238 protein-coding genes, 2 tRNA genes, 3 pseudogenes and 3 other annotated features (2 of these 246 cut by a window edge) are annotated in these 230,686 nt (G+C 37.1%); of the genes and pseudogenes, 43 read left to right on the top strand and 200 right to left on the bottom strand.

The annotated features are described in order from the left end of the window. Positions 1–2,216, bottom strand: partial view of a PD-(D/E)XK nuclease family protein gene (locus tag OZX76_RS04945; RefSeq protein ID WP_277178330.1) — the 5' portion only. 1,261 nt of this gene lie to the left of the window's left edge; 2,216 of the gene's 3,477 nt are visible here — the first part of the coding sequence; its start codon is at positions 2,214–2,216; its stop codon lies off the left edge, out of view. Between the two features lie 75 nt (positions 2,217–2,291). On the opposite strand from OZX76_RS04945, the gene mvk reads away from it, so the two are divergent. Genes mvk through fni form a run of 4 tightly spaced genes read left to right on the top strand, consistent with a single transcriptional unit; the run spans position 2,292 to position 6,305 of the window. Next, on the top strand, positions 2,292–3,200 hold the full coding sequence (mvk, locus tag OZX76_RS04950; RefSeq protein ID WP_277178332.1) for a mevalonate kinase: 909 nt from the start codon (positions 2,292–2,294) through the stop codon (positions 3,198–3,200). Further along, a complete protein-coding gene (mvaD, locus tag OZX76_RS04955; RefSeq protein ID WP_277178334.1) occupies positions 3,200–4,162 on the top strand; it encodes a diphosphomevalonate decarboxylase in 963 nt (320 codons plus the stop codon). Before mvk ends, mvaD begins: the two co-directional genes overlap by 1 nt. A gap of 35 nt (positions 4,163–4,197) precedes the next feature. Next, positions 4,198–5,280 (top strand): phosphomevalonate kinase, encoded by a 1,083-nt coding sequence (locus tag OZX76_RS04960; RefSeq protein WP_277178336.1) that lies wholly within the window; start codon positions 4,198–4,200, stop codon positions 5,278–5,280. Positions 5,281–5,288: 8 nt separating this feature from the next. Next, positions 5,289–6,305, top strand: coding sequence for a type 2 isopentenyl-diphosphate Delta-isomerase (gene fni, locus OZX76_RS04965; RefSeq protein ID WP_277178338.1), 1,017 nt, complete (start codon positions 5,289–5,291; stop codon positions 6,303–6,305). An 818-nt stretch (positions 6,306–7,123) separates the two neighbouring features. On the opposite strand, the gene OZX76_RS04970 is transcribed toward fni, so the two are convergent. Genes OZX76_RS04970 through OZX76_RS04990 form a run of 5 tightly spaced genes read right to left on the bottom strand, consistent with a single transcriptional unit; the run spans position 7,124 to position 11,761 of the window. Continuing rightward, on the bottom strand, positions 7,124–7,858 hold the full coding sequence (locus OZX76_RS04970) for an NADPH-dependent oxidoreductase (RefSeq protein ID WP_277178340.1): 735 nt from the start codon (positions 7,856–7,858) through the stop codon (positions 7,124–7,126). Between the two features lie 25 nt (positions 7,859–7,883). Further along, the gene (locus OZX76_RS04975; protein ID WP_277178342.1) at positions 7,884–8,669 is read right to left on the bottom strand and encodes an HAD family hydrolase; all 786 of its coding nucleotides are present in this window, start codon (positions 8,667–8,669) and stop codon (positions 7,884–7,886) included. A gap of 9 nt (positions 8,670–8,678) precedes the next feature. Further along, a complete protein-coding gene (locus OZX76_RS04980; protein WP_277178343.1) occupies positions 8,679–10,061 on the bottom strand; it encodes an RsmB/NOP family class I SAM-dependent RNA methyltransferase in 1,383 nt (460 codons plus the stop codon). Beyond that, entirely contained in the window at positions 10,054–11,019 is a 966-nt protein-coding gene (locus tag OZX76_RS04985) for a hypothetical protein (protein ID WP_277178345.1), read from the bottom strand. The genes OZX76_RS04980 and OZX76_RS04985 overlap by 8 nt, the downstream gene beginning before the upstream one ends. Beyond that, positions 11,009–11,761 (bottom strand): SAM-dependent methyltransferase, encoded by a 753-nt coding sequence (locus OZX76_RS04990; protein ID WP_277178347.1) that lies wholly within the window; start codon positions 11,759–11,761, stop codon positions 11,009–11,011. Before OZX76_RS04990 ends, OZX76_RS04985 begins: the two co-directional genes overlap by 11 nt. 81 nt (positions 11,762–11,842) lie before the next feature. On the opposite strand from OZX76_RS04990, the gene lepB (OZX76_RS04995) reads away from it, so the two are divergent. Both lepB (OZX76_RS04995) and OZX76_RS05000 read left to right on the top strand, forming a co-directional pair. Then, a complete protein-coding gene (lepB, locus tag OZX76_RS04995) occupies positions 11,843–12,415 on the top strand; it encodes a signal peptidase I (protein ID WP_277178349.1) in 573 nt (190 codons plus the stop codon). A 62-nt stretch (positions 12,416–12,477) separates the two neighbouring features. Further along, on the top strand, positions 12,478–12,669 hold the full coding sequence (locus OZX76_RS05000; RefSeq protein WP_277178351.1) for an LBP_cg2779 family protein: 192 nt from the start codon (positions 12,478–12,480) through the stop codon (positions 12,667–12,669). A 54-nt stretch (positions 12,670–12,723) separates the two neighbouring features. Here the strand turns inward: OZX76_RS05000 and OZX76_RS05005 are convergent, their stop codons facing one another. The 10 genes from OZX76_RS05005 to OZX76_RS05050 all read right to left on the bottom strand — a co-directional run bounded on the left by OZX76_RS05005 (position 12,724) and on the right by OZX76_RS05050 (position 22,766). Beyond that, positions 12,724–13,512 (bottom strand): DeoR/GlpR family DNA-binding transcription regulator, encoded by a 789-nt coding sequence (locus OZX76_RS05005; RefSeq protein ID WP_277178353.1) that lies wholly within the window; start codon positions 13,510–13,512, stop codon positions 12,724–12,726. A 212-nt stretch (positions 13,513–13,724) separates the two neighbouring features. Beyond that, positions 13,725–15,119, bottom strand: a complete 1,395-nt coding sequence (locus OZX76_RS05010; RefSeq protein ID WP_277178355.1) for a PTS transporter subunit IIC — start codon at positions 15,117–15,119, stop codon at positions 13,725–13,727. A 45-nt stretch (positions 15,120–15,164) separates the two neighbouring features. Beyond that, on the bottom strand, positions 15,165–15,458 hold the full coding sequence (locus OZX76_RS05015) for a PTS sugar transporter subunit IIB (protein ID WP_277132816.1): 294 nt from the start codon (positions 15,456–15,458) through the stop codon (positions 15,165–15,167). Positions 15,459–15,460: 2 nt separating this feature from the next. Then, on the bottom strand, positions 15,461–15,907 hold the full coding sequence (locus tag OZX76_RS05020) for a PTS sugar transporter subunit IIA (protein ID WP_277178357.1): 447 nt from the start codon (positions 15,905–15,907) through the stop codon (positions 15,461–15,463). 56 nt (positions 15,908–15,963) lie between these two features. Next, entirely contained in the window at positions 15,964–16,611 is a 648-nt protein-coding gene (locus OZX76_RS05025; protein ID WP_277178359.1) for an L-fuculose-phosphate aldolase, read from the bottom strand. A gap of 15 nt (positions 16,612–16,626) precedes the next feature. Then, positions 16,627–18,081 (bottom strand): FGGY family carbohydrate kinase, encoded by a 1,455-nt coding sequence (locus OZX76_RS05030; protein ID WP_277178361.1) that lies wholly within the window; start codon positions 18,079–18,081, stop codon positions 16,627–16,629. A 1-nt stretch (position 18,082) separates the two neighbouring features. Beyond that, complete coding sequence (locus OZX76_RS05035; protein ID WP_277132824.1) at positions 18,083–19,078, bottom strand: 2-hydroxyacid dehydrogenase; 996 nt, start codon at positions 19,076–19,078, stop codon at positions 18,083–18,085. 3 nt (positions 19,079–19,081) lie between these two features. After that, positions 19,082–20,137 (bottom strand): s-methyl-5-thioribose-1-phosphate isomerase, encoded by a 1,056-nt coding sequence (locus OZX76_RS05040; protein WP_277178363.1) that lies wholly within the window; start codon positions 20,135–20,137, stop codon positions 19,082–19,084. 11 nt (positions 20,138–20,148) lie between these two features. Then, complete coding sequence (gene mtnK, locus OZX76_RS05045) at positions 20,149–21,363, bottom strand: S-methyl-5-thioribose kinase (RefSeq protein ID WP_277178365.1); 1,215 nt, start codon at positions 21,361–21,363, stop codon at positions 20,149–20,151. Between the two features lie 17 nt (positions 21,364–21,380). After that, positions 21,381–22,766 carry a Na+/H+ antiporter NhaC family protein gene (locus OZX76_RS05050; protein WP_277178367.1) on the bottom strand — a complete coding sequence of 462 codons (1,386 nt, stop codon included), beginning with the start codon at positions 22,764–22,766 and terminating at the stop codon, positions 21,381–21,383. A gap of 207 nt (positions 22,767–22,973) precedes the next feature. Here OZX76_RS05050 and OZX76_RS05055 point away from each other — a divergent pair, with 207 nt between their 5' ends. Continuing rightward, positions 22,974–24,146 (top strand): iron-containing alcohol dehydrogenase, encoded by a 1,173-nt coding sequence (locus OZX76_RS05055; protein WP_277142017.1) that lies wholly within the window; start codon positions 22,974–22,976, stop codon positions 24,144–24,146. Positions 24,147–24,462: 316 nt separating this feature from the next. On the opposite strand, the gene OZX76_RS05060 is transcribed toward OZX76_RS05055, so the two are convergent. The 9 genes from OZX76_RS05060 to OZX76_RS05100 all read right to left on the bottom strand — a co-directional run bounded on the left by OZX76_RS05060 (position 24,463) and on the right by OZX76_RS05100 (position 31,957). Next, positions 24,463–25,299 carry a hypothetical protein gene (locus tag OZX76_RS05060; protein WP_277178369.1) on the bottom strand — a complete coding sequence of 279 codons (837 nt, stop codon included), beginning with the start codon at positions 25,297–25,299 and terminating at the stop codon, positions 24,463–24,465. A gap of 26 nt (positions 25,300–25,325) precedes the next feature. Beyond that, a complete protein-coding gene (locus OZX76_RS05065; protein ID WP_277178371.1) occupies positions 25,326–26,144 on the bottom strand; it encodes a hypothetical protein in 819 nt (272 codons plus the stop codon). 22 nt (positions 26,145–26,166) lie between these two features. Further along, on the bottom strand, positions 26,167–27,006 hold the full coding sequence (locus OZX76_RS05070; RefSeq protein ID WP_277178373.1) for a hypothetical protein: 840 nt from the start codon (positions 27,004–27,006) through the stop codon (positions 26,167–26,169). 13 nt (positions 27,007–27,019) lie between these two features. After that, positions 27,020–27,850 carry a hypothetical protein gene (locus OZX76_RS05075; protein ID WP_277178375.1) on the bottom strand — a complete coding sequence of 277 codons (831 nt, stop codon included), beginning with the start codon at positions 27,848–27,850 and terminating at the stop codon, positions 27,020–27,022. Beyond that, complete coding sequence (locus OZX76_RS05080; protein WP_277178376.1) at positions 27,850–28,557, bottom strand: ABC transporter ATP-binding protein; 708 nt, start codon at positions 28,555–28,557, stop codon at positions 27,850–27,852. The genes OZX76_RS05075 and OZX76_RS05080 overlap by 1 nt, the downstream gene beginning before the upstream one ends. Positions 28,558–28,568: 11 nt before the next feature. Further along, on the bottom strand, positions 28,569–28,922 hold the full coding sequence (locus OZX76_RS05085) for a GntR family transcriptional regulator (protein ID WP_277132973.1): 354 nt from the start codon (positions 28,920–28,922) through the stop codon (positions 28,569–28,571). A gap of 305 nt (positions 28,923–29,227) precedes the next feature. Then, positions 29,228–30,469, bottom strand: coding sequence for a peptidase T (pepT, locus tag OZX76_RS05090; RefSeq protein WP_277178378.1), 1,242 nt, complete (start codon positions 30,467–30,469; stop codon positions 29,228–29,230). 14 nt (positions 30,470–30,483) lie between these two features. Further along, on the bottom strand, positions 30,484–31,281 hold the full coding sequence (locus OZX76_RS05095; RefSeq protein WP_277178379.1) for a Nif3-like dinuclear metal center hexameric protein: 798 nt from the start codon (positions 31,279–31,281) through the stop codon (positions 30,484–30,486). Further along, a complete protein-coding gene (locus tag OZX76_RS05100) occupies positions 31,268–31,957 on the bottom strand; it encodes a class I SAM-dependent methyltransferase (protein ID WP_277178381.1) in 690 nt (229 codons plus the stop codon). The genes OZX76_RS05095 and OZX76_RS05100 overlap by 14 nt, the downstream gene beginning before the upstream one ends. Before the next feature lie 184 nt (positions 31,958–32,141). On the opposite strand from OZX76_RS05100, the gene OZX76_RS05105 reads away from it, so the two are divergent. Then, complete coding sequence (locus tag OZX76_RS05105) at positions 32,142–32,582, top strand: 8-oxo-dGTP diphosphatase (protein ID WP_277178382.1); 441 nt, start codon at positions 32,142–32,144, stop codon at positions 32,580–32,582. A gap of 50 nt (positions 32,583–32,632) precedes the next feature. Here OZX76_RS05105 and rpoD read toward each other — a convergent pair whose 3' ends face one another. The 10 genes from rpoD to rpsU form a co-directional block, all read right to left on the bottom strand. Continuing rightward, the gene (gene rpoD / locus OZX76_RS05110; RefSeq protein ID WP_277178384.1) at positions 32,633–33,754 is read right to left on the bottom strand and encodes an RNA polymerase sigma factor RpoD; all 1,122 of its coding nucleotides are present in this window, start codon (positions 33,752–33,754) and stop codon (positions 32,633–32,635) included. Next, the gene (gene dnaG, locus OZX76_RS05115; RefSeq protein ID WP_277178386.1) at positions 33,754–35,571 is read right to left on the bottom strand and encodes a DNA primase; all 1,818 of its coding nucleotides are present in this window, start codon (positions 35,569–35,571) and stop codon (positions 33,754–33,756) included. The genes rpoD and dnaG overlap by 1 nt, the downstream gene beginning before the upstream one ends. Before the next feature lie 24 nt (positions 35,572–35,595). Then, positions 35,596–37,662 (bottom strand): glycine--tRNA ligase subunit beta, encoded by a 2,067-nt coding sequence (glyS, locus tag OZX76_RS05120; RefSeq protein WP_277178388.1) that lies wholly within the window; start codon positions 37,660–37,662, stop codon positions 35,596–35,598. Then, positions 37,655–38,572 (bottom strand): glycine--tRNA ligase subunit alpha, encoded by a 918-nt coding sequence (gene glyQ, locus OZX76_RS05125; RefSeq protein WP_277178390.1) that lies wholly within the window; start codon positions 38,570–38,572, stop codon positions 37,655–37,657. The genes glyS and glyQ overlap by 8 nt, the downstream gene beginning before the upstream one ends. A 252-nt stretch (positions 38,573–38,824) precedes the next feature. Continuing rightward, positions 38,825–39,577: a DNA repair protein RecO gene (gene recO, locus OZX76_RS05130; protein WP_277178392.1), complete on the bottom strand. Its 753-nt coding sequence runs from the start codon at positions 39,575–39,577 to the stop codon at positions 38,825–38,827. Next, on the bottom strand, positions 39,578–40,486 hold the full coding sequence (era, locus tag OZX76_RS05135) for a GTPase Era (RefSeq protein ID WP_277178394.1): 909 nt from the start codon (positions 40,484–40,486) through the stop codon (positions 39,578–39,580). Next, a complete protein-coding gene (ybeY, locus tag OZX76_RS05140) occupies positions 40,486–41,010 on the bottom strand; it encodes an rRNA maturation RNase YbeY (protein ID WP_277178396.1) in 525 nt (174 codons plus the stop codon). The genes era and ybeY overlap by 1 nt, the downstream gene beginning before the upstream one ends. After that, complete coding sequence (locus tag OZX76_RS05145) at positions 41,010–41,966, bottom strand: PhoH family protein (protein ID WP_277178398.1); 957 nt, start codon at positions 41,964–41,966, stop codon at positions 41,010–41,012. The genes ybeY and OZX76_RS05145 overlap by 1 nt, the downstream gene beginning before the upstream one ends. A 21-nt stretch (positions 41,967–41,987) precedes the next feature. Further along, the gene (locus tag OZX76_RS05150) at positions 41,988–42,431 is read right to left on the bottom strand and encodes a GatB/YqeY domain-containing protein (protein WP_277178400.1); all 444 of its coding nucleotides are present in this window, start codon (positions 42,429–42,431) and stop codon (positions 41,988–41,990) included. 132 nt (positions 42,432–42,563) lie between these two features. Beyond that, the gene (gene rpsU / locus OZX76_RS05155) at positions 42,564–42,740 is read right to left on the bottom strand and encodes a 30S ribosomal protein S21 (protein ID WP_009560161.1); all 177 of its coding nucleotides are present in this window, start codon (positions 42,738–42,740) and stop codon (positions 42,564–42,566) included. A 182-nt stretch (positions 42,741–42,922) separates the two neighbouring features. Here rpsU and OZX76_RS05160 point away from each other — a divergent pair, with 182 nt between their 5' ends. From OZX76_RS05160 to OZX76_RS05170, 3 genes are all read left to right on the top strand, one after another. Beyond that, positions 42,923–43,750 carry a pyruvate, water dikinase regulatory protein gene (locus tag OZX76_RS05160; protein ID WP_277178401.1) on the top strand — a complete coding sequence of 276 codons (828 nt, stop codon included), beginning with the start codon at positions 42,923–42,925 and terminating at the stop codon, positions 43,748–43,750. Positions 43,751–43,821: 71 nt separating this feature from the next. Continuing rightward, the gene (gene msrA / locus OZX76_RS05165; RefSeq protein ID WP_277178403.1) at positions 43,822–44,364 is read left to right on the top strand and encodes a peptide-methionine (S)-S-oxide reductase MsrA; all 543 of its coding nucleotides are present in this window, start codon (positions 43,822–43,824) and stop codon (positions 44,362–44,364) included. 318 nt (positions 44,365–44,682) lie between these two features. Further along, a complete protein-coding gene (locus tag OZX76_RS05170; RefSeq protein ID WP_277178405.1) occupies positions 44,683–45,561 on the top strand; it encodes a YitT family protein in 879 nt (292 codons plus the stop codon). A gap of 49 nt (positions 45,562–45,610) precedes the next feature. Here the strand turns inward: OZX76_RS05170 and msrB are convergent, their stop codons facing one another. After that, a complete protein-coding gene (msrB, locus tag OZX76_RS05175) occupies positions 45,611–46,042 on the bottom strand; it encodes a peptide-methionine (R)-S-oxide reductase MsrB (protein ID WP_277178407.1) in 432 nt (143 codons plus the stop codon). Positions 46,043–46,193: 151 nt separating this feature from the next. Here msrB and OZX76_RS05180 point away from each other — a divergent pair, with 151 nt between their 5' ends. Beyond that, positions 46,194–47,381 carry an aminotransferase class I/II-fold pyridoxal phosphate-dependent enzyme gene (locus OZX76_RS05180; RefSeq protein ID WP_277178409.1) on the top strand — a complete coding sequence of 396 codons (1,188 nt, stop codon included), beginning with the start codon at positions 46,194–46,196 and terminating at the stop codon, positions 47,379–47,381. A 100-nt stretch (positions 47,382–47,481) separates the two neighbouring features. Further along, positions 47,482–47,973 (top strand): thiol peroxidase, encoded by a 492-nt coding sequence (gene tpx, locus OZX76_RS05185; RefSeq protein ID WP_277178411.1) that lies wholly within the window; start codon positions 47,482–47,484, stop codon positions 47,971–47,973. 47 nt (positions 47,974–48,020) lie between these two features. Here the strand turns inward: tpx and OZX76_RS05190 are convergent. The 7 genes and pseudogenes from OZX76_RS05190 to prmA form a co-directional block, all read right to left on the bottom strand. Then, a pseudogene (locus OZX76_RS05190) lies at positions 48,021–48,522 on the bottom strand (NUDIX hydrolase). A 68-nt stretch (positions 48,523–48,590) separates the two neighbouring features. Continuing rightward, on the bottom strand, positions 48,591–50,447 hold the full coding sequence (aspS, locus tag OZX76_RS05195) for an aspartate--tRNA ligase (RefSeq protein WP_277178413.1): 1,857 nt from the start codon (positions 50,445–50,447) through the stop codon (positions 48,591–48,593). 2 nt (positions 50,448–50,449) lie between these two features. After that, positions 50,450–51,736 (bottom strand): histidine--tRNA ligase, encoded by a 1,287-nt coding sequence (gene hisS, locus OZX76_RS05200; RefSeq protein ID WP_277178415.1) that lies wholly within the window; start codon positions 51,734–51,736, stop codon positions 50,450–50,452. A 275-nt stretch (positions 51,737–52,011) separates the two neighbouring features. Continuing rightward, positions 52,012–52,449 (bottom strand): D-aminoacyl-tRNA deacylase, encoded by a 438-nt coding sequence (gene dtd / locus OZX76_RS05205; protein WP_277178417.1) that lies wholly within the window; start codon positions 52,447–52,449, stop codon positions 52,012–52,014. Continuing rightward, positions 52,450–54,690, bottom strand: a complete 2,241-nt coding sequence (locus OZX76_RS05210; RefSeq protein ID WP_277178419.1) for a bifunctional (p)ppGpp synthetase/guanosine-3',5'-bis(diphosphate) 3'-pyrophosphohydrolase — start codon at positions 54,688–54,690, stop codon at positions 52,450–52,452. Between the two features lie 14 nt (positions 54,691–54,704). Continuing rightward, positions 54,705–55,079: a hypothetical protein gene (locus OZX76_RS05215; protein WP_348635181.1), complete on the bottom strand. Its 375-nt coding sequence runs from the start codon at positions 55,077–55,079 to the stop codon at positions 54,705–54,707. A gap of 38 nt (positions 55,080–55,117) precedes the next feature. Continuing rightward, on the bottom strand, positions 55,118–56,062 hold the full coding sequence (gene prmA / locus OZX76_RS05220) for a 50S ribosomal protein L11 methyltransferase (RefSeq protein ID WP_277178421.1): 945 nt from the start codon (positions 56,060–56,062) through the stop codon (positions 55,118–55,120). Between the two features lie 63 nt (positions 56,063–56,125). Between prmA and ybaK the strand changes: the two genes are divergently transcribed. Beyond that, on the top strand, positions 56,126–56,626 hold the full coding sequence (gene ybaK, locus OZX76_RS05225) for a Cys-tRNA(Pro) deacylase (protein WP_277178423.1): 501 nt from the start codon (positions 56,126–56,128) through the stop codon (positions 56,624–56,626). Between the two features lie 114 nt (positions 56,627–56,740). Next, positions 56,741–57,688 (top strand): sugar-binding domain-containing protein, encoded by a 948-nt coding sequence (locus OZX76_RS05230; RefSeq protein WP_277178425.1) that lies wholly within the window; start codon positions 56,741–56,743, stop codon positions 57,686–57,688. Here OZX76_RS05230 and citX read toward each other — a convergent pair. From citX to OZX76_RS05290, 12 genes are all read right to left on the bottom strand, one after another. Beyond that, on the bottom strand, positions 57,681–58,223 hold the full coding sequence (citX, locus tag OZX76_RS05235) for a citrate lyase holo-[acyl-carrier protein] synthase (RefSeq protein WP_277178427.1): 543 nt from the start codon (positions 58,221–58,223) through the stop codon (positions 57,681–57,683). The genes OZX76_RS05230 and citX overlap by 8 nt on opposite strands. An 88-nt stretch (positions 58,224–58,311) precedes the next feature. Next, positions 58,312–59,850, bottom strand: coding sequence for a citrate lyase subunit alpha (gene citF / locus OZX76_RS05240; RefSeq protein WP_280924000.1), 1,539 nt, complete (start codon positions 59,848–59,850; stop codon positions 58,312–58,314). Beyond that, complete coding sequence (locus tag OZX76_RS05245; RefSeq protein ID WP_277178431.1) at positions 59,840–60,754, bottom strand: aldolase/citrate lyase family protein; 915 nt, start codon at positions 60,752–60,754, stop codon at positions 59,840–59,842. The genes citF and OZX76_RS05245 overlap by 11 nt, the downstream gene beginning before the upstream one ends. After that, complete coding sequence (gene citD, locus OZX76_RS05250) at positions 60,755–61,051, bottom strand: citrate lyase acyl carrier protein (protein WP_277132893.1); 297 nt, start codon at positions 61,049–61,051, stop codon at positions 60,755–60,757. Continuing rightward, positions 61,041–62,096 carry a [citrate (pro-3S)-lyase] ligase gene (gene citC / locus OZX76_RS05255; RefSeq protein ID WP_277178433.1) on the bottom strand — a complete coding sequence of 352 codons (1,056 nt, stop codon included), beginning with the start codon at positions 62,094–62,096 and terminating at the stop codon, positions 61,041–61,043. Before citC ends, citD begins: the two co-directional genes overlap by 11 nt. Beyond that, positions 62,081–62,881 carry an alpha/beta hydrolase gene (locus tag OZX76_RS05260; RefSeq protein ID WP_277178435.1) on the bottom strand — a complete coding sequence of 267 codons (801 nt, stop codon included), beginning with the start codon at positions 62,879–62,881 and terminating at the stop codon, positions 62,081–62,083. Before OZX76_RS05260 ends, citC begins: the two co-directional genes overlap by 16 nt. A gap of 12 nt (positions 62,882–62,893) precedes the next feature. After that, positions 62,894–64,360, bottom strand: a complete 1,467-nt coding sequence (locus tag OZX76_RS05265) for a DASS family sodium-coupled anion symporter (RefSeq protein ID WP_277178437.1) — start codon at positions 64,358–64,360, stop codon at positions 62,894–62,896. A 19-nt stretch (positions 64,361–64,379) separates the two neighbouring features. Beyond that, entirely contained in the window at positions 64,380–65,078 is a 699-nt protein-coding gene (locus OZX76_RS05270; protein WP_277178439.1) for an RraA family protein, read from the bottom strand. A gap of 16 nt (positions 65,079–65,094) precedes the next feature. Next, positions 65,095–66,024, bottom strand: coding sequence for an L-lactate dehydrogenase (locus OZX76_RS05275; RefSeq protein WP_277178441.1), 930 nt, complete (start codon positions 66,022–66,024; stop codon positions 65,095–65,097). A gap of 220 nt (positions 66,025–66,244) precedes the next feature. Then, a complete protein-coding gene (locus OZX76_RS05280) occupies positions 66,245–67,642 on the bottom strand; it encodes a flavocytochrome c (protein WP_277178443.1) in 1,398 nt (465 codons plus the stop codon). Positions 67,643–67,658: 16 nt separating this feature from the next. Continuing rightward, positions 67,659–69,062, bottom strand: coding sequence for a class II fumarate hydratase (locus tag OZX76_RS05285; RefSeq protein WP_277178445.1), 1,404 nt, complete (start codon positions 69,060–69,062; stop codon positions 67,659–67,661). Positions 69,063–69,207: 145 nt separating this feature from the next. Beyond that, on the bottom strand, positions 69,208–69,363 hold the full coding sequence (locus OZX76_RS05290) for a hypothetical protein (RefSeq protein WP_277181505.1): 156 nt from the start codon (positions 69,361–69,363) through the stop codon (positions 69,208–69,210). A gap of 193 nt (positions 69,364–69,556) precedes the next feature. On the opposite strand from OZX76_RS05290, the gene OZX76_RS05295 reads away from it, so the two are divergent. Continuing rightward, a complete protein-coding gene (locus OZX76_RS05295) occupies positions 69,557–70,705 on the top strand; it encodes a CPBP family intramembrane glutamic endopeptidase (protein WP_277178447.1) in 1,149 nt (382 codons plus the stop codon). Between the two features lie 31 nt (positions 70,706–70,736). Here OZX76_RS05295 and OZX76_RS05300 read toward each other — a convergent pair whose 3' ends face one another. The 7 genes from OZX76_RS05300 to OZX76_RS05330 all read right to left on the bottom strand — a co-directional run bounded on the left by OZX76_RS05300 (position 70,737) and on the right by OZX76_RS05330 (position 82,299). Next, positions 70,737–71,291: an isochorismatase family cysteine hydrolase gene (locus OZX76_RS05300; RefSeq protein WP_277178449.1), complete on the bottom strand. Its 555-nt coding sequence runs from the start codon at positions 71,289–71,291 to the stop codon at positions 70,737–70,739. Positions 71,292–71,398: 107 nt separating this feature from the next. Beyond that, positions 71,399–73,444: a copper-translocating P-type ATPase gene (locus tag OZX76_RS05305; RefSeq protein WP_277181506.1), complete on the bottom strand. Its 2,046-nt coding sequence runs from the start codon at positions 73,442–73,444 to the stop codon at positions 71,399–71,401. A gap of 136 nt (positions 73,445–73,580) precedes the next feature. Beyond that, the gene (gene brnQ / locus OZX76_RS05310; protein ID WP_277178451.1) at positions 73,581–74,957 is read right to left on the bottom strand and encodes a branched-chain amino acid transport system II carrier protein; all 1,377 of its coding nucleotides are present in this window, start codon (positions 74,955–74,957) and stop codon (positions 73,581–73,583) included. Positions 74,958–75,093: 136 nt separating this feature from the next. Further along, positions 75,094–75,339, bottom strand: a binding site (T-box leader). Between the two features lie 67 nt (positions 75,340–75,406). Next, complete coding sequence (gene brnQ, locus OZX76_RS05315; RefSeq protein ID WP_277178453.1) at positions 75,407–76,789, bottom strand: branched-chain amino acid transport system II carrier protein; 1,383 nt, start codon at positions 76,787–76,789, stop codon at positions 75,407–75,409. A 111-nt stretch (positions 76,790–76,900) separates the two neighbouring features. Next, positions 76,901–77,151: a binding site (T-box leader), on the bottom strand. Between the two features lie 107 nt (positions 77,152–77,258). Next, complete coding sequence (locus OZX76_RS05320) at positions 77,259–78,674, bottom strand: DASS family sodium-coupled anion symporter (protein ID WP_277178455.1); 1,416 nt, start codon at positions 78,672–78,674, stop codon at positions 77,259–77,261. Next, entirely contained in the window at positions 78,674–80,503 is a 1,830-nt protein-coding gene (locus OZX76_RS05325; protein ID WP_277178457.1) for an FAD-dependent oxidoreductase, read from the bottom strand. Before OZX76_RS05325 ends, OZX76_RS05320 begins: the two co-directional genes overlap by 1 nt. A gap of 14 nt (positions 80,504–80,517) precedes the next feature. After that, positions 80,518–82,299, bottom strand: a complete 1,782-nt coding sequence (locus tag OZX76_RS05330; RefSeq protein ID WP_277178458.1) for an FAD-binding protein — start codon at positions 82,297–82,299, stop codon at positions 80,518–80,520. A 221-nt stretch (positions 82,300–82,520) separates the two neighbouring features. On the opposite strand from OZX76_RS05330, the gene OZX76_RS05335 reads away from it, so the two are divergent. Continuing rightward, positions 82,521–83,402 carry a LysR family transcriptional regulator gene (locus OZX76_RS05335; RefSeq protein WP_277132918.1) on the top strand — a complete coding sequence of 294 codons (882 nt, stop codon included), beginning with the start codon at positions 82,521–82,523 and terminating at the stop codon, positions 83,400–83,402. 44 nt (positions 83,403–83,446) lie between these two features. On the opposite strand, the gene OZX76_RS05340 is transcribed toward OZX76_RS05335, so the two are convergent. From OZX76_RS05340 to OZX76_RS05370, 7 genes are all read right to left on the bottom strand, one after another. Continuing rightward, entirely contained in the window at positions 83,447–84,169 is a 723-nt protein-coding gene (locus tag OZX76_RS05340; RefSeq protein ID WP_277178460.1) for an MIP/aquaporin family protein, read from the bottom strand. A gap of 428 nt (positions 84,170–84,597) precedes the next feature. After that, a complete protein-coding gene (gene lepB / locus OZX76_RS05345; RefSeq protein WP_277132920.1) occupies positions 84,598–85,158 on the bottom strand; it encodes a signal peptidase I in 561 nt (186 codons plus the stop codon). Between the two features lie 116 nt (positions 85,159–85,274). After that, on the bottom strand, positions 85,275–85,994 hold the full coding sequence (locus tag OZX76_RS05350) for an MIP/aquaporin family protein (protein ID WP_277132922.1): 720 nt from the start codon (positions 85,992–85,994) through the stop codon (positions 85,275–85,277). A gap of 119 nt (positions 85,995–86,113) precedes the next feature. After that, the gene (dhaM, locus tag OZX76_RS05355) at positions 86,114–86,485 is read right to left on the bottom strand and encodes a dihydroxyacetone kinase phosphoryl donor subunit DhaM (protein WP_277178461.1); all 372 of its coding nucleotides are present in this window, start codon (positions 86,483–86,485) and stop codon (positions 86,114–86,116) included. Further along, positions 86,482–87,066, bottom strand: a complete 585-nt coding sequence (gene dhaL / locus OZX76_RS05360; RefSeq protein WP_277178463.1) for a dihydroxyacetone kinase subunit DhaL — start codon at positions 87,064–87,066, stop codon at positions 86,482–86,484. Before dhaL ends, dhaM begins: the two co-directional genes overlap by 4 nt. A gap of 16 nt (positions 87,067–87,082) precedes the next feature. Then, entirely contained in the window at positions 87,083–88,078 is a 996-nt protein-coding gene (gene dhaK, locus OZX76_RS05365; protein WP_277178465.1) for a dihydroxyacetone kinase subunit DhaK, read from the bottom strand. 175 nt (positions 88,079–88,253) lie between these two features. Continuing rightward, positions 88,254–89,276: a zinc-binding alcohol dehydrogenase family protein gene (locus tag OZX76_RS05370; RefSeq protein WP_277178467.1), complete on the bottom strand. Its 1,023-nt coding sequence runs from the start codon at positions 89,274–89,276 to the stop codon at positions 88,254–88,256. A gap of 122 nt (positions 89,277–89,398) precedes the next feature. On the opposite strand from OZX76_RS05370, the gene OZX76_RS05375 reads away from it, so the two are divergent. Beyond that, positions 89,399–89,755 (top strand): helix-turn-helix domain-containing protein, encoded by a 357-nt coding sequence (locus OZX76_RS05375; RefSeq protein WP_277178469.1) that lies wholly within the window; start codon positions 89,399–89,401, stop codon positions 89,753–89,755. Between the two features lie 90 nt (positions 89,756–89,845). On the opposite strand, the gene OZX76_RS05380 is transcribed toward OZX76_RS05375, so the two are convergent. Together OZX76_RS05380 and OZX76_RS05385 are read right to left on the bottom strand one after the other, a co-directional pair. Then, positions 89,846–90,328 (bottom strand): nitroreductase family protein, encoded by a 483-nt coding sequence (locus OZX76_RS05380; RefSeq protein ID WP_277178471.1) that lies wholly within the window; start codon positions 90,326–90,328, stop codon positions 89,846–89,848. Between the two features lie 19 nt (positions 90,329–90,347). Then, positions 90,348–90,980, bottom strand: a complete 633-nt coding sequence (locus OZX76_RS05385; protein WP_277178473.1) for an SLAP domain-containing protein — start codon at positions 90,978–90,980, stop codon at positions 90,348–90,350. Between the two features lie 189 nt (positions 90,981–91,169). Between OZX76_RS05385 and OZX76_RS05390 the strand changes: the two genes are divergently transcribed. Together OZX76_RS05390 and OZX76_RS05395 are read left to right on the top strand one after the other, a co-directional pair. Further along, positions 91,170–92,024 (top strand): glycosyltransferase family 8 protein, encoded by an 855-nt coding sequence (locus OZX76_RS05390; RefSeq protein ID WP_277178475.1) that lies wholly within the window; start codon positions 91,170–91,172, stop codon positions 92,022–92,024. Between the two features lie 165 nt (positions 92,025–92,189). After that, the gene (locus tag OZX76_RS05395) at positions 92,190–92,471 is read left to right on the top strand and encodes an HU family DNA-binding protein (RefSeq protein WP_277178477.1); all 282 of its coding nucleotides are present in this window, start codon (positions 92,190–92,192) and stop codon (positions 92,469–92,471) included. A gap of 54 nt (positions 92,472–92,525) precedes the next feature. Here OZX76_RS05395 and OZX76_RS05400 read toward each other — a convergent pair whose 3' ends face one another. From OZX76_RS05400 to OZX76_RS05425, 6 genes are all read right to left on the bottom strand, one after another. After that, on the bottom strand, positions 92,526–93,227 hold the full coding sequence (locus OZX76_RS05400) for a methionine ABC transporter permease (RefSeq protein WP_277178479.1): 702 nt from the start codon (positions 93,225–93,227) through the stop codon (positions 92,526–92,528). Next, entirely contained in the window at positions 93,220–94,281 is a 1,062-nt protein-coding gene (locus OZX76_RS05405) for a methionine ABC transporter ATP-binding protein (RefSeq protein WP_277178480.1), read from the bottom strand. Before OZX76_RS05405 ends, OZX76_RS05400 begins: the two co-directional genes overlap by 8 nt. A gap of 16 nt (positions 94,282–94,297) precedes the next feature. Then, positions 94,298–95,152, bottom strand: coding sequence for a MetQ/NlpA family ABC transporter substrate-binding protein (locus tag OZX76_RS05410; RefSeq protein ID WP_277178482.1), 855 nt, complete (start codon positions 95,150–95,152; stop codon positions 94,298–94,300). A 15-nt stretch (positions 95,153–95,167) separates the two neighbouring features. Then, complete coding sequence (locus tag OZX76_RS05415; RefSeq protein ID WP_277178484.1) at positions 95,168–96,022, bottom strand: MetQ/NlpA family ABC transporter substrate-binding protein; 855 nt, start codon at positions 96,020–96,022, stop codon at positions 95,168–95,170. Between the two features lie 43 nt (positions 96,023–96,065). Further along, positions 96,066–96,305 (bottom strand) — a binding site (T-box leader). A gap of 61 nt (positions 96,306–96,366) precedes the next feature. After that, entirely contained in the window at positions 96,367–96,558 is a 192-nt protein-coding gene (locus OZX76_RS05420; protein WP_277178486.1) for a hypothetical protein, read from the bottom strand. A gap of 2 nt (positions 96,559–96,560) precedes the next feature. Beyond that, positions 96,561–97,070, bottom strand: a complete 510-nt coding sequence (locus OZX76_RS05425; protein ID WP_277178488.1) for a dihydrofolate reductase — start codon at positions 97,068–97,070, stop codon at positions 96,561–96,563. Between the two features lie 193 nt (positions 97,071–97,263). Between OZX76_RS05425 and OZX76_RS05430 the strand changes: the two genes are divergently transcribed. Further along, positions 97,264–97,575, top strand: a complete 312-nt coding sequence (locus OZX76_RS05430; RefSeq protein ID WP_277178490.1) for a TipAS antibiotic-recognition domain-containing protein — start codon at positions 97,264–97,266, stop codon at positions 97,573–97,575. Between the two features lie 205 nt (positions 97,576–97,780). Here OZX76_RS05430 and OZX76_RS05435 read toward each other — a convergent pair whose 3' ends face one another. From OZX76_RS05435 to OZX76_RS05450, 4 genes are all read right to left on the bottom strand, one after another. Then, a complete protein-coding gene (locus OZX76_RS05435; RefSeq protein ID WP_277178492.1) occupies positions 97,781–99,406 on the bottom strand; it encodes an amidohydrolase in 1,626 nt (541 codons plus the stop codon). 17 nt (positions 99,407–99,423) lie between these two features. Then, entirely contained in the window at positions 99,424–100,611 is a 1,188-nt protein-coding gene (locus OZX76_RS05440) for an MFS transporter (RefSeq protein ID WP_277178494.1), read from the bottom strand. 181 nt (positions 100,612–100,792) lie between these two features. Then, complete coding sequence (locus tag OZX76_RS05445) at positions 100,793–101,797, bottom strand: helix-turn-helix transcriptional regulator (protein ID WP_277178496.1); 1,005 nt, start codon at positions 101,795–101,797, stop codon at positions 100,793–100,795. Positions 101,798–102,698: 901 nt separating this feature from the next. Next, entirely contained in the window at positions 102,699–104,519 is a 1,821-nt protein-coding gene (locus OZX76_RS05450) for an FAD-dependent oxidoreductase (RefSeq protein WP_277178498.1), read from the bottom strand. A 115-nt stretch (positions 104,520–104,634) separates the two neighbouring features. Here OZX76_RS05450 and OZX76_RS05455 point away from each other — a divergent pair, with 115 nt between their 5' ends. Further along, a complete protein-coding gene (locus tag OZX76_RS05455) occupies positions 104,635–105,522 on the top strand; it encodes a LysR family transcriptional regulator (protein WP_277178500.1) in 888 nt (295 codons plus the stop codon). Between the two features lie 255 nt (positions 105,523–105,777). On the opposite strand, the gene OZX76_RS05460 is transcribed toward OZX76_RS05455, so the two are convergent. Together OZX76_RS05460 and OZX76_RS05465 are read right to left on the bottom strand one after the other, a co-directional pair. After that, entirely contained in the window at positions 105,778–106,692 is a 915-nt protein-coding gene (locus tag OZX76_RS05460) for a proline-specific peptidase family protein (RefSeq protein ID WP_277178502.1), read from the bottom strand. A 24-nt stretch (positions 106,693–106,716) separates the two neighbouring features. Beyond that, entirely contained in the window at positions 106,717–108,483 is a 1,767-nt protein-coding gene (locus OZX76_RS05465) for an oligopeptide ABC transporter substrate-binding protein (protein ID WP_277181508.1), read from the bottom strand. 187 nt (positions 108,484–108,670) lie between these two features. Here OZX76_RS05465 and OZX76_RS05470 point away from each other — a divergent pair, with 187 nt between their 5' ends. Continuing rightward, a complete protein-coding gene (locus tag OZX76_RS05470; RefSeq protein WP_277178504.1) occupies positions 108,671–110,038 on the top strand; it encodes a serine hydrolase domain-containing protein in 1,368 nt (455 codons plus the stop codon). 152 nt (positions 110,039–110,190) lie between these two features. Here the strand turns inward: OZX76_RS05470 and pnuC are convergent, their stop codons facing one another. After that, positions 110,191–110,904, bottom strand: coding sequence for a nicotinamide riboside transporter PnuC (gene pnuC / locus OZX76_RS05475; protein ID WP_277178506.1), 714 nt, complete (start codon positions 110,902–110,904; stop codon positions 110,191–110,193). 226 nt (positions 110,905–111,130) lie between these two features. On the opposite strand from pnuC, the gene OZX76_RS05480 reads away from it, so the two are divergent. Together OZX76_RS05480 and OZX76_RS05485 are read left to right on the top strand one after the other, a co-directional pair. Then, a tRNA-Ser gene (locus OZX76_RS05480) sits at positions 111,131–111,220 on the top strand. A 586-nt stretch (positions 111,221–111,806) separates the two neighbouring features. Then, complete coding sequence (locus OZX76_RS05485) at positions 111,807–112,295, top strand: hypothetical protein (RefSeq protein WP_277178508.1); 489 nt, start codon at positions 111,807–111,809, stop codon at positions 112,293–112,295. A 108-nt stretch (positions 112,296–112,403) separates the two neighbouring features. Here the strand turns inward: OZX76_RS05485 and OZX76_RS05490 are convergent, their stop codons facing one another. The 56 genes and pseudogenes from OZX76_RS05490 to OZX76_RS05765 all read right to left on the bottom strand — a co-directional run bounded on the left by OZX76_RS05490 (position 112,404) and on the right by OZX76_RS05765 (position 147,065). Next, positions 112,404–113,486 carry a GH25 family lysozyme gene (locus OZX76_RS05490; protein ID WP_277178510.1) on the bottom strand — a complete coding sequence of 361 codons (1,083 nt, stop codon included), beginning with the start codon at positions 113,484–113,486 and terminating at the stop codon, positions 112,404–112,406. Continuing rightward, positions 113,479–113,919, bottom strand: coding sequence for a phage holin, LLH family (locus OZX76_RS05495; RefSeq protein WP_277178512.1), 441 nt, complete (start codon positions 113,917–113,919; stop codon positions 113,479–113,481). The genes OZX76_RS05490 and OZX76_RS05495 overlap by 8 nt, the downstream gene beginning before the upstream one ends. Positions 113,920–113,921: 2 nt before the next feature. Then, complete coding sequence (locus OZX76_RS05500; protein WP_277178514.1) at positions 113,922–114,053, bottom strand: hypothetical protein; 132 nt, start codon at positions 114,051–114,053, stop codon at positions 113,922–113,924. Continuing rightward, the gene (locus OZX76_RS05505; RefSeq protein WP_277178516.1) at positions 114,043–114,432 is read right to left on the bottom strand and encodes a hypothetical protein; all 390 of its coding nucleotides are present in this window, start codon (positions 114,430–114,432) and stop codon (positions 114,043–114,045) included. The genes OZX76_RS05500 and OZX76_RS05505 overlap by 11 nt, the downstream gene beginning before the upstream one ends. Positions 114,433–114,442: 10 nt before the next feature. Then, a complete protein-coding gene (locus tag OZX76_RS05510) occupies positions 114,443–114,601 on the bottom strand; it encodes an XkdX family protein (protein ID WP_277178518.1) in 159 nt (52 codons plus the stop codon). Then, on the bottom strand, positions 114,601–114,975 hold the full coding sequence (locus tag OZX76_RS05515; RefSeq protein ID WP_277178520.1) for a hypothetical protein: 375 nt from the start codon (positions 114,973–114,975) through the stop codon (positions 114,601–114,603). Before OZX76_RS05515 ends, OZX76_RS05510 begins: the two co-directional genes overlap by 1 nt. An 80-nt stretch (positions 114,976–115,055) precedes the next feature. Continuing rightward, on the bottom strand, positions 115,056–115,316 hold the full coding sequence (locus tag OZX76_RS05520; RefSeq protein ID WP_277178522.1) for a hypothetical protein: 261 nt from the start codon (positions 115,314–115,316) through the stop codon (positions 115,056–115,058). A 43-nt stretch (positions 115,317–115,359) separates the two neighbouring features. Further along, positions 115,360–115,635 carry a hypothetical protein gene (locus OZX76_RS05525; RefSeq protein WP_277178524.1) on the bottom strand — a complete coding sequence of 92 codons (276 nt, stop codon included), beginning with the start codon at positions 115,633–115,635 and terminating at the stop codon, positions 115,360–115,362. 13 nt (positions 115,636–115,648) lie between these two features. Further along, the gene (locus OZX76_RS05530) at positions 115,649–117,385 is read right to left on the bottom strand and encodes a BppU family phage baseplate upper protein (RefSeq protein WP_277178526.1); all 1,737 of its coding nucleotides are present in this window, start codon (positions 117,383–117,385) and stop codon (positions 115,649–115,651) included. Next, positions 117,345–117,503, bottom strand: coding sequence for a hypothetical protein (locus OZX76_RS05535; protein ID WP_277178528.1), 159 nt, complete (start codon positions 117,501–117,503; stop codon positions 117,345–117,347). The genes OZX76_RS05530 and OZX76_RS05535 overlap by 41 nt, the downstream gene beginning before the upstream one ends. 10 nt (positions 117,504–117,513) lie before the next feature. Continuing rightward, entirely contained in the window at positions 117,514–120,639 is a 3,126-nt protein-coding gene (locus OZX76_RS05540; protein ID WP_277178530.1) for a phage tail spike protein, read from the bottom strand. After that, positions 120,639–121,394, bottom strand: a complete 756-nt coding sequence (locus tag OZX76_RS05545) for a hypothetical protein (RefSeq protein ID WP_277178532.1) — start codon at positions 121,392–121,394, stop codon at positions 120,639–120,641. Before OZX76_RS05545 ends, OZX76_RS05540 begins: the two co-directional genes overlap by 1 nt. After that, on the bottom strand, positions 121,387–125,523 hold the full coding sequence (locus OZX76_RS05550; RefSeq protein ID WP_277178534.1) for an NlpC/P60 family protein: 4,137 nt from the start codon (positions 125,521–125,523) through the stop codon (positions 121,387–121,389). The genes OZX76_RS05545 and OZX76_RS05550 overlap by 8 nt, the downstream gene beginning before the upstream one ends. Further along, complete coding sequence (locus OZX76_RS05555) at positions 125,513–125,692, bottom strand: hypothetical protein (RefSeq protein ID WP_277178536.1); 180 nt, start codon at positions 125,690–125,692, stop codon at positions 125,513–125,515. Before OZX76_RS05555 ends, OZX76_RS05550 begins: the two co-directional genes overlap by 11 nt. A gap of 32 nt (positions 125,693–125,724) precedes the next feature. Next, entirely contained in the window at positions 125,725–126,135 is a 411-nt protein-coding gene (locus OZX76_RS05560; protein WP_277178537.1) for a phage tail tube assembly chaperone, read from the bottom strand. A gap of 70 nt (positions 126,136–126,205) precedes the next feature. Then, positions 126,206–126,859: a phage tail protein gene (locus OZX76_RS05565; protein ID WP_277178539.1), complete on the bottom strand. Its 654-nt coding sequence runs from the start codon at positions 126,857–126,859 to the stop codon at positions 126,206–126,208. A gap of 2 nt (positions 126,860–126,861) precedes the next feature. After that, complete coding sequence (locus tag OZX76_RS05570; RefSeq protein WP_277178541.1) at positions 126,862–127,239, bottom strand: DUF806 family protein; 378 nt, start codon at positions 127,237–127,239, stop codon at positions 126,862–126,864. Further along, on the bottom strand, positions 127,214–127,606 hold the full coding sequence (locus OZX76_RS05575; protein ID WP_277178543.1) for an HK97 gp10 family phage protein: 393 nt from the start codon (positions 127,604–127,606) through the stop codon (positions 127,214–127,216). Before OZX76_RS05575 ends, OZX76_RS05570 begins: the two co-directional genes overlap by 26 nt. After that, the gene (locus tag OZX76_RS05580; RefSeq protein ID WP_277178545.1) at positions 127,599–127,952 is read right to left on the bottom strand and encodes a phage head closure protein; all 354 of its coding nucleotides are present in this window, start codon (positions 127,950–127,952) and stop codon (positions 127,599–127,601) included. Before OZX76_RS05580 ends, OZX76_RS05575 begins: the two co-directional genes overlap by 8 nt. Next, entirely contained in the window at positions 127,921–128,247 is a 327-nt protein-coding gene (locus OZX76_RS05585) for a head-tail connector protein (protein ID WP_277178547.1), read from the bottom strand. The genes OZX76_RS05580 and OZX76_RS05585 overlap by 32 nt, the downstream gene beginning before the upstream one ends. Beyond that, the gene (locus tag OZX76_RS05590; RefSeq protein ID WP_277178549.1) at positions 128,247–129,434 is read right to left on the bottom strand and encodes a phage major capsid protein; all 1,188 of its coding nucleotides are present in this window, start codon (positions 129,432–129,434) and stop codon (positions 128,247–128,249) included. The genes OZX76_RS05585 and OZX76_RS05590 overlap by 1 nt, the downstream gene beginning before the upstream one ends. Continuing rightward, positions 129,434–130,105, bottom strand: coding sequence for a head maturation protease, ClpP-related (locus OZX76_RS05595; protein ID WP_277178550.1), 672 nt, complete (start codon positions 130,103–130,105; stop codon positions 129,434–129,436). Before OZX76_RS05595 ends, OZX76_RS05590 begins: the two co-directional genes overlap by 1 nt. Beyond that, positions 130,092–131,231 carry a phage portal protein gene (locus OZX76_RS05600; RefSeq protein WP_277178552.1) on the bottom strand — a complete coding sequence of 380 codons (1,140 nt, stop codon included), beginning with the start codon at positions 131,229–131,231 and terminating at the stop codon, positions 130,092–130,094. Before OZX76_RS05600 ends, OZX76_RS05595 begins: the two co-directional genes overlap by 14 nt. Positions 131,232–131,236: 5 nt before the next feature. Next, positions 131,237–131,485 (bottom strand): hypothetical protein, encoded by a 249-nt coding sequence (locus OZX76_RS05605; RefSeq protein ID WP_277178554.1) that lies wholly within the window; start codon positions 131,483–131,485, stop codon positions 131,237–131,239. Next, positions 131,478–133,361, bottom strand: a complete 1,884-nt coding sequence (locus OZX76_RS05610) for a terminase TerL endonuclease subunit (protein WP_277178556.1) — start codon at positions 133,359–133,361, stop codon at positions 131,478–131,480. Before OZX76_RS05610 ends, OZX76_RS05605 begins: the two co-directional genes overlap by 8 nt. Then, on the bottom strand, positions 133,354–133,851 hold the full coding sequence (locus OZX76_RS05615) for a phage terminase small subunit P27 family (RefSeq protein WP_277178557.1): 498 nt from the start codon (positions 133,849–133,851) through the stop codon (positions 133,354–133,356). Before OZX76_RS05615 ends, OZX76_RS05610 begins: the two co-directional genes overlap by 8 nt. A gap of 73 nt (positions 133,852–133,924) precedes the next feature. Next, a complete protein-coding gene (locus OZX76_RS05620) occupies positions 133,925–134,443 on the bottom strand; it encodes an HNH endonuclease signature motif containing protein (RefSeq protein ID WP_277178559.1) in 519 nt (172 codons plus the stop codon). A gap of 211 nt (positions 134,444–134,654) precedes the next feature. Beyond that, positions 134,655–134,882, bottom strand: a complete 228-nt coding sequence (locus OZX76_RS05625) for a hypothetical protein (protein ID WP_277178561.1) — start codon at positions 134,880–134,882, stop codon at positions 134,655–134,657. 170 nt (positions 134,883–135,052) lie between these two features. Next, positions 135,053–135,124: transfer RNA gene (locus OZX76_RS05630), tRNA-Trp, on the bottom strand. 307 nt (positions 135,125–135,431) lie between these two features. Then, positions 135,432–135,902: an ArpU family phage packaging/lysis transcriptional regulator gene (locus tag OZX76_RS05635; protein WP_277178563.1), complete on the bottom strand. Its 471-nt coding sequence runs from the start codon at positions 135,900–135,902 to the stop codon at positions 135,432–135,434. 4 nt (positions 135,903–135,906) lie between these two features. After that, positions 135,907–136,173 (bottom strand): hypothetical protein, encoded by a 267-nt coding sequence (locus OZX76_RS05640; protein WP_277178565.1) that lies wholly within the window; start codon positions 136,171–136,173, stop codon positions 135,907–135,909. Continuing rightward, a complete protein-coding gene (locus tag OZX76_RS05645; protein WP_277178567.1) occupies positions 136,173–136,403 on the bottom strand; it encodes a hypothetical protein in 231 nt (76 codons plus the stop codon). The genes OZX76_RS05640 and OZX76_RS05645 overlap by 1 nt, the downstream gene beginning before the upstream one ends. After that, a complete protein-coding gene (locus tag OZX76_RS05650) occupies positions 136,393–136,773 on the bottom strand; it encodes a VRR-NUC domain-containing protein (protein WP_277178569.1) in 381 nt (126 codons plus the stop codon). Before OZX76_RS05650 ends, OZX76_RS05645 begins: the two co-directional genes overlap by 11 nt. A 6-nt stretch (positions 136,774–136,779) precedes the next feature. After that, entirely contained in the window at positions 136,780–137,016 is a 237-nt protein-coding gene (locus OZX76_RS05655) for a hypothetical protein (protein WP_277178571.1), read from the bottom strand. Next, entirely contained in the window at positions 137,009–137,167 is a 159-nt protein-coding gene (locus tag OZX76_RS05660) for a hypothetical protein (protein WP_277178573.1), read from the bottom strand. Before OZX76_RS05660 ends, OZX76_RS05655 begins: the two co-directional genes overlap by 8 nt. Continuing rightward, positions 137,160–137,492, bottom strand: a complete 333-nt coding sequence (locus OZX76_RS05665) for a hypothetical protein (protein ID WP_277178575.1) — start codon at positions 137,490–137,492, stop codon at positions 137,160–137,162. Before OZX76_RS05665 ends, OZX76_RS05660 begins: the two co-directional genes overlap by 8 nt. Further along, a complete protein-coding gene (locus tag OZX76_RS05670; RefSeq protein ID WP_277178577.1) occupies positions 137,485–137,697 on the bottom strand; it encodes a hypothetical protein in 213 nt (70 codons plus the stop codon). Before OZX76_RS05670 ends, OZX76_RS05665 begins: the two co-directional genes overlap by 8 nt. Further along, the gene (locus OZX76_RS05675; RefSeq protein WP_277178578.1) at positions 137,690–138,025 is read right to left on the bottom strand and encodes a hypothetical protein; all 336 of its coding nucleotides are present in this window, start codon (positions 138,023–138,025) and stop codon (positions 137,690–137,692) included. The genes OZX76_RS05670 and OZX76_RS05675 overlap by 8 nt, the downstream gene beginning before the upstream one ends. After that, on the bottom strand, positions 138,015–138,458 hold the full coding sequence (locus tag OZX76_RS05680) for a helix-turn-helix transcriptional regulator (protein ID WP_277178580.1): 444 nt from the start codon (positions 138,456–138,458) through the stop codon (positions 138,015–138,017). Before OZX76_RS05680 ends, OZX76_RS05675 begins: the two co-directional genes overlap by 11 nt. Next, positions 138,445–138,639: a hypothetical protein gene (locus OZX76_RS05685; RefSeq protein ID WP_277178582.1), complete on the bottom strand. Its 195-nt coding sequence runs from the start codon at positions 138,637–138,639 to the stop codon at positions 138,445–138,447. The genes OZX76_RS05680 and OZX76_RS05685 overlap by 14 nt, the downstream gene beginning before the upstream one ends. Positions 138,640–138,643: 4 nt before the next feature. Then, entirely contained in the window at positions 138,644–138,805 is a 162-nt protein-coding gene (locus tag OZX76_RS05690) for a hypothetical protein (RefSeq protein ID WP_277178584.1), read from the bottom strand. Positions 138,806–138,814: 9 nt separating this feature from the next. Further along, positions 138,815–138,973, bottom strand: a complete 159-nt coding sequence (locus OZX76_RS05695) for a hypothetical protein (RefSeq protein WP_277178586.1) — start codon at positions 138,971–138,973, stop codon at positions 138,815–138,817. A 349-nt stretch (positions 138,974–139,322) separates the two neighbouring features. Then, a complete protein-coding gene (locus OZX76_RS05700) occupies positions 139,323–140,624 on the bottom strand; it encodes a VapE domain-containing protein (protein WP_277178588.1) in 1,302 nt (433 codons plus the stop codon). Between the two features lie 3 nt (positions 140,625–140,627). Continuing rightward, positions 140,628–141,415: pseudogene (locus tag OZX76_RS05705) on the bottom strand (bifunctional DNA primase/polymerase). Next, positions 141,409–141,771 carry a hypothetical protein gene (locus OZX76_RS05710; RefSeq protein ID WP_277178590.1) on the bottom strand — a complete coding sequence of 121 codons (363 nt, stop codon included), beginning with the start codon at positions 141,769–141,771 and terminating at the stop codon, positions 141,409–141,411. Before OZX76_RS05710 ends, OZX76_RS05705 begins: the two are co-directional and overlap by 7 nt. 11 nt (positions 141,772–141,782) lie before the next feature. Continuing rightward, on the bottom strand, positions 141,783–142,358 hold the full coding sequence (locus OZX76_RS05715) for a DUF669 domain-containing protein (RefSeq protein WP_277178592.1): 576 nt from the start codon (positions 142,356–142,358) through the stop codon (positions 141,783–141,785). A 2-nt stretch (positions 142,359–142,360) separates the two neighbouring features. Then, complete coding sequence (locus OZX76_RS05720) at positions 142,361–143,074, bottom strand: AAA family ATPase (RefSeq protein WP_277178594.1); 714 nt, start codon at positions 143,072–143,074, stop codon at positions 142,361–142,363. Further along, entirely contained in the window at positions 143,071–143,244 is a 174-nt protein-coding gene (locus OZX76_RS05725; protein ID WP_277178596.1) for a hypothetical protein, read from the bottom strand. Before OZX76_RS05725 ends, OZX76_RS05720 begins: the two co-directional genes overlap by 4 nt. Then, entirely contained in the window at positions 143,241–144,620 is a 1,380-nt protein-coding gene (locus OZX76_RS05730; protein WP_277178598.1) for a DEAD/DEAH box helicase, read from the bottom strand. The genes OZX76_RS05725 and OZX76_RS05730 overlap by 4 nt, the downstream gene beginning before the upstream one ends. Further along, entirely contained in the window at positions 144,592–144,867 is a 276-nt protein-coding gene (locus OZX76_RS05735) for a hypothetical protein (protein ID WP_277178600.1), read from the bottom strand. Before OZX76_RS05735 ends, OZX76_RS05730 begins: the two co-directional genes overlap by 29 nt. Beyond that, a complete protein-coding gene (locus tag OZX76_RS05740; RefSeq protein ID WP_277178602.1) occupies positions 144,860–145,294 on the bottom strand; it encodes a hypothetical protein in 435 nt (144 codons plus the stop codon). Before OZX76_RS05740 ends, OZX76_RS05735 begins: the two co-directional genes overlap by 8 nt. Position 145,295: 1 nt before the next feature. Further along, entirely contained in the window at positions 145,296–145,643 is a 348-nt protein-coding gene (locus OZX76_RS05745; protein ID WP_277178604.1) for a hypothetical protein, read from the bottom strand. 3 nt (positions 145,644–145,646) lie between these two features. Beyond that, entirely contained in the window at positions 145,647–145,856 is a 210-nt protein-coding gene (locus OZX76_RS05750) for a hypothetical protein (RefSeq protein WP_277178606.1), read from the bottom strand. A gap of 13 nt (positions 145,857–145,869) precedes the next feature. After that, positions 145,870–146,052 (bottom strand): hypothetical protein, encoded by a 183-nt coding sequence (locus OZX76_RS05755; protein ID WP_277178607.1) that lies wholly within the window; start codon positions 146,050–146,052, stop codon positions 145,870–145,872. Positions 146,053–146,075: 23 nt separating this feature from the next. After that, complete coding sequence (locus OZX76_RS05760) at positions 146,076–146,336, bottom strand: helix-turn-helix domain-containing protein (RefSeq protein ID WP_277178609.1); 261 nt, start codon at positions 146,334–146,336, stop codon at positions 146,076–146,078. A 3-nt stretch (positions 146,337–146,339) separates the two neighbouring features. After that, on the bottom strand, positions 146,340–147,065 hold the full coding sequence (locus OZX76_RS05765) for a phage antirepressor KilAC domain-containing protein (protein WP_277178611.1): 726 nt from the start codon (positions 147,063–147,065) through the stop codon (positions 146,340–146,342). A gap of 52 nt (positions 147,066–147,117) precedes the next feature. Between OZX76_RS05765 and OZX76_RS05770 the strand changes: the two genes are divergently transcribed. Continuing rightward, complete coding sequence (locus OZX76_RS05770) at positions 147,118–147,663, top strand: hypothetical protein (RefSeq protein WP_277178614.1); 546 nt, start codon at positions 147,118–147,120, stop codon at positions 147,661–147,663. Between the two features lie 254 nt (positions 147,664–147,917). Here the strand turns inward: OZX76_RS05770 and OZX76_RS05775 are convergent, their stop codons facing one another. After that, positions 147,918–148,130: a transcriptional regulator gene (locus OZX76_RS05775; protein WP_277178615.1), complete on the bottom strand. Its 213-nt coding sequence runs from the start codon at positions 148,128–148,130 to the stop codon at positions 147,918–147,920. 82 nt (positions 148,131–148,212) lie between these two features. Between OZX76_RS05775 and OZX76_RS05780 the strand changes: the two genes are divergently transcribed. Next, a complete protein-coding gene (locus OZX76_RS05780) occupies positions 148,213–148,608 on the top strand; it encodes a DUF2513 domain-containing protein (RefSeq protein ID WP_277178617.1) in 396 nt (131 codons plus the stop codon). On the opposite strand, the gene OZX76_RS05785 is transcribed toward OZX76_RS05780, so the two are convergent. Beyond that, entirely contained in the window at positions 148,598–148,828 is a 231-nt protein-coding gene (locus OZX76_RS05785) for a hypothetical protein (protein WP_277178619.1), read from the bottom strand. The genes OZX76_RS05780 and OZX76_RS05785 overlap by 11 nt on opposite strands. Positions 148,829–149,097: 269 nt before the next feature. Between OZX76_RS05785 and OZX76_RS05790 the strand changes: the two genes are divergently transcribed. Beyond that, positions 149,098–149,448: a helix-turn-helix transcriptional regulator gene (locus tag OZX76_RS05790; protein ID WP_277178621.1), complete on the top strand. Its 351-nt coding sequence runs from the start codon at positions 149,098–149,100 to the stop codon at positions 149,446–149,448. Between the two features lies 1 nt (position 149,449). Then, positions 149,450–149,857 carry a M48 family metalloprotease gene (locus OZX76_RS05795; RefSeq protein ID WP_277178623.1) on the top strand — a complete coding sequence of 136 codons (408 nt, stop codon included), beginning with the start codon at positions 149,450–149,452 and terminating at the stop codon, positions 149,855–149,857. Between the two features lie 182 nt (positions 149,858–150,039). Here OZX76_RS05795 and OZX76_RS05800 read toward each other — a convergent pair whose 3' ends face one another. Next, positions 150,040–150,690 (bottom strand): hypothetical protein, encoded by a 651-nt coding sequence (locus OZX76_RS05800; protein ID WP_277178625.1) that lies wholly within the window; start codon positions 150,688–150,690, stop codon positions 150,040–150,042. 68 nt (positions 150,691–150,758) lie between these two features. Here OZX76_RS05800 and OZX76_RS05805 point away from each other — a divergent pair, with 68 nt between their 5' ends. From OZX76_RS05805 to OZX76_RS05820, 4 genes are all read left to right on the top strand, one after another. Then, positions 150,759–150,929, top strand: a complete 171-nt coding sequence (locus OZX76_RS05805; RefSeq protein ID WP_277178627.1) for a hypothetical protein — start codon at positions 150,759–150,761, stop codon at positions 150,927–150,929. 254 nt (positions 150,930–151,183) lie between these two features. Further along, on the top strand, positions 151,184–151,561 hold the full coding sequence (locus tag OZX76_RS05810; protein ID WP_277178629.1) for a hypothetical protein: 378 nt from the start codon (positions 151,184–151,186) through the stop codon (positions 151,559–151,561). 123 nt (positions 151,562–151,684) lie between these two features. Continuing rightward, a complete protein-coding gene (locus OZX76_RS05815; RefSeq protein WP_277178631.1) occupies positions 151,685–152,821 on the top strand; it encodes a site-specific integrase in 1,137 nt (378 codons plus the stop codon). 480 nt (positions 152,822–153,301) lie between these two features. Then, positions 153,302–153,883, top strand: coding sequence for a phosphatase PAP2 family protein (locus OZX76_RS05820; RefSeq protein WP_277178633.1), 582 nt, complete (start codon positions 153,302–153,304; stop codon positions 153,881–153,883). Between the two features lie 39 nt (positions 153,884–153,922). Here the strand turns inward: OZX76_RS05820 and OZX76_RS05825 are convergent, their stop codons facing one another. After that, a complete protein-coding gene (locus tag OZX76_RS05825; RefSeq protein ID WP_277178635.1) occupies positions 153,923–154,753 on the bottom strand; it encodes a DegV family protein in 831 nt (276 codons plus the stop codon). Positions 154,754–154,992: 239 nt separating this feature from the next. Between OZX76_RS05825 and eno the strand changes: the two genes are divergently transcribed. Next, on the top strand, positions 154,993–156,279 hold the full coding sequence (eno, locus tag OZX76_RS05830; protein ID WP_277178637.1) for a phosphopyruvate hydratase: 1,287 nt from the start codon (positions 154,993–154,995) through the stop codon (positions 156,277–156,279). A gap of 158 nt (positions 156,280–156,437) precedes the next feature. Here eno and OZX76_RS05835 read toward each other — a convergent pair whose 3' ends face one another. The 10 genes and pseudogenes from OZX76_RS05835 to OZX76_RS05880 form a co-directional block, all read right to left on the bottom strand. Next, on the bottom strand, positions 156,438–158,261 hold the full coding sequence (locus OZX76_RS05835; protein WP_277178639.1) for an FAD-binding protein: 1,824 nt from the start codon (positions 158,259–158,261) through the stop codon (positions 156,438–156,440). A gap of 500 nt (positions 158,262–158,761) precedes the next feature. Beyond that, positions 158,762–159,895, bottom strand: a complete 1,134-nt coding sequence (locus OZX76_RS05840) for an FGGY family carbohydrate kinase (RefSeq protein WP_348635192.1) — start codon at positions 159,893–159,895, stop codon at positions 158,762–158,764. Then, positions 159,844–160,218 carry an FGGY family carbohydrate kinase gene (locus OZX76_RS05845; protein ID WP_277178641.1) on the bottom strand — a complete coding sequence of 125 codons (375 nt, stop codon included), beginning with the start codon at positions 160,216–160,218 and terminating at the stop codon, positions 159,844–159,846. The genes OZX76_RS05840 and OZX76_RS05845 overlap by 52 nt, the downstream gene beginning before the upstream one ends. Then, positions 160,205–161,566 (bottom strand): PTS transporter subunit IIC, encoded by a 1,362-nt coding sequence (locus tag OZX76_RS05850; protein ID WP_277178643.1) that lies wholly within the window; start codon positions 161,564–161,566, stop codon positions 160,205–160,207. The genes OZX76_RS05845 and OZX76_RS05850 overlap by 14 nt, the downstream gene beginning before the upstream one ends. Positions 161,567–161,577: 11 nt before the next feature. Further along, the gene (locus tag OZX76_RS05855; protein ID WP_277181512.1) at positions 161,578–161,877 is read right to left on the bottom strand and encodes a PTS sugar transporter subunit IIB; all 300 of its coding nucleotides are present in this window, start codon (positions 161,875–161,877) and stop codon (positions 161,578–161,580) included. Further along, entirely contained in the window at positions 161,874–162,350 is a 477-nt protein-coding gene (locus OZX76_RS05860) for a PTS sugar transporter subunit IIA (RefSeq protein ID WP_277178645.1), read from the bottom strand. Before OZX76_RS05860 ends, OZX76_RS05855 begins: the two co-directional genes overlap by 4 nt. Before the next feature lie 9 nt (positions 162,351–162,359). Further along, positions 162,360–163,214: a class II aldolase gene (locus OZX76_RS05865; RefSeq protein ID WP_277178647.1), complete on the bottom strand. Its 855-nt coding sequence runs from the start codon at positions 163,212–163,214 to the stop codon at positions 162,360–162,362. Between the two features lie 88 nt (positions 163,215–163,302). Further along, positions 163,303–163,668, bottom strand: coding sequence for a hypothetical protein (locus tag OZX76_RS05870; RefSeq protein ID WP_277178649.1), 366 nt, complete (start codon positions 163,666–163,668; stop codon positions 163,303–163,305). Beyond that, positions 163,669–165,129 carry a PRD domain-containing protein gene (locus tag OZX76_RS05875; RefSeq protein ID WP_277178651.1) on the bottom strand — a complete coding sequence of 487 codons (1,461 nt, stop codon included), beginning with the start codon at positions 165,127–165,129 and terminating at the stop codon, positions 163,669–163,671. A gap of 596 nt (positions 165,130–165,725) precedes the next feature. Next, a pseudogene (locus OZX76_RS05880) lies at positions 165,726–166,580 on the bottom strand (class I SAM-dependent methyltransferase). A gap of 304 nt (positions 166,581–166,884) precedes the next feature. Here OZX76_RS05880 and deoC point away from each other — a divergent pair. The 3 genes from deoC to OZX76_RS05895 all read left to right on the top strand — a co-directional run bounded on the left by deoC (position 166,885) and on the right by OZX76_RS05895 (position 170,870). Then, positions 166,885–167,592, top strand: coding sequence for a deoxyribose-phosphate aldolase (deoC, locus tag OZX76_RS05885; RefSeq protein WP_277178653.1), 708 nt, complete (start codon positions 166,885–166,887; stop codon positions 167,590–167,592). 111 nt (positions 167,593–167,703) lie between these two features. Continuing rightward, a complete protein-coding gene (locus OZX76_RS05890) occupies positions 167,704–168,423 on the top strand; it encodes a GntR family transcriptional regulator (protein ID WP_277178654.1) in 720 nt (239 codons plus the stop codon). Between the two features lie 173 nt (positions 168,424–168,596). Beyond that, on the top strand, positions 168,597–170,870 hold the full coding sequence (locus OZX76_RS05895; protein ID WP_277178656.1) for an HAD-IC family P-type ATPase: 2,274 nt from the start codon (positions 168,597–168,599) through the stop codon (positions 170,868–170,870). 80 nt (positions 170,871–170,950) lie between these two features. On the opposite strand, the gene OZX76_RS05900 is transcribed toward OZX76_RS05895, so the two are convergent. The 28 genes from OZX76_RS05900 to OZX76_RS06035 all read right to left on the bottom strand — a co-directional run bounded on the left by OZX76_RS05900 (position 170,951) and on the right by OZX76_RS06035 (position 203,354). Next, entirely contained in the window at positions 170,951–171,469 is a 519-nt protein-coding gene (locus OZX76_RS05900) for a GNAT family N-acetyltransferase (protein ID WP_277178658.1), read from the bottom strand. Between the two features lie 130 nt (positions 171,470–171,599). Beyond that, positions 171,600–172,127, bottom strand: a complete 528-nt coding sequence (locus OZX76_RS05905) for an adenine phosphoribosyltransferase (RefSeq protein ID WP_277178660.1) — start codon at positions 172,125–172,127, stop codon at positions 171,600–171,602. A 98-nt stretch (positions 172,128–172,225) separates the two neighbouring features. After that, positions 172,226–174,502, bottom strand: coding sequence for a single-stranded-DNA-specific exonuclease RecJ (gene recJ / locus OZX76_RS05910; RefSeq protein ID WP_277181514.1), 2,277 nt, complete (start codon positions 174,500–174,502; stop codon positions 172,226–172,228). A gap of 23 nt (positions 174,503–174,525) precedes the next feature. After that, a complete protein-coding gene (gene lepA / locus OZX76_RS05915) occupies positions 174,526–176,364 on the bottom strand; it encodes a translation elongation factor 4 (protein WP_277178662.1) in 1,839 nt (612 codons plus the stop codon). 141 nt (positions 176,365–176,505) lie between these two features. Further along, a complete protein-coding gene (gene dnaJ, locus OZX76_RS05920; protein ID WP_277178664.1) occupies positions 176,506–177,642 on the bottom strand; it encodes a molecular chaperone DnaJ in 1,137 nt (378 codons plus the stop codon). 81 nt (positions 177,643–177,723) lie between these two features. Further along, complete coding sequence (dnaK, locus tag OZX76_RS05925) at positions 177,724–179,592, bottom strand: molecular chaperone DnaK (RefSeq protein WP_277178666.1); 1,869 nt, start codon at positions 179,590–179,592, stop codon at positions 177,724–177,726. Between the two features lie 18 nt (positions 179,593–179,610). Further along, positions 179,611–180,207: a nucleotide exchange factor GrpE gene (gene grpE / locus OZX76_RS05930; protein WP_277178667.1), complete on the bottom strand. Its 597-nt coding sequence runs from the start codon at positions 180,205–180,207 to the stop codon at positions 179,611–179,613. 11 nt (positions 180,208–180,218) lie between these two features. After that, complete coding sequence (gene hrcA / locus OZX76_RS05935; RefSeq protein WP_277178669.1) at positions 180,219–181,268, bottom strand: heat-inducible transcriptional repressor HrcA; 1,050 nt, start codon at positions 181,266–181,268, stop codon at positions 180,219–180,221. A gap of 152 nt (positions 181,269–181,420) precedes the next feature. Further along, entirely contained in the window at positions 181,421–182,350 is a 930-nt protein-coding gene (ribF, locus tag OZX76_RS05940; protein WP_277178671.1) for a riboflavin biosynthesis protein RibF, read from the bottom strand. Positions 182,351–182,369: 19 nt separating this feature from the next. Next, complete coding sequence (gene truB, locus OZX76_RS05945) at positions 182,370–183,263, bottom strand: tRNA pseudouridine(55) synthase TruB (RefSeq protein WP_277178673.1); 894 nt, start codon at positions 183,261–183,263, stop codon at positions 182,370–182,372. A 44-nt stretch (positions 183,264–183,307) separates the two neighbouring features. After that, entirely contained in the window at positions 183,308–183,670 is a 363-nt protein-coding gene (locus tag OZX76_RS05950) for a ribosome-binding factor A (RefSeq protein WP_277178675.1), read from the bottom strand. 21 nt (positions 183,671–183,691) lie between these two features. Beyond that, positions 183,692–186,334, bottom strand: a complete 2,643-nt coding sequence (gene infB, locus OZX76_RS05955; RefSeq protein WP_277178677.1) for a translation initiation factor IF-2 — start codon at positions 186,332–186,334, stop codon at positions 183,692–183,694. A gap of 5 nt (positions 186,335–186,339) precedes the next feature. Further along, entirely contained in the window at positions 186,340–186,651 is a 312-nt protein-coding gene (locus OZX76_RS05960) for a ribosomal L7Ae/L30e/S12e/Gadd45 family protein (RefSeq protein ID WP_277178679.1), read from the bottom strand. A gap of 2 nt (positions 186,652–186,653) precedes the next feature. Continuing rightward, positions 186,654–186,950 carry a YlxR family protein gene (locus OZX76_RS05965; RefSeq protein ID WP_277178681.1) on the bottom strand — a complete coding sequence of 99 codons (297 nt, stop codon included), beginning with the start codon at positions 186,948–186,950 and terminating at the stop codon, positions 186,654–186,656. A gap of 18 nt (positions 186,951–186,968) precedes the next feature. Then, on the bottom strand, positions 186,969–188,219 hold the full coding sequence (gene nusA / locus OZX76_RS05970; RefSeq protein ID WP_277178682.1) for a transcription termination factor NusA: 1,251 nt from the start codon (positions 188,217–188,219) through the stop codon (positions 186,969–186,971). A 17-nt stretch (positions 188,220–188,236) separates the two neighbouring features. Next, a complete protein-coding gene (gene rimP / locus OZX76_RS05975) occupies positions 188,237–188,710 on the bottom strand; it encodes a ribosome maturation factor RimP (RefSeq protein WP_277178684.1) in 474 nt (157 codons plus the stop codon). Positions 188,711–188,837: 127 nt separating this feature from the next. Next, the gene (locus OZX76_RS05980) at positions 188,838–189,296 is read right to left on the bottom strand and encodes an SRPBCC family protein (RefSeq protein ID WP_277178686.1); all 459 of its coding nucleotides are present in this window, start codon (positions 189,294–189,296) and stop codon (positions 188,838–188,840) included. Positions 189,297–189,644: 348 nt separating this feature from the next. After that, positions 189,645–190,040 (bottom strand): hypothetical protein, encoded by a 396-nt coding sequence (locus tag OZX76_RS05985; RefSeq protein WP_277178688.1) that lies wholly within the window; start codon positions 190,038–190,040, stop codon positions 189,645–189,647. A 151-nt stretch (positions 190,041–190,191) separates the two neighbouring features. Continuing rightward, the gene (locus OZX76_RS05990; protein ID WP_277178690.1) at positions 190,192–194,505 is read right to left on the bottom strand and encodes a PolC-type DNA polymerase III; all 4,314 of its coding nucleotides are present in this window, start codon (positions 194,503–194,505) and stop codon (positions 190,192–190,194) included. A 6-nt stretch (positions 194,506–194,511) separates the two neighbouring features. Further along, positions 194,512–196,212, bottom strand: a complete 1,701-nt coding sequence (locus OZX76_RS05995) for a proline--tRNA ligase (RefSeq protein ID WP_277178692.1) — start codon at positions 196,210–196,212, stop codon at positions 194,512–194,514. 30 nt (positions 196,213–196,242) lie between these two features. Further along, complete coding sequence (rseP, locus tag OZX76_RS06000; RefSeq protein ID WP_277178694.1) at positions 196,243–197,499, bottom strand: RIP metalloprotease RseP; 1,257 nt, start codon at positions 197,497–197,499, stop codon at positions 196,243–196,245. A 10-nt stretch (positions 197,500–197,509) separates the two neighbouring features. Beyond that, positions 197,510–198,307 (bottom strand): phosphatidate cytidylyltransferase, encoded by a 798-nt coding sequence (locus OZX76_RS06005; RefSeq protein ID WP_277133660.1) that lies wholly within the window; start codon positions 198,305–198,307, stop codon positions 197,510–197,512. A gap of 9 nt (positions 198,308–198,316) precedes the next feature. Further along, positions 198,317–199,048 (bottom strand): isoprenyl transferase, encoded by a 732-nt coding sequence (locus tag OZX76_RS06010; protein ID WP_277178696.1) that lies wholly within the window; start codon positions 199,046–199,048, stop codon positions 198,317–198,319. 7 nt (positions 199,049–199,055) lie between these two features. Then, a complete protein-coding gene (gene frr, locus OZX76_RS06015; protein ID WP_277142239.1) occupies positions 199,056–199,613 on the bottom strand; it encodes a ribosome recycling factor in 558 nt (185 codons plus the stop codon). Continuing rightward, positions 199,613–200,338, bottom strand: coding sequence for a UMP kinase (pyrH, locus tag OZX76_RS06020; RefSeq protein WP_277178698.1), 726 nt, complete (start codon positions 200,336–200,338; stop codon positions 199,613–199,615). The genes frr and pyrH overlap by 1 nt, the downstream gene beginning before the upstream one ends. A gap of 131 nt (positions 200,339–200,469) precedes the next feature. Continuing rightward, positions 200,470–201,345 (bottom strand): translation elongation factor Ts, encoded by an 876-nt coding sequence (gene tsf, locus OZX76_RS06025; RefSeq protein WP_277178700.1) that lies wholly within the window; start codon positions 201,343–201,345, stop codon positions 200,470–200,472. Between the two features lie 29 nt (positions 201,346–201,374). Further along, the gene (rpsB, locus tag OZX76_RS06030) at positions 201,375–202,163 is read right to left on the bottom strand and encodes a 30S ribosomal protein S2 (RefSeq protein ID WP_277178701.1); all 789 of its coding nucleotides are present in this window, start codon (positions 202,161–202,163) and stop codon (positions 201,375–201,377) included. A 159-nt stretch (positions 202,164–202,322) separates the two neighbouring features. Continuing rightward, positions 202,323–203,354 (bottom strand): GIY-YIG nuclease family protein, encoded by a 1,032-nt coding sequence (locus tag OZX76_RS06035; protein ID WP_277178703.1) that lies wholly within the window; start codon positions 203,352–203,354, stop codon positions 202,323–202,325. Positions 203,355–203,416: 62 nt separating this feature from the next. On the opposite strand from OZX76_RS06035, the gene OZX76_RS06040 reads away from it, so the two are divergent. Further along, the gene (locus OZX76_RS06040; protein WP_277178705.1) at positions 203,417–204,031 is read left to right on the top strand and encodes a 1-acyl-sn-glycerol-3-phosphate acyltransferase; all 615 of its coding nucleotides are present in this window, start codon (positions 203,417–203,419) and stop codon (positions 204,029–204,031) included. Positions 204,032–204,109: 78 nt separating this feature from the next. After that, positions 204,110–205,288, top strand: a complete 1,179-nt coding sequence (locus OZX76_RS06045; protein WP_277178707.1) for a cyclopropane-fatty-acyl-phospholipid synthase family protein — start codon at positions 204,110–204,112, stop codon at positions 205,286–205,288. A gap of 59 nt (positions 205,289–205,347) precedes the next feature. On the opposite strand, the gene OZX76_RS06050 is transcribed toward OZX76_RS06045, so the two are convergent. The 5 genes from OZX76_RS06050 to OZX76_RS06070 all read right to left on the bottom strand — a co-directional run bounded on the left by OZX76_RS06050 (position 205,348) and on the right by OZX76_RS06070 (position 211,036). Continuing rightward, positions 205,348–206,748 (bottom strand): FAD-binding oxidoreductase, encoded by a 1,401-nt coding sequence (locus OZX76_RS06050; RefSeq protein ID WP_277178709.1) that lies wholly within the window; start codon positions 206,746–206,748, stop codon positions 205,348–205,350. Positions 206,749–206,883: 135 nt separating this feature from the next. Next, positions 206,884–208,665, bottom strand: coding sequence for an ABC transporter ATP-binding protein (locus OZX76_RS06055; RefSeq protein ID WP_277178711.1), 1,782 nt, complete (start codon positions 208,663–208,665; stop codon positions 206,884–206,886). Position 208,666: 1 nt separating this feature from the next. Further along, positions 208,667–210,421, bottom strand: a complete 1,755-nt coding sequence (locus tag OZX76_RS06060; RefSeq protein ID WP_277178713.1) for an ABC transporter transmembrane domain-containing protein — start codon at positions 210,419–210,421, stop codon at positions 208,667–208,669. A 77-nt stretch (positions 210,422–210,498) separates the two neighbouring features. Further along, positions 210,499–210,717, bottom strand: coding sequence for a YneF family protein (locus OZX76_RS06065; protein ID WP_277142259.1), 219 nt, complete (start codon positions 210,715–210,717; stop codon positions 210,499–210,501). 70 nt (positions 210,718–210,787) lie between these two features. Continuing rightward, positions 210,788–211,036, bottom strand: a complete 249-nt coding sequence (locus tag OZX76_RS06070; protein WP_277178715.1) for a DUF896 domain-containing protein — start codon at positions 211,034–211,036, stop codon at positions 210,788–210,790. Positions 211,037–211,178: 142 nt separating this feature from the next. Between OZX76_RS06070 and lexA the strand changes: the two genes are divergently transcribed. After that, positions 211,179–211,802 carry a transcriptional repressor LexA gene (lexA, locus tag OZX76_RS06075; protein WP_277178717.1) on the top strand — a complete coding sequence of 208 codons (624 nt, stop codon included), beginning with the start codon at positions 211,179–211,181 and terminating at the stop codon, positions 211,800–211,802. A 23-nt stretch (positions 211,803–211,825) separates the two neighbouring features. Here lexA and OZX76_RS06080 read toward each other — a convergent pair whose 3' ends face one another. Then, positions 211,826–212,476, bottom strand: coding sequence for a uracil-DNA glycosylase (locus OZX76_RS06080; RefSeq protein WP_277178719.1), 651 nt, complete (start codon positions 212,474–212,476; stop codon positions 211,826–211,828). 184 nt (positions 212,477–212,660) lie between these two features. Continuing rightward, on the bottom strand, positions 212,661–213,425 hold the full coding sequence (locus OZX76_RS06085) for a nucleoside phosphorylase (protein ID WP_277178721.1): 765 nt from the start codon (positions 213,423–213,425) through the stop codon (positions 212,661–212,663). A gap of 304 nt (positions 213,426–213,729) precedes the next feature. On the opposite strand from OZX76_RS06085, the gene OZX76_RS06090 reads away from it, so the two are divergent. Then, complete coding sequence (locus OZX76_RS06090) at positions 213,730–214,938, top strand: IS110 family transposase (protein WP_277178722.1); 1,209 nt, start codon at positions 213,730–213,732, stop codon at positions 214,936–214,938. A gap of 203 nt (positions 214,939–215,141) precedes the next feature. On the opposite strand, the gene rplS is transcribed toward OZX76_RS06090, so the two are convergent. From rplS to ylxM, 6 genes are all read right to left on the bottom strand, one after another. Continuing rightward, a complete protein-coding gene (rplS, locus tag OZX76_RS06095; protein WP_277133631.1) occupies positions 215,142–215,489 on the bottom strand; it encodes a 50S ribosomal protein L19 in 348 nt (115 codons plus the stop codon). Between the two features lie 122 nt (positions 215,490–215,611). Next, positions 215,612–216,328, bottom strand: coding sequence for a tRNA (guanosine(37)-N1)-methyltransferase TrmD (gene trmD, locus OZX76_RS06100; RefSeq protein WP_277178724.1), 717 nt, complete (start codon positions 216,326–216,328; stop codon positions 215,612–215,614). Beyond that, positions 216,318–216,833: a ribosome maturation factor RimM gene (gene rimM, locus OZX76_RS06105; RefSeq protein ID WP_277178726.1), complete on the bottom strand. Its 516-nt coding sequence runs from the start codon at positions 216,831–216,833 to the stop codon at positions 216,318–216,320. Before rimM ends, trmD begins: the two co-directional genes overlap by 11 nt. A 72-nt stretch (positions 216,834–216,905) precedes the next feature. After that, entirely contained in the window at positions 216,906–217,178 is a 273-nt protein-coding gene (gene rpsP / locus OZX76_RS06110; protein ID WP_277129498.1) for a 30S ribosomal protein S16, read from the bottom strand. Between the two features lie 83 nt (positions 217,179–217,261). Then, complete coding sequence (gene ffh / locus OZX76_RS06115) at positions 217,262–218,689, bottom strand: signal recognition particle protein (protein ID WP_277178728.1); 1,428 nt, start codon at positions 218,687–218,689, stop codon at positions 217,262–217,264. A gap of 4 nt (positions 218,690–218,693) precedes the next feature. Then, a complete protein-coding gene (gene ylxM / locus OZX76_RS06120; RefSeq protein WP_277178730.1) occupies positions 218,694–219,035 on the bottom strand; it encodes a YlxM family DNA-binding protein in 342 nt (113 codons plus the stop codon). A 204-nt stretch (positions 219,036–219,239) separates the two neighbouring features. Here ylxM and OZX76_RS06125 point away from each other — a divergent pair, with 204 nt between their 5' ends. Both OZX76_RS06125 and OZX76_RS06130 read left to right on the top strand, forming a co-directional pair. Beyond that, the gene (locus tag OZX76_RS06125; RefSeq protein ID WP_277178732.1) at positions 219,240–220,673 is read left to right on the top strand and encodes an amino acid permease; all 1,434 of its coding nucleotides are present in this window, start codon (positions 219,240–219,242) and stop codon (positions 220,671–220,673) included. A 158-nt stretch (positions 220,674–220,831) separates the two neighbouring features. Further along, positions 220,832–222,256 carry an amino acid permease gene (locus tag OZX76_RS06130; RefSeq protein ID WP_277178734.1) on the top strand — a complete coding sequence of 475 codons (1,425 nt, stop codon included), beginning with the start codon at positions 220,832–220,834 and terminating at the stop codon, positions 222,254–222,256. Between the two features lie 52 nt (positions 222,257–222,308). Here OZX76_RS06130 and OZX76_RS06135 read toward each other — a convergent pair whose 3' ends face one another. From OZX76_RS06135 to OZX76_RS06155, 5 genes are all read right to left on the bottom strand, one after another. After that, positions 222,309–223,733, bottom strand: coding sequence for a C69 family dipeptidase (locus OZX76_RS06135; RefSeq protein ID WP_277178736.1), 1,425 nt, complete (start codon positions 223,731–223,733; stop codon positions 222,309–222,311). Between the two features lie 21 nt (positions 223,734–223,754). Beyond that, the gene (ftsY, locus tag OZX76_RS06140) at positions 223,755–225,053 is read right to left on the bottom strand and encodes a signal recognition particle-docking protein FtsY (protein ID WP_277178737.1); all 1,299 of its coding nucleotides are present in this window, start codon (positions 225,051–225,053) and stop codon (positions 223,755–223,757) included. A 2-nt stretch (positions 225,054–225,055) separates the two neighbouring features. Next, on the bottom strand, positions 225,056–228,619 hold the full coding sequence (gene smc / locus OZX76_RS06145; protein WP_277178739.1) for a chromosome segregation protein SMC: 3,564 nt from the start codon (positions 228,617–228,619) through the stop codon (positions 225,056–225,058). A gap of 10 nt (positions 228,620–228,629) precedes the next feature. Beyond that, complete coding sequence (rnc, locus tag OZX76_RS06150) at positions 228,630–229,316, bottom strand: ribonuclease III (protein ID WP_277178741.1); 687 nt, start codon at positions 229,314–229,316, stop codon at positions 228,630–228,632. Between the two features lie 156 nt (positions 229,317–229,472). Further along, positions 229,473–230,686, bottom strand: the 3' portion of a protein-coding gene (locus OZX76_RS06155) for an oligopeptide ABC transporter substrate-binding protein (RefSeq protein ID WP_277178743.1). It continues 568 nt past the right edge of the window; 1,214 of the gene's 1,782 nt are visible here — the last part of the coding sequence; its start codon lies off the right edge, out of view; its stop codon occupies positions 229,473–229,475.

The raw sequence follows: 230,686 nt of genomic DNA on the forward strand, positions 1-230,686 counted from the left end.
ACCATTGCCGTTTTTTGTGGTAAATGCTTTTGCGTTAAGCCTAATAATTGCTGAACTTGAGGCTGTGGCTTATTTTGATTCAAATAAGTTAAATAACCGAGGCTGGCTTCAGGATTAGTTAAAAATGACAGCAAATCCTGCAATTTATTTGGCAAATTGTGCTGACTAAATTCGGGCGCGCCTGCATTTTTCAATCGTTCATAATAAATTGAGGGCTCAAGTTCCTCATTAGCAGCGTTTAAAACAGGGTAAGAAAGATAAACCTTATCTTGGGCCAGTGCAAGTGAGACGCCGAACTGGTAATTCTGGTCTAAGTTACTCAACTGCTGGCGGTCTTCTAAGTAAGAATCCTCGTCAAACACTTGACTCAACTTGTCCAAGTTTTCCGTACTTAAAAAGCCCGGGGTATTTTGGATTGCTGGCAGATTATTACTGGTTGCCCCAATAATGAAGACTTGCTTGTAGCCGCTGGTCTGAATCATCCCCATTTCAGACAAGTTAACCGCATCAAGAGTCGACGGAATTTGCGAAAACGTTGCTTCTTTGAAGCCATTAGTTAATACGTAAAAAAAGCTGTCAATCTCGAATTTGTCAGGATTAATCAATAGATAATCGTGAAGTAAATTAATTAATAAATCCCAAACTTGTTCGGGCTGCTGTGCCTGTTGTAATTCGCCTTGTTCCTGAGAATCTTCGCGCCATTTTTCCAAGCGCTTAGGAATCCCGTTTTGGGTTAGAAAGTTAAAGAAAATGGTAACGGCACGTTGACTGTCAGTTTCTTTTTTCATTTCAGCAAGTAAGTTGGAAATTCGCTTGACAAAATAATCCTTGAGTTTGCTAATGTTAGCAACTTCATTAGGAATTTTATCTAATCTGATGACTTCTGCAGCCACATAATTAGTAAAATCACGGCGCCACAAATTATGGTTAATTCCGTGTGCTAAAACAAAGTTTTCAAGTTCATCAACATCATGAATATAGGCAGCTTCTTCTTGATACCAATCTGGAATTAACAGCCGCGTTTTTAAAATCGCCAGCAAATTGCTGGTTTGCAGGGGTCTAGTAAGCAACTGGGCAATATTTTCAATCAAAACTACCAAGGGATGATATTTCATCTCTTGTTGCAGGTCATTAAAAAATGGAATCTGATTTTGGCGCAAAATTGGCGTTAAATATGTTTCATATTCGTGTAAATTGGGTGCTAATACTAAAAAGTCACGGTAACGATAGTTACTCAGAGCTACTTGCTGATAAATTGTGCGGGCGACAAAGTATGCTTCAGCGTAACGCGAATCGGCGCGCACCAATTGTACTTGATTTAGATTCTCAGGTGCGGCAATTGTTCCCGTCCAAAATTCATTTAGTAACTCACGGTTTGATTGCTTAGGTGCGATTGGTGTCTTAATAACTTGATAATTTAAGTGATGATCATCCAGATAATGCGTTAACTGACCAATTGTTTTTTGAATAACATAATCGTAATCACCAGCCTCGGCATTAGAATCAATTTGTCCTAGTTTTGTCTTAAAGGCCAAGGTAACATTACCAGCGTGCATCATGAGCAATTTAATGGTCAGACTTTCTTGTAGCGAAAAGTGTGAAAAATCGCTGAAATAAAAATCCGTCTTGTCCAAGTCTTTTTTACTGGCTAATAATTCGTTTAACTGCAGCTGCACTTCATTTTTGGTTGAAAATTTATCTGTAATTTCAGTGATAAAGGCATCATAAATAACGCGCAAGTCCGCAATTTTATTTTTCGTTTCTAAGTCTAAATTACTGTCATCAAGTTTATCGAGGTCTAAATTACCCGCCCGCACCTGCAAAATGGTGTCATAAAGCTGCTTCACTAAGCCAGAATTAACGCTGACGTTCTTAAATAAATGCAGCTGGTCACGCTGCTTTTCAATAATTTTTGCTAGCAGCATGGCCGCAGCCGCATTATCTAATTGCGTTGGTAGTCCTTCTTCAGCGTCTTTTAAAAAGTACCATGCTAGTCGCGAAAATGATAAAACCTGCAGATTTTTTACTGATTGTTCAACTTGCTTTTGACTCAGCGCAAGCTTATTTATTGCCCTAATTTCTGTGGTAAACTTAATATGATTAGGTACAATGATAAAAGTTTCATGTTCTGGCTGGGTTTGATAATTTTCAATTGCTAGTTGCAGAATTTTTTCTTGCAAGGGATCTGTTTGGCGACCGACTAGAATCTTGATCATTTGTTCACTTCTCCTTAGCTAATATTTTAGCATAGGAGCCGCAATTTTTTACTAACATTAAGGATCTTAAATAAAATGAAATGTAGTTATTTAGCACATGGCAAAGTTATCCTGATTGGTGAGCACGCAGTTGTTTACGGTTATGATGCTCTCGCCATGCCGATTATGTCCTTGCAGATTAAAGCTAGTGTTGAACCGAGTTCAACAATGTGGATGGATACTGCTCGCTATCACGGGCCCTTTTTTACTGCACCCGATGAATATGACGGCTTAAAATATGTGGTCAAGACGATGCTGGCTAAGGCAGATAGTAGTGCGCCACTTAAAATTACTTATACTGGTGAAATTCCAACGGAACGTGGTTTCGGCTCCAGTGCCACCGTTGCTCTGGCCACAACTAAGGCAATGAACGAGTATTTTGCATTAAACCTGACAGAAAAGGAAATCATGACGATTACTAACCGTGCCGAAATGATTAATCACGGTAAGGCCTCCGGTCTTGATGCGGCAACTGTCAATTCTGCTAATTTAGTCTTTTTTAACCAGAAAATAGGACCTAAAACGCTCAACGCCAAACTGGGAGCTACCTTGCTGATCATGGATACAGGAGAACTTGGCAGCACAAAAGAAGCGGTTAACCAAGTTCATATTCAAATGATTGCCGATCCCGCTAAAAAGCAAATGATTGCTCAACTAGGGCAATTAGCTACTGCAACTAAAGCAGCATGGCTTAACCAGGATCAAATTCAAGTTGGTCATATTTTTAATCAGGCGCAAGCAATTCTGCAGGCATTTGGGTTAGCCACCGCTAAAATTAACCAGCTACAGAAACTTGCCTTGGCTGACGGTGCTTTGGGCTTTAAATTATCTGGCAGCGGTCTGGGCGGCATTGTGATTGCCCTGTGCCCTAACTGGAAAACGGCGAACAAAATTGCGGCCAGCAGTCAAACGTTAATCACGGGTTCATGGATTGAGGAAATTTAATGGCTAAAACAGTTCGAGCACATACAAACATTGCGTTGATTAAATATTGGGGTAAGGCAAACAACCAGTTGCGGCTGCCGTTAATGTCGAGTCTGTCAATGACTTTGGATCAGTTTTATACGGATACTAAAATTACAGCTAGCACAACGGGAAATCATTTTTTCCTTAATAATATTGAACAAACTGGTAAAAGTGCCCAGCGTGTTTTTACTTATCTTGAAAAATTACAACAGCATTTTAACGTGACTGGTTCATTGTCCGTTTATTCGATTAATCACGTACCAACAGCTGCAGGATTAGCCTCATCCAGCTCTGCTTTTGCGGCGTTGGCGGGGGCTTTTTGCGTATATTACAAGTTAGACGTTAACCGGCGGCAATTGTCGCGCCTAGCTAGGCTAGGCTCAGGTTCTGCCAGCCGGTCAATCTATGGCGGTTTTGCTATTTGGCAAAAAGGCGTGGATGATGCGACCTCTTATGCTTATGCTTTAAATGAAAATCCACAAATGGACTTACACCTTTTAGCAATTGAATTAAATCAGCAACCTAAAGAATTGTCATCAACTGGTGGGATGAAGCAAGCACAATCTTCGCCCTTTTTTAAGCCGTGGCTGGCGCGTAATGAGCAAGAAATGGCACAAATAACTTCTGCCATTCAAGAAAATGATTTTACTCGCCTAGGACAACTAGCCGAACTTAATGCCAGCGAGATGCACGCAATTAATTTAACGGCGCGGCCTGGCTTTACTTATTTTGAGCCGGATACTATTAAGGCTATTAGGTTAGTTACCCAATTGCGCGCGCGCGGGATTGAATGTTACTACACAATCGATGCCGGTCCCAATGTTAAGGTTCTCTGCCAGTTAAGAAATGTAAAAGATGTGACCAATTCATTTGTGTCTGTGTTCAAGAATGCTAAGATAGTAAATGCAAGTTTTGGTCCAGGTATCTCATGCCTGGACTAATTAGCGTAATTTAATTGATTAGGAGATTAAATTAATTGATCACAGAACAAGCACCCGGAAAATTATATATTGCTGGTGAATACGCTGTTTTAGAACAAGATTGTCCTGCAGTCTTAGTTGCAGTTAACCAGTTTATTCGGGTTTCAATTACTAAAAGCAAGTCAACAACGGGCCTAATCCACTCCAAGCAGTATTCACAGGACTCAATTCATTGGGTGCGTAAAGGCGCCAAAATGGTAATTGATAACCGTGATAATCCGTTTGAATATATTTTAGCCGCAATTTCTTATACGGAACGTTACTGTATTGAACAGAATATTAACATGAAGGTTTACGACCTGCACGTTAATTCTGACTTAGATTCAGCTGATGGTAAGAAATATGGTCTAGGTTCCAGTGCGGCGGTTACCGTAGCAACGGTTAAAGCAATTCTGCGCTTTTATAATGTGCCTTTTAGCAATGAATTAGTTTACAAATTATCCGCAATTTCGCATTATTCTGTTCAGGGTAATGGCTCTGCTGGTGATATTGCTGCCAGCGTTTATGGCGGCTGGCTAGCCTACCAAACCTTTGATAAGGCATGGCTGACTAATGAACTGGCTAGCAAAACTTTATCAAGCATTGTAAATGAAGCATGGCCGGGGTTGAAAATCCAATTATTGACGCCACCGGAAGGGATGCGTCTGATGATTGGCTGGAGCCACAAACCAGCTTCAACATCACGACTGGTTGATGAAACTAGCGCCAATCGTGCGGCCCTAAATGGTGAATATCGCGAATTTTTGCAGGCATCACGCGAATGTGTACTAAAGATGATTACTGGTTTTGAACAAAACAACATTGCCTTGATTAAAACGCAAATCCGCGTTAATCGCTGCCTGCTGCAGCATTTTGCTCAAATTAATCAAATTGCAATTGAAATTCCGCGACTTTCCAAGTTAATTAACATTGCCGAAGACTTCGGCGGTGCAGCTAAGACTTCTGGCGCTGGCAACGGCGACTGCGGCATTGTAATTGCAGATGGAACAACTGATGTGGCTGCATTGGAAAGTCAGTGGCAAGAAAATGGCATTCAGCCCCTTAACTTCCACGTTCATCAGGTTAAATTTGCCCAATAGGAGAAAAAATGTCAATCAGATCTAAACGTAAAGAAGAACATTTAACTTTAGCCCAAACTTTTTTTGAACCTGAAAAAGCCAACAGCTTTGACCAAATGCATTTATTACGGCCAGCACTGCCAGAAACCCGAGTTGATTTAGATACAATTAAAACAACAATATTTGGTAAAACGGTTAGTGCCCCCTTCTTCATTAACGCGATGACTGGTGGCTCAGCTAAGTCACTATTGATTAACAAAGAGCTGGGCAAAATTGCTAGCCAAACTAAGATTGCTTTAGCTCTTGGTTCAGCCAGCATTCTAGTTAAAGAACATGCACAGCTAGATAGCTTTTTAGTGGCTCGCGAGGCTAATCCGAATGGAATTATTATCGCCAATATTAATGCAAAAACAGCGCCAAAGGACGCAAAAAAAATTGTCAGCGAATTACAAGCTGATGCCTTGCAGGTACACCTAAATACAGTTCAAGAAATTGCGATGCCTGAAGGTGAACGTGATTTTCATTGGCTAGATAATCTTAGAAGTTTACGGCAAGAAATCACTGTTCCAATGATCATTAAGGAAGTTGGTTTTGGTCTTGACCGCGCAACCATTCAGCTACTTAAAAATGAAGGCTTTAAATGGTTCGATGTTGCTGGTAGTGGCGGCACGAATTTTGCTCAAATTGAAAACGCACGTAACCAAAGTGACCTTTCTTACCTTGAGACTTTGGGCTTACCAACAGTTATTGCAGCAATGATGGCTCAAAAAGAACAAGTTAACCTAATTGTTTCTGGTGGTGTTCGCAATCCTCTGGATGTCTTCAAGGGCTTATGCTTGGGTGGTCAATATGTTGGTATTTCTAACGTCTTCTTGCAAACAATGGAGCAAAATACACCCGAATATTTATTGCGGACAATTCAAAATTGGCAGCATGAATTAGCTGGTTTATTAGCCATCTTTGGTCAAAAGGATTTGACTAACTTAGCAAGTATTAAGCAATATTTTGACTTTCCCTTGCATGACCTAATCACGCAGTTAAGTTAAAATTTTACATAATTTTAATTATGACAATTAAAAAGGACTATGATTAAAACTCATAGTCTTTTTTTAGAAGTTACACCATTTTTAATTTTTTATCAAAAATAGCCAATGCTTCCTTAATATTTTTGCTATACTTAATACTGAACATGAGCACGAAGCTAGATAACGGTGACTAATCTCTAGACTGAAGATGTGATTGCTTATGGTGTAACAACTATAACTCGTAAAATTCGACAGAAAGGATTAGTCAGGTATCCACATGGATACTGTTATTGCTTTTGGTTCAAACATTGCAGTGATTGGTATTGGTAACAATAGTTAGACAATTAAATTTGTTGATTACTGAAATTGCTAAGTTAATTAACGCTTTGAGTGAATTAAAAGCTGCCTGGAAGAAATTTAAGGTAAAATAATAACCGCTCTAGTTTAAGACGACTAACGGTTATTACTGTAATAATTAGAAGTCACCGCTTTTAATGCGGAAACTCATGTTGAGAAGTCCTGGAACTAACAGGACTTCTTTTTCTTTACAGCCATATTGTAGCATTTTTATATTTAAGATTCAATTACGACAAAAGAGCCGTTATACTAAAAATAATAATTAACTCTTTTTTAATTATTAATTCTTTGAAGCTCCCGAAGTAGCGTCTTCACTGGCATTTTCAGCAGCTTGTGTACCAGCTATCCTACCAAAGACAACAGCATTGGTAATACCCATCCCGCAGCCAGCTCCCGATAAAATATCGGAAACTAGTCCTTTGAAAAATTGACTTTACATAATTTAAATTATGACACCAAATATAACAAGTTTTATTCTTCTACTACAATACAAACCCCTGCTTTTGCAGAAAAGCCCCCACATCCGGCCTTCTTGCCTCGCTAAAGAAGTCAATATTCTTTTGTAGCCAGTCAGTCTGTTGCTGGTTACTGTTACGACTGGCATAATATACAGCGGTCAGTTGCTGATAAGCTGTTAAATCAGTGAACTTAGCTATGTCATAGCTATTTTGTGCGACCTTTTGGTCTAATGCCATTCGGGGCTTAGGTCCATTCTTCTTGGTTGGAACACCAATTGTCATGCCAAAAACTGGTACGGTAAACTCTGGCAATGTCAAAATTTCACTAACTTGTTTCAAGTCGTTACGAATGCCGCCAATATAACAAATGCCCAAGTCAAGTTCCTCAGCAGCAATGGCCATACTTTGAGCTGCAATAGTGGCATCAATGACACTGACTAACAGTGCCTCCATGTTTTTAATGCCGACTAATGACTGATTTGCTTGTTCTAAGAGACATTTTTGCCGATATAAATCTGCGACAAAAACATAAAAGGCACCACTGTGAACGACGTATTCTGGACAATTGGCGATTTCACCTAATTGCTGGCGCTTCTGAGTATCAGTAATTTCAATAATTGAGAATGCTTGAACAAAGTTTGACGATGAAGCGCTATTAGCAGCTATTAGCAGCTCTTCTTTAGTCGCAATTGGTAGCGGCTCATCGACAAAATCTCGTACGGAAACGTGTTGTGTCATTTTTTGGATAAAATCATTCACTATTTTTAATTCCTTTTCTAGTTTTTTAATTTAATAAGCGCCATATTTCCTTTTGGACTGCACTATCATTACTGGAACCAATAATTCGGTCTGCCGCATTCTTAGCACTTGGCAGTGCCGTGCCAGTCGCATAGCTGCGGCCAACATACTTAAGCATCCCGACATCATTGCCACTGTCGCCAAAGGCAACCATTTCGCGGAAATTAATTCCGAGCTTCTTGCTCAAATACTGCAAGCCGACAGCTTTGTTCATCCCTTTAGTTGACATGTCAATTGATCCTGCAGAACCAGAAACAAATCCTAAATTAGGATAATTGCGTTTTAATTCAGCCAGCATTTGCGGCATTTTAGCTTCAGCAACGTCGAAAGTTACCTTAAATATCTGATCATCTAAGTTTGCAAAATCGGCCACTGGCGTAATTTTGTAGTAATACTTGCGCAATTCCTCAATGTATTCTGGACTAGTACTATCCAGCACATAGGCACTTAGTAATCCGGAAGCAATTGCCTTTTCGTCATATTGCCGTGTAATTTGAACGATTGTGGCTAAATCATTGTCAGAAAGGCTATCGGTATGAATTACCTGCTTACCTTTGGCAACTAATGCGCCATTTTCAGCAACAAAGTAAATCTGATCGGCGACTTCTGGAAATCTCGTTATCAGGTTTTCGTACTGATTACCACTAGAAACGACGAATTTAATGTCACGCTCCTGCATAATTTTAAATTCACGCAAAAACAGGTCAACATCATAGGTCTTAGCATCGGTCAGCCAAGTACCATCCATATCTGTTGCAATTAACTTAATCATTTTACCTAATTAACCTTTCTTGAGAGTTCTTAAACCTTTCGGATAGAAGTTTTTGAGTATCCCGTTGCCGGTAACTTTGCCAAAACTAAAAATTAGCTGGCGAGCACTGACTAAGACAAAACCACGTAAGTCAGTCTTTACCCGGACCGTTTCACCATGTAAATAAGCGGCGTAATCGTCACGATTTAATTCGACTACTCGTTCCTGTTGAACTTGGCTTAATGCCATTGCTAGTTGATGCCCCGGTTCAAAGCGGTTTTTCTTTAAGACACCTAATTCTAGACCGTTGTTAATTACCTTTAAATGCAAGTTAGCTTTAATTGCGGGAAGAAAAACGTGGTCATGACTCACGCGAATTTCTGGACGCCAATTGGCTAAGGGCTGCGGTAAATTGAATTTATCTAAAACCGCAGCTACTAATTCGGTCTGCTCCTTAGTTAACAGCAACTTAGAGCGAGTTTTTTTATATTTCTTTTCCTTAGTCTGTGATTGCTCACTATTGTCAGGCAATTTTAACTTCGCCGCAAATTGCCCTTCGCCTAAGTCGTCTTGCGGCCAAAAGCGCAAAGTCTCTTTTAAAGCGGAATTATTATCAGCCCATTCAGGACGGCCGTGACTAACTTTAGCAGAATCTAAATCTGACGCTACCACAAAAAAACCAAATTCATTAATTAGCCAACTAACAATCTGTTCATCTTCTTCTGGGGCGTAGGTACAAGTTGAATACACCAATTCTCCACCGGGTTTAAGCATTTTGACAGCCTGAGTTAGGATTTCTTGTTGGCGCTTTTGACAAACTAGGACATAATCTTGTGACCAATAATTAACTGCGTCTGGATTCTTGCGGAACATCCCCTCGCCGCTGCATGGTGCATCAACCAAAATTTTATCAAAGAATTGCGGAAATTGCGGTACTAAATTTGCCGGATCCTCACTGGTAATTAAACAATTTGTAATTCCCCAACGCTCAATATTTTCTCGTAAAATCTTGGCCCGCGTGGCTGAAATTTCGTTAGCCACTAATAGTCCAGAACCAGCGAGTTGCTCACCTAAGGCTGTACTTTTACCACCCGGAGATGCACAGAGATCAAGAACCTTGTCGCCAGGATTTACTTTCATTAAAGTTGCCGGAAACATCGCCGATGGGTCCTGCGAATAAACCGTGCCGCTAACCCATTCGGGATCATTACCTACAACTTGACCATAATAAGCTGCATTAATCTCTGGGACGGGCTGTCCACAATTATAGGAAACTTGCTGTGTAAACTTCAGCGGATTAAGGCGAAAGGCTTTTTTACTCGGCTCAGCCATTGCCTTAAACATAATAGCTGCCTGCTCCTGACCAAGTAATTTTTGATATTTATTTGTAAATTCTGCGGGCAAGTTAAGCACGATGGCTCCCCTTTCGTGATAAATAAAAAATGCCGAAAATATAGCCCCAAATAATGAGGAACCAGCTAAGAGCTAACAGCCACATTAAATGGTCAGGCTTAGAATAAAATGCACGCCAGCATAAGAAGAGATAGGCACCCACTGTAACCAATAATTCAGTTAAAATTAGCCTGATACCACGATTGATAAACCAATTGCGTAACAAATTACCAGTCAAGCTAGTTCGTCTAACCGTTTGCCAATCAATTAAGGCGAGCAGCATGTTACAAATGATCGCAATTAAACCAAAGATAATCATCAGTAAAATCTCCCGAATAACTGAAAAACGATGAATCTGGTGTTTCTTAACAAATAAGGGTGTCTTTACCCTGCTGCCATAATGCGCCGCAATTTTACGAATAACCTTGTCTGAAGCATCCATAATAATTTGGTAATTTTTCAGTTTAAATTCACCTGTTGGCTGTTTAGGCCCAGTTGACAAATAATAGCCATCTTGCTTCATTTGTCGGTAGTGCTTCAGAGTTCCGATTACTGAATAATACTCATGGTGCAAGACAACGTATTGATTGCCCTGCGTTTTTAACGTCTTAACTTTAGCATTTAGTCCCAAAACTGCAAAGGAAACTTGCCCTTTAAAATCATCAGCTGAAAAATAGCGACCAGATTCTGTTGGTAGGCTAATAATCGTATGATTAGCCCAAATAAGTGTCTGATGAGTTGTCCCCTGCCGTTCAAGATGAATTTGAATCTTATTCTTGGAATAATTTTGGGTTAAATATCGCAAAAAGGTATTAACCTTTTGCTGGGTGTTAATCTCAATATAGCGCGTGTTGTTACTCAAGCCATAGGCTTCTAGCAGCTGGTCGGCTTCGCGCGACTGAACGTTAGACAACATGCTGCCGATTCCTAAAAGCGCTAAGAAAAAAACAATAATTAAGCCTAATTTTTTAAATTTCATGTTCTATCTCAAATATTTGTTCATTAATAAAATCATAACTGCGAAACGACTGGTTAATTCGCCGCAGTTGTGCCGAATGATGCAATTTTATCGTTTGCCAAAAGGCAGGCGAATTCGTTGCCCCATTTTTTTCGCCAATAAATAGCAGACGACTCTTAGGATTATACTTTTTCCATGCGGCAACTGCCAATAAATCAGTCTTGGTAAAGTTGGGTGCCCATGAGCAAATAATTAAATCAACTTGTACAAATCGCTTAATTGCTTGAACTGCATCTAAATCTACGACATTAACTGCCGGCTGACTGCCAGTGGCGGAAGTCTTAGCCCATTCTAAAGAATCGGTTGCGATTGTCCCAATTTGTGCCGTGTCCAGTGCCCTTGACCAGTATGCGTTGCCAGCCATGATTTCTAATGCAGAGTTTACGTGCAATTGCTCTTTAATCAGCCGCGCCGTTGTCAAATTGGGTAAAGACCAGATGCCATACCTAATTGATAAGTATTGTCGCATGCTGTTAAGCAATTGATTTAATACCTTAATTTTCGCAGCTTGTTCTTGTCCAACTTGCTCTAAAATTTCTTCTACTTCATCTGGTAACAAGCCTAATTTTGCTGGAGCCGATGTTAAAATTTGTTGTTGATCCAGCTGGTTAATAATTTGGTTAACTTCTACAACCTGCTTGTTAACTACTGGATGTTTAATTTCACCATTTAATTGGTTAACTTTATCTAAAAAATTCGTCATATTTAATCCCTATACTGATTTTACCATTCAAACGGACAGATTTCAGTTATAATAAAAGATAACAAATAAAGGAGAAGTTTTATGGCAAAAAAAGCAAATAAACAAAACGAAGAAGAAAGTTTAGGAAAATTTATCCTTGACGTTGTGGTGATGATGGTCGTTATCTTAGGCATCTTTTGGCTCGTCTTTACCTATGCTCTTTCAAATGATAGCGTATCAGGACCCTCAATGCAGCCAACTTTTGAAAATAACGACCGCTTAATTTCAGTTCGGCACTTTAAACCTAAACGTAATGATGTTGTCGTTTTATTGGCACCTAAGGCAGCTAATGATGTTCCCGGTGCACTTTACATCAAGCGGATTATCGGCTTACCTGGTGATAAGTTGGTTTCTAAAAATGACAAAATGTACATTAATGGCAAATTATTCAAGGAACCATACTTGGATAACAGCTTAAAACAAGCTGATAATGCGGCTGGACAAACATACACAACCAATTTTACCTACAAGGTGCCAAAAGGTTACTATTGGGTAATGGGTGATCACCGTGATATCTCCAAAGACTCACATATCTTTGGTCCTGTTAAACGTAGTGCCTTGGTTGGTAAAGTTGTCTTACGTTACTGGCCCTTCAACAAAATTCAGGGATTTTAATATTCTTTCTCTTTGAATTTAAGCAATTTTTCGTTAAAATAAAATTGTAAAGGAGAATAATTATGAATCATCAAATAGAAGAGTTATCCGATGCAATTATTGATTATCAAGTAAGACATCACGTCACAGATACTGATTTAGCCTTTGCCAGCCACCTATCAGTTGAAAAAATTCATGCAATGAAAACCGGCGAGGGTGAATTCACTCCTGAAGAAATTAATCAGCTTTATGATTACATGGCAGCTAGCCGTTAAAACTAATTAACTTACTTAAAAAGACCTTCAAGTTTATTGAAGGTCTTTTGTTGTTTAGTTAGTTTTTTGCTTATCACTATTAGTTTCTTTTAATAGAAAATCATTCTTTTTAGCAGTTATACTCCAATTTTGGAGGTTGCTAACTTTATCAGTAATTATTCCATCGATTTGATCTAAATTGCCGACTGTAAAAGTATTAACTGAATCGATTTTAGTATGATCTGCAACCAAATATACCTTTTTTGCTCTTTGCATAAATACTTGCATTGTTTTTGCTACAATCGGATCTTTATCTGTAATACCGCATTTAATATCTATTCCAGTTGGGCTAAGAATTGCGTAATCAGCACTATATTTTGCATAATCATTTACATTCTGAGCTTCAAAACTTAAATTATCCTTATTTAACTTTCCCCCTTCTGTATAAAAATCTAATGTCGGCTTTGTCAAAGCATAATTTAAACATTCAACGGAATTAGTAATACCTGTAAACTTTCTTCCAGTTGCACTTAAAACTTTTAAGACGCGCAGAGAGGTACTCGCTGAATCAAAGAAAAGACTGATATTCCCTTGATTAGTAATTAGCTTTGCCGTACTTGTTGCAATATTATTTTTAATATTAGCTAACATTGAATTTCTAGCTTTAAACGGCACAGATTTATTAGCTAAAAAAGAATACGCTCCACCATGGACTCTTCCAATTTTACGTTTAGAAGCTAAGTAATCCAAATCTTTTCGAATTGTTTCTTTTGAAACTCCAAGTTCATCGGATAATTGCTTTACTGTAACACTACCAGATAAATTTAAAAGCTCTTCAATTTTTTCTAGTCTTTCAAATTTCAATTGTCTACATCCTCCAAATCAATTTCTAAATTTTATCTATCAATTCTAAAATAGCATATAACAAAATTATATTAGCCAACAAACAAATTATTTAATAGCATATAATATAATATACTAAAAAAGGTATTAAGTAATTCAACTTAATACCTTAATAGCTATTATTATTATAATGCTGTATAATTCACTTTACTAATTTAAAAGCGTTTAATTTGTCATGATTTCGCTATACGAACATTCGAGTAATCCGAATGCTTTTCAATTGTATCGATAACTTTCTTTTTGTTTTTTTTGAAGTAAATGAACTGAACAATATACAAAATGACTATAATTCCAATAATTAATGGGTTTTTAGTCATAAAAGCGATTGTAATTAATCCTAATAGAATGTTCGCAGCTACAAAGCCAATGACCATTAAACTATTACCAGGAATTTTAACACCGACTTGTTTAGCTATTTTAGTAAACATAGGTGCAAAATACGAACCGATGTACAGCTGACCTGCAAAAATACAGATATCCATAATTAATGCTTTAAAAATATTACCATCTGCTAAAGCAATATTGATTTCTGAATCATATGCAAATCCCGTTAAGCACATTACCGGAACAATAATGTTACCTGGTAAAATAAATGCCATAATTAAAGCGAACGGAATCATTAAAATTCCAGTAGTTAACGTTGCACTTTCACCATAGCCTAATGCATCATTAACAGCAACATACCATTCTCGACCACCTTTCTTCATTGATTTTTGGGAAGCAGATGTAATACTTGAAAATGAAGCCGCAAAAATACTACCTATCTTTGGAAAAATTGCCATAACTGCTGAAGTAGTAACTGCAGTAGTTAAAATTTGTCCCCATGATGCAATTGCTGTTAGTGTTGTAAAGTTACCAATAAAACCAAGCAAAAAACCAACGATAAAACCAATAATCATTGGATCACCCAGAAATCCGAGCTTTTTACGAATATTTTCAGGATTTAATTGAATCTTATCAGCACCTAATTTTGATAAAACTACATTTAAAATTAAAGCAAATGGTACATTACCAACTTGATGAGGTGCAGATAAAGTACATTGAGGATAGCCATAATATGTTGACCAGCGATTAGCTATAACCTCAGAATACAGTAAACATACCATGTTACCAAACAACATTAAAAAGCTAGCTAACCACATATTTTTTGTAACAAAGTAGAGTTCAGAACCCCATAAAATTAATGAATAATTATTCCATAAATCACTTGGCATAAAAACGTTAGTCCACTTAATTGCAAATAAAAATACTTGAAAAATTAGTAAGACTGCAATAAAGACCATCCCAATTTGAGTAGAATAAGCAATTACAGCGGTAGCTTGCCAGCCAATATCTAATACTGGTAAGTTTAGGTGTGCCAACTTTACCATTTTGTCAACAACTGGAGAAATAACTGGTGTGAAATAATTAGTAATCATATCAAAGCCAATTAAACCAACAGCTGCAAGAATAGCTGAGTTAATTGCTTTTTTAACATTTATCTTCATGAAGATACAAATCAGGAAAATTACGATTGGTACAAAGATATTTGCTCCAAAGGTATCCATAATTGTTTTTAATGTTTGCATTTATTTGCCTCCTATCTTTTTAAGATAAGTATTAAATATACATTACTATTCAGTAATAGCTTCTTTGATTTTTTCAAACACATCTTCTTCACCGATACCTGTTAACAATCCAGTTGCATTGATAATTGGAATGTCATATGTACCAGGTATTGGTGATGTGAAGACAACAAGGTCATAATCACCGGATGGGATTCTTTCAGAAGCCTGCTGCGGATTTAGCTCTTCAGCTTGAACATTAAAGCCCAAAGATTCAATATATTCTTGAGCTTTTTCAGCTACCATTGTTGAACTGACAGTTCCTGAGCCACAAACGGCTAATAAATTAATTGTTTTTTTCATTTTTATTTTCCTTTCCATAAAGATAGTGCATCAAACAAATTTTTTGATTGATATACTTCTTTTAAAAAGCTATCATCTTGGAACATTGCGATTAATTCTCGTAAATTCTGTAATTGTTGTTGAGCTCCCGTAGAACAAATAAAGAACACTATTTTCACTTCAACTTCAGTATCAGAAGATCCCATTTGTTGAAAAGGGATAGGCTTATTCAAGCGAACTACAAGAATACCATCCTTTTTGATATTTATTGGGTCACAATGTGGAATAGCAACACCAATAGTTTTTGTTTGCAGGCCTGTAGGAAAACTTTTTTCTCGCCTTTGTAAAGCAGGCAGATACGAGTTATTTATCATTTTTAATTCAGATAATTTTTTTGCTGCTAAATTAAAAAGTTCATCTTTAGTTTGGACAGACGCGTTATCTATAATTAATTTTTCACTAAAAATCATATTTTCACCATCTAAAATATTTGAAATAAAAAGAGGGGTATTTGACCCCCCTCTTTTTATTTTTTAGGTTGTCCGTATGTCGTAAATTTTTTAGCTACTTCATTCATTTGTTCCTCATTCAATGGTACAGGGGTACCTACTGCACTGGCATAAATATACAATTTACACAAAAATTCAATATTTCTAGCATTACCCATTGCTGATTCAATCGAATTACCAATAGCTAAAAGACCGTGATTTGCAAGCAAAATGCCATGATCTTCTCCCATAGTCTTGTAAGCTTCTACTGCAATATCATGAGAACCATAGATCTTATAATTAGTACACTTCAATGTTTTGCATAAATCAGCTACTACATAATGAATTGGTGGCACATCTTTGTTTAAGCAAGCCATTGCTGTAGCAAAATCAGCATGCGAATGAATTACAGACTTAATTTCAGGATTATTTTTATAAAAGATTGAGTGCATTTCAAATTCACTTGATGGTTTACGATCACCTTCAAGAATATTGCCATCGAGATCCATCACAACAACATCTTCTGGTTTAGTTTCATAATAGTCGATGCCTGATGGACTAATTAGCATTACCTTGGATTCAGGAACAAAGATACTCAAGTTACCACCAGTACCTGTTGTTAAATGCTCATCAACTAATTTTTTACCAAATTCAACAATTTTATTTCTTTCTTCAATATAATCCATAATAATTTTATTCTCCTATTTTTTGACAACTGTGTTATTACCAATTTCTTGCCATTGATGATAACAATGTAATAATTTTTCGTTTTTATGCGGTTGATATTTGAATCTTAATGGCCGCTGGATGTTCTGATTATTTTCTCCCATTGCTTCATTAGCAACATTAAAGCAACCAATAATTGATGGTTCTTGAAAATCTGAATATATCGCTACTGCTCTACCAGTTATATCAGCAACAACTTGGGGAATTATTTGAGAATTCATCCCTCCACCACAAGCTATGATTGTATCCTTCGTATTGGACACTGTTTTACTTAATTGCTTAATTTTTTGTGAAATTGCAAATCCAATGTCTAAAGGCACACTACCAACAATTTCCTTTTTGGTTATTTTCTTAGAAAATGGTGGTAACATATACCAACCACCATAACCATTAACTCCTGTAGATTTACGAAAACTTTGTGTAGTTAAATTTGCTAGTACTTTTTGTTCACCAGACAAAGAAATATCTTTTTCTATTTCTTTATAACTGGTTTCAGGTAATAATGCCTGTCTAGCGTATTCATAATTAAGACCTGTGACGCCTGGATTATATTCTAAGACATAATCGTCACCGCCAAGATCCAAATCAAGCCAGCAATTAGTATCACTTGAAGCTTCTTTTGAACGAATACAAACTGGACTAGTTGTTCCGGAAACTAGGCACAAGGTACTAGTATCTTGTGAATCTGTGATCGCTCTCATTGCTAGTTGGGTATCAGCTCCCCCAATTACGAAATCACAGTTACTTTGACGGCTAATTCCAAAACTCTCTAGCATATCTAAATTGGTTACTTTAAATTTAGTACCTGTTTTAACAATAGTAGGTAATCTAATGTTAGTTAATCCGAATATATCTAATAGGTTTTTATTCCAGTTTTTAGTATGTAAATCGAATAATTGTGTTTCAACAGCTTGTGAATATTCAATCACTAACTTATTACAAAACAGTAGAGCAAAAGTTTCACTTAAACTTGTAAATGAACAAACTTTAGCAAATAATTCTGGCCGATCATGCTTTAATCCTACTAATTTCATTGCCAAAAAATCTGCAGATAAGCCTCGTGTAGTAATATTTTGGATTTGGATAAAATTATCAACGTAATCGTTAATAAAACGTTCCCCTCTACTATCAATATTAGGAATACCAAAAAGTAATTTCTGATTTTCATCAGTTAAAAAGAATGTCTGTCTAGCTCCTGAAACAGTAATTGCAGAAATATGATTATCAAATGAACTTAAAACTTTTTTAGAAGCACTTTGAAGATTCTTCATAAAAGTTGGAATATCAATTAGCATTCCACTATTTTTATCAGACTGATATTCATTAGGAATATGTTGCAAGTCATAAACCTTACCTAGATTGTCCATTAAACAAACGCGACTGCTACCTGTTCCAATATCTATGAGCAAGTAAAACTTCTTGTCAGCCATATTAATTGCTTCCTATTACAGTCGGATTCATCAAATTTGCATGCTTATAATCTTTATTTAAGAAGTTCAGGATAGATTGAACAGCAATTTCTGATTGATGAAGTACAACTTCATAAGTAGAGCCACAGATATGTGGTGTACAGATGACGTTATCAAGTAGAGCTAATTTCATATCATCTTTTGTTTTTGGTGGTTCAACATCTAAAACGTCAAGTATTGCGCCACTAATTTGCTTATTGACCAATGCATCATATAAGTCATCGTTATTAACTACTGCTGACCTTGAAGTATTAACAAATAGTCCATTCTTATTCATTAAATCAAAGTATTTAGCATCAATCATTCTTTCAGTTTCTTTAGTTACTGGTAAGTGAACAGATACGATATTAGATTTCTTAAAAATAGTGGCAAGATCAGTCTTTTCTACTGGACCGTCTGCATGTTCAACATATGGATCGTAGAAATACATTTTACAACCAAATGCTTCAAGCAAGTGAGCTGCTTTACGTGCAACTGCTCCAAAACCGACAAAGCCAATAGTTTGTGAATATAACTCATGCCCTTTCCAAATATAGTAAGGAGTTGTACCAGGTACCCACTTACCGTCAAGGATCCATTGTCTTGCTGGAATAATTTGTCTTTGCTGCATGACTAAAGTACCAACTAACATTTCAGCAACGGCTTCAGCATTTCTTGCTGGAGTGTGGATTAACGGTACATTATGTGCTGTTACTGCTGGAACATCAATATTCTCTGGAGTTGATCGACAATCAACAATTAATTTTAAATTTGTTGCTGCATTTAAAACTTTGTCGTTAATTTGGTCCAGTTCTGTAATTAAAACGTCTGGATTAACTTCAGCCATTTTTTCAGCCATTTCATCTGGATAGAATCGCTTACCATCTTTTGTCCATGGATCGTAAACAACTTCATCAAATTTATCAGCTAATTTAGCACGTAAATCATCAACAATTTCTGCACGAATATAAATTTTCATTTTTTAATAAAACTCCTCTACTTTTCCATCAGTCAAATATTTATTTAAGTTATATGGTGAATAAACACCTTTATCAGTTACAATTCCTCCAATTAATTCCGGTGGTGTTATATCAAATGCGGGATAAATTGCATGGACATCAGGAGCACAAACCCGAGTTCCCTGAAATTCAAGAACTTGATTAGGATCACGAAATTCAATCTTAATTGAATTAATATCTTTTTTATCTGTATCAGGTATACCAGTAACAAAATATGGCACACCAACACGATTAGCTAAAATAGCAATTTGTTTAGTTCCAATTTTATTAGCGATATGACCGTCCATTGCAATCGTATCTGCGGCGGAAGTATAAAAGTCAATTCGCTCATGTTCTAGACCAAAATTAATCATGTTATCTGTTAGCACAGTTGTATCAAAACCTGATTCAGCAAAACAACTAGCAGTTAATCTTGCACCTTGCATAAATGGCCGTGTTTCTGCATCATAAATCTTAAAAACTTTATTAGTTCTTCTTGCAGCACGAATAATTGCACCAATAATTGTTTCCCCGTAGCACTGAGTTAAAATACCTGAATGATCTGGGAATAAATCAACTAGATAGTCACCGACTTTTTGCATCGTTGAATAACGTCGATTTAAAGAATCTACAGTATCCTCAACTATTGCATCAATCGGATTACTGCCATCCTCAATTGCTTTCTTTGCGATTCCATACGCTCTGTCAGTTATTTTCTTGTAGCGGTTAGCCGTTGTTGGTCTAGCATTTCCAAGTTCTTTGCTTGCTTGAAGCAAAAACTCAAGTTGCTTGTCTTCGACCATATCTTTACATTGATAAGCTGCTAATGCCATACCCATGCCAACCGCTGTATACGGTCCAGCACTTTGAGTTACCATATCTTGAATAGCTTTAATGACTTCATGATAATTTTTACAAATCACAAAATGCTTTTTAGTTGGGTAAACTCTTCGATCAAGAATTTTTACGATGCCATTCTCATACCAAGCAACATTTTCATATTTTAAAAGGAATGGCATTCCTTTGTCTTCTCTTTTCAAATTATGTCTCCTTATATGATTGAATCAGAAATTTCTGCAATATCTGAAATCAGTTGATTACCAGCACTATAAAGTTTTCTATTTAAAATTAAGTCTGTACCAATTTTAATTAGAGCCATTGAAACAATATTTCTTTGTTCAACATTGGTAATCGAAGTTATTTCTAAGACTTTTGAATCGCCAACTGTTCTTCTAATAATTTCAGTACCTGCATAACCAAGAGAATCAGCAATAATTGAAGAAATATAAGAATTTTCAAATTTTCTTTCTTTATATAAAGGAAATTCAACTAATTTATCATATTTCAGATAAAGTTTTTTAATTGTTAAATCAAAAACATCTTCAATAGTATTCTCAAGCCAAGTCATAAATTCAGAATTTTTATTTTCTTTTTTGCTATATTCAACAACTAATGGGAAAACCAAATTACCAATTACATTCCCAATGTCATAACCAATTGGACCATAGAAGGCGAATTCTGGATCAATAATCTTAATTCCATTTTGATTAATAAAAATGGAGCCACTATGTAAATCACCATGTAATAATGCTTGGGCATTATTCATAAAATTATTTCTAAGCTCTGCTACATTAGCTTTTAACTCATCGTTCTCATACAAATTTTGTTTAACAAAATCATCTAGCGCACTATCATAAGTATTACGATTCTTATAATTGTAATATGGTTCTGTTAAAACCAAATCTTCAGTAATATCACATAAATCGACATTAATAAATTCTTTAACCACATTCTTCTTTTGATGCCGATCGAATATTAAATCGGTTGTAGGTAAAAGAGCATCTACCATAAACGACGAAATTTGTTCAGCTAATTTTGGAAAAATTTTTTCAGCATGCAATTCTTTGCGTAAATTTTTATAGGCTGAAACGTCTTCCATAATGATTGCTGACATCGTTTCATCATAGTTGTACATTTTAGGAACCATACCATTAGTTAGTTTCCCTTCAATGCTTAAAGTCTTATATTCAAGTACATTTCTATGTCGATCTAGTTCTCTTCCAGAAGTTCTAATTTTATTATCAGCTTGCTTAACTACAACTGATTTTTGAGAATTGGCAACTGAGTAAACATAATTAATATTACCGTCGCTAATCTCTTTACTCTTTAAATCTGATACATCAGTTCCATCAAAAATATTTGTCTTATCTTTAACATATTGTTTGACAGTTTCAGTATTTAATAAAAAATGTTTTGAATAATCCATTTTATTTCCTTTGATTTTTAATTTGTTGCTTCACTTACTTTGTCTGTTGTTTTGGTTTCAAAATTATCATAACCAGATTCTGGAGTAACTTTAACTCTAGGGAAATCAAAAATGACAAACAAAATACTGCATATCAGAGTTAGGTAGCAATACCAAACCCAAGGCATTATTGATACTGGAGATACTTTTGCCATTGCTCCCGCAACTAACAATTGACCAGCATATGGAATCAAACCTTGAACATGGGTTGCATACATTGAAAGCAAAGTGGCAACTCTTGACCTTGCTAGATGGAATTTATGTCCAATTTCTTCAGCTAATGGTGCTACAGTGATAATTGCAATCGTATTATTAGTAGTTGCTACACAAAGTAAAGTTACGAGCATACCGATTGAAAATTCAGCTCCACGCTTGGTCTTAGTTTCTTTACCCAGCTTATCCATTAACCACTGGATTCCGCCAAGATACTTCATGACTTCAACTAGTCCACCAACAAAAATTGCAATAATGGACATATCTTCCATTCCAGCCATTCCACTTTGAACATAAGTCATCGAACCAATTAAGCTAAAGTCACCATGAATAATTCCAATGACAATACCTGATAAAACTCCAATAATCATTACTGGCATAACATTCATTCCAACAAGTGATAGGATAATGACCAATAAGTAAGGAATAATATCAACTAAGTTATATGAATACGAACCACTCATAGAGACAGTTTTAATAGGATAAATAGCTAACAAAATAATATTAATTACAAGGGCTGGAAGATAAGTTATGATATTTAATTTGAACTTTTCACGTTGCATTACGCCTTGAGTTTGTGCAGAAGCAATAGCAGTTGCAGAAATAAACGAGTTATTATCACCAAACATTGCCCCACCAACAACGATACCAGCCATTAACGCTGGATTAACACCAGTCTTAACAGCTACATCAACAGCTACAGGCATTAATGCAGCAACGGTACCCATTGAGGTACCCATAGCAAAACTCAAAATACAGCCAATAACGAATATCCCTGGCAATATCATTTGTGATGGCAATAAACTTAGTCCTAAATTAGTAATTGAAGAAACAGCATGCATTTTAGTGGCAACGCCTTGAAAGGCCCCAGCTAAAATAAAAATCACTACCATCATGATTAAGGTTGGTTCACCACCACCCTTACAGAATGTCATCACTTTTTGGTCAAAACTTTGTTTTTCTGTTCCTTTTGGTGGTGTTAATGCAAAAGAAACCATTGAAGCAATAATCATTCCGACTAGTAACGGCATACTGTCAAATTTTCCGGTTATAAAACCTGTTAGTGCATATAAAATCAAAAATATAATTAAGGGCATTAGCCCCATGAAACTACCGCTTTTGGATTGAGATAGTTCTTTTTTTTCGTTCATTACAGACCTCCTTTAGTTAAAATCTTTTGATAAGTTTTCTAGTAAGCGCTCACAGTTATAGATTATAATCATAAACAAAATAAATTCAACACAAAACCAAAAAAAGATAATTTTTTATACTTTTATTTTGGTTTTTATTGTTTTTAATTGATTTTTGTGCAATACTGTAAGCGCTGTAAGTTATAAAAATTTTTAAGGAGGTTTATTTTGCAGAATTTTAATTATTACAACCCAGCTAATATGTATTTTGGTAAGGGTGAAGAAAAAAAGGTTGGTCAATTAACTAATGAATTAACTAAAACCAAAAATGTTTTAGTTCTATTTAGTGGTGATTACTATAATTTCCTTGGTATTTCGGCTGTAATTAAGGAGCAATTTAATAAATTTAAAATCAACTATATTGAAAATGGCGATATTGTTCCTAATCCAGAAGTTTCTTTAGTAAATAAGCTAGCTAATATCGTGCGTGAGAATAAAATCGACTTTATTTTAGCTGTTGGCGGTGGCTCCGTTATTGATACAGCAAAGGCTGTTTCATTTTCAGCACTTTATGATGGTGATGCATGGGACTTTTTCCAAGGTAAAGTAACAGTTGAAAAATCCCTACCAATTGGTGTAATTTCAACTGCTGCATCATCTGGCTCGGAAATGTCTAATGCTACTATCATTGATAATGGTGAGTTTAAGCTTGGTGTAGAAACGAATTTAATTATTCCTAAATTTTCGATTTTGAATCCTGAATACACATTAAAAGTTCCTGCATTCCAAACAGGAGCTGGTATTTCTGATATGATGTCTCATATGCTCGAAAGATATTTTACGACAGTTAAAGATGTTAATTTAACTGATCGTATGCTTGAAGGAGCTATGACTGCTCTAATGGCTACGGCATACAAATTGACTAAAGATCCAACTAACTATGAATTACGTGCTGAAATTATGTGGACTGCTGTAACTGCCCACAATAACTCCCTTGAATCAGGGCGTGAACCTGATTGGGGTTCTCATCGAATTGAACATGAGCTAAGTGCTGAATATGGTATTACTCATGGCGAAGGAATGGCTATTGTCTTTCCAGCTTGGATGAAGTATGTCAGCAAGGAATTGCCAGATAAATTTGTTCAGCTTGCCAGTCGGATGTTTAATATTGACACTTATGCATTTTCACAAGAAGAAGTAATCGACCTTTTGATTAAACGATTTACTGACTTCTTCACTATGGTTGGTATGCATAAGAGTCTAAAAGAAATTGGTATAAAAGACGATTCTAAATTTAAAGAAATGGGACTACATGCCACCCATGATGATAAGGTTCCTGTAGGTCACTACAAGAAATTATATTCTGATGACATCGTTAAAATTTTGAACATTGCATTATAAATCGCATTAATAATTTATAAGTTACAATGAAAAAGACGTATAATATTATTTTGCTGATCATTTATTTGGTTTTAGTATTTAATATGGTTATTAAGTTTATTCCCAATGTATTGGCAATAATGCTTGCATTAGTAGTACTACTACCGTTAATCATTGCTAAAGTTAAAAAATATAATAAATAGTATCTTTAGATTAATAAGTTAAAGTATCTCCTTCATTTAATAATTCAATCTACTAAGCTATTACAAATTATTTATTGCACGCAAAAAAGACCTTCAAGTTTATTGAAGGTCTTTTGTTGTTTAAATGTTAAAAATTAATTGTTAGCTTTTGCTTCAACAAATTTATTAACTAAGTAAAGATTGATTGCAAACAGTATTACAGCAATCAGAAGTAAAATGCCAACTGAGTTGCTAACGCCCGCTGTATACTGTCCAGCAATAAAATTAAGCGGATAGTTTAATGCTTGTGGTAAGAAATTGAACATCGATAAAATTGGCCGGAAAATGCCAAATAGGAAGAAAAACCAACACAGCATCAATATCACGTTATTTGACCTACTATTAAAAGCATTGCTAATCAGTTGCCAGCAAAAGCAAACCAAGTTAATTGCCAAAATGACCACAATAACTAGCAATAAAACTAAGCTAATTAATTCTATAAGTCTAACAGCAGCCATGCCATTGTAAGTGATAATTTGACTATCTTTATGCAGCTCTTGTAAAAAGTCACTATGAAAGTTTTTACTCGTGATAAAAGAAAAGCCAAAAACAAAGATTAACGCAAGTAATTGCAAGAATGCTAGATAAACTGCGCTAATAATCGTGCTTGCAAAATCAATTAAGAAAAAATTGGTATCACTTACGGGAATTAGTCGCCAAGTTTGACTAGTACAATTTTGCTGCGTCTTAGACACAGCAATTAGAAAGAAAATTAATTGACATAAAAAACTCAGAGAAATTATGAAAATCCCCCACTGCGGCAAAAAGTCAGTCATTTCCAAACGATTAAAATAAACGTTCATTGCATTATGATTAAGCCAATTTAAAGCTGCAATAACAAATGCCGCCAATAATTGAATGCCGATTAATAAGTGTGCGGTCCCTCTTTTTTGCTTAAACATTACGCCAAATAACTTAGTAAAATTAGTCATTTTTATGCCTTCTTGCTGTTAAACAATTATTTATTTTGCTTTGCTTCAAACGATTTATTAATAAATAACAGATCGATTGCACCCACGAATAAGTTAAAGATCACTAAAATGCTAATACTGCTCAACAATTGCAGCTTCGCTGCTCCTTGATACATTAATTCAAATGGTAAATTAAAGATCGGTAAGAGAGTGTTAGTGACACTAACCCCAAGCCAGCAAATCAGTAAAATAATAATTACTCTAACAATCGTTAATGTCAATTTTCCTGAAAAATGTGGTAAAAAGTCAACGATTGTCTGACTGCTGAAATTTAAAAAGCTCACTGTAAAATAGATAGCTAAAACGATGAGAATTAGTACAGCTAAAATTTGGAGCCATTTTAACCAGCCAAGTTTAGCCATGTCACTAAAGAAGCTTACAAGCATTGATTGTTGACCGCTCAATAAGTATTGCAGCAGCATCGGTTCGATTCCACAAATAAATTCTAGTAAGACCAGGATAGCAAATGAAGCCAGTGAGCTAGCAATATTACTTAAATAAATAGTATTTTCAGTTGCTGGAACTAGCCGCCAAGTTTGACTACGGTTGATCTTTTCCGTATCAGACACGGTACCAATTAAGCTGCCGAAGACAACGATGAATCCAGTCCACATAACGACTCTTGTTAAATTGAATAAAAAGCTATGAAACGTGGTGAAAAACGGATCACCCTGAATTGCAATTGCCTTAAAGGTCATCACGCCTGCTAAAATAGCGGCAGCAATTAGTTGGATAACAATAATTTGCAATAATTTTTTACTTTTACTTCTAAATAATTCTTTAAATAACTGTCCAAAACTCGTCATGGCAGTGCCCCTCCTACTTCAATTACTTATTTGGTGCCGCTTCAAAAAATTTACTAATTAAAAACATGTTGATTAGAAGAAGAGCAATATCTAGCACCAAGTACAGCAAAATTGCTTTACCTAAGCCGGTACTTGCACTGCCTAACAGATAACCCATTGGCGACGTTATTAGTCTGCCAAATATTTTAAACAGTGTCGTTAGCAATCTCATAATTAAAATAATTAATACAACCTGAACTATGAATACCCCAGTCTTGCTAGACATCCCCGGCAGATAGTCCATAATTGACCGCGTGGCAAAATTCAAAAAGCTAATAATTAGGTAGGTAAATAGACTAAATAAAATAATAAAACAGATAATTTGTAAGGCATTGCCAATTACAATATTAAAGTGCAATCCACTTCCAGCTTTAAACATGTTAACAAAAGTCTTAATTGTATCGTTGAAAACGTCTTTAAATAGTAATGAACCGATCCCAACTAGCGCAGCAGTAATTAAAAATTGAGCAACCATGAGATAAACAACTGATGCAAACGAGCTCAGAATATTATCCAAATAAAACATTTCGTCATTAACAGGTGCTAGGCGCCAAGTTTGACTGCGATTAAAGCGCTCATTTTTAACACAAGTAACAATTAGATAAATTGGTAAGGCCACAAAACTAAAGAGGCCGAAAAGTATGTAGCTTAATGGTTCGATATCGCGCCAATCTTCACTTGAAAAGTCTTTATTAATAATTAAATTACCCATTGTAATTATTAAAATTGCCAAAGCAGCAACAAATTGAATGATAACTACCGCATTAGCATTCCGTTTCTTTTGTTTAAAAAGTTCTTTAAATAAATGCTTAAAAACTGTCATTTTTTTCCTCAAATTACTTATTTTGCTTTGCCTCAAAGTATCTGCTAATTAGGAACATATTAACGGCTGCCAAAACCACATCAAGTACTGTAAATAAGCCTACTGCTGGCCAGATAGTTAAATGTTCTACGCCAAGCATATAGCTTAACGGCGAGGTTACAACTGGTTTAATAAATTGATAAATCTCAGTTAAAAGCCACATAATAGCAATAATTAAAATTAAGCGAATGATTGTCACAACTAGCTTGCTTGAGACCGCTGGCAAGAAATCGACGATTGCCTGACTGCTAAAGTTTAAAAAGCTGATGACCAAGTAAACTAATAACCCAAGCAGAATGGTAATTAACGCAATACCAAGTAAGTCAGCAATTGTGGCATTACTTTGGTTGCCTTTTCTAATAATTGCAATCATATTATCCCAGCCGTTTTTAATCCGCTTATTAGCTAAGTAGCTAATGCCAAACAAAATTATCGAACTAATTACCTGCAATAAGGCTAAGTAGATGAAGTTAACAAACGAGCTAAGTGTGTTGTCTAAATATATGTTGGCATCACTTAGTGGTGCTAAGCGCCAAGTTTGACTGTGGTTAATTTGTTCAGTCTGAAAGCTAGTGACAATTAGATAAATTGGCAAAAACAAAAAGCTAAATGCGAAAAAGAAAATAAATAAAAACGGTAAAAATAAATCTATTTTGCGTTCACTACCACTAACTATCATATTTCCTTCAAAATAGGCAAACACAGTAGTAACGAACGCACTTAAAAATTGCAGCAAAATTATTACATGGGCCTTTTTGCATTTTTGCTTAAATAATTCAGTAAATAAATGTTCAAAATCAGCCATTAGTCTTCGTCATCCCCATCATAAAGTCCTTCGTAATATTGCTCAATGGTTTCATGCTTGCTGCGAATTTCGTCGGCTGATTTATGAGCATAAATAGTTTGGTCTTTAATAACGACCACTTCATCAAGTAGTGATGCAATTTCGTTAACAAAATGGTCCGAAATAAGAATTGTTGCGTTATCGTTTTTCCAAAGAATAATCGAATTAATAATCTTTTTACGTGCCATTGCGTCAATACCGCCAAATGGTTCATCAAGCAAATATAAGTCAGCTTTACGAGCAAAAGTCAGGGCAATAATCAACTTTTCACGCATTCCCCGTGATAATTGGCTAAGGCGCATTTCAAGATCTAGCTTCATAAATCTGCGCAATTGCTCAAATTCCGACTTATCGAAATCTTGGTAGACAACTTCGTAAAAGTCAACAACAGCCTTGATTTTAGTAGAATCATTAAAGCCAGTTAAGCCATCAGTAAATGACAAATGTGCTTTTTTCTCAGCGTCCTTGTCAAAACCATCAATTTTTACGCTACCGCGGTAATTTTTAGCCATTCCACTAATAATTCGCATTAACGTGGTCTTACCTGCCCCATTTTCTCCAAGAAGTGCAACGATTTTACCCGGTTGCAAAGTTAAATTGACATCTTTTAAAATCAATTTTTGATTTTTCTTGTAAGTTACATCTTTAATTTCAAGTACATTTTCCATTACAAAACTCCTTACTTCAAATAATTCGTTAAAATCGAACTAAGCTGGTCGTTTGTTACTCCCAAAGCATTCATGCTCTGCACAAACTTATCTAATTCACCATTAATTAAATTTTGCTTAGTCTGCGCTAGTAAATCCGTATCTTCCGTTACGAAATTTCCTTCGCCGCGCTTAGTATATAAAATTCCTTCATCATTCATCTGTTGCAACGCCCGCTGTACCGTGTTTACATTAACTGTTAACTGCACTGCCAATTTACGTACCGATGGGATCTTTTCTCCGGGTTGTAATTTGCCGACAACAATCTCACGGTAAAGATATTGTTTGATTTGCAGATAAATAGGAATATTATCCTTAAATTCCAAAAGTTCACCTTCCATTCTCACTGTACTATTTTCCTAACACACTTATATAGTAACCCATTTGTCGCTTTAAAGCAATCCTTTTTAAGTTAGTTCCAATGTTCCACAAATGCATTTTTTATCATTATGCAAATTAAAAAGCTCATTCCAGTTGATATATCAGCTTTAAAATGGGCTTCTTTAAAAAACAAGTTATTTGTGCATAACTTTTTCAAAACCAGTAAAAAGTAATTTTACTTAGAGCAATAGGAGTTTATCGTCCTCAAATATTTCTAATAAAACACTAGATTACTAATGATTTTGTTTCACTACTCATTATTAGTAACGTTCAATTCGGCCATCTTAACCATTACGTCAACGGCTTTGTACATTGACTCCAAAACGGTATATTCATAACGGCCATGCATATTTTCCTCACCAGCAAATAGGTTCGGACATGGCAGACCCATGTAAGTTAATTGTGAACCATCTGTGCCCCCACGAACTGGATCTTCGTTGATCGTCAAGCCCTCTGCCTTGTACGCTTCACGAGCCAAATCAACAATATCCATGTGTTTAGCTAATTCATCGGCCATGTTGTAATATTGGTCCCACATCTTGAGCTTAATTCGCTCAGTACCGAACTCGGCGTTCATCTTATCAACAATTGACTTAACCAAATTCTTACGCTGTTCAAGACCATCACGCTCAAAGTCACGAATAATGTAGTCTAAGTGCGCATTATCAACGGTACCAGTAAAGTTCATTAAATGATAAAATCCTTGCTTGCCGTCTGTTTCTTCGGGCACTTCCATTTGCGGTAATTGATTTTGGAAGTTGATTCCAACTTGGACGGCATTAATCATTTGGCCTTTTGCAACTGCTGGATGTACGTTAACACCCTGAATATCAAGACTGAACTGTGCCGCCGAGAAAGTACCCCAATCAAGTTTACCAGGAGCTTCACCATCAACAGTAAAGGCAAAATCCGCACCAAATTCAGCTACATCAAAGTGTTCTGCCCCCGTACCAATTTCTTCGTCAGGGGTAAAGGCAAGCCGAATTTTACCATGCTTAACTTCTGGATGAGTGAGTAAATATTCAGCAAACGTTACTAACTCGGATACACCACACTTATCATCACCGCCAAGAAGCGTATCACCAGATGCCGTAATGATCGTTTGACCCTGATAGTTTTTCAAATGCGGAAAAACTTCTGGGTCTAAATAAAACTCAGAATTACCCAGTTGAATTTTGGACTTGCCATCATAATTTTCATGAATTTGCGGCTTAATATTTTCAGAATTAAAGTCAGCTGTATCACTGTGAGCTAAAAAGCCCATTACCGGTACGTCTTTAGTAATATTAGCCGGGATTTCAGCAATCACACAACCAGACTTTTGGTTATAATGAACGTCACTTAAACCTAATCCCTTCAGGTCACTCATGATAACCTGTTTTTGAAAGTTTTCCTCTCGCTCTGTCGACGGAAAACGGTCAGAATGCTCATCAGAGCGTGAATTAACCTGGACATATTTTAAAAATCTTGGTAACAAATTTGGATATTCCATTTTTTCTCCTTAAATTAAACTAAATCTTGAAACGGATTGGTTGAAACCTGAGAAACAGCAACTTCTACCTGCCAGTCTCGCTCAGTATTCCACTTTTGCAGTAAGTCAAAGACCCGATACTTAAATAGCTTCTCGGTATAATGCCCTGGGTCAACTACCGTCAATCCTGCAGAAATCATATCATGACCGGTATGATAATAAACATCCCCCGTAATAAAGGCATCTAATCCTTCATTAACTGCACGGTGCCAATACTTACCACCATCACCACAAATAAAGCCAACACTAGAAATCAATTTTTGGTTATTGGAAGTGATTAGCCGCGCCATTTTAATCCCCATCTTTTGCTTAACATAGTAAGCAAAATCATAGGCAGTCATCACTTGTGGCAGTTTACCCTTGCGTCCGATTGCAATGCCGTCATCATCCAAGCAAAATGGCTCAACGTCAGTCAGTCCTAGTTCTTCTGCCTGCCAATCACTTGAACCATTTTGCGCCTTATCGGAATTAGTGTGGATTGAATAGACAGTAATGCCATGCACAATAATCTGGCCATACATCGCATTTTGCGGATCAGCAAAATCTAAATTGCGCGCTGGATGGAACATTAATGGGTGGTGACTAATGATCAAATTAGCACCTTGATTAGTCGCTTCTTCAATAACTTGTGGCCGCACATCAAGTGTTGTTAGCACCTTGGTAACTGACTTCTCAAGCGAACCAATTTGCAGTCCGACAGGATCACCCTGACTAGCAATTTCTTCAGGAAAATCTTGTCGCAAACGATTAACTATCTCTTTAACTTTGGTCATCTAATTCCTCCTTAATCATTGTAATTTCATGTTCAATTTGTTTGATATGCTCAGTGTCCTTATTTTTAGCCTTGTTTAGATTGACCAGTAAATTCCGGTGGTATGCTAATTGACCACGCCACTTTTGATAGAAGACCGGATTTTTGACCTTTAAAATTAATGGACCAAAGAAAATCTCGGCATCATTTAACTTCACTGGGGCTGGCACATGAACGGCTTTAATTAACTCATAGGTGTGACCAGCTTCTGTAATTAAAGCCTCAGCTTCAATTTGATAACTATGGTTCACCAGCCACTTGCGAACGCCAGGTTCACCAACATTGGGTTCAAGCACCAATGTTGGAAACTGAAAGTCATTTTCCCAAGCCGTATCAAGAATCTCCGTCATCAACTTACCGCCCATTCCAGCAATCACAACCGTATCAATCCGATCTTCATGTGTGATTGTCTCAAGACCAGCACCTAGTCGCACATTAATCTGCTGCTCAAGACCAGCCTGAGCAATATCATCTTGAGCATTGGCCAGTGGACCTTGAGCAATATCACTGGCAATCGCGTAGTCGATTTTACCAGATTGCACGAGTGCGATTGGTAGGTATGCATGGTCGGTGCCGATGTCGGCCACCCGTGCTCCCTGATCAACCATTTGTGCTAAAGTATTTAACCTTAAATTCATTTTTGTTCCTCTGCTCTCTATGTATCACTCAAATTTTAACATAATAAAATTAGTAGTTGCAGTCAGTAAAATAAAAATTACTAGCTGTTTATTATTTTTCCTTTTTGACAAGTAAAAATTCACGGCTTTTTCAAGAAAATAGTTAGTGGTAAGATGATAAAGAAACAAAAAATTTGGAGGATTTATGGATAGAACTGAACGAGTTACACTAACCAACATGTGCATGATAACTAACGGGGAACAAATTTTAGTCTTAAATCGCAATGATCCCACTTGGCCCGGATTAACTTTCCCCGGTGGTCACGTTGAAGCACACGAGTCATTCCACGATTCTGTTGTCCGTGAGGTTAAAGAGGAAACAAATTTAACAATTAGTCACCCTCGTTTAGCTGGGATTAAACAGTTTTACGATGACAACGATCACCGCTACATTGTATTTTTCTATATTGCTAATGAATTTACGGGTACAGTTAAGGCCTCAAACGAAGGTTCTTTAACTTGGATGAGTAAGGATGAATTAATGAACCACAAGCTTGCCTATAATTTTGACCGTGATTTACTCGTTTACTTTAATGAACAAGTTTATGAGCACTTGCTTGACGGCAAACGTGACGAATTGTTTTAAATAAAAAAAGATGATTGTATCGCAATGGATATAATCATCTTTTTTGGTTATTAATCTAAGAAATCACGTAATTGGTTAGAACGGCTAGGATGACGCAGCTTGCGTAAGGCCTTGGCCTCAATCTGCCGAATCCGTTCGCGCGTTACACCGAAAACTTTTCCTACTTCTTCAAGCGTCCGTGTCCGTCCGTCATCGAGACCAAACCGCAAACGTAAGACGTTTTCTTCACGATCAGTTAAAGTATCAAGTACTTCTTCTAATTGTTCCTTGAGCATTTCGTAAGAAGCATGTTGTTCAGGACTAGTTGCATCCTTATCCTTGATGAAATCACCTAAGTGTGAATCGTCTTCTTCACCAATTGGTGTTTCAAGCGATACTGGTTCCTGCGCAATCTTTAAAATGTCACGAACCTTACTTGTTGGCATGTCCATTTCAGCACCGATTTCTTCAGGTACTGGCTCACGACCCAAGTCTTGCAATAATTGCCGTTGAATCCGAATTAGCTTATTAATGGTTTCAACCATATGAACTGGGATTCTAATTGTCCGAGCTTGATCGGCAATAGCACGCGTAATTGCTTGCCTAATCCACCAAGTGGCATAAGTTGAGAACTTAAAGCCAAGACTATAGTCAAATTTATCTACAGCCTTCATTAAGCCCATGTTTCCTTCTTGAATAAGGTCAAGGAAAGACATCCCGCGGCCAACGTAGCGTTTTGCAATGGAAACAACCAACCGTAAGTTAGCTTCAGCTAATTCTTGCTTAGCTTCTTCGTCGCCCTTTTCAATTCTTTTGGCCAAAGAAATCTCTTGGTCAGCGTTAAGCAATGGCACCCGACCGATTTCCTTCAAGTACATGCGAACAGGATCGTTCATGCGAACACTTGAAGGAGCTGACATATCTTTTAATTCAGCTTTTTCGACGTCTTTTTGTTTCTTTAAGGCTAATTTTGATGGTTCGCCCTTTTCATCAATGATACTAATACCGTTATCTTCGAATTCCTGCACCAGTTGGTCGACAGCCTTACCCTGCAGTTTATATGGCTTAATTAACTGCTTAGTAAAGTCGTCTTCAGTAATTGCCTTGTCTTTTTTAACTTCCTTGACAATTTTCTTAACTACTTTATCTAAAGATAGTTCTTCTGTTTTGCTAGTATTTTTCTTTTCTACCACTAAAAAGCCCCCCTTTGACCCTGAATTCTTTTTAACTGCAAAATTTTCTGAGTGATGGCAATAATTTCAGTTGTATCTGTTTTGCGTTTTGCATCTTGCAATTGATTTTCTAAATCTTTCAACTGTGCATTGATTTTACGCATCTCGATTGCGGCCATCTGCTCTTCAAGTTCGCGGTCAGAAAAATCCTGGGGCATATCTGTCATTTCAGTACTTACTATTATACCTTGAAGTTCGTCAGGAATAAAATCTAAAAAACTATTTATTTCAGGATTTTCGTGTTCTTCACTAAATTTTAACCATAATTCAGCTAAATTCGCATATTTTTCATCAGGAAACAAAAAATTATTTTCAAGTAAAAAATCACGCGCATGTTCCGAATGCATAAATAAATACAATAATCGCGTTTGAACCGGATCAATTTTAGCTGTCTGATTACCCTCAATAATTGGTGTTGAATCGTCTTCTAAAATGGGATCAACTGGGCCCGCATTATTTTTATGTCTTTGCGCTGCGTTGTTAATTCGTCGTTGCCGAAGCAAATTAACCTTGAGCGAGTCCTTAGACACGTTTTGAGCCTGCGCAATTCGTTCTAAATAAAGATCTTGCTCAACGGGATTGGATAGCTCCGCGATTTCTTTGACAGCATCGCTAAGATAAGCGATTTTTTCACGGTCATTAGCCAGATTATACTTTTGAGCTAATCGTTTTAAGAAAAAGTCGGTTGGCGTTAGCGCGCCTTTAATTTCATCACGATATTTGTCCACGCCGTATTTTTTAACATATTCGTCGGGATCCAATTTTTCCGGTAAAACAACAATCCCAATATTAAAGCCGCCAGCCTTATCAAACATCTTAGCTGCTCGTTCCTCTGCATGAACGCCGGGGTCATCGCCATCATAATTGATAACAATATTTTTGGTAATGCGGCGCAACATGTACACTTGCTGATCGGTTAAACTTGTTCCCATCGAGGCAATTCCTGACTTGATTCCGGCCTTATATGCTGCAATTACATCCATGTACCCTTCATATAAGACTAAATGTCCTTCCTCGCGAACTGCCTTTTTAGCTTCTGCAAAGTGAAATAGCAACTTAGATTTAGTAAAAATTTTCGTTTCGGGACTATTGATATACTTGGCTTCTGTCTTGTCCGTTGACAAGCGTCTGCCAGAAAAACCAATGACATAGTTACTTTCATTACTAAGCGGAAACATCAGCCGATCACGAAAGCGATCAAAAAGTTCACCATCTTGTGTCTGGACAAATAATCCGCTAGCAGCTAATTCATCATCTGAATAACCATGACCGCGCAAGTATGTCAACAAAAGATTATTTTGCTTGGGCGCATAGCCGATTTTGAAATGAGCAATAATTTCATCATCAAGTTCACGGGATTGAGCATATTCTAATCCACGTTTACCGGCATTAGTTGAGGTTAATACCCGCTGATAAAAGTCACAGGCATCCTGGTGCATTTTAAGCAGTGGATTAGTAGCATGACCTTGCGATTGCCCTGTTTCACCAATATCAATATGAGCAAAATCGGCAACTTTACGAACACTTTCTGGAAAAGTTAAATTATCCTTTTCCATCAAGAATTTAAAAACATTGCCACCTTTGCCGCAGCCAAAGCATTTAAAAAACTGCTTTTCCTCATTAACGGTAAATGAGGGCGTTTTTTCTTCATGAAAAGGGCAAAGACCAATATAGTCTTTGCCCTTCTTTTCAAGTGAGACATACTGGCTGATTACATTGACAATGTTAACATTATTGCGAACTTTAGCAATCGTTTCTTCTGGAATTAAACCAGCCATTCATATCACCCATTCTTGATTAACTTATTTAATAACTAATTTACTCAAATTGCCTAGGCGTTCAGCCAAGTCACCAATCGCATTTAATTGTGCCAAGCGGTTATTTTTAACAGCTTCATCCTTAGCCATAATCATATTAGTGTCAAAGTAGCGGTCAATAACTGGTTGTAATTTAACAAACCCATCATAAATTTCAGTTAAATCAGTTAATGACTGCAAGTTTTGAACACCAGCATAAAGCTCGTTTTCAGTTACATCGCTAAATAGCTCTGGATTAATCTGAACTTGACCCTTAAATTTAGCCTTTTTCAGAATGTTATTAATTCGTGTCAAACTTTCAACAACAGGCTTGAACTGCTCATCATCGTGGTGTGATTGCAAAACAGTTGCGGCAGTTAGGATTTGAATTGGATCTTGTTGACTAGAAGCAAGAACAGCATCGATAATGTCATACTTGAACTTATTCTTTTGCAAGTATTGATTAATTCGATCACGAATAAAGGAAGCAATTTCCTCATCTTGACTCTCTGATTTTGGCATTTTTGCGGCAGTTTTACCATCGAGTAAGCTCACGATTTGTGGTAAAACTTGGTTAAACGGTAATGACCACTTTTGATTAAGCAAAATGCGGACAATTCCATAAGCATAACGACGCAAAGCATACGGATCATTAGATGATGTTGGGATCATGCCAGCAGCAAAGAAAGTAATGATTGTATCAAGCTTATCAGCTACTGACAATAGTGCACCGACAGTTGTTTGCGGCAAAGTACCTTCTGCGGATAATGGCATGTAATGTTCTTTAATGGCAACAGCAACAGCTTCGTTTTCGCCAGCAAGGCGAGCATAGTGCATCCCCATCACACCCTGCAATTCCGCAAATTCACCGACCATTTGCGTAACTAAGTCGAATTTATATAATTCGCTAGCTCGGTCAAAATCGGTTACAGTTTGCTTGTCCAAGTCCCATTTTTCAGCTAAAAAGTCACCGATAATCCGAACACGTTCAGTCTTTTCCGCCATTGAACCGATTTTATCGTGGAAGGAAACGTTCTTCAATCTTTGAACAAAATGACTTAGTGGGTACTTGCGGTCTTCGTCATAGAAGAATTGAGCATCGTCAAGCCGAGCCACCAATACCTTTTCGTTACCAGAAATAACATTGTCAAGATAGTCTTTGTTACCATTACGAACAGCGATAAAGTGGTTAATTAAGTTGTCTTGTTGGTCATATACTTCGAAGTAACGTTGGTTATCTTTCATTGAAGTAATTAAAACTTCTTGCGGCATTTGCAAGTATTTTTCATCAAAAGTACCAGCAAAGACAGTTGGATATTCAACCAAGTTGGTAACTTCTTCAAGCAAGTTCTTATCCAGCTTAATCTTCCAATTGTTCTTTTCAACTAAAGCATTCATTTGCTGAACAATCATTTCTTTACGTTCGCCAGCATCGACAATTACAAATTGATCCTTTAGTGCATCTTCATAATCATCCGCATTAGCAAGGACAACAGAATCACCTAAAAAACGATGCCCTTCAGTCTTACGACCAGCAGTAATATCCAAAATTTTAACTGGAATAACATCACTGCCAAATAATGAAACTAACCAATGAATTGGCCGGACAAATTCAAAATCATGCGAATCCCAACGCATTTTAGTTGGGAAGGTCATAGCCTTAATGATTTCACTCATCCCCAGCAAAATATCGCTAGCTTTTTTACCTTCTTGCTTAACATGAATATAAGCATATTCTGTACCCTTAAGTTCTTCAAAGTAAATATCGTCGGTTGTCATGCCTTGACCGCGAGCAAAGCCTTGCGCCGCTTTGGTCCAATTACCGTCAGCATCTTGAGCAATCTTTTTAGCTGGGCCTTTTTTAACTTCATCGATATCGGCTTGTTTTTCGGCTAATTCTTCAACAACAATTGTTAGTCTTCGCGGTGTTGAAGAAGTCTTAATATCCTTAAATTTCAAGCCGTTTTCTTTTAAAAACTTGCTGGTTCTGTCAGCTAGTTGCTTCACACTCCGTGAAACCACGTGTGCTGGCATTTCTTCAATTCCAATTTCAAATAAATAATTTTTAGTCATTTTCAAGCCCCGCCTTCTTGTCTTCTGCATTCTTTAATAATGGAAAGCCGCGCTTTTCACGTTCTTGAACGAAGCACACAGCTACTTCATGGGCCAAGTTACGAATTCGTGCCAAATAACCTGCACGCTCAGTAACTGACACAGCTCCACGTGCATCAAGCAAGTTAAAGGTGTGTGAGCACTTCAAAATATAGTCGTAAGCAGGTTGAACTAAGTTTTGACTTAGCAAGCGCTTAGCAGTCTTTTCGTAAACATCAAAGAATTTTAACAGATTCTCTTGGTTAGATTCTTCAAAGGCATACTTAGAATTCTCGTATTCTGCTTCTTTAAAGACGTCACGGTAAAGTACACCGTTGCCCCACTCTAAGTCGAAAACAGAATTAACATCTTGAATATAAGAAGCTAGACGTTCAACCCCATAAGTGATTTCACTCATGGTTGGCTTAACATCAAGCTCACCGACAGTTTGGAAATAAGTAAATTGGCTAACTTCCATTCCGTCAAGCCAAACTTCCCAACCAACACCGGCACAACCCATTGATGGGTTTTCCCAGTTATCTTCAACAAACCGAATATCATGTTCTAGCGGATTGATACCTAATACTTGTAAACTATCCAAGTAATATTGCTGAATATTCTCTGGTGCTGGCTTAATTACTGCTTGGAACTGATGGTGCTGGAACAAACGGTTAGGGTTGTCGCCATAACGACCATCTGCTGGTCTTCTCGACGGCTCAACGTAACAAGCTGCCCAAGGTTCAGGACCAACTGCTCGTAAAAAGGTATACGGACTCATTGTCCCTGCCCCTTTTTCAACGTCGTATGATGGCATAATCATACAACCTTTGGAAGACCAAAATTCTTCCAATTTAAAAATCATTTCTTGAATTGTTAGTTTTTTCTTTGCCATATTAATTCCTCCCTGCATTAGGCCATAAAAAAAGCCTATGCAAAACTTGCATAGGGACGAGATTTGATCGCGGTTCCACCCTAATTCAGAGAATATCTTCTCTGCTCTTAATTGAATCGGCTAGAGGTGCCTGTTTCCCAGATGTCCTTACACCAACGACACTCGCTTAACTGGTACTTTTCCTAAAATCCTCATCATTGCCAAAGCACACTGGTATTTTACCATAATCACGGGTGTAACCAAAGGATTTGGTTAAAATAATTTTAATTCATCCAAGAATTTTTTGGTTTTTAAATTAAGGTCAACTGTCTCTTGGTAGATTCGGTCAATGGCCTTGCGAGTTGCTTTTTTAGTTGCTTCACTAACGGCAATTGAACCCAGTCGCTCAATCGGCAATAACCCGATTGTTCTTAAAACGGCTGTTTCTTTGGGCTCTAAATGCATCCGACTTGTTTCCTGATAAAAATGGTCGCTGCAGATAATCCCACCACGTTTAATTGAATAATCAAAAACGCCTTGACTTTTACCGCAAATAGCGCAACTGCGCAATTCCGGAGCAACTCCATAAGCAGCTAGCAGCTGCATTTGACAAATTTGGGTAATCATTTCGGCATCGACGCCAGCATTGATTTTTTTTAAGGCAAATTCAGTCAGTGCATAGTACTTGCCTAAGGGTTGATATTCCACAAAAGCATGGTCAACCAAGTCTAAAATAAAAGAAGCATAAGCATTCTTAGTTAAATCGTTGAACAAACCATCAAATTGCTTTACTTCTTTATAAGTACGTAGATTGCTTAGCCCCTGACCACTCGTATAAATAATATACGTTCCGTAAGAAAAATTAAGCAGCGCTGCTCCTAATTTTGACTTAGGTCGCAAAGCTCCACGAGCAATCATTGTAATGATGCCATTTTCTTTGGTAATGATTTTAGCTAATAAATCCGCTTCTTTAAATTTTTGGCGTTTAAAAATAATGCCTTGAACTTCCTTAAGTTCACGTGTCATTTATGAAAGTGCCTTCTTGTCGTAACCAATTTGCTTCAAAAAGCTTGGATCAGACCGCCAATTACGCTGCACTTTAACCCACAAATGAAGGTTAACCTTTTCACCAAGCAAGTTTTCGATTTGACGACGGGAATTAATACCAATCTGCTTGATCATTTTGCCGCCTTTACCGATAATAATTCCTTTTTGACCATCTTTTTCAACATAAATCGTTGCTTCGATTTGCAATTTACCCTTTTCATGCTGGTTCATGCGTTCAACCCAAACGGCTGCAGCGTGTGGCACCTCTTCAGCTGTTAACTTCAGAATTTGTTCACGCACCAGCTCGGCAACCATGAAGTATTCGGGCCGATCAGTAATTTGTTCGGGATCGTAATAGTCTGGGCCTTCAGGCAAATATTGGTGCAAAGTGGCGATTAAATCTGTGATGCCCACTCCCTGAGTTGCAGAAATTGGTAAAAATTCCTTAAACAATTCAAGCTTACGGTAAGAATCAATGATTGGCAGCAAGTTATTAGGATTAACTTGATCTACCTTGTTGATTACCAAAAAGACGGGTACCTTAATCTGCTTTAACAGGTTAACAATATATTCATCGCCTTTGCCCATTTTTTCAGGTTCAACCATAAATAAAACTAGATCAACATCGTTTAAACTAGAAACACTAACCTTATCCATGTAATCATCAAGTTTTAGGTGTGGTTTAAAAATCCCAGGTGTGTCAACGAAGACAACTTGCATATCATCTGTTGTGTAAATACCGGAAATTTTATCACGAGTGGTTTGCGGCTTACTAGAAGTAATCGCCACCTTTTGGCCAACAAGATTATTCATTAAAGTTGATTTACCAACGTTTGGTCGACCAACTAGCGCAACAAAACCGGATTTGTTTTTCTTATCTTCAGTCATTATTTACCTCTGCCTTCATCTAATTGGTCAGGATACAGTGGTAAACCATATTCTTCAAGCACTTTACCCTGAATACCAAACATTTCTTTTGCTTCATCAGGCTCAATATGGTCGTAACCATTAAGATGCAAAAAGCCGTGAACTAGGGTATAGCCAAATTCACGGTCCCAGCCTGTTCCGTATTCCTTACTGTGACGCTCAATCACACTTGGACACATGAACAAATCACCGATATCCTCTTGAAAATCAGGATCTGCAGTAAATGCTGCAAGGTCAAGACATTCATCGCCATCTTCAATTGCAAATGAAATGACATCTGTTGGTCGATCTTTTTCACGATACTTCTTGTTAATTGCGTGACTGCGTTCTTCGTTAACAAAATTGATACTCATTGCTAAATTATTGTCTTTAGCAATTTCCTTTTTAGCCAGTAACAATAACTTAGCAATCCAATCTTGCCAGTCACGATCGGCATTTTCTAAAAAACCAACCTCGTCGTTATAAGTAATTTCAATAGGCGTCATTAATGTCTTTCGTCCTCTTTCTCATAAGCATTAATAATCTTGGCAACCACTGGATGACGGACAACATCATTAGCAGTGAAGCGAATAAATTTAATTTGATCAATATCTTTTAAAATTCGCTGTGCATCAATCAGTCCACTACGCTGCCGGCCCGGTAGGTCGACCTGCGTCATATCCCCGTTGACAATCATCTTTGAATTAAAGCCTAACCGCGTTAAAAACATTTTCATCTGCGCGTCAGTTGTATTTTGCGCTTCATCCAAAATAACAAAGGCATCATCAAGCGTTCTTCCCCGCATATATGCTAAAGGAGCAACTTCGATTACCCCACGTTCCATCAATCGATCAGTTGTGTTAGTTCCCAAGATTGCATAAAGCGAATCATAAATTGGCCGCAAATACGGATCAACTTTTTCCTTCAAATCTCCTGGTAAAAAGCCCAAAGATTCACCAGCTTCAACAGCTGGTCTAGTTAGAACAATCCGCGAAACTTCACCCTTTTTAAAGGCTGCAACGGCACAAACGACGGCCAAGAATGTTTTACCGGTACCGGCAGGTCCGATACCAAATACAACATCACTTTTTTTAATGGCTTCAACATAGCGTTTTTGTCCCATATTTTTAACCCTAATCGGTTTGCCTTTAGCGTCGCGAATTAGAATTTCTTTATATAAATCGGCAAAATACTCTGTCGTGCCCTTATCCGCCATTTTCATTGCACTGACAACATCAGGAGCACCAATGTTAACACCGGTGCTCACAACATTGTCTAAAGCCTTTAAAACTGCGATTACTTTCCGCGTATTTTCAACATCGCCGTCAACAACAATTTGGTTTCCGGTATCAGTTACACTTAGATCGTAACCTTCAGCTAACAAGTTAAGATTACCATCATTAATTCCAACTAGTTTTTGAATATTTTCTGGATTTTTAGGAATAAAATTGGTTTGAGCCAAAAACTTCGCTCCTTTTCTTGCTTAATTTAGATGATTGCGCACTGCACTAGAAGCTGCTTTACCATCAGCTTTGCCTTTAATCTTGGGCATCAAAGCCTTCATTACCTTACCAAAATCGGACTTACCTTTAGCGTCAACTTCGGCAATTGTGTTAACGACAATTTGCTCAAGTTCATCCTCTGACAATTGCTTTGGCATGTATCCTTCCACAATTGCTAATTCCTTTTTGGTCTCATCAGCTAAATCGGTTCTGGCAGCTTTAGTAAATTCTTCAATCGACTCTTCACGCTGCTTCTTTTCACGGTTTAAAACGGTTAGTTCTTCATCGGAACTAAGTTCATGTCCTGCCTTGATCTTTTCATTCATCAAGGCTGACTTAATCATTCGCACCGTATTCAATCTAACTTTATCACGTGCCTTCATGGCTTCCTTCATGTCAGCCATAATTTGTTCTGATAAACTCAAAAGTTCTCCTTCTTCCTAAATATAGAATCTAACTAAATTATAGCAAATCTAGTCCATGGTAGAAAACAATTAACGAAATTTACTTGTAAAAAAACGACCTCTATCAACAGATAGAAGTCGCTTCTTTATATATTAATAATGTCTACGTTTCCGTGCTGCTTCAGATTTAAGCTTTCTACGTACACTAGGTTTTTCGTAGAATTCGCGTTTGCGGTATTCTTGCAAGGTACCACTTCTTGAAACGGAACGTTTGAAACGACGAAGAGCATCATCAATAGACTCGTTTTCGTGAACGACTGTCTTGGCCATGTGTGATCCCTCCTTCCATTTCTTGACGTTACCGTCATACATTTATTTAAATTATATCAAACCTCACGCAAGGGTCAATACATACATGCAATATTTTTAAAAAAGTTTTTTACAGCATTATTTTAACTAAATCTGTTAATGCATTTTTGAAAAATGTATAATTGATTAAAAAGGAGTTAACAATGAGTCAAGAAACTAAAAAAGAAGTCAACATCATTATCATCTCTGATTCTGCTGGTGATACTGCTTTTAACAACGCGATTGCGGCGGCTGCACAATTCCCTGATGCTCAGGTTAATTATCGCCGCTACCCATTTATTACCGATAAGAACAAGCTTGATAATGTTTTTGAAGAAATTGAGCAATACTCCAATTTAATCATTATTTATAGTTTGGTTAAAGATGAGATGCAAATTCCAGTAATTAGATTTGTTAGGGAACACAAGGTTCAGAGTGTTGATATTTTATCCCCTGCCATCGAGTCCTTGCAAAAAGTAACGGGTATGCGGCCACTAGAAAAAATTGGTGCCCAACACAAGATGAACCAGCACTACTTTGACCGAATTTCAGCGATGGAATTTGCTGTAATGTACGATGATGGTAAAGACCCTAAGGGCTTTTTAGAAGCAGACGTAGTTTTATTAGGGGTTTCAAGAACTTCTAAAACACCACTGTCACTCTTTTTAGCTAATAAGAACCTAAAAGTTGCCAACTTGCCGTTAGTACCCGACACCCATATTCCAAAAGAAATTTATAAAATCAATCCGAAAAAAATTATCGGTCTCACTAATGACTTGTCGGTATTAAATGAAATTAGACGCCAAAGAATGATTTCATACGGCCTTAATCCCAATACGACATATTCTAATACTGATTCAATTAAAGCCGAACTTGATTCTGCAAAGAAGCTTTACGACAAGCTTGGTTGCTTTGTAATCAATGTTGCTCACCGTTCAATTGAAGAAACTGCGGCATTAATTATGAATCATTTAGGAATTGAAGAACAATAATCAACGATTAGCAACCCTTTTTCAATAATTTATGCTTTAATATAAGAAGAATATTTCGGAGGTAATTAATAATGAGTGAACAACAAAATCCTAATCAAAAAGAAACCGCAATCTTTGCCGGTGGCTGCTTCTGGTGCATGGTTAAGCCGTTCGATAGTTTACCAGGTGTTGAGTCGGTTATTTCGGGCTATACTGGCGGACATGTTGCTAACCCAACGTACGAACAGGTATGTGCTGGCAACACCGGACATACAGAAGCCGTAAAAATAACTTTTGATCCACAAATAATGCCTTATAAAAAGTTGCTCGAATACTACTGGCAAGTAACCGACCCAACCGATGCTTCAGGACAATTTCAGGATCGCGGCGACAATTATCGTCCTGTAATTTTTTATAATTCTCCAGAGCAAAAAGCAGCTGCGGAACAATCAAAAAATGAATTGGCAAATAGTGGTAAATTTGACAAACCAATTGTTACTAAAATTGAACCTGCTAGCGCTTTTTATGAAGCTGAATATTACCATCAAGACTTTTATAAAAAAGATCCACTAAGATATTCTATCGAGGAAGCTGGTGGTCGTGAAAATTTCATCAAGAAACATTGGGGAAAATAATTTTAATAAATAAAATAGTGGTATACTAAATCTGTGGACGTTCCTTTTATTATATGCTTATAGTAACAATAATTATACTATCATAAATATAGATTTGTTTTTTACTTAGTTTAATCGTCCACATAAACCATCAGCTAATTAGCTGGTGGCTTTTTTTAATATTTAAGAGATTACCTTTTTTAAAATTATTAAGAAGGAAAAAAGGAAAATTAATGATAAAATAGAAAACGAATTAAGTAATGTTTTAGGATAGTTAGTACATAAATTTCAAATACCAAGTCCTAAAACTTTTAATTATAAGGAGTTATTACTAACTATATGGATCAATTGGATAAGTTTAATAGAAGATATAATTTACTTTCCAAAATTTCAGCAGCCTTCTTCTATTCGTTGGCAGTTGCAGTTGCATTAAATTTCTTTTGGACGCCAGGCCACATGTACTCTTCCGGAATAACCGGGTTCGCCCAACTGATAAATACGCTGAGTGAGCGCTTTTTACCGTTTACATTAACCACATCGGTCATGTACTTTGCGCTCAATGTCCCTCTGTTTCTGGTCGGTTGGTTCAAAATTGGTCATAAATTTACCTTTTTTACCATCATTTCAGTTGTCCTCGGTTCAATCATGATGCACGTAATTAATCCAATCAACATGCACGTTGATCCGTTAGTTTGCGCTATCTTTGGTGGCATGGTAAACGGCCTAGGAACAGGCTTTGCGCTTAAAAACGGCATTTCAACTGGTGGTCTTGATATTATCGGGATTGTCATTAGAAAGAAAACCGGTGCTAGTTACGGCAAAGTTAATATTATGATTAACCTAGTAATTATTGCTGCCGCTGGCTTTGCGTTTGGCTGGAGCCGCGCCCTTTATTCTGCCCTAACCATCTTTATTAATGGTCGAGTGATTGATGCCGTTTATACGCAACACCAAAAGTTGCAGGTTACAATTGTAACGGAACATCCCCAGACAATTATTGACGGTATTCAAGAAAAAATGCACCGGGGAATTACTATCTTTCATGACGTTGAAGGTGCATATAGCCATGATGAAAAAACAGTTTTAATCACAGTAATCGACCGTTACGATATGTATGACATTTTACAAATCATTAAAAAATGCGACCCCTATGCTTTTATGAGTGTTAGCGAAGTTGAACGCGTTTATGGACGGTTTAGGGAACAAGAAATTGTTTAAACTAAAAAGAGTGTTAGAATTTTTCTAACACTCTTTTTCTTTCCAAAAATTAAGCAAATAATTTACGATATTCGCCGTAGCCTGATTGTTCAAGTTTATCATACGGAATAAATTTTAATGCAGACGAATTAATGCAGTATCTTAACCCGCCTTTATCAGCTGGTCCATCAGTAAAGACATGTCCCAAATGTGAATCTGCATCGGGACTTTTGACTTCTGTTCGCTCCATATTATGCGACTGGTCGCGATGATAAGTTAATTTTTTAATTGGCTTAGTAAAACTCGGCCAACCACAACCAGCATCGTATTTGTCCTCACTAGAAAATAATGGCTCACCTGAGACAATATCAACATAAATTCCTTTTTGATAAAAATCATCATACTTGCCGCTAAAAGGATAGTCAGTCGCTGCATTCTGCGTTGATGCATACTGATCTTGCGTCAATTCCTTTAAGCGTGCTTTCTTTTTTTCTTGGTCCATAAAATACCACCATCTTTCGTCTTAACTATAACAAAAATTTGCTTGCCTGGTTATTTTTAAGGACTAATTAAATTTTTTATTTTATAATTTCACTATTGTCGTATGGTATATAATTAAAAGGTAAATAATTAACAGAAAGGATTTTTTAATTATGCCTCATCTAGCAAAAAATTTGTCTGGAACAATCAATCATAAAATTGCGCAATTAGCTGATTCGCAAATAACTAAGTTTAATAACGAAACATCTAAAATTCCTGGGATTATTAAGTTAACCATTGGAGAACCTGATGTCAATACCCCTGAACATATTAAACAAGCCGCGATTGCTGATATTGAAAAGGACGATTCTCACTATGCTCCAGAAGCTGGCAAACCACAATTATTAACGGCAGTTAGTGATTACTTAAATGATAGTTTAGGTGTTGACTACGACCCTGCCACCGAAATATGTGTCACCGTTGGTGCAACTGAAGCTTTGAATGTTGCTTGTATGGCTTTGCTCAATCCTGGCGATAAAATTTTGGTACCCACTCCAGTTTGGGGCGTTTATTTTGGCATTATTGAAATGGCTGGGGCAATTCCAGTGGAAGTTGATACTTCACAAGACGATTTTCTCCTGACTGCAACTCATTTAAAGAAGATACTAGCAAATGAAGGAAAAGGTGCAAAGGCCGTTATTTTAACTGATCCATCTAACCCTACTGGTCGCGTTTACAGTAAGCAAAATTTATTAGAACTCGCGCAGGTTATTACTGACAATAACCTTTTTGCCGTCACTGATGAGATTTATTCAGAATTAATTTATGGTGATAAAAAACATTATTCGCTCACGCAAATCATTCCTGAACGGACATTGCTTTTATCAGGTCTGTCCAAGAGTTTTGCAATGACTGGTTGGCGGATTGGTTATATGGTTGGACCTAAAGAAATCATGAAGTCAGTAATTAAAGTTAATTCATTTTTAATTACTTCGGTAACTGACAACGTCCAAGCTGCCGCAACCGAAGCCTTAGTTCATGGTGCAACCGATTATCCTGTTGCTCGCGCTACTTATGGAAGTCGATTAAAGATTATCGAAACAGGTTTACGCAAATGCGGCTTTAGCATGGCAACCCCTGAAGGAGCATTTTATATTTTTGCTAAAATTCCAGCCAAATTTGGGCAAGATGATGTAAAATTTGCGGTTGACCTAGCTAATAAAGCCAAAGTTGCACTGATGCCCGGTAGTTACTTTGGCAAAGGTGGCCAAGGTTATGTGCGTTTATCTTACGCAGCTTCTGCTGAAGATTTACAAGAATCCGTTCGACGCATTACTAATTATGTCGATAGCAACCTATAGGTATTAAGCAAAGTAGACGTAATTCGGAGTTTTTTATAGTAGAATTGAATAGATAAATAATTTATCAAATTAGACATTAAGCAAATGAAGGGATTTTATTATGAAAATTACAAGATTAAACGAGCCTCTATATACTAATGGTGAACCACCTAAGGTTGGTGAAAAGTTACCTGATTTTACTGTAGTTAGAGCTGATGGCAGCAAGGCTACTAAAGCTGACTTGCTGTCCAAACCAACTTTGATTAGCGTTGTTCCTGACCTTAACACTAGTGTCTGCAGTATCTCAACCAAGCATTTTAACAATGAAGTTGACAAATATTCTGACATTAACTTTTACACCATTTCTACTAATACCCTTGCTGATCAAAAGAATTGGTGTGCTGCTGAAGGCGTTAAAAACATGGAAATTTTATCTGATGAAAGTCACAACTTCGGTGAAGCAATGGGTCTTTACCTTGAAAGTGGCGTAGATTCAAGAAGCGTTTGGATTGTTTCTGCTGATGGTGAAATTTTATACCAAGAATTAGTTTACGAAATGACCGATGAACCAAACTATGATGCTGCTTTAACATTTTTAAGCAACTTAAAATAATTAGGCATCAATCTAAAAAACGATAACCATTGCTGGTTATCGTTTTTTTAATACACTGCTTTAGTTAATACTGACCATGAGGAGAAAGTTCGGTCAGCTGGATTAAATTTCTGATTATTCTGCAAAAATTCCTTGGCCTTTAAAACTAGCGGTGATGAATTTCCCAAATTAAGTTTATCTAAAGAAACCGCAACTGCTCCAAGAGAATCTTGACCAGCAAATTGTTTAACCGTTTCTTGCAACTGTCCCTGCCACTGCTTAACCTGATAAAACACACAAAGATGTTGATTAAAATGCCATTCTTGATAGTCCCAAGGATAGCGAAAAGAAGTAATTCCTACTTGGACTGCTTCAAGAGCAGTTAGCCCTGTCTCTTCCTGGATTTTCACGTACAATTGCAGTTTCTAGTTTTTCACCATCTTCAAGACTACCTCCGGGCAAATCATAACGATTAGTATACGGTCCACCATGCTTTTTGATCACAATTAATTTTTCTTGCTGATACATAATGCAATATACGCCAAATGCCCGATGATATTTAGCTGCCATTTGATAGCCTCCTTTATTTTGAAAAAAGCGATGTGAATTTAACCAATCACACTGCTTTTTGTCATTTTTTATTCTTCATCCCAAGTTGCGTTTTGGTCCGCATCTTTTTGTGCTTCTTCTTCTAACCGAGCTTCTGTTTGCGCAACACTTTCTTGATATTGTGCTTCAACTTCAATCCCCAAGTCAGTCAATTGCTGCTCAGCAACTGGTGCTGGAGCATGCATCATTGGCTCTGATGCACTGGCATTCTTTGGAAATGCTAGAACATCACGAATATTGTCCTTCTCTGCCAGCATCATTGCAAACCGGTCAAGACCAATGGCTAGACCAGCATGTGGTGGAAAACCCATGTCAAGTGCATCAAGCAAGTAACCAAATTGTTCATATGCTCGCTTCTTAGTGAAGCCAAGAGCTTTAAACATTTTTTCTTGAATTGAGCGTTTGTGAATTCTGATTGAACCACCGCCAAGTTCATCCCCGTTCATTACAATGTCGTAACTGCGAGCATGTGCCTTATGTGGGTCAGTATCAAGTAACTTAATACCCTCATCATCAGGCATTGTAAATGGGTGGTGCGCAGCAATCCAGCGGCCAAAGCCTTCATCATATTCAAATAATGGCCAGTCAACAACCCATACAAAGTCAAAGACGTGCTTAGGAATAATTCCTGTTTCTTTAGCAAATTCACGCCGTAAATGGTCTAAAGAATCACAACAAACTTTCCACTTATCAGCAATAAAGACGAGTAATTCGCCATCCTCAAGGTTAAATTCCTTGATTAAAGCTGCTTGATTGTCATCCGTTAAGAAACGACTAACAGGTCCTGAAAATTCGCCATTTTCAAATTTGACCCAAGCCAAGCCTTTAGCGTGATAACGTTTAATGTAGTCTTGCTTTTTCTCAATTTGCTTACGTGAATATGCTTTGGCACCATTCTTAACGGCAATTCCCTTAACGAAGCCACCATCTTGAATTGCACTAGAAAAGACCTTAAAGTCACTATCTGCAAAAATGTCGTTCAGATTATGAATCAACATTCCAAACCGCGTATCAGGCTTGTCTGTACCATAGTTGTTCATTGAATCGTTCCAAGAAATCCGCGCAATCGGTGTCTTTAATTCAACACCCATAACGTCTTTCATGATTTTCTTGAGTAGTCCTTCGGTATAATCTTGCACTTGTTGTTCATCAGTGAAGGAAGTTTCCATATCAATCTGGGTAAATTCAGGTTGACGGTCACCACGCAAGTCTTCATCACGGAAACATCTTGCCAATTGGTAGTACTTATCAAAGCCTGCACCCATTAATAATTGCTTAAACAATTGTGGTGATTGTGGTAAAGCATAAAAGCTGCCAGGATAAATTCTTGATGGTACAAGGTAATCACGAGCACCTTCTGGTGAAGACTTTCCTAAAATTGGCGTTTCAATATCAATAAAGCCGTTCTCATCAAAGTATTCATGGGTTGCACGTAAAATCTTTGACCGTAAAATAATTGCTTGTTGTAAACTTGGACGGCGTAAATCAAGATAACGATATTTTAATCGAGTCTGTTCACCAACTTCAATATCATTTTTGATTTCAAATGGCGGTGTTTGAGACTTATTTAAAACTTTAATTTCAGAAGCCTCAATTTCAACTTCTCCAGTTTTCATATCTGGATTAACACTTGAACGTTTAACTACTTGTCCCTTAACTTGAACAACATATTCACTACCAAGTGATTCAGCAGTTGCCATTAATTCTTCACCAGAATCATGGTTAACAACAACTTGTACTAAGCCTTCGCGATCCCGTAAATCAATAAATAATAAATTTCCTAGGTTGCGGACGCGTTGCACCCAACCATACAAATTAACTTCTTGACCAAGATATGCAGTAGTAATATTGCCGCAGTAGTCTGTTCTTTTTTCCATTTGTTCCATAATTAATCCTTTAATTTTTCCATAACTGTCTTCATGTCGTCAACATCTTCAAGCTGCAAATCGATTGTCTTACCATCAGATAGGCGTTTGATATTTAATGTGCCATTAGCCAATTCCTTTGCACCAAGAGTAATAACAAACTTGGCGTGAACACGGTCGGCCTTCTTAAATTGTGCCTTTAATTTCTTTTGGTCAACATCATATTGAACTCTAAAGCCTTGTTTACGTAATGAACGGGCAATTTCAACGGCTTTAATTCCAGTTCCATCACCAATATTGGTGATGAAAAAGTCAATTCCCTGATCGGTAAACAAAGCTGGATTTTGCTTTTGTAAGACTAACATCATCCGTTCTTCACCAATTCCAAAACCAACAGCTGGCGTTTCTGGACCATCAAACTCTTGTACCAAGTGATCGTAACGACCACCACCCAAGATAGTAGTAGCTGATTCCCACAAACTCTTATCTTCAACCATAAATTCAAAAATAATTCCGGTGTAATAATCGAGTCCGCGAACTAAATCGTTATCTATCACATATTTAATATTAAGTTGATCAAGAATACTGGTAATTTCATCAAAATTAGCTTTAGAATCTGCATCCAAATAATCAATAATCTTTGGTGCATCTGGTAAAAATTGCTTGTCTTGTTCATCTTTAGAATCCAAAATTCGCAGAGGGTTCTTCTCTAAACGCCGCTTAGAATCATCAGACAATTGGTCTTTTAGTGGCGTAAAGTAGTTCACCAACGCATCGTGATAGTCTTGACGCACTTGGGCGTTGCCTAACGTATTAATGTGCAACTCGTAATTTTGAACGCCAAGTTTAGCCAATAAATCATGAGCTAAAACAATTGTTTCAACATCTGCTAGTGGATTGCTGGAACCGAAACTTTCAACCCCAATTTGGTGAAATTCACGTTGCCGACCAGCTTGTGGACGCTCATAACGGAAAGTAGATTCAATGTAATAAACATTAAATGGCTTGACTACTTCTGGAGCATACATTTTGTCTTCAACATAGGCACGAACAACACCAGCAGTCCCTTCAGGCCGTAATGCAATGTGCCGGCCACCCTTGTCGGTAAAGTCGTACATTTCCTTTTCAACAACGTCAGAAGTCTCACCGCTTGAACGTGAAAAGACTTCATAGTTTTCAAAACTTGGTGTTCTGATTTCTCGATAATTGGCTTGTTTAAAGAAGTCACGGACAGTTTGTTCGACTTTTTCCCATGAACCAGATTGTTCAGGTAAAATATCGACTGTTCCTTTTGGTTTTTGAACTCTCATTTAATCATCCTTTTAAATATAAAAAAGCGTCCTTGAAAAAATCAAGGGCGCTAAATTTCGCACGGTACCACCTTTTGTTTGCTACGAATAACGCTCGCGACGCGTACATTATCTGCTAAAGGGGTCACAGTTAGCTTTCTATCCGCCTTTTACACCAGTCAAGCGGTCTCTTTAATAGAAATTGCTATCTTCAATCTTTGTCATTGATAATTCTTGTTTTAGCTTATAGTTTTAAGGGCAAAAAGTCAACCTAGAATGCAAATTTATGTTGTTTTTTACAAATCTAGCACAATTGTGAACGGACCATCGTTTTCAAGTGCAACTTTCATATCCGCACCAAATTCACCGGTCTCAACATGTAGTCCTGCATTAACCAATTCCTGGTTAAAGTCTTCCCATAATTGCTTGGACTTCGGTGGTCTCATTGCCTCGATAAAACTTGGGCGATTTCCTTTCTTAGTATCAGCTAGCAGTGTAAATTGACTAACACTTAAAATTTCACCGCCAATATCCCTAATTGCCAAGTTAGTCTTACCATTTTCATCTTCAAAAATTCGCATCTTAGCTATCTTGGCAGCTGCTTTTTGAACAATTGCTAAGTCGTCGCCCTCTTTAATACCAACTAACAACAATAAACCACGTTTAATTTGACCAACAGTCTGATCGTCAATCTTCACTTGGGCATAATTAACCCGTTGAATTACTACACGCACTTAATTATCCGCCCTTCGTGTTTCATAAATGTCTGGTACATCACGCAATCTGCTCAATATTTCGTCAAGTTGAGCTGCGTTTTTAACTGCTACGGTAGCATAAATATGAGCAATATTATCCTCGTTTACCTTACCCGATAAATTACTAATATTAGTCGTAACCGTATTTAGTTTTGTAATCACATCGCTTAAAAGGCGTTCACGGTTATAACCAAAAGCCTCAATATTGGCATTAAAAGCTTGCTTAGCACTATCTTCAACGTTTTCCCATTGAACGTCAATCAAGCGGCCTTGACTAGCTGCGTCGTTAGTAATGTTTCGACAATCTGCACGATGAATAGTTACCCCGCGACCTTTAGTGACATAACCAACTATTTTATCGCCAGGAACAGGATTACAACACTTGGCTAAATGCAGCATTAAATCACTAATGCCTTGGATCATTACGCCATTCTTGTGTTTAATTGTCATCGGTGAATTAGTAGATTTATTAGTTTGCGTTGATGAAGCGGCTTTTTGACCAGAGTTTAAAATTTCTTCTTCAAGCTCTTTTTGGCGGCGCTGCTCTTCTTGTCGCCTTAAGTCTAACGTAAGCCGGTTGACAACACTGATTGCAGACAGATCACCAAAGCCAATTGAAGCGAACATTTCATCAGCAGTATGGTAATTAAACTGGTCTAGGACTTTCTCCAGATGGTCCTTGTCCATAAATTCCTTAGGGGACAAATCTTGATCACGCAACTTGTCGGCAACCATTTGCTCGCCCTGCTCAATGCTATTTTCGCGGTCTAAATTACGGAAATAGCGGCGAATTTTATTTCGTGCTCGCGAGGTCTTAACAATATCCATCCAGTCACGCGACGGTGTCGCATTTGACTGGGTCATGATGTCAATCACATCACCATTTTTCAATTTATAATCAAGCGGCACTAATTTACCGTTAACCTTGGCACCAACAGCATGACTGCCAACTTGCGTATGGATTTGGTAAGCAAAATCAAGTGTCACTGCACCTTTAGGTAATTCATAAACTTCGCCTTTAGGCGTGAAAACATAAACGCGATCAGAAAAGATTTCACTTTTGACACTCTTCATAAATTCGCCAGCATCTTGAGTCTCATCTTTTAGCTCTAAGATTTCACGAACCATGTCCAGCTTCTCGTTTGAACTAGTCTGCTCAACGCCGGCAAAATTACCACGCTTGTATGCCCAGTGGGCAGCGACCCCGTATTCAGCAACCTCGTGCATTTGTTTAGTTCTAATTTGAATTTCTAGGGGCCGGCCGCCAGGACCAATAATTGTTGTATGAAGTGACTGGTAGCCATTAACCTTAGGAACAGCAATATAATCCTTAAAGCGACCTGGCATTGGCTTCCACTTGGTGTGGACTGCACCTAACACCGCATAACAATCTTTGACAGTATTAACAATCACCCGAACAGCAGATAAATCATAGATTTCATCAAAGTCCTTATGTTTATTAACCATCTTTTTATAAATAGAATAAATATGTTTGGGACGACCATAAATTTCATATTTAATACCTAAACTATCAAGACTAGTTTCTAGCGTGCTAATTGCATCCTGAATGTACTTTTCACGTTGGCTGCGCTTTAGACTCATCATATTTACAATTTGATAATAAGCCTTAGGATTCAGATAATGGAAACTCATGTCCTCTAGTTCCCACTTAATCGTTCCAATACCCAAACGATCAGCAAGTGGAGCATAAATGTCCATTGTTTCCGAAGAAATTCGCCGCTGCTTATCTGGACGTAAATGTTGCAAGGTGTGCATATTGTGCAGCCGATCAGCTAATTTAACCATGATAACGCGAATATCTTTAGCCATTGCAATTAACATCTTGCGGTGATTTTCAGCTAAAAATTCTTGGTGCGATTTATATTCGTACTTATTAAGCTTCGTTACCCCATCAACAATAAAGGCGACATCTTTGCCAAACTTTTCCTTAATATCATCGTTAGTAACCGGTGTATCCTCAACAGTATCATGCAAAAAACCAGCAGCAATTGTATCGGGATCAAGTCCCAGATTTGCCAAGGTGCCGGCTACCTGAGTTGGATGCACAATGTAGGGCTGGCCTGAAGCCCGCTTTTGATCTTTATGAGCTTTGTTAGCAAATTCATAGGCTTCTTCAACAAAGGCAATTTGCTTGTCATTCATGTACTTCTTACAGGCAGCTATTACCTGATCATGCGTCATTTCAATGTATTTCGACATTTAAATCGCTCTTTCTAGTTATAAATATGTCTATCCATTAATCCAAAAATTTCAAAAATAAGATAAATAAGGCCGAATAATAAATTATACTTAGCAAATCTAATCAGCATTGCTAAACAAAAAATAATTGGTAATACAAGCAGCCAATATTCTGGTAATTTAAGGCTAATTAATAGGCGGCCAACGTGGTAACTGATAATATTGTTAACGATGATGAACAATAAGCCGACACGTAAAATAATTGGTATCCGCAGCAGACTAAAGACAAATGGTAAAAGCCCCACTAATAAGCTCCACCAAATGATTGGCATTGCTTGGAACTGATTTAATTTACGAATTAGTGGGAGTGCCATAACTTTTTGCTTAAATTGTTTGAGTTTAATAATCAATCTATTCTTCCTTATCTAACTTAACATTATAGTCTTTTTTACTTTTCTTTGCGTTCAATTATTAACCCGACCCAGCGATCTTGGGACATCGTCAAAGTAATCTTGAAACCATACTGGTCAAGGGCAGCCTTGATCTTATCTAACTGCAAATAATCAATACCTGAGAAAATAATTTGGCCGCCTTCATTTAGGTGTTCGTCCATTTGCGGAATTAAATCTAGCAGGATTTCAGCCAAAATGTTAGCTACAATTATATCAAATTTGCCAGAAACCCCTTGCAGCAAACTGGCCTTTTCTACCTTAATATTAGTTAAATTATTTAGGCTAATATTTTCACCAGCTGCAGTGACAGCTTCATCAGAAATATCAGTAGCCTCAACACTTTTGGCGCCAAGAAGTGCAGCAGCAATTGCTAAAATACCAGAGCCAGTCCCAACGTCAATTACACTTTTAGGCGTTGTCATTGCCCGTTCTAGACCCATCATTGCAAGTTGTGTCGTCTTATGGTTACCAGTACCAAAAGCCAAACCTGGATCCAGCTTAATCAATTGTTGGTCCTTAAAGGCAGGTTGATAGTTTTCCCACTCAGGAACAATGGCTAAATGGCGGGAAAAATCAATTACATGGTAAAATTTTTGCCAAGCAGTGTTCCAGTCTTGATCTTGAATAAAAGATGTTGTAATTTTGTCCGAACCGATTGCCAAGCCATAGCCTTTCAATTCAGCAAGTTTATCATGATACTTTTGGACCAACTCATTAGCATCGGCTTCTTCATCAAAATATGCGAAAAATTGCATGTCTTCAGGCAAGTCTTTAATTTCATCTAAATTAACAATCGTTGAGTCGTGCTCCCAACCGGCATGCTCAAAGTCTGTCCGCTTTCTAGTTTCAGTTCCTAAAGCATGCAAGACATCTTGGCTGTAGACACTAAGTGCATCTTCTACTTCATGGCTAGTTTCAATTTTAATAATTAATAATTTCATTTTAACTTAAAACTCCCTTTTTATTTTTATCCAGGCAATGCTATCATAAAAAAGGTGATAAATATGGCAAAGAAAAAAAATAAACTTGAAAAAACATTAGTTGAAAAAATTTTAGATCGGAATAAAATTCCGTATGAACAAACACAATTTACAACCCATGAGGATTCTGGTGGTGTTGCCCAAATGGATACTTCTATTTTAAACGAGAAAGAACATTTGGTCTACAAAACCTTGGTTTGCACAGGTAATAAAACAGGACCACTTGTCGGTGTTATCCCAGTAACCGAGCATTTAAGCATGAAAAAGCTGGCTAAAAATTCTGGTAATAAAAAGTGCGAAATGTTGCCCCTCAGAGACTTAGAAAAGACCACGGGTTATGTTCATGGTGCAAATACGCCAATTGGTATCTATTTTAAGCATCATTTTCCAATTTTTCTAGATAGTGGTATGAAAAATGAAGCAAAAATTGGCGTTTCCAGTGGTAAAGTTGGTCGCAGTGTTTTCTTAAACCCCGATGACCTTCAAAAAGTTACTGATGGAAAGTTCTGTGATTTACTAGAATAATTTTATCTAGCAAAAATAAAGAAAATATTTTCTATATACAGGGTAAAATAATCAAGCAAAATTCTTCATTTGTAATATAATATAGATTAATACAAACATATAAGGAATAGGAAAATGACATTATTAACAGATGAACAGCTTGCAAATATCGCGCACGATTATTTTTTAAGCAAATTAAATATCGCTGACATTTCCAAAAAATACAGCCTCTCGCGTTACTTGATTACCAAGGCGTTAGAAGAAGCCGAAGAAAAAGGAATTGTAAAAATTAGTATCTATCAAAGTCCAAAGCGGGCCGAAAAATTAGAGCGTAAGTTTCAACAAATTTTTCATTTAAAAGAAGTATACATTTTAGAAGATCTGGAAACCAAAAACCAAGATAATGAAATGATTGTTAATTACGCTGCTAAGCAAATTCAAAATTATACTAAGTCAGCTTACGTAGTGGGGTTAACTTGGGGAACATTAATTCGAGATATCATTAATAATTTTCCCGAAACTGAACGTGAAAATCTGACTTTTGTTCAGCTTGTCGGCCAAGCAGTTAATGCAAGTAAAAGAAAAAACCAGCTGGTACAACAGGCAGCTGATAAATTTGGCGCTAATTGTTTAACCTTTCCAGCTCCACTGTACACAATCAATCCGGGCTTTGTTCAAGACATTATGCAAGAGCCATTCTTTGAATACATTAAAACTTTTTATCCTAGAATTGACTTGGTTTTCGCAAGTATTGGAACCGCTCAATCCTTAGAATCTGGACAATTCTTCATGGATTATTATGCAGATAAATTATTTAGAAATATGGATCGCAGTCGTGTTGCTGGAATGATTTTTGGTCGACCATACGATATTAATGGCAACTTCTTCAAGCCAATTGAAACTCATATTTGTGGAATTAGTTTTGATGAAATTATGCGGATTCCCAAACGGTTTGTAATTGTTAAAAATCGCTTCAAGGAAGATGCTCTCTTAGGTGCATTACGAAGTGGCATAGTTACCCACTTAATCACTACTAGTGGTATTGCCGAACGGGTACTGCATAAAAATATTGAATTTAGCTAAATTCTTCATTATAGATATTGCTAATATAATTTTGTAATTCTGCTACACTATGACGACGTGATCGCGCACATTCTTTAGCTGGTCGATTACATAAAAAGCAACGACGGACGGTCAAACCTAACTTCGACCGCGATAAAGCTGCTTTTTGCTCCTTAACCAAGACGTCAGCATCAAAAAGGCGTCCTAACCTATTTCTGTCTTCAAATGCAATTGTGACTTTTTTTACATCTTTGGCATTAGCATTTAATAAATAAAAATTTTCACAGCCACTGGGATTATCCCAGCTCGCTGCCAAGTCATACTTAAAACCCTGAGCTTTCAAATTTTCTTCTAAATTTGTGCAACCCGTTGTAAAAAGCTGCTTTAAGTAATGGTTATTTTTGATCGGTCCTGGAATATTTAATTTTATATCAAGCAATGTACTGCTGGGGTGCTGATTAAAAAGCTGCATTTGTAGTGCTGCGCGCCGATCTTTAGCAGCCAACACATCTGTGATACTTTGTGGCGTTCCTGATAAAAAAATTGATTGATTCATGATAAACTTCCTTTTTATTGATTATTATAACTAAAAAAAGCGTGAAAACGAGCTTTGACTTATTTCCACGCTTTTAATTTATAAATTTTTAGTCTTTAACTTGCTTGATAGTATCAATAATTGAACCATCACGGTATTCAACTAAAGCAACAGTTCGATTAGTATATTCAAGTGGCTTTGGTATACCAACTTGTCCTTCAGCCATCTTTTGCAAATTTTTAATGTCAAGAATTTGCAAACCTGGGACTTTGCTAAATGCAGCAATTAAATCTTGCCGTTTAGGATTAATGGCAATCCCACGTTCAGTTACTAAGACATCAATGGAATCTCCTGGAGTAACTACTGTTTCAACAGAAGGAACTACCGTTGCATTACGACCACGAACAAGTGGCGCAGTAATAATCGTCATTTTAGCATTTGCTGCATCTTGGTGACCACCAATCGCACCACGAATAACACCATCTGAACCGGTCATTACGTTAACGTTAAAGTCAGTATCAATTTGCAATGCTGACAAAATAGCAACGTCCAAATTGTTAACAACTGCACCCTTATTATGAGGATCAGCATACCATGAAGCATCAATTTCTTGTTGGTCTTTGTTTTGTGCCATTGAAGCTGCAGCACCCTTATCAAAGTCCTGTACGTCCATGATTTTCTTAACTAAGCCTTCTGCAAGTAAGTCAGTTGTTGGCTTAGTAATACCACCTAATGCAAATGAAGCAGTAATCCCATCATCAAGCATTGATTGCCGTAAATAACGTGTTACGGCCAAGGCAGCACCACCAGATCCAGTCTGGAATGAAAAACCCTGCTTGTAATATGGTGAATTAATAATTACTTGGTTAACCATTTGAGCAATCTTTAATTCTTTTGGATCTTTAGTAAAACGAGTTGCTCCTGAACCAATTTTATCTGGGTCACCAATCTTATCTACTTTGACAACATAATCAACTTGGTCTTGTTTAATTGAAGCTGGGGTATTTGGATAATCAACAATATTATCAGTTAATAAAACCACTTTATCAGCGTATTGCGCATCAATTAAAGCATAACCAAGTGAGCCAAAGACAGCGTCACCATCTTGACCATTTGCATTTCCAGCTGGATCTGAAACCGGAACACCGAGAAAGGCAATATCAATTTTAATATCACCCTCTTCAATTGCTCGTGCACGATTACCATGTGACCGGAAAATAACTGGATTCTTTAAACCACCATGAGAAATAAAGTCGCCTAGTGAACCACGCATTCCTGAAGAAACAATATTGGTAATAACACCCTTTTTAATAGCTTCAATCACCTTATCGTTCATTACACCGGTAAGCGAAGATGGTGCCAGAGTTAAATCCTTATAACCCATATTAATGATTTTATCCATTATTTTATTAAAGGCAAAATCACCATTTCTAAAGTGGTGGTGGAAAGAAATTGTCATCCCATCTTTAAGATTGTTCTTAATTACATCGTCAAGTGAATCGACAACCTTGTCTTCACCAGCAGTAACTCGCACTTTAGGTGCAACTCTTTGAACTTCCGGATTACCAATCGTAGCTGATGTAAATGGCTTTAAATTCATTTCTGACATCAAATTGTCTGGTAATTCGCGATTAACTTTATTCTCCAATGTAATTACCCTCCTCATCAATTAAGTTAGAAGCCTTTGCAGTTTCTATAACACGGTTTGCCTTCGCAACTACCGGCTTATCAACCATCTTGCCATTCATTGAAATAACACCTGAGCCCTTAGCTTTAGCTTCTCGAATTGCATTTTGAACGTTTTTAGCGTTTTCAATTTCTTCTTTAGTTGGGTTAAAGACATTATTAACCATTGGAATTTGCCGTGGGTTAACTAATGACTTACCATCATAACCAAGCTCATAAATGTATCTAGTTTCGCGATAAAAGCCTTCAGTGTCCTTCATATTTGAAAAGACAGTATCAAAAGCATAAACGTCAGCTGCTCTAGCAGATTGAAGAACCATATTCCGAGCAAATTCCAATTCACGCCCATCTGGATAACGGTGCGTATGCATATCAGCAGTGTAATCTTCACCAGAAACGGCAAGTCCCATCATTAAAGGTGTTGCTGTAGCAATAGTTGGTGTGTTCAAAACACCCTTAGCACTTTCAATCGCTGCCATAACACCAATTGAACCTTTTTCAACACCATATTCTTCTTCTGCTTTTTCCATGTCCTTAACTAATTTTTGGATCATTTCAGCAGATTCTGTCTTTGGTAAACGAATAACGTCAACACCGGCTTTAACCATCGCTTTAACATCTTCGTCATAAAATGGAGTATCTTGACCATTAATCCGAACGACAATTTCAGCACCGCCAAAATCAACATGCTTAATTGCGTTATAGACAAGCATTCTGGCAGCATCCTTTTCAGTTAAGGAAACAGCATCTTCCAAGTCAAGCATAATTGAGTCTGCACCATAAATACCAGCATCTTTAACCATTGCTGGATTATTGCCGGGCACAAACATCATCGTCCGGCGCAAACGATTCTTTACGTAAGTCATTTATTGCAATACCTCCAATTCTGGTTTATCAGTAGTTTCAGTAGCTCTTTGTGCTGCAGCTAAAGTACGTGCAGCAATGACACAATCAAGTGCACCTTTATCAGTAGCTTTGACCTTCGCATTGCTAATACCAAACTTTTCCAAAGTATCAGTAATCACCTTTTTAATTTGATCGCCGTATGCTTTGATTACTTCTGAATCCAAATCAATTTGAATCCCATCATTACCTTTAGAAATCATTATTTGAATATCTGAAGATTCTAAAGTTCCTGCGACACCAATTGTTTTAATTTCCATTAATATTCATTCCTTTCTGAATTCTAGTTTGTAAAACTCTTTGATTACTTTTAATAAAGTTCATTGTTGTATTCGGAACGAGCAACTTAATTGCTGCCAAGTCACCTGTTTTAATTAATCGTCTTACTTGAGTAGCAGTGATTACTTGATCATTATTGCTAAATCTTGGCACAATCTTGACTTCAATCTGGGGGCTGAGTTCGTTAATTAAACTCTTATTATAGAAATTAGTTGTATATGAGAAAGGTTCTGTCCCCAAATATCGCCGACTGATTGCCAACTTAGGTGCAATAATGTTTTTAAAAACACGTGCATCAATTGTGGTTTGTGTCTTAATTAAATCATCCGGACTTTTTAAGAAATATGCCGGAAAGGTAGCTTGCGAAACTAAATAGTCGCTACCACTAACAACATAGACATTTTTCAAATCAGCAGTTCCACTCTTTACTAGCTGCATCCGCTCTTCAGTTTTAAATAAGGAAGCATCTGTTGCCACAACAAAAATATAAACCAAATCATTTTCTTGACTAGCTAGCTGAATAAGTCTTTGGTGACCCAAAGTAAAAGGGTTAGCATTCATTACAATTGCCGCTATTCTTTGATCTTTTTGATTTTCGACTTGCGGAATTGTAGCTAAGAAATCATTTACATCTGGTGTACCACTTTCTAAAAAAGCTGCTACATCAGTATGAGCCAATTCTGTAAAGCCAAGATGTTGAAAACTAGTTGAGTATTGCGTTTTAGTAAATACAAAATTATGAAAAATTTTTCGGTTAAATTGATATTGTTGTAAAGCCGTCACCATCTGATTAAAACGGCTACCAGGAGTGGCCCCTTGATTACAAACAGCAATATACTTTAAAACATTACCGGCTACACTCCCTGTTCCGACTAATTCGCCTTCATCATTAATAATCCCTAAAGTATGATCAATGACGTTAACTTCGCGTGAACTAAAATCGTGTAAGCCCAATTTAATTAAGAATTTTTTCCATTTAGTCCGAACTGTTTGATCGTTCAAATAAAGATCTACGATTTGGTCCATTGGGTCACATCCTTTAAGAAATTAATAATCGCTTGATACATTGCAAGTGGCTGCTCTGCCTGAATTAGATGGCCACAATTCTTGATGACCTGAATTTTAATTCTGGAATTAAGCTTTTGCATTGCAAATGCAAAATGATAATCAAAAAATGGTGAATTTTTTCCTGCTAAAACAAGCATTGGCATCGTCATGTCCATTAAAACATCACGCCAATCCTGTTCAGCATGATCAATTAAGCAAAGATAATTATCTTCAGCGCAATAAGGATATTCCTTGGCCTCCTGCTTAGCTTTTGTAAACATTTGATCATCAATATGAGTATAAAATGCATTACCAAAGTCGATTTTTAAATATTGAGGATAATTATTCCAACTTAATTCCTTAAAACCATATTGCCAAGTTTGATCATGAATCATCTTTGGTGGTTGATCCAAATCAACTATTGCTCGCAGCCGAGAAGAACCATATAAAGAAAGATAAGACCATAAAGTAGCCGCTCCCATTGAATTACCAATAGCAATCACATCATGTAAATCAAGCTTTTGAAATAGTTCTGCCAAATCTTTAGCATGGCGACTAATTCTTTGCCCCTTATACGTTCTTTGTGACCGTCCTTGGTTACGTGGATCAAGAATAATGAAGCGAAAGTCATCTTTAAATAATTCCATGACTTCAAGCCACATCTGACTTGACCCACCAATACCTGGAATAGCCACAATTACTGGTTTAGCTTCATTTGTATCGTAATAATGCAAACGGATACCATCATTAGTGGTAAAATCCATTGTTATTACTCCTTACCACATACCGATGACTTTCATCCATAATGTACCGATAATACCAAAAATCAGTAAATAAATAATTCCTAATAGGAAGTTCATCTTCCACCATTCACCTTGTTTAACATAACCCGTCGTAGCTAAAATTGAAGCAGGTCCGTTAGCATAGTGAGTTGTTGAAGCATTAATTGCACCAGTAAATGCAAGTAGCATAGCAGCTAATTTAAGTGGTGCACCAGTAGCAACCGCAACAGATAAGAATGGTAAGTACAGTGCCGTCATGTGAGCAGTACCGCTGGCAAAGAAGTAGTGGGTATAGAACATTAAAATGACTAAAACGATTAAAACTACCTGCCAACTAACACCGTGCAGACTTAATTGAATCGTCTTTGAGAACCAATCAATAAAACCATAGGAAATTAATTTACCAGCCATAAAGACTAAGATTGATAACCAAATCAGAATATTCCAAGCACCAGTTTGTTTTAAAGCATCATTCATTGTTAAAACGCCAGTTAACAGAAGTAAGCCAACTGCTAAGAAAGCAACAAAAGTAGAATCCAATTGTGGAATCTTAATAATTCCAGATAAAACCCAAAGAATAATTGCAATTAGGAAAACACCAGCCATAATCTTTTCAGGTGTAGTCACTGGTCCCATTTCTGTTAAACGGTCGTCTGCCCATTTTTTAGCATTAGGTGTTTCCTTGATTTCTGGTGGAAAAATTTTGTAAATAACAATTGGAATGATAATTGTTGCAACAATTACTGGTACTAATGCGGCAATAAACCAGCTGATCCAGCTCATGTTGTAGCCTTTTTCAGCAGCCATTTGGGAAGCAACCAAGTTTGGAGCAGCACCAGTGATAAACAATGCTGTTGAGATGGTGTTAGCATGAAAAGCCATAAAGTCTAAATAAGCACCAATTTTCTTTCGTGATGGATCATTTGGCCTTGAACCATAACTTTCTGAAATTGACTTAGTAACAGGCCATACAACACCACCAGTCCGAGCACTGTTAGAAGGAATTAAAGCTCCTAAGATTAATTCCAAACCAGTAATTGCATAACCGATCCCGATTGACTTTTTACCAAAGCGCCTGATCATCCAGTAGGCAATTCGATTACCTAAACCGGTTTTACTAATTCCATAAGCCATAATGAAGGCCATCGCAATTAACCATGCAGCCGAATTGCTGAAGGCACTCAAAATACCCTTATTAACAACGCCAGTTTTTGGATCTGGAATATCTTTAATCGGTGCAAGACCAACCAAAACAGTTACAATTAAGCCAACTAATGTTGTCCCACCAATTGGCAATGGCTTTGTAATACAACCAACAATTGTAGCAACAAAGACAGCAAACATTTCCCAAGCTTGTGGTGTCAGGCCAGCTGGTCGCCAAGGTGTTGCACACCACAGGACGATTCCGATTATCAAAGGCCAAATAAACCCTTTATAATTCACTTTTTCTAAAGTTTTCATGATTATCCTTCTTTATCATTTAAAGACGATATGTATCGTCAATAATCTTGTAACCTTTGTTAGCAAGCTCTGCATCAACCCAATCTAAATTGCCAGTACCATCATGATAACTTGCAGCTTTAGCATCGTCTTTTTTATGAAAAGCCTGAACCTTTGGTAATAATTCTGCAGCGTCTTCGCGACCTACTCTAACAACTCCATCGGCATCACCTAAAATGATGTCGCCAGGATAAACACTGGTATTACCACATGAAATTGGAACGTTAATTTCACCCGGGCCTTCTTTATAAGGACCGTTAGGTGTTGTGCTAACCGCATAAATTGGCAAATCCCAATCTCTTAATGTGTCAATGTCGCGCATTGGTCCATCAACAACTACTCCGGCAACATGTCTTTGGTCTCGCAGCCATGTCATCATCACTTCACCAATAACAGCTCGTGTGTTGTCGCCTTCGTTATCAATAACTACGACATCACCAGGATGACAATATTTTAATGCTGCAAAGATTGTCAAGTTGTCTCCCGGCCGATTATGGACAGTAAAAGCTGGACCACACATTTCCTTTTTAGGCTTAGACATCAGCCTAATTCGAGGTGACATTGCACCCGTTCTGTTCATGCAATCAGCCACATTGGATGAAGGCAATTCTGTATAAGCCTTAATTACTGCTGCATCTGGCAATTTTCTTTTTAAAAAAATTCGCTTGCCATCTTCCATTAAAAACGCCTCTTTTTTAATCTAAATTGACACCTGCAAGGACTTCTTGCATCTTATCGGCTGAATTAAGCATCTTAGCTTGTTCTTCTTCTGATAATTTTGTTTCGATGACTTGACTAATCCCAGTACCATCAACGACGGTCGGAGTTCCTAAATACAGGTCATGTTTGATGCCGTATTCACCATTAATTGGTGCAGATAATGGTAAAACAATGGCATGATTGTCCAAAATTGCTCCTACAATTTGGGATAACATTACTGCGATACCATAGAAAGTTGCACCCTTGTTTTCAATAATCTTGCCACCCTTTTGGCGAATATCACTTTCAACAGAGGCTAAGGTATCATCATTGATTCCATCAAAGTCACGCAATGCTTTTCCAGCAACTAAGGATTCATCAAAGTTTTCAAATGAAGTATCACCATGTTCACCCAAAACCATTGAGTTAACACTTGCAACTGGTACATTTAGCTTTTTAGCTAATTCAACTTGTAAACGAGCTGAATCAAGTGAAGTTCCTGTTCCAATAACTTTATTCTTAGGAAAACCAGACAATTTTTGCGTTAAAGTAGTCAAAATATCAACTGGATTTGCGGAAACAACGAAAACTCCATTAAAACCGGAATCAACAACAGGTTGAACAATGCTCTTTAAAATATTAACGTTTTTGTTAACCAAATCTAATCTAGTTTCACCAGGCTTACGAGGAACACCGGCTGTAATCACAACAACATCAGCGTCTTTTGCATCAGCATATTCGCCAGGGTGAATGTCGCATTCACCAGCAAAAGGAGTAATGTCTTCAAGATCCATTGAGTCACCGATTGGGCGTTTTTTCACAACATCAGCAATAATTAATTCATTAACTTTTGTATGTTGCAGTAAATCATTAGCAAAGGTTGAACCAACAGCGCCATCACCAACAAGCAGTACTTTTCTATTCATAGTCGAATTTCCTTTCAAATATTTAAAAATATTGTACTTTATTACACAAATTATTATAAAACTGATTAGTTTGTTTTTCAATATTTAAAATAAATAATTTTATTTTTAAATTTTTAAACAAGAAACCATTGATTTAATCAGCTTACTTCAATTAACTTCAAATAAAAAAGAAACTATCCCGTTTGAGATAGTTTCTTTGTGATTATTTTCTTTAGAATTACTAGTTATTCGCTTGAATGAATTCTGTCATCTGAATAGCAGCTTGACGGCCAAAAATAACAGTTTCGGCAATTGAATTACCACCAATACGGTTATTTCCGTGCAGTCCGCCTGATACTTCACCAGCAGCGTACAAGCCTTTAATAATGTTACCGTTTGTATCTAAAACTTCAGTTTTTGGTGTAATATGAATTCCACCCATCGTGTAATGAATTGCAGGATGAATGTGAATTGCATAATAAGGACCGTGATCAATTGAGCGATCCATTCCGGTCTTACGATCAAAATCAGAATCATTTTTAGTAGCAACAGCATTATTCCAATTTGCAACTGTTGTTGCCAAATTATTGGCATCAACACCAATTTCTTGAGCTAAATCAGCAAGTGTTGCACCACGCTTAACTAAGCCAACATGATCATAAAATTCAACTGCAGTAAAGTTGTCGCGAATGCCTTGGTCGAATACCAGATAAGCGCCGTCTTCATGCAAATTAGTAATTGCATCGGAAACAATTTTTCGTGTGTTCAGTTCATTAACAAACCGTTTTCCAGCATTATTAACTAAAATCGCACCTTCACCACGAAGTCCTTCACCAATCAAATAAACATGATCAGTATCAGTTTGAGCAGTTGGGTGAACTTGAATAAAGTCCATTTGCTCTAATTGAGCGTCAACTGCACTGGCTAATTTCAAACCATCACCAGTAGCACCTGATTGGTTAGTTGTCTTATATTCGGCTAGATCTGGACGATACTTTTTAATCAATTCTTTAGAAGCACCAAAGCCACCTGAAGCAAGCATCACTGCTTTAGCATTAACTGTTTTAACGCCTGCATCAGTTTCAATTTCAATTCCAGTAACCTGCTTTGTATCATCTTCAATTAACTTGATTACTTTAGAATTATTAAAAATCGGAATATTGTCTTCCTGAATTTTCTTTAAAGAACCAGTAACAAGATAACCACCAACTGGAGCCATTGATGCTGGACGGTGAGCACGTTTTTTGCTCATTCCCCCAGTAATTGTCAAGTTAGTCAATTCAATACCATGCTCCATTAACCAACTAATTGCAATTGCTGAATGGTCAACAAAATAACGTAGCAAGTCGCGGTCATTCATTAAACCGCCACCCTTTAAGGTTTCCTTGTAAAAATCTTCCTTATCGTCAATGATGCCGTCATTTAATTGCACCAAACTCTCAGAAGCATTCATCCCTGATGATGCTCTGTTAGTATTACCACCTAAATCACTATTTTTTTCAAAAATTGCAACATTTAATCCTAATTCATGTGCTTGAATTGCAGCAGTCAAGCCAGCACCACCAGCACCAACGATTACTGCATCATAATCACTTTTAATTTCAGAACTTTGACTTGGGGTAAAAATAAATTTCGCCATATTTCTCCTCTATTATTTATTCTTCGGGTTTTGTTCGGTCGATATTGGTCATTTCCATGTAATCCATCCACTCATCATATTGAGCTTCAGTCACTTCGCCACTCTTTAAGGCTGCTTCTTTCAAAGTAGTACCTTCTTTATCAGCAGCTTGTGCAATCTTAGCGGCAGCATGATAGCCAATGTGTGGTGACAATGCTGTTACAGTCATCAATGAATTTTCCAATAACTCGTCCATTCTTGCTGAATTGACAGTCAAACCAGCAACCATTTTATCAGCAAAGCCAGTAATTGTACCAGTTAAAATATCACAAGAATCTAAAAATGCAGAAATCATTACCGTCTTAAAGACGTTCATTTCAAAGTTACCTTGTGAAGCTGCAAAGGTAATGGTTGTATCATTTCCGAAAACTTTAGCAGCAGCCATTGTCACGGCTTCAGCCTGTGTTGGGTTAACTTTACCTGGCATAATTGATGAACCTGGTTCATTAGCAGGAATGTTTAATTCATGGTAGCCAGCACGAGGACCTGAAGCCAAGAAACGAATATCTTGAGCGATCTTGAACATGTCAGCAGCTAGGGTCTTTAAAGCACCATGAACCACATCAAGACCAGAGTGATGAGCTAATCCCCAGAACTTATTAGTTTTAACTTCAAAAGTATGACCATAATCTTCTGATAATTTACCAGCAATCTTTTCAGTCATTCCCGGTGCAGCATTCAAACCAGTGCCAACTGCGGTACCACCAATTGCTAATTCGTACAAAGTTGGCTTTAATTCTTTAATGTAAGCTAAATCATGCTTCAATGCTGAAATATAGCCGGACAATTCTTGACCAAAGGTAACCGGAGTTGCGTCTTGCAAGTGAGTCCGACCAACCTTAACTGTCTTCCAATATTTGTCTTGCTTAATCTTTAATTCATCAATTAGGTGTTGAATTGCTGGTTCTAATTTATCCAATGCTTCAACAGCTACAATATTCATTGCAGTTGGGTAAGTATCGTTAGATGATTGTCCGCGATTGACATCATCATTTGGCAAAATATCCAAACCTGGGTGCAGTTTGTTAGCTAAGTTAGCAACAACTTCATTAACGTTCATATTACTTTGCGTACCTGAACCGGTTTGCAAAACATGAAGTGGAAAATCTTTTTGTAAATCAACATCATCAAGCTTTAAAAGTTCATTAATCGCATCTTCGATTGCTGCACCCTTTTCTTCAGGCTCATCTCCAACTTCAACATTTGATTGAGCAGCTGCCTTTTTCAAATGTAAAAATGCGCGAACAATTGCCAATGGCATTAATTCACCACTTGGGAAATTATTGCGGCTACGTTCTGTTTGTGGGCCCCACAATGCATCTTTAGGAATTTTTACTGGACCAATCGTATCGCTTTCTACACGGTATTCTTCTTTGCTCATAATAAGTCTCCTTTTGGGACTGAATCCCTAATATTCTTAAAATTATACTTTAGTTTTTTAAATTCCACACTAATAATACATTTTAAAGCCCAATATTTCAATAATTTAAAAATAAAAGTAATAATTTAAAGTATTTAAAATGACTCTATTTTATGAAAACTATTTTTGAACCATGTAGTTGCTTAATTTCTAATTGCTGTGCAACCCAAACATAATTGTTAGTGTTAATCCTACCGCGTACCCGAATCATTACTACAACAGGAATATTATTTTGGTGAGCATAGGTAACTGTCTGCTTAATTACGCCATAAGAAGGAGTCGTGCTGCCAACTGCGAAATTCTATCGGTACCATTAGCGAATGCCCGCTTTACTATTGTAAAATTTTCAGCACAAACTTCTTTAAACATCTTATTTTCCTATTATTTTTTAAAGTTATAGCAATATTTATAGTATAATATATTGGTTTTAAACATAGGCAGAGGCAAAAACAATTATGCAAACAACAAAAATAATCAAACGTTGGTATCTGTGGCAAACAATTATGCAATTACTAATTACTACTGCAGATATGATCTTATTTAATAATAATAGTGCTACACTAGCATTTTTCTTCATTATTTTAGAGTTTACTCAGTTAATTGATACTGTAATCCAACCTTTAAATAATTATTTTCAAGTATTTATCTCTATTTTTACCATTCCGCAGTCGCTTGCAATAATTACTAAATTTACGCGAAAGTTTCACTTAATTAATCTTGATTTTGCAGTCACAATCACTATTCTATATCTTTTAATTGCTTTTATTCCAATAACCAAATTGGCTATCTCACAAATTAAAAGTACTCTTGGTCGCTTTTTTATTCTATTCATCATTTTTTCAGGTATCGATCCAAGAGGTCTCACTATTCACTGTAGTAGCTGGTTAATTGCACTAACATCATCTGGTTTTACCAACGCTATTTTATTTACTATTGTTGCTTTAGTTGCTATGCACGAATGGAATTTTCAATTACCACAATTTAAGATAAGTAAACAGACTAACGCTAAAGTCATACTCTTAATAATTATTTTTATTACAGCAGATTGCTTTTTCAATGGCTTTAATCAGGCTACCAATTGGAATAACCTAGTTACTAACTGGAACTTTCATTTTAAAGCTTTTAATTTAATGATGCTTTTAAGTGGCGTTAAGGCTGGAATTAGGGAAGAAATACTAATACGTTTTTGCACGTTAAGTTTATTGCTAAAACCCTTTGATCATAAACACTGGCTAAGGCAAATATTAAGAACCATTATCATTTCAAGTATGCTCTTCGGCTTATTGCATCTTTTTAACATAATAGCCGGACAATCGGTAACAGCTAGTATTCAACAAGCAATTAATGCATTTTGTAGTGGTATTGTCTTTGCAGCTATATATTTATATACCAACTCTATTCTCGTAACTATAATTTATCATAGTATATTTGATCTAGCTGCGTTTGTAACCAGCAATCAGATTATTATGCCTGTTCCGACAACATTTGATTTGCAAGAAACAATTCTATTCTGCATAATTTACTTAATCTTTGCTTGCTTTCTGCTTTCGGGTAAGCGCAAAAATGTAATTCTGCTTAACTTAAAAGAGCGAAAACTAGCCTAAAAAAACCGCGTTCATTAAAACGCAGTTTTAATTAAATAATCTCAGCAGCAAGATTATTCTTCATATTTTCTAAGGCAAAACGATGATTTTCTGGTGTTGTGCCAGCTACTCCATCTTGGTGGACAACAACCTGATAACCTAGATTATAAGCATAAATGGCTGTCTGCAAAACACATATATCAGTACACGTTCCAACTAGGTGAACTTTTTTAACCCCACGCATCCGCAAATCCAAATCAAGGTTAGTTCCAACAAAAGAACTATACCTCGTTTTTGCCATTGCCCACACATTAGCTTTATCCTTATTTGCTTCATACCAAGGCTTCAACTGACCATAAAAATTACGTCCCTCAGTACCCTCAATGTTATGTGGTGGAAACAATTTGCTTTCTGGATGAAAAGGATCATTTAATTGATGACAGTCTGTTGGTAAAATAACATAATTTCCCGCGTTAACAAATTGTTCAGCCAAGGTAATAATTGTTTTTTCACAATCCTGACCCGCCTTACCACAAGTTAAGGAACCATGATCAGCAACAAAGTCTTCAGTATAGTCAATAATTAATAACGCTTCTTTGTTTTCCATTGTATTCTCCCTAATAAATCAAAACAATTAACTATGATTATACCCCAAATATCGATAAAAAACGAACTATTTTTTAATATAAAAAATTAAATATAGCAAAAAGTTAACTATACCTTAAGCATTTCAGCATTAATTGCAACAATTACCGTTGATAATGACATCAAGACTGCACCTACTGCTGGATCTAGCATAATCCCAAACGGTGCCAAAATACCTGCTGCTAGTGGTAATGCAACAATATTATAACCTGCGCCCCACCATAAATTTTGAACAGTTTTTCTGTGCGTGTTTTGAGCTAATTCTAAAAAATCAACGATGTCTGACAGCCGACTATTAACCAAAACTACATCTGCAGAATCAACTGCCACATCAGTCCCGGCACCAATTGCTACACCAATATCTGCGCGGGCTAAACTAGGTGCATCGTTAATCCCATCACCAACCATCATCACTTTACTGCCATTTCGTTGCAGATTAGCGACAATTTTTTCTTTATCTGCCGGCATCAATTCCGCATAAACTTCGGTAATACCGAGCTGGCGGGCTATTCCCTGTGCCGCGGACTGATTATCGCCGGTCAACATCACTGGTGTAATCTGATGCTGCTTAATTTTACTAATCAGTGAAGTTGCATCGGGTTTAAGTTGATCGCCAACCGCTACGTAGCCCAGTATATTCTGTCCCTGCAGTAAATAACTAACTGTATAATCTTCAGTTGCAACTTGGTGAAAGTCAGGGACTTGTTCACGAACGGCTTTTTCATTAATTAGAAAATATTTTTGACCAGAAATTGTCGCCGTAACTCCTTTTCCAGGAAGATTCTTACTATCAGAGATCGGTAACAAATCTATTTTGTGAGCGCGGGCAAATTGCAAAATACTCTGTGCAATCGGATGAGTTGAATCTTGTTCAAGTGAAGCAATCAGCGTCAATACTTGTTCTTGCGTTATTTGCTCATTTAAACTGGTATATTTGCGCACTTGAAACTTGCCTTCGGTTAAGGTGCCAGTCTTATCGAGTAACAAATAGTTAATTTTAGGGCTCAAGTCAATCACATTACGGTTCCTAATTAGTAACCCGTGCTTGGCACCAATCGCCATACTCTTGGCACTAACTAGTGGGATCGCCAATCCTAATGCATGCGGACAAGCAATTACTAACACTGTTACTAGTCGCTCAAGTCCGGCTGCAATCCCCTGATTAGCAGTCCAAATAATTAAAGCGATTATCCCAATAACCAGTGCCGCATAAAATAGCCAGCCTGAGACTTTAGCCGCAAGTGTTTGCAAATTTGATTTATCCATTTGAGCAGATTGAACCAACTGATTAACATTAGCTAAAAAGCCATTATTGGCAGAGTTTGTTACCTTAATTGTTAACTTTCCAGAACCATTGCTGGCACCGCCGATTACTTGGTCTCCTTTTTGGCGCGTGACCAATCGTACTTCGCCAGTAACAAGTGATTCATTTACCTCACTTTTCCCAAAAATAACAGTACCATCAAGCGGAATACTTTCACCAGCTTTGACAACAACTACAGCACCTTTTTTTACTTGTGCAAGTGGAACGTCGATTATTTGATTATCCTTTTGAACGTGAACTTGATCAGGCAATAACTTAGCTAAATCATTAACTGAACTTCCAGCCCGCATAATTGAATTCATTTCAATCCAGTGGCCTAATAGCATAATTAAAATTAAAGTTGCTAGTTCCCAGAAAAAATCCATCACATGACCAGAATTTGGGTAAAAATCATTGTGAATAAACGCATACAAGCTGTAAATGTAAGCAGTAGTAATCCCAAGCGAAATTAATGTCATCATTTCTGGCTTTTTATCTTTTAGTTCATAAACAGCACTACTGAGAAATGGTTTGCCGCCATAGATAAATAAGGCGGTTGCAAATATCATAACTACCCAGTTAGAGCCAGGAAAAGAAAACTGAAAGAAAAGGTGCACTCCCATTGCTGGACTTAAAAATAAAATTGGTAATGCCAAAATCAGCGACACCCAGAATTTTTGCTTCAAATTACCCATGTGCATCATTTGCCCGCCATGCATCATCATGTTATTACCATGCATCGACATTTTATCCATGTGTGTCATTGGCTGCTCTTGATGCATCTGCATTTCAGGTTTACCTGTCATTTTCATTTTTGCCAAAATAAATCAATCCTATCTTTATACAACTAACACTATCTGTTCTGCACCCTTAATCTACTGTGGCAAATGTTGGTTGTCAAAGATTCGGTACTAAAAAGCTAGGACTAAAATCCTAGCTTTTGATGATTTATTTAGCTAACTTTGTTTGACGATAAAAATGAAATGCTAAACCGATGATTAACCCAATTATTGCCGGAATAATCCAGTCCATACCAATTGCGGCAAATGGTAAAAGCCGTAATTGCAATGCACGAACTTGCAAGGCCCAGTGGGTTTGACTGATAACTGGTGGAAACGATGCAATCATATCGAAAATAGCAGGAATAATGGTTAATACAACTGCCCAAAAATAAACTATTGGGTCGTGGTCAAACAAGCTAGCCGTAATTGACAAGATAATTAAAACCATTGCAATTGGATAAATGAACATTAACATTGGCGTTGACCAAGAAATAATCGTATCTAGCCCACAATTAGCGGTCAAAAATGATGCAAAAGTCATAATTCCTAGCCAAGCGTGATAACTAACCTTACTAAAACTACGATGAAAATCTTGTGCAAATGCAGCAATTAAGCCAACCGCAGTCGTCAGACAAGTTAAGGTAACTAGAGTCGCCAATAAAGCATGACCGATATTACCTAAATAATAGGTAACAATTTGATTGAAAACAGTCCCGCCATCTGGTGAAATATGGTAATGATTAAGCGTTGTTGCTCCAAGCCAGATCAAACCAATATAGATAATACCAATAGCGCTAGTCGCTAAGACTCCCGCACGAGCCGTAACCTTGGCATTACTTTTGGCGCTTGTCTTACCCAATTGCCGAACAGCAGAAACGATTGTATATCCAAAAGCTAATCCTGCCAAAGCGTCCATTGTGTTGTAGCCTTCCAAGAAGCCATTAAAAAATGGTGCACTTTGATAAGCTGCAGTTACCGGTTGTTGTTTAGCTGCACCCATCGGTGAAGAAAAGGCCATTAGGAAAATAGCAAAAAGCAATAATAGGAAAATGGGATTTAAAATTCGACCAATACTGTCCAAAATCGTTGATTGCTCGTAAGAAATGATAAATGCCAAAATAAAGAAAATTGCTGAAAAAATTAATAAACCGGGTTTAGCTAATTTTTGCGGTAAAACTGGCTGTAAACCAACCGCAAAGGAAATACTCGCTGTTCTCGGAGTAGCAAATAACGGTCCTAAAGTTAAGTGAATTAAGACCATAAAGACCAAAGCAAATTTAGGTCCTAGTGGCCGACCAATATCAAAAACTCCCTTGGCGTGACTGGCACTAATTGCCAAAACTGCCAGAAGTGGTAACAGAACGGCAGTGATTAAAAAGCCAATCGTGGCAATTCCCCAATTTGCACCAGACATTTGCCCTAGATGAATGGGAAAGATTAAGTTTCCTGCTCCAAAAAATAGCCCAAATAATAATGAGGCAACAACCAAATATTGTTTCCACGTTAATGGTTTGGTATTTACGTCTCGTTCGATTTCTTCCATTTAATTAACCTCCAATTTTTATTCAATGCAATAATAGATTCATCATTGCTAGCACACGTATTCATTTTTCAAGATTGTCACTTCCTAAAAAGCGAAATTCAGCAGGTAACTAAAAAAGCACCCTTGATTCTCAAAAATCAAGGGTGCTTTGGCACGGTACCACCTATCTTACTAATAAATTATCAACAATAGCAATTTATTAGTCACTTCACGTACAACAATTGCGATACGCTAACACGTTAATGGGTGTCACCAATACTAGCTACTTCTACTTCACTAGATAGCTCAAAGTTACTTTCCAGTCGCTGTCGTGGTTCATTTTCACCATCTGAACTCTCTTTGGCACTACTTGCAACTGTACTCTTCTTTTCTTCGCTTGTTTAAATATTAATGATATTTTAATCATTAAGCCATTTTTTGTCAACAAAAAATTAAAAAATTTGCTGAAATTATGATTCTGTTTGTGCTGTTTTTACTTTGACAAAACTACAAGCAAGACCAATTACTAAGCCAACAAGAGCGGGAATTAACCAATCCATCCCAATTGCCGCAAACGGTAAATATTTAAGCTGCATAGCATGTAAAGCCAGTGCTATTGGACTTTGACTGACTACTGGCGGAAAGGCAGCAACCATGTCTAAAAATGCTGGGATTAATGTAAACAGCACAACCCAGAAATAAACAACAGGATCACGGTGAAATAATGATGATGAGATTGACAGTAAGATGAGCACCATGGCAAATGGATACAAAAACATGAGCATTGGTGTTGACCACGAAATAATCGTATCCAGACCAAAGTTAGCCGTTAAAAATGAAGCTAGCGTCATCAAAAATAGCCAAGCATGGTAACTTACTTTAGAAAAACTACGATGAAAATCTTGTGCAAATGCTGCAATTAGGCCAACAGCGGTCGTCAAACAGGTCACGGTAATTAGAGTTGCTAGCAAAGCATGACCAAAGCTGCCGAGATAATAAGTAACAATTTGGTTAAAGGCCACACCACCATCTGGTGATAATTTAAAATGATTCAAAGTTGTAGCACCAAGCCAAATTAACGCAACATAGATTAAACCAATCGCACCTGTTGCTAGGACACCAGCCTTAGCCGTTACTTTAGCATTACTCTTGGCAGTGGTTTTACCCATTTGCCGAACAGCAGTTACGACTGTTACCCCAAAAGCTAGTCCAGCCAAGGCATCCATTGTATTATAACCTTGCAAAAAGCCATTAAAAAATGGTGCTTGCTGATAAGCGACCGTTACTTTTTGGGCATTAGCGCGACCCATCGGTGAGAAAAAGCCTAACAAAAAGATAACAAATAGCAGTAACAAAAACAGTGGATTTAATATTTTTCCGATACTAGTTAAAATATTGGATTCCTTATATGCAACTAAAAAGGCACAGATGAAAAACAGTGCGGAAAAGACAAACAATCCTGGTTGCGCCCATGATTTAGGCAGGAGCGGCAAAACACCAACGGTAAATGAAATACTAGCAGTACGTGGTGTTCCAAAGAGCGGACCGATTGTTAAGTGAATTAACACCATAAAAATCAACGCAAAAGCAGAACCTAGTGGCAGCCCAATATCATAAACGCCTTTGGCATGCGTTACGCTAATTGCCAAAACTGATAGTAATGGTAATAAGACTGCAGTTACCAAAAAGCCAAGGGTAGCTTGACCCCAATTAGCCCCTGCCATTTGGCCTAAATGGATGGGAAAAATTAAATTTCCAGCGCCAAAAAATAAGCCAAATAGCAATGACGCTACAACTAAATACTGTTTCCACGTTAATGGTTTTTGATTAACATCTTGTTCTAATTCCTTCATACTTAACCTCCATTGGGATAAAATTGCTCAATTCTTGTTTGGATGCTAATTTTAACTTTCATCAGTCCATCACCTGCCTATTCTGCAATAAAAAAGCACCCTTGAATTTTCTTCAAGGGTGCTTGCTCGGCACGGTACCACCTATTTTACTGTCTAATTTGCGTGTACCTAAATCAAACAGTCACTTCACGTACGGCCAAAAACAGCGATACGCTAACACGATAATGGGTGTTACCAATCCTAGTTACTTGATTCACTAGATAGCTCCAAGGGATTTTCTGTTTGCATTCGTGATTCCATTTCAGTAACCGGAACTCTCTGTACATTACCTGCAAACTTACTTTTCTTTTCATTGCTTTTCAAATATTAAGGATATTTTAATTATTAACTCATTATTTGTCAAGCAAAATTAAGTAAAAAAATACAACAGCATAAATAAATGTTGCTGTATTAATATTTATCAAGCCTTTTACCACATACCAATTACTTTGGTCCAAAGCAATCCGCCGCCAAGCCAGATAATATTTAAAACCACACCGATAATTGCACTTAATTTCCACCAATCTTTATTAGAAACATAACCAGTTGATGAAAGTAAAGCTGCAGGACCAGCAGAATAAGTTGAAGTTGATAGGTATAATGAGCCATCAAGAGCAAGCATTAAAGCTGCCATCAATGGTGGAACTCCGGCACCAATCGCAACTGATAAAAATCCGGCATACAAAGCTGAAATTTGAGTTGAAATACTTGGAAATAAGTAGTGTAAGTAGAAGTAAACTAGGTAAAGAATTACCAAAACCCAAATCCAGTTCATTCCGTGTAATGCATTACCCAAAGTCTTTGAAAACCATGGAAAGAAGCCTAATGTCATTAGTTTTTGTGACATTAACATGATAATTGACAACCAAGTTAAAATATTCCAAGCAAAACTTTGACCGAGTAAGTCTTTAACATTAATTACGCCAGTAATTAACAATAGAGCTACGGCAATAAAACTAACTTCGGTTGCATCAATACCAAATTTTGAGCCAATAAGCCATAAAACAACGGCCAAGATGAAGACAACGGCCATAATTTTTTCGGCAACAGTTGTTTTACCTAATTCCTTCAGTTTGTTATCAGCCCATGCATGAGCATTTGGTGTTGCCTTAACCTCAGGTGGATAAATCTTATATAAAATAAGCGGTACAACAATTAAAGAAATAATTCCGGGGACGATTGCAGCAACAAACCATTGCATCCATGAAATTGAGATGTTCTGCGTTTTAGCAATTCCCAATGCTACCATGTTACCAGCAAGTCCAGTAAGGAACATAGTGGAGGTAACAATGTTCACTTCGTATTCATTAAAGACCAAGAATGAACCCATTTTTCTTTGAGTACCCTTCTTAGGATCAGAGCCCATTTCTTTGGACAAGTTATCAATAATTGGGTACATAATACCGTTAACCCGAGCATTATTACTTGGAATTCCAATTGCTAAAACAGTTTCAACCATTGATAATGCGTATGCCAGACCTAAAGTTCTCTTGCCAAATGTTTTAACAAAAAAGTAAGCGATTCTTTTACCCAGACCTGACTTAATAAAGCCAGCAGCCATGAACATACACATTGCAACCATCCAAGCAGTTGAATTACCAAATCCAGCTGTGACTTCGTCCATCTTAAAGATGCCAGTCAAAGTTGCAATTACGATAGCAATAATTGTAGTTGCCATCATTGGTAATGGTTTAGTAACACAGGCAATAATTGTCGCAATAAAAATTGCAAACAGATGCCATGCAGGAACACTAATTGCAGCAGGCTTTACCGGCGTTACTAGCCATAAGATGATGCCAACTGCTACTGGCAGCAGCCACTTTTTCCATTCAAATTTATCTAACATTATTTTTCTCCTTTATTTTTGGCTTTACCGATTGCTTGATTAACAGCTTCTACTAAGGCTTTAGTGGTAGTCGTTGCGCCTGAAATTGCGTCAACATCTGTCGAGTTTTGGTCAATTATTTGTTGAGGCAACTGCTTAATTGCAACTGCACCAATGCCTTCAGTTTCATGATTTTCAAGTACTTCAACATTGCTAATAGTCTGATCCTGATAAGTTACCCGAACCAAGACTTTACCACCAATTCCAGCCTCAGATGACCCTAAATATTGGTTAGCCTTAAGTTCAATCTTACTTTCACTTTCGTTATCAACTAAGTCATTAATTCGCGGTACTTGGTTAGTAAGTTCGACTTCTGCAGTGTCTGACAGCTGCGCTACATTTTCGCCGGCAATTTTGCCAAAAATCAAACATTCTGCTAAATTACCGCCACCTTGATAACGATTAGCACAGATACCACCCAATTCTCCAGCACTGTATAGGCGTTTAATCGGCTGATCAGCATTATTGAGAACTCTAGCTTGTTCATCATGTTGTGGGCCACCTTGAGTATTCAAAACAGCTGGAGCTAGCTTAATAGCATATACGGCATCATTTAAGTCAAAGCTACTCATCGTTTCTGGTGCCCGCTCAAATTCTAAGTCACGGCCACTATCTGCAAATTGATTGAACCGGGCAATTGTAGTAGTTAAAGTATCGGCAGGTAACTTCATTTTGTCTGCTAAAGCGGCTACTGAATTTGCCTTAATTAACTTGTCAAAGAAATTTTGATATTTTAAATTACCAGCTTTTTGTTCTTGAACAAATTTTTGATATTGTTGTTCATCAAAGACAAGCCAGGCATGATCATAAGCGTGTGGCAACAAGTAATCGCCATGTTGGAAAATATGTCCGTGGCGGAATTTTGCATCCTCACGCATAAATCGACTACCATCATCAGCTACGGCAATAATTGAACCTGATTTCACATTCTGCCAGCCACTGATTTGGCGACCACGCTGACCAGCTTCTTCTGCAATCACGTAGCTAGGAACTATGCCAAGGGATTCATAATTACTCATGTGCCACATCCTAGCACCAACTTCACCAGCCATCTTGATACCGTCACCCTTGTTATACAAAGTACCCAATGGGGTTAAGTGGGTAATGTGTAAGTAATCCTGTTGCATTTTATCGTTATTTTCAAAACCGCCGGTTGCAAGCACTACGCCCTTTTTGACATGAATATAGTACTGCTTTTCTTGCCGTTTAATTACAACCCCAGTGATTTCATCAGTTACTGGGTCTTGTAATAATTTTGTTGCCCTTGAATTTAACCAAATATCGATTTGATCTTTTCGCTGTAATATTTTCTGACGAATAACCTTCCACAGTCCCGCATCAAAATCACGATTATGAACTAAGGCAAAGTCAAATGTTGTTGCTCCTTGATATTCTGGATATTCACATAGCTGCTTCTTATTCGCTAAATGATCACCTGGCTGGAAATCCTTGGACCAAATAAATGGGTTTAGACCAAAGTACCTTTTAAAATATTTTGGCATTTCTACAAAGCCATCAAGGTAGACATCCATTGTCTTTTCGTCAACAGCAAAAGGTGCAGCTAATTCATGATAATAATCAGAAATTTGCTGACGATCATGAGCCATTGCGACGTGCTGAGCAGAATAACGCGTGTTGCCACCCTCATGGCCATATGGTGCAGCTTCAACTAGTAAAACTTGAGCCCCATTATCAGCTGCAAATCTTGCTGCAGTTGCACCAGCACCACCAAAACCTAAAACGATGACATCATAATCGCCATTCCATTTAGTATTTTCAGTTACTTTCACGATAAGACTCTTTTCTACTTCTTAATATTTTGCAATGCTTGCTTGACTGCATCCTTAAACGCTGCACTGGTTACACTGGCACCACTAAAGGCATCAACATCAGCTGTTTGCTTAGCTAACATTGCCTTTGTTAAAGCTGGAATAGCGCGACCACCAAGTGATGGTGTTTCTTTTTGTTGCAAGATTTCAATATCAGTAATCTTGTCATCACTAGCAGTTACCCGAACAATAATCGGAACATCATTAATCCCATTTTCACTGATGCCAATACCTTGATTTGGACCAGCTTCATAATCACTTGTCAAAATGTGAGCGTCAGATTGTAATTCTGGTGCCTTACTTGCATGACTAATAACTTCAAAGTCAATAATCTTGCGCTTTGGCCATGCAGCGTTTTCTCCCGCAATTTTTCCTGAAATTAATAAATCAGCAATACTGTTAGCACCAATATATTTAGTAGCAAAAATGTCACCTAATTCTCCAGCTTCATAAAGATGAGGAATTACGTTATTTGCCATATCAAGCACTTCACAATTTTCATTACGACGACCACCGCCGTGAGTATGCAAGATGTTATGGCGAATTGGAATTGCATAGTACGGACCTTCACCAAATGCGCGCATTGTTTCAATCTTCCGGTCTAAAACCATGTCACGTTCCATTTTGTCAGTGAAGAAATTAAAATCAGTAACTGCTTGTTCCAATTTAGGAGCCTTAATCTTTTCAGCTAATTCCGCAATTGAATCTGCCTTGATGGCATAAGAGATTAATTCCTTAATTTGATCAGCTTTAGCAGAATCATCTTCAGCAAGTTGCTCATATTGTTTTTGATCCATTACAATATGCGGATGATTTTGGTTAGGCAGCATAATCCAGTTACCGTGGTTATATTTATAACCGTGCCGATCTTCTTCATCTTCACGATAATAACGTGTACCGTCATCACCAGCCACAAAAATACTACCGTTAAATAGGCTCTTCCAGTTAATCATGTAAGCAAACTTTTCTCTTGGTTGACCTTCATTTAATGAAAAACCGTGTGAGTCATAATTGGACATGTGCCATAAACGAGCACCAGCCTCAACAGCAAGATCAATTCCCTTACCTTGGTTGTATAATGTCCCAATTGGTGCTAATGATCCTTGACCTAAAAAGTTTTGTACCATGTCTTGATTGTTTTCAAAACCACCACATGAGAGAACAACACCATTTTGAGCAGCTACATAACGAACTTGACCTTGGTGCTTAATTTGAACGCCCAAAATTGTTTTGGTTTCTGGATCTTGAATTAAGTGTTGAGCTGGGCTTGAAAACCAGACATCAATCTTATCTAATCTTTCGTAAACTTTTTTACGCAGTAATTTCCAGAAACCACCATTATACATCCCCTGAGTCATACTTTGTGAACGCATTGTTGACGCATGACGATATTCAGGATACTCACCCTCAGGTCTTCTACCTGTGTATTGAGCTTCTATACCGAAATATTTCTTTGAGTATTCCTTCATCTGCAAAACATTGTTGACAAAGGTATCTAAGTCCTTAGGGTCATATTTAAAGGGATAATACGTTTGCTTGTAATATTCACGTAAGTCTTCAAAGTTATCACTCCACGCAAAAGCACCACCGGCATAACGAGTATTACCGCCCTCTTGGCCTTCAGGAGCAGCATCTATTAATAATACTTTGGCATTGTTGTCAGCTGCAAATCTAGCTGCACCGGCACCGGCACCACCAAAACCGACTACAATTACATCATAGACGGCATCCCATTTAAGAGTTGAATTGTAAAACAAAATAGTTACCTGCACTTTCATAAATCTATTAACAGAAATAAATATATCGTTTTCATAAACATAAATCTACTTTATTTTTAATTTAAATCGCTCCGGAAAGTTTCTTGTTATCCTTGATTTACCAACTGTTTATTGCAATTATTCAAGTGATTTAATATAATATAAAAAGATTCACTCATAAATAATATTTATTATTTTTTGTAAAAAAGGATTATCTCAAAATGAATGAAAAAGATTTAATTTATTTTTGTAAATTGGTTGAAAGTGGTAATTACACTACTACCGCGGCTTATTTTGGCGTTACACAACCAACAATCTCTATGGCTATCAAACGACTCGCAAAAAAGTTTGAAGACCCATTAATTGTTCAAAAAAATCGCAAAAGTAAGTTAATACTGACCAATGCTGGTGAATTACTTTATCAAAAAGCTAAAATCCTAATCCAAGATATTGCAAGTATTAATTACGATGTTAAACATGCCAGCGACAAAAAAATTCGGCTTGCCTTTTCTGGTGAAGCCGGAAGTTCTTATATTCCCGATATTATTCAAAAATTTTTCCAAGTAGGCCTAACTCACCTGCTTGACACTCATATTGAACGGTCAGCTGACGCTTTTTCTGATCTCACTAATGGTAAGGTTGATGTCGCAATTTATTCTTGGATGGTTAAAATTAACGACCCAGATTACTTTATCCATAACTTACAAAAGACAGAATTAGTAATCATTACTGGACTTGATGACCCGTGGAAAGATGTCCATGAAGTCAGCGCAGCCCAATTACGAGACAGACGCTTTATTGCCCGCGAGCGTGGTTTCTTAACTAGAGAATGTCTTGAGCAGGAAGCAAAATTAGGCGACTTTGCCCCCGACATTGTTTATACAGCAACCACAATGAAGTTAATGATTGACCTTGTAAAGCGCAACGTCGGTATTGCTCTAGCAATGGAAAGTAGTTTAAAAGACGTCACGGGAGTTCATATTGTCCGCTTGAATTCTGGACAAAAATTATGGGCATATATGCAGATTGCGATGCGCAAGAGTTTTGTACCAAATAAATACCAGCGTGAAGGTATTGAAATTTTACGTCATTTTAAACCATAAAAAATAAGCTATTCGGATTTGAATAGCTTATTTTTTATTTTATCTTATCTAAGACCAATGAATAATAAAGCAGCTAAGATACCACCAACGAATGGCCCAACAATTGGAACCCAGCTGTAAGCCCAATCAGAATTACCTTTATTTGCAATTGGTAATACTTGGTGAGCAAGCCGAGGACCAAAGTCACGAGCTGGATTAAGGGCGATTCCAGTAGGACCACCGAGTGAAAATGCAATGGCAGTGATCAAACTACCTGCAAGAATCGGATTTAATGCACCATCAACACCACTCTTGCTGAATGCGAGCAACCCGTATACTAAAACGAAGGTTGCTAACATTTCGGCAAAGAAGTTCCAGAAGTAATTTCTAATGGCAGGTGCCGTAGCAAAGCTTGTCAAAATCGCTTCTTGATCTGTTGTTTCTTTCCAGTGAGGATAAAACATTAACCACACTAAAATGGCGCCAGCAAAAGCTCCTGCAACCTCAGCAATAATATATGGCAAGACATAAGACCAAGAGAAACTGCCTGAAATTGCCATCGCCACAGCAACTGCTGGATTAAAGAAACCAGGTGTCAACCATTTAACAAAGTATACGGAAAAGGTAATTGCCATACCCCAGCCAAATGCAATGCCAACCCAATTAGCTCCACTAGCTTTTGACTTTTTTAGGCCCATATCTGCACAGACACCGTCGCCTAATAAAATCATCATTGCTGTTCCGACAAATTCACCAACTAATTGCATACCCAAACTATCATGTAACATTTTTAACTCCCAATCTTTCTAAATTAGTAATTGAATTATTAACTTCATATTTATAAATATTTGACATTATGGAAGCGCTTAATAAAAATATATAATATTTTTTCACAAATGTAAATAGAAAATTAACAAATATTTTTCGTTGCATAATTGTTGTTAAATCAATGAATTTATGATATGTAATTCATACTTTGTGAAATATATTGTGAAAAATATTTCATATATTTTAAACAATAAAATTACATGTATCTCATTAGCTCTTATGGCAATACACTGATAGCTATCTTGACTTTATTAGATATTTATTCGCTTAATTCATAAGTAAAAATTTATTTCAAAAAGCATAGTTTTGAAATACTATGTGATTTTTTGCTTTAACTAAAAAATTCCTCCAATAACCAGATATTGAGGGAATTTTTAATTATTTTCTTTTAAAAGTTTTGGATTTTATTAAGCGGCCAGTAGCGCAATACCACTTTACCAATTATTTTTTGCCTTTTTACTGGACCAAAAAAGCGTGAATCTTTTGAAATATCACGATGGTCACCCATTACCCAATAATAACCTTTGGGAACTTGATACGTAAAATTAGTTGTGAACGTTTGCCCTACTGCATTGTCGGCTTTTTTGTAGTTATTTTCGAGATATGGCTCCGGCAATAACTTACCATTAACATACATTTGATCATTTTTAGAAACAATCTTATCGCCAGGTAAGCCAATCACTCGCTTAACATAAGCTGCCCCTGGAACATCCTGTGCGGCTTTAGGCGCATATAACACAACAACGTCATTTCGTTTCAATGAGGTATGGCGCACGGCAATCAAGCGTTCATTATTTTCAAAATTAGGTTGCATCGATGCTCCATCGACACGATCATTTGAAATCACAAAAGTTAGTAATAAATAAAATATTCCTAGCATGACCGCCATCATGACAATCACTTCACGAAAGAAACTGCCCCAGCCTTCGTTATTTTTTTCTTTTTCCATCGGTTTTCCTCCTTATATTAATATTTAATATTATATACCTGAATAAATTATAAATAAAAAAACCTTTAGACAAACTTAACTTGTCTAAAGGTTTTCCAAATAGGATTGCTACTTATTTATTTAATTACTAAAAATAATAATGCTGCCAAGACACCACCGACAAATGGTGCAACAACAGGAACCCAGGCATATGCCCAGTCAGACTTGCCCTTATTAGCAATTGGGAACAATTGGTGAACCAATCTTGGTCCCAAATCGCGAGCTGGGTTAAGAGCAGCACCAGTTGAACCGCCCAATGACAGACCAATAGCACCTAATAATAAACCGGCAACTAGTGGATTTAGTCCAGGAGCAAATTGACTCTTACTGAAGGCCAATAAGCCAAAGACAAGCATAAATGTCCCAATCATTTCGGCGAAGAAATTCCAGAGATATTTTCTAATTGCTGGTTCAGTGGCAAAGGTGCCTAAAATGACATCTTGGTCCTCGGTTGCAGCAAAGTGTGGGTAGTATGTCAGCCATACGAGAATACCACCAACAAAACCACCGGCAACTTGAGCAACAAAGTATGGTAGAACAGAACTCCAAGGCAAATTCCCTACAAGTGCCATTCCCAAAGTAACAGCTGGGTTTAAATGACCCGGACTAAGCCAACTTACACAGTAAATCCCAAAGGCTAAAGCAAAGCCCCAGCCAAGTGTAACTGCAAGCCAACCAGCACCATTACCCTTTGACTTCTTCAAATTAACGACAGCACAGATGCCATCACCAAACAAAACAAGGATAGCTGTTCCTAAAAATTCTCCAAGCATCTGCATTGCTAAACTATCATGCATTCTTTTTTCTCCCTCACTTAAAGTTTCAAAGTATTAATTTTGACTTAATCAATGATAGCTTAACTTGTAAAGATGAAAAACATTTTTGCTTGAAAAACGGTAACTAGAAATTAAATTTCTTAGTCCTTGATAACTAATTCTTTGAGTTGATCTTCAACTTCCGTGCGGCCAACGCCAGCTTGAATCAGTGAGGCTGCTGTATAAGCACCCTCAATAAAGGCAGTATCATACAAATGAACGGTCTTATCTGTCATTTCAATGGCCATTTCCAAATTCATTTTGGCACTACCAAGGTCATAAAAAGCCATGATTTCGTCAGCTTGATTATCGGTAAAAGCCTTCATAATCCTATCCATACTGGTACCAATACTATCATCATTCGTGCCACCAGCAGTAGTAATTGAAACATTAGCTGCTACTTGATCCAATAACTTTTTTAAGCCACTTGCAATTTCCGGAACATGCGAAACTAAGGTGATTCCTAAACTCATAATAATCCCTTCGTTTCTAACATTGCTTCAAATAGGTAGCCACTTGATTGTGAACCAGGGTCAACATGTCCTCTTGACCGCTCACCTAAATATGAAGCGCGGCCCCTCCTAGCAACCATTTCCTTTGTAGCTTCTACTGCAGAAGCAATTTTTTCTGCGGTCAGATTACCAGTCTTGACGTCAGGAATCAGTGCAGTCCAAACGTCAACCATTGTCTTATCGCCTGACTTAGCACCACCACGTTTTTCAATTCCAGCTAAGGCCGCATCTAATAGTTCACTCAAATCAGTCGTTGAGCTGCTCTTTTTAGCCATTTCCAGAAAGGCAGTCCCATAAAGTGGTCCAGAAGCTCCACCGACAGTTGAAATCAAGGTCATTGCAATTGTTTTAAATGCTGCAGTAACACTAGCTGGTTTCTCAGCGAGCTTCTGGCTGACTGCCGCCATACCACGATTCATGTTAAATCCATGATCGCCATCGCCAATTGGGGTATCTAGGTCACTCAAAAATTGCTGATTAGCGGCAATTTTAGCCGTAAAATTATTCATCCACTCTGTTAGAGTATCGACAGTTAATGTCATTATTATGTTCCTTCCATTACCAAGCAATTGTTTCAACTGGCATCTTTAGTGCATCAAGCCACTTATCATCCTTTAATTCGAACATGGTCAGTGACAATCCTGCCATGTCAAGTGACGTCATGTAATTGCCGATCTTCATGAATGCTGGCTTAATCTTAAATTGCTCAAGTTTATTTAGTAAGTCATTGCTAAAAATATACTGCTCCATTAATGGCGTTGCACCCATTCCGTTGACAAGTACGGCATATTTATTACTGCCATCAAGGTGCATTTCATCATCCAGCTTGCTGACTAATTCTTCAACCAAATCCTTAGCAGGTTTGATTTTTTCCCGGCGATAACCTGGCTCCGAGTGAATACCTACACCAAACTCAATTTCATCTTCTTGAAGAACAAAGCCGGGCTTACCGGTTTCCGGGTTAGTCGCTGCAGACAAGGCAACAGCGATGGTTTTAATATTCGGTAAAACCTGCTCAGCCAATTCTGCAATCTCATCAAGGCTTGCGCCATTTTGAGCAGCAGCTCCCAGAATTTTATGCATCAATATTGTCCCAGCTACGCCGCGGCGTCCTTGCGTAAAAGTACTGTTCTCAACAGCAATATCATCATCAATCACGATTGATTTAACTTTAATGTCGTCCATTTCGGCTAAATCCTTTGCCATATCGAAGTTCATGACGTCGCCAGAATAATTTTTAATTATTAAAAAGACTCCCTGACCTTGATCGGCAGCCTTGATAGCAGCATAAATTTGATCTGGCGTTGGTGAAGTAAAGACTTCGCCGCAAACAGCAGCGCTCAGCATTCCTTTACCAACAAAACCAGCATGGGTCGGCTCATGTCCAGAACCACCACCAGTAACAAGACCAACTTTGCCTTTCATTGATTCCTTATCGGACCGCATAACTGCTTCAGCATCAGGAACTTTTTCAATAAATTGTGGATACGACCGAACCATCCCAGATACCATTTCTGGTACAACATTAGCAGGATCATTAATAATTTTCTTCATTTTAAGTCCTCTTTCAATTATAAAATTTAAACTTTATTACAATTCGATTATATCAGTTGGCGCTTTCATTAACTAATATATTATTATAAAAAAGCAGCCACTTAGGCTGCTTTTACCTTGGGAAAAACTAAGATAGTTAATACCACTTTAGTTGCTTAATAGTAACGCTAACTTACTAATTTTCTATCTGATTAACGACAACCACTTTTCCAATCATGTGACCACTTTGAACCATTTTATGTGCTTTACGTAAATTAGTAGCATTTATTGGTGCCAATGTTGTTGTAACTGTACTTTTAATCGTTTGATTTGCTAACAATGATGCAATCTGGCTTAAGATTTTCCCTTGACTTGCTTCGTTAACGTGATAGTAAGTTTTAGAAAACATCCACTCCCAAACAAAAGTTACTCGTTTACGGGTTAACTTTTGTAAATCAATCGGCTGCTTATTTTCCGTAATTGAACAAATTATGCCATCTGGCTTAATTATTTCAGCCATTTCATTCCAATGTTGGTCGATATTATTTAATTCAAGAATACAGTCAACGTCTTTAAAGCCAATTTTCTGCACTTCTTTACATAAATCTTTTCGATGATTAACGACATAATCAGCGCCGAGCTTTAAACACCATTGCCTTGTTTCTGGCCTCGAAGCAGTAGCAATTACTGTTAATCCTGCAAGGTGCGCCAATTGAATTGCAATTGACCCTACACCACCAGCACCATTAATGATTAAAATAGTTTTGCCCTTATTATCCAGTACATTAAAAGTTAACTGCATTTTTTCAAACAAAGCTTCATACGCTGTTAATGACGTTAATGGCATCGCCGCAACTTCTGCATCAGTTAATTCTTGAGGAACTTTAGCCACTATGTGCTCATCAACAAGCTGATATTCGCTATTAGAACCTGCTCTTTTTAATGCACCAGCATAGAAGATACGATCTCCTATTTTAAAGTTATCAACTTTATTTCCTATGCTAGTAACTACCCCTACCGCGTCATAACCAATAACTTTAGGCTGCTTTACCTTTTTACGTAATGATTGCCGAACTACTAGATCGACGGGATTAACAGAGACGCCTTCAACCTTTACCAATAAATCATGATTTGTTGGTTCAGGACAAGCCATATCAAATTCAAACAAGCTGTTATTATCCTCGATTGGCAAACTTTTAGTAAATCCTATTGCTTTCATCTTTCAAACTTCCTTTTTAAAAATTTATTTATAAAAAGTTTAAGCCACTTACTTTTTGTAATCAATAATGTAATTATAGTAAGTAGTTACAAAATTGTAATTAGTTTTTTAGAGGAATTGATATGACAAAAGCAAAAAACACCTATACTTGTAATAACGGTTGTCCAGTAGAAAGTACTTTGCAGTTTATCTCCGGTAAATGGAAATCTGTCATTATTTATCACTTAATTAAAGGAGATGCTACCCATTTTGGTGAATTAAGTAGAGCGATGCCAAGTTGTTCTACAAGAATGCTAGCATTGCAGCTTAAAGAGTTAGAAACTGATAACATCATCAGTAAAAAAGTTTATTCAGAATTTCCCCCTAAATCAAAATATTTTCTAACCGACTTTGGTCAAACCTTACAGCCAGTCATTTTAGCTTTAAACAAGTGGGGAAAATTCTATAATGAGCATGCTACTGCTAAAGACATGAATTAATTATTAAGTATTCCAATCAAAAAACCAGATCAGATTCTTCTAAAAAGAGAAATCCTGATCTGGTTTTAAATTTAATTGACTATAAAAATTCTATTTTCTAATTACTCGATACCTGTTAGTTCGGTCTTCACTTGGCGTTTCTGCAGCGTGACCAACTGCAACAATTACAGCAGTCGTAAATTCTGATGTGATGCCTAATTCTGCCTGTAAATCTGGGGCAGTATTTAAAACACTTGCTGCCATCATTAAGTAAACAGACCCTAAATTAAGGTTTGCAGCTTCCACCATAATGTTTTCAGCCGCAACTGAAGCATCACGCTCGCCAAAATGGCTATCCTTTTTGACATTAACAACAAATAAGAGTGGTGCACCATAGCAGGCATTGTTAGTTAACTGTTCAATTTTGGCTAACAGCTGCTCATCTTCTACTACCGTTACTTGCATAACCTCTGTTTCGTGCATCCCACATGGTGCTGCTTGAAAGGCCTGCAGTAATTGCTCAATTTCATCTTGGCTAACTTTTTCATCTGTATATTTACGAATTGCAACACGCTTTAAAATTGGATCTGACATTTTTAAACTTCTTTCCCAATTACTGATTTACAATTTTCCAACTCTTATGATTTAAATCTGACCACTTAACATAACCTGTTTCACTAACACCTACATACTTAGTGCCCTTAATTTTCTTAGTCTTAATGACAGGAATACGGGCACCCTTTTTGTAATAACTGTTAGTCCTTTTTCCCTTACTATTATAAATAAACGCACTACGCTTAGCTTTATAGCTAGCTACTTTAAAACTTTTAACATTATTAGCGTTAATATATTGATTCTTCTTATTGTTAATTTGCAATAACGATTTGCCTTTAACAGTTACCATTCCAGTAATTGTTACAATCGTATTTTTCTTTAACGCACGCTTCTTAACACGCTTTCCAGACTTATTATAAACATAAGAATTACGTTTCAACTTAACGTTTTTTCCAAGATACGAAACAGCAACAGTACCATTACTTGTTCCATTATCAGGCTTGTCGCTACTTGCAGGTTGATTAGTATCAGTTGTCCCTGTTGTTGCTGGCTGCCGATTTGAATTATCTGTAGCGGTAGTTGCAGGCTGGGTAGCTGCTTGGTCGGTAGTAGCTGCTCCTACTTGAGTAATGTTAAAACCAAGCGACAAGGAGACTGCACATATTAGGCCTAACAATAATTTCTTCTTCATATTTCCACCTCATGATGTATTAATTTTTCTTACAGTTTATTTTACTACATTAAGATTATAATTGCCTACGATTACAAGAAATGTAATGATTTGTAATTTATCTTCAAGCACTAAATGATAATGTTTAGATTTAAAACTAAATAATCTATAATAAATACTATGCAAATTGTTATTTTTAGAAAGGAATATATGAAAAATACAAGTGATCAGCCAATTGAAATTCTAGTTACTATCGATCAAAACTACATTAAGCCACTTGAAGTGATGATGTACTCGCTCAAACTTAATAATTTAGGGCAAAAAATACGAATTTGGATAATTTATGACAATATTAGTGATCCTGCACTAACTGCTTTAAAAGATTTTGGCCAAAAGATCGGCTTTGAAATTAAAGCATTAGCAATGAATGCCGATTTTACTTTTCCAGAATCATTACTCAACCTGCATGATTACCCACAGGAAATGTATTTTCGCCTATTATCTGGCAAAATCCTGCCTTCCAGCCTGCACAGAATTATTTACCTTGATCCCGATATTTTGGTCATTAATTCAATTAAACCGTTATGGCATTTGAATTTAAAAGGTAAAATGTTCGCTGCAGCTGCTCATGAGGGATTAACGGACATCATGAGTTCAATTAACAACATTCGCTTGGGAACAACGACTGAATATTTTAATTCCGGTATTATGCTAATGGATCTGGACCAAATGCGGCAAAAGGTTAAACTTGATGATCTGACGGCCGCAATCAATCAGCACCATGATACCTTGATTTTGCCTGATCAGGACATTTTGAATTATTTATACGGCGAAGATATCCTTAAAATTCCTGAAACAAAATGGAATTATGATTCCCGCGCCTACCCTGTATATTTAACTAGAAGTACTGGTGATTTTAACCTTGAATGGGTCATGCAAAACACAGCCATTCTCCACTTTTGCGGTAAACCTAAGCCATGGCAAAAAGAAAACCATTCACGCTTTAAGGCACTTTACCTAAATTATCAGCAAATGACCAACAAATTAACAAAAGTAAAAAAATAATTTGCACAATCGCAATTTTTCTATTGAAGGTCAGCTTAACTGTGCTAAAATAATTAAAGTTGCTGAATATCAAGCGACACAACGCATTACGTGAATAGCATGACGATTGTCTGCAATCAATGTGTTGACCGTTTTATAATTTTTATAGAAAAGAGAAGATACATTATGGCTTCAATTAACAAATCTGAACTTACTAAAGAAGTTGCAGCAAAGACTGGCCTTAAGCAAAAGGAAGCTGAAGAGGTTATTGACGCTTTCATCGACTCAATCAAGGATAACTTGACAAAGGGCGAAAAGGTACAAATCATTGGCTTCGGTTCATTTGAAGTTCGTCAACGTGCAGAAAGAAAAGGTAGAAACCCACAAACTGGTAAAGCCTTAACTATTCCTGCTACTCAAGTACCTGCATTCAAGCCTGGTAAGGCATTGAAGGATGCAGTTAAATAATCTTTTAACTTAAAATATAAAAGACCAGCAAGCAACCTGCTTGCTGGTCTTTTTTTAACGGCTTTGGTGGTTTAGCTTTTTAGCAAAGAAATCACCGACAATTTGGACAATAAAAATCAAAATAATTACGAGCACCGTTGCCACTAAGGTGACATCATTATTAAACCGGTTATAACCATAGGAAATGGCCGTGTTACCTAAACCACCTGCACCAATGGCACCAGCCATAGCAGTTAACCCAATTAGACTGATAATTGTAACGGTCGATACCCGAACTAGTTCGGACCGTGCTTCATTTAGATAAATACTAAAAATTATATCCCAGATAGTTGCACCTAGACTTTGTGCTGCCTCAATTTTTCCTTGTGCCACACTCTCTAGTGCAACTTGTACTTGCCGCGCATAAAATGGAAATACACCCAGAGTTAATGGTACTAACGCAGCTTTCATTCCAATTTGCGTTCCCACAATTTTTTGCGTAACTGGTGCGATAAAAGCCAGCAAAATAATGAATGGAATTGCCCGAAAAATTGAAACTACTTTATCGCAAATATTAAACCAAAATTTGTTTGGGCGAATGCCGTCATCTTTGGTTAAAACAAGAACTACACCAAAAACAATTCCTAATATGCCACCAAAGATAGCTGACCAAAAGGTCATAAAAAGAGTTTGAACAATACTGGTGCCCCAGCCTGCATCTCCACTCCAACCAAGTTGAACAACATTTGGAAACACACTACTAAACCAACTACTCATACAAATTCCCCTTTTCATCAAATCTGGTTAACGATACCTGCTGCTCTTGTAAGAAGGCAACTGTTTCCTGCTGCTTTTCACTATCGCCTTTGATTAATACCAACAAGGTACCAATTGGCTCGTCATCAAGCAATTCCACATTGCCGTAAAGCATACTGACTTCAACCCCAATTTCACGATAAAGGTCGATGACAATTGACTTGGTTACATTAGCTACACTATAAATTAATTGATAAATCGCTTCGTCATCATTTAAATGATCTAAGTGTAACATCTCTAAGGTATTGATAACTTCAAGTGACCCGCCAACAAAGCTCTTGGTTAAGGACATCTGCGGATGCAAAACAACATCACGCAACTTACCCTTTTCAACGATTTTACCTTGCTCCATGACGGCTACTTTGTCACAAATTTTTTTAACAGCATCCATTTCATGAGTGATTAAAACAATCGTTAAATTCAACTCTTTTTTAAGTTTTTTTAATAGAGCTAGAATTTGTTGAGTGTTTTGCGGATCTAAGGCACTAGTTGCCTCGTCTGAAATCAAAATGTCTGGTTCATTAGCAAGTGCCCGCGCAATAGCAACACGTTGCTGCTGCCCCCCGGATAATTGCACCGGATAAAAGTTTGCCTTATCCTTCAAGTCAACCAAATCAAGCAAGTGTAATGACTTTTCTTCTATTTCCTTATCTTTCAACCCAGAATGCTTCAGAGCAAATGACACATTCTCAAGGACAGTTACTTCATTTAAAAGATTGAAGCTCTGGAAAATCATGCCAATTTTTCTGCGAGCCATTTGCAATTGCTTGTTTGCGATAATTTGCTTGCCATCCTTAACAAAGTCTGTACCGTTAACTTGAATATCACCCGCAGTTGGCTTTTGCAAAAGGTTAATTGTTCTAACCAAGGTAGACTTACCAGCGCCAGAAAAACCAACGACGCCGTAAATATCACCCTTTTCAACTTCTAAATTGACATCTTGCACTGCATGAACAATTTTTCCTTTCTTATCTGGAAAATCTACATTAACGTGCTTTAATTCGATAATACTCATGAACAATCTTCCTTTACTAAAACTTGATATCCCAAGCTGGTATTGTAGTTTTCTTAAAATACTTCTTAATTAACTTTTTGGTTTCAGCTGTTTGGTATGATTTAACAACTGCTTGATAATCTTGATTATCCTTTTCGTCTTTGCGGGCACAAATGATATTGACCCATTGCAGCGAATCCTTGTTAAGAGGCTCAACAAAGATTGTTTGCTTTTCGCCAAGACCTGCAGGTGTCGCAAAAGTATTATTAACAACTGCCGCGTCAACACTATTAATTACCCGACCACACTGATCGGCGCTAACTTCCTTGATTTTAAAATGATGGGGATTATTGACAATATCCGCAACGGTTAATAATGATTTGTGGGGACGTAATTTAATTAATCCCGCATTTTTGAGGACAATTAATGAACGTGATTCGTTAGTGGTATCATTAGGTACGGCAATTGTTGCACCATCTGGCAGCTGACTAAGCTTGTGGTACTTCTTGGAATAAAGTCTAATTGGGGAAATTTGTGTCCGCGCAATAGCAACGATATTACCACGATTAGCCTTGTTCCAATCTTTTAAGAAAGCATAGTGTTGAAAGGCGTTCAAATCAATATCACCATTCTCTAATGCTTTATTGGGTTGGTTAAAATCAGTAAAATTCTTTATCTTAATAGAAACGTTATACTTTTTCTTGGCTAAAGTAGCTGCATGATCCCAAATGTCCTGGTCGGCCTTGGTCATACTTACCACTCCGACTGTTACAACATGATTCTGCGTCTTAGGCTTATTCAAACCGGGGCCAAGGCCGAACCAAGCGGCAACAACTACAACGACGGCGATAATTATCCAAATAATGAAATTTCTTCGTTTTTTGTTACTCATGATAATTTTTCCTTTCTATTTTAAGGTAATGTCCCAAGCAGCAACCTCCGTGTTGCCGTAATACTTCTTATATAATTTCTTAGTTTCTTCTGTTTGGTAAGACTTCACAACGGCTTGATAATCTTTATTATTAGTCTGGCCTTTCTTAGCACAGATAATATCAATCCATTGTTGTGAATCCTTGTTAACTGGTTCAACAAAGATTGTTTGCTTCGTACCTAAACCAGCGGGACCAGAAAAGTCATTATTTACAACTGCGGCATCAACTGAGTTGATTACCCGACCACATTGTTCAGCACTGATTTCTTTAACCTTTAAATTACGTGGGTTTTTAACAATATCAGAAACTGTAACAAGGCTTTTACCCTTGCGTAAGCCGATTAAGCCCGCATTTTTTAAGACAAATAGGGCTCGCGACTCATTAGTTGGATCATTTGGTACGGCAATTGTTGCGCCATTAGGTAATTGCGTTAACTTGTGATACTTCTTAGAATACAATCTAATTGGTGCGATATAAGTTTTGCCAATTGGAACTACACCGCCATGATTAGCCTTATTCCAACTTGCCAAGAATGAATAATGCTGAAAGGCATTCAGGTCAATGTCACCATTCTTTAAGGCTTTGTTTGGTTGATTATAATCAGTAAAGTTTTTAATCTGCACCGTTACACCATATTTCTTCTTGGCCGTCTGTTTAACATGCTGCCAGATAGCCTGCTCAGGCTTACTTTCACCAACCACACCAACAGTTACAGTGTGCGAGTTTGAGTTATGGTGCAATCCTGATCCAAAACCAAACCAAGCAGCAATAATTATAATAACAGCAACTAGTATGCCAATAATTAATTTGCGACGTTTTTTATTACTCAACGACCTTTACCTCCAAAATTGCAATAAAAAAGCATCCGTCCCAATCAAGGACGAATGCTCGTGTTACCACCTTTAAATTGTTTATTACTCACGTAATAAACCTCACTAGCTATCAAACAATAGCTTGCAAAGATAACGGATGCAACTCCGCCATTAGCTAAATATCACTAACAGTCATCATTTCAAGCCCATGTTCGCTATTACTTAACTGCTGGCTCTCACCACCCTGCCAACTCTCTTTATTGTTAAGAAAAATAATTACTCTGCTTTTCAAGATGTATTAATTATTTAATTGTTTATTAATTTAACATTCAAATTAATCTCTGTCAACCCCAGAATAAAATTTATTTATTATGAATTTTTTTGAAAGCCTTAATCTGAACCATATGATAACGACCAACGCTATAAGTTACAATTGCCATACCAATAACTTGCCACCAAAAATTATGGTTGGCTGTTTCTGCTTGAATTAAGCTGCTAATTAGAACAATAACACAGATTAAGAAAACTACACCAGACCAGATAACTTGCTTCATTTTTAGACTTCCTTTCGCATATAAGTTAAAAAAGTATACGGATATTTATCTTGCCCATTAGGGGTATGCTTTACTTTTTTAATCAAATTAAATTGTTGATAATCAAGAGTTGTCATCACTGTATCGCCAGCAAACGTAGCATCAATTACGGTCCTTTCAAGAACATCAACACGCTCTTTTAATGCAGCAAAAACGGAATTACCGCCAATTACGCTGACTTGCTCTTGCTCATGAGCAGCAACCCAATTATTCAGTGCAATTAATGAGTTTACCATGACAACTTGCTTATTTCCTGCATATTTTGCAATTAATTGCTCATCTTTAGTTAAGACAACATGCAGCCGTTGCGGTAATAGTCGCGGCAAACTTGTAAAAGTTTTTCGTCCCATAATTATTGGATGGCCAATTGTTATTTCCTTGAAGTGCTTCATATCCCCCGGCAATTGCCATGGTAAATTCCCATTTAGACCAATTTGACCTTTTTGATCTTCTGCCCATACAAAAGTAATCATCTATTCACCTCTACCTTATTATACGGTTTATTTAACTTTAATTGTTCTTTAAGGTCTCAGCTTGACCAATTTTATCGCTATTTGAAGTTTAATTTAACTTTCATTTTAAATTAGCGGTTAAAAATTAATTCAGGAATTATAATGGGCAATATGCTATAGTTAATAGGAAAAATTTAATTAAGGAGCAACAATAATGACTAAAAAAGACGATAAAAAGACGGCTGAAAATTTCAACAAAATGAAGGTTGCTGAGGCAAACCTTGTCCGTAGTTTGCAAGCAGTTGTTAAAAATCCTACCAAAGAAGAAGAATTAAGCGACGACATTTTTGCGGATCATAAGACATGGCTGCAAATAATTATGCCAAACTATTCCCCTGAAATTCACTTAGCATTAGTCAATGACTATGAAAAAGAAGCTCGCTACAAGTCATATTACGATGATAAGGCTGGTAAAGGTGCAACCGCAATTTTAGTCAAAGTTGTCAAAGAACATTTAGCAAAATAAAAGGTGAATTTCTTCAGTTAATGAAGAATTTCACCTTTTTTGGTTGGCTGACATAGCAACATTGAAAATTGAGCAAATTAAAATGCACGATACCAGAAGAATATCGGAATCGTGCATTAATAATATGGATTTAAAAATATCTAACTTTTACGTCACTTTTCAAACTTCTAGTAGACATTTTTGTATTTTGTTTAAACACGTAAAATTATTTCTTATAAACAATTTTACCGTCAGAAATCGTTAAATCAACTTTAGCATAGCGAATATCCATTGGATCAATCTTAAATAAATTACGGTCAAGAACAATAACATCAGCTAGTTTTCCTGCATCAAGGGTCCCCAAATCATCTTCAAAAGATTCAGCATAAGCTGACCACTTGGTATGTGCTCTCAAAGCTTCTGCTAAAGTAACAGCATGTTCATGGAAATAGCCTCCGTCTGGCTTACCTTCATTAGGTTCACAACGTGTAACCGCTGCGTAAATTGTCCACATAGGATTGACTGAATAAACTGCAGGAAAATCAGAACCAAAGCCCAAATGATTGCCTGCATCTAAAATCTCACGATACGGCCAAGTATGAGACAACCGTTCTTCTCCAATACATGGCAGGTATCCTCCACTCATAAAGTCACCGGTACAATGTTGCGGTTGAACACAGCACATAACGTTTAACTTCTTTAAACGATCAATATCATCTTGACGAATCATGTCAATGTGTTCAATTGAATTATGCAATTTTAATTTACCAAATTTATTTTGAGCATATTGATATGCATCAAGAGCCATTGTACTTGCTTGGTCACCAATTGCATGAATCTTAACTGGTAAGCCTGCCTCTTGCGCTTCTAAAACATATTTATTCAGCTCATCCTGCGTTAAAGAAGCATCTCCTTTAACACCAGGATCATTATCATATGGTTTACTCAACAATGCAGTATGAGCTTCAACCACACCATCAAGAACTTGCTTTAAACCAGCAACTCTATGTTTATCAGTATGATATTTTTTCTTTAATTCCAAAGCTCCTTTAACGTCTGTTAATGACGGGAACGAACTTATTCTGGTAGTTAATTCACCACTTTGTTCTAATTCGTCAAAAATTTCAGGAATATTATCATTAGTTAATCCTGACGGATAGACATCTGCCACAGAAGTCATTCCTAATTCACGAAAATGCTTTAAACATTTCAACAATGATTGTTTTAATGTTGGAACATTTAAAACCTCGTCCATCATTGCCTTGGTTGCAGGTGGCTCATATAAAATTCCATTTAATTCACCATCATCATCGTGACCGTAAATTCCACCTTGAGGATTTGGTGTATCCTTAGTAATTCCAATTTTGTCGAGAGCAACTTGATTGCACCAAACGGAGTGTAAATCAAATGAATTTAGACATATTGGACGGTCTAAGTTTAAAGCATCCAATGATTTCTTTGAAGGTGTATGCGGATTATCCCAAACTTCTGAATACCAACCGGTACCATAAATCCATGGATTATCAGGATGTGAAGCCGCAAAGTCCTTAACCATCTGTACACATTCCTCTTCACTCTTGCAATCCATCATTTGTATACAAAAATCTGGATCATTCTGAACGGAGCCTAAAGAAATATGCATGTGCGAATCATTAAATCCAGGCATTATTAAATGATCTCCACAATTAATGACTGTTGTATTTTCATCAACGTAACCAGTCATTCTTTCAAGTGGAACAACCTTTAAAATCCGATTACCCTTAATTAATACACAGCCAGATTTAGGTTCATCATCATTGCCAGTAAAAATAGCTGTTCCCTTTAAAATATAGTCTGCTTTTTGTTGTGTCATAATCAAGTCTCCTTAGATCATTTTTTAGCTTTACTACCTAATTCAGGTAAAACCAAAATACAAATAACTGATAAACCAAAAATTAAGGATTCAATACCTAAGTTCTTAGCATAATCATTGCCAGCAACCATTGATACTAAAATTGGAATAATGTATGAAATTAGCATTGAAACTGTACCAACAATACCACCGGCACTACCAGCATATTTTTCTCCAATTTCAGGAAATTGAATTGGCATTGCTTGAACAATTGGTCCACTAATAGCTGTGAAGAAGCCATTAATAACTAACATTGCCCATAGGAAAAAGCCTGCAGGAGTATACCAAGTAAAGTACATAACAACTGCACCAATTAATGTAGTAACCGTCAAAAATAATTTATAACGACCAATTTTATTGCACATTGCTGGTCCAATCAATGAACCAAAGAAACTACCAACTGTAACAATTGCTGACATTACACCAGCTGTAGAATTACTAATATGTTGTCCTAAATTTAAAGCTTGAGGTAAAAAGCCGGCATAAGCTGTCGTAGATGCAATACCTAAACCTGCACAAATTGAAACAATCCAAGTATTTTTACTTTTAATTGCAACTTTTAAATATTTCATAGTTGGCTCTGCAGGCGGTAAAGATTCTCCTTTTGGAGTATCTCTAACAAAAACAATCCAACAAATTGATAAAACTAACAAAGAAACTGATGAAAACATGTAAGCAGAATTAACTGTTTTGAACCACGAGCCAGTAATTTGTGAAAGTGTAATTCCTAAACATGATGCAGCATAAAACACACCCATAGCCGAATCAGTATCTTGCTTAAACCAAGTACCCAAAACTTTTATTAAATTAGCATTTAATAAAGCAATAAATATCCCGCTCAATAAAAGCATAATCATCATCATTGCAAAATTTTGAGCAATAAACCGTCCAAATGCACCAATTACAGATAAGATACATCCTACTGTAATAACTTTTTTCGAGCCAAATTTATCGCCAAGTGATCCTGCAGGGATACTCAAAATAACCGCTACAAGCATTGGTGCCATTAACAAACTAGAAAATTGTGCAGTTGAAATGTGTAATTGTGGCATAATTTCAGTAGCTAAAGCTGAAACTTGAAACTGAATATAATTTGCAATTAAGCACAATAAACTAACAATAGTTAAAATTACCCAGCGATAACTTGGTAACTTTTGTTCTTTCATTCTCGTTCTCCTTTTTACTTACTTAAATTGTAAAATTTTTACATGATTAAATTAGTAAAATTAAGAGCTAGATACAATCAACTTTGGTTGTAAATTTAAGGTTTCGCCTAATTTAAACTTTAGTATGAGATAATAAAAATGCCTTTAAATCAAGGATTATCTTAATCTAAAGCCATTTTTATTATTTTTCTTCTTTGTATTCCATAAATACATGCATTAATTGACTACGTCGGTCAACTTCTAATTTTTTGAAAATACTGTAAATATGCGATTTAACAGTACCAACAGAAATGAATAATTCATCTGCAATTTCTTGATTTTTCTTACCTTTTAAAACTAAACGTAAGATTTCTGATTCCCTTTTAGTCAGTTTATAATATTCGCAAAATCCTACGACTTGACTATCTTCACTGGCAACTTCTTTTTCATGTATCATTGCCTGATACTGATTCATTTTATGCTGCAGCAGTACTTCAAGCTGATTTTTATTAGCAATATCTTCTTCTTGTCTAGCAAACCAAATAATTAAAAGTGAAAGAATTACAGAAAAAAGATCTTCACTTAATCCTATTACTTTCATATAACTAAGCAATCTCTGCACTGCTATCGAATTCAAATGATACAAAGCAAAGTAAACAATACCTTCAATACACGATAAAGCCATAAATAAGGCTGTAACAAACACTACTTTATTGTAAAGAAAATCATTTTTTGTTTGTTTTTGTCTTTTTTGAGCATAAAAATAATAAAAAATACATAATACAAAAATGCCAGCATCTTGTATACTTCTCTGCCAAACCACTGTTTGGTTATCATTATAAAAATAAATTACGTGAATAATATCCAAAATTACTACAGAAATGATAGGTAAATAAAAAATTAGTTTAGGTTTTTGGGATAACATTTTAGCTACCAATTTAACATACAGATCTCCTGCAATTAAAAAGAATAAAACTCTTGCAAGGTAATAAGCTCGATCAAAAATATTTAACCCACTGTTAGTTGCTTTAAGTAAATCAAATGAGAATGCAAAAGTACTATCAATTATTAAAATGACAAATAATAATTCTACATAATAAAAAAGATTATTATTTGTTATTTTATAAGCATAGCTTGCAACGTTTATCACCCATAAATATAGAATAATAAAGGCAATATTATAAATATAAATAAAAATTTCTTGCAAATTAATTTCTCCCATTCTATGCAGTATTATTTTGCAAAAATCAATAAATATTATCTTGAGTCTACCATAAATAATTTTATTACTTCCGTTATTTTAAAATTCCTCATAAAATCTATGATAGCGCTTTTCAAAGTAAAAGTATACTTGCTCTGTTTTTGGCTGAAACAAATCATATAAAAAATATTCACGGGAAAACTTCTAGTGGACATTTTTATATTTTGAAATACTGATTTTTTTGATTAAGCAAAGTTATAAACCTGTTTAACTGAGTATCTAACTGATTTTACTTCGTCTACATAATTTTGTAGCTTTTTACCAATTGCAATAGCCGTTACTGGAACAAAGCACCTAGGGTCTAAATCAAAGGTTTCTACTCTACAGCTTTCTTAGGATCATAACAGTGACTACAAGCTATAAGCATAAATTGCATAACAGCTAGAGAACCATCAATTGAAGAATCATTACCAATGTATCGTAATCTGCGTTCTCATATAAAGTTAAGAATATGTTAAATACTTCATCAAGTTTAGCCTTGTCAATTTGTCTATTATGATATGCTTTGGTCCATAGATCACGATAGGACTTAAATGCCCAAATAATAATACCATTGCTGAACACGTTTCAACTTGTGGCATATTAAATTTCATAAAGTATTTCTTCAAATTCCTCATATAAAACTTCAACTTCTGGGTCAAAAAATCTTTGAGATTGACTTTGATTGCAATATCTTTAAAAACAGTTTTATTATCAATAAAATTAAATTATTTTCGAATCAAGTAGACTAAATTGCTTTTAATTCATAAAATGGTAGTTCAACAAAAAAGCAGTAGATCGATATTCTTGCAAATACTGAATCGCTGCTTAGTTTATATTTTATGACTATTAAAAGTCTCTATTTGAATTAAAGAGTTTCAATATACTTTTGAGCATTCATTGCTGCATGACGACCTGAGTTAACATTATGCGCGCAAGCGGAGCCACCTAAAGTAATTGTATAAACATTACGGTATTGCATCGTACTGTCTACTCCTGAAACATAAAGACCTGGAATTTTATCAAAATTATCACGAATAACTTCAAACTTACGGTTTGAGCCAATACCACCAACACCAATAAGATTAGATGGATCCAATCGGGCAATATAAAATGGTCCTTCATCCAAAGCCACTAACATTTCTTTTTCTTTGTTAAATTCTTCATCTTTACCATTAGCACAGTAAGAATTATACTTTTTAATTGTTTCAATGAAGTCAGCAACCGGTAAGCCAACAGCTTTGGCCAAGTCTTCAATCTTGTCTGCCTTAAATAAAGAGTTACCATCATTTGTTTTAACGGCTTCGGCTAAAATTTTATCGGCACCATCTATTCCTTTAGTTATCATATCGTAAATCTTTTGACTAAATACTTCATAAGTAACTTTAGTAGACTTGATTGCCATTCTTTGGTAAAGCAAATTATATTTCTTAACATTTTCATTTACCAATCGGGCACCGTCCTGGTTAACGAACACAACCGGACCACCTGATGGTAGTGACATGAAACCATTAATTGGGTCAATATACAAATGAACACCTTCGTGTGGTAGAGCTTGAATATAATTCATCATGAATTCTGCCGATTCCATAAGCATATCTTTAGCGCCTAACGACATTGCCATCATGTAACCATCACCGGTATTACTTGGCATTGAGCAATAATGCAGATTTTTTGTCTGCCAACCTTGTTTTCTAATTAATTCTGGATTATGACCAACACCACCGGTAGCTAGTAATGTGGCTTTAGCATTAATCTGTGTTACCTTACCAGTTGCATTACGAATATATGCTCCAGTTACTTTGTCACCATCATACATAATTCCAATAGCGCTAGAATTCAAAACGAAATTAATACCCAATTCATCCGCACGTTTCTTCATATAAGGAACATAGCCCTCTGAGGCAAAACCGCCCTTAAACCAATGAAATGTTGGAAAAGCACAGGTACCGTGGTAATCATCAACATTAGTTAGTTGAACTCCCTGATTTAACAGCCAGCTAATATTTTCGGCAGAATTATTAACTAGATCGACCCAGAAAGAACCATCTGTTCGATATTGAGCAAGCTCCTGTTCACGAGCAATGATCTCCTCTTTTTCTGCATGAATACCTGCCTTTTTTTGCATATCAGTATTAATGCCAAAGATACCTTCAACACCACCACCATTACCAGCTACAAAACTGTTTTTTTCAATTACAATAGTTTTCATTCCTAGTTCACCAGCTTGTACAGCAGCTGCTAAACCCGAAATACCGGCTCCTAAAATCAAGAAATCAGTTTCTTTTATCTGATCGATCTTATCTGGTTTACTACACCAATTTTGATATTCTGATTTCTGCTCTAACGTTGAATTATTTTTATCAACTTCTTTTGAATTATTTGTTGTACCATATTCAAATTCTTTAGGATCACCACCTGCTTGCTTAATAACATTAGCAACTGCGTCTATTAACCCTTTACTTGAATAAGAAGCACCAGTTAAAGTATCAACAGCCAAAGACTGGTCTAAAATTATCTTTTGCGGAATTTGAGAAAATACCGCATCCTCAAGACTATTAGGAACTATTTCCTTATTTGCAGTTATCTTTTTAATTTGATTATCGGCAATCTCAACTTCTATATCAGTTGAATTATTTTCATAACCAGCTGCAGCAATTTTATATATACCTGACTTCAATTTTTCCATTATGAATTTCTCCTTTTTTTAAATTCATGTTAAAAATATCACTTAAATTAACAACAGTGAAATGAAATAGTATTATTATTAATAAAAGAATTTTATTAATAATGGAGAAAAGCCCATGAATACTGAATATTTAAAATTGTTTCTCAACCTTGCCGAGACGTTGAATTTTTCACAAACAGCCAAGAATGTTAATTTAACACAACCTGCAGTAACACATGCAATCAATAAATTAGAACAAGATTTAGGCTTCAAATTATTCAACCGCAATAAAAGAACTGTAGAACTAACCGAGGGCGGAAAAATTTTACACGAAAATGTTCAATCAATTCTTGTTAAATTAGATGCAACTATCCAAAGCGCACGAGCTGCAGAAGAAAAAGAGTTTTCTTCCCTTGCTATCGGCTATACTAGCACCTATTACGAAATTCAAAAGTTTCCTGAATTAATTAAGCAATTTAATAAATTGCATCCCGATTCTCGTCTATACCTAGAAAATTTTGACCATAATGTTTTAAAACAGCATTTATTAAGTCAACAGTGCAATGTGATTTTTTCCATGCAAGATATTATTAATTCACAGAACATTAAGTTTATCCCGTTAATCAAGGGACAGTTTGCATGTATAGTGCCTAACAAAAATCATCTTGCTAACCATAAATTGTTGAAAATTACCGATTTAAAGAATGAAACTATGATTTTCTTTAATGCTAATATTTGTCCTCCACGACAGTTCAAGCTTCAACGCTTAATTAAAAAAATATGTCCCAACGCAAATTATTTATATTCTGATTCAGTATTACTCTCTCATACCTTTGTAAAGGGTAATCTTGGCATTGCTATGATGGTAGATTTAGCTAGTGTTAAAGATTCTCCTGATTTTAAGGTCATTCCTTTAGAATATCCAGATGAATTTCCTTATGTTTACGGACTCTCTTTTCTAAAAAACACTATTAATCCAACCATTAAAGATTTTGTGCCTTGTGTTACAAAGTATTTTATCTAGCGCTTATTCACAACCAACTATCAAATTTTTATAATTACTATTAATAAAATAAATCCAGATATTCATTTTGTGCAGTTCAAATTCTAAATATACAAATCTAGTAGCTCTAATATTTTTATTAACTTAGATACTACACTCATATCCGTCAATAATAATGCAATACTTTTTACCAAAGCAAAAGAACATTGCTAAGTAGCAATGTTCTCTTTTTTTATCTATTAAATTTTTGAATACTCTATACACTCTAATAAAGGTTTATTCTCCTTTAAACGTACCTGCTTCAACTTGTTTAATAAAGTCAGCAACGTGCTTGTAATAGACATCAGGATTATCTACCATTTGGTGATGGCCGGCATCTGGTGTTGTCACTAAACGGGAATTTGGAATCTCCTTCTGCATAATTTTTGCAGTTTCTAGTGGCATTGTATCTTCTTCACCAAAAGTTAGCAAAGTTGGCATCGTAATTTGTTTCAAATATTTTCTAAAGTGCCAATCCTTTAATTTACCAGTGACTACGAATTCATTATCACCTTGAAAAGTATGATAGACAGGCAAGCCACCAATTCGCTTAATGTGATACAACTTGCATGGCTGACGTCGATCCAGAAAGTTAATATTCAAGATTTGGATGTCTTCGCGATAGCGCGGATTGGCAAAATCATGGTTATCTTCACATTCACGCATAAAGTTAATTTCTGTTTGCGGTAAAATCTCTTGTCTGCGTCGATTAATTGAGTCGATATAATCATCAATTTCATCAACCATTGAAGAAATAATCGTACCTTTAAGGTGAGAACCGTATTTTACAGAATATTCTTGTGCAAGAAGTCCGCCCCAACTTTGACCAATTAGATAAAAATTGTCTAATCCCAATTTATCTCGAACTTCGTCAACCTCATCAAGAAAGTATTCATAAGTTAGATACTTTTCAGCAATTTTAGGGTCTGAGTAGTCGGGTTGGTCAGAGTATAGTGAACCTAATTGATCATACATCGTTACCTGAACACGTAAGCCTTGCTTGGCTAATTGATCCGCAGCATCTTCCCAATATTCATGATTACCACCAGGACCTCCATGTAACGCAAGCAAATGAATATCGCCCTCACCTTGCGTACTAGTCCATAAATGATACCCATTATCTAATGTGATAATTTTTGATCCAGTTTTCATATTTTCTCCTTGTATATTTAATAATTATTTGATATATCCTACCTTGTACCACAACGGCTGGTAGTTATTTGTGTGTGACGGCTTTAATGAGTAGCCCGTCAACTTGTCATTAACTGCGGTAATTTGGTAAGAATTATCAATTGGAATGACATAAGCTTCATCATTCATGTATTCTTGCCATTCATGGAACTCTTGCACCCGATATTTGTGATTAAAAGCCTTTGAAGAATTAATTTCTGTCATCAATTTATTGTTTTTGGCAGTCACAAATCTAGACATATTAAATGGCGCAGTTTCACTATAATAAGTTTGCGGTGACGGTTCTGATGGCATAGACCAGCCACCAATAAACATATCAATTCCCGGATCATCGTGTTGAAGTTTATCATAAAACGAGTTGTGCTCAATTAAACGTCCTGATGCTAATTGGACATTTAAACCAATTTTATGCCATTGTTGAATATAATTTTGAATAATAGGTTCTTGGGTTGAGTCACCACTCATGGCCGCAATATTAATAGTCAATGGTTGGCCATTAGGTTGCCTGCGCCACTTGCCCTTCTTTTTATATCCAGCTTTATCTAAAATGCTGTTAGCCTTTTTCAAATTATAAGAATAGCCCTTAGCATTTTTATCAAAGTAATCACCGAATTGCGATGGAATCAAGGTTGGAACTCTAAAAGTTAAGCCATAAGTATAACGTTTATCAACCGCATCAACATTCATTGCATAACCAATAGCTTGGCGCAATGCCTTGTTATTCATTTTTGCTTTAGGATTTTCAATGTTTTTACTTGCCTGATTGTCCCATTTACCTACTTTAAAGGCCAAGTAGTGATAGCTCAAAGGGATTTGAGCAATGAAATTAATTTTTTTGGTGTCTTTAACTTGGTTCCATTGGGTGTTAATGACCTGCATTACGTCAAATTTATGGCTTTTAATTGCTTGTGAAGCAGAATTAGGGGAAACCACGGAAATGACAATTTTATCTAATTTTGGCGTGCCGCGCCAGTAGTACTTATTAGGTGTCCAAGTAACAGATTGACCGCGGACGATTTTATCAATTCTGAAAGCACCAAAGAACAATGGCTCTTTTCTAATTTTATCAGAAGATTTTAATTTGGAGAAAGGTATATCCTTTAAATAGTGATACGGTTCAGCCACATCCCATAAATAGCGATTTCCAGTATTGAACATGCTAGGATTGAGTTCCTTGAAGTGCATAATAATAGTTCTACCATTATCACCATCAGGCATTTCAATTCCTGAAATAGTCTTGGCTTCACCATCATGATAGGCTTTAAGCCCATTAAGAATCTCGAACTGACTACTGTATCTTGGACAATTGGCAGCCTTATTAGCTAAAATTTCATAAGCATATTCATAGTCTTTAGCGACAACTTGCTTACCATCAGACCATTTGACTCCCTTTTTAATAGTTATAGTAGCCGTTTTCTTTTTTACATCTAATTTAAGAGTAGCTGGTCCCTTGTCAGTAACTTTGTAATGGTCGTCGCTATCAAATAGTGTTTCAAGACCTGGAGCTGCAACTTGGGAGTCAATATCATCAGAAGATAATTCTTGTGAAAATATTCCGGCAAAAGGTGTGTCTGTTTCAAGACCTATCTTTACTGTGCCGCCCTGCTTGCTAGCTTTTTGTGGAGTTGACATTGGGAACTTAGATGCTGTTTTGGTTTCATCATTGCCGGCATTGTTCTTGCCACATCCCGCTAGGACAAGACCAGAAAGACTTATAATTCCGATAGATTTAAATACATTTTGTTTGCTCATCATGATATATCACTCGCTTCTACATTCAATTTTCATATTTAAATAATATATCATAAATATTTCATAAAATCACCACATTTATGAAATAAATGTTTCATTTTGCAGCTAATCAGGGTAAAATAATAGCTATTGCTAATACTAAATATATCTTTAGGCTTCATGATAATTGAGAGATAGAGGATTAATTATGGATAATGAAAAAATTAATAATTTTGCTGAAAAAGTAATTAAAGAATTTCACTTACCAAGTTTAGGTGTGGGCATTTATCAACATGGTGAAGACTTTAGTCATGTATACGGCGACGCAAAAGAAGACAGCTTGTACCCACTAGCATCAATTTCGAAAACATTTTTAGCAACAGCAATTTGTCAGCTTGCAGATGCAGGTAAGATAAATTTGGACGAGCCTTTAAAAAAGTCTTGGCTAGATTTTAAAATGGTTGATAAATATGTTGAAGAACATCTGACTTGGCGAGATGCATTAAGTCATCAAAGTGGCTTGCCAGCACATGACTTAATGCGTTTTACCAATATGAACGAGCACGACTTATCCTTAAGAGAAAAAGCAGAACATGTTGGTTATTTAAAGCCTACTCATGAATTGAGACAAAAAATGCAATATAGCAATTTAATTTTTGCAGTAACAACCTATGTAATGGAACAAGTTATTGATGAAGATTATGGTACGTATGAACGTGAGCATTTGCTTAAGCCACTTGGAATGAACGATACTTACATTAATCATCATGAAGCACCATTTGCTAAAATCACCAAACCATATATTAGAGATAAAGATGTGACAAAAGAAGTACCATTTATTGCACCAGGCAAGGTTGGCGGTGCTAGCAGCATGATAGCTACCATTTCTAACCTACTTACTTGGGCAAAATTTCAACTGCAAACGCAAAAAACAACTAAAAACGAAGTCACAGCCCAGCGTTATTTACCACAATCAATTATGTTACCCAACCGTGCTTATGGTGGTGCCAACTTCGCTGCCTATGGTTTAGGAATGATGATGGAAGATTATCATGGGCACAAGTATTTTTATCATAGTGGTTCATACATTGGCTATTGTTCATTCTTGGGATTTGTACCAGACCTTGACTTAGCTTTTGTATTTACAACCAATATGGATTCTACAGATGCAATTTTTGCATTAGCGTACCAAACAATTGACGCTGCATTAAGTATCAACACAGTTGATTGGACGACTAAAGTATCAAAGATAATGACAGCCAAGATTGCAAATAAAGAAAAGAAACTTAATGCTGTGAAAGGAACTATATGGAATCATGTTAAAGCAGATACTGCCCAATTAGGTGATTATCATAATCCAGGATATGGATTAGTTACTTTGAGCGCTGAAGATGACAATTTGATGGTTACTTTAGGCAAATGGCGTTATCCTGTGATGATCAATAATCAAGGTAATATGTTTATTGAAGAACGATTATACGAGCATGAACTTTTACCAATTACATTGGGCAATAATGTTCTGACAATTTTAACCGAGCCAGCATTAAAGCTGCCAACAGAGTTTGAAAAGGTATAGCATTTTTTAAGCTTTAATTTAGCCCTAACTTCCCTCTTTTTTTCGAAGTTAGGGCTTTTTTTATGATTGATTTTCAATCATATCGCCAATAATTAAAGAAAAAATACACGATTCCGATAAATATCGAAATCGTGTATTAATAGCAGTATAAATTAGTGGAACCAATGAGTATTTTTATCTGTAAATGCAAGTAAGTCGTTACTCATGTACAAAATATAAGTAATAAACAAAGTTAAGTTAGCATCTCCTTGGAAAGCCGTTACACCCCACAGAATGATCGACATAATTCCTTGAATCGTCCAAAAGTAATATTGTTCGCGAAAACGCAAAGTACACAATAATGAACCAGTTATCCCAATTGAACCCGCAAATGCGTCAATCCAGGGCCGAGGGCTAATGAAAATCTTGGTATCCATAAAGTAAAGAGCACCAGTAACAACAGCAAAGAAAATCAAAGTGAGCAGCCATTTAGATGCATTCAACCCGTGAATATGTTTTTCTGCGTCTTTTGCCCACGCAGGCAGTAACAAAACCGGCAAATCTAATAGAAAGATATATGATGCTTGCAAGACAACATCGGCATAATTACGAGCATTAATTGCTACCACAATATAAATTAACGCCGATAACAGCCCCAAAATACCGTTTAATGGCTTAGCGTTTGTAATTGCCAGCGTGCAAGTAAAGCCCATAATTGCCGCAATCATTGTTACCAGCGAAATGGTATTTATTGGAGAACTAATTGTAGTGCCAATAATAACCCCAATTCCCAGCATTAATAACAAATAAGTTTTAAAACTCCAACCGCGCATTTGCTCAACATACCACTTAGGCCTGAAGACATCAGTATTTGGCTGTATTTTCATTATTTTCTCTCCTTACAGATACAATATTTAGTATTTTTAAACATGTTACCTATCATATCATGTGCTTTTACTAAAATACAATTTTTTAAATGGTGGCAATCCAGTCAGGACGAGAACTTGAGCAATTTGATGAAAATAAATCTTATGACTCTGGTAAAATTAGAATAAAAATTTTAAAATTTAATTTGGAAAAAAAGAGGCAATAGGGTATAATATTCTTTGTTGTGGAGAGTTGGCAGAGTGGTAATGCACCGGACTCGAAATCCGGCGAACCAAGTTTTTCCTTGGCGCGCAGGTTCAAATCCTGTACTCTCCTTTTTTATGTATTTTAACGTTTTATAGTGTTTGAAAATCCCGATTTAAAGGGATTTTCGTTTTTTAACGGTTGTATGAAAAGTTTTTTATTCTGTGCTTTTTCTGTGGAATTTTAAACGATTATCGCTTTTTTACAACAGTGGTGATTGCTTTTTATATATCTAACACACAAAAATACCACTCGAATTAACGGGTGGTGTTTGTAGTTCGGTGTCTAACTCCTAGAACCTTCCGAACTTGATCTATTAAATTATAACACGAAAAAAGTCCTTGAAATTAATCAAGGACTTAGCCCGTCTGCGCTAATTACTTCCACAGCCTACCGCCAATGTAAACACTAAGCTGCTAACTTAGATTAGGTACCTTATGCGCCTTTCTCTAGCAAATATTGTAACACACTATTATTTATATTCGAAAAGTTGTATTTTTATTTGAAACTCGTTTGAAAATAGTTGATAAACACTGCTATGACAACAATATCTCTTTTGAATCTCTTTCGATTTATGTATCACATTTAACCAAAAAACAATTTTAAAAATGTTTTTTGGTATATAATTACTACTGAATACGCTAGTGAGGACATGTCAATGGATTATGGTGGAATTAAAAATAAAGAAGAAAAAATTGATTGGTGTAAGACAATATTATCAAATATTCCAAGATTTGGTAATCTATCGGCTATAATTTCATTTATTGGACCAATAATTGCACAACATCCTAATATTATTGATTTAAACTCCTATATTTCCCAAATAATTTTGGCAATTTCTACATTTGTTGCATTTATTTCAGGGATATTAGTTGGTTTGCGTTTCTGTTTTCCTGTTATTATGCATTATTTAAAATTTGGAAAAATTGATTTTTTTCTAAAAAGTATAAAGACATTGAATAATATATTTTCAATACTTTTTTTGCTTTTTACTTTTTTTCTAGATTGGTTTATCATATCTGCTTATTCTAAAGATTTAACACTAAATATAATTATTACTTTTATGATATTTTTGCTATCAATTGGTAATGGATATTTATTAGCAAACACTTTATATATCACACATTGCAAAAAAATTGACAGCTAATATTTAATAAAACTAATAAAACAAAAAAGACCGACTGTAGAGCTTAATTGCTCTATGGTCGGCCTTTTCGTATTGGTCCCCGTAGAGATACCAACGCTTGCTATTCAATTATAAAATAATATTTACTTTTTTACCATTGATCCACTTATCTTTACCAGCACCAATTAGTAAATAATTCTTTTCCATGCGCAGCACTTTGTATCGGTCGCCTTTCTTGAATTTTCTACCTGTCTTTGGCCCACCAGGTAAAGCGTGACCAACTGCAGGTCCAGTAACCTGACAGACAGCGTGCATGTTTGGATTAGTGAACAGTGGATTCTTTTTCGTAATCACTGTGCGCCAATCAACCCAACCTGTCTTGCCTTTATATGTAACTTGGTAGAAACCTTTGTCGCTCTCAGCTTGCATAATCACAGTCTTGCCATAAGGCACCATAATCAACTTCTTGTCGTTATTCGGCTCTGCCCACAAAGTTGCATCTGACTTTTTTGTGACGCAGACAGCGCCCATGTCAGTTGTCTTAACCAACGGATGCCAAGTCATTTCAATATCCCCTTTCGTTTCGTTCTTTGCATGATTATCCCAGTCAATATCTTGACCATTATAGTAATCTAAATCTAAGTCACCTGGCCAACCTGTCAATCTTCCAGCTGGCGTGTATTGCACAATAGCCAGTCTACTATTACTCCAACTATTTAGCCGGCCATAAATTGGTCGTGGCTTATAGCCTGGATGTGCAGTCATTGAGTTATACTGTGCAACCCATAAATAATATTTACCGCTAATTGAACGCCAGTTATAACTATTTTCATCACTCAAACTCATGTAGATTAATGGCTTTGTTCCAGTTTTCTTGTAAACATAGTCCAAGAAATTCTTGGCCCATGTTACCCCACCAACTGGCACTGCTGCGCCTTCATAGTCCAAAGCCAAAATAGCGTTCTTTAGATATGGCTTAGCAATCCGCAAAAAGAAATTGGCTTCTGCAACGTAATTGCCAGCATTTGCAAAGTGATATAAGCCAATCTTCTTACCTGCCTTTTGCGCTGTTTTCAGCTGCGAATTCATAGCAGGATTGATGTAACCTGTTCCTTGTGTTGCTTTTACCAGTATAAAGTCGCCGGCTATCTTAGTATTATCGATCCCGGCTTGATAGCTAGATTCGTCAACACCATTCTTTACTTTAGGCATTCTGATCAGCTCCAGAGTTTACATCATCCTTGATAACTGGTTTTTCAGTTTGGTCCTTAACATCGTCTTCATTATAATCATCAGCTGTTGCAGGCGTTTCTGCATCAGTCTTATCTGGCTTGTCAGCATTCATCTTAGCAACTTCCTTTTCTGCAAAAGCTCTAATCGCTGCTTCAATGGTAGGGTCAATCTTGACACCACGCGCAGCAAGTACACGCGTTACTTCGCTGATAACAGCATTCATCTTAGCTTTGCCTTCACCTTGAGTTGTTTCTGCTTCATGGACAAATGCGGCTGCTAAGTCGGGAATTTGTGCAATCCATTTATTTTTAATCGTATGATGCTCGCCATAAACCTTAACACTAACATAAGCTACGATTGCAACAACTACTAATCCTGCATAACCCCAATCCAAATAATCTTTAATGCTCATAATTATTCACCCTCCAAAATATTTGCTTTAATGCAACCGTCAGCATTGATGGCCGCTACTTCTTTTTCATTCTTATCAACAAAAACAAGTCCATTTTGACCGAACAGCATGTTTGTATCGTCTCTAGCTCTCACTTTTAATTTGCTCCTTTAAAATAACTGGCATTGCCAATGCCTGCTTGTATAATTTTGTTCCTGTACCATTGCCGTGTAGAGCGTGGTAACTTTCATAAATATGTTTTAGGCGAGTGAACTGTTGCTCTGTACCACCTTTTTGCACATAAATTATGCGGTAGCACAGTTCGTCAAGTTCAGTATGTAAAATTTCTTGCATACCTTGTCCAACAATATCCAATTTAGTTTGAATACTAGACAGTGTTTTATCTAAGTCGGGTATTTCACTAACTAATTTTTTATTGGTTTCTGCACGCTTTTTGTGTCCAGTCCATAAACCAACCACGAACTGAATAATGCCTAAGCGCCAAATCCATTCAAATAATAAATTCCAGTCCAAACAAAAACACCTACTTTTCTACAGTAGATGTTTCTGAGTAATCGTTACCCGTAATTGCTTTATAATCGTCAGCTGTAATACTACCCCAACTAACAAATTCTGCTATTTGATTGATATTATAAATACCCAAAGCAAGCATTTGCTTACAAAAATCAATGAATGCTTCCATTATTGTGCGCCTCCATTATCTGTAGGCTTATTTGCCATGCCCTTAGCCACCATGATGCCTAGCTCGCCCATTTGCTTTTGGCTAGCTGACAATTGACTTTGCAGCGCAGAATTGCTTTTCTTTAGTGCATCATTTTCTTGCTGTAATTGAGCAATCTGCGCCCCCTGTGACTCTGGATCCATTTCAACCCACTTGCCAAGTGAGCGGTTAAACTTTGGATTTTTAAGACTAGGGTCTGGTGCTTCTGCAATTAATGGATATGGCACACCTTTGTCAAATTCGCCAACAATACCTACAAGTAAACATGGATATTGTTCGTTTGATAAATAATAAGCTGTTTGTTGCACAGCTGGTTTTATTGTTTCTTCTGTCATAATAAAATTTCCTTTCATAAAAAAAGCAACTCACACGAGTTGCTTAAGATATTATTGTTCCTCCACCAAAATCATCGTATTTAAACCACATAGGGGTAGATATTTTTTTTGTCAGTAGTTTGCAACAAAATGTAAGTTATACCAGCACAATTATCAAAGCAAAAAACTTGAACATTTAAGATGCTTGTTCCAGCTATACTTCCAAAGTATCCATTATTGATAAAGCTTCCATCGGCTTGGCGAGAATAGTAATCAATGTTTTTTCCTACATGATTTAAATTATAAATTTGTGGAAATTTCAATGTATAAGCTTTATCTTTACTCCCTAGATACAGTGGCATAAACTCACCGCCAATCTAGTATAAAGTCTATATAGTAGGGCTTTTACCCCCCATTTATGAAAACGATGTCATCCTTACTTTGCCAGCAAACATGTTGCGCTGTTCTATCTACAGTGTAGAAATATAATGTACCATTTAATTTGATTGAACCTGCTATGAATAGCGCACCATCATCAGGTACCCAGCCGTTATTACTAGACTTGATTCCTGTTGCAGCTACAGGTTCCTTTGCAGGAAACGTTCTAACATTTACACTAAATTGCTTGCCGATATAATTTTTTTCAAATTTTTTATCTTTATTTCCCAAATATAGCGACATTTACATCGTCTCCTTAATCTGGCGTGTGATAGATAGTGTGACTATCTAGGCCTTTGCCAGCTATTAGTGCATCGACATCAGCTTGACTCATATCAACAAACTTCCAACCTGCTGTTTTTATTTCATCAATTTCTCCCTGTACGTTACTGATGCTTTGCTTATTAGCTGTAGCTTGAGAGTTAGCCGAATCAGCTGCTGCTTGAGCTTTATTGGCTGAACTTGCAGCATTATCAGCTGTTGACTGGGCTTTTTTAATGTTTTTATCGTTGATTGATGCTTGATCGTAGGCATAAGTTTCAGCATCCGATTTAGCTGTAGCAATATTTTTGTCCACAGTTGCCTTGTCATAATAGTTGCTCATATCAGGTTTAGGGATTTTGCCCATCTGCGTGTCAGTATAATTTTTGCTGTCATCAACGTGTGGTAACCATGTCATATCTGGTGGTGTACCTATATCTTGCCAGATAGACAATTTTGCCATTTTGACTTTGGTAGCCGTTCCGCTAATATGCGCTGTAACTGATGTGACATTAGCGTTCGTAATTGTTGAAACTATAGTAGACCAACCTTTTTGACCACTTGCAATATCATTACCTTTAACAACATATAAAGCAGAATCGCCATTGTAAGCCCATAAGCTAATACAATCTGAATCACTATTACTAGTGTTATCAATCCAAACTTTAGCTGTTACTTTACCTCCGCTAATAATTGGAACCTTAGTATTGCTTAATAATCCATTACCGCCAATATCCTGTAGCTCATCGTTTGTACCTTCAAGCAGGTTCGGTGCAAATAAAGGTACTTGAACATTGCCATCACCATCTGGCTTTTTACCATTAAGTGATTTAACAAATGACGTGAAATCAATTTTATTAAAGTCAGCTTTAAGGCTATCTACCTTTTTCTGTACAGCATCAGCCTTTGCATTTAGGTCAGGCATAGTTGTATTGACTAAAGTTTTAATTTGTTGATTAATTGCACTTAATTGGCTTGTTAAGTCAGCTTTTAAGTTAGCTTCAAATGCAGTGAAATCAGTTTGGAACTGATTTTTCTGATTAGCAAAATCGGTTTTAGCTTGCTGGTTAGTTGCATTAACTGTAGCCTGCATGGAACTATCAAGTTTATCAATTTCAGCTTGCCAATTACTATCTAAAGCTTTATATTTTGCATCATATTGCGAAAGCTGGTTCTGATAGGCGGTTATCTTTTGATTGAAAGTATTAACTAGCTGATTTAGCTTGTTGGTGTTACTAGTGATACTGCTATTAATCGTATTATTTTCATCACTGACAAACTTGGCTAATTCTTGTTGTGCCTTATCCAAGCTAGCCTGCATATGTGTCAGCATGTCCGCTGCACTCGACCAATAGTTGTCATTAGACACGTTTAAATCTGCTTGTTTAATAACTTCGATATGAAAATTATTGGTAGTATCAATTAACCCGTTATTTGATTCAATTTCAAACCACGCTTCACCTGTTTCTTGATAAACTTCAGGTCGCAATTTATAGCTGATTTCACCATAGGTTGGGTCAACTACTTGAACGTTACTATCATCAACCATACGATTACCGTTTTTATTTTCAGCAAAAGCAAGTTTAAAATTGATCAGATCATAAGCATTGCCATTGGCATCAATAATTTTAGCTAGAATAACTAAGCCTTTTTCTGATTGACGAATGACTACATCATCATTTATATCAGAATTATTTTTGTCCGTGTTTAGTGTTAGTTTCGGAATGCTCATGCGATTCTTGCATCTCCTTCTTTAGTTGCGCATTTTCGGCTTGTAATTTTGCATTTTGGATTGTTAAGTCACCGATGGTTACTCCTAATATTGCTATTGCTTGATTTTGATTATTCATTTTTATCTCCTTACAAGAAATCCCAATTTGACTTGTTTCCTTTCCAATGGCGACCAACCCAGCTTTGAATAGAATTATCACCAATTCCTTCTTTTTGCTCCAAGACAGTACTACCTGTGTAGATGTTAGTGATTTCGTTGCCTGAAATCATAAAATGGCCAATCACCCCTTTTGCTGCATTAATTTGAGGAGTCATAATTTGGTCTTCAGCTCTAATCAAAGTATCTACTTCATTATTTCGCGCTACATATATTTCCCCTGGGCAAATAGCTACTCCATCTGTTCCATTAGAAACAACAATTCCATCAGTTATACCTTGACCTTGAAAAACAAGTGGTAAATTATCTTGTAATCCACCAACAGTTGTTGTTACGCCATTGCTATTAGCTTCCAAAGCACCATTTATCTTAATAGCATTTATAGTTATACCGTTAATTGATTCAGCCAGTAATTTACCTTGATCATCAAATCCAGCTACTAAACTACCGGACGGATCAAAATAACCAATGCCTATTGAATTAAATGAAAGTGTTGAGCCATCTTCGTTTCTAGCACACATCTTTACTGGGTGATCATAAGTTTGCTTACCATTAATATCCACAAATCGTAATTCAGCTGAACCGCCACTTTTTATTACATCGCCAATTTCTTTCTGAGCCTGATCATAAGCTTTAGCCGCTTCTTCAAATGTCTTACTAGGCAAACTAATACCTAGGTCTTTTTCAATTTGCTTAATGGCTGCTTCTTTATCAGCACCTTCTTCATTAAGCATTTTATGGATTCTGCTAGTCATACTAGCTGTAATTTTTTGCCTATTGCTTACCTGTCCAACTTGGCCCTCGGTATTGTCATTAGCTGATTGCAGTAATTCATGTGTATAGTTGATAGGTAAACTGCCGATTGTAATGCTTTGGTATTCGTGTGCTTGACAATCAAAAACCGTTGAAGTAACTTCAGCGGTTTCTTGTATTCCTAAATCATCAAACTCAACACCAACTTCATCATAGAGGTTAATCTCATCAATCTGATTAATCTGCTCGTAACTAAGTGTCAGTGAAACAGCAGGTTGACCAATGCGATATTCTTCCATGTAAGATTCGGCTAAATCTCGCAACTGCTGAATATCATCATCAGTAGGTGCCCCAGTGTCATTGTCGTTATCTGGTGTCCAATATTGACTGGCATCCCAGAATTGAATTCTTGGACTTTCCATGCCTAAGCAGTTATCAGCAATGATAACCTTATCTGGCAACATAACGATAATTTCTTGCTGTGGCTGTTCTTCATCATCATCAGAATCATCTTCATCTGTATTAGTTGGTTCAACATCATCATCTGCTTTATAGCTTAAATGACTACTTAAGACCCAACCGGTATGACCGTTATAACTGACCTGCGTCCAATTCTCACCGTTAGCGTCTGCCGTACCAATTACTGATACCGATACACCTGCAGGAATTGAATCATTTAATGCTGAACTGCTACTCGGTTTATCGTGCAATTCAATATGACCATCTGTTGTTGCCTCGTGATTGACATAATCCTTCGGCGGTTTTGGCTTAACCGCCTTTTTAGCGTGCCAATCACAGTTGCTCGATGATACCCATTCACTGCTTCCAATATGGTAATAGGTCGTTCCAGCATCAACAGCTTGACTTAAAACTTTGTAATAGCCTTCTTTAATCCGCTTGTAATCATCTTTATAAGTAACTTTAGGCGGATGTTTTGAGTTCTTGGCTGGTTTATGCGTAACTGCTACCTTGATTTTTATTTTTTTGCCAGGACTTGAATACCAAATGGCATCTTTCTTAACGTAAACCTTACCTTTTGCAGGTTGGTAAACATGATCGCCTTTTTTACTGAAGCTTAAATGTGGCCCATACAGCCATTTTTGATGACCAATTCGATACCATTTATTACCATTCTCATCAACGGCAATATAATCGTAACTAATTTTTTGACCGTTTTTTAAGGTTTCACCAGTTTTCTTATGATCTGGACCTTGAAATGGTGACTTGTAAACATGAATCTTTTGGCCATTATCGTCATACGTAACAGTTGCAGTACCTTTAGCAGGATATTTAATCCCTTTACCACTAGAACTGCCAACTGTCGTATGGCCTTGACCTTGTACGTTATTAATAACGTAACTACCTGACTTATCAAATGTAATAAAGCTGGCATCTATCCAGGTTAGGTCGTCTAACATATACCAATCATCATCGTTCATTGGCGCTGGATCAGAATTGCCATCTAACTTTCGCAAGATATTCAGCCGTTGACTATTTTTAACACTACCAGCAACAGTATGTCCTGGATAAGGTGAGTCATAAGTGGTTAAAGTTCCCGCACCTAAATACTGAACGACACCCACACCTTCATATTCTTCACCAGCCTGACTAATATCGTCAGGTATTTTCTTAGGTGGATTAGGCGTGTACTTAGCAAACGGTAAAATGCCAGCATACATTTCAGTCGTATTAATATCCTGGTTAACTGATGTTAAATCACGACCGGCTTTAATTACAATGCCTGTCTTACGGCCTGCATTCCGTAATAATTTGAAATTGTAATTATCAAAAATCCAATTGCCGCGATACAGTGCCTGCATTGATTGTGTGGGTGTATCACCAATTGCATCATCACCTAGTAACAAACTGCTAACTTCGGCATTACTTTCCATTAACCAATTAATATTAGCCGTTTCAGTAATGTCGGTGCTAAAAGTAACACCAGGTATGCTGATCATTGGCGGCACAGCGTCTTGGATTTTTTGAAATGCTTCACTAGCTGTAGCTGACGGCAAAGAAATATCGTTAGCAATGACTCCATTAGTTACATCACTAGCGATTTGACTTCCTTCAATAATTAAATTTTCTTCACTTCTTTGAATATGATTTATTCGAAATAATTGCCTTCTTAGATTAGGTGCTGCATCAGCTAGAATACACATTCCTTCTTCAATCTTGTCGTGTAGAAAGCCATCTTTTTTATAGGTAATATTGATAGTTGAAATTGTATTTTTAGTATTCGTAATTGAAGGCTGGCCAACAATATCACACAACGCACCTAAGCCATTAGTTTTCGTATCATCTGATGCATGCGCAAACAATAAAGGATAACGTAAATAATCCATTAAGCTAATCGCCTCCAATTTGGTCTAAACTCAAATTTATCTGGTGTATCGCCAGCTAAAACTACGGTATTGTCCCCAGGTACTAAAATTGGCGCATCGTTATTAGCAAATTCAACCATAGAACTGCGGTTTTCAGTTTCTGATTTATAGACCTGGCAATTTTCGCCATCTACATAAACTTCTCCATCAACTGAGTTAAAAGTATAAGTTAAACCATTTACCGTTAAAACATAAGTTCCATTACCGACAATATGCCAATCAGGTATTGCCGTCATATTGGTAGTGTTAGAAAAACTTTCATGAACTGGTTGCCAATACGTCCCGTTATTACGCTTCATAATTGGCTTGCAATTAAAAGTAATTGAACCGTCGATCTCCTCTTCTACACCTTGCTCTTGCAAAGGCGTTAAAACAGGCGGTGTATTAACGACTGCTTCCCAAACCCATTCGCGATTATCAGAGAATTTAAGATAATCGTATTTAGGATTAGGGTCAATCAGCCAATCAGTGATTGCATTCTTTAATTGGTACAAATTACGGTACTTGCTAGGTTTAAAAACTGATACTTGCACAGTTAGACTAATGTTTTTAAAAGAGTGATATGGCTGCAAAATATCGCCATTACGGCCATTAACGTGAGTAGCAGTAATATCTGGTTCCGGTGTTGGAATTGTAATTGGCGTTTCAACGTACATGCCAAAATCAAGGCTTGAATGATTGTGATAAATCAATTGCCCCTTTTCTGAACTACGCATATCCATTCCTCCTTCTAATCACTTTACCAGCTAATAATTGCTCAACTTGCTTGGCAATTGTTTTACTATCCATTTTTACTTCATTATTAATAGTTGTCGGCTGTGCCATTAATAACTGAATTAAGCTAGAAATATCATCAATTCCGCCAAGTTGGTTTAAGATGCCCGACAGTAAATCAATAATTTGCTTTAACAAATTAGAGTTATCATTAGCTTCGTTGCCTTTAACAATCTTAGTAGTTTGGTCTAACAGATCAACTGCACGATTATGCTTTTCGGGTGCTAACGGAATAATCGCTTCTCGCTTGTTATGTTCAGCAATCCAAGCTAATTGCTCTTGACCAACAATTCCGCCATTTGCATAACCATGTCCATTACCCAAATAACTAAGGCTAGGACCGTAACGTGCCTTAGCATAAGCGAGTGAAGCGAGCAGGCTGTCATATCCATTGAAAATATTCTTATGCCCCTTCTTGGCATAGGCATTAAACGTACTTTGCTTCATCTGCATTAAACCTAAAGCTGGACCTGAACCATCACCATCGGGATCAGCACCAGGTTGTCTCGCATTAGGATTACCGCCAGATTCAGTAGTCATTTGCCGCATAATTTTAGCGACCATTGCTGCAGATGTACTTAGCCCATTAGCAGATAAAGCTTTGACAATATCAGACTTCCAACGACTAACGCCATCACCTGCAGGATTAGCAGAGACACCAAATAAACTGCCTAATTTACTGATAAACTTAAAAAAGCCACCTACTTGTGACTTAATTAAAGTCTGCAATGGACCCTTATCAGATTTATTATCATCTTTAGTATCTTGCTTTAAACCTTTAACGCGACCAAATTTAGGACTGCCATAGCCCACCACACTGTCTAACGTATTCATATGGATTCCCTGTGCAGGTGATTCAGCAGAAAAGTATTTATTACCGCCTGCATAAACACCAACGTGCTCAGAACCACCATTACCCCAGAATACTAGGTCTCCAGAACGAGCATTGGCTTTAGAAATATGTTGCGTTTCAGAATATTGACTGCCAGAAAAGTGTGGGTAAGAAATACCAAATGCCTTTTTCAAGGCGTACATAACAAGTCCGGAACAGTCAAACTCTGACGGACCACTTGCACCCCAAACATAATTATGACCTTCACCGTATTTTTCAACAGCTCTAAGCAAAGCACTTGAAGAACCACCACCATCAATATCATTGCTTGCCATTGACCATAATGCAGACCACCAGTCTTTTACTTGGCCAGTTGCCTGATTAAATGCTCCTTTAGCAAAGTCAACCATTGCTCCAGCAATGCCTTTATTATCAGTCCATTTAAACAGCGACTCTACATATTTAATCGGATGAGAAATAATTTTAGTTGCTAAATCAAAATATTTTTTAAGATTACCAGCAGTTTTACCAATCCAATTGCCAATACCACTAAAGAAATCCCCAAAACTAAAGGTACCTTTGGCAAAATGATATTTGCCCATCGTGTTCATTAACATTGCTGTTTCTCTGGCATTGATAACGTTGTCTCCAGGCATTAATAATGCTTGGGTATTTCTACCCTGGATAATGCCTGCTTCACCATTAGCCTTAACCAGCATTTCTTTATTTTGAGTGGCTGGTGAGTCAAAACCATCATTAAGAGTTGCAATTATTGGTTTAGTAATTGGACTTTTTAGGTTGTCGAATAAACTTTGTGTACCGTTAGCAAACTTAACGTGACCCAAAAGCTTAATGGCATGCTTTTTACCACCAAAGAAATGGATTACATTATCTACTGCAGAAATGCCACCGTTTACAATATCGATAAGACCATTCATAGCGTTTTTTGCAAGCTTTTTAATAGTTTTCCAAACACTACTAAAAATGCTACTAACACCATTCCACAGCTTGTTCCAGCCTGATTTAAAGCTTTTGCCAAAACTATTAAGACCAGAACTTATTGCTTTTGTTCCTGAATTCCAGCTTTTAGAAATCTTCTTCCAAATATTGCTAAAGAATTTATGGATACCATTCCAAAAATTATCCCAACCTTTTTTAAATGACTTAGTAAAAGACTTAAAGTTTTTAGATAAATCTTTCAATCCTTTTTTAGCTTTTTTGACAACACTATCAACAAACTTTCTAAATGGCTTACAGTGTTTATAAAGCTCGATAACGATAGTAGTTAAAGTAAGAAGAATACCGACTATTCCCGTACCTCCAGCTAAAATCTTACCTGCTGTACTTAGTCCTTTAAATGTTTTTGTAATGTCTTTAATGCCATTAACGGTTTTAGAAATACCGGTAATGATTTTAACGCTGGCAAAAGCTCCTAATAGAACACTACCAAAGACTTTAATCTCATTGGTATGTTTCAATATCCAGTCAATTGTACTGACCATGCCTTTACCGATGTTTTTACCTAAAACTGTGCTAATTTTGGTTAATTCTTTACCGGTCGCAGTTAGATTACCTTTCTTATCAGTAATCTTTCCCATACTTTTAGCCATACCTTCAAGAATAGAGCTACCAATTGGTGCCATAACTGCCGCTTTAAAGTTAGTAAATGTACCTTGAGCCTTAGCAATTTGGCCTTGTGTGGTTTTACCAAAGCCTTCCCAGGCTTTAGAAGCACCTTTTGAAGCGTCTAAGAAGTAGCCTAGCAATTGTTGCCCAGTTATATGAGCTGTCTTTGCCGTACCATGAAGCAAAGTATCAAACTGCTCTTTGCTATAACCAGAAGCTGCTACAATTTGCTTCTTTAATCCCGGCATATCAATTAATGCCTTGTTAAACGCAGTAGCACCAACTTTATCTGATGAAAATAAACGACTTAATTTAGTTCCTAAACCGTCAATTTGTTCACCAGTCATATTGTTTTGCTTACCAAAAGCAAACAATGTATCGGTTAATTTAGTCGTCTTAGCAATTGATCCATCAGTCATTGCGTAAAACTTCTTTTGTAAAGTTACGATTGATGATCCAGCTTCGTTAGTCTTGCCACGAATATCACCAACTTGTGCTGCTAATTTTTTAACACCAGAATCAGCAACACCCAGTCGCTTCCAATTTTCCGCTGTTTCTTTACCAGCTGTCGCTAACTGAAAACCTTCTTTAGCAGCATCTTTCAATCCACTAATTATGCTAGAAAATCCATTACTTAAACTAGTTCCAATGAAGCTGCCTTTAACAATATCAGAAACACTACGCTTAGTGTCCTTAGCTTCTTTGTCCACACCTAGCAGTTTAGATTTCATCTTATCTAAGAAACTAGGATTAGCTTTTTTCATGGCTTCATTTAATTCATTCTGTTGTGATTTAAGCTTAGCTAAGCTTGTGGCTGTTTCATTAACACGAATTTGTTGTTTATGATATGCGTCACTGTTTGCACCATTAGTTTTTTCAACCTGCTTTAATTCAGCTTCTTGCTTTTGCAAAGTTCTATTAAGAATACTAATTGAATTATCATAGCTTTCAGCTTTTTTCTGATTAGCTTCTTGAGTTTTGCCTTCTGCTTCAAGCCGTTTTATCCAAGAACTAGATAGTTCAACAGCTGATTTATAACCATGCTGCAAGTCAGCCAGTCCACTGTTATAGTATTTCAGTGAGTCTTTAGCCTTGCTGTATTGACTTGATAAATCACTAATTGATTTCTTTGATTTATCAATGCTTGCAGTCAAATTCAAGTAAGATTTTTGACCTTTTCCATTAGTCTTAGCTTGCTTTTCTTGCTGCTTAACTAAACTATTTAAAGACTTTTCTTGTGCTTTAATCTGCGCAGTCAGTTCTTTAGTTGGTTTAGTATCTTGTTGCTTCTTCAAGTCTGCTAAAGCTTTTCTGCTATCTTGAACCTGTTTAGTTAGTTTTTGATAAGTTGCTTCATTGTCTTTGTTAACAGCAATTTGTTCAGTCTGCTTCTTCTTTAAATCATCAAGATTTTCTTTTTGTAATTTTAAAGCCTTAGTTAGTCCATTAACCTTTTCAACGTTTGCTTTTTGATAATCACCAGCATTTTTAGCACTAGCTTCATTAGCCTTCCATTCAGCAGTGTTTGCCTTAATAGCCTGGTTAAAAGTATGATATGCACTGATTGCTTGACTGGCATCAAGACTGACAGTGGCTTTCATATCATTCTGCATTTCCTAAGTACCTCCTTTCTACATTTTTCAAAGCGTCAGCAGGGTCGTTTAATTCGGCCCTGTCCATACGTTCTCTTGCTCTCATAACATCAAGATAAACAAAATAATCTTGCTCATTTAAATCATCAGGTAGAACACCATTTTCATTAAATTGCTTTTTTATCAGCAACTTTAAATCTTCCTGTTGATTTTTGATTTTAATTATTTCTTGTTTTCTTTTGGCTTTGAGCCTTTTGGGTCGGCTTGTTGCTCCATTTTCGCTGCAATTTTAGCTTGCTTCCAAAAATCATTTACTTCTGATTTTGTAGCGCCTTGGATTTGCATTAGTAACGTCAAACAAGATTTGGCTAAATCTTCGCCAGTCATTGTATGAACAATGGTATTTTTTTCTTCGTCAGATAGATTCAAAGCTAAACAAATAAAATCAACAAAATCATCATTAGCTTTTCTGATAAATTTCAGTCCTTCTAATGAAGTTTCATCAACATTATCTACTTGCAGCATTTCAATTTTGATGTCCTGAACTTTGTTTTCTAACGCAATTGTTGGCTTAACATCAACTTTTTTATTGATACCAACCAATGGCTTACAATCAATTTTTATCTTTGGCATTTGTTACCTCCATGAAATAGCCGCTGTCATAATGACTACTGCTTATTTCGTTAAGCGACTAAAAAACTAATTAAGCTTCTGATTGACTAGGCGTAGAACTATCGCCACCCACAGCTTGATAGCCAGGGAATACTTCCTTCAGAATTTCGTTATAGTCATACTTACTATCACTGGAACTCCAAATTTTATAAGGCAAATTCTTTGTTTTATCCAGCGGATCAACAAATTTTGTCTTATCCAATGGTTCTTTTGCTTGGACTGTTAATTCATCATTATCATCTGCTGAAGTCGTAGTATCAGTAGCATTGTTAGAATTAGGCTCAATAACTTCTGTATTAGCTAAAGCTTCAACAATATCTGTACCGTCAAATCCATCAGCCATTGTTAAAATTGCAATGTGCGGTTTTGGTAAATGCTGTGTCCAGCCTCCCTTACCATCAGAAACCCAGCCTTTAATCTTTTGCTTAACTGCAAAATCCATATCAAGCATAGTTAAAGCAAGCTGAATATTTGGCTTACCATAAGCTACACGTTTTACTTGCCCATTGGCATATTTCTGTTCACCAGCTGCTTCCACACCTGTGTAGTTTGCCTGTGTGGCACCTTCGCCAGGATGGTCAGCAATATAAATCCCACTTTCTGACAATCCTTTGTCACCTATAACCAGCTTGCCGCTGTCATCTAAAATGCCGTAAACAGAATATCTAATATTATGTTTTGCCATATTTAAATCTCCTTATCTAAATAAATCGTTTTGGTTGTCTGTTTTGTATCCGGATCAACAGTATGATTACTGTTATGCGGTTGAACTTTCCAACCCAACCTTAAAAGGCTTCGCATCAGCGAAACCTCTTGTTCTTGAATATTCACTCTAGGCTTTAATGCCCAGAATATTTGCATTTCTACTTCAATATGCCAACGTTTAAAAGTGCTATTAGCATATCCCGTTGGCTCATTTGCCACTTCCTGTAGCAAAATAATCGTTTGCTTAGTGTCTTTTTGCTGGGACTGGTTAAGTGAACCTAGCGCAACATTATCGCTTGTAACCCAGCTTAAATTAAGACTCAACAGGTCTTTTTTAAGCATTATTGTTGGTAGTTCCACTTTCCCACTCCTTTTTCATTGCTTCAAAAACGTCAGGCTTTGCAGCCTTAAAGGCATTATCATACCAATGATCGCCTTTGATAGTTTTAGTTCCGTCATTTAGCATTCTGGCGATATAGCCTTTATTCTCAAATCCGACATTAACGTCAGGACTTGTTTTTTTAGGTGATACTTTTAAATCATCTGCCATGTGTAGCGGATCTTCGTCTTGCCTATTTGAATAGTGCTTCTGCTTTGCCGCATCAGAAATATGCTGTTGTAAAACTTTAGCACCAGCCATATTGATTTTTTGTTTCTGTTCATCAGATGGAATCATTTTGCCAACTTGCTTGAAAAATTCATTTGATAAATCTTCAAAATTAGCCATCAACATCATCTGATTTTTGCAAAGTTAAATAATCATAGACAATAACCGAACCACTTTCATCAGGACTAATCTTAATAATGTTGTACTGTTCACCATCTAAACGAACTAATTTATCAAGATTTACCTTAGAATTATGCCGAATTACAATGATTTTCTGCTTAGAAATGTCCATTTCAACCGATAATTGCATGTACATGCTAACTGTATAAGCAGCGCAATATAGCGAAAATTCCGGTTGAAACATTGGCATATCCACACCTGTATCTTCGTTGGTTTCATTTTTTACAGTGCCAAACTCGGCACGCTTTGTAAAATTAGCCGGTATCAGTTTGTTGTTGATTGCCATATGCTCTAATCACCTGCCATCTAAACGAATTGACCAGCATTTTTACTGATTCTGGCCACTGCACTGTTTGTGAACTTAGTAAACCTCGACTGAAATATTGATAATCGACTAATACTCTCACAGCTTGATTGAACTGCGGTAGCTTGCGATATTCATCAACTTTATACTTCGGTTCAATTGCATTCATAATGGCATTTTCGGAAACAGTTATTAGGTTCTGAATAATCTTTTCATCCCCATCAACTCGAAGATACTCTTGCATATCAGCAACAGTTACTCCTGTCGATTCAGCCATTACTTACTTGCCTTTGTCGACTCTGATGAAGGTGCGGCAAGAGCACATTTAAGATAAAAGCCAGCTTTTTCATCAGCCTTTGAAACACCATAACGTAATGCAGCCCCAATGTACTTACCGTAAACCTTAGAATCTTCCCAGTTTAAAGTTACATTTTGTCTATCGACAAATAAAATAGCTCTAGCAAGATCACCAATAAAGGCATTTGCTTCGCCATTTGCTCCAAGTAAGTCATCATTTACTTTATAAACTGGAATGCCAAGTAAAGTACCACCAGACTTATCAGAAATATTTTGATGGAAAATGTACTGACCTTGATTATCCTTTAGCGTGTCGAGTGCGTTGTAAAGTGATTGAGAAGCTACAAGAACAGGACTGTACGCTGGGTCTAAATCAACATTAAGAATATGTTTAATGTCATCGACCAAAGTTGCACTAGTAGTGTCTTTTTCAGTAAAGCCTTTAAGTAATGTTGAAATATCCCGATTATAAGTATTAACTTGCTTTTCACGGATGTTTTGACCAATCATTGCCGTAACATCAACTTGAGAATCAGCAATTGCTTCTTCTGAAATCGCAATAGCACCACGGTGTGTGTCAACAGACCAATCTACATCCGTAAAATCAGGGTTTGCAAGTTTAGGATTATCTTTTAATTCTTCAGTAGATGGGAAATAATCAGTTGCCCGCTTTAGAATTGGATAACTACCCTTTCCAGTTGTTACTGGTGTCTTAGTTACTAAAGTTGATAAGTCAACTACTGAGCTTACTTCAGCATTTGGATTATAAATAATCTCGGTTGGTACAGTAGGCTCAACGACAGTCGTGGTTACGCCAGTTTCATCATCTTTAAATCCTGTTCCATGAACAAAAGCATTAATCTTTTTCTTGGCCACATCAAGCTTTTTTTCCTTATCAGTTGGACTATCCTTTAAAGGCATAAAAGTTTGAATAGGTGTAACCTGAGTTGGTTTTTCATCTTTTGGACTTTCCTCGTCCATATCAGCGATCGCATCACGCAGCTCATCGCGCTTAAACTTAGCATCGTCTAATGCATCAGCTAATTCCTTATATTTATCTTTGTCAGTCTTATCGTCAAAAAGCAAATTTTGCATTTTAGCGTGTAAATCGGCACACTTATCACTTGCTTCTTTGTAGGCTGCTTCTAGTTCTTGTCTGGTTTTCATTAATTTGTTCCTTTCAAAATGTCTAATTTCTGCATAAAAAGAGCACTGTGAATATTATCATCAGTGCTTTTTAGCATATGTTTAAATTTATTTATGCCATTTTTTGATGGCAAGGTACTTAACGAGTCACTTATTTGTGGCACTCGTTGTACTTCCATAACTTCATCAGCAAAACCTTGTTTAACCGCATCTTCAGCAGTCATCCAAGTTTCTTCGTCCATCATTTGCAATATTTCATCTTGGCTTTTACCGGTCTTATTCTGATAAGCTGCCGCAATTGATTCATCTACCTTGGCTGAAACCTGACTTCTATGATTTAAATCATTAGTATTGCCTTCTGCAACAGTCCATGACCTATGAATCATCATTAGTGCTGTCGGTGACATAACAATTTTGTCGCATACCATCGGAATAAACGAAGCCGCTGAAGCAGCAATTCCTTGAATAACCCCAGTAACTTTGCCTGAATACTGATTCAGCATTGTATAAATCTCACTTGCCGTAAATACATCCCCACCAAGCGAAGATATATTTAACGTTACATCATCGCCGTCAGCTTCATTTAAGCTATCTTGTAATGCTTTAGGATTAGTATTCTGCATATCAAAGAAGTTATACATTGCTGCCGTGTCGTTATCGACAATTTCTCCTTTAATGTCAATCACTTTCATCTTCATCACTTCCTTTCTCTGCATCTGGAATATTCATTGGAATTACACCGTTAGCTTGTAGCCATTTAAAGCCTTGTGGACGAGTTATCACACCACTTGAAGTCAAATTAGCTACCTGACTAATAATTAATGAATCATCTGCATCAAGTGCACCCTTGACGTCTAATTTAAGGTCAGGCGCATTCATTTTAAGTGCTATTTCATCAACAATCGGCACAATATAAGCATTTAAATTAGCAACATAGGTAGTCAAAACTTGCTGAATATTAGAATGCTGACTTTCGGTGTCAGCACCGCCACCCATGATGTCCACAGGAATACCGAATGCCTTAGCAACTTGACCAGCTGAATATTGCGCACCACTGTTCAATGCGGTAAAAACATCAGCCTTAATCTCGGATTGCTGAAACGTAGTATTCTTGTCAAACACCATCAAGCGACCAGTATTACTACCGCCATTGGCTCTTTCAAATTCCTGTCTTGCAGTTTCTCTATCTTCGTTAGACAGCTGTTCTGCTTGAACATTCAAAATCGACATCGGATAAATTTGATGGTTTACACTATTTAACATTGCCTTTTTTGAATTTTGAGCAATCGTTAAATCGTCAGTCAGCGATTCAAGTGGTGACCGACCAATTAAGTAGTGATATTGCGAATCTGGCATAATGCGAAAATGCAAAATTTGATTATCAGACAAGATTTTTTCTTTTTCATTGTCAAACTCAATTATTCGATATTGCATTTTCTGATTAGCCGAATCATAACCAATGTTTACTTCGGATGGCATTCGTTGTTCCAGATTATCGCCAATGATTACGTACGCATTGCCATCTAAAAGTAGCTGTGTTATGACACCTTGCCAAAAAGAAAACCGCCCTAGGATTGAACTAGGTCGGTTTAATATATCAACTACTCGTGTATTTTCAGTTTTGAATTTTGCAGCTGCAATATCAGATGAAATTCTGTTAATTACCGAAAATATATCTGAATTGCGTAATGCAGCTGCACCAGAAACATAATTTACCGTTTGGCCACCAATAATTGTACTGAAAAACGGTATTCCTCCAGCGCTAGTTGAAGGATATGACACCGAATTTTTAAATTTTCGGCGCGTTAAAAATCCCATTTACATCAACTCCTTTCATTTTCCATTGGAATTGAACGCTCAAATTCACTTTTAGTTATTAATCTACCCGTTTCAATGCTTCCATTATTTTCTTCATTATTTCTAATAACAGCAAAAATAATGAAAGTAATTCCGGTTGTACATAATCCGCCTATCCAGTCAAAGCAATAAATGCCAGTGTTTAGAAAAATTGCACCTAAAATAAATAAAATCATTGTCATATATTCGCTAATAAATAGTTTAAACTTACTCATCTTTGCCTCCAAACATTGACATAAAATAATTAGCCTTATCTTTTTGGGTTTTTAACGTATCAAAATAATTCTGACTAACATCATTAAAATCGTTGTAATAATTTTCAGCCTGGCTAAAGGCATTGATAATCGCATCAGTTGAGTCAATGTGGTCGCTTGTGCGATCAGTACGGTCAATCTTAATCATGCCACCTTTATCCTGTTTGATAACAGAGTTATTAAGACCATCAATTAAAATTGGATCATTAGAAATTGATACTTTTTTATCAATAAAAACCTGCTGTAAACTTTTAGTCGGGTCATTTAATTCAAAAGACGTTTGACGAATTTGAATATACGGCCAATCAGGCTGTAAATTTTCAACTCTGCTTGCATACCATTTCATATAGGCTGGATCGACTACAATCGCTTGCAAATTAAGCTTATTTTTATCCAAATATTCAATTAGCCAACTCCACACCTGGTCCTTATTAATCGTCCCTGTGGAATTGTTAGTAATTGTACAGTAGCCTTGCTTTTCCAGCTCGCGATAATTTAAACCGTCCTGTTTTTCTTTAGCTTCAATTGTTTTAGCCTGAGCAAACGGAATAAAACTGTGTTGCTGAATAAAGAACCTGCCATCACCGTCCGGATAAATTAAACCATAAGCTGTGTTGTCATTAGTCATTGAACCGTCAATGCCCACAAATACATCTTTGCCACGAACATCATAACTGCTAATAACATTCTGCTTGATTACGTCATACGACAAATAGGAGTCTGCAAATTGACGACTCCATAAATTGAGTGTCTTATTAACAAAACTTGCTAATTCGCCAGTTCGTTCCATATTATTGCGTAAATCAGTTAAACCAATAATCTTTTTGTCATAAGTTTCTTTATTAGCAAGTAAAGGATTAGATTTTTCCCAGGTTTCTGGCTCAAACACTTCATTTTCAGAATCTTGTGCAAAAACAATAAAAAACGTATCTTCTGAATCACGTAAATCATCTTGTTCAACAGTATTACGCAGTTGATCTTCTTCATGCTTAAACATAACCTTTGGTTGCGGATAAGCAGTCGAAATTTCAATCATCATTCGCTGAGGTTCATCACCCTGTCCAGTTTTAGCCTGGTTAATTTTCTCGTTATATTTAGGCTCAATACCACCCATTTCATCAAAGACAACTAGCAAATCATGCTTGGAATCAAAACCGCCACCTTGCGCCGAACCCCTACGAATTGTATTGGCATTATTATGAGCAACTATCTGTGTTCGCTGCACATCAACATCTTGCTTCTTGGAAATTTCCTTGAAATCATCTAATTCTTTAATTTGCCTAGCTTGTAAAGCAACATAATCAAATAATTTTTGGGCATGTTCATTATCAACCGAAGCAATCAAAAAATCTTGTGCTGACCGATTCAAGCCAATCATGAAAAAGTAAAAGTTCATCATGATAGCAGCTATCCAAGTCTTGCCTTGTTTACGGCCTACAGAAATATGTGCAATGTGGTATCTACACCCACCTGTTTCTATTTCTCGCCAACCCATGAGAGAGTCGAGAATAAAGGATTCCCAAGGCATTGGTGTAATCATCTGACTTAAATTAGTTGGATCCGGTATTTCTCTAGCAAAGTATTCAATTGCAGAAACATATTTTTCATCATATTTATATGAAAAATCGCTTGTTTCTTGTCGATTTAAATCACGTAAGTGGCGAAAACATGCTAACTGGGTATCTCTGCCAGTCACATATTTATCACTGCACAAGACATCATAAGCATACTGCGTGCCGATATCCTGATAACGTTTAGCAATATTCTTGAAATTTAGTTCTCGTTTATGTTGAGACACCCACAATTTGATGTCTGTTACACTTGTTAAATCAGCCATTAAAGTTCACCGCCGATAATGGAGTAATTTTATCGTGCTTTGCGGCATGATAATGTTCACTTACAATATTCTGTTGTGCTCGATAATTGAACGAAATTCCTAAATCAGCGCACAGAGTTTTCATGTTCCTGGTACATTCAGAAATAACTGAAATAGCAGGATTTTTAACATATCCGCTCTTGGATTGCATATAAGTTTTATTATCTTCCCAGTCTTTTTCAGCCTGTAAAAAAATCGCATATTCGGAACATAAACTTTCCAAATTAATGCGATCTAATTGCTTAACGTTGCCGATTTTTATTAATTCTGGTGCCAAATCACGCCAAAGCCGCTTGCCTGCTGTTGGTAAATGTGCAGGTGGCGTTGGCTGTAATTCTTTTAATCCAGTCTGCAATTTTTCAAACTCTTTTGCTTGTCGTTTTTGATATGCTTGGTCAGTATCTTTTGAAATTAGCTTCCTTTTTCGTCCAGCATTCTTTGGATTGGCCAATTTTCATCACTTCCTAAAATTTTTAATTACTCATTTCTTATTTTATGAGGACAGCTTGGGTGAGTGCTCTCACTCATTTGCACCTAGGCGCCCCCCTGTTAAGCTTTTTAACTTCATTTGATAAGATATACTGCTTAATCTTGTCAATGCTCCATCGCTTTGATATGTCCAAATTAGCGACAATTGAATCGCTATAAATCTTCTGTTCTAACTTCGTTTTCCAATAATGACATTCCTTACACAATACCCACAGATTAGAGCGAGTCAATCGCAAACTTGGCTGCACTTTTAATGGAATAATGTGGTCCACTACTAACATTGATGAACCATCCTTTGTCCTACCGCAAACCTGACAAGTATAAAATGATTGCTTGCGTAGCCTATCAGACAATTGTCGCCATTCCTTCGAGTGATAGAACTGATTAGCAATTGGGTCACGCTTCAAGCGATTGTATTGCCTGTAGTAACCAGCTCGATGCTTGCATTTAAACTTATAAGGATGATACAAGTAAGCATGCAGTTTGCAGTAAGGGATGCCAGACTTAGGTATTAGATTGTTGCACGTTGCATAGCGACATCGTTTTAGTTGCATATCACAGCCGCCGATTAAATAAACGTTCTAGCAATGGAATTAATATGTAAATAACAAAAGCAAATAACATTACAGCAATAATAAATGTCAGCAAGAGTAGCATTATAGATGATATATGTAACATCGTAAGCAAATAACTTATTGGCACAACAATTAGCATTACAATCACGGTAGTTATTACAGACATTAAGAAAGTCATTTACTCATCTCCTTAATATAAATACTTATCTATATTTGCATTAATTTCAGCACGACGTTTCTCATTTCTTTTATGCATCGCTTGAAACTCTCTGTCCATTCTTGCCATGTTCTTAGTTACTTGCTTATCGTGATCTTTATACTCTCTTTCGAGTTTTATGAAGCCGACCATTGCTACTATAAATATAGCAACACCGATTGCCATAATTATCGCTGCACCAATAACAATTGTCTTTAACATTAGAAATTCCTTTTACAAATAAAATATGCTAATGCCAAAATACCAACACAGACTATGATTATCACTACTGAAACAATTGTATAATCACTGCTGTTAAAAAAGTTAAGCATAATTATTTCCTCCAAACAAAAAGACGGTTGATTAAACCGTCCATAGCTATTAAGAATCAACATACTTTGTAGGACTCGAACCTACATCAACAGTTTTGGAGACTGTTATGCTAACCATTACACCAAAAGCATAAATGTGACAGCGAGTGGGATTGAACCACTAGACTACTTACTGAAGGTCTCCAATCGCACAATCGTCAATAGCCGTTCTGATGTGCACCACAGTTCAGCGTAAAACCTTATTAGGAATTTAATCCATCACATCCAGTGACTGTCACTATAGCGGTTATAGGAATCGAACCTATATAAGAGACCGTCACCGCTAACCATTGTAGGAGGAAATGCTCCGTTAAAACTGGTGTCGAAAATTCAGGTATTATCCGCTACCCAATCTTTCGACAATACTAATTTAACACGATTTATATTCGTACGATGTACCCTATATTTCCTCTGAAAGTTGTTTTTTAAAAATTCTTAATTCAATAAAATTATCAGCATCAACGCCGTTCTGATTCTCATAATAATGATACTTATTGGCAAATTCGATTAATGCTTTAGGTTTTAATCGTTTATAATATCTAGTCTTTTCATAAGGAAGTAATTGCATTGTACGTTCAACTGAATTACGCCTAATAAATAAAGATACTAAAATTATTTTACTAATTTCTGAACAATGATAAATAGTTTGATGAATTGCTCGCATAATTCGGTCAATCTCGATTGCTTCCAGCAAATTATCTTCACGCGAGTTGATTGCATTAGGACTTTTAGGCATACTAGACCACTTGGGACTAGCTAAATCAGGCAATAAATATCCTGTTTGCTCAATAAATCGTGGTAATTTGTAATCTAAAAAGTTTTCAGTTTTATCAGCTGTTTTCTTTTCATCAAGCTCGCGGAAGAATTGCATGCGATTACCCCTTTACTAAATATTTACGATAATTACCAATCAACAATAATCTATTAAACCGATCCCCAGTTACAACATTGCACGAATTAACAATGTCTGTGAACGTTACGTAATACTGACCTTTATGTTTATGTTTGCCATTAAACTTAACCGGAAGTCGTAAGATTACGGAATTAACTGGAATATTGGAATCATAATGCTTGATACCCATAAATTGATAAAAGCCACAAAATCTGGAACGTTTAAAAATCAAATCGAAGGTTTTAAGCATTAGGAATCGCCTCCTAAAGGACGGCCACACATGGGACAGAATTTTATCGGTTCAGATTTTAGCTGCGAATCTTCATCAAAACCACCATCATCAAATATTAATCGGTTGTCCCTAATTAAAAGAGATGAAGAAGCATCATTTTCAAAATTTATACTGAAATTCATAAATGGAAATCCAGCGTTTACTTCTTCTAAATCAAACCAATGACAGTATTCACACTTAATATCCATACCCGATATAATCTCCTTTCACAATTGCAATTGCTTCTTCCGGACTACGAGCAATACCATGACAAATGCCACGCTTAGTTAGCATCTCATGGAATCGAATCTGATCCGGTCTTGGCTTACCCGTTGCATTCTTAACTTCAATAAAGAACGGTTTATTCAGATTGTCATACCCAAATAAATCGGAAAATCCTTTTGGCAGTCCAGTATCAAACCAACGACCGTTCTGCATTAAAACCTTGCCAACATTTGCGCGAAAAGTAAGGAACCCACAGAATGAAAATAATTTACGAATATTATTCTGTATATCGTGTTCTGTTGTTGCCTTAGTGATAATGCCTTGCTCGTATGCTTGCTCAATTATGTCAGTCATCAAGCATCACCATGTTCTTTCACATATTTCTTCGTCAACTAAATGCTTAGGACAATTTGTTAAACCATACTTTTTCAGTTCTTCTTTGGTAAATTCATATTGAGAATTATTAATGCCAAATGTTCCTAGCATACTTTGTTGTGAGGTCATAATTGATAATGTACCATTGCTAGTTTTAAAATAGGTTCCACCATTTCGAAGATTTTTACCTGGAACATACACTGTCCATTTCTTTTCAGTCATTTGCAGCCACCTTCTTATATTCTGAAACACCGTAATGCTTCAAATCTTCACTATCAAATTTACTAGGACCATTTACACCATCACTGATATAGCCTTGAGATACATGATAAGGTGCATTTTTAGGTGCAACTACATACCAATACTTAATCATCTGCTGGCACCTTCTGATACATCGTAACCAAACCTTCAATAAGCTTCTCTCTATCAGAATCATTTTCTTTAATAAATTCTTCTACTTGGCCAATAAAGGGTCTGTCTTCATTACCCAAAAGACTGTTAATTTTATCAACAATTTCATCAAACTCTTTCGATGAATCAAAACCTAATTTCTTAATTATTTCTAGTAATCCATAAATCTCAAAAATCAATCTAGCTTGATCATCAATAGTTGTACCGCCATTGATACTAATATCCAAGTCCGGAAAACTAATCATAATTATTGCTTTCGCTATTTGCTTAATTTCTTCTTTATTCATTTGCTGGCACCTTCTCGCAATCTTCTAGGTGATATTTTTCGATTTCAGAATCGGTAAACTGAAACAATCGCCTGTCTTTACATCTGCCAATAATACATCCGTTTATAATTTCACTTGAACTCAAATTGTCACTATTAAGCCATTTATGATAGTAAGTATCGGCTATATGAAATGCTTTAACATACCACCTTCTTTCTTCAGTCATTGCTATGCCTCCTTTTATAATTTTCCTCACGTTCCTTAACTGTCTTATACCTAAAAATAATTGAATAAATAAGTTCAACTACAGCAAAAACAGTAAATGTAGTCATTATACCGGCGAACAGCAACTTACCAATATTTAGTACATCAACTATTAAAACCATACCTAGAATAATAGCCAAGAAAATACCCATTAATAGTAATGCTGTTAGGGTGTACACAAAACTGTGTAATAATGTGTACTTTAAATAATTTTTATCGATATAAGTTTCTTTATCAGGAACCAATTTATCAGCTACTACATCTGGTAAATCTACTAATTTATCTAGCATTATTTTTCTCCATTAAATAGATACCCAGTTTTACGGATTCATATCGTTCGCACGATTTTTCTGCGGCTTTCAAACTAGTAAAAGCCTCAACGACCTCTTGCTTATTCAAATTTAAAATTCCATAAAATAATTCCGTATCTACATAAAGCGGCACAATTTCAAGATACTCACCATTAGTATTGCGATAAATTTTCTTTTCAATAGCTTCTTTCATATTTAATTCCTTTAAAGTTTCAACAGCTTCTCGATCTTTACCTTTGATATACGGCACAGACACTCTGAAAAATTGAGCTAATTTAAGCCAAACTGCTTCTTTTGGATGCGTTTTTTCACTCTCATAATTATTAAATGTCCCACGGTTTATACCTGTCATTTTTTCAACATCATCTAGTGTCAGCTTGCGCTTTAAGCGCAGTTCTCTAATTCTGTTCATCTTGCTTAATCAGCTCAGTTTGAGCCGCCTCCAATTGAATTCCGATTGTACCCTGAGCAATATCATGTAACCGATCAAGCGACACATCTTTCGTGTCTGCTTTAATCTGAATGGTCACTTCATCATCTTTAGTTTTAAAATTGTCAATATTACCCTTAAAATATAAAACTTTACCTTGCATGTGATTAATCCTTTCTGTATCCGATTGAAATTGTTAATTTAAGTGAAGTATCATCAGCGGTTTGCTGAGCAACTATCTTATCCAACCTCAGTTTCTGTTTATCTGCTAAATCGCTAACTGTTTGAATTTGTTGCTTGGCTGCTTCCAAGCGAATATCTAACGCCATAATTTCTTCCTATTCATAATCGATTGAAATAATCAATCGTTCTTTCTTGTTATTAAAATTAGTTTTCTTAGTGTAATTAACATTTTTAATTGCTAAACCTTTATTCGTTTCTGATTCTTCAACAGACAAAAGCTGCTTAAGCATTTTTCCAAATCTAGTTAATGCCATATTTATCTCCTTAATTTAAAAAATGCCGTTTTTTTGATTTAACAGAGTGATTTTAATCGTCTTAATTTAAAAATCGCCCGTTTTTTGATTTAGGAAATTCCATAAATGTACCAGATAAAAATAATTATCTGGTACACCTAAACGTCAACGGGCTCTAAGCCAGAGCACAGATTTGTACCATGTACCACGTTTTTTCTCTATAACATTTATAAAAGATACACCATAGGTACTTTATAAATTTATATATAAAATATATGGTTATGTGGTACAAATACTATTTAAGCCTTACTGCACCAAGGCTTTTCGATGTACCACGTTTTTATTTTTATCCGGTACAATGTGGTACATTTTATGACATTTTTCTAAATCCTCTCACGCTCTGACCATTTTCTTTTCTTTGCCTTGCACCTGCGTCCCAACCTTTATGCTGCATGTAATACCTAACTTCTCGTGATGCTTTACGGTTATTCGTGAATCCATCTTGTGAACCTAAGAGATAATATGCTAAATCTGTATTAGCAATGAAGTCTGTATCTGCAAATGTGTTTTCCAAAACATCATCAAGTTCATCTTCCAATGAAGTTGTGTACATAAACTGTTCACGGTTCTTCTTTAACAAGTCACTTTGATGTTTATCTAAAATAAACGGGTCTTTTGCCTGCTGATACAGCCAGACTACTTCACCCCACAACTGATCAACATAATCCTGGGTTAAATCGGTAACCGGATGTTTTTGTTGTTTATCTGGATTAACCAGGATCGAAATAAATCTACGGTCACCTGATTTATCCTTTAAGTGTTTAATTTCATTTGTTGTTCTCGAAATAACAAATTTCTTGTTAAAATGACTAACATTTCTACCGTAAGACTTGCGGTATTCAAATTTTTGCATTGTAATGAATTTCTTGATTTCTTCAAACGAGGCTCTATTTGATGCGGTCATTTCATCATCGTTAACGATCAATGCATTTCGCATTACTTCGAAATCATCTTTATCAGTAAAAGTAGTGAACTGATCAGTATATAAACCAAGTGGCGCGAGTTTTTGCAATAGGGTTGTCTTTCCTGCACCTTGTCCACCTACTAAATCTAATACGTAGTCAAATTTAACTAAAGGATTATAGGCCTTGGCTACTGCTCCCATTAACCACAACCTCGTAATTAAAATGTCAGTTTCATCTTTTTCGGCTCCAAGATAAGTAGGAAAGAAATTATCTACTCGCCGTTTTTTATCCCAATTTTTTAAGCAATTATTGAAATAATCGACTAACGGATTATAAGTATTAGCTCTGGCCACGTTGTCAACTGCCTGCTCAATTAAGGCATTTTTAAAAACTGTATGCTTGTAATTAGGACTTGCTTCGATATATGCTTCAAGGCTATTAGTATCCTTGTCCTCGTATTGTCCCTTAGTAAAATTAAGTGTCGGAATTGTTGATAATTGAAGTTGCTGTTTTCTAATCACATCAATCGCATCAGTAAATTCATTGAACTTAAATAGACCTTTGAGCGACTTATCGTTTAGTAGAATTAACATCACGTTCATTACCGAATTAGTTTTTAGAGCACCTTTTTCAGTTTCAGAAAAATTTATATCGTGGGAAGTCTGCATTTTAGCTAATTTTTTAGCATTATCTTCAACCAGCTTCATTGCCTAACCTCCTCGTCTACGAATTTCTTTTTCAATCATGGAATTGACCGTAGTTTCTACTTCTTTTAACGGTAATTTATCAGCTGTATTATCATTAGCAATGATTGCCAACTGTCCAGCTATTTCAGGATTAACATTGCGAAATAATAGTCCACCGACAAAGCTTGCCAGTGCATTGTTACGACCACCGGTCTCACCTAAACCATTAACAATTTCTTCAAATAAGGCTGTTGTTTGTGTCTTGCCTTGATTAACGTAATCTGATTTGAAATTCGGTTTAAACTTCGGCTTTTTGCTTTTAATTAATTCCAATAAACCTGCCGGAGCTGGTCTGATTGGATTGTGATTAAGCCACTTGTACTGTTTCCCCTGCAAACTCGAAGGAGCTACGACTACATAATTGTTTGGATGGGCCTTTAGATCCACACCTGGCAGAAAGCCAATATTTTGTGCTATTGCATCACCAGTAGGTTTAGCAAAAAAAAATGGAAACCATCATGCGCGGTTTGCTCAGTCAACGTGCCTTTAAACCATTCATCATGATTTAGAGCTTTAATTGACTTGGTGCCATCTACTTCACCATGCCTGTCAACATCAATCACGAAAAACTTATCAGTTTTCAGTGCAATGTTGGCCAACGGATATTTTTGCCAAACCTGTTCAATTTCATCAGGCGTTAAGGCTGGTCTATCAGCGAATTTAATTAGCGGTCGCTTATTTTGTCCAATTGGAATTACCGAGAAGCCATGTTGTGCGTAGCTAATCGCATAATTGACTAAATTAACTAACATGATATTTTTTCGTACTTCAAGACTTGATCTACTAACTTCTTCAATTCGTTTGTAATAAAGTTCTTATCTTTATACGTGCCAAATGGAGAAATTGCTGAATAATCATCTAAATGATTACAATCAAAACCAATCCACCAGTTATTTTCTTGATCATAATCTACATATGTAATGCCACCATGAACATCTAAATTTGGAAAATCGTTATCCATATAATCTTTGCCAAAAAGTTTGTTGTTCTTAGGAATCATCACATAGCCACATAAGATTTTAAAAGTTGGATGTTCCCAAATCTCACATTTGTAACCTTTATAAGTAAATTTCTCATCTTCTGGCACTTCATTCCATGGTCTAATCATTTCGTTGCCTCCTAGAATGGTAAATCTTCATCAGAAATATTTACTGTGTCGCCAGAGCCTGCGAATGGATCTTTCTTTACAGCTGTCTTTTTAGGCTGTTCCAACTGCGCAAATTCATAATTTCGATAAGGATTGTCTGGATCCTTTTTATTTCTGCTTTCTTTAATTGTCATTTGCATAACCTTGCCAATGTATGGCTGAAATGCTTTAGCAATTGCTTCGTAATTTTCGGTTTCTGTTTGTCCGGCAAATACACTGTCTGGTACAACAAAGCCTGCCATCTGACCGATAACCTTAATCGTTTTAATTGATGTTGCCAAAACGAAATCAGGAATTGGTTTACCTTTAGCAGAAACTTCTGCCAGAGTTGGCGTGATAAATTCTTGTCTACCTGCTTCATCACCATCTAAGACTTCCATTGTGAAGCGAATATATTCAGTTCCAGAATTCCAAGCTCCATGATTAACTTCTTTCAGATTAACGTTGTAGGTACCTGCCGGAATCTTTTCAAAACCACTGCCTGTTTTGCCTTCGCTTGGATCAAATTTTTCTTGTTTTACTTGGTTTAATGCATCTAATAATCCCATTGTTATTTACTCTCTTTCTTAAACATACCTGGAATAGTTTCTAGTAACTTCAAAACTCGTTTGTTAGTAATATTTTCCGGTTTGTAGTCTGTCCGCTTTGCTTCAATTGAACGATAGAAATTGTCGCCTTTTAGACGTTGTGTTCGGATAACCAGGTCACAATTACCGTTCACAATGTTATAGTATTTAGTTTTTAGTGACGGCTCATAAGATTTTCGCCCAGTCTTCTCATCCACATTAGTTAATTCACGACTAATGTAGATTACATTCATTGGTAATGCCTTTAAATCAATGACAAATTGCTGTAAAGCTGTATTAAACATTGCATAGCCTTTACCGTAAGGAATATCCGCTAATGCCTGAACACCATTGTCGAAGCAAATTGCCTGTTCAAACATGGTACAAATATCATCAATTACATCAATTACTACTGTTTCAAATTGGGGTTTAGTTTTATCTTGATTTTGTAAAGCTAGAATTACATCATCAATCTGCTTAATTGCTGATTGTCTTAATTCACCTTTTTCATTGCGTTCGTTTCTGATCTGAATACTCGGCGCTGAACCTTGTTCACTGTTACCGTCAGTATTCAAAACTAGCGGATTCGGGAAGAAACTAGCAAAATAACTTTTGCCTGACATTGTTGCTCCCCAGATAAAAAAGTTATGCGGTTGTGACTTGGGTTTTAGTGTTTCTACTTTTGGTAATGTAATCATTTGTTTACCTCCTGCACAATAAATACTTCGTTGGGATTTAAATCATCTTCAGAACCGTATTTAGCTCTTAATCGGTAATGCTTATATGGTCCTGTTTCTATTTTTCTTAAATAACCCCTGTCCAATAATTCTTTTAATAGTTCTTCTGAATTAAACTGTTTTAGATTCATTTCTTAATTAGTCCTTTCATCTTGCCTTGGAAATACACCCAGCCAGGTTTATAATCATGCAGTTTTGCATAAGCTTTTAGTTCTTTCATTGAATGCAATTCGTTTGGCTTTTTGTCAGCCACATTCTGCATCACATTATCATTAATAATTTCATCAATCTTATTTCTGCGTGCTTCAATTAAATCAATGTCGGCAACCCTTTTCGGTATAATCACTTTGACCGGATTACCGCAATATGGGCACTTACCATCTTTAACTGCACTTGGTCTAATTACTGCAAAACAGTAATCACACTGCACAATCTGCACAGTATTTTCAGTAGTAGCCTTGTGCTTACCTTTATCTTGGGTAATAATTGCTTGTTTCCAGTCGCGATCATCATCAGGATAACCAAATTTTTGAAAATTATTGGCGTGGTCAATAATGATTGCTGTCTTGCCAGGTCTAGGATTTAGGCACCGCATTGAGAACTGCAGGTACAGTGCTAGTGAAGTTGTTGGTCTTGCCATAATTACACAGTCAACATTTGGCAGGTCTATGCCTTCCGTAAACAGATTGACATTAACCAGAACTCGCAATTCTTGCTTGCGAAATTGCTTAACAATTCGGTCCCTAGATGATGCTTCTGTCTTACCATCAACTTCAGCTGCAGCAATTCCTGCTTCATTGAATTCTTTGGCTACATTGATTGCCGACTCAATTGAATAGGTATAAACCACTGCCTGCATTCCTTGAGCAATCCGTTGATACTGTTTAACAATATGACCATAAATTGTGGAACTCATTGCTTCATCCATCGACTTATTTGTATAGTCGCCAGTTGATGAACGCTTTAATTTACTGGCATCAAAATCATTAGGTGATTCAAAATATCTGAACGGTGCTAAATAACCATTTTCAGTCAATTCTTTAATTGATTGCCCCAGAATAATATCGTCAGCAACTTGGTCCAACTGCAGTCTGCCTGTTCTGACCGGTGTTGCAGTGAAGAATAAGACAAATGTTTTAGAAAACTTATTCAAAATATTTTGATAACTCTTAGCTAAGGCGTGGTGTCCTTCATCAATCAAAATCAGATTTGGAATTGGCAATTTATCAACCTTGCGAGTTAGTGTCTGCACCATGCCCATTGTGGCTAAATTAAGATTTACATCTTGCTTTTTAAAAGTTAATTCTGCTTGTTCTAGAACTTCTTTACGATGAATGATAAACATTACTCGATTGTTTTTTAAAGTTGTCCTGCGAGCAATTTCAGCCATGACTACAGTCTTACCAGTACGTGGTGGGCTCTGCACGATAATGTGTCGGTGTCCTGAATGCATTGATTTAATAATCTGCGCAATAAGATTAGTTTGATATTCTCTTAGTTGGTACATTTTGTCCCATCGCTAACTGAGTAACCTCTTTGATTGCTTGCTCAAACATTGCCTTCACGACATTCTGCCTGAATACTTCACTAGGTGATGCCGTGAAGTTTCCATCAAGACTTGGCTTCTGTTTTTCCAGCCATCTTTTAGCTGAAGCATAGGTTTTATTTTCTTTTAAGGCTGCAGCCACTAGCTCATCTGGCCAAACGCTGATTGCTGTTTCAGTAGTGTCCAGCCATTCTTTAAAATCAGTCATTGTCTGTGTCCTCCAAAGGCTTACTGAATGCATTCCATAAATCATTTGCAAGATCATAATTTGTATACTGAACACGCCCATTATTAAATAATTCTCCAAGCGCTTTTCTAAATTCTTTAAAGGTTACTGGTGTAGTTTCTTCTGTGCCGTCTAAAAACCATGCACCATGGAATTTATACAGGCTTGTTTCACCCATTTTAAAAATTCGCTTTTCTTCATAAGGAACTGCCATGTCCCAAATCTTTTGTTTTATTTCAGTTTCACTGAAAAAATAATTAATATCATCAAAATCAGCGCAGGATAATCGCTTTTTAAATAATTCTGACTTAGTAAAAGGTTCTGCATTACCTCCATCAAAATAAATTGTATTTTCAATAAAATTAATCGACCTACCATCAGATACCTTTAAAATTCGCTTTTCTGTCATTCTATAAATCCCCCATATACGTAACTTCAAACATTGATTCTGCCTGGTCCTTATACCAGTCTTCATCGTCATCTTCCATTAACATGTCGCTTAATATTTCTTTAGGGTCATTTTCATAACCTGCTTGAGCCATAAACTCTTTAGTTGTATCAGTTCTCATTGCAACGTAAAGTTGATCAACTAAGAATTCTTGAAAGGTTTCATAATCGCATTGCTCGCCGACAGTACAAAGCTTGTCGTTCCAATCAGTAACTTCATAAATGTTCTGTCCAGCATTTCGTGCCGTTATCTCATCTTCTCGCAGCCATCTTGCAGCTAATCGCTGACCTGCTGCATCTTTTACTTCCATGTGCTATAATTCTCCTGAATAGTTAATATTTCTAAGCCCACAATCACTGGTACTGATTGCGGACTTTTTGTTTACATGCCAATCTCTTTTACGTAAACGCTCGGACAAGTTGCCAGATAAGTCACTAACACTGCTAATGCAGGGACTAACAGAATAGTCCACAGGCTTGTTTGCTTTACGCTCAAATCGGTTCCTAAAAATCGATTTACCCATCTGTTCCACCTCCTTAACATCTTTCAATTACCTCGTGTTCTTTCATGTACTTATGCAGCACCCTGATGCTGTAACGTCTAACGCCATGAAAATCGCAAACTGGAATTTCATCTTTAACCCATCGCACAAATGTTGTTGTGCTGATGCCCATTAACTTTGCGGCATCTTTTTGATTCAAATATTCTGGCTTAATCATTTTTAGTCACCTCCTGTGATTATTTATGACCGATATTCATCCATAAACTCTTTTAAGTCTGCTGTTGAATATCGCTCGATTCCGTCAACAGTTGAAGACGGGATTGCGTGTTCTTTACGCAGTCTATAAAAAGTAGAACGGTTCACATCCAATTTGGCTGCAGCATGTGTTTTACTTAACCATCTGATGTCCATAACGGGCGTTTGACTCATGTTTTCAATTACCAAGTCTTGAACCATTGGCCTAAGCAGCTGTTTAAATTCTGTTTCGTTTATCAGGCTCATTTTTTACACCAGCTCTAACTGCTCACTGTTTAGCAGCTTATTGATGAAATACTTCTGTCCTTCACCAGTAACCATCGTGGTGTATGTGACATAAGTACTGCCATCAGGATTGCTCGAAGCCTTTTCTCTAACCTTAAACCAACCCTTATCAATCGAATGCTGCGTTGGTGTATTCCACAGTCTGCCACTTTTTTTGATCAAGTAGCCATGTTCTCTTAGCCAAGCAAATAATCTATTCTGACCAATATTCACGCCATTACCACGTAAAATTTTTGCAAGCTGACCAATTAAAATTGTTGTCTTACTAGTGGAAACCGCATCAGCAAAAATTGCTTTTGGCTTCATCTTTTCGTTTTCAATTCGTAGATGATTATTTTCATCTTGCAGAATGGCATAACCACGCTTGACAATTTCAGCAGGATCATTCCATTTTTTCTCAACTTCAATCAGATATTTGCGGTACTGCTTGCCCTTTTCTGTTCGGCTTAATAAGCAAAGTTGTTTTGCCATATCGATTGTTAAGGCATAGTCTGATTTTTGCTTAACACCGCCATTTGGCATGTTTACACTTACAGGTGAAAACACAAAATCTGTATTTTCTTCAAATTCTTTAAAATTTTGTTTTACCCAATCTGTAAACTGCTTCTTAATTTCTAATCCTTTATACAAATCTCTAGCACTAACTAATTGTTGGTCGCCTTCAACTTGCACTTTTATTAATTCCTGCATTATGTTTTCTTCTTTCTTGATATAATTAAGATAATAAGTGAGGTAATTATTTATGAATAATTTTTGGAGTATTCCAACATTTTGGACTTTATTAGCAATAATAATTTCTTTAATTTCTCTTTTATATACATTTTGGGCAAATAAGTATTCAATCGATATTAATGAACTATCTATACTGAATGACAGAAATCATGTTTTGATTAAATACAAAATATCGAATAATTCTGCAAAATATTTAAAAGTCTTAGATATTAAACTAATAAAAGATAAGCATTTAATTAATACAGTTGAATTAAATCCGTCAGCCTATGATGAACAAAGACGCCGTAAAAATGCTGCTATTTGGGCCAAAGATCATGGAATTAATAATCTAAACAGCCCTCTTAATCCGTATAGCTTTCCAGATTTAGATGTGCTTGATCCAAATAAAAAAGAAAAATATCGAATTTACAAACCGATTGTTCCTAAAGCCTTACCCCCTTACAGTGATTATGTGCTGAAATATTATATTTCTGATGTACCTGATCAAATAATCATTTATACTGATAAACATGTTGGACTTAAAAAATATAAATCATTCTCTACTGATGTGAATTAGTTCAACTAATATTGCTATATCTAATAGGCAATTTAAAATTGAAAAAAATAATTGCATTTTGCTTACCGCCTCTCTATGATCATTAAGTAGTCGCATTATTTTTGTAGAACGTTTTTACTTTAGAAACTACATCTTCAAAGTTTCCATAGGTAAAACCGTTCTTTTTTAGTTCGGCTATAATTGTGTTTGCTAATTTATCTTCGACTTCTTGGGTAACGCACTTTACTGTCTGTCCCATTAACCTCACTTTCTTTCTAATCTTCCATTCCTAAAATTTTATAAATTTTCTTTCTAGTTTCTACATCGCGTGGAGTTGTACCTCCATGAATGGCTTGGCTGACTATTGACCGATTTTTGTTAATCAATTCAGCCAAACTAGAAACGGTAAAGCCCTTATTAATCATTGCAGTCTTGATGTCGCGCTCAATCTGGAATGCTGCATTAGCTAAAACCTGCTCTGTTGGCATAATTTTCACTTCCTTTCTAAAAAATATACACAGCTCCTGCCAATTAATGAGACAATCATTAGTAGAAAGGAGGTGATTTAAAATGAAACTTAATAAAGAGTGTGTACGTAAAGTTCTTCTTTACATTGAAAAGAGCAATTACGGAGTTGCTATCGGATTTGATAATTTGGTCAACGACTTATCCAAATACGATAAAGATACAGTTTCATATACGTTACTTAAGTTAGAAGAAGCAAACTATATAAAAGCAAATCTTGACTCCGGAATGGCTGAAGACCATCGCATTATTTTATCCGGTGGCACTATCAATGAAATTACTTGGTCTGGGCATCAATTCTTAGATACTATTAGAGATCCTAAAATTTGGTCTAAGACTAAAGAAGTAGCAAATAAGCTAGAAGATATTTCAATAACTTTGCTATCCAAAATTGCAGTAACAGTTATTGAAGACGTAATCACTGGAAAAATCATTTTGTAGTATGTGCTTTTTGCTTAAGCTTGCGTTTTAATTCTCGTCTAGCATAGTGAATGAATAGTACAAAAATTACTATCGTAAACACTAATAGCACCGTTCCTATTCCCAGTAGGAATAGTGCTATTTTTGATTTCCAAACTAGATAAGCTATTAAAAACACCGAATCAAAAATAAATGAAATAACCACCCAAAAAAGTGCTACACATCCTTCTTCTTTTTTCATGTCCTCGCCTCCTTTCTATAAATCTGTTAATAATTCTGTCAATAAATTACTAAAACATATTGACAATTATTAGCGAAAACACTAATATAAAAGCGTAACAAATAAAGCAATTAAGGCGCATCCCCATGCAATTCTTAACACTTTTTTGTTTACTTAAAAACGTTAGTAATTTCGTTGACAAATATATTAAAGCGCGTTTTCGCTAAATAGTCAATAATATTTTAGCGAATTCACTAAAATATTTTGTCAAGGATTGGAGAAACCTTGATATGAATACATTCGAGCGAATAAAAGAATTGACTAAGCAACAACATTTAACTTTAGCAAAAGTGAACGAACAAGCTGGGATAGGTACAAATTCAATTTATCGTTGGAAAACGCAAACGCCAACCAGCGACAATTTGCAAAAGGTTGCCCAAGTCCTTCATACGTCCACAGATTATCTACTAGGTAATACTGATGACCCCTCACCTGTTTCGAAGAAGGAGCAGAATCCCTTTGTCGATATTGCAGACGATGAAAAAATCTATGCTTATCGTGGTAAGCCTATTCCCAAGGAGTACTTAGACGTTATCCGCAGTTTAATGGATTCAGACATTAAAAAAGGTAAAGACAGATAAAATGAATGATTTAATATCTTATCTTTTAAATTACGCCTTTGACCATGGAATTAGTTACTCGCTAGTTTACGAAGATCCAGATTACCCTTCAGCAGCTTTTCCAGAAAAAAGATTTATTGTAATCAATATGAATTGTAAAAATCCCAAAGAATTACCGTTCATCATCGGCCATGAAATTGGCCATATTATGAACGGCGATGATGGACTGCAATTTTACTGCGATACTGTTTCAACTTCAGTTGAACATCATGCCGATCTAAAGTCATTAAAAGTGATTTTTGATTATGCAGCATTACAATATGATAGCTTCAATGAACCTATTCAGTTTATGCAGCAATATGGCATACCCTACCGTATGCTTAACGACACTGCAAAATTGTTTAGAGACAATGACGATTTATTTTTTTAATTCACTAAAAAAGTCCTCTGCTTAATGCAAAAGACTCTATGAAAGGAAGCGAATAAAATGTCCGACAATAATTTACGTTCGTATACACCCAGTAAACATCAACAACATTCAACCAAAAAGCTAACAACTGGGAATGGGACTAATCCTAACAAGTCAACTCCTAAGCCAAAAAAGTAATTAATTTACTTGGGACATAATACTATCATAATAAATTTTTGCTTTAAATTGATATGTTGATAAATATTATAGCTCTTAAATTTTGTATCTTTATCAGCCTGAATATTATGTTCCATTTCTTTATAGCTAGGCTGAGTTTCTCCCTCTATATCATTGAATGGTATTAAATTTAAAGAATAGTTACCATCTGTGTCATCGGAGAACCTTTCAGCCTGACCAAATCCTATCGGATTCTTTTCTAAATCATACAAGTATACTGCTGGCGCCTCTTTACCTTCATTAGCAAAGAAAGACCATGGCTCGCCTTGAGTAATTGAAGTATTTTGATTGGCATTTAGTATCAGGTTAATCAGCCAATAGACTAACTTGGTGACAGGTTTACCAAAAATAAGTGTAACCAGAAAAGTTAAACCAAAAGTTATAATCATTGTCGCTATTATTAGCCAATTACCATTTAACCAAGTGTGCAATAATTGCTGAATTCCTAAATAAAAAGCAAAGTCTGGTATTGAACATAACAGTGATGAAAATAATATTTCACTTTGACTTTTACTAGTTGTATCTCTCAGGCCTAGCTTATCAACAACCCAAAAGTTTATGTAGCCTAAGCCACCGGCTGTTAAGAGCGTGGCTACTAATTGATTAATGTTATTCATAGTTTATCCTCCATCACTATTATACTCAAAACATCAAACGAGTGTTTGCATGAAAGGGAATTAATTAAATGTCGACTGAAGAAAGATTAAATACTGTACTTGAAAAGATAAGAACCTATCAATTGGATCACGGCGATTCTGCTGATGATGTTGGTGACCTTCCTGAAGATTTAGAATCTGAATTTGAAGAAGCCTTAAGTGACTACCAAATAGATCACCCAGGATCCTCTATGAATTAACAAAAGATAAGAGTTATGAAAGGATTTTTTTCTGGCATTTGGACCGTATTCGGATTAATTTGTTTATGGATTTTTTACATGATATTTTCAATTAATTGGGTTCATGTAATTGAATTTGTAATTGTGCTATTTATCATAATTTGCATAATAGACCATTATCGAGACAAAAAATGCGTGAAAAATTCTAGTTAACTATTATGTCCACAAAGCCAGTGACAATAAACCTACGGCGATGTTTTTGAAGGAGTTTTTGTATGAAAACTACAAAGTTAACAGTCGGAATAATACAGATGATACTTGCAGCATTTATTTTGCTACAGTCATGTGCAGTTGGTACATCACACGCATTTGAGAATAAGACTAGTGATGCTGGCGGAACGGCAGGATTATTCGTGGCAATTTTGTTTTTAGCAACCGGTATTGTTTATGTTGCTTCTCGTAAAAGTCAAAAACTTGGCGGTGATATTGCAGGATTAATTATGATGTTGATTGCTTGGATCATGGGAATCACTAATGCTCATGATTATGGTGATTTACAAATCTGGGGTTGGCTTGCATTTATCATCGGTGTCGGTTTCTTTGTATGGCATTTAATTGCTAATAAAAAAGCAAAAAATAATAACGCTAAATAATAATCATTAAACAAAAAATCAGTAAAGAATTCTGTCGGCAAACTTCATTCTTTACTGATTAATCAAATATTGCGCTATTTGTGCGCTCAAATCTTATTTTATCACAATAAGGAGGATTTTGTTATGCCTAAAAGATTGAATAAGGAGATCAAAGAATATAGCCTCAAATCCGGTAAAAAAAGATGGAAGTTTCAAACTTATTTAGGACAAGATGCAAATGGTAAGCGCATCAGCGTGACACGTCAAGGCTTTAAGAATTATACCGAAGCTATCTCAGCTTATAATAAGCTAAAGCTTCAGGGTTCTGAAAATCATTACAAGCGGCCTAATCAGATTAAAACCGATGAAATGTATCAAATTTGGTTTGAAGATTACAAAGGTCAGGTCAAAGAATCATCAGCCAATAAGAATTATGAAGTTTATAAAAATCATGTACAGCCAATCTTTGGCAACATTTACATGGATAAAATTCAAGTTAAAGATGTACAGCACTTTGCTAATGAAAAAGCAAAACAAATTGTTAAATATAAGGATGCTGTTAGACAATTAAATATTTTGTTTGAATATGCTATCAGATTTGGTTATGTGCAAGATAATCCTGTTAAGCGAATAATTATGCCTAAGAAGACTTCTCGGCCTCGTAGGGACGTAAAACATAATGTTTACACCAGAAAAGAATTAACTGACTTTTTAACTGCGGCAGAAGAATATGGATTACGGGCTTATACATACTTTAAAATAATCTCATCAACTGGCTTGCGTAAATCCGAAGCTTTAGCTCTAACTTGGAAAGACATTAATCTAAAGCAAAATAAAATCGACGTAAATAAGACGCTTGCTTACGGTTACAATAGTAAATTATTAGTTCAAAAGCCCAAGAGTCAAATGTCAATTAGGACTTTACCGATTAATCCTAATCTAAAAGATGTTTTAATCAAATACCGTGAGCACGAATTAAACCAGCCTTTAGTTTGTGATAAATTATTTCATACTTTTAATGGCGCATATTTAAGACTCAGCAAACCAGATCAATGGTTACAAGCAATATACAAAAAGAACCCGAAATTAAAGCATATAACCCTACATGGATTTCGTCACACTTTTGCAACTTTGTTAATTAGTGAAACCAATGTTAAGCCTAAAACAGTCCAAATGCTAATGGGTCATGAAACGATCACTATGACTATGGACATTTACACGCATCTTACAAATAAAAACAAAAAAGATGCTAGGGATGCAGTCAATTTCCTTAATATCTAGTAAGCAATCTTTAAAACTTTATTCTGTGCTTTTTCTGTGGAATTAAATTTTTGAGTCTGAAATCCCTTAATATAAGCGATAATTGAGTAAATAAAGGAGACCTGTACTCTCCTTAAATATAGGTAGATAAATACTGATATAACAGCGTTTATTAAGAGCACTGCACGCTAAATGCATGCCAAACCAAAAAAAGCAGTTTCTTTTATGAAATTGCTTTTTTTCTGTTCAAATTTATTAATTATTTGTTTAACTCATTTTCACGTTGCGCTAAATAATCTTCAATATTTTTCAATGTCCTCCTCAATGGCTAAATTTAAAATAAAACTGTTTGCTACGTTATTTTCTCTCTATTTTTACAAAATAGTTACAAAAAATGCTGATTTCTTAAGTTTTATTCAAGACCAGCTTTAAACGGTACATACCAGCCTTAAAATGCTGATAAAATAGCTCTAGTAAGTATTTCTAGGTAGTGATTTATATATGCAAACAAGTATTTGGTTTGCGGTGCTGTCCGCTCTTATTTTGCTAATTCTTATTGTTAACATTCGCAATTCACGTCGCTTCAATCTCTTTGATCATTGGCTGCATCACAAGTTAGTCAGAAACCACGATGGTTTCAGTTGGCAAATCGTTGCGTTTATTAACGATCCTAAGTTAATGGTAGTTTGGGACATTTTGCTTGCAAGCTTTCTCATTAATGAAGAAAGAAATATCATTGCACTTTGGGTAATTGCCACATTGGGTTTTACTGATATTACGGGAATTTTACTCAAGCGTTGGATGCATCGCAAGCGCCCGATTGAACATTCTGATTTAGAGGATGGCTATAGTTTTCCTAGTGGCCATGTCTTGGGAGCCACTTGCATGGTACTAATTATCCTGCAGGTTTTCGGCAAGAAACTTGCTAGTTGGCTAGTTATTGCATTAGGAATAATTTGGTTAATGGTTGTCATTTCCCGCTTAAGCCTTAAGGCACATTATCCTTCTGACATTATTGGTGCAACGAGCTTAGCCATCTTTTGTTTTACAATTTCACAGCAAATATTATTAGCCATTATTTAAAAAAGGCAGGTTTCAATTCGAAACCTGTCTTTTTTTGCTTTATAAATCTTCAAAACCAATCATTAATCCGCCCTTTTCAGCGTAAAAGGTACATAAACCCTTCATCGAGCGAATAATTACTTGAGCTTGAGGATATAGCTCAATAATCTTTTCTTTAAGTATCTTGGCGTCCTTTTCATTCTTGCAGTGATCAATAATTACTTGTCCACCCTGATATTTCATTTCAGTCATGCGCTTAATAACTTCTTTCAGCGCCCGCTTCATCCCTCGGACTTTTGCTAGTGGTTCTAATTTGCCTTCCTCGCTGGCAGTACCAACAAGGTCAATCTTCAGCATACGCGCAACCTTAGCAACAGCAGGACTAACACGGCCATTTAGCGATAAATTATGCAATGATTGCAAAATAAATAACAAATGGGTATGCGTTTTATATTCCGAAATTTTTTGTTCTAAATCAACAAATCGCAATTTGCCATTAATCAATCGCTTAATTTCATTTAAAATAACAGACATTTCGGGACCAGCAGAACGAGAATCTACTACAATTACGTGACTGTTAGGATGTTTCTTTTCATACATCTCTTTTGCTTGAAACGCTGAAGAAAAACTGCCACTAAGACCGCTAGTAATCGTCATTAAAACTGCCCGATTACTGCCCTCTAATGCCTCAAGCCATTCATTAATGCTTGGACAAGATGTCTTACCAGCCTCAGTGTTCTTCGCCATCTCGGCAATTAGCTGATCAATGTCAAGTTGCTCGCCGTCAATAAAGTCTTGCCCAGCAATAGTCATTGTCAGTGGCACTACTTGTACCATTTGGTCGGTATTTTCGTTGGCACTAGAATCAATTATTAATTTTACTTCTTCCATTTATTGATACATCCTTAAATTAAATACAAAGTCAATTTATGAATTAGATTATATAGATAAATAATAAAGCAAAACCGCCAAAAAAGCGATTAAAAATTTTTAATTTTAGAAATCGCTTTCAAATGTTTACAGAATCACAAAGTTAGGCTAAAATTTGTCATGTAGAGATGGAGCCAGTGCTCCAGCTAATGTATGTACAAAAAAGTTGTACAGCATTTATTATTCTAGGAGGTTTTTAGATGTTAAAATCAGTCATTGAAAATGTTCATGCACTGGAAATCTACGATTCACGTGGTAACCCAACTGTTGAGGCTTTTGTTACCCTTTCAAACGGTATCGTAGGAAAGGCTGAAGTTCCATCAGGTGCTTCAACTGGTGAAAATGAAGCCGTTGAATTGCGTGACGGTGGCAGTCGTGTTGGTGGTAAAGGTGTTTCTAAGGCTGTTAACAATGTTAACACTAAAATTGCTGAAGCCTTAAAGGGCTTAGATCCTCACGACCAAGCAAATATTGATCGCGTTATGATCGAATTAGACGGTACACCAAACAAGGCTACTCTTGGTGCTAATGCTATCTTAGGTGTCTCAATGGCTACTGCTGTTGCTGCTGCTAAAGACAGCCATCAACCACTTTACAGATACCTTGGCGGAACTGATCTTGAAATGCCACAAACATTCCATAACGTTATTAACGGTGGTGAACATGCTGACAACGGTATCGATGTTCAAGAATTCATGATTACCCCAGTTAAGAAGACTTCATTCCGTGATGGTTTTGAAAAGATTGTTAATACTTACCACACTTTGAAGAAAGTTCTTGAAGACATGGGTTACGAAACTGGCCTCGGTGACGAAGGTGGTTTTGCTCCTAACATGAAGAGTTCAGAAGAAGCTTTGAAGGCTTTACACGAAGCAATCATTAAGGCTGGTTACAAACCAGGCGAAGATATTGCTATCGCTTGTGACTGTGCTGCTTCATACTTCTACAATAAAGAAGACAAGAAGTACCACTTTGAAGGTAAAGTTCTTGATGATCAAGAATTGTCAGATTACTACGACAAGTTGCTTGGTGAATTCCCAGAATTAATCTCAATCGAAGACCCATACGACGAAAACGACGTTGACGGTATGATTAAGTTTACTGAAACTCACAAGGACAGAATTCAAATTGTTTTAGATGACTTTATTTGTACTAACCCTAAGCTTTTAACTAAGGCTATCAAGGAAGGTGCTGGTAATGCTTCATTAATCAAGTTGAACCAAATCGGTACTGTAACTGAAACTTTGGAAACTATTCGTCTTTCACGTAAGAATGGTTACAACACTATGATTTCTCACCGTTCAGGTGAAACTGGTGACACCTTCATCGCTGACTTTGCTGTTGCTGTTAACGGTGGTCAATTGAAGACTGGTGCTCCAGCTCGTTCAGAACGTGTTGAAAAGTACAACCGTTTGCTTGAAATCGAAGAAGAACTTGGTGAAGGTGAACGACTTGCCTTCTTCCCAGACAGCGTTGACAAAGACTAATATATATAGTTTAAAAATGTCTACGAAAAATTGATTTCTTAGGCAAAAAAATATAGATCAAGAATTCCTTTTGGAAAAATCTTGATCTATTTTTTTACTGTTTTTTCTGTAAAAAAGCCCTACTGGCTTTCTTCCACGTTAATATTTTGAATAGTTACTTATTTGGCCTTGCTTAATGCATCTTTGACGGCATCTTTTAAGCCGCGACTGGTATTAGAGGCCCCTGAAATTGCATCAACATCAACAGAATTTTCTTGAACCATTTTTTGTGGTAATTCTTTAACCGCCTTTAAACCATAATCATTCGATTCGGCTTGCTTCAAGACTTCAATGTTTTCTAAATCTTTTCCATTAGAAGTGGTAACTCGGACAACAATCTCATCGCCCATACCTTGATTTGACTTACCAATATATTGGTTAGGGCCTACTGGATAATCTTCCTTTTTTATATCAGAAGTTAGGGCTTCTGATAGCTTAGGTGGCAGCGGTGTATCTTGCTCATTATCAACACAAAGTCCGCCACAATTGCCATCATCCTTTGGATGAGCCGCATTTTGACCAGCAATTTTACCAAAGATTAAGCAATCACCAAGGTCAGAACCGCCTTGATATAAGTTAGACATGTTACTGCCCAACTCACCTGCACCATATAAGTGTGGAATTGGCTTATGGTCAGGATCAAGAATTTCTGCCCGGGCATTTCTTCTTGGACCGGCTTCTGACCAACCAATTGTTTGTACAAGTGGAACTGCGTAATATGGGCCTGTCTTGTCAAATGCAGTTAAAGTTTCTGGAGCACGATGAAAAGCATAATCATATTGATTTTCTGCAAACAAGTTAAATTCGTCAATTGTCTGCTGTAATTTTTCAACAGTTACGCCCATTTTTTCTGCCAATTCAGCTACGGTATCACCTTTAATAACCGAATTAAGAGCTTTATTATCAGGGAACGTGTCAATCTTGCTAATCTTATCGTATTGCTTTTGGTCAAAGACAAAGTACGGGTGAATTGGATTTAATGGCTTATACCATGAACCGTGATTTTCAACATAACCTTCACGTGCCCCTTGATCTTCTTTAAAGTAACGCGTACCGTCATCACCCACAGTAAAGATACTGCCAGTATAGAAAATGGGGTTGCCCATGTAAAATGGTGCGCGCTTCATTCCTGGTTCATAAAATGCAAATGCTTGTTGCATCCCACCAGCTGCGTACATTGACATATGCCACATATCTGCACCAGCTTCATGAGCTAGGTCAATTCCTTTACCTTTATTGTACAAAGTTCCCAATGGAACTAACTTATTAGAACCGATATAGTCTTGTACCTTTTGCGGATTGTTTTCAATCCCACCGGTTGTTAGTACAACACCATTTTTAGCATAAATATTTAGTAGAACATGATCACGTTCAATTTGCGCACCAACAATCTTTTTGTTTGGTAATTGCAATAAATGCTTAACAGGTGAAGAGTACCAAACATCAATTTGATCACTACGGTCTAAAACATTTTGTCTTAATACATTCCATAATGAAGCATTAAAAATTCCTGGCTTTAAAGTAATCATATCATAGCTCTTAGCACCTGGAAGATCAGGATGGTCAGCAATTACAGCATCATCTGGAAGTCCTAAAATGGTCTTATAACTTACTGGATTAGCCACACCTAAATATTTCTTGAAATATTCTTTCATGTGAGTAATACCATCTACTACCGTATTTTCAATTTCTGGATCAATTTCAAAATATTGTGCTAAATGCTCGTAGTAGTTACGATAATCAGCTTCATCACTGCTATAACCAACAAGTTCAGCGGCATATCTAGTGTTACCACCTTCACGACCCTCTGGAGCTGAATCAACAATTAAAACTTTAGCGCCGTTATCTGCAGCAAACCTTGCGGCAGTGGCACCAGCACCACCAAAGCCTAAAACAACCACATCGTAGCTTGCGTCATAATATGTATTTTTATTTACAATCATTATTTTCACCTCGATTAATAAAGAGCCTTACTTTGTTAGATAACTCTCGATTACGTAATATAGATCTTCTTAAAATTCAATATCACTAACAATATTTTTAAATTTAAATCATTTCTATAATAATCAAAATTTAAGTAACTATCTCTTTTAGCTAAACGTAGCTTATCATATAATCGCTTACATTTAAATGAAATTTAATATATTTTAAAAATCTTGATTAATTTTGAAGTGCTCCATAATTGTCAGACATAGAGCTAATAGTTATGGAGCACTTTTTCTACTCAAAATCATGAATGTTAAATGATTATTTATGATTTAAGCAAACTAAAATTAATTTCAGTTAGATTTATACATGTATGCTTTTTCAAACATTATCTTAATTTTTTTAAAAAAGCCGTATGAACAAATTACTTATTAGGCTTTAATACCTTTTTTGTAACTGTAATATCGGCTTTTTTATTTTAATTATCAGTTTTTATATTTACCAGCCAAATCTAATATTAAAAATTACATTTAACTTTATTATGGTAAATTTTTTGATATTTTTTAAGCATAACATCTAACAAATAGCTTTTTTTAGCATTATCATCAGTAGGAATATATCTTACTGTATCATTTTGTAAATAGTTACCTGTTGCCACTGAATACGCTCCTTGTGATACTGCCTGGTCAACTGCTATATTATCAACTTCCATTCCAAATAAATCTGCTTTTAACTGTAACCACAAGTTATCTTGCGTCGCAGGACCAATTACTTTAATTTTATGATATTTATTTTTTTCAAAAATTGTAGAATACATTATATAGTATTCACATGTTAATCCTAAAAAGAGCCCAAAAATCAACTCTTCCAAGGATGTTTCTGTAGTTAAGCCATAAATTAGTCCTTTACTTAAAGATGATTTATTTGGTGCACCACTTCCTTTAAAGTGAGGAATTACCAAAACTTGTGACTCAAAGATTTCATGATGATCATAAGCGTCTTGGGCCCTCTTAAGCAATTTATGTAGTTTGCTTTCATCTATCCTGAAAACTTTCATAAACCACGCAATGGTTGAACCAGCTGAAGGAATAACTGAAAATCTAGTATTATGTTTGCCATCAGTATAAATTCCATTAGTAATACCCATTCTCTGTGCTTCTAAAGTAGTATCTGGACTTATAGTTAAAGCCATAATAGCCTCAGTTGTACCTGTCGAATCAAGCAATTCATCATCCTTAAGTTCGATACCACTCGCACCACACATGTGATCATGTCCTGCGATAGTTACCACACATTCATTATCAAAAAGTGAAGCCACTTTTCCAGTAACCATGCCTAATTTTTCACCAGCTCGAAAAATTGGCGGAAAGGAAACATTAGAAATCTCAAAGATTCTCTTTATTTCATCTGACCAATTTCCTGTTTTGACATTTAAGCAAAGTGTACGACTAGCAACAGTATTCTCTGTTGCCAAATTACCTGTAAGCTTAAAGACCAAGTAATCTGGAATACATAACCAAATAAATTGGTCAGTAGGATTTAATATTGTCTCATCATATTGAAGTAACCAAGAAATTTTACTAGCTGAATAATGTGCACTTATTGGCAGACCACTAATTTCATATATACGTTTTTTTCTATTGCTGTTAATTTATTTAAAATCACTTCGGATCGTTCATCAAACCATGCAATACAATGTCCAGCTTCCTGTTTAGTTTTCTTATCGAGTAATATTCCTGACTCACCAACGCTTGCAATTGATATACTTTTTACCTTACTCAATTCAGTTTTATTAAAGTTTTTTAAATTAGTTAATAGGTTCTGCCACAACTTTGGTAAATTAAAGTCAACTTGATTACCATGTATATTTTTAGGCGTTTCAAATTTCTTCAACACTTTTGTATATTTAGACCATAAAGTAACCTTAGTGTTAGTGGTGCCTACATCAATAGTTAAGCAATTATTCGTTTGCACTTAGCACGTCCTTCTTTGTAGCACGATAAATCCACCAAACTAATCCACCTACTATCAAAATAAGTACTAATGCAATTGGATCTAACTGGAATATTTTTACAATCCAATATCTTAGTGGATTACCACCATCTAGAAAACTAGTAACAACGGAATGCATTGCCCCCTTGTATGCAACATTTCTTGCCATTTTGGTAATAGTTGAAGCCATTGCTGTTGAAATATAAAGATCGCCTATTATACATGGAATAGAAATAATCAATGCTCTAAAAATATTACCCTTACATGCAAGAACAATCATTGAAGCAAACACGGCTAAGTTAGCCAAGTCAGCCAGCGGCAATGTATGATTACCCGGTAAAATAAAGGCCAAAGCAACCGCAATCGGCGTAAGCAATAAAGCTGTTGAAATGATTGATGAGTTACCAATTGCTACTGCAATATCCAATCCGATAAACAAATCTTTTCGATTTGGAAACTTTTTAGTTAAAAATTCTTGTACAGATTGTGAAATTGGCATTAATCCTTCTAGAAGAACCCTAGTCATTCTTGGAAGCAAAAGCATTACTGCTGCTAAATTAACACCAATATTAAGTAAACCTTTAACATCATAACCAGCAAGCAACCCTAGAAGAATTCCTAAAATAAGACCAATCATCATTGGTTCACCAAAAACGCCAAATTTTTTCTGAATTGATTTAGGATCAATTTTAATTTTATTTATTCCAGGAATTTTATCAAGAAGCCAATTACCAATTAACCCAATTGGCCAAAAAGTAATTGAGGATACCGTGGGTAAAGAAATTCCTTCCAAGCCAAAATATTTTTCACCCATCGGAGCAGCCCAATCAGCTAATTTGAAAACAATAATTGTGATCAAGGCAGCTGCAACAAGACCTAAAAGGAAATTATCAGTAATGTAATAAACTAAAGTTCCAGCTAAAGCAAAATGCCAATAATTCCACATATCAACATCAACTGTTCTTGTTTGACCGATGATTAGCATAATTATATTAATTACGATTGTCATTGGGATTACAAACGGAGCGATAGGTAAGCCCCAAGTTATTGCTGATAATGCCGGCCAACCGAGATCAGCTGCAGGTAAATTAATTCCTGTATGCTTAACCATTGCCTGAGCAGCAGGTCCAACGTTATTTGTCAGAATTCCAAAGATTGCAAAAATACCAACAAATCCAACTCCAACTGTCAAAGCTGATTTAAATGCTTCCGAAGGTTTCATTCTGAAGCATAAACCTACTATGAACAAAATTATTGGTAACATTACAATAGCGCCCATCCCTAAGATATACTGGATAACACTATTTATTTGTGAAGCTAAACCAGCCATTTTTATTCTCCTTATTTTACATAATTGTAAATTTTTTCTAGAGTTTTTTCAGCGCCTATCCCTGTAACTAGTGATAAAGCGTGAACAACAGGTATTTCCACATCAAATGGTACCTGAGTAGTTGCAACAATTAAGTCCACATTTTTAGGATCAGCCATTCTTGGTAGCGAAGCAATATTGGTCTGTGTATAAGTGACATTAATCCCCTTTTCTTTTAGATAATTTAATGTTTTTTCCGTTGCAACTGTCGAAGTTGCTATTCCAGTGGCACATACAAAAAGAATATTTTTTTCTCGATTAGCCATTTTTATTCCTCCCAAATTGCTTTTTGAATTATTTCTCTAATTTCTGTCTTTGTTCCATTTTTTATTTGTTTTAAATTTTGATTGTTCTGAAAAACAGTCATAAGTTTTGATAAAATATTTAACTGTTTATTTGATTGACTCAATGCTAATAAAAAAACTATTGATACCTCTATCTTTTCATCGGTGGTTCCCATTACAACTTGTTCAATCGGTTGTTGCAGAATAGCGACCGAAATGGCATTTTGCTTTGTCCACTTTGCATCTGTATGGGGAATCGAAACACCAATTGGCTTTGTAGGCAATCCGGTAGGAAATTTCTTTTCCCTTTCAATAACATTTTTAGAAAACTCTTGTTTAACCAACTTTTTTTCACTTAATTTTTTTGATAAAATTTTGATTACAGTATCAAAATCCACCTTATTATCAAAAAATTCAATTTGATCATCGTCAAAAACTGTTTTTGCTTGTTCAAGATTCATATAATTCCTCTAATAAATATCAACTGGAGCCAATTTATTCATCACATTAATTTTGTGATAGACGACATCTTTAATTGCTTTTCGTGCATCCAATGTTACATTGATCAAATCAAAGCGATTATTTTCTTGTTCGTAATCTTTACCTATAGTTTGGATGTAAGCTTTACGAAGATCACTTGCAACATTAATTTTAACAACACCGTAATTTACCATTTGATTAATTTGCTCGTCTGGTATTCCTGATGCTCCATGTAAGACTAATGGTACAGGACAAATTTTTTGAATCTTTTTTAACAAATCAAAATTAATATTAGGATCTAAATTTAAGCCATGAACATTTCCTACAGCTACAGCTAATAAATTAACCCCTGTTTTTTTCACGAAATCTAGTACCTGATCAGGATTTGTATATTTATTATCGGGATTAACATAATCATCTTCCTTACCGGCAATTGCTCCCAATTCGGCTTCAACAGGTATGCCATAACTTTCAGCAAACTCTACAGCTTGTCGTGTATGCTTGACATTTTCATCATAATCATATTGAGCATTATCCGTCATTACAGAACCAAAGCCTGCTTGACACGCATCTTTTATGTTTTGAAAATCTTTTCCATGGTCGAGATGTAATGTTACAGGTGTTTCCATTTTATCGGCATAGCGTTTCACCATATCATATATATAGCCATACCCCGATAATGGAATATTTGTAGGAGCAATTTGGATAAATGCAGGTACCTTACTTTGTTCAACTGCATCGAGAATTCCCATTGTAGTAATCAAATCGGTTGTATTATATGCTCCTGCACAAACATGACGTTCCTTTATAATATCTAATAGTTTAAAACCGTTTATTAATGGCATTGCTTAAAACCTCCATTGCGTATATTTCATATTTGAATCTTTTAAGAAGTTGCAGTCAAGATTTATATTTTAGATAAAACCAGAAAAACTAATTATTCATGATAAAAGTAATTAAATGTTTGGGCTTATTAAGTTGATGACCTGGATTCACTACTAAAAGGACAACTTTATCTAAATCAAAACTTTTCTTTAATGATTTCAAGCAATAATTAATCGGTTTAGAAAGACTAAAATAAGTTATTACATCTTGTTTTACTTTTCTATTAATAACATGGATTATTAATCCATCATCAGATACAAGTCCCTCACCAATTTCATCTCGTTCTTTAATTACGGCCATGATTTCAGCTGCATCCAAAGATGATTCAATTCTTTGCGTATAAGCAATAATTGATTTATAGAGTTCTTCCAGACTTGCAGGAGCAATTGTCATATACTGTTCTTTAATTTCCATTTATTTTGCCTTCATTAACTGATCAATTTTTTCTTGAACTATTCGCTGATCCTTTTTAGTAAATAATGCACTCACAATTACCTTAGGAATTTTTATCTTATCTGACACTTTGACTGTAGAAATCAACAAATCAACTTTACTAAAATCATATTTGTAGTTATTACTTGACGTAACATCTAAAATGTCAAGATTAGGAAAAGCTTTTTTTACCTTTATTCGCAATAATTCTGAAGTACCAATTCCAGTTGCACACATAATAATTATCTTTAAAGTTAATGGATTTTCTTCAAGTGCTTGTGCAAAATATAAAGTTATATAACCAATCTCATTTTCATCAATATTATTTAATCCATATTTAGCAAATACTTTCTTTGAAGCTGCAAAAATAATCAGAAATAAATTTTTATATTCCATTTTGATCTGCTCTAACAAGTTATTATTAATGTGAATGTTCCGCGTTAATCTATTAACTAATGGCTGAATGTGCTTTTCTAGTCTTAATTGAATAAAACTAAAGTCAAAATCCATTTTCTTAGACACAATTGCTATTAGTTTCTGAGTAACATTTGAGACAAGCCGAGAAACTTTCACGACTGAGACATCATTTTCAAACCTCGATGAAATTAAATACTCAAAAATATACTCAGTTTCTTTTTCAGGAACTTCCATATTCAAATAACCACTGATATCTTTTACTACTTGTTGACTAATTTGATAAATTTTAGGATATAGCTTAATGCTTTTTTGATCTTTAATAAACGATTCAACTGAAAGAGAACTTGATTTACGTAATCTGATAATCAAGATGTAGAGATGTGAAAACAAATTAACATTGTAAGGATACGGCAATGAAGTTTGTAATACACTTTCAATTTTATCGATTTCCCTCAAAGCAAATCTCACATCATACTTTTGACTAAAATCCGAACTTTTAAGAAATTGATTTAAATCTATTATTTCTCTATCATCTATCAGTTCTGTTAACGCATGTCGAATATTTACTTCTGAACCTTTAGCAGCAATATATCCATTTTTCGAAATTAAAATTATTTCATATTCTTTAAGAATTGACTTTATTATTCGTTTATCATTTAAGCGAACGTTTAAACTTATAAAATATTTGTCAAAAACCTCACTTTCTTTAATACCTTGTGGTGAAACTAGTAAAAGTTGTTTGATAATCCTATTTCTCCGTTCAACTGGAGAAATATTAGTCATTGAATTATCGATAATATCCGAATGTGAACTAAGCTGAATATAAAATTGATAATTAACTTTGAACCCTCTACCTCTTTGAGATATAACCAAGGGGCCATCACTATCTTCATTAATATCTTTCACCAGTCGATAAACTGTTTTTTTAGAGACATCTAACTTTTTTGAAATTTCTTCTGCAGTAATAAAATTATTACTCTCTAAAAGGAAACAAATTAACTCATGAACTCTTGGAGAATTCTTCATATTCGCTCCTTTCTTGATTCTTAAAGATTCATCTTCTATTTTAGTAAACGATTTCATCTTTGCATTATCAATACGTGTCCATTGATATGGTCAAATGTTGTTAAAAAATTAAAAATTATATAATTAAATATCAGACTATCACTCAATTTTTGATTCTTAGTAATATGTATTGTAAATAAAACTAATTAAAAATAAATACTGACCTAAAAAATGAAGTGGATGCTGTCTTCCAAGACACTATGACTAGCTTTAAATTCAGTAATTATTTTTCAAACTAGAGTTTACCAGTAAATTAGATAGAGCGATAAACGAAATTAAGTAAAGCAATATGAAAACTTTTAGTTCAATAGTAGAGTGGGTAAAAAATATTAAACTTTTAAATGAGTGTATAAAAAATAGTGAGTTAAAAACTCACTATTTTTTGTACAATAAACTAGCATATATTTTATTGAAGCGATTTACGCAATCACTAATTACGATTAATTGACTAACTTTTAAAAATTATCTTTCACTTAAAATAAAATTGTTTCTCTAAATTTCATGCTTAAACAGTTGGATAATTTTTTTGTTTATATTAGTTATTTTAAAAAATAAATTTATTTACAAGCAACAATTGAAAAAGTTAATGGTATTTGTGGATAATTATCAGGCATATACCAACCGTCTTGCTTCATGTTATATTTCAACATAGGTAATGATTACCAATCTGTTTCCGGGTATTCTCCAAATGACTTAATTGTTAAGCCTGCTTCAAGCAAAGCAGATGTAATTTCTTGAAAATCATGAGCCCAATTATGGATTACGGCTATGTATTAATTGCTCGCTATTACTAGCATACTCATTTACCTTATATGAAATTTTTGCTTCGTAAGTAGACTCTGTTCCACTAAAATAATCGCTTTTCAGCATTAAGCCTTCATTATCTAGTGCAAAAAGCAACGGATGATCGTCACGAATCATAAAAACACCTCCAGGCATTAAAAGATTCGCAATCGATTGGGCCCAGTCTTTCAAATCAGGTAACCACGTAATTGTTCCCGCACTAGTTACAATTACATCAAATTACTCTAATTTTTTTGACAACACTTTCGACGCATATCTGGCATCTCCCTCAACATATTCAATTTCAGCACCAGCTTGTTTTGCTAAATCACGAGCATACTTCAAAGATAGCGGTGAAAAATCAAGACCATGAATCATTTAGCACCCAACCGCGTCCAGCTGATAGTATCCGTTCCAATATGACATTGTAAGTGCAATAATCTTTGTCCACGTATTGACTGATTTGGTAAAAACGGCCTTAACACTTCTAAATTCCTTTTTACTGTTCCTGTAATAGCTTTAGGATTTTTTATATAAGCTTTCAAATTACCATAGACGCCATTAACATGCGCCTTTGCGCGATCGTCCCAACTTGCTAAATTATCACTAATTTCTTGTTTATTTTCCATATTTTTACTCTCTATTAATTTAATATAAAATAAACTATTTTAGTTATATAATAATTCATTTGTGAATAGTATCAAGTTAACATTTCTTGTTTAAGCTAATAAGAGTTAAGAAATCATATGATGTTAAAAGAACTTTCACTAGCTTCATCTCCATTTTGTAATTACATATTATTTTTACAATGTAATTATATGGAATCGCTATCTTTAAGTCAATATCTATTTTTATAAGCATTAAATTTATTGTTGACCTTTTTGATTTTAGTTATTATAATTTATTATGTAAATACATAAAGGAGAAATAATTATGAAATATACAATTGATGACTTTGCCCGCTTAATTGACCATACGAATTTACATCCGTACGCAACTCAAGAAGATATGAAAAAACTCTGTGACGAAGCAAAAAAGTATCATTTTAAGATGGTAGCAATTAATCAAGTTCAATCAGAATATTGTGCTAAGCAACTTGCGGGAACAGACATTGATACTGGAGCAGCAATTAGTTTCCCTTTAGGACAAACAACTGTTGCTTCAAAGGTTTTTGATACTAAAAATGCAATCGAAAATGGTGCTAACGAAATTGATTACGTAGTAAATTTAACCAAAGTACGTGACCATGATTGGGACTACATTGAAGACGAAATGAAGCAAATTGTTGCTGCATGCCATGAAAAGAATATTCCGTGCAAAGTAATCTTTGAAACTTGCTTTCTTACCAAAGATGAAATTAAGCAATTAGCTCTAATTGCTAAAAAAGTTGAACCTGACTTTGTTAAGACTTCGACCGGCTTTGGGACTGCTGGTGCTAAAGTTGAAGATGTTAAGTTAATGAAGGAAAATGTTGGCCCTAATGTCAAAGTTAAGGCAGCTGGTGGTATTCGCAACACCGATGACTTTTTAGCAATGATTGCCGCAGGTGCACAGAGAATTGGGACTAGCTCTGGTGTGAAAATTATTGAAACTTTGAAGAAGCGCTTTGAAGATGACAACATTACTTCGCTAGATATTTAAAATAAAAATTTTAAGATAAAAAAATCAATGCAAAATACCAACTGGAATTGGTAAGCATTGATTTTTTTGTGTTATAGTAACTTGTAATTACATAAAAAAGGTGGCAATAGTGTGACAAAATCAGGACAACCTAAATATAAATTAATTGAAGATGATCTACTAAAGAAAATACAAACTGGTGTCTACAAACAAAACACACTAATTCCGCGAGAAGTAGAACTTGCAGAAAACTATCATGTCAGTCGACCGACCGTACGGCAAGCAATTTCTAAGCTAGTCAACAAAGGCTATTTAGAACGTCGACGCAAGCGCGGAACAATTGTTAGGCAAGCAAAAATCGAGCAGGAATTTACGCACGTAATCGAAAGTTACAGCACAGAAATGAATACAAAAGGTATTTATCCTAAGACAAACCTGCTTTACTTTCAAGTCCAACAAGCTAACTCCGAAGTAAGTGAGAATTTAAAAATTCCGTTGAATGCACCCGTTTTTAAGCTGACACGATTACGTTATGCTGACCAGAAGCCAATTGTTTTAGTTACTACCTATGTTCCAGAAGAAAGAGTGCCCGAGTTAATTAACTACGACTTTGTTAAGGATTCTCTATACAGCACTTTGGAAAAGTATCAATTAAAAGTAACGCACGTTATCAGGAAGTTGGAAGTTTTAGAAGCCGATGAAACTACGGCCAATCTACTTAATATTCCGAATAACAAGCCAATCTTCTATTTTCATACCCAAGGACTTACCAGTGACGAAAAGCCAATTGAATATTCAATTGCCAAGTATCGCGGTGACCTTAATTCATTCATCATCGATGTTCGCAGATAAGCTGAACACAAGTAAAAATTATGTTCATTAGAAGTTTTAACAGACATTTATTCCCATCTGATTTTTAAAATAATCATTAATATTATCAATTGACTATGCTTTTATTTCCTAGAAAAAACAGCATAACTGTGTTAATTTAGATAAAGTATAAATTAATCAAAGGAAGGCAAATTATGTCTGAAAAAATTACCGGCTTAAGTCAAGCCGAAGCAGATAAACTTCTTAAAGAAAAAGGGTTAAATGAGGTTCCAGAACCACAATTTAACTTTTTTAAAGAATTTTTATCTAAATTATGGAACCTATCCGCTTGGATTCTGGAAGCAGCCCTGCTTTTGGAATGTATTTTAGGAAAATGGATTCAATCATTATTTGTACTGTTAATGTTACTATTTGCGGCATGGAATGGTGCGACACAAAAGAAGCGTTCACGGCGGGTGCTAAATAATATTTCCCACAAATTAACGCCAACTGTTTCCGTTCAACGCGACAATAAGTGGCAAAATATCGATTCCAAGTATCTTGTACCTGGCGACCTGATTAATTTGCAGCCGGGGGACGTTCTTGCGGCTGATGTCAAACTTGTTGATGGCCAACTTTCAACTGATGAAAGCTCAATCACCGGTGAAGCTAAAACAGTTCATAAGAAAATTAACGACGCAGCCTTTGCTGGTACAACAGTTGTCGAAGGGTCTGGCTTAGCCATTGTAACCGCCACTGGATCAAACTCTCGTTCAGGTAAGACCATTAACTTAATTAATAATTCTGCAGCTCCTGGACATTTACAACAGCTATTAACCAAGATTATTTATTACCTTTGCTTACTAGACGGTTTCCTAACTCTAATTATCATCGTTGCTTCCTTCTTTAAGGGTGGCGATATTAAAAATTTGGTCAACATGCTGCCGTTTTTAGCAATGATGTTCATTGCTTCAATTCCAGTGGCAATGCCATCAACTTTTGCCTTATCTAACTCATTTGAAGCAACCAGATTGAGTAAGGAAGGCGTTCTGACTGCTGATTTAACTGGTATTCAAGATGCAGCCAATTTGAACTTGATTTTACTAGATAAAACAGGAACAATCACCGAAAACAAGACTGCAGTTGCTCAATGGACCAATTTCAGCCAACTTGACAACAAGTTAGTGCTTGAACTGGCCACAGCAGCAACTGACCAAAGAAATAAAAAAATCATTGATGTTGCAATCGATGAGTATGCTATTGAACAAGGATTAACGGTTAAAACAAGTGATGACTTTACTCCCTTCACTTCTGGTACTGGATATTCAATGGCTAACGTTGATGGTTATAACGTTAAGTTAGGTTCATTTAAGCAGCTTTCACTAATTGATAAAACCGCTAATGACAAAGTAAAGGAAATCGACTTTGGTGCGGGACGTTCCTGTGCTTTACTAATCAATGACCAACTTGCTGGTGTCTTCATTTTGCAAGATAAGGTTCGGTCAGATTCTAAGGCTGCCTTAGCCGAATTAAAAAAGCGCGGTGTTCGCCCAATCATGTTAACCGGTGACAATCAAAAGACAGCTTTAGCAGTTGCTAAGCAAGTTGATTTAACTGGTGACGTGATTTCAATTCATGATTTTAACGAAAATACCGACATTAATCAGTTAACCGGAATTGCGGATGTCTTGCCAGAAGATAAATTGCGCATGGTTAAGTTCTTCCAAAAGAAGGGCTACATCGTGGGTATGACTGGTGATGGCGTTAATGACTCACCTGCTCTGAAGCAAGCAGAAGTTGGCATTGCTGTTTCTAATGCAGCCGACGTTGCTAAACGGTCCGGAAAGATGGTTTTACTAACTGATGGTTTGAGTTCAATTGTTAAGATTTTAGATGCTGGTCACCGTGTTTACCAAAGAATGACCACGTGGTCTTTAACTAAATTAGCAAGAACAGCCCAATTGACAATGCTATTAACTTTTGGTTACCTCTTCTTCAACTATATTCCGATGGCGTTAAACGCGATGGTTATCTATACTATTATGAATAATATGGTAACCATGATGATCGGAACTGACCGCACACATATCACTTATAAGCCAGAAAACTGGAATATCGCTAAATTAGCCAAGATTGCTTTTGCACTTGCTTTTGGCTGGACAGTAATTGGGATTATCACAGTTGGCTACCTAAATATCCATGGCTTTAGCCACGGTACAGTTTCAACGATGGTTTATGTCTATCTTGTACTAAGTGCAATGTTCATCCTGCTAATTACCAGAACTAAGCGTTTCTTCTGGCAGGATTATCCATCAAAAGCTGTTGGTTTAACCCAAATTGCTGATATAATTTTAACGATTATCCTTGCCCTTTTTGGTATTGCAATGACACAGATTAGTTGGACTAACCTGTTAATTACCTTTGCAATTGCAATCGTAGCAGCTGTAATAGTTGATTTATTCTATCAACCAATTATGAAAAATAAATAATGAATTTAAAATAGAGCTTTTTAGTTAAAGAGCTTTATTTTTTTACAAAAAAATACTCCTAAAACTTAGGAGTACTGTCTTTAACGGGTTAGTTCATAAACATACGAGGTTTCATCAGCACGGTAAACACCGTGCAAAGTTCCCACTTGCTTAAAGCCCATTTTATCAATCAAGTGTTGCATTGCCTGATTATCTTCATGCGTATCAATTCTAATTGAATCAACTTCAGGGTGATTGTCCCGAATATTTTCAATTACAGCTTGCAACAACTTAGTAGCATAACCATTACCAGCGTGTTTAGAATGAATTGCGACCCGATGAATAACCACGTAATTATCTGTTTGCACTAACCAGTCACCATTTAATTTATCATATGAATGATCGGGTGGTGTAACGATCGAAATTGCACCAACGGTCTCCTCATCATCAGAAACAGCTAAGTATGCCCAACCATTTTCAATATCTTCCTTAATTTGATCAGTTGATGGATAGTCACCCTGCCATTGATTAACACCACTTTCTGCCAATTGGTTAGCACCATCTTTTAAAATCGCCATAATTTGATCAAAGTCGATCATTGTTGCTTTTCTTAATTGCAAATTTTTCACTTCTCCTTTTAAAACATACGGTTTATTATACCGACGCTAATCAAGTATGTAAAAATATTTGTTTTTGCAACACTAATAAAAAAACAGTTTTCTTTAATTACAAAAGAAAACTGTTTTACTATTAAGCACCATGATATTGGACAAGTGAATAAATATCAAGTCCTGGTAATTTTTCCTTACCCTTTAAATCAGGTAATTCAATATAGAACGCAGCACCAACTAAGATACCACCTAAACTTTCAATTAATTGCTTGCAAGCGCGCAACGTTCCAGCTGTTGCAAGTAAATCATCACAGATAACTACCCGTTGTCCTGGCTTAATCGCATCCTTATGCATTTCCAAACTGTTAGAACCATATTCCAAATCATATGAAGCTCTCTCGACTTCTCTTGGCAGCTTATGAGGCTTTCTTGCAGGAACAAAACCTAAACCTAATTCAGTTGCAACGGGGCAGCCCACAATAAACCCACGAGCTTCAGGACCGACAATGACATCTGCTTTTCTACTCTTAGCGTATTCTGCAAGCTTATGTGTAGCCGCTCTAAACAATTCACCATCCTGCAAAATCGGGGTAATATCCCGAAAGACAATCCCCTTATTCGGAAAGTCATTGACACTGGCAATCCGTTCTTCAAAAATGTTTTCCATAAGAAGAAAAACCTCCAAAACTTCATTTGCTTTTCAAAGCACAATTTAACTTACATATTCTAACAGATTTAACTATAAAAAGCACTAAAAAACGTGTATTAGTGCTGTTTTAGCCGCTGATTGACATACATTAATAATTTATTAGTTGGCATTTGTCTTAACCTACTAGCAAAAGTTATTTGAGAAGTTACCGCGGTAAAGTATTTAGACACTGAAAGTGGCTGCTTAGTAGGGTTGTTTACCCCAACAATCTGGTTATTCTGCAACTGAACAAAGTTAAGCTCAAAGAACACCCGTAAAATAAACAGCAAGCTATTATAATCTAATCCTAGAAACGGTGCAACTTGCCGATAATCTGCTGGCGATAAATCTGCATGAGCATAAACATACTTTAAAACTCGCACAAAATCTGTCTTGGCCGGAATACTTTTAACGGGCAATTGATCGAGCAAAAAGCGCAAATATAACTGCTGATAGTTATTAGTCAATGCCTGATTCAATTCAGTTAAATTATGGGGCACATCAATTAACGCAGCGACCTCGCCATTTCCTTCATAATTACGCACCAGCGCAATTTTGGTAGGATTTATTCCTAAACTATTGACAGCAACCGTCTGATTTTTTTCATCAAATAATAAATAGCGGTCTGCAAAGCCCATCACGTATTTTTCTTGTCGCAAGTCAACTACTGGAGCTGGTACGGCTAATTGTGGGGCTTTAAAGACAATGCCTTCGATAATACCCTGCAGCTTAGTTTGATTGCGAAAAGTATTCAGTCCTAACTGGATAAAGATTTGGTCAATAAATGGTAAAAGATTGCACGTGATATATTCCTTATTAAAGCCAACGACATCTAATTTGCCCGCATTTTTAACCGCCTGAAAACGGATATGTGTCTTGTCTTTACCCATAAAATCAAAATTGTTAATCGTTGCGTGCGTAATACTAAAAGTTGGTTTAACATTGTCAGTACCAAATGGCCCAGCAAGATTAATCTCATTCACCGTATCTGGCGTCAACTTAGCTAGTGATAATTCAAAGTCATACTGCTTCACTGCTAAATTTGGTGTGTCCTTAAAGCTAGCTTCAAAAGCATCCCGTAACTCGTCAATTTTATCAGCCGTAGTTGATAAGCCACAAGCAAAATCATGCCCACCGAATTTAGTCAGCAACTTTTCTTTTAAAGGAGACAGTGCATCAAATAAGTTAAACCCCGGGATCGAACGTCCTGACCCCTTAATAATTCCCGCTTCGTTTTTAGTTAAAACAATTGTCGGTTTATGAAATTTTTCAACAACTTTATTGGCCACTAAGCCAAGCACACCTTCGTGAAATTCAGGATCATAAATTACCAGAGTGTTCTTAGTCTGCCAGCCATTAATCTTAACTTGCTCAATGCATGATTGATAAACCGCTGCTGTCAATTCCTTGCGCTCATCATTGAGTTCTTCAATTTGGTTTGCTAATTTTTGTGCTTGTTCTTCATCATCAGAAAGTAGCAGCTCAACAGCAAGACTAGCATTAGCAAGCCGACCAACTGCATTCAATCGTGGTGCAATATTGAAGCCAACATCAGTTTCATCAATTGCGTCTAGCTTCAAGCCCGCGTTTTTAATTAATGCACGCAAGCCCGGACGCTGCGTTTGGTTAAGCATTGCTAGACCACGTTTAACAATAACGTGACCTTCACCAGATACCTTGACCATATCGCCAATAGTACCAATCATAGCAAGTTCTAAAAGTTCAGACATTGGATCTTGCATTAATTCACGACAAATTGTGTAGGCAACGCCAGCACCACAATAATCATCAAACGGATATTGCTGCTTTGGATAATTGCAGTGCACAATTGCATACGCATCGGGAATTTCTTCTTGGAAAGTATGATGATCCGTAATGATTGTATCAACGCCATGTTCTTTTGCATAAGCAACCTCTTGAACGCCAGTTACACCATTATCGACCGTGATAATGAGCTGCGTGCCATCTTCTACAAGCTTTTGATAAGCTGCTAGATTAGGGCCATAACCATCACGGAAACGATCAGGGATAAAGTAATGCACATCTGCACCCAGTATTTCCAATGTCTCCATCATGATTGTCGTTGCAGTAATCCCATCAGCGTCATAATCGCCATAAATGGTTATTTTTTCACCTTGATCGATTGCCTTAGTAATGCGATCAATTGCCTTATCCATGTCATGCATTAAATTAGGCGCAGCCAAATCTTCCTCAGTCGCATTAAACCAAAAGTCTAACTGTTCATCAGTATTAATGCCACGCAAAGAAAACAACTTAGCCGTTATTGGGCTAAGTTGATATTTTTCAATTAACTCAGAAGGTAACTCCTGAGCGGAACGCTGTTTCCACTCGATCATTAAGTTTTCTCCTTAATATTCTACTTCGAATTTAAATCATCATCGTTCATCTTCAAGACGGCCATAAATGCATCTTGTGGCACTTCTACGCGACCGACAGCCTTCATTCGCTTCTTACCGCGTTTTTGCTTTTCCAGCAATTTAGCCCGACGATCGGGATCACCCGTGTGAATTTTCCAAGTAACATCCTTACGATATGGCTTAACAGTTGCTCGCGAAATAATTTTTGCGCCAATTGCTCCTTGAATATCAACTTCAAAGTTTTGCCGTGGAATTAGCTTTTTAAGCATTGATGTCATTTGCCGTGCCCGCTTTTGCGCTTCATCCCTGTGAGCAATAAAGCTCAACGCATCAATTGCCTGTTTATTGAGTAAAATATCAATTTTAACCAAGTCAGTTGCCCGATAACCCGTAATTTCATAATCTAGTGAAGCATAACCTTTAGTTGAAGATTTTAAATCATCAAAAAAGTCATAAATAATTTCAGCCAGTGGCATGTCATAAATCACGTTAACGCGATACTTATCCAGATAATCCATCGTGACAAATTCGCCACGCTTGCGTTGACATAATTCCATTACTGGACCGACAAAATCGTTCGGCACCATAACTTCGGCTTTAACGTAAGGCTCCTGAACTTCCTTATATTCACCAGCACTTGGCAAATCAGATGGGTTATCAATCACCTTCGTTGAGCCATCATTCATAATTGCGTGGTAGTCAACTGATGGTGCAGTCATAATTAAATCAAGGTCAAATTCTTGTTCCAATCGTTCTTGCACAACATCCATGTGAAGCAAACCCAAAAAGCCACAACGAAAACCAAAACCTAGCGCCGTTGAAGTTTCAGGTTCAAATTCCAAGGCAGCATCATTTAACTGCAGTTTTTGCAATGCTTCTTTTAAATCGTTATACTTGGCATTTTCAACGGGATACATCCCTGAATAGACCATTGGTGGAATTTGCCGATAACCAGGCAGTGGTTCTGACGTTGGGTGTGCCGCAGAAGTAATCGTATCACCCACTCGGGTTTCACGAACTGACTTGATATTAGCTGTTAGGTAGCCAACATCTCCAGCAATTAGAATATCTTTCTTAACCGGTTGCGGACTAGTCACACCAACTTCTGTTACCTCATACTTTTTACCAGTATTCATAATTTCAATTTGATCACCGGATTTAACTGTACCCTCTTCAACGCGAATAGACAGCACAACACCGCGATAATCGTCATATTTGGAATCAAAAATCAACGCCTTCAATGGTGCTGTTAAGTCGCCTGCTGGTGCTGGTATCTCATTAACCACTTTTTCAAGCATATCAGCGATACCCTGGCCTGTTTTACCAGAAACCTCAGCAGCATCAGAAGCATCAAGACCAAGCATTTCTTCAATTTCTTCTTTAGCTTGTTCTGGATTAGCTGATGGCAAGTCAATCTTATTGATTACTGGCAGAATTTCTAGATCATCATCAATTGCTAGGTAAGTATTAGCCAAAGTTTGTGCTTGCACACCTTGTGATGCGTCAACAACTAGCAGTGCTCCTTCACAAGCAGCAAGTGACCGTGAAACTTCATAAGAAAAGTCGACGTGGCCTGGAGTATCGATCAAGTGGAAAATATAATCTTCACCATCTTGGGCATGATACTTGATTTCTACCGAGTTCATCTTGATTGTGATTCCTCGTTGGCGTTCAAGCGGCATATCATCAAGCATTTGATTCTTTAATTGCCTCTGCGAAACTGTATCTGTCAATTCCAAAATTCGATCAGCAATAGTCGACTTGCCGTGATCAATATGGGCAACAATTGAAAAGTTGCGAATGTGTTTTTGATAATCTTGTAATTTTTTAATATCCATAAATTATTTGCACCCTTTGTTTCTATCTCTCTAATTATAGCAAATTCGTAAGTGCAGTTAAAATTAATTAGAAGCTCTGAAAGTTCTGAAAGTTCTGAAAAGAAAAAGAATCCTAAACGTTTAGGATTCTTAATTAGATTTTTACTTCAACTTTTCTTTTAAGCGTTCAAAAAAGCCCTTTTCTTGTGGTGTAATTGAACCACCACCAGCCTTGACGAAGTCGACTAAGGCATCTTTTTGCTTTTCATTAATTGACTCTGGAATTTGCACTTGAACAGTTGTTACTTGATCACCATTACCATTCCCGCGCAAATATGGTACACCCTCGCCGCGCAAAGTAAATTTTTTGTTTGGCTGGGTACCAGCAGGAATCTTCAGCTTGCTCTTGCCGTGAACCGTTTTAATGTCAATTTCGTCCCCTAAAGTTGCTTGAGCAAACGAAATTGGCACTGTGGTATAGATTGTATTGCCATTACGTTCAAAGTCCTTAGATGGCTTAATACGGTAACTAATGTATAAATCACCATAAGGACCACCGTTCTTACCAGCTTCGCCCTGGCCTTCATAACGTAATTGTTGACCATTGTCAATTCCGGCAGGGATATTGATTTCAATATTATTTTTACCATCAACAGTTCCCTTACCATGACAAGTTTGACATGGGTGCTCAATGATTACACCACGACCTTGACACTTATCACAAACTGTCTGACGGCGAATCATGCCTAACATCGACTTCTGCGTTACGGTCATATAACCCGAGCCATGACACTTATCACAGGTAATTGGATGCGTGCCCTTCTCGGCACCAGTTCCTTGACAAGTCGAACAAGTTTCACTACGAGTATAAGATACCTGCGTCTTTTTACCCGTAATCGCATCCATAAAATCAATTGTCAATGTATAATCAAGATCTTGACCACGTTGTGGGGCAGTTGGGTTAGCTTGACGTTGACTACCAGCGCTACCGCCGCCGAAGAAATCATTGAAAATATCGCCGAAATCACCAAAGCCACCGTAACCTTGACCGCCGCCAAAGCCGCCTTGACCATTACCATTGACACCGGCAGAACCAAATTGGTCATACTGAGCCCGCTTTTGCTTATCATGCAAAACCTCATAAGCCTCGTTGACTTCCTTGTACTTTTCTTCAGCTCCCGGTTCATGATTCAAATCTGGATGATATTTCTTAGCTAATTTACGGTAAGCAGAGTTAATTTCTTTATCACTGGCATTACGATCAACACCTAGCACATTATAATAGTCTTCTTGTGCCATCTATTAAAAGCTCCTCACTTTCCAAAAGAAAAGAACTACTTTCGCGGCAGTTCTTTTCTAATTTATTCAATTATAAACCCTTTATTTGTTTGGGTCTACTTTGTGGAATTCACCGTCAGTTGCAGAACCATCACTTGTATTGCCGCCTTGTGAACCCGGATTCTGTGGGCCGGCTTGCGGGCCAGCTTGACCAGCTGCTCCTTGAGCACCACCATTAGCTTGGTACAATTTAACAGCCAAGTCTTGAGCAACCTTAGTTAATTCATCCTTCTTAGACTTCATTTCATCTAAGTTATTGTCCTTTTGCGCTTTCTTTAACGCATCAAGAGCATCTTGGACCTTCTTGGTATCATCTGCAGAAATCTTGTCGTTATCCTTAACTTCCTTCAGAGTCTTTTCAGTTGAGAAGATTAATTGGTCAACTTCATTACGTAAGTCAACTTCTTTTTTCTTCTTCTTATCCTCTTCAGCGTGTTCCTCGGCTTCTTTTTGCATCTTTTGAATTTCTTCATCAGAAAGACCGGATGAACTCTTGATTGTAATCTTCTGTTCCTTACCAGTACCCATATCCTTAGCAGAAACATTAACGATACCGTTCTTATCAATATCAAATGTAACTTGGATTTGTGGGACACCACGAGGTGCTGCAGGAATATCAGTTAATTCAAACCGACCTAAAGTCTTATCGTCTTGAGCCATTGGACGTTCACCTTGCAAAACATGAACATCAACGGCTGGTTGATTATCAGCAGCAGTTGAGAAGATTTGACTCTTAGAAGTTGGAATTGTTGTGTTCTTTTCAATTAACTTAGTGAAGACACCACCCATGGTTTCAATACCAAGTGATAATGGTGTAACATCAAGCAAAACAACGTCCTTAACGTCACCTGAAATAACTCCACCTTGAATGGCAGCACCTAAAGCAACAGCTTCGTCTGGGTTGATTGAGTGGTCAGGCTCCTTGCCAGCCCACTTCTTAACAGCTTCTTGAACAGCAGGAATACGAGTTGAACCACCGTTTAAGATAACCTTATCAATGTCACTAACTGTCAAGTCAGCATCATTTAAGGCATTGTCAAAAGCAACCTTAGTGCGATCAACTAAGTCACTAGTTAATTCATCAAATTTAGCACGAGTTAAGTCAGCTTCAAGGTGCAAAGGACCAGATTCACCAGCAGAGATGAACGGTAATGAAATGTGAGTTGAAGATACACCAGACAAGTCCTTCTTAGCCTTTTCTGCGGCATCCTTCAACCGTTGCAAAGCCATCTTGTCTTTAGATAAATCAACGCCATTTTCATCCTTAAAGTTTTGGATGAGCCAATCCATGATCTTGTTGTCAAAGTCGTCACCACCAAGGTGAGTATCACCATTAGTTGATAATACTTGGAAGACACCGTCACCTAATTGCAATACGGAAACATCAAAAGTACCACCACCAAGGTCGTAAACCAAGACTTTTTCATCTTCGGCATCCTTATCAAGGCCATATGCTAATGAAGAAGCAGTTGGTTCGTTAATGATCCGCTTAATGTCTAAGCCAGCAATCTTACCGGCATCCTTAGTAGCTTGACGTTGAGCATCATTGAAGTATGCAGGAACAGTGACAACTGCATCAGTAATCTTTTCACCTAAGTAATCTTCAGAGAATTTCTTGATATATTGCAAAATCATTGCGGAAATTTCTTGAGGAGTATAGGACTTATCTCCAACTTTAACTTTATAGTCTGCTTCACCCATGTGACGCTTAATTGAAATAACAGTATTCGGGTTAGTGATTGCCTGACGTTTTGCAACTTCACCAACTTGAATTTCACCGTCTTTGAAAGCAACTACTGATGGTGTAGTCCGATTACCTTCTGGGTTAGTAATAATCTTTGGTTCTTTACCTTCAAGAACAGCAACTGCTGAGTTAGTTGTTCCGAGGTCGATTCCGATAACTTTTGACATTGAATTAACATCCTTTCATTACTGTGCAACAACAACCATTGCTGGTCTTAATGTACGGTCTTTGTATTGATATCCTTTTTGTAAAACTTGGACAACGTGGTCCTTTTGATCATCGCTGCTAGCTGCAACTGTTTGAACAGCTTGATGCAGTGTCGGATCAAATTTAACACCTTCAGCCTCAATTTCACTAATTCCGTGATCTTTCATAGCCTTAACTAAAGAATCAAGTGTCATTTGCACACCCTTCTTTAGCTGTTGAGATGCTTCATCATCAACCTTGGCGACTAAGGCACGCTCTAAATTATCCATTGCTGGTAATACATCCTTAGCTAAAGATTGCGACTCATACTTTATTAATTGTGCTCGTTCTTTATTATAGCGGTTTTGCATATTTTGCATTTCCGCTTGACTACGCAAATACTTATCTTCAAAATCTTTGCTAGCTGCTTGAGCTTTAGTCAATTCTTCTTGAAGCTTTTGCTCTGGCGTTTTTTCTTTTTTATCTGCTTTTACAGCCTGCTTTTTCGCTTCGGATTTTGTTTCTTTTTCTGACTTTGCGGTAGTCGCTTCTGTTTGGTTTAAATCTTTTTCACTAGGAAAATCTTTTTTACTCACGGCTAACCTCCTTATTTAAATCGACCGTAATATTCAAGTAATTTCTTCGCTAACTCATTTCTGAAATATTCAAGTAAGCCAATTACTTGTGAATACGGCATATTCGTTGGCCCTAGCAAAGCAATTACACCTTTACCATGGGAACCAACACTGTACTCTGCAGTTAACAAACTATAATCTTTTAACAATTCGTTCGGTAATTCTGAGCCCAAACTGACCCTAACAGGAAATCGACCATTTTTTGAAGTCGGTTGGTAAGAAACCAAATTTGAAATCAAATCGTTATGATCGACTAATTCATATAACGAACGAATACTAGAGACATCCGCTGTTGAAGAATTATTTAACAAATTAATTTGACCATCAACATATAATTGTTCACTGGCAGCGTCATTAATGACATCTTCAACCAAATCAATCAGTTCGCTAGCATGTTTACCACTGATATTTTGACCAACAGCCTTATTAAGCAGCTCCGGCGTGATTTCAGCTAAACTTTTACCAACTAGTTCATCGTTAATCATGCGAACGGCTTTTTCAATCTCATCACCATGAACATTGTGCGGTAAATTATAAACCTGATTCTGAACACTACCATCACTGGTAACTAGAATTGCCATCACTTGCCGACCAACTAGCGGAACAATCCGAAATCCCGTTACAGTTACATCCTGATTTTCCGGTCCTTCCGCAAATGCCGTATAGTTAGTTAAATCGGATAAAATTTTAGCAGCTTCTTGAACGATTTCATTAACTTGATGAAACGGTCGGTCAAGCTGACTAATAACTTTGGTATAAACAGATTCCGGTATTTGCAGCGGCTCGACTAAATTATCAAGATAATAGCGGTAGCCCTCACTGGAAGGAACACGACCACTAGAAGAATGGGTCTTTTCAATTAAGCCCTTATCTTCTAGAACAACCATCTCATTTCTGATGGTTGCGCTCGACACCTTAATCGGCAACTGATTCATCACTGTCTTCGAACCTACTGGATCATGAGTCTGTGTAAAATCATTAATGATTGTTTTTAAAATAAGTTCTTGACGTTCGGTCAACATAAATATCGCCCTCACTTTTAGCACTCTCATATCTTTTGTGCTAACAATTATTATGATACTAGCATTTAGCAGAATGTCAAGTCGAGTGCTAAAAATATTTGGATTTTCTAGCAGCAAAAAATTTCCACCTACTTTTAAGTAGATGGAAGTCTTTATTTATCAGCAAAGTAAGCCTTGATTTCTGCTTCATCATGCGTCATTTGCTTTTTTAATCCTGCAAGATCAACAAATTTTATTTCACCCCGGGTATACTTATACCACTTGATAATCATTTTTTCCCCGTATGCTTCTTGGTCGAAGCCAAACAAGTTAGATTCAATAAAAATCTGTTTGCCTTCATTAATTGTCACGTTGTAGCCAACACTGGTCATGGAATCATACCATTTATCGCCAATGTTAGTTCTAGTTGCATAGACACCGACTTTAGGCAAAACCTTGTTTTCCGACCAAACCAAATTAGCCGTGGGGAAACCTAACTTGTGACCATTACGCAATCCGTGACCGACAATACCAGACATGACATACGGCGAACCTAACAGTTCGGTTGCTAGCTCCATATTGCCGTCGCTAATTGCTTTTCTAATTTCAGTTGAGCCAATTTTCTGACCTTCATAGGTTTGCTTAGGAACATCAATAATATCAAATCTTCCTTTAGCAAATTTAGGGAAGTTTTTCATATTGGCAACGTCTTTTGGCCCATAAGTATAATCAAACCCAGCAACAACGGTATCTGCTTTTAGCTGTACAATAATTTGATCGACAAATTCTTGCGCTGTTAGTTTGCTAAATTTGTCATTAAAATGAATAACAACTAAGTAATCGACACCCAATTGCGCCATTTTATAAGCCTTCTCATCCAGACTATCAATGTAAACAACCTTAGCATTTTGATAAACTTCTTTTGGATGACGGTCAAACGTCATGACAACAAGCGGCAAGTGCTTTCTAGTTGCTGCTTCACGCGCTAATTCAATCAAGTTTTGGTGTCCTCGGTGAACACCATCAAAAAACCCTAACGCTAATACGATTTTACTTGGTATTAAATTTTCTTTAACTGGATAAGTTAAATGGATAATTTGCACAATAAGACCTTCATTTCACCTATTCATTTTGCAAGAGCATCAAATTAGGACGATACTTTTCTGCATCCTTTTGATAAATTGCCTTAACCTTATTATTGTATCGTAATGCAACCTGATTTGCATCAGTTTCTAAAGCAATCGCCGCCCCATTTTTCACTTTTAGCCATTGGTCCATAGTTAAATCAACTTGCGTATAATTTTTAAAAAAGGCATCGATTGGCTGAATCAGTTGTGCGGCTCTACTTGGATCAGCCACAATTTCGTCCAAGCTGACTGCTTGACTAAGATCAAAGCCCGAGCTAGCGGTTCTGCGCAAAGTACTCATTACAGCCGGCACACCTAACTTATCTCCCAAATCATTGACTAATGAACGCACATAAGTCCCCTTACTGCATTCAATTACAAACGCAAACTCCTCTTGGCCTTTTTCTTTGTCAAAAACTGGTTGTGCAGTTAAGTCATAAGCTAGAACATTAACCTGCCGTTTAGGTCGTTCAACCTCAATTCCTGCACGGGCATATTCGTATAAATGTTTACCATTTACCCGTACGGCTGAATAAATTGGTGGTACCTGCTCAATCTTGCCCACAAACGACTGCATCCCCTGAGTAATTATCTTAGCTGCAAGCGGTTCTGTCATTTTTTTAGTTGCCAAAGTTGTGCCACTAATATCATAACTATCAGTGGCGTAGCCAAAAATACCTTCGCCAACATATTTTTTGTTTTGCGTGTGCATTAATTCAATTAGCTTAGTTGCCTGACCAATCGCAATCGGCAAGACACCAGTAACATCAGGGTCAAGCGTTCCAGCATGACCAATTTTTTTGATATGTAAGGCTTTGCGAAGATGGTACACGACATCGGCGCTAGTCATCCCCTTAGCCTTATCAATTACTAAAATACCGTTTAACATTTTTAACCCGTTCCCACTAAAAAAGCGCCACAATGGCGCCTTTTTTAATTGTTACGATCTGCTTCTTGCTTTTTTAAATCAGCAATTAACTTATCGATTTTACTACCATATTTAACAGAGTTGTCCCGCTTAAAAATTAACTCGGGAACTTTATAGACTGTCAAAACCTGCCCAAGCAAGTGACGCATCATTCCCTTGGCTTTTTCTAAGCCAGTAGCAACCTCTTCTTCCTTTTTTGGATCTTCAGAAAGAATACTGTAATAAACAGTTGCATATGATAAATCATTAGTACATTCAACCGCAGTAATCGTAACATCATTGACACGCGGATCACGAATATTTTTCCGCAAAATTTTGGTTAATTCACGGAGGACTTCTCCTTCAACACGACCAATTCTGTGCTTCATACTTTCCTCCTAGCAAAATTACTAATTAGGCTTAACCTCTTGCTTTTCAGTTGCTTCAAGCTGATCGCCAATCTTAATATCGTTATAGCCTTCAATTGTTAATCCACAATCGAATCCTTGCTTAACCACTTTAGCATCGTCCTTGAACCGCTTAAGTGAAGCAACTTTACCAGTGTAGATTACCACACCATCACGAATTAAGTTAACAGTTGAATCACGAGTAACATAACCAGAGTCAACAAAGGAACCAGCAATTGTACCAACCTTCGAAACCTTCCAAGTTTCACGAACAGTTAAGCTACCAACAACTTTATCTTCATAAGTTGGTTCAAGCATCCCTTGCATCGCAGCCTTTACATCATCAATTGCCTTGTAAATAATACTGTAAAGGCGAATATCAACACCATCAGCTTCAGCTTGTGACTTAGCAGTTGCAGTTGGCCGAACATTGAATCCAATGATGAAACCGTTGGAAGCACCAGCTAAAGTAACATCTGATTCATTAACAGCACCAACACCCGCGTGAATAATATTAACCCGAACGCCTTCAACTTCAATCTTTTCAAGTGATTGTTGCAGCGCTTCAGTAGAACCTTGAACATCAGCCTTTAAGACAATGTCAACTTCCTTCATGTTTTCTCTCTTCATTGTATCAAAGAGGTTGTCTAAAGTAATATGTTGAACATTTTCTCTTGATTGTTGCAAAGCTTGTTGTGCTCTTTGCTCACCAACACTACGGGCAGTCTTTTCATCATCAAAGACAACCAACTTATCAGCAGATTCAGGTACATCATTCAACCCGGTAATTTCAACTGGCATTGATGGTGTTGCCTTATCGATTTGACGACCACGATCGTTAGTCATTACACGTACCCGACCAAAGCGGTTACCAATAACGATTGGATCACCAGTGTGCAAAGTACCTTGTTGTACAAGCAAGTCGGCAACTGGACCACGTCCACGAGAAAGCCGCGCTTCAACAACTGTACCGATTGCTTGTTGCTTAGGATCAGCTTTCAATTCCATCACATCAGCTTGCAACAAAATCATTTGTAACAAGTCGTCAACATTTTCACCAGTTTTAGCAGAAATATTAACAAAAATTGTGTCACCACCGTAATCTTCTGGAATTAAGTTGTACTTCATCAACTGTTCTGTAACGTGTTGTGGGTTTGCACCTGGAGCATCCATCTTGTTGATTGCTACGATAATTGGCACTTTAGCACTCTTAGCGTGGTCAATAGCTTCAATTGTCTGTGGCATTACACCGTCATCGGCAGCAACAACCAAGACAACAATATCAGTTATTTCAGCACCACGCTCACGCATGTTTGAAAAGGCTGCATGTCCTGGGGTATCCAAGAAGGTAATCAAATGATCGCCAACATGAACTTGGTAAGCACCAATCTTCTGAGTGATACCACCTGCTTCATGAGCAGAAACATGTGTGTGTCGTAAGCGGTCAAGTAAAGTTGTCTTACCGTGGTCAACGTGACCCATGATTGTAACAACTGGTGGACGCTTAACCTGGTTTTTTGATTCTTTAGATGCTTCCATGCGTTTACTGTAAAGCGTATCAATATCAGAAATATCCTCATGAACCTTTTCTTCTGCATTAATACCGTATTCAGCAGCAATCAATTCAATCGTATCTTTATCTAAAGATTGGTTTTGGTTAGTCATTACACCAAGCATAAATAGCTTCTTAACGATTTCTGCTGGTTCACGGTGCAAAATTTTACCCAAATCTTGAGCATTCATACCAACTTCGTATACCAATGTTTCTGGTAATGGACGCTCTTTTCTCTGAGTTGGTTGCTTTTTTGGCGTTTGGTCAATTTGACGACGCTTATTTTTACGCTTACGACGTTCTTGACGGTCAGAATGATTGTTACTACCATTATTGCCAAAAGTTTGATTTCTACCCTTACGACCAGGTTTACCAGAATTACGTGAAGTATAGCCATTACCACGGCGCTTTTCTTCCTTAACTGGCTCTGGACCAGCATTATTAACTACTGGTTGTTGTCTAGGGACTGGTTCGTTCTGCTTCATTCTTGCTGGCGAAGGCTTAATAATCTTTGGACCAATAACCTTTGTCTCAGTTGTCTTTTCTTTTGCAGGTACCTTAGGTGCTGCAGCATTATTTTTAACTTTTTCAGTTGCCTTAGGATTTTGCAAATGCTCATGATAAGCCTTACGTGCCTTGTCAGCCTGCTTATTCAAATTGCTTTGCTCAACACGCTGCTTTTGCTTTAATTGCTTAAGCAAATCTTGAGCTGCTGGCTTAGAAGTATGCGCATTGGAATTAGTATTATTACTTGAACGGCGGTCTTGGTTACGCTCTTGCGAGTTACGGTTATTAGGCCGGCGATTGTTTCTGCGGCGATTATTATTTCTATTGCCAGTTTCTTCATGCTTCTTCTCATTCTTACGAATAGAAGTGACAGAAACCTTGATTTTGCTGCTCTTTTTAGCAGTCTTCTCTTGCTTTTTAGCGGGAGCGGAGCTATGGAAACTACCCTTTAATTGACTTACTTGTGAATCTTCTAGTGATGACATATGGTTTTTAACATCAAAGCCGAGGTCCTTTGCTTTTTTAACCACAACTTTATTATCGATGCCTAATTCTTTTGCAATTTCGTAAATTCTTTTTTTAGCCATCCCAATCACACTCCTTCATTAATCTTTTGTCCTAATGCCTTACAAAAACCAGCGTCAGTTAAGCCCAACACCTTACGTTCTTTACCAATTGCATGCGACATCTCATCGCTGCTAAATTCAGTAATAACCTTAACGTCATTCTGCTTAGCTGCTCTAGTGATCTTCTCACTTGTATCGGCATGGCTATCATTAGCCAAAATAACTATCTTGATTTGCTTTGCTTTAAGGCCAACTAACACAATTTCAAGCCCAGAAACTAATTTTCCAGCTCGTTGAGCAAGCCCAAGCAAATTTAATGCTTTTTGTCTATTTTGCAAATTTATTTATCACCAAACAATTCTTTTCTTGCCTTTTGATGATCCACATAAGAATACAGGTCTTCATAAAATGCGTCTGGAACTTTGGCACCTAGGCTTCGTTCTAAAACACCTTTTTCTTGTGCAAACTTGATCTTACTTGGATCTAGTGATACATATGCACCGCGTCCCGGTTTTTTACCGCTAGGATCAACAGAGACATTCTTGTCCTTGTCAATCACAATCCGCACTAATTCCTTTTTAGGCTGCATGGTATCAGTTAATAGATCTTTCCGCATTGGAATTTTTCTTTTTTTCAAAAGAACTCACCCCTAGACTTATTCTTCGTCTGCTTCTTCTTCAGGTTCAGCTAACTCTTCTTGCTCTTCTGCATCATCAACCTGAGCTTCTAAATCATCATCAGTAGCTTCGACTTCTTCAGCGACTTCAGTTTCAGTGTCAACAGCAACAGTTTCATCAGTTGTGTTTTCTGCTACTTCTGCAGCTTCTTCATTATCTTCGTTGGCAGCTTTGCTACTTTCATCAACAAATTCAACTTCAGATTCTGGTCTAATATCAATCTTGTAACCAGTTAAGCGAGCAGCTAAACGAACATTTTGACCCTTCTTACCAATTGCTAGCGATAATTGATAATCAGGAACAATTACAAGAGCACTCTTTTCATCTTCGTCATCGCCAAATTGAACAGCAATAACTTCAGCTGGATTAAGCGCATTGGCAATAAAGTCTGACGGGTCTTCTTCGTACTTAACGACGTCAATGTTTTCACCGTCAAGTTCATTAACCACATTTTGCACCCGGGCACCACGCTGACCAACACAAGTACCAACAGGATCAATGTTAGGATCATTTGACTTCACCGCAATCTTGGTCCGATCGCCTGCTTCACGGGCAATCGAAACAATCTCGACAGTACCATCAAAAATTTCTGGGACTTCTTGCTCAAACAAGCGTTTGACCATATTTGGTGCAGTTCGAGAAACAGTGATTTGCGCACCCTTAGAATCAGAACCAACATGAGTTACAAGAACACGAATTTGGTCTTGAGGGTTGTAAGTTTCGTTAGGCATTTGGTCATTGTGTGGCATAACAGCCTCAACATTACCAATTTTAACATAAACGAAGCGATTATCACGTCTTTCAACTGTACCAGTAATCAGTTCATCCTCATATTGTGAATACTCATCAATGATGTGATTGCGTTCAGCTTCGCGTAAATGTTGCATGATGACTTGTTTAGCAGTTTGCGCAGCAATCCGACCGAAGTCCTTTGGTGCAACTTCAAAACGAATTTCGTCGCCAACTTCATAAGCTTTATTGATGTTTAAGGCATCCTTTAAACTATATTCAAGTCGTTCATCATGAACCTCATCAACAACAGTCTTAACTGCTAGTAATTTAAAATTACCTTTGCGTTCATCAAATTCAACTTCAACATTTTGTGCTTGATTATAGTTCTTTTTGTAAGCAGCAACAAGAGCTGCCTTAATTGCTTCGACAATAACGTCTTGCTTGATACCCTTTGTCTTCTCTAAAGTAGCAAACGCCTCTAGCATTTCTTTAGACATAAGTTTAATCAGCCTTTCTAAAATTCAATTGCAAAACGGATATTTGCAATCAACTTGCGAGGAATAGTTAATCGTTTCCGTCTCGTCTTAATCTTTATTTCTAACTCGATTTCATCATCATTAAATGACTTGAGCGTACCCTCATAATTCTTTTCACCGTCAAGCTTTTGATAAAGGCCAACATGAATGTAATTATCAAGGGCTTTTTGCCAATCCTTCTTCGTTTTAATTGGTCGCTCAACACCGGGTGAAGATACTTCTAAAACGTAAGGTTCAGGGAACGGATCAGGCTCAATCTCGTCAAGTTTAGTTGAAACCAGTTCACTAAGCCCGACGATTTCATCCATATCAATTCCGTTTTCACGGTCAACATATATTCTTAAATAATTTTGGCCTTTTTCTTTTACGTATTCAATGTCCACCAACTCGTCATTGCGCTGTGCAATTATTGGTTTAATTTCTGTAAGAACAAGATCTGTAACTTTCGCCAAATATTTTCCTCCGTAATAAAAAGAGTGAGCAAAAAATACTGCTCACTCGAATTAATTATCCGAACTTCTAAATAAGTATACCATATTTTAACATCAATGTTCAATCAAAAACTTTTCTCGGTTAGCGTCAACTTTTTGCAATTTCGCCTCTCAGCTTTAGATCTGTTAAATCCTTGACCATTAACTTAGGCAAATTGCTTTTCATTCCATTCCTCATTAATCTAATAGCTATACCAGATAGACTTTCAGCTACCTGAACCCGTGTTTGGTTGCCCTCATCAGTTAACTGCCAATTATGAATTGCAAAAGCTCCAATTGTTTTTCCAGTCCAGCCAAAAAGATGACTTGTACATGTATGAACGGTTGATTTATATGTTAAACCATTCGACTTCCAAACAAACTGTGAATTTTCTTTAATCGGATAATTACTTTTTACTCTGACATAATTAATGTCACTTCTCCATGCTGTCCAATTCTTAATATCAGACAATACTTTCATCACAGTTTGGCTGTCTGCATCTATTAAAATGTTACTGCTAGCACTAACAATAGCATTATCATCAACATTAATATTAAAATTCTTCATTTATTATCACCTGATGATATTTTACTCAATTTTAAAAGTCAGTGTCAAACATCCTAAGATAGTTAGTAGATAGAAGTATAACAATACTTTTATCTACTTTTTCTTTTACAATTAAGGTTGAAGTCGAGGTCGTCATAAAAAGTAAATCTTTGAATTCAAATGTCAAACGAGTCCATAAATATTTCCCCTACCAACCTGTATAGTATCAAGGCTGCCAATTTTCCGCATTTCTTCACGAAAGTCAACATCATTATAATCGACATTGAACTACAGATTAGACTCAACAGCCTTGTATATCAAAGTATCATTATCTCCTTTGGTTAACTTAAAAACTGTAACACTGTAAATTTAACCCTTGATTAATCTATTCATTGCCTCTTCAACCTCCACGTATGACAGATAATTATCCCGAAACTTCTTAGCCTCACTCATCATCGGCAATTGCTGCTGCCGAATTTCTGCTTCTGCCTTATCAGTCGCAATCCCCAATTGGTTAGCGAGATAAAATTGCAGCGGTGCCGAATGAATGTGGTTGTACACGACCTTAAAATCATGACCAGCACCATACTTTTCTTGAGCACCCGATAATTCATGCAGCAAATGCTCCTTTTGGTTAGGGTGCCCCGACTGATTAGCAATATTCTTGCTAGAATAAAGTGAACGCTTAGTATTTAAACTGATATCGTCATTATTGGGATTAGTAAAATTGCTGATAATATCTTTTGCTTGTTTAATGGTTATCATTTCTTGCCTTCAATCAACTAAATCAAATCTTTTACTTATATTATATCTAGATAGATTGGTAAAAGTGAAACAAAAAATAGAATAATTCCTTTTCCTTGAAATTAATCATACACAAAAAATCGCTAGTCCAATGACTAACGATTTTCTTATATTAAATATCAAATAATGACAATTGATTTTGGTCAGGCATCCCTTCCAGAACGCCATTGTCTTCTAAATAGTCCATAATTGTTTGCGAAACTTTACCGCGCTTAGACAAATCTTCTTTTGACAAGAATTTTTGCTCAGCACGAGCTGCAACAATTTGTTTAGCCGCGTTATTACCAAGTCCGGGTACGGCATTGAATGGCGCTAAAATCGTGTGTTGGTCAAGAATCTTAAAATTAGTTGCTTCTGACTGGTTGATGTCAACCATCTTAATCTTAATTCCTCGCTCCAGACACTCATTAGCAATCTCAAGCACCGTCAATAAACTCTTGTCTTTAGCAGAAGCATCATTACCCTTGTCTTGAATGTCGGCCATTGCCTTTTTGACCGTATTTTTACCATGGCTCATCGCAACCAAGTCGAATAAGTCAGCCCGCACTGAGAAGTAAGCCGTGTAATAAATCTCGGGATAGTAAACCTTGAACCACGCAATCCGCAGCGCCATTAAAATGTAGGCAGTAGCGTGCGCCTTCGGGAACATATACTTGATTTTAAGACATGACGGGATATACCAGTTCGGAATCTTGTCATTTTTCTTCAAGACAGCCATGTCATCGTCGCTAATTCCGCGACCATGACGCACAGATTCCATTGTCGAAAAGGCAACTTCTGGCTTAACACCCCAGTGAATCAAGTCCATCATAATGTTGTCCCGACAACCAATTACGTTCTTCAGCTTGCAAGTACCGTCATTAATCAATTCCTCGGCGTTTCCGAGCCACACATCAGTACCATGTGACAGTCCAGAAATCTGCAATAATTCTGAAAAAGTCGTTGGTTTAGTCTCTTCAAGCATCCCCCGAACAAATCTAGTACCAAACTCTGGAACGCCTAAGGTACCCGTTTCTGATTGAATTTGTTCTGGCTTGACACCCAAAATCTTCGGACTAGAAAACAGCGACATGACACCCGGATCATCAGGTGGAATTGTCAATGGATCAATTCCTGATAAGTCCTGCAACATTCTGATCATCGTCGGGTCATCGTGCCCCAGAATATCAAACTTCAAGATATTATCATGAATGGAATGGAAGTCAAAGTGCGTCGTCAACCACGCCGCATTGACATCATCGGCAGGATATTGCACAGGTGTAAAATCATAAATGTCCATATCATCAGGCACAACAACAATTCCCGCGGGGTGCTGTCCAGTTGTTCGTTTAACACCACTGACACCAGCAGCTAATCTGTCAAGCTCGGCACCACGCAGGTTCAACTCTTGTTCTTCGTCATAATGTTTGGCATAACCATACGCGGTCTTGTCCGCCACCGTGGCAATTGTCCCAGCCCGATAAGAATTATCCGGCCCAAACATGACTCGAATAAAGTTATGCGCCACTGGCTGATAGTCACCCGAAAAGTTCAAATCAATATCGGGAACCTTATCACCGTGAAAGCCCAAGAAAGTAGCAAACGGAATATCCTGCCCATCTTTGACTAGTTCAGCACCACATTTTGGGCATTTTTTATCAGGCAAATCATAGCCTGAGCCATATTCACCATTCTCAAAGAACTTGGAATATTTACACTTTGGACAGCGGTAATGTGGCGCCAACGGATTAACTTCCGTAATTCCTGACATGGTTGCAACCAGACTTGAACCAACGGACCCTCGCGAGCCAACTAGGTAGCCATCTTTGTTAGACTTGGCAACTAACCGCTGTGAAATCAAGTAAATAACTGCATAACCATTGGAAATAATTGAGTTTAATTCCATTTCCAAACGGTCTTGGACGATTTTTGGTAGTGGCTGGCCATAGAGCTCATAAGCCTTATCGTAAGTCAACCGCTTCATTTCTTCATCGGCATTATCAATGTGCGGTGGGAACAGTCCATCCTTGATGGGTGCAATCTCCTCAGTTGCTGCCGCGATCTTATTCGGATTGGTAATGACAATCTCTTTAGCAGCTTCTTCACCAAGAAAACTAAAGGCATTAAGCATCTCTTGCGTGGTATAAAAGTGTAGGTCAGGCTGCGTTTTGTTGCGATCAGGATTACTTCGCTGCGCAGAAATTAAAATTGTGCGGTAAATAGCATCATGCTTTTCAACATAATGGGCATCCCCCGTAGCCACAACCGGCTTATTTAATTCCTTACCCAACTTATAAATATTGGTCAAAATCTCTTCTAACTCTGCTTCATCGCTAATCAAGTGGTCCACAATCATTTGCGCATAATTTGCAGGTGGTTGAACCTCAAGATAATCATAAAACTTGGCCTTTTTACGGGCCTCATCATAACCCTTTTGCATCATGGCAACAAAGACATCACCTTGCAAACAACCAGAACCATATAATAAGCCTTCATGATATTGCGCTAAGTCTGACTTAGGTGTCCGTGGTATCCGATAAAAGTCTTTGGTGCTGGCTATTGAAATTAAACGGTACATGTTTTTAAGTCCCGCCTGATTTTTAGCCAAAATCGTCATGTGTGACGGCCGCGCCCGCTTAAAGACCTGACCATGAGCAGCGTAATCATTCATCTTGCCTAGGTCATCTTCATCAAACTTGGCATTAAATGCATCAAGCAGCTTAAACATCAAATAACCTGTTGCTTCTGCATCCTGATTAGCACGGTGGTGATGTTCCAAGACGACATTGTACTTTTTAGCTAGCGAATCCAGTGTATGCCGGGTTTGTTCTGGGTGCAACAAGCGCGATACTTCTAGTGTATCGACAACTGGCTGTGTAATCTCTTGAAGACCAGTTCTTCTTAGTGCTGCATTAACAAAGCCAACATCAAACTGAACGTTGTGCCCACATAAAGGCCGCTCGCCATAAAAATCTTGAAATTGTTTAATAACAACCGCCTCATCGTCAGCTGCCCCAACCTGCTCGTCAGTAATCGAAGTTAAATTAATTGTTTGCTCACTTAACGGGTGGTGAGGATTAATAAACTTATCAAAACGCTCAATGACTTCGCCGTCTTTCATCTTGACGGCTCCAATTTCAATAATTGTGTCGTAAACCGATGATAGACCCGTGGTTTCCACATCAAAAATAACAAATTCGCGGTTTTCATAAGTCATTGGTGCCGGATTTAATACAAGCAGCGCATGATCGTCAATCATGTTGGCTTCAACGCCATAAACAATCTTAATCCCGTTTTTCTTACCAACATTATATGCTTCAGGAAATGATTGAACATCAGCGTGGTCAGTAATTGCAATCGCCTTTTGGCCAAACTTTTTAGCAGCAAGAATAAAGTCTGTTGCCGTATTAGTAGCATCAAGTTGACTCATATTAGTGTGCAAATGCAGCTCAACACGTTTTTCTTCACCTTGATATTCTTCGGTTCGCCCAACATGCTCAACAACTTCAAAACTAGAAATATTAAAGACAACATCGTGTTGCCATTGGTCATCAGCAGCTGAACCCTGCATTTTAGCCCAAGTACCTGGCTTCAATTCTGAAACACTCTTAATTTGTTCTTTATCAGAAACAAACTTTTTAAAAGAAATTGAGTCGCTATAATCTGTAATTTCACCGGTAAAAATAATTGCGCCGGACTTTAATTCCCGACTTTCAGTATTAAAAATATTACCTTCGATAACGACATTTCTAGTACCATCAACTACATCTTTAATTTGCGTAATTGGCAGACTTTCATCAAGCTTACGGTTGCCATAACGTGTCTTCTTAGTTGGATAAGCCTGCGGCTTTGGCCTTTCTTTAGACGGCGCCGCATTATAGGCTTCCTGCATGCTCTGCTCATGTTGCTCTTGCAACTGCTGCAGACTAGCCAAATTGCTTTGCGTGTTTTGTTCGTCAAGCTGCGTTACAAATTTTAGGTTAAAGAAACCAAAGTCACGCATTTCTTCTGCTAGCTGATCCAACATTTTTTGTTCAATTAAGCCATCAACCACTAAATTATCAACGGGAATAATCCAACGCCCATCTTCTTTTTTAGGCTTATGGCTGGAAATTAACTCACGAGCAACCGGCTGCAAAAAGTCCGAATTCTGTACGACATAGTGCCAATAATCTGTTAGATAATCATCAGCACCATCTTCAGTTCGAATAAAAAGCCGCGTTTTAACAAAAGAAGCAAAGCTCGCGTTAATTGCCTTATTCAAAGCCGCATAAGTTTCAAATTTTAGCGGAGTAGTAAAAAGAACATGGATATCCCACTTATGTTCTTTAGCGTATACATCCACGTTCTCAATTTCACCCTTTTGAAGCAAATCATTATCCGCGAATTGTTCCGGAAAATGAATTTGCTCTAAAAGATGTAAGAAAAGTTTGTTTTTATCAGTCACGAAAAATTATCCTAACTCTTTATTTACAAAACTATCTAATTCAGCAACTGTAACTTCACTAGCTTTGTCATCAGTTGGGCGTTTAACTTCAACGATGCCTTCACTAGCTTTTTTACCAATCGTAATTCGAATTGGCGCACCAACCAAATCGGCATCGGCAAATTTAACACCAGCACGTTCATTACGGTCATCATATAAAACATCGTAATTAGTACTGTATTTTTGTTCTAATTCTTCAGCCAACTTGGTTTGAGTATCGTCCTTCATCTTCATTTGAACAATGTGCACTGCAAATGGTGCAATTTCTTTAGGCCAAGCAATCCCAAATTTAGTTGCGTGCTGTTCAACAACTGCTGATAACATTCTAGTCACACCAATTCCGTATGAACCCATGATTACTGGTTGAGTTTTACCATTCTGATCTAAGAAATCAGCACCCATGGTCTCAGTGTAGTAAGTTCCAAGCTTGAAAATGTGGCCAACTTCAATTGAGGTTGTAAATTTCAATGGTAAGTGGTCAACTGGGTCAGGTTCGCCCTCATTAGCAACTCGAATATCACCAAATTGCTCAACTTTGAAGTCTCGGTTAAGGTTAGCATTCTTCAATTGGTAACCAGTCTTATTGGCACCAACAACAACATTGTAAAGACCTTTCACTGTATTATCAGCAACAATCTTATCAGCCCAATCAGCATTAACTGGGCCTACGCCGCCCTTCGCAGCACCAGTAATCGCCTGTAATTCTTCGTCGGTTGCTACTCGCAAAGAATCAGCATCAAGTAAATGGGTCAATTTGATTTCATTTACTTTCTTATCACCGCGAATTAAAACTAGCACGTGCTCTTTTTCATCGACAATATAAAGGACACTCTTAACAATTCTGGTAGCCGGTACGTTCATAAAGTCAACTAAGTCAGCAATTGTTTCCTGATCAGGAGTTGCAACTTCAGTCATTGCTTGCAATTCTTCTGGGTCTTGCTTAAATGTATCGTCACTCACTGCCATCTCAAGGTTAGCTGAATAAGTACCAGTTTCATTGGTTGCAATTGTATCTTCACCAATTGCAGCTGGTGCTTGAAATTCGGTTGAGTTTTTACCACCCATTGTGCCTGAGTCGGCGATTACTGGGTTTACTTGAACACCACAACGACGATAAATTGCTTCAAAAGCACGTTTTTCATCATCAAATTGTTCATCAAGTTGATCCCGTGTTGCCGCAAAACTGTATGCATCAAGCATGATAAATTCACGTCCGCGCAATAGACCAAATCGAGGCCGGTTTTCATCACGGTACTTAGTTTGGATTTGGTACAGTGCGATTGGCATTTGCTTGTAACTCTTAATATTTTTAGCGACAATCTCAGTAAAAGTTTCCTCGTGAGTTGGCCCCAAAATACTTTCACGACCATGACGGTCCTTTAGACGGAACATTTCTGGACCATATTTTTGCAAACGACCAGATTCTTCCCAGAGTGAAGCTGGCAGAAAATGTGGCATTGACATTTCTGGCACGTTAATCTTGGCCATTTCTTCTTCCATAATGTTTTCAGCCTTGCGTAAAACGCGGTAGCCTAATGGCAAATATGCATAAACTCCAGCTGTAACTTGGCGAATATAACCACCACGCAACATTAACTGATGACTTTTAGCCACAGCATCAGAAGGTGCCTCTTTCAATGTCGGCATAAATAATTTAGATTGACGCATTAATTTTCTCCCAAGAAAAATAAAAATTTTCTATTTAATAAAGTAACGATAAATATCATTACCAGTAACTGCAATAATTAGAACTAACAATAAGCCAAAACCAATCAGTTCAACCATTGCTTCGTGGTCCTCAGAAATTGGCTTTCTGCGGATAATTTCAATAATATTAAGCAAGAATTTACCACCATCAAGACCAGGAATTGGAATTAGATTGACAATTCCTAAATTGATTGAAATCATTGCTAAAAAGGCAAGAATGTATGAAAAACCCATTTTGGAAACCTGCGATGTTTCCGAATAAATACCAACTGGACCAGATAATTTATTTAAACTGAAGTGTCTAAATAATCCGCCAACAGCATTAAAAATCAAACCAGTGGTAGAAACAGCAATATCCCAGCCGCGCTTAAGTTTTACATTAGCACGATCATCACTGCGGGCCAAAATTCCAATTTGGTAACTCGTTTGTCCCTGCTGCTTTACTGCTTTTGGTTTCACCTTGACAGTTTCTTTTTGACCATTCTTAAGTAAAGTAATAGCAATCGTCTTACCTTTACTCCGATCCACTTGCGTTGCAAGATCGTCAAATGAAGACGTATGGTGACCATTAATCGCAACAAATTTGGAACCCGGCGTAATTTTGGCAATCTGTGCAGGTGATCCCGGCGTAACTTGACCAACAGTAGTTGTTGCTGGACCGGGAACCGTAAATGTCCAGATCAAAAAAACAACAAATCCCAAAATAATATTCATTAACGGGCCAGCAATGTTAGTAGCTAATTTTTGCCAAACATTGGCCTGCTGAAATTGGGTATCACGCGGGGCAATTACTAACTCAGTCTTAGATTGGTCAATTATCGTTGCATCATGATTAACGCGATATGTAACTTGCTTTTCTTCATCGCCATTTTCGTAACCAGTGATGAACAACTCATCAACCAAGTCAGACTTAGTCACTTGAACGGGAACACCTTCAATTGGAACATCAGATTCTGAAGCATCGATTTTAACGATCTCATTTTGATCATTCAACTGTAAGATAACCGTCATTCCAGGATCTAATTTGGTTTCATCATCTTTACTTGCTAACCGCACATAGCCACCTAACGGCAACCACCGAATTGTGTAAGTAGTCGGATTACGCCGTACTTGAAAAAGCTTCGGACCCATCCCAATTGAAAATTCCCGCACCAAAATACCGCATTTTTTAGCAACAATAAAGTGCCCAAATTCGTGAACAAAAACAAGAATGCCGAATACGACTAAAAAGATTAGTATGCCCTTCAATAGAATTCTCCTAGTGCATAATTCCTAACAAGGCAGCAACTACTGGTAATACAAATAGCATACTGTCGAACCGGTCCAAAATACCACCGTGTCCCGGCAAAATTTTGCCAGAATCCTTTACACCATAATAACGCTTATAAGCAGATTCCACTAAGTCGCCCATTTGTCCAACAATTGAAAGGAAAAAGGCAATGATAATCATTTGCATTTGTGGGTAGCCCACTTGAACGCAGTATACGTAAATTGCTGCGCAAATAACGGCACAAATTGTGCCCCCAATTGAACCTTCCCAAGTTTTATTGGGACTAATTACTGGCCATAACTTATGCTTACCAATCTGACGACCAATCATGTATGCACCAGTATCAGTTAACCACACAACAACAAAGACATAGCACAAAAGTGCCAACCCGTTATTGCTGTTTCTGATAGCCGCCATATAGTGAAAACCAGTTCCAATATATAATGACGACAAGGTATAGACACCAACATCATCAAAGGTCGTTTTATTCTTTGATAAAACTGTCCATGTCAGCATTAGCATAATAATAGCAAAATACATGCCGTACTTTGACCAGTGCCACGGCATCCCCTTAATGAACGAATCTGGAACTGCCCAAATAATTGTTGCTAATAATGCCAATAAAAAATTAATTGACACTAAAATTTGTTTCTTCATCAGGAAAATTTCACTGATCCCAACTGCCGCAAAAGCCACAGTCAGCCAGTCCATCCAAAGACCACCAACATAAACAATAGGAATAAATAAAATTAAAGCAATAACTGCTGTAATAACACGTTGTTTCATATAAACTACCTAACTATCTGATTCATCAACCTTGCCAAAACGGCGGTGACGATTTTGAAACTCACTTACGAATTTTTGCAGATCGGCTTCATTGAAGTCAGGCCAATTCTTCGGGCTAAATGCCAATTCAGAATAAGCCAATTGCCAAAGCAAGAAATTAGAAAGTCGTTGCTCACCTGAAGTCCTAATTAGTAAATCAGGATCACGAAAAGCACCAAATTTTGCCGTCATTAAGCGCTCTGAAATCATTTCTTCATCAATTTGCTCGCTGGAAATCGCGCCACTTTCAATCATGCCGCCCAACTCTTTAACAGCTGAAGTAATTTCGCTGCGTGAGCCGTAATTAAACGCAAAGTTTAAGATTAAGCCAGTATTATTGGCGGTTTCTGCCATTGCTCGCCGAACAACATTATAGGTTTTAGGTGGCAATTCATCTAAATAACCCATAATGTTCACTTTAACATTATTCACCATTAACGTCGGCATAAATTTGTCAAAAAAGCGAACCGGCAAATTCATCAAATAAGCAACTTCCTCTTTTGGACGGGCCCAATTTTCAGTTGAAAATGCGTAAAGCGACAAAATTTTAATACCTAGCTTATCAGCAGCTAATGTAATTCGCTCAACATTATTCATCCCCTCATGATGACCAGCAACACGAGGCTTGCCTTGACGGCGTGCCCAACGACCATTGCCATCCATAATAATCGCAAGATGATTTAATTGATTTTTTTCTGCCATTCTGCCATTAACCTTTAGTAATTTCAGTCCGCTTTTTGTCAGCTACTTCATCAATCTTCTTAGTTGCATTGTCAGTGGCCTTTTGAACTTGCTTTTCTAAATTACGTTGCTCATCTTCGGTAATTTCATCATCTTTTTGTTGCTTCTTAAGGCTGTTCATTGCATCACGGCGAACATTTCTAACCGCAATTTTAGCTTCTTCAGCTAATTTATTAACTTGCTTGGCAATTTCTTGACGTCTTTCACCAGTTAATTGTGGAATGACTAATCTAATTACCTTGCCGTCATTGGCCGGAGTTAAACCCAAGTTGGAAGCAAGCAATGCGTGCTCGATATTGTCTAAACTGCTTTGGTCATATGGTGTAATTAGCAAAACGCGTGGTTCTGGGATAGTTACACTTGACATTTGCGTCAGCGGAGTTGGCGCACCATAATAGTCAACCTTAACATTTTCCAAAATTGCGGCATTAGCAACACCAGCTCGAATTGAACCAAGATTTTTTTGAAAAACCGTAATTGATTTGTCCATATTTTCTTGGGCTTTTTTTATTGTTTCGTTATTCATTATTTACCACCTTCAATAACAGTACCAATTGGTTCACCCATGACTGCCTTCTTAATATTACCTTCAGTATTAACGTTAAACACAATCAGCGGTATGTTCGTATCCATTGAAAGCGAGCTTGCCGTTCGATCCATTACTTTTAAATCTTTAGCGATTAAATCAAGCTGCGTTAATTCCCGATACTTCTTAGCATTAGGATCAAGCTTTGGATCAGCAGAGTAAACCCCGTCAACACCATTTTTCGCCATTAAAATAACGTCAGCATTAATTTCAGCAGCACGCAGTGCAGCTGTTGTATCAGTTGAAAAGTATGGGTTACCTGTGCCACCACCCATAATTACAACGCGCCCCTTTTCTAAGTGCCGAATTGCCTTTCTTCTGATATACGGCTCTGCAATTTGCCGCATTTCAATTGAGGTCTGTAATCTGGTTGGCACGCCAACATGTTCTAAACCATCTTGAAGAGCTAAACCATTCATAATGGTTGCAAGCATTCCCATGTAGTCAGCTTGTGAGCGCTCCATGCCTAGTTTTTCACCAGTTTCACCGCGCCACATATTACCGCCACCGCAGACAATACCAATATCAACGCCTAAATCGTGAACTGATTTGATTTCTTGAGCCAAATGACCGATCACTGTGGGGTCAATTCCTGTCCCCTTATCACCAGCGAGGGCTTCACCGGAAATTTTCAAAATAACACGCTTATATTTAACTTTAGTCATAGTGACCTCCTCATCATCTAAATATTTTACCATATTAAACATTAAATTGTCCGACCACAAAATAAAAGACAACGATTTTTTCCAGAAAAAAAGAGAAGGTAGTTACCCTCTCTTTTTAACTAACAAATAAATTACTTCATTTGTTCTTTTACTTCAGCAGCAAAGTCTTCTTGCTTCTTTTCAATACCTTCGCCAACTTCGTAACGGGTATAACCAACAACTTCACAGCCTTCTGACTTAGCATATTCAGCAACAGTCTTATCAGAATCCTTAACGTATGGTTGGTCAACTAAACAAATTTCACTTAAGTACTTGTTTACACGACCTTCAACGATCTTAGGAATAATCTTAGCAGGCTTGCCTTCATTTTCAGTTTCCTTAGTGAAGACATCTTTTTGCCGGTCAAAATCAGCCTTTGGTACAGAATCCTTGTTTAAGTATTCTGGATTAATTGCAGCTACGTGCATAGCGATGTTTTTAGCTGCTTCTTCGCTGTCACCCTTTAAGGTAACAAGAGCAACGATTGAGCCACCATTATGCTTGTAGGCACCAAATACTTCATCATCGTTCTTAGTTACTAAGTCAAATCTTCTCAAAGTGATCTTTTCGCCGATAACAGCAGTCAAGTTGGTAATTTCTTCACCAATTGTTGAGTCACCCATTGGAGCCTTTAATGCTTCTTCAACATTAGCAGGCTTAGCGGCAAGGATTGCTTTAGTAACATCATCGACTAATTTAATGAACTTGTCATTTGAAGAAACAAAGTCAGTTTCTGAATTGATTTCAACTAAAGCAGCAGTGTTGTCGTTAAATGCATATTCAGCTAAACCTTCAGCAGCAATTCTTCCGGATTTCTTAGCAGCCTTAGCAACACCATTTTCTCTTAAAATATCAATTGCCTTTTCAATGTCTCCATCAGCCTTTACTAAAGCCTTCTTGGAGTCCATCATACCAGCACCGGTACGATCACGTAATTCTTTAACTTGCTTAGCAGTAATATTTGCCATTGATGTGTCCTCCTAGTTAGAAACAGTAATTATTCGTTGTCTGAATCTTCTTCAGTAGTTTCTGCTTCTTCAACACTTTCACCGTCAGCAGCACCATTAGCCATTTCAACTTCAACGCTTTCGTCGTCATCGTCTTGACCTTGCTTGCCTTCGATAACTGCGTCAGCCATCGCACCTGAAATAAGGCGAATAGCACGGATAGCATCATCGTTTGAAGGAATTACAACGTCAACTGGAGTTGGGTCAGTATTAGTGTCAACCATTGCAACAACTGGAATACCTAAAATGTTAGCTTCGTGAACGGCAATCTTTTCCTTCTTAGGATCAACTACGAATAAAACATCTGGGATTCTAGGCATATCTTCGATACCACCTAAGAATCTTTCAAGCTTGTCCATTTCCTTAGTCAAAAGTGAAGCTTCCTTCTTTGGCAGTACTTCAAAAGTACCGTCTTCTGACATCTTCTTTAAATCCTTTAATCTTTGTACTCGGCTTTGGATAGTCTTCCAGTTAGTCAAAGTACCACCTAACCAACGTTGATTAACGAAGTATTGACCAGCACGAGTTGCTTCTTCAGCAATAGAATCTTGGGCTTGCTTCTTAGTACCTACAAAAAGAATAACGCCACCATCTTGAGCAACGGCTCTAACAAAAGCGTAAGCATCGTCTAACATCTTGATTGTCTTTTGCAAGTCAATGATGTAGATACCATTTCTTTGAGTAAAAATGTAAGGAGCCATCTTTGGATCCCATCTTCTAGTTTGGTGACCGAAGTGGACACCAGCTTCAAGTAATTGTTTCATTGAAACTACTGACATAATAAATTCCTCCTATGGTTTTTAATCCTCTCAAGCGGTCATTTCAACATTTCGCCAAGTGTTTGGCACCAAAATATTGATTGCTCTTGATGTGTTTTACCTGCGTGCCATATTCAGCACACCATAATAGAATACTAAATTTTAGCTTAAGATGCAAGACTAAAAATCAACTGCATGTTCATGCAGAAATTTTTCTTTCCATTGTCTTGGATGGTGCTTGAACCAGTATTCTCTCTTCAGTGCCAAATTCTTATCAGCGAATCTTTCGTGATAAATCATTTTAACCGGTCGTCTGACCTTAGTATACTTGGCGCCCTTACCTAAGTTATGGGCTGCCAGACGCTTTTTCAAGTCATCTGTAAAGCCGCCATAAAAACTACCATCGCTGCATAATAAGACGTAAAAGAAATAATCCTTACTTTTTTGTCGCTTAGCCCTTTCTTCTGGGGTTTCGCGGATAATACGTTGAATTGTCGGCAAAAATTCTCCATTCTGATCATGAACTTCAATTGCATCCCTTAAGATCAAACCATCGCTAGCTGTATGCTTAACTGCCTCAATGACGATTAAATTACTGTTATCTCCGCGGTGCGAAACAAAGGGCTGCACAAACTTAATGCTCAAGTCATGCTTCATGCAAAAATAGGCAATTTCATTCAATCTCTCGGGCCGATGCACCATAAACATCTTCCCTTTCATCTTTAGCAGACTACTGGCAGCCTCAATTATTTCTTCAAGATTAATTAAAATTTCATGCCGCGCAATTGCCTTTTTTGGATCAGGATTAATTTCATGACCCGCGGGCACCTTAAAATATGGCGGGTTAACAACCACGACATCATAAGAATCCTTACGTAAGAACTTGGCCACGTCCTTAACATTTTTTTGAAAAACGGTTATTCTATTTTCCATCTGGTTAAGCTCAATCGAACGCCGAGCTTGCGATGCAGCCTCCTCCTGAATTTCCACTGCATCGTACTTTGCCCGGTTAAAATACGCCATATACATACTGGCGGCGCAATTGCCAGCACACAAGTCAGCAACTTTTGACCGATCCCGAACTGCCTCTTTAGCTAGTGATGCCAAAAGCAAAGTATCTAATGAAAAACTAAACGCGGTTTTATCCTGAATAATCCTCAAATCATCACTATACATATAATCAATTCGTTCACTATCTGCCAATTTCACCATAAAATTTTGTCCTTTCACCGAGCTTTGTTATAATATTTTACAACAATTGGAGGAGTTTAATCATGTTTTATCATTTTATTCGCGTAGTTGCGCGATTTATTGTTTGGATCCTTAACGGTCATTTACATGTTTATCATAAAGAACGCATCCCTGAAGGTAACTATATCTTAGCCGCCCCACACCGGACTTGGTGGGAACCAATTTTATTTGCTTTAGCCGCTAGCCCCAAGGAATTTATGTTCATGGCTAAAATTGAATTATTTAAAAATCCAATTTTACGGTTTATCATGACTCACGCACATGCTTTTGCTGTTGACCGCAAAAATCCCGGCCCGTCAGCATTAAAAATTCCAATTAAGGGCTTAAGAAATGGCAACTTTTCCCTAATTATTTTCCCATCAGGCACAAGACACTCCACTGAACTTAAGGCTGGGACATTGGCAATTGCCAAATTATCGGGTAAGCCAATTGTCCCTGTCGTTTACCAAGGGCCGCTAACTTTTGGCAATTTATTAAAACGCCAACCACTTGATGTGTGCTTTGGTAATCCAATTCAAGTTGATCGAAAAATGAAATTAAGCCATGAAAATGAAGCCGCATTTGATGAGCGTTTGCAAAAGGTTTGGGATCAGATTGATGCCGAGCACAATCCCGATTTTCATTACGTTGCCAAATAAAAAAGATTGAGTTCAATTAAGAGTTCAATCTTTTTTGTTAGTGTTAAGATAAATATATTTGAATGGAGGTATTTTAAGTTGTTAGAAAAAACTTTTTACAAAATGATGCTCAGTAGGTCGTTCCCGTTTCCGATTAAGGTTACCTATTGGGACGGCAAGAGTGAAATTTACGGTAATGGTAATCCAGACATTGAAATTATTTTTAATGAAAAAATTCCAGTTACCGCAATTTCTCGCAATGCTTCTTTAGCATTAGGTGAAGCTTACATGGACAAGAAAATCGAAGTCAAGGGTAGCTTGCAAAAATTAATTTGTGGTGCCTACGAAAGTTCGGGCAGCTTTTTGCGGTCAAATAAATTTCGTAAATTTTTACCAGAACAAAAACACACCGAGGAACAAAGTGAAAAAGACGTCCAAAGCCATTACGATATTGGTAACGACTTCTATGAATTATGGCTTGACCCCACATTAACGTATTCTTGCGCTTACTTTACTGGGGACAATCAAGATAATCTTGAGCAGGCGCAAATTGCTAAGATTCATCATATTTTAAATAAATTACATCCCGAAAAAGGCAAAACGCTCTTAGATATCGGTTGCGGGTGGGGCACTCTAATGCTCACAGCTGCTAAAGAATACGGCCTAAAGGTAACTGGCGTGACGCTTAGCGAAGAACAATACAAATTAGTGCAGAAGAAAATCTTCGATCAGAATTTGCAAGATGTGGCCGAGGTCAAGCTGGAAGATTACCGCGAACTTGGCGACAAACAGTGGGACTACATTACCTCTGTCGGAATGTTTGAGCATGTGGGCAAGGAAAATCTGGCGCAGTACTTTAGTGATGTTGCCAAATATCTGAAAAAAGATGGTGTTGCACTAATCCACGGAATTACCCGCCAGCAAGGCGGTGCCACTAATGCATGGCTTAACAAGTACATTTTCCCAGGTGGTTATGTTCCCGGCTTAACCGAAAACATTGAGCACATTATTGCCAGCGACATGCAAATTGACGACATTGAAATTCTTAGACGTCATTACCAACGCACGCTGGAAATATGGGATAAAAACTTTAACCAGCATCGTGACCAAATTCAAAAGTTGATGGGTGAACGGTTTACTCGAATGTGGGACCTATATTTACAAGCCTGTGCTGCCTCATTTGAATCTGGTAACATTGACGTCATTCAATATTTAATTACCAAGGGTCCTTCTGGTAAAAATCTCCCCTTAACTCGTAACTACATGTTAAATAAATAGACTCAAAAAAACAAGCAATCCAAATTAACTTGGACTACTTGTTTTTTTAGTTTTATTAATTACATTTTGAAAATTTTACCTGGATTCAAAACATCATTTGGATCAAATAAGGTCTTAATCTTACGCAATAATTCGGTGTAATCATGACCGTAGAAGTCTTCGAAGTAACCAGCACGAGCATAGCCAATACCATGTTCACCAGACATATTACCGTCAAGTTCTTTAGCAGTCTTGTACAACTCACTAATTACCTTTTCACTTGTTTTGGCATATTCTTCATCATTCATTTCATCTGAGCAAAGATAAATGTGCAAATTACCGTCGCCTGCGTGACCAAAGTTTGGAATTCTAATATGCAATTCGGTTTCTAATTCTTCAATTCTATTCAAAACATCTGGAATGTGGTTAATTGGAACACAAACGTCGATTTCATCCATCTTTGGTGTTGACTTCTGAATTGCTAGCAGCAATGCTTCGCGACATGCCCAAATCTTCTTAGCTTCAGCAGAATCAGCACTTAAAACAACTGCTTCTTCAGCCTTAAAGTCTTTGACAGTAGCCAAAGTTTGCTCCAATTCAGCCTTCAATTCTTCATCAGTGAATGCGTCAAGGCCAACGATAATAAAGCCATCACCATGCTTAATTGGGAATTGGTCACCAGCATACTTTTCCCATAAGTTGATTACCTTACGGCCCATAAATTCAACGGTTGTTGGAACAACGCCAGATTTTAAGATTGCAGGTACAGATTTAATAGCGTCATTTAAGGTTGGGAACGGAATAATTGCATTGATTGACTTGTGTGGCTTTGGATAAAGACGCACAGTTACCTCGGTAACAACACCTAATGTACCTTCTGCACCAATAATTAAATCTTTAAGTGAATAGCCAGAAGCCGACTTAACTGCCTTAGAACCAAGTTTGTAAAGCTTACCATCAGTCAAAACTACCTTTAATTCACGGATATGCTCTCTAGTAACGCCGTATTTAATCGCCTTTAAGCCACCAGCATTAGTTGAGATATTACCACCAATTGTTGCCCAGTGCATTGCAGGTGCAGGCATATATGTAAATGGCTTGTCTGCCAAGTATTCCTCAATGTCCTTCAATCTGATTCCGGCTTGAACAGTCATTGTCAAGCTCTCAGGATCATATTCAAGTACACGGTTCATTTTAACCATGTCGAGAGAAATACCACCATCAATACTTAAATTGGCACCCATTAACCCAGTTGAATTACCGCGTGGAACTAGTGGAATGTTGTGATCACTGGCATATTTAACCACATTCTTAACCTCATCGTTAGTTACGGGTTGAATTACCAATTCCGGCATTGCTCTGACAGTCTTAAACTGATCGTGATCCCAGTGTTCAGTTGGTTTAGTAATGAACCGTTCGGGCTCAGAAATAAATTTACTTAAATTTTCACGATCAGTTTGATCTATTTTATGATATTCCATTGCAATTTCCTTTCTCACTATAAAATTACAGATGTAATAAAATCATCATCTTCTAATTTACGCCACAATGTAATCGCTGTCAACATTTTGACGAAAAAGCGTGACAAGACAGGTATGGCAATTACCACGTTAATTTTAATTCTGGTTTTGTAAAGTATACAAATTGTAGTAGTAACCTTTTTGTGCAAGCAATTCTTGATGCGTCCCGTGTTCAATAATTCTACCTTGATTAAGAACAATGATCTGATCGGCATCAACAATCGTTGATAAGCGGTGGGCAATCGCTAATGTTGTTCGTCCTTGACGCAAGCGCCTTAGTCCCGCCTGAATTAACGTTTCTGTTTCCGTATCTACATTTGCCGTTGCCTCATCCAAAACTAAAATTTTAGGATCAGTTACTAGTGTTCGGGCAAATGAAATCAGCTGCCGTTGTCCTTGGCTAAATTCACTACCGCCTTCACCAACTTCAGCATGATACTTGCCCGGCAATTTTTCAATAAAGTCAGCTGCTTGAACAGTTTTTGCAGCCTGCTTAATCTGCTCATCAGTAATATCTTGATTATACAGACGAATATTTGAACTAATATCGCCATAAAACATGAAGGGATCCTGCAAGACTAGTCCGAGCTTCTTGCGCAACTCTGCCTTAGGATATTTTTTAATATCAACGCCATCAATTAGGACTTGCCCCTGATAAAATTCGTAAAAACGCATCATGACGTTGATAATCGAGCTCTTACCAGAACCAGTATGACCCACAATCCCAAGGGTTTCACCAGGATTAACGGTGAAAGAAATATCGTGTAAAATTTCATTTTTACCGTCATACGAAAAACTAACGTTCTTAAATTCAATCTTGCCGCGCGTAATGGTCAGTCCCTGCTGTTCATCTTGTTGAGGCTCATAATTAGTATCATCTAAAATGCGAAAAATTCGCTTACCAGCAACAATCCCATCCTGAAAGAAGGTCATCTGATCCATCAAATTTGAAATTGGATTAAAAAATTGTGAAATATACTGCGAAAAGGCGTATACCACCCCGGCAGGCACAAAAGTTTGCCGTAAGGGAAAGCCAAAATACATTAAGGTTAGCGCTAAGGCCAGTGAATAAAGCAAACTCGTCAATGGCGACAGCAGCAGGGAATTAAGGTTAATCATGTTAAAGCGCGTTTTCATTAACGCCGCATTCTCATGCTCAAAATTGCCAGTCATCCGTTTTTCTTGCTTAAATTGCTGAATTAGGGAAACACCCTCAATTGATTCATTCAAGTTAGTGTTAATTCGGCTTAATCGCTCACGATAATTGCGATAAAGCTTGGAACTGCGCTTGGAATACTGCCAAATAACGATTAAAGAAAGCGGTAAGAAGGCAAGCACAATCAGGCCAGCGAATACATTAGTTGAAAACATGGCAACTAATGCAGAAATAATAGAAAATAATGACAAGACAACGCTGGATAACACTGTCAAGAAGTTGCTCAGTGTCATAGTATCGTTAGTCACGCGCGAAACAATAGAACCAGCAGGTGTCTGATCAAAGTAACGCATCCCTAAGGTATGCAATTTTTTATATAATTCTGCCCGTAAACCTTCCAGAGATTTTTCAGAACCCAGAGCAAAAAAGTATTCGTATGTAAACTGCAAAATTCCTTTAATGACTGATCCACCAGCATATAATAAACCGGCAAAAATAATTACTTGGGTTGTCACATCAGCTTTAACTAAATAATTATCAAGAAAGAACTGTAAGCCATAAGGCAGCAGCATATTGATGATGCTAACAAGCAGCGCACCAACTCCGGCAATAATCATTTCGTTCTTAAATTGCAGTACAAATCTGACAAGTCGTTTGAAGATTTCAAGTTGCTCTTTAACTGGAATTTCTTTTGACCAAACTGATTCGTTTTGTTCATCCATCTTACTCACCTACCTTTTCTTCTAATTCTTGTCTTCGCCACATCTCCGCATACCAGCCATCGGCAGCCAATAATTGCTCGTGAGTGCCGCGTTCAACAATCTCGCCATCCTTCAACACCAAGATTAAATTGGCATTCATGACCGACGTTAACCGGTGCGTTGCAATCATTGTCGTCTTGCCCGCACGTTCTTTACGCAGCGATTGCAGAATTGCCATTTCAGTGCGCGCGTCAACTGCTGACAGAGCGTCATCTAACACCAGAATTTTACTTTGCTTAAGTAGCGCCCGCGCAATTGACATCCGCTGCTTTTGCCCGCCGGATAGTGAAACACCATTTTCACCAACTAGTGTCTTGTAGCCAGCCGGCATTGCCAAAATATCGTTGTGCAAGTCACTCTTTTTCGCCGCACTAATAATTGTTTCTTCAGGTGCATCAGCTTGCGAAAAAGCAATATTCTTTTGAATAGTTGTTGAAAAAAGATAATTATTTTGTGGTACGTAAGAGATTTGCTGCAAGAGGACATCAAGCGGTATTGTCCGAATATCATGGCCATTTAATGTTATCATGCCATCATACTTATCAAACTCGCGCAGTAGCAGCTGAATAATTGTTGTTTTACCAGACCCGACCTTGCCAACAAGTCCCAACGTTTGACCTTTTTTCAGAGTAAAGTCAATTTGGTGCAAAACTGGTAGTTGCGGCTCATCAGGGTATGCAAATGAGTTTATCTGATAATTCAGATCACCACTTAAATCATCAGCAGTGATACTTTGATCTGCATGCTCATCCGTGATTTGTGGCTTTTCATCAAGCAACTTTTCAACCCGATCGTAACTGGCGCTTCCCCGCTCTAAAATATTGAAGAGATAACCAATCGCAAACATCGGCCAGACCATGTTACCAATATAGGCAATAAAGGAAACTAGTTGACCAATTGTTAAGGTCTTGTTAGCAACCATTATGCCACCGTAAATAATCGTAATTGTATATGTTAGACCGATGATAATCGTTCCTAATGGGTCAAACAGAGCATCCCATTTAAAGACTTTTTTATTAATCTTGATCGTGTCATCAACCATCTGGTCAAAAGCAGCCGTATCTTCAGCTCCTTGCCCAAAAGTTTTGATAACCTTAATCCCAGAAACTGACTCTTGCGTCTTATTATTTAATCGTGAAAATGCGGCTTGTGACTTATCAAAGGCATCATGCAACTGGTTACCTAACTGCCATGCACCCCATGCCAAAACCGGCAACGGTAATAATGCCAAAATCGTTAACCGCCAGTCAACAAAAATAATCATCGCGATCATGGTTGAGACACTCATAATTAACGAATCGACCAAAGTCAAAACACCAGCCCCTGCAACATCTTGAATTGCCGAGACATCATTTGTTGCGTGAGCCATCAAGTCACCGGTTCGGTGCCGTTGGTAAAACGTCCGGTCCATTTCCATAAAGTGATTAAACAATTTTGAACGCAATTGTCGCTCTAATTCGGCCGCGCCACCCCAAATTTTTTTGCGCCAAAAATAACGGAAGCCATATAACAGTAGTGCTGCCGCAATGATGGCTAAAATTAGGACACCATATTGCGCCCAACTAATATGTCCCTGGTCAAGCTGATCCGCCATTAAGCCCAATATCCGCGGTGGTACTAAATTAACTACCGAAGTTAGTGCTAAAAATGTAATGCCGACTAAATAGCGCTTCTTTTCCTTTTTAAAAAACCAACCTAATTTAAAAAATATTCCCATTTTTATTCCTATCTGACTCAACACCAAACCAAAAAAAGGCGGGGAACAATCCCCGTCTTTGCTAGTCAATCTTAAGATTAATTATTTTGATGCTTCATCATGTTCATCACTTGGTTAACCTTCTTGGCAGACGGTTTTTGTCCCATTTGTGACATCATCGCAACAATCATATCTTCACTGATTGGTGGATTTTCCTTAAAATACTTTTTCATATATGATCTTGCACCGTAAAAGCCACCAACGAGGCCGACTAACAATGCAACAATGATTAAAACAATTGCTAATGCCAAATTCATAAAAATTAACTCCTCAAAATATCCAATAGTTATATCTTACCTAAACTTGCCTAAAATTTAAAGGTTAAAATTAATCTTTTCTTAAACCTTTGCGTCTTTGGGCTTGCTTTGCCTTTTCAGACGTGATTTCTTTACCATTTTTATCAATGATGACCATATCTTCAATGTTTTGTTTAAAACTAGCACGGAAGTTTTTCAAAAATTCCTGATGTAATTTTTTACGTTCTTCTTCCTCTTCTTTAGTTAAATTGCCAGTCTTTTTTTTGCGATATAATTCATTAATGCGATCGATTGATTTCTTTTCTTCATCTTTAGTCATTTTTACACCTCTATTAAAAAAGTCTACCTTATTTAACTCAAGAAAAAAAGTTTAAGTTCTTAGAACATTTGTTTGTCTTTAGCAAAACTTTTTGGTAAACTTACCTTATAGAAATTTTATCTTACAGTAATGGGGAGCAATTATGCCTGTTAATCATGATTCCAAACAATTAGAAATATTACGCTATATTTATGAAACCGTGGCAGACCGTGGCTTTCCCCCTACTGTGCGTGAAATCTGTGCCGCAGTTAATTTATCTTCGACCTCAACAGTTCACGGTCATTTATCCCGTTTAGAGCGCAAAGGTTTACTAATTAAAGACGCCACTAAGCCGCGAGCTTTAGAAATTACAACAGAAGGTAAACGAGCATTAGGAATTAAGCCGAGTGAAATTCCAGTCGTCGGCGTTGTTACTGCTGGACAACCAATTTTAGCCGTTGAAGATATTGAGGATTATTTTCCTCTTCCGCCAGACTTAGCCAATGATGCTGGCGACCTATTTATGTTAAAAGTGCACGGCGAAAGTATGATTAATGCTGGTATTTTAAATGGCGACAACGTTATCGTGCGTAAGCAAAGTTCCGCTATTAATGGTGAAATTGTTGTCGCAATGACCGAAGAAAACGAGGCAACAGTTAAACGTTTTTATAAAGAAAAGAACCATTACCGCTTGCAACCCGAAAATGACACAATGGCACCGATTATTCTTGACCGCGTGCAAATCTTAGGTAAGGTAGTTGGCCTTTACCGTAATAATATTAATTAATCAAAAAGACTAGAATTTTCGTTCTAGTCTTTTTGATTATCTAAATACGGCTTCAGTGCGAGCCAATCTTTTTTAATAGTTTCCGTCAATTTCCGATTATAAAAAACTGCAGCCGGATGATATTCCATTATTACCGTATATTTTTCCGTTGACCATTCATAGCCATCTTCAGCAGTATTCAACTGCAAAATTGGCGCTTGCGCAATTACTTGCCCGTGCTCTTGCGAAATGCTGTGTCCAGGACCAAGCAAGCGTTCGATTGCAGTGCCGCCAACGGTAACGATAATTTTAGGCTGAACATGCGCAATTTCATAATCGAAGAATGGTGCGTGAGCCAAAACTTCCTTCTTAGTTGGTTTACGATTCGGATGCTTAATAACCTCTTTATTTTCTTTCTTACTGAAAACAGTTTTGGTCGCGTAAGGACGACTACGAACGACGCTGGTAATATAGACATCATCTCGCGTTAAACCAATTAATGCCAAGGATTTCATTAATTCCTTACCTGAACTGCCATGAAACGGAACATGAGAGACAATTTCATCACGTCCTGGAGCTTCACCAACAATCATTAAGGCAGGATTTTCTGGGCCAGCACCCTCATTTAATCCTTCTAATTTCATTCCCTGTGCTCTTTTTTGCACTTTTGTAATTAACCATTCTGGATATTTCATCACGTATTATCGCTTTCATTTCAAGACATTTGAGATTTTCCACATTCACTCATTATTTTAGCTTCACAAAGTTTTTAGGTAAAATTTATTATAATCGCTATTATATCAGCATATCTTTTTAAAGCTTGTGAAATTTCTGTTGTTCCACAGTTGTTTCACATTAATATATTTCACAAACTATATTCTAGACTTTTGCCAAAATTTGTGCTGCTAGTCGTAAGGCTAACTCGTGAGCATCCCTACCCCAACCACGGTCTTCATGCTTTTCTAAATCACTTAAGGAATCGGCTGTAAACAAGATTTGCGCAAAAGCAACATGGCGAAAGTTTGCGCATGCTGCCATTGCTGCACACTCCATTTCAACACATGAAGCACCCAGCTGCTTAAACTGACTTACCTTGTCTTTGGTTTCGCGGAAAAAGCCATCGGTCGTCCAAGTAATAACTTCTTTAATCTTAAAGTCATTTTCTGCCATCAATTGTTCTACTCGAGATAAATAATCTGAATGCAAATCAATCATGTTGCCAGGAGCCAAATAATGAAATGACGTACCCTCATCCCTAATTGCTTTCACAGGAACCAAAAAATAGTTTTCTGGTAAATCAACCAAGCTTCCAGCTGACCCAATTGCTAAAATTTGCTTGACACCGTAACTAATTAGCCAATCAAGTAATTCGACAGTCGCTGAAGCACCGATTTTAGCTTGACAGAAAGTAACTTTTTCATTGCCAAAATCCACTTCATAAATTGGTGTCTTACCTTCAAAGCAATCATAATGACCCAGCTCGCGATGCGGATATTGAGACAAAAAGTCGACAATTGCAGCAGAAGTAATAAACGCAAATAACAATTTTTCAGGAAAATGATAATTCAGCTCAGCTCGTTCGTGATCAGGCTCAAGTACAGCATGCGGATTAGCATCAAATTGCATTAGAAACGGTTCATTCACTTTATCATCCTCCAACTATAGAAACATATTCTTATAATATCACAAGACACAAAAACATTCTAAGCTTAGTGGTGGAGATAAGATCTGATCAATCTTGTCTTCACCACTTTTTATTTATAATAAAAGTGGGCATGAAGCTGATAAGTCGGAGGTTTTTTTGGCGCTTAGTCGTCGTACAAAAACTGGCAGCTTCATGATACTTTATTAGATCTGTTCAAAGAATGTTAAGGACATTAATTGTCGTGTACTAGGAAAGTAGATTAATAAAGCACTTAACACAATTTTATGTAAAGGATGGTATCAAATGGAAATTGTTTTTGGAATTGATATTAGCAGTAAAACCTTTAACGTCGCTATTGGCATTGATAATTCTATCGTTAAGGAATATAAGACGACTAACAATCGTTTGGGATTTAAAGAGCTATTAGTTGATCTTAAACAGTTTGAGCAACCAGAAGTTGTCTTTGAGGCGACTGGAACTTATTCTCGGCGTTTAGAAATGTTTCTTCAAGACTATGATTATGGCTATATTCGTCTTAATCCGTTAGATGCTAAGAAACAAATGGATAATTTTAGACACCGTAAGACCGACATTATTGATGCTAGAAATCTAGCTTTATCACAGTTTCAGTTTAAAAGGAAAAACACCTATCAAGCAAAGCCTGTTTACCAAGATTTAAAGGATTACAATCATTTTTATCAAGAACTCAATAATGATGTTGTTCGTACTAAAGATCGGCTTCATAGTGCTTTACAGCTAACATTTCCTGAAATTGAAACTCTGCTTAGTAAAACCGATAGTAAACTTTATTGGAATCTGGTTAAGAAATTTCCAATAAGCACCATAGTATTTGAGTATTCAATTGCGGAGTTAAAAGAAATAGTGATGCATGCCACTGACAAATGTATTTCTGATAAGCGGGCACTTAAAATCGCTGAAAAGCTATCTAAGTTAGCCAATGAAAGTTATCCTAGTGTAGATGAACAATCCGGTGTTGTAATGCAAGTAACTTATTTTGTAAATCAATTAATGCAGCTTGAGCAAGAAAAAGCTGTAGTCATCAAAGAAATGAGCGCCTTGTCTAAAGAATTGCCAGAATATGAAGAACTACTTAGTTTACCAGGAGTAGCGGCTACTACAGCCAATGAAATTATTGCCGAATTAGGTGATATCAAACGATTTAAGCGCCCTAATCAGATCAATGCTTATATTGGCATTGATCTAAAGCAGTATGAATCAGGAGAATATAAAGCAGCACGTCACATTAGTAAGCGTGGAAACGCTGTGGCCAGAAAGATACTCTATCAGGCAGTGATTAATATGGTATCTGCAGCGACACATGATTCTGGTAAAAATCATATAGCAGACTATTACCAACGAAAAAAGCAATCTTACCCAGTCAAAATGACCAAGAAGATTGCCATTGCTTCAATAGCTCGTCTAATTCGAACTATCTTTAGTTTAGTAAAGAATAGACAGCAGTATACATATTATCCAACTTTATCAAAGTAACACTACAAGACTATTTAAACTAACTATAATTACCATACCACCTTAATCAAAAAAATGTTAAGTTAAGGTGGTTTTTGGCATACAGAAGTGAGAATTAAAAATATGATAGTTGCGAGCAACTATCATATTTTTTTATTTATTACTTGACTAATCGTAGGAAAAAGAACCATCTTTTTAAAAGATGGTTCTTTTTAATACGTGAATTAACGACGCTTTTCTGCGATTCTTGCAGACTTACCATGACGTTCACGTAAGTAGTAAAGCTTAGCACGACGTACACGACCGTGACGTAATACATCAACCTTAGCAACACGTGGATCGTTAACTGGGAAAGTACGTTCAACACCAACACCAGAAGCAATCTTACGAACAGTGTAAGTTGCAGCAATGCCAGCACCCTTTCTCTTAATTACGACACCTTCGAACATCTGGATACGTTCATGAGTACCTTCAACAACGCGAACATGAACACGAACAGTGTCACCAGCGCGGAAGTCAGGAATATCGTCACGTAATTGTTCTTTAGTTAATTCTTGAATTAATGGATCCATAGTTTTCTCCTCTTTCGGCATTCATTAACGCTACCTGCGTCAGCGGAACACCCATAACTCTTAGTGCAGCTGAATGCTGACACTTTTAATATCTTAGCAAATTAGCTACATTAAAGCAAGGCTTAATCCTCTTCTTTAAATTCGGCAAGCCAGTCACGTTCTTTTTGACTCAATTCATAATTTTCTAGCATATCCGGTCGAGCTAAATATGTTGCCCTTAGTGCCTCTTTATGACGCCATTCGGCGATTTTTTGGTGATTTCCTGACGTTAAAACTTCGGGCACCTTCAAGCCTTCAAAGTTCTCCGGTCGTGTATATTGCGGATATTCCAAAAGACCATGAGAGAAACTTTCTTCAACTGGTGAGGCTGCATTACCCAAAATGCCAGGAAGCAGCCGCACTGTCGCATCAATCATGCTCATGGTCGGCAATTCGCCACCGGTTAACACATAATCACCAATCGAAACAGTCTCATCAGCCAAATCATAAATTCGTTGGTCAAAGCCCTCATAATGACCGCAAATGAAAGTTAAATTTTTTTCATTAGACCAGCGCTGGGCCATCTTCTGGTTGAAAGTTTGCCCTTGCGGTGCGGTAATGATTACCTTGCCCTTGTTAGTCAGCGAATCTAACGCCTTTTTAATTGGCATAATTTGCAAGACCATGCCGGCACCACCACCATATGGCGTATCATCGACATGATGGTGGACATCACTGGTAAAATCGCGAAAATTAACTAGATTAAGATCCCATTTGCCGTCCTCTAAGCCGCGCCCCAGCATTGAGGTTTGCAAGGGGGTAAACATATCTGGAAAAAGTGTTAGCACGTTAATCTTCATCGCGCAGGCCCTCCATTAATTCAACATAAACTTTCTTGGCAGCAATATCGACCCTTTTAACAACATCATCAATGTAGGGAATTAAGTATTCCTTGCCGGATTCTTCAGTTACTTGCCAAACATCATTGGCCCCAGGAGACATAATATCCGTGATCTTGCCTAAGACCGCGCCAGTTTGATTGTCCAAAACCGTGCAGCCAAGAATATCACGATAATAATAGACGCCATCAGGCAAGTCGTGTTGTGCATCTTCACTCACAACCAAAGTTTTGCCCTTTAATTTTTCAGCTTGGTCAATATCCGTGATCTCCGCAAACTGAACAAGCCATGATTGCTTAAATGGCCGCCCATTTGTTACCGTTAAAACACGATCATGATTATCTTTGAGAGTTAATTTACTGCCAGCAGAAAAGCGTTCTTCAGGAAAGTCGGTTACTAAATTCACCTTTAATTCACCCTTTAGTCCGTGCGTGGTCACAATCTGCGCTACATCATAAAATTGCATTTGCCCTCCTAAATTCAAGTAAGAAAAAAGTTTGAAGCAGCTAACTTCAAACTTTCTATCTTTGCAAATAAATTATTTGCTTTGCTTTGATTCGTGCAACTTCTTCATTAAGCCAGCACCTGAAAGAAGTGATCTAACAGTGTCTGAAGGTTGTGCACCCTTCTTAAGCCATTCAAAAATCTTGTCTTCATCAAGCTTTAATTGCTTTGGTTCTGCAACTGGGTTGTAGAAACCTACTTCTTCGATGAAACGACCATCGCGTGGCATTCTTGAGTCTGCAACAACGATTCTGTAGAAAGGCTTTCTTTTAGCACCCATGCGGCGCATACGAATTTTTACTGACATAAATTTATATCCTCCTAAAACTTAACGATTATTAATATAGCACTTTTTCAAGCGGGTGTAAAGTGTTTTTACTTAACAGGTAATTATGAGTGATAACGCTTGATCTTCATGCGCTTTTTCTTGTTCTTCTTGAACTTTTTACCCATATGACGCATTGCCATCTTGGCCATTGGCGAGTCCATCCCTGGCAAATTGCCCATGCCCTTAAAATTACCTTTGGTAATCTTACTCATCATGTCACGTGCCTGTTTAAATTGCTTAATCATGCGGTTAACTTCAACCACTGGACGACCAGACCCAGTTGCAATTCTTCTGCGCCGACTAGGATTAAGCAGCTCAGGATCCTCACGTTCTGCAGGCGTCATTGATGACACAATTGCCTTAACGTGCAGAATTTGCTTTTTATCAATATTAAGATTCTTCAGTTGCGGATTGTTAGCCATTCCTGGAATCATCTTCATGACTTGATCAAGTGGCCCCATCTTCTCAACTTGGTCGAGTTGATCAACAAAGTCGTTAAAGTCAAAGGTATTTTCCTTCATCTTTTCGGCAACTTGCTCGGCCTTTTTGGCATCATAGTCTTGCTGGGCCTTTTCAATTAAGGTCAGCATATCACCCATGCCCAAAATCCGTGATGCCATCCGATCTGGGTGGAACTGCTCAAGGTCAGTTAATTTTTCCCCTTGACCAGTGTAGATAATTGGCTTACCTGTAACCGCTCTAATGGATAATGCCGCACCACCACGAGTATCACCATCGAGCTTAGTTAAAATAATCCCAGTAATGTCCAAGCGACTGTCAAAGCCCTTGGCAACGTCAGTTGCAGCTTGACCAGTCATTGCGTCAACAACTAGCAAAATATTGTCAGGCTCAGCAACCTTCTTAACCTGCTCGAGCTCTTCCATCAGGGGCTCATCAATTTCCAACCGACCAGCCGTATCGATAATTACGTAGTCATTTTTATTGGTTTCAGCTTGTTTTAACCCATTCTGCACGATTTGCGCAACATCTGACTGCTCTTTTTCGCTATAAACAGGCACATTTAATTCAGCGCCGATTTGTTCAAGTTGGTCAATTGCGGCTGGACGATAAATATCACCGGCAATCAATAACGGCCGCGCCTTTTCCTTTTGCATTAAGCGGTTGGCAAGCTTACCAACAGTTGTGGTCTTACCAGTACCTTGCAGCCCGACCATCATGATGATTGTTGGAATATGCTTGGACTTGTTCAGACCAACGGCACTTTCACCCATCATCTTAGTTAATTCATCATTAACAATTTTAATAACTTGTTGACCCGGATTTAAACTTTCCTGGACCTCCTTGCCTAAGGCCTCTTCCTTGATTTTCTTAATAAAATCTTTAACGACCTTAAAGTTAACGTCGGCCTCAAGCAATGCTAACCGAATTTCACGGCTCGCATTATTGATATCTTCTTCAGAGATTTTGCCCTTGCCAGTTAAATTCCGCAACGCTTTTTGAATTCGTTCACTTAAATTTTCAAAAGCCATTAAGTCATTCTCCCCTCATTGTTCCTAATAATTGCTTAATTTTAAGTAATGCTTCTTCATGCTTATCTTGAGCAACTGTATCAGCAATCACTGTCAATTTTTGTTCTATTTCATTATAGTCTCTCTGCATGTGCAATTTTGCTTCATAATTGGTTAAAAGTTTCCGGCAGCGCCGTAAATTATCATAAACCGCCTGCCGCGACACGTTGTGATTGACGGCAATTTCGCCCAAAGACAGGTCATTATAATAATAATCCTCAAAATAACTTTGTTGGCCCTCAGTTAAGAGCTGACCATAATATGCGTATAAATCGCCTAATATTTCATTTTTAACGAGTTCGTCCATTACTCTTCACCTTAAATTAGTATAGCAAAAAAGCACCAGTTTGACGATTGCGAACCGCAACTCTTAGCAAATTTTCTTGTTTTTAATAGAAAAAAAGCATTTGCGATTATTTACTGGTTTTCTTACGATAATTAAACTTGCACAGCTTGCTACAATTGTGTAAGCTTCTTTATATTGACATAAGAATTTCAAGGAGAATAAAACGTGAATTTATGGAAAAAAATTAATCGTAAAGAAGATCCGCGGGTCTATGAACAAAAGGACGGTCAATTAGTTCGTTCACTCACTGTGAAGGATTTTTTAGCGTTAGGGGTTGGAACAATCGTTTCCACCTCAATCTTTACGCTGCCAGGCGAAGTAGCCGCCTTGCACACGGGACCAGCTGTCGCCATTTCTTGTATCTTAGCTGCCATCGTTGCCGGGATTGTTTCTTTTGCCTATGCCGAAATGGCCGGAGCAATGCCATTTGCCGGGTCTGCATATTCTTGGATTAATGTTGTTTTCGGCGAAGTCTGGGGCTGGATTGCTGGCTGGGCACTTTTGGCCGAGTATTTTATTGCCATGTCGTTTATCGGCTCAGGAATTTCGGCTAATTTGCGTGCTCTAATTGCTCCTCTGGGACTAAAATTGCCGGCTGCTTTGTCTAACCCATTTGGCGTTCAAGGCGGTGTGGTCGACCTTATTTCAATTGTCTCGATCTTTTTAGTTTCCTTATTAATTAGTCACGGCGTGTCTGAGGCATCTCGCGTTGAGAACGCCCTAGTTGCACTCAAGGTAATTGCAATTTTATTGTTCATTATTGTTGGTATGACCGCAATTAAGACGGCTAACTTCGTGCCATTTATTCCGCAATATCATGCAACTAGCAGCGGTCCTTTTGGTGGTTGGCAAGGAATTTATGCTGGTGTATCCATGATTTTCGTATCCTATTTGGGCTTTGACGCAATCGCAGCCAATTCGGCAGAAGCTAAAAATCCGGAAAAGACAATGCCGCGCGGGATTGTCGGTTCACTATTAATCGCCGTTGTCTTATTTGTCGCCGTTAGCTTAGTATTAATTGGTGTTGTTCCTTATCAAAGATACCTAAATTCTGCAGAACCTGTTGGACTTGCCCTACGTTCAATCGGTCATGGCACTGTTGCTACAATCGTCCAAACAATCGCTGTTTTTGGCATGTTCACCGCGTTAATTGGATTATGCATGTCAAGCTCAAGATTAGTCTATTCCTTTGGTCGTGACGGTATGCTGCCGAAAAAGTTAGGCAAATTAACGGTAGATAAAAAGCCCAATAATGCACTCTGGACAATTACCATCGTGGCCATCTTAATTAGTGCATTCTTGCCCTTCTCCTTTTTAACCCAATTAGTTTCTGCTGGAACACTAATTGCCTTCATGTTTGTTTCATTAGGGATTTATCGCTTGCGACCACGTGAAGGCGTGGACATTTCTGAGCCTGCATTTAAAATGCCCTTTTACCCTGTACTGCCATTCTTAGCCTTTTTGGGGTCTCTTGTTGTCTTTATGGGACTGGATGTTCATGCCAAAATTTATGCAGTTATTTGGTTTATCATTGGATTAGTCATCTATTTCTGTTACGGCTTTGCACACTCAACAATGAACAAGCAAGATGAAGTTTAATAATTTCAATCACGTAAAAAAGCGCAGTTAGTCATAACCGCTTTTTTTATTTTGCTAAATAAAAAGTTGCATTTGACGATTAAAATAATTTGCATTAACATTAATTATTATTTAATTTAATTATTAAAAAATAATCTTATCTGATGGAGGTAGTTTAGTTGAAGTTATGGCAAACAATGAATCGCAAGGAAAATCCTAATATTTATCAAGAAAAAGATGGCCACTTGGTGCGCACTTTAAAGGTACGCGACTTCTTGGCTCTTGGTGTTGGGACAATCGTCTCCACCTCTATTTTCACGCTGCCAGGAGAAGTTGCAGCTTTGCACACGGGACCAGCAGTTGCTATCTCTTGTGTTGTCGCCTCGATTGTTGCTGGACTTGTGGCCTTTGCCTATGCCGAAATGGCAGCAGCAATGCCATTCGCCGGTTCTGTTTATTCTTGGATTAATGTCGTCTTTGGTGAATTTTGGGGTTGGATTTCTGGCTGGGCACTCTTAGCCGAATATTTAATTGGCATGGCCTTTGTCAGTTCTGGCTTATCAGCCAATCTGCGAGCACTAATTGCGCCGTTAGGTTGGAACCTGCCGGCATTTTTGGCCAACCCGATTGGCGTTAATGGCGGATTAGTCGACCTTGTAGCTCTGATTGCCATCATGCTTGCAGCGATTTTAGTTAGTTTCGGGGTGTCGAAAGCATCTCGAGTTGAAAATATTTTAGTTGTTGTTAAAGTTTTGGCCATCTTACTTTTTGTTGTTGTCGGCTTAACGGCAATTAAAGCAGCTAACTTCGTACCATTTATCCCACACTATCGCGCTACTACACACGGACCATTCGGCGGCTGGCAAGGAATTTATGCCGGTGTCTCGATGATTTATATTTCCTTCTTAGGATTTGATACCATTGCTTCCAATTCAGCCGAAGCCATTAATCCCCAAAAGACCATGCCGCGCGGCATTATTGGGTCATTATTAATCGCTGTCGTTTTATTTGTGGCAGTAAGCTTAGATATTGTTGGTATGGTGCCTTACCAACAATATCTAAACTCGGCTGAACCAGTCGGTTACGCCCTGCGTCAGACTGGTCACGGCGGTGTTGCAATCATTGTTCAATCCGTAGCTGTTTTAGGCATGTTTACTGCTTTAATTGGTCTATGTATGGCAAGCTCGCGGCTAGTCTACTCATTTGGCCGTGACGGCATGTTACCTAAAAAGTTAGGTAAACTTAATCAAGATCACAGACCAGAAACAGCATTATGGACAGTAGCAATTGTTGCTATTATTATCTCAGCTTTTATTCCTTTTGCCTTTTTGACTCAATTAGTTTCTGCAGGGACATTAATTGCCTTTATGTTCGTCTCGATTGGTATTTATCGTTTGCGCCCACGCGAAGGCCATGATATTGCCGATCCGGCTTTCAAAATGCCCCTCTATCCCGTTTTACCGTTTCTTGCATTCTTAGGTTCATTCGCCGTCTTCTTGGGTCTAGACAATCAAGCCAAAAAGTACATGCTAATTTGGTCAATAGTTGGCATCATCATTTATTACCTCTATGGCATGCACCATTCGGCAATGAACAAGCAATAACTTTTAACCATACAAAAAGCCTTAACTATCACGGTTAAGGCTTTTTTATTTACTATAAGTTTTCATCCATATTGAAGGTCAACTTCGACATATTAATTGAGTCAATCATCATCTGACCCCACAACTTTTCTGATTGTTTGCGAGTATAAGCAACCGTTTCTTGGTTTGCTTTAGTCAAATAAGCAGTCAATTCGCTGCCACTCTTACCGTCAGCACCAGCAATAACATCTTCAACGCGACGACGGAAGTATTGGTTCAAGTCCTTCAAGTAGTCGGTATCCAGCTGAACAAATTGGGGATAGTGACTTTCAACGATTGTTGCCAAAGACTTGTAATACCACCAAGCATCCTTCATGTTGTAATCCATTGAAGTGTCGTTATATGACGGATCAGTATCATTCATGTTGGCAAAGAACGGTACAAACGGGGTAAAGGTTGGGCCACCAATACATAACCACATGATTGCAGCCTTATCTTGATCAACATCACTTCTAATTTGCAAAATATGCGCATTTTGGGTTCTGTTTAAGCCAATTGGACGAAACCGATGCTTTTCTTCCTCTGTTCCCTTACCAAATGGATCATAGGGCGTATCTTGATAATGACTGCCAAGCACAAATTCAATATCTTCACGCGTAATCTTCTTTGTTGCGCGACGGATAAATGGCAAGTCACCGTCAGTTGGGTCTTGTTCAACTTCGGGATTAAAATACTTCTGACCATACCAAACCCGGTTAGTGTTGTAATGTCGATCCTGTTCAGTATAGGTACCAAAGATGTGGCGGAAGTTCCAGCCTTCATGGTCTGTATTTAAATGATGAGCGGTCACAAATTCTTGAATGCCGTCGCTCCACATAAAGTTAGCTGGATCATTAAAATCAACTTGTTCAATTGAAACCCGGTTAGCTGCAATCGCATATGCATCATCAGGAATTCTTTGGGCAACCCAGTGGTGACCAGTCACAATTTCCATATACCAAATTTCATCTTGGTCACTAAACAAAACCGAGTTACCAGCAGGTGAACCATACTTAGCGATTAGCTTACCTAAATACTCGACCCCATTTTTAGCTGAATGGATGTATGGCAGAACAACTGATTGCATGCAGTCCTCATCCAAACCGTCTTTAACTAATGGGTCAAAAGCCAAGGCGCGTTCATTACCATAAGTTGATTCTGTACACGACATGGCAACATTTTCTTGGTTAATACCACTTTCGTCATAATAACCACGGTGTTGATAATCAACATTTGGAACTGCTGGCACAGCTTGTGCATCCTCAGGTAGATTCATCGTAAACTTATTCAGCCACGACTTAATCTTGCGTCCCCTTTCACCATTAGCAGCTGGATGAATAATAAACTTTTGTGGTGTTATTGGCCGAAAAGTGTCATCGTTGCGGGCGATCATTGTTGAACCGTCAATTGAAGCATTTTTACCAACCAAAATGGTGGTACATGCACTGTATTCTTTCATAATTTTCTCCTTTTGCACTAATTATACCAAATCATGGAAAAGTCCAACAGCATAATTCGCTGCGTCAAAATCAGCCAGGTCCTCAGGCTTTTCACCTAAACCAACTAGCTTCACCGGCAACTTCATTTCGTTTCTAATTGCCAGCACAACCCCACCTTTGGAAGAGCCATCTAATTTAGTTAAAACCAAACCAGTTAACTTAGTGGTCTTATCAAAGTCTTTTGCTTGCAACAAGGCATTTTGCCCAGTTGAGCCGTCTAAAACTAACAAGGTTTCTGTTGGTTCATCAGGTGCCTGCTTTTTAATGATGCGCTCAATCTTCTCAAGTTCGCTCATTAAATTCTTCTTATTTTGCAAACGACCAGCTGTATCGACCAATAAGTAATCAACATGCTCCTTAATTGCTCTTGCCGTTGCGTCATAAACAACTGAAGCGGGGTCGGCCTGTTCTTTTCCTGTTACGACAGGGACATCAACACGATTGCCCCATTCAACCAATTGCTCAACTGCACCGGCTCTGAACGTATCAGCAGCTGCTAACAACACCGACTTGCCCTGATCCTTGAACCGCTTCGCTAATTTACCAATCGTCGTGGTCTTGCCAGCGCCATTAACTCCGACAAAAAGATAAATATTGGGTTGACCATCATCGTGAGAGCGCAATTTTTCATTTTCGGCATCCCCGTTCTTGTCGTATAGGTCCACCAACTTTTCAACGATTAATTTCTTTAAGTCATTATGCGACTTAGCCTTTTGTAATTTGGCTTCGTCTTTTAACTCTGATGTTAATTCCTCAGCAGTTTCAAAGCCAACGTCTGATTCAATCAACAATTCTTCCAAATCGTCAAAAAAGTCCTCGTCAACCGACCTAAATTGCGCAAAGAACTGATTTAACCGAGCACCAAAACCTTTGTTGGTTTTGGCAAGGCCCTTTTCGTACAGTTCTGTTTGGTCTTGCTTCTGCGTTGCAGTTTCTAGAGGCGTTGCTTCTGCTTTAGATTCCGTCTTCGGTTCTGTCATTTCTTCAACTGCAGACGTACTTACAGCTGATTCGCTAGGTGCAGCAGACATTGTTTGACTGCTAGAAACAGATTCCGCTGTCGCTTCCGACTGTGACTCAGACTTTGGCTCATTCACCGCACTTATTGCAGCTGATGAAATTGTACTTTCATCTTCACTCTGCGCAACTTCTTGCGTCTCAGCGCCAGCACTAGATTCTAGTTTGGCTTCAGACTGTTGTTCTGCCTCAACTTTAGGCTCTACTTCAGCCTCTTCTTTATTACCAAATAGTGATTTTTTGATTTTATCAAATAAGCCCACTCTTAGTTCACCTCATTTTTTAATTCTTTTAACGATACTGAAAAGACTTGCGAAACGCCAGACTCTTGCATCACAACGCCATATAATTGGTCCGCTCGCTCCATTGTACCGCGCCGGTGCGTAATCACAATAAATTGTGTATGCATGTCGTATTTTTTCAAAAATTGTGCAAATCGGGTCACGTTCGCATCGTCCAAGGCAGCTTCGACCTCGTCCAAAACGCAAAATGGCACCGGCTTAACCTTCAGCATCGCAAATAATAATGTAATGGCCGTCAATGCCCGTTCACCACCGGACAACAGACTTAAGCGCTGCAACTTTTTGCCAGGTGGCTGCGCAATAATTTCAACCCCCGTCGTTAACAAGTCATCAGAATCGGTTAAAACCAGCTTTGCATTGCCGCCGTCAAAAACAACTGGGAACAGTTCCTTAAAGCTCTTGGCAACCGCAGTAAAAGTCTTACTGAAACGATTGCCAACTTCCTTGTCTAATTCAGTCATTGACTGGCGCAAATTATCTCGCGCCTTAAGCAAGTCGTTCTGCTGATTATTGAGAAAATCATAACGCGTTTTAACTTCTTCATATTCGTCAATTGACTTTAAGTTAACTGGACCAATATCCTCAAGCGTCATGCGGTGCAATTTAACTTCTTTTTGCAATTGCTCACGCGTTTGTTGCGTATTTTCACCCTCAGCATGGGCCAATGCAGCCTCATAAGTCAATGAATAATCTTTATTCAAAGTTTCAAGTCGTTGGTCAATTTTACTGCTAAACTGGGCAATCTTAACCGAAAGGCCTTCTTGCTCACTTGCCGCATCCTTACGTAAATCATAATTGCGGCTGGCAACTTGGTCCAATTGATTAATTTGCGCATCAAATTGCCCGAGCTGCGAACTTAATGTATTCAGCTTTTCTTGCAGTTTAGCCTTTTGCTTAATACCAGTTGCATTTTCTTGGTGCAATTCCTGCTTTTTTTCTTGGTCAAGCTGACCATGATGTTCCAAATCCGCAAGTTTTGCTGTCAAGGTCTTAACTTGTTTTTGCTGGTCAGTTAATTCTTGCTGATTTGTCTTTTGTTGACTAGCCAAATTTTCTAATTTGTTAGTATAAACCGCAATTTGTGGATCAAGTTCAGCCAACTTATCCTGGACTTTTTGGTTTAACGTTGCAAAGTTCTTAATTCGCTCCTGAAGCTGGCTAATCTGCTCTTTTTGTTCAGCAATTTTTGTCACAAAATCGGCCTTTTGCTGCTCAGCCTGCTTAATCTTCGCCGTTAACGACGCAATTTGCTTGTCTCGCTCTTCTCTGCGAGATTCAAACAATTGGTTGGCAGCTTTTAGGCGGTCAACCTCTTTTTCTTGGTTTTGATAAGAAAGGACAGCTTCGCCCAAATCGCGACTAACTTCCTGCAATTTCTGTTTAACTTCAGACAATTGCTGCGTTAATTCTTCGTCTTGCTTAACTAGCGTTGCTAAATCTGTCTGGTCAATAGTTAAACCTTCTTTTAATTGCGCGATTTTTTGTTTAAGCTGCGTTAATTCAGCAGCAGTTTGCAAAGGCGAATTATTCTTTTGGTTGCGGACACCACCAGTCATTGAACCGCCGGGCGAGATAATATCGCCGTCTAAGGTAACAATTCGGTAGCGGCCAATGCGACGCGAAATTTGCAAAGCATTATCAATCGTATCGACAATCACCGTACTCCCAAGCAGGTAATTAATCGCCGGACTAATATCTTCGCTACTGGAACTTTGCACCAAATCACTGGCAATCCCCTGATAACCAGCAAACGACTGCAAACTGCGAACGGTTGAAGCAGGAATTGAATACTGCCGTAAGCCATCTAATGGTAAAAACGTGGCTCGACCAGCACGACGCTGCTTTAACTGATTAATCGCATCTCGAGCATCTGAACGCGTCGCCGCTACTAAGTCTTGCACGCCACCGCCAAGTGCCGTCGCCATTGCGGCTTCTAGCTCTGCCGGAAATGAAATCAACTCACCAATTGCCCCAATAATTCCGGGATAGTCAGCCAGATTGTTTAAAACATTGCGAACACCATAATAGTAACCCTCATGACGTTTGCGAATATTTTCCAATGCTTCATATCTTGCACTTACTTGATTCAGCCGGTGAGTATTTTCAGTAACAGTTTGTCGTAAACTATTTAATTTTGCTTGGACATCTTCCTGCTTAGACATTAATGTAGCAGTCTGCTGCTGCTCTTTTGTCCGCTTTTCCTTAAGTGCTGTGCCTTCTGACTTTAGCCGATCCAGTTCTGCTCTTGACTTCGTTAATTCGGTTGTCACATCAATATTTTGATAACTACTGTCATCACGCGTTCTTTTTAATTCAGAATTGAGATAAACAATTTCATTATTATTGGAAGTTTGATCTTGTAATAACTGGATATAATCAGAGCGTAGATCGTCTAATTTTTGATTTAAGTTAGCGGGATTTTCGTTTAATTCCGCAGTTAAATCCGAGCGCTGATCTTGCAGTTTCTGCTGCTGATTAATTAGCGCTGTCTTTTGCTCAGCCAGATTTTTACCATCAGCCTGAAGCTGGACAACCTGGGCTTTTAAATCGCTTAATTCAGCCTGATATTCTTTCTTAGTGGCTTCGCTATATTGCTTGCTTTGCTCCGCAATCTGCAAGTTGGCGTTTAAATCCGACAGTTTTTTAGTTAATGCGAGTAAATCGGCCTGCACCTGCTCACGCTGGTCGCTTAATTGCTTGTATTCATTGCGCTTAGTTGTGACCGCACTTTGAGATTCCTTAACTTCGCAATCAAGCTTAGACAGCAGAACCTGATTTTTGTCAGCTTTTTGTTGCACCTGGGCTTTTTGCTTATCCAAATCCGCAATTTCAAAGGCCAACAAGGTTTTTAACTTTTGATCAAGCCCCTGCTTTTGAAATTGGTACTCCTTAGCTAATGAACTCTGTTCATGCAGCGGCTCAATCCGTTGCTCCAGTTCCTTAACCAAATCATTAATTCTAACCAAGTTGTCTGTCGTCTGTTCAAGCTGCAGGCTAGCAGCTTCCTTTTGCTTCTTAAAGTGAAGTACCCCAGCAGCTTCTTCAAACAGCACTCGCCGTGCTTCTGGACGCGAATTTAGTATTTGGTCTACTCGTCCCTGAGAGATAATCGCTAAACTATCTTGCGAAATTCCAGAATCCAAAAAAAGTGCGCGAACATCGCGCTGTCTAACTGAATGCTTGTTAATCAAGTATTCATTATCACCTGAAAGCAAAATTCGCCGCGTTACCGTCACTTGGTCGGCGTCAAAATGCAGCTCGCGTTTCTGATTGTCAAAAACCATCGTCACTTCAGCATGATTGGCACCCTTACGAAATTCACTTCCGGCAAAAATAACATCTTTCATATTAGAACCACGCAGCGACTTCGCCCGTGATTCACCCATTACCCACCGAATGGCTTCAGTAATATTACTTTTCCCACTACCATTGGGGCCGACAATGCCAGTAATCCCAGCATCAAATTCAATCCTAGTCTTTTCTGCAAAAGATTTAAAACCGTCAATTATTAGTTCTTTTAATGGCACAAGCAACCCCCTAGCTTCTCTTGGCTAAGGCAGCCTGTGCCGCGTCCTGCTCTGCAGCCTTCTTATTATGACCTGCACCTTGGGACACAACTTTGCCATTAACCCGCAATTGTACCGTAAAACGAGAAGGCAGCTGTTCCTCCTTAATTACCTGATATTCAATCTTAACCGGGCCATCTTGCTGCAAGAATTCCTGCAGGTCGGTCTTGTAATCTCGTGATGCATCAAACTTACCAGCATCAATTAATGGATAAACAGTTAAATGAAGAAAGTGTTCAACTGCATTCATGCCTTGATCAAGGAAAAGCGCACCATTGAAGGCCTCAAACACGTCTTCAAGCAATGTCTTGCGTGAACGTGCACCGGCTTTTTCTTCACCATGACCTAAATTAATTTCAGCTGGAAAGCCAAACTTCTTGGCAAATTCGGCGAAGCCTTCAGTATCAACAATGTTAGACCTCATCCGTGTTAATTCACCCTCATTTAATTCTGTAAAATGACGGTACAAGTAATCAGAAATTGCCAGTTCCAATACCGCATCCCCCAAAAACTCCAGCTTTTCATAATCGCGAACTCCATCCTGCGGGTGTTCATTAGCGTACGAAGAATGCGTGAATGCTTCTTCCAATAATTGGGAATTGTTAAACTTGATTTTATATTTGTCATTTAATTGATTAACAAATTTCGTGCTTACCATCTTCTCAGCTCCTTTATTCTTTGATTATACCAGTTTTTGCGCGATAAAATGCAATTCCAGCGATAAGTTATCCTTAAAATACACAAAAAGCACAAGGTTTTTTAAACCATGTGCTTTTCGCTATATTTATACTAAAAGGATTTTCAATTATGTTAGTTATTTGGTAAATGCCACATTTCCCCATAATTGATGACCGTTATTCATTGCAGATGGCTTTAAAGAGTAACCTGTAACTTTATTATTAACAGCATCAATTTGATACGAATTATCCATCGGAATTACAAACGCTTGATCAAACATATACTTTTGCCACTCGTGGAATTTTTGTACACGATATTTATGATCAAATGCCTTCTGAGAATCCATCTCTTCCATTAGTTTGTTATTCTCTGGTGTAACAAATCTTTCATAATTGGACATCGTTCCCTCGCTGTACATTTGAGTTTGTGAAGGTTCACTTGATAGTGTCCAGCCAGCATCAAACATATCAATTCCAGGAGCATCGTGTTGAACCTTATCATAAAATGAATTTAATTCAGTTAAACGACCGCCAACAAGTTTAACATTCAAACCAATTTTATGCCATTGTTGAATATAGTTTTGAGTAATTGACTCTTTAATCGATCCAAGTTCTGCATTAGTTTTAGCTAAGTAATTAATGGTTAATGGCTTGCCATTTGGTTGAACGCGCCATTTACCCTTCTTTTTATAGCCAGCTTTGTCCAGAATTTCGTTAGCTTTCTTCAAATTATAAGTGTAGCCTTTAACATCTTTGTTAAAGTAATCACCAAATTGTGCTGGAATTAAAGTTGGAACTTGGAAACTTAGCCCCTGCGTATAACGCTTATCAACCGCATCAATATTCATGGCATAGCCAATCGCTTGCCGCAATGGTTGAGTCATCTTAGGCTTCTTCTCCATCACGTTTTTGCCTTGCTTATTGTCCCATTTACCTACTTTGAACCCAAGGTAATAATATGAAAGTGGAATTGAAGCTACAAAGTTAATTTTCTTTGTGTCCTTAACTTGATTCCATTGCGGATTAATGACACGAGTAACATCAAACTTATGACTCTTAATTGACTGCGAAGCTGAATTAGGAGAAACAACTTGATAAATTATTTTATCTAGTTTTGGCTTACCACGCCAGTAATACTTGTTTGGTACCCATGTCACTGATTGACCACGAACAATTTTTTGTACTTCATAAGGTCCAAAATACAGTGGCTTCTTGCGAACTTGATCCGATGACTGTAATTTCTTAAATGGAATATTCTTTAGATAGTGATATGGAGCAGCCATTTCCCAAATATAACCATTACCTGAGTTGCTCATTCCCGGTTTCAATTCCGTACAATGTAAAACTGCAA

The sequence above is a fragment of the Lactobacillus sp. ESL0677 genome (genome assembly GCF_029392875.1).
Lineage (GTDB): Bacteria > Bacillota > Bacilli > Lactobacillales > Lactobacillaceae > Lactobacillus.

Coding starts and splice junctions, on each gene's coding strand:
- ylxM (WP_277178730.1), bottom strand. CDS start 219,035: ATGGACGAACTCGTTAAAAATGAAATATTAGGCGATTTATACGCATAT.
- OZX76_RS05995 (WP_277178692.1), bottom strand. CDS start 196,212: ATGCGTCAATCTAAATTATTTATGCCGACATTGAAAGAGGCACCTTCT.
- OZX76_RS05405 (WP_277178480.1), bottom strand. CDS start 94,281: ATGAGTATTATCGAATTAAAGCACGTTAATGTAGATTTTCCAGATAAG.
- OZX76_RS06005 (WP_277133660.1), bottom strand. CDS start 198,307: ATGAAACAACGTGTTATTACAGCAGTTATTGCTTTAATTTTATTTATT.
- OZX76_RS05535 (WP_277178528.1), bottom strand. CDS start 117,503: ATGAATAATCAAAATCAAGCAATAGCAATATTAGGAGTAACCATCGGT.
- lepB (WP_277132920.1), bottom strand. CDS start 85,158: ATGGAAAAAGAAAAAAATAACGAAGGCTGGGGCAGTTTCTTTCGTGAA.
- OZX76_RS05350 (WP_277132922.1), bottom strand. CDS start 85,994: ATGCATGATAGTTTAGCAATGCAGATGCTTGGAGAATTTTTAGGAACA.
- frr (WP_277142239.1), bottom strand. CDS start 199,613: ATGAATAACGAAACAATAAAAAAAGCCCAAGAAAATATGGACAAATCA.
- hisS (WP_277178415.1), bottom strand. CDS start 51,736: ATGAGAGTTCAAAAACCAAAAGGAACAGTCGATATTTTACCTGAACAA.
- OZX76_RS05645 (WP_277178567.1), bottom strand. CDS start 136,403: ATGGATATTAAGTGTGAATACTGTCATTGGTTTGATTTAGAAGAAGTA.
- OZX76_RS05670 (WP_277178577.1), bottom strand. CDS start 137,697: ATGACTGAAGAAAGAAGGTGGTATGTTAAAGCATTTCATATAGCCGAT.
- OZX76_RS05375 (WP_277178469.1), top strand. CDS start 89,399: ATGACAAAAGCAAAAAACACCTATACTTGTAATAACGGTTGTCCAGTA.
- mtnK (WP_277178365.1), bottom strand. CDS start 21,363: ATGGATTATTCAAAACATTTTTTATTAAATACTGAAACTGTCAAACAA.
- OZX76_RS05730 (WP_277178598.1), bottom strand. CDS start 144,620: ATGTACCAACTAAGAGAATATCAAACTAATCTTATTGCGCAGATTATT.
- tpx (WP_277178411.1), top strand. CDS start 47,482: ATGAAAATTACAAGATTAAACGAGCCTCTATATACTAATGGTGAACCA.
- glyS (WP_277178388.1), bottom strand. CDS start 37,662: ATGACTAAAAATTATTTATTTGAAATTGGAATTGAAGAAATGCCAGCA.
- OZX76_RS05745 (WP_277178604.1), bottom strand. CDS start 145,643: ATGGAAGTAAAAGATGCAGCAGGTCAGCGATTAGCTGCAAGATGGCTG.
- OZX76_RS05410 (WP_277178482.1), bottom strand. CDS start 95,152: ATGAGTAACAAAAAACGAAGAAATTTCATTATTTGGATAATTATCGCC.
- OZX76_RS05695 (WP_277178586.1), bottom strand. CDS start 138,973: ATGGCATTAACTAGATTTGGAAAAATGCTTAAGCAGCTTTTGTCTGTT.
- dhaL (WP_277178463.1), bottom strand. CDS start 87,066: ATGACATTAACTGTCGATACTCTAACAGAGTGGATGAATAATTTTACG.
- brnQ (WP_277178453.1), bottom strand. CDS start 76,789: ATGAAGGAATTAGAACAAGATGTTAATCAAAAACCATTAACGTGGAAA.
- OZX76_RS05725 (WP_277178596.1), bottom strand. CDS start 143,244: ATGAATCTAAAACAGTTTAATTCAGAAGAACTATTAAAAGAATTATTG.
- brnQ (WP_277178451.1), bottom strand. CDS start 74,957: ATGGAAGAAATCGAACGAGACGTAAATACCAAACCATTAACGTGGAAA.
- prmA (WP_277178421.1), bottom strand. CDS start 56,062: ATGAAATTATTAATTATTAAAATTGAAACTAGCCATGAAGTAGAAGAT.
- ybaK (WP_277178423.1), top strand. CDS start 56,126: ATGGCAAAGAAAAAAAATAAACTTGAAAAAACATTAGTTGAAAAAATT.
- OZX76_RS05760 (WP_277178609.1), bottom strand. CDS start 146,336: ATGAGCCTGATAAACGAAACAGAATTTAAACAGCTGCTTAGGCCAATG.
- pyrH (WP_277178698.1), bottom strand. CDS start 200,338: ATGACTAAAGTTAAATATAAGCGTGTTATTTTGAAAATTTCCGGTGAA.
- OZX76_RS05320 (WP_277178455.1), bottom strand. CDS start 78,674: ATGTTAGATAAATTTGAATGGAAAAAGTGGCTGCTGCCAGTAGCAGTT.
- OZX76_RS05265 (WP_277178437.1), bottom strand. CDS start 64,360: ATGAAAACTTTAGAAAAAGTGAATTATAAAGGGTTTATTTGGCCTTTG.
- OZX76_RS05390 (WP_277178475.1), top strand. CDS start 91,170: ATGAAAAATACAAGTGATCAGCCAATTGAAATTCTAGTTACTATCGAT.
- OZX76_RS06060 (WP_277178713.1), bottom strand. CDS start 210,421: ATGGGAATATTTTTTAAATTAGGTTGGTTTTTTAAAAAGGAAAAGAAG.
- OZX76_RS05805 (WP_277178627.1), top strand. CDS start 150,759: ATGTCGACTGAAGAAAGATTAAATACTGTACTTGAAAAGATAAGAACC.
- OZX76_RS06040 (WP_277178705.1), top strand. CDS start 203,417: ATGTTTTATCATTTTATTCGCGTAGTTGCGCGATTTATTGTTTGGATC.
- OZX76_RS05600 (WP_277178552.1), bottom strand. CDS start 131,231: ATGGGATTTTTAACGCGCCGAAAATTTAAAAATTCGGTGTCATATCCT.
- lepA (WP_277178662.1), bottom strand. CDS start 176,364: ATGGATATTAAAAAATTACAAGATTATCAAAAACACATTCGCAACTTT.
- OZX76_RS05030 (WP_277178361.1), bottom strand. CDS start 18,081: ATGGCTGACAAGAAGTTTTACTTGCTCATAGATATTGGAACAGGTAGC.
- mvaD (WP_277178334.1), top strand. CDS start 3,200: ATGGCTAAAACAGTTCGAGCACATACAAACATTGCGTTGATTAAATAT.
- OZX76_RS05625 (WP_277178561.1), bottom strand. CDS start 134,882: ATGTTAAAGACAATTGTTATTGGTGCAGCGATAATTATGGCAATCGGT.
- OZX76_RS05710 (WP_277178590.1), bottom strand. CDS start 141,771: ATGATTAGACCATGGAATGAAGTGCCAGAAGATGAGAAATTTACTTAT.
- OZX76_RS05860 (WP_277178645.1), bottom strand. CDS start 162,350: ATGAATCTTGAACAAGCAAAAACAGTTTTTGACGATGATCAAATTGAA.
- OZX76_RS05720 (WP_277178594.1), bottom strand. CDS start 143,074: ATGATTACATTACCAAAAGTAGAAACACTAAAACCCAAGTCACAACCG.
- OZX76_RS05060 (WP_277178369.1), bottom strand. CDS start 25,299: ATGACTAATTTTACTAAGTTATTTGGCGTAATGTTTAAGCAAAAAAGA.
- OZX76_RS05810 (WP_277178629.1), top strand. CDS start 151,184: ATGAAAACTACAAAGTTAACAGTCGGAATAATACAGATGATACTTGCA.
- aspS (WP_277178413.1), bottom strand. CDS start 50,447: ATGGAACAAATGGAAAAAAGAACAGACTACTGCGGCAATATTACTACT.
- OZX76_RS05100 (WP_277178381.1), bottom strand. CDS start 31,957: ATGAATTTAAGGTTAAATACTTTAGCACAAATGGTTGATCAGGGAGCA.
- OZX76_RS05460 (WP_277178502.1), bottom strand. CDS start 106,692: ATGAAAACTGGATCAAAAATTATCACATTAGATAATGGGTATCATTTA.
- OZX76_RS05160 (WP_277178401.1), top strand. CDS start 42,923: ATGAGTCAAGAAACTAAAAAAGAAGTCAACATCATTATCATCTCTGAT.
- OZX76_RS05385 (WP_277178473.1), bottom strand. CDS start 90,980: ATGAAGAAGAAATTATTGTTAGGCCTAATATGTGCAGTCTCCTTGTCG.
- OZX76_RS05035 (WP_277132824.1), bottom strand. CDS start 19,078: ATGAAAATTTATATTCGTGCAGAAATTGTTGATGATTTACGTGCTAAA.
- OZX76_RS05825 (WP_277178635.1), bottom strand. CDS start 154,753: ATGGAAGAAGTAAAATTAATAATTGATTCTAGTGCCAACGAAAATACC.
- OZX76_RS06050 (WP_277178709.1), bottom strand. CDS start 206,748: ATGGAATATCATAAAATAGATCAAACTGATCGTGAAAATTTAAGTAAA.
- OZX76_RS04975 (WP_277178342.1), bottom strand. CDS start 8,669: ATGATTAAGTTAATTGCAACAGATATGGATGGTACTTGGCTGACCGAT.
- OZX76_RS05655 (WP_277178571.1), bottom strand. CDS start 137,016: ATGACTGAAAAGAAATGGACAGTGTATGTTCCAGGTAAAAATCTTCGA.
- OZX76_RS05170 (WP_277178405.1), top strand. CDS start 44,683: ATGGATCAATTGGATAAGTTTAATAGAAGATATAATTTACTTTCCAAA.
- OZX76_RS06010 (WP_277178696.1), bottom strand. CDS start 199,048: ATGGCAGAAAAAAATCAATTAAATCATCTTGCGATTATTATGGATGGC.
- OZX76_RS05440 (WP_277178494.1), bottom strand. CDS start 100,611: ATGAAAGAACAAAAGTTACCAAGTTATCGCTGGGTAATTTTAACTATT.
- OZX76_RS05865 (WP_277178647.1), bottom strand. CDS start 163,214: ATGCCATTAATAAACGGTTTTAAACTATTAGATATTATAAAGGAACGT.
- OZX76_RS05065 (WP_277178371.1), bottom strand. CDS start 26,144: ATGACGAGTTTTGGACAGTTATTTAAAGAATTATTTAGAAGTAAAAGT.
- OZX76_RS05025 (WP_277178359.1), bottom strand. CDS start 16,611: ATGGATTATATTGAAGAAAGAAATAAAATTGTTGAATTTGGTAAAAAA.
- OZX76_RS05565 (WP_277178539.1), bottom strand. CDS start 126,859: ATGGCAAAACATAATATTAGATATTCTGTTTACGGCATTTTAGATGAC.
- OZX76_RS05690 (WP_277178584.1), bottom strand. CDS start 138,805: ATGGCGTTAGATATTCGCTTGGAAGCAGCCAAGCAACAAATTCAAACA.
- OZX76_RS05485 (WP_277178508.1), top strand. CDS start 111,807: ATGGATTATGGTGGAATTAAAAATAAAGAAGAAAAAATTGATTGGTGT.
- OZX76_RS05515 (WP_277178520.1), bottom strand. CDS start 114,975: ATGACAGAAGAAACAATAAAACCAGCTGTGCAACAAACAGCTTATTAT.
- OZX76_RS05245 (WP_277178431.1), bottom strand. CDS start 60,754: ATGACTTACGTAAAGAATCGTTTGCGCCGGACGATGATGTTTGTGCCC.
- OZX76_RS05780 (WP_277178617.1), top strand. CDS start 148,213: ATGAAACTTAATAAAGAGTGTGTACGTAAAGTTCTTCTTTACATTGAA.
- OZX76_RS05595 (WP_277178550.1), bottom strand. CDS start 130,105: ATGAAAGTGATTGACATTAAAGGAGAAATTGTCGATAACGACACGGCA.
- OZX76_RS06135 (WP_277178736.1), bottom strand. CDS start 223,733: ATGAAAGAATACAGTGCATGTACCACCATTTTGGTTGGTAAAAATGCT.
- OZX76_RS05400 (WP_277178479.1), bottom strand. CDS start 93,227: ATGAGTAGTTGGTTTAGTAGTGTGTTTCCAAATGTTGTTCAACTTGGT.
- pepT (WP_277178378.1), bottom strand. CDS start 30,469: ATGGAATATCCAAATTTGTTACCAAGATTTTTAAAATATGTCCAGGTT.
- OZX76_RS05660 (WP_277178573.1), bottom strand. CDS start 137,167: ATGATTAAGTATTGGTATGTAGTTGCACCTAAAAATGCACCTTATCAT.
- citX (WP_277178427.1), bottom strand. CDS start 58,223: ATGAATCAATCAATTTTTTTATCAGGAACGCCACAAAGTATCACAGAT.
- OZX76_RS06065 (WP_277142259.1), bottom strand. CDS start 210,717: ATGAATTTGGCATTAGCAATTGTTTTAATCATTGTTGCATTGTTAGTC.
- OZX76_RS05785 (WP_277178619.1), bottom strand. CDS start 148,828: ATGAAAAAAGAAGAAGGATGTGTAGCACTTTTTTGGGTGGTTATTTCA.
- OZX76_RS05765 (WP_277178611.1), bottom strand. CDS start 147,065: ATGCAGGAATTAATAAAAGTGCAAGTTGAAGGCGACCAACAATTAGTT.
- OZX76_RS05425 (WP_277178488.1), bottom strand. CDS start 97,070: ATGATTACTTTTGTATGGGCAGAAGATCAAAAAGGTCAAATTGGTCTA.
- OZX76_RS05770 (WP_277178614.1), top strand. CDS start 147,118: ATGAATAATTTTTGGAGTATTCCAACATTTTGGACTTTATTAGCAATA.
- deoC (WP_277178653.1), top strand. CDS start 166,885: ATGAAATATACAATTGATGACTTTGCCCGCTTAATTGACCATACGAAT.
- OZX76_RS05015 (WP_277132816.1), bottom strand. CDS start 15,458: ATGAAAAAAACAATTAATTTATTAGCCGTTTGTGGCTCAGGAACTGTC.
- OZX76_RS05540 (WP_277178530.1), bottom strand. CDS start 120,639: ATGGATTATTTACGTTATCCTTTATTGTTTGCGCATGCATCAGATGAT.
- OZX76_RS05305 (WP_277181506.1), bottom strand. CDS start 73,444: ATGAAAATGACAGGTAAACCTGAAATGCAGATGCATCAAGAGCAGCCA.
- tsf (WP_277178700.1), bottom strand. CDS start 201,345: ATGGCAAATATTACTGCTAAGCAAGTTAAAGAATTACGTGATCGTACC.
- OZX76_RS05610 (WP_277178556.1), bottom strand. CDS start 133,361: ATGGCTGATTTAACAAGTGTAACAGACATCAAATTGTGGGTGTCTCAA.
- OZX76_RS05835 (WP_277178639.1), bottom strand. CDS start 158,261: ATGATTGTAAATAAAAATACATATTATGACGCAAGCTACGATGTGGTT.
- rplS (WP_277133631.1), bottom strand. CDS start 215,489: ATGGATCCATTAATTCAAGAATTAACTAAAGAACAATTACGTGACGAT.
- citC (WP_277178433.1), bottom strand. CDS start 62,096: ATGGACCAAATCGTAGATCTTTATTTGAACGATCAAACAGTTCGGACT.
- OZX76_RS05230 (WP_277178425.1), top strand. CDS start 56,741: ATGACATTATTAACAGATGAACAGCTTGCAAATATCGCGCACGATTAT.
- OZX76_RS05420 (WP_277178486.1), bottom strand. CDS start 96,558: ATGAAGCAAGTTATCTGGTCTGGTGTAGTTTTCTTAATCTGTGTTATT.
- OZX76_RS05275 (WP_277178441.1), bottom strand. CDS start 66,024: ATGAATAGAAAAGTACTGCTTGTTGGTGATGGCGCTGTTGGTTCAACC.
- OZX76_RS05715 (WP_277178592.1), bottom strand. CDS start 142,358: ATGGGATTATTAGATGCATTAAACCAAGTAAAACAAGAAAAATTTGAT.
- OZX76_RS05455 (WP_277178500.1), top strand. CDS start 104,635: ATGAATACTGAATATTTAAAATTGTTTCTCAACCTTGCCGAGACGTTG.
- OZX76_RS05585 (WP_277178547.1), bottom strand. CDS start 128,247: ATGGCTGAATCGACAGGAGTAACTGTTGCTGATATGCAAGAGTATCTT.
- ffh (WP_277178728.1), bottom strand. CDS start 218,689: ATGGCTTTTGAAAATTTAAGTGAACGAATTCAAAAAGCGTTGCGGAAT.
- OZX76_RS06055 (WP_277178711.1), bottom strand. CDS start 208,665: ATGGATGAACAAAACGAATCAGTTTGGTCAAAAGAAATTCCAGTTAAA.
- OZX76_RS05285 (WP_277178445.1), bottom strand. CDS start 69,062: ATGAGCAAAGAAGAATACCGTGTAGAAAGCGATACGATTGGTCCAGTA.
- OZX76_RS05875 (WP_277178651.1), bottom strand. CDS start 165,129: ATGAAGAATTCTCCAAGAGTTCATGAGTTAATTTGTTTCCTTTTAGAG.
- lexA (WP_277178717.1), top strand. CDS start 211,179: ATGCCTGTTAATCATGATTCCAAACAATTAGAAATATTACGCTATATT.
- OZX76_RS05755 (WP_277178607.1), bottom strand. CDS start 146,052: ATGATTAAGCCAGAATATTTGAATCAAAAAGATGCCGCAAAGTTAATG.
- OZX76_RS05270 (WP_277178439.1), bottom strand. CDS start 65,078: ATGGAAGATGGCAAGCGAATTTTTTTAAAAAGAAAATTGCCAGATGCA.
- OZX76_RS05985 (WP_277178688.1), bottom strand. CDS start 190,040: ATGATAACCATTAAACAAGCAAAAGATATTATCAGCAATTTTACTAAT.
- OZX76_RS05210 (WP_277178419.1), bottom strand. CDS start 54,690: ATGTCGAAATACATTGAAATGACGCATGATCAGGTAATAGCTGCCTGT.
- infB (WP_277178677.1), bottom strand. CDS start 186,334: ATGGCTAAAAAAAGAATTTACGAAATTGCAAAAGAATTAGGCATCGAT.
- OZX76_RS05800 (WP_277178625.1), bottom strand. CDS start 150,690: ATGAATAACATTAATCAATTAGTAGCCACGCTCTTAACAGCCGGTGGC.
- OZX76_RS05050 (WP_277178367.1), bottom strand. CDS start 22,766: ATGAACGAAAAAAAAGAACTATCTCAATCCAAAAGCGGTAGTTTCATG.
- OZX76_RS05545 (WP_277178532.1), bottom strand. CDS start 121,394: ATGCGTAGTTCAGAAAAGGGGCAATTGATTTATCACAATCATTCAAGC.
- OZX76_RS05105 (WP_277178382.1), top strand. CDS start 32,142: ATGGATAGAACTGAACGAGTTACACTAACCAACATGTGCATGATAACT.
- eno (WP_277178637.1), top strand. CDS start 154,993: ATGTTAAAATCAGTCATTGAAAATGTTCATGCACTGGAAATCTACGAT.
- OZX76_RS05180 (WP_277178409.1), top strand. CDS start 46,194: ATGCCTCATCTAGCAAAAAATTTGTCTGGAACAATCAATCATAAAATT.
- OZX76_RS05820 (WP_277178633.1), top strand. CDS start 153,302: ATGCAAACAAGTATTTGGTTTGCGGTGCTGTCCGCTCTTATTTTGCTA.
- rpsB (WP_277178701.1), bottom strand. CDS start 202,163: ATGTCAGTAGTTTCAATGAAACAATTACTTGAAGCTGGTGTCCACTTC.
- OZX76_RS06035 (WP_277178703.1), bottom strand. CDS start 203,354: ATGGTGAAATTGGCAGATAGTGAACGAATTGATTATATGTATAGTGAT.
- OZX76_RS04990 (WP_277178347.1), bottom strand. CDS start 11,761: ATGACGAATTTTTTAGATAAAGTTAACCAATTAAATGGTGAAATTAAA.
- OZX76_RS05435 (WP_277178492.1), bottom strand. CDS start 99,406: ATGACACAACAAAAAGCAGACTATATTTTAAAGGGAACAGCTATTTTT.
- OZX76_RS06070 (WP_277178715.1), bottom strand. CDS start 211,036: ATGACTAAAGATGAAGAAAAGAAATCAATCGATCGCATTAATGAATTA.
- rimM (WP_277178726.1), bottom strand. CDS start 216,833: ATGCAATTTTATGATGTAGCGCAGATTGTGACCACGCACGGACTAAAG.
- OZX76_RS05685 (WP_277178582.1), bottom strand. CDS start 138,639: ATGCAAGGTAAAGTTTTATATTTTAAGGGTAATATTGACAATTTTAAA.
- OZX76_RS05370 (WP_277178467.1), bottom strand. CDS start 89,276: ATGAAAGCAATAGGATTTACTAAAAGTTTGCCAATCGAGGATAATAAC.
- OZX76_RS05380 (WP_277178471.1), bottom strand. CDS start 90,328: ATGTCAGATCCAATTTTAAAGCGTGTTGCAATTCGTAAATATACAGAT.
- glyQ (WP_277178390.1), bottom strand. CDS start 38,572: ATGGCAAAGAAAAAACTAACAATTCAAGAAATGATTTTTAAATTGGAA.
- OZX76_RS05980 (WP_277178686.1), bottom strand. CDS start 189,296: ATGAAGAATTTTAATATTAATGTTGATGATAATGCTATTGTTAGTGCT.
- OZX76_RS05790 (WP_277178621.1), top strand. CDS start 149,098: ATGAATACATTCGAGCGAATAAAAGAATTGACTAAGCAACAACATTTA.
- dnaK (WP_277178666.1), bottom strand. CDS start 179,592: ATGTCAAAAGTTATCGGAATCGACCTCGGAACAACTAACTCAGCAGTT.
- nusA (WP_277178682.1), bottom strand. CDS start 188,219: ATGTCTAAAGAAATGCTAGAGGCGTTTGCTACTTTAGAGAAGACAAAG.
- mvk (WP_277178332.1), top strand. CDS start 2,292: ATGAAATGTAGTTATTTAGCACATGGCAAAGTTATCCTGATTGGTGAG.
- fni (WP_277178338.1), top strand. CDS start 5,289: ATGTCAATCAGATCTAAACGTAAAGAAGAACATTTAACTTTAGCCCAA.
- recO (WP_277178392.1), bottom strand. CDS start 39,577: ATGACACGTGAACTTAAGGAAGTTCAAGGCATTATTTTTAAACGCCAA.
- OZX76_RS05075 (WP_277178375.1), bottom strand. CDS start 27,850: ATGGCTGATTTTGAACATTTATTTACTGAATTATTTAAGCAAAAATGC.
- OZX76_RS05665 (WP_277178575.1), bottom strand. CDS start 137,492: ATGAATAAAGAAGAAATTAAGCAAATAGCGAAAGCAATAATTATGATT.
- OZX76_RS05550 (WP_277178534.1), bottom strand. CDS start 125,523: ATGCAGAATGATATGAAAGCCACTGTCAGTCTTGATGCCAGTCAAGCA.
- OZX76_RS05850 (WP_277178643.1), bottom strand. CDS start 161,566: ATGGCTGGTTTAGCTTCACAAATAAATAGTGTTATCCAGTATATCTTA.
- OZX76_RS05905 (WP_277178660.1), bottom strand. CDS start 172,127: ATGGAAAACATTTTTGAAGAACGGATTGCCAGTGTCAATGACTTTCCG.
- OZX76_RS05260 (WP_277178435.1), bottom strand. CDS start 62,881: ATGGATTTTACCACTAATGATGGTATCCGTTTGCATTATTACGATACA.
- OZX76_RS05280 (WP_277178443.1), bottom strand. CDS start 67,642: ATGGCGAAATTTATTTTTACCCCAAGTCAAAGTTCTGAAATTAAAAGT.
- pnuC (WP_277178506.1), bottom strand. CDS start 110,904: ATGAAAATACAGCCAAATACTGATGTCTTCAGGCCTAAGTGGTATGTT.
- OZX76_RS05340 (WP_277178460.1), bottom strand. CDS start 84,169: ATGTTACATGATAGTTTGGGTATGCAATTAGTTGGTGAATTTGTCGGA.
- OZX76_RS05490 (WP_277178510.1), bottom strand. CDS start 113,486: ATGCCTAAAGTAAAGAATGGTGTTGACGAATCTAGCTATCAAGCCGGG.
- OZX76_RS05580 (WP_277178545.1), bottom strand. CDS start 127,952: ATGGCAATCAACAACAAACTGATACCGGCTAATTTTACAAAGCGTGCC.
- era (WP_277178394.1), bottom strand. CDS start 40,486: ATGACTGAAGATAAGAAAAACAAATCCGGTTTTGTTGCGCTAGTTGGT.
- OZX76_RS05650 (WP_277178569.1), bottom strand. CDS start 136,773: ATGACTGACATAATTGAGCAAGCATACGAGCAAGGCATTATCACTAAG.
- ybeY (WP_277178396.1), bottom strand. CDS start 41,010: ATGACGCCTATTGAAATTACTTATAACGACGAGGTTGGTTTTTTAGAA.
- OZX76_RS05070 (WP_277178373.1), bottom strand. CDS start 27,006: ATGACAGTTTTTAAGCATTTATTTAAAGAACTTTTTAAACAAAAGAAA.
- OZX76_RS05520 (WP_277178522.1), bottom strand. CDS start 115,316: ATGCCACTGTATCTAGGGAGTAAAGATAAAGCTTATACATTGAAATTT.
- OZX76_RS05450 (WP_277178498.1), bottom strand. CDS start 104,519: ATGGAAAAATTGAAGTCAGGTATATATAAAATTGCTGCAGCTGGTTAT.
- OZX76_RS05750 (WP_277178606.1), bottom strand. CDS start 145,856: ATGGGTAAATCGATTTTTAGGAACCGATTTGAGCGTAAAGCAAACAAG.
- OZX76_RS05530 (WP_277178526.1), bottom strand. CDS start 117,385: ATGAGCATTCCGAAACTAACACTAAACACGGACAAAAATAATTCTGAT.
- OZX76_RS05590 (WP_277178549.1), bottom strand. CDS start 129,434: ATGAAAACCAGACAAGAACTAGAAGCAGCCTACAAAGAAGCAAGTGAT.
- OZX76_RS05815 (WP_277178631.1), top strand. CDS start 151,685: ATGCCTAAAAGATTGAATAAGGAGATCAAAGAATATAGCCTCAAATCC.
- OZX76_RS05430 (WP_277178490.1), top strand. CDS start 97,264: ATGACTAAAAAAGACGATAAAAAGACGGCTGAAAATTTCAACAAAATG.
- dhaK (WP_277178465.1), bottom strand. CDS start 88,078: ATGAAGAAAATTATTAATGATCCTGCTAATGTTGTACCAGAAATGGTA.
- OZX76_RS05095 (WP_277178379.1), bottom strand. CDS start 31,281: ATGACCAAAGTTAAAGAGATAGTTAATCGTTTGCGACAAGATTTTCCT.
- lepB (WP_277178349.1), top strand. CDS start 11,843: ATGGCAAAAAAAGCAAATAAACAAAACGAAGAAGAAAGTTTAGGAAAA.
- OZX76_RS05010 (WP_277178355.1), bottom strand. CDS start 15,119: ATGCAAACATTAAAAACAATTATGGATACCTTTGGAGCAAATATCTTT.
- truB (WP_277178673.1), bottom strand. CDS start 183,263: ATGTTAAACGGTATTTTAGTAATTGATAAGGCTAAGGGGATGACTAGC.
- OZX76_RS05605 (WP_277178554.1), bottom strand. CDS start 131,485: ATGAGTAAGTTTAAACTATTTATTAGCGAATATATGACAATGATTTTA.
- dhaM (WP_277178461.1), bottom strand. CDS start 86,485: ATGAGTTTAGGAATCACCTTAGTTTCGCATGTTCCGGAAATTGCAAGT.
- rnc (WP_277178741.1), bottom strand. CDS start 229,316: ATGGTAAGCACGAAATTTGTTAATCAATTAAATGACAAATATAAAATC.
- msrA (WP_277178403.1), top strand. CDS start 43,822: ATGAGTGAACAACAAAATCCTAATCAAAAAGAAACCGCAATCTTTGCC.
- OZX76_RS05735 (WP_277178600.1), bottom strand. CDS start 144,867: ATGACTGATTTTAAAGAATGGCTGGACACTACTGAAACAGCAATCAGC.
- OZX76_RS05495 (WP_277178512.1), bottom strand. CDS start 113,919: ATGAGCATTAAAGATTATTTGGATTGGGGTTATGCAGGATTAGTAGTT.
- OZX76_RS05525 (WP_277178524.1), bottom strand. CDS start 115,635: ATGTCGCTATATTTGGGAAATAAAGATAAAAAATTTGAAAAAAATTAT.
- OZX76_RS05395 (WP_277178477.1), top strand. CDS start 92,190: ATGGCTTCAATTAACAAATCTGAACTTACTAAAGAAGTTGCAGCAAAG.
- OZX76_RS05680 (WP_277178580.1), bottom strand. CDS start 138,458: ATGAACAGAATTAGAGAACTGCGCTTAAAGCGCAAGCTGACACTAGAT.
- OZX76_RS05560 (WP_277178537.1), bottom strand. CDS start 126,135: ATGCCAAAGATAAAAATTGATTGTAAGCCATTGGTTGGTATCAATAAA.
- OZX76_RS05295 (WP_277178447.1), top strand. CDS start 69,557: ATGCAAACAACAAAAATAATCAAACGTTGGTATCTGTGGCAAACAATT.
- dnaG (WP_277178386.1), bottom strand. CDS start 35,571: ATGGCTGGTTTAATTCCAGAAGAAACGATTGCTAAAGTTCGCAATAAT.
- OZX76_RS06090 (WP_277178722.1), top strand. CDS start 213,730: ATGGAAATTGTTTTTGGAATTGATATTAGCAGTAAAACCTTTAACGTC.
- OZX76_RS05575 (WP_277178543.1), bottom strand. CDS start 127,606: ATGGCTAATTTTGAAGATTTATCAAATGAATTTTTCAAGCAAGTTGGC.
- OZX76_RS05465 (WP_277181508.1), bottom strand. CDS start 108,483: ATGAGCAAACAAAATGTATTTAAATCTATCGGAATTATAAGTCTTTCT.
- OZX76_RS05740 (WP_277178602.1), bottom strand. CDS start 145,294: ATGACAGAAAAGCGAATTTTAAAGGTATCTGATGGTAGGTCGATTAAT.
- rpsP (WP_277129498.1), bottom strand. CDS start 217,178: ATGTCAGTAAAAATTCGTATGCGCCGCATGGGTGCTAAAAGAAAGCCT.
- OZX76_RS05640 (WP_277178565.1), bottom strand. CDS start 136,173: ATGCTTAAAACCTTCGATTTGATTTTTAAACGTTCCAGATTTTGTGGC.
- dnaJ (WP_277178664.1), bottom strand. CDS start 177,642: ATGGCACAAGAAGACTATTATAATGTGCTAGGTGTTGATCGTAATGCC.
- OZX76_RS05895 (WP_277178656.1), top strand. CDS start 168,597: ATGTCTGAAAAAATTACCGGCTTAAGTCAAGCCGAAGCAGATAAACTT.
- OZX76_RS05635 (WP_277178563.1), bottom strand. CDS start 135,902: ATGCAATTCTTCCGCGAGCTTGATGAAAAGAAAACAGCTGATAAAACT.
- OZX76_RS05775 (WP_277178615.1), bottom strand. CDS start 148,130: ATGCCAACAGAGCAGGTTTTAGCTAATGCAGCATTCCAGATTGAGCGC.
- rpsU (WP_009560161.1), bottom strand. CDS start 42,740: ATGGCCAAGACAGTCGTTCACGAAAACGAGTCTATTGATGATGCTCTT.
- trmD (WP_277178724.1), bottom strand. CDS start 216,328: ATGAAGATTAACGTGCTAACACTTTTTCCAGATATGTTTACCCCCTTG.
- OZX76_RS04985 (WP_277178345.1), bottom strand. CDS start 11,019: ATGAAATTTAAAAAATTAGGCTTAATTATTGTTTTTTTCTTAGCGCTT.
- OZX76_RS05675 (WP_277178578.1), bottom strand. CDS start 138,025: ATGCTAGATAAATTAGTAGATTTACCAGATGTAGTAGCTGATAAATTG.
- OZX76_RS05950 (WP_277178675.1), bottom strand. CDS start 183,670: ATGAAGCACAGAATTGGTCGTGTTGAAGGAGAAGTCCTCCGTGAATTA.
- msrB (WP_277178407.1), bottom strand. CDS start 46,042: ATGGACCAAGAAAAAAAGAAAGCACGCTTAAAGGAATTGACGCAAGAT.
- OZX76_RS05795 (WP_277178623.1), top strand. CDS start 149,450: ATGAATGATTTAATATCTTATCTTTTAAATTACGCCTTTGACCATGGA.
- OZX76_RS06080 (WP_277178719.1), bottom strand. CDS start 212,476: ATGAAATATCCAGAATGGTTAATTACAAAAGTGCAAAAAAGAGCACAG.
- OZX76_RS05700 (WP_277178588.1), bottom strand. CDS start 140,624: ATGAAGCTGGTTGAAGATAATGCTAAAAAATTAGCTAAAATGCAGACT.
- OZX76_RS05080 (WP_277178376.1), bottom strand. CDS start 28,557: ATGGAAAATGTACTTGAAATTAAAGATGTAACTTACAAGAAAAATCAA.
- OZX76_RS05020 (WP_277178357.1), bottom strand. CDS start 15,907: ATGATTTTTAGTGAAAAATTAATTATAGATAACGCGTCTGTCCAAACT.
- OZX76_RS05470 (WP_277178504.1), top strand. CDS start 108,671: ATGGATAATGAAAAAATTAATAATTTTGCTGAAAAAGTAATTAAAGAA.
- OZX76_RS05870 (WP_277178649.1), bottom strand. CDS start 163,668: ATGGAAATTAAAGAACAGTATATGACAATTGCTCCTGCAAGTCTGGAA.
- OZX76_RS05335 (WP_277132918.1), top strand. CDS start 82,521: ATGAATGAAAAAGATTTAATTTATTTTTGTAAATTGGTTGAAAGTGGT.
- hrcA (WP_277178669.1), bottom strand. CDS start 181,268: ATGTTGACCGAACGTCAAGAACTTATTTTAAAAACAATCATTAATGAT.
- OZX76_RS05620 (WP_277178559.1), bottom strand. CDS start 134,443: ATGCAACTAAAACGATGTCGCTATGCAACGTGCAACAATCTAATACCT.
- OZX76_RS05000 (WP_277178351.1), top strand. CDS start 12,478: ATGAATCATCAAATAGAAGAGTTATCCGATGCAATTATTGATTATCAA.
- OZX76_RS05510 (WP_277178518.1), bottom strand. CDS start 114,601: ATGGAAGCATTCATTGATTTTTGTAAGCAAATGCTTGCTTTGGGTATT.
- OZX76_RS05300 (WP_277178449.1), bottom strand. CDS start 71,291: ATGGAAAACAAAGAAGCGTTATTAATTATTGACTATACTGAAGACTTT.
- citD (WP_277132893.1), bottom strand. CDS start 61,051: ATGGAAATTAAAACAATTGGTGTCGCAGGAACTTTAGAATCTTCAGAT.